Origin of the sequence: Bacillus siamensis KCTC 13613, assembly GCF_000262045.1 — a bacterium.
In the GTDB taxonomy this organism is placed as follows: Bacteria; Bacillota; Bacilli; order Bacillales; family Bacillaceae; genus Bacillus; species Bacillus siamensis.
Genome location: NZ_AJVF01000041.1, coordinates 171001 through 397936 on the forward strand (window position 1 = coordinate 171001; position 226936 = coordinate 397936).

General features: G+C 46.5%; 253 protein-coding genes, 2 tRNA genes, 1 other RNA gene, 2 pseudogenes, 1 riboswitch and 5 other annotated features (1 of these 264 cut by a window edge). Of the genes and pseudogenes, 224 read left to right on the plus strand and 34 right to left on the minus strand.

All coding sequences use genetic code 11. The features are described 5' to 3' along the window. From dnaB to thrS, 5 genes are all read left to right on the plus strand, one after another. Positions 1-319, plus strand: the 3' portion of a protein-coding gene (dnaB, locus tag Y79_RS0116180; RefSeq protein WP_016938618.1) for a replicative helicase loading/DNA remodeling protein DnaB. 1094 nt of this gene lie to the left of the window's left edge; only the last 319 of its 1413 coding nucleotides appear in the window; its start codon lies off the left edge, out of view; the stop codon is at positions 317-319. 24 nt (positions 320-343) lie between these two features. Then, positions 344-1279, plus strand: a complete 936-nt coding sequence (gene dnaI, locus Y79_RS0116185; protein WP_016938619.1) for a primosomal protein DnaI — start codon at positions 344-346, stop codon at positions 1277-1279. Between the two features lie 31 nt (positions 1280-1310). Continuing rightward, a complete protein-coding gene (locus tag Y79_RS0116190) occupies positions 1311-1952 on the plus strand; it encodes a TVP38/TMEM64 family protein (protein WP_029575352.1) in 642 nt (213 codons plus the stop codon). Positions 1953-2017: 65 nt separating this feature from the next. After that, positions 2018-2848: a putative sporulation protein YtxC gene (gene ytxC / locus Y79_RS0116195; RefSeq protein WP_016938621.1), complete on the plus strand. Its 831-nt coding sequence runs from the start codon at positions 2018-2020 to the stop codon at positions 2846-2848. A gap of 410 nt (positions 2849-3258) precedes the next feature. Next, the gene (gene thrS / locus Y79_RS0116200) at positions 3259-5190 is read left to right on the plus strand and encodes a threonine--tRNA ligase (RefSeq protein ID WP_029575353.1); all 1932 of its coding nucleotides are present in this window, start codon (positions 3259-3261) and stop codon (positions 5188-5190) included. 42 nt (positions 5191-5232) lie between these two features. Here the strand turns inward: thrS and Y79_RS0116205 are convergent, their stop codons facing one another. Then, positions 5233-6027 carry an HAD family hydrolase gene (locus Y79_RS0116205; protein WP_016938623.1) on the minus strand — a complete coding sequence of 265 codons (795 nt, stop codon included), beginning with the start codon at positions 6025-6027 and terminating at the stop codon, positions 5233-5235. Positions 6028-6214: 187 nt separating this feature from the next. Here Y79_RS0116205 and Y79_RS0116215 point away from each other — a divergent pair, with 187 nt between their 5' ends. The 8 genes from Y79_RS0116215 (at position 6215) to Y79_RS0116250 (ending at position 11792) form a co-directional block, all read left to right on the plus strand. Continuing rightward, positions 6215-7996 carry a sensor histidine kinase gene (locus Y79_RS0116215; RefSeq protein WP_016938625.1) on the plus strand — a complete coding sequence of 594 codons (1782 nt, stop codon included), beginning with the start codon at positions 6215-6217 and terminating at the stop codon, positions 7994-7996. Further along, on the plus strand, positions 7974-8708 hold the full coding sequence (locus Y79_RS0116220) for a LytR/AlgR family response regulator transcription factor (RefSeq protein WP_016938626.1): 735 nt from the start codon (positions 7974-7976) through the stop codon (positions 8706-8708). Before Y79_RS0116215 ends, Y79_RS0116220 begins: the two co-directional genes overlap by 23 nt. Before the next feature lie 130 nt (positions 8709-8838). Continuing rightward, complete coding sequence (lrgA, locus tag Y79_RS0116225; protein WP_016938627.1) at positions 8839-9279, plus strand: antiholin-like murein hydrolase modulator LrgA; 441 nt, start codon at positions 8839-8841, stop codon at positions 9277-9279. Between the two features lie 12 nt (positions 9280-9291). After that, complete coding sequence (gene lrgB / locus Y79_RS0116230; RefSeq protein WP_016938628.1) at positions 9292-9975, plus strand: antiholin-like protein LrgB; 684 nt, start codon at positions 9292-9294, stop codon at positions 9973-9975. Positions 9976-10156: 181 nt separating this feature from the next. Further along, positions 10157-10287: a sequence feature (ribosomal protein L20 leader region), on the plus strand. A gap of 58 nt (positions 10288-10345) precedes the next feature. Continuing rightward, positions 10346-10867 carry a translation initiation factor IF-3 gene (gene infC / locus Y79_RS0116235; protein ID WP_071543361.1) on the plus strand — a complete coding sequence of 174 codons (522 nt, stop codon included), beginning with the start codon at positions 10346-10348 and terminating at the stop codon, positions 10865-10867. Positions 10868-10879: 12 nt separating this feature from the next. Next, entirely contained in the window at positions 10880-11080 is a 201-nt protein-coding gene (gene rpmI, locus Y79_RS0116240) for a 50S ribosomal protein L35 (protein WP_003152493.1), read from the plus strand. Between the two features lie 31 nt (positions 11081-11111). Next, positions 11112-11471: a 50S ribosomal protein L20 gene (rplT, locus tag Y79_RS0116245; RefSeq protein ID WP_007613019.1), complete on the plus strand. Its 360-nt coding sequence runs from the start codon at positions 11112-11114 to the stop codon at positions 11469-11471. A 57-nt stretch (positions 11472-11528) separates the two neighbouring features. Then, entirely contained in the window at positions 11529-11792 is a 264-nt protein-coding gene (locus Y79_RS0116250; RefSeq protein ID WP_016938629.1) for a DUF1294 domain-containing protein, read from the plus strand. Between the two features lie 13 nt (positions 11793-11805). On the opposite strand, the gene Y79_RS0116255 is transcribed toward Y79_RS0116250, so the two are convergent. Further along, the gene (locus tag Y79_RS0116255) at positions 11806-12198 is read right to left on the minus strand and encodes a hypothetical protein (protein ID WP_016938630.1); all 393 of its coding nucleotides are present in this window, start codon (positions 12196-12198) and stop codon (positions 11806-11808) included. Between the two features lie 183 nt (positions 12199-12381). Here Y79_RS0116255 and Y79_RS0116260 point away from each other — a divergent pair, with 183 nt between their 5' ends. The 12 genes from Y79_RS0116260 (at position 12382) to cstA (ending at position 27147) form a co-directional block, all read left to right on the plus strand. Continuing rightward, positions 12382-13467 carry a M42 family metallopeptidase gene (locus tag Y79_RS0116260; RefSeq protein ID WP_016938631.1) on the plus strand — a complete coding sequence of 362 codons (1086 nt, stop codon included), beginning with the start codon at positions 12382-12384 and terminating at the stop codon, positions 13465-13467. Positions 13468-13610: 143 nt separating this feature from the next. Further along, positions 13611-14573, plus strand: a complete 963-nt coding sequence (locus Y79_RS0116265) for an arabinan endo-1,5-alpha-L-arabinosidase AbnA (RefSeq protein ID WP_029575354.1) — start codon at positions 13611-13613, stop codon at positions 14571-14573. A gap of 178 nt (positions 14574-14751) precedes the next feature. Further along, a complete protein-coding gene (araA, locus tag Y79_RS0116270) occupies positions 14752-16245 on the plus strand; it encodes an L-arabinose isomerase (RefSeq protein WP_029575355.1) in 1494 nt (497 codons plus the stop codon). A 1-nt stretch (position 16246) separates the two neighbouring features. Then, a complete protein-coding gene (gene araB, locus Y79_RS0116275; RefSeq protein WP_016938634.1) occupies positions 16247-17932 on the plus strand; it encodes a ribulokinase in 1686 nt (561 codons plus the stop codon). After that, positions 17925-18614, plus strand: coding sequence for an L-ribulose-5-phosphate 4-epimerase (gene araD, locus Y79_RS0116280; RefSeq protein ID WP_016938635.1), 690 nt, complete (start codon positions 17925-17927; stop codon positions 18612-18614). Before araB ends, araD begins: the two co-directional genes overlap by 8 nt. Beyond that, the gene (locus Y79_RS0116285; protein WP_415273223.1) at positions 18592-19398 is read left to right on the plus strand and encodes an HAD-IIA family hydrolase; all 807 of its coding nucleotides are present in this window, start codon (positions 18592-18594) and stop codon (positions 19396-19398) included. The genes araD and Y79_RS0116285 overlap by 23 nt, the downstream gene beginning before the upstream one ends. Beyond that, positions 19395-20600: a sn-glycerol-1-phosphate dehydrogenase gene (locus Y79_RS0116290; RefSeq protein WP_016938637.1), complete on the plus strand. Its 1206-nt coding sequence runs from the start codon at positions 19395-19397 to the stop codon at positions 20598-20600. The genes Y79_RS0116285 and Y79_RS0116290 overlap by 4 nt, the downstream gene beginning before the upstream one ends. Position 20601: 1 nt before the next feature. Beyond that, complete coding sequence (locus Y79_RS0116295; protein WP_016938638.1) at positions 20602-21897, plus strand: arabinooligosaccharides ABC transporter substrate-binding protein AraN; 1296 nt, start codon at positions 20602-20604, stop codon at positions 21895-21897. Between the two features lie 38 nt (positions 21898-21935). Continuing rightward, positions 21936-22877: an arabinooligosaccharides ABC transporter permease AraP gene (locus Y79_RS0116300; protein ID WP_016938639.1), complete on the plus strand. Its 942-nt coding sequence runs from the start codon at positions 21936-21938 to the stop codon at positions 22875-22877. Positions 22878-22895: 18 nt separating this feature from the next. Then, complete coding sequence (locus tag Y79_RS0116305; protein WP_032864872.1) at positions 22896-23723, plus strand: arabinooligosaccharides ABC transporter permease AraQ; 828 nt, start codon at positions 22896-22898, stop codon at positions 23721-23723. Between the two features lie 18 nt (positions 23724-23741). After that, the gene (gene arfA, locus Y79_RS0116310; protein ID WP_016938641.1) at positions 23742-25241 is read left to right on the plus strand and encodes an arabinosylfuranosidase ArfA; all 1500 of its coding nucleotides are present in this window, start codon (positions 23742-23744) and stop codon (positions 25239-25241) included. Positions 25242-25350: 109 nt separating this feature from the next. Further along, positions 25351-27147: a carbon starvation protein CstA gene (gene cstA / locus Y79_RS0116315; RefSeq protein WP_016938642.1), complete on the plus strand. Its 1797-nt coding sequence runs from the start codon at positions 25351-25353 to the stop codon at positions 27145-27147. A 71-nt stretch (positions 27148-27218) separates the two neighbouring features. On the opposite strand, the gene Y79_RS0116320 is transcribed toward cstA, so the two are convergent. The 4 genes from Y79_RS0116320 to sspI form a co-directional block, all read right to left on the minus strand. After that, the gene (locus Y79_RS0116320; protein WP_016938643.1) at positions 27219-28547 is read right to left on the minus strand and encodes a (Fe-S)-binding protein; all 1329 of its coding nucleotides are present in this window, start codon (positions 28545-28547) and stop codon (positions 27219-27221) included. Then, positions 28544-29956, minus strand: a complete 1413-nt coding sequence (glcD, locus tag Y79_RS0116325) for a glycolate oxidase subunit GlcD (RefSeq protein ID WP_016938644.1) — start codon at positions 29954-29956, stop codon at positions 28544-28546. The genes Y79_RS0116320 and glcD overlap by 4 nt, the downstream gene beginning before the upstream one ends. A 98-nt stretch (positions 29957-30054) precedes the next feature. Then, positions 30055-31140, minus strand: coding sequence for a CdaR family transcriptional regulator (locus tag Y79_RS0116330; RefSeq protein ID WP_016938645.1), 1086 nt, complete (start codon positions 31138-31140; stop codon positions 30055-30057). Positions 31141-31203: 63 nt separating this feature from the next. Beyond that, positions 31204-31419 carry a small acid-soluble spore protein SspI gene (gene sspI, locus Y79_RS0116335; RefSeq protein ID WP_003152527.1) on the minus strand — a complete coding sequence of 72 codons (216 nt, stop codon included), beginning with the start codon at positions 31417-31419 and terminating at the stop codon, positions 31204-31206. Between the two features lie 121 nt (positions 31420-31540). On the opposite strand from sspI, the gene Y79_RS0116340 reads away from it, so the two are divergent. The 3 genes from Y79_RS0116340 to pheT all read left to right on the plus strand — a co-directional run bounded on the left by Y79_RS0116340 (position 31541) and on the right by pheT (position 36111). Next, on the plus strand, positions 31541-32287 hold the full coding sequence (locus Y79_RS0116340; protein WP_016938646.1) for a TrmH family RNA methyltransferase: 747 nt from the start codon (positions 31541-31543) through the stop codon (positions 32285-32287). Between the two features lie 361 nt (positions 32288-32648). Beyond that, positions 32649-33683 (plus strand): phenylalanine--tRNA ligase subunit alpha, encoded by a 1035-nt coding sequence (pheS, locus tag Y79_RS0116345; RefSeq protein WP_016938647.1) that lies wholly within the window; start codon positions 32649-32651, stop codon positions 33681-33683. 13 nt (positions 33684-33696) lie between these two features. After that, entirely contained in the window at positions 33697-36111 is a 2415-nt protein-coding gene (gene pheT, locus Y79_RS0116350; RefSeq protein ID WP_016938648.1) for a phenylalanine--tRNA ligase subunit beta, read from the plus strand. Between the two features lie 37 nt (positions 36112-36148). On the opposite strand, the gene rnhC is transcribed toward pheT, so the two are convergent. Then, entirely contained in the window at positions 36149-37090 is a 942-nt protein-coding gene (gene rnhC / locus Y79_RS0116355) for a ribonuclease HIII (protein WP_016938649.1), read from the minus strand. Between the two features lie 133 nt (positions 37091-37223). Here rnhC and zapA point away from each other — a divergent pair, with 133 nt between their 5' ends. From zapA to Y79_RS0116380, 5 genes are all read left to right on the plus strand, one after another. Then, positions 37224-37481, plus strand: coding sequence for a cell division protein ZapA (gene zapA, locus Y79_RS0116360; RefSeq protein ID WP_016938650.1), 258 nt, complete (start codon positions 37224-37226; stop codon positions 37479-37481). A gap of 7 nt (positions 37482-37488) precedes the next feature. Continuing rightward, a complete protein-coding gene (locus tag Y79_RS0116365; protein ID WP_016938651.1) occupies positions 37489-38022 on the plus strand; it encodes a CvpA family protein in 534 nt (177 codons plus the stop codon). Positions 38023-38127: 105 nt separating this feature from the next. Further along, positions 38128-39840, plus strand: a complete 1713-nt coding sequence (gene polX, locus Y79_RS0116370; protein WP_016938652.1) for a DNA polymerase/3'-5' exonuclease PolX — start codon at positions 38128-38130, stop codon at positions 39838-39840. Positions 39841-39860: 20 nt separating this feature from the next. Beyond that, entirely contained in the window at positions 39861-42218 is a 2358-nt protein-coding gene (locus tag Y79_RS0116375) for an endonuclease MutS2 (protein ID WP_016938653.1), read from the plus strand. 16 nt (positions 42219-42234) lie between these two features. Further along, entirely contained in the window at positions 42235-42639 is a 405-nt protein-coding gene (locus tag Y79_RS0116380; RefSeq protein WP_003152541.1) for a DUF350 domain-containing protein, read from the plus strand. Between the two features lie 138 nt (positions 42640-42777). Here the strand turns inward: Y79_RS0116380 and Y79_RS1000000120415 are convergent. Together Y79_RS1000000120415 and Y79_RS1000000121770 are read right to left on the minus strand one after the other, a co-directional pair. Continuing rightward, positions 42778-43337, minus strand: a pseudogene (locus tag Y79_RS1000000120415) (DUF2711 family protein). Next, a complete protein-coding gene (locus Y79_RS1000000121770) occupies positions 43294-43437 on the minus strand; it encodes a DUF2711 domain-containing protein (protein WP_235714297.1) in 144 nt (47 codons plus the stop codon). The pseudogene Y79_RS1000000120415 and the gene Y79_RS1000000121770 overlap by 44 nt, the downstream one beginning before the upstream one ends. A gap of 104 nt (positions 43438-43541) precedes the next feature. Between Y79_RS1000000121770 and Y79_RS0116400 the strand changes: the two genes are divergently transcribed. The 9 genes from Y79_RS0116400 (at position 43542) to Y79_RS0116440 (ending at position 54177) form a co-directional block, all read left to right on the plus strand. Next, positions 43542-45230 carry an AMP-binding protein gene (locus Y79_RS0116400; RefSeq protein WP_016938654.1) on the plus strand — a complete coding sequence of 563 codons (1689 nt, stop codon included), beginning with the start codon at positions 43542-43544 and terminating at the stop codon, positions 45228-45230. An 88-nt stretch (positions 45231-45318) separates the two neighbouring features. Beyond that, on the plus strand, positions 45319-45903 hold the full coding sequence (locus Y79_RS0116405; protein ID WP_014470798.1) for a TetR/AcrR family transcriptional regulator: 585 nt from the start codon (positions 45319-45321) through the stop codon (positions 45901-45903). 13 nt (positions 45904-45916) lie between these two features. After that, positions 45917-46696 (plus strand): enoyl-CoA hydratase, encoded by a 780-nt coding sequence (locus Y79_RS0116410; RefSeq protein ID WP_016938656.1) that lies wholly within the window; start codon positions 45917-45919, stop codon positions 46694-46696. 13 nt (positions 46697-46709) lie between these two features. Beyond that, positions 46710-47483, plus strand: a complete 774-nt coding sequence (locus Y79_RS0116415; protein ID WP_016938657.1) for an electron transfer flavoprotein subunit beta/FixA family protein — start codon at positions 46710-46712, stop codon at positions 47481-47483. Positions 47484-47514: 31 nt separating this feature from the next. Next, positions 47515-48492 (plus strand): electron transfer flavoprotein subunit alpha/FixB family protein, encoded by a 978-nt coding sequence (locus Y79_RS0116420; protein WP_016938658.1) that lies wholly within the window; start codon positions 47515-47517, stop codon positions 48490-48492. A gap of 213 nt (positions 48493-48705) precedes the next feature. Beyond that, positions 48706-50196: an alpha-N-arabinofuranosidase gene (locus tag Y79_RS0116425; protein ID WP_016938659.1), complete on the plus strand. Its 1491-nt coding sequence runs from the start codon at positions 48706-48708 to the stop codon at positions 50194-50196. A gap of 151 nt (positions 50197-50347) precedes the next feature. Then, entirely contained in the window at positions 50348-50662 is a 315-nt protein-coding gene (gene trxA / locus Y79_RS0116430; protein ID WP_003152560.1) for a thioredoxin, read from the plus strand. 147 nt (positions 50663-50809) lie between these two features. Next, entirely contained in the window at positions 50810-52582 is a 1773-nt protein-coding gene (gene uvrC, locus Y79_RS0116435) for an excinuclease ABC subunit UvrC (protein WP_016938660.1), read from the plus strand. Between the two features lie 61 nt (positions 52583-52643). Further along, positions 52644-52822, plus strand: a riboswitch (Lysine riboswitch). 125 nt (positions 52823-52947) lie between these two features. Continuing rightward, positions 52948-54177 (plus strand): aspartate kinase, encoded by a 1230-nt coding sequence (locus tag Y79_RS0116440; protein WP_016938661.1) that lies wholly within the window; start codon positions 52948-52950, stop codon positions 54175-54177. 47 nt (positions 54178-54224) lie between these two features. Here Y79_RS0116440 and Y79_RS0116445 read toward each other — a convergent pair whose 3' ends face one another. Next, positions 54225-54671: a YslB family protein gene (locus Y79_RS0116445; protein ID WP_016938662.1), complete on the minus strand. Its 447-nt coding sequence runs from the start codon at positions 54669-54671 to the stop codon at positions 54225-54227. 296 nt (positions 54672-54967) lie between these two features. On the opposite strand from Y79_RS0116445, the gene sdhC reads away from it, so the two are divergent. From sdhC to Y79_RS0116470, 5 genes are all read left to right on the plus strand, one after another. Next, positions 54968-55576: a succinate dehydrogenase cytochrome B558 gene (gene sdhC, locus Y79_RS0116450; RefSeq protein ID WP_016938663.1), complete on the plus strand. Its 609-nt coding sequence runs from the start codon at positions 54968-54970 to the stop codon at positions 55574-55576. A gap of 33 nt (positions 55577-55609) precedes the next feature. Beyond that, a complete protein-coding gene (gene sdhA / locus Y79_RS0116455; protein WP_016938664.1) occupies positions 55610-57370 on the plus strand; it encodes a succinate dehydrogenase flavoprotein subunit in 1761 nt (586 codons plus the stop codon). A 2-nt stretch (positions 57371-57372) separates the two neighbouring features. Then, a complete protein-coding gene (gene sdhB / locus Y79_RS0116460; protein ID WP_013353099.1) occupies positions 57373-58131 on the plus strand; it encodes a succinate dehydrogenase iron-sulfur subunit in 759 nt (252 codons plus the stop codon). A gap of 59 nt (positions 58132-58190) precedes the next feature. Next, positions 58191-58628, plus strand: coding sequence for an acyl-CoA thioesterase (locus tag Y79_RS0116465; protein ID WP_016938665.1), 438 nt, complete (start codon positions 58191-58193; stop codon positions 58626-58628). Between the two features lie 120 nt (positions 58629-58748). After that, positions 58749-58928 carry a helix-turn-helix domain-containing protein gene (locus Y79_RS0116470; protein ID WP_016938666.1) on the plus strand — a complete coding sequence of 60 codons (180 nt, stop codon included), beginning with the start codon at positions 58749-58751 and terminating at the stop codon, positions 58926-58928. An 11-nt stretch (positions 58929-58939) separates the two neighbouring features. Here the strand turns inward: Y79_RS0116470 and Y79_RS0116475 are convergent, their stop codons facing one another. The 3 genes from Y79_RS0116475 to Y79_RS0116485 all read right to left on the minus strand — a co-directional run bounded on the left by Y79_RS0116475 (position 58940) and on the right by Y79_RS0116485 (position 61465). Beyond that, complete coding sequence (locus tag Y79_RS0116475) at positions 58940-59416, minus strand: ImmA/IrrE family metallo-endopeptidase (RefSeq protein ID WP_016938667.1); 477 nt, start codon at positions 59414-59416, stop codon at positions 58940-58942. A gap of 144 nt (positions 59417-59560) precedes the next feature. Then, entirely contained in the window at positions 59561-60598 is a 1038-nt protein-coding gene (locus Y79_RS1000000121775) for a hypothetical protein (protein ID WP_016938668.1), read from the minus strand. Between the two features lie 444 nt (positions 60599-61042). After that, entirely contained in the window at positions 61043-61465 is a 423-nt protein-coding gene (locus tag Y79_RS0116485; RefSeq protein WP_016938669.1) for a helix-turn-helix domain-containing protein, read from the minus strand. A gap of 144 nt (positions 61466-61609) precedes the next feature. On the opposite strand from Y79_RS0116485, the gene Y79_RS0116490 reads away from it, so the two are divergent. The 63 genes from Y79_RS0116490 to Y79_RS0116845 all read left to right on the plus strand — a co-directional run bounded on the left by Y79_RS0116490 (position 61610) and on the right by Y79_RS0116845 (position 100920). Further along, positions 61610-61852, plus strand: a complete 243-nt coding sequence (locus Y79_RS0116490) for a helix-turn-helix domain-containing protein (protein WP_016938670.1) — start codon at positions 61610-61612, stop codon at positions 61850-61852. Between the two features lie 54 nt (positions 61853-61906). Further along, a complete protein-coding gene (locus Y79_RS1000000121540) occupies positions 61907-62047 on the plus strand; it encodes a hypothetical protein (protein ID WP_016938671.1) in 141 nt (46 codons plus the stop codon). Between the two features lie 52 nt (positions 62048-62099). Continuing rightward, positions 62100-62798 (plus strand): BRO family protein, encoded by a 699-nt coding sequence (locus Y79_RS0116500; protein WP_016938672.1) that lies wholly within the window; start codon positions 62100-62102, stop codon positions 62796-62798. Positions 62799-62864: 66 nt separating this feature from the next. Continuing rightward, the gene (locus Y79_RS0116505; protein WP_016938673.1) at positions 62865-63437 is read left to right on the plus strand and encodes a helix-turn-helix domain-containing protein; all 573 of its coding nucleotides are present in this window, start codon (positions 62865-62867) and stop codon (positions 63435-63437) included. Continuing rightward, positions 63434-63712 carry a hypothetical protein gene (locus Y79_RS0116510; RefSeq protein WP_016938674.1) on the plus strand — a complete coding sequence of 93 codons (279 nt, stop codon included), beginning with the start codon at positions 63434-63436 and terminating at the stop codon, positions 63710-63712. The genes Y79_RS0116505 and Y79_RS0116510 overlap by 4 nt, the downstream gene beginning before the upstream one ends. Beyond that, complete coding sequence (locus Y79_RS0116515; RefSeq protein ID WP_016938675.1) at positions 63699-63899, plus strand: YqaI family protein; 201 nt, start codon at positions 63699-63701, stop codon at positions 63897-63899. Before Y79_RS0116510 ends, Y79_RS0116515 begins: the two co-directional genes overlap by 14 nt. A 110-nt stretch (positions 63900-64009) precedes the next feature. Then, on the plus strand, positions 64010-64627 hold the full coding sequence (locus Y79_RS0116520) for a hypothetical protein (protein ID WP_016938676.1): 618 nt from the start codon (positions 64010-64012) through the stop codon (positions 64625-64627). Continuing rightward, a complete protein-coding gene (locus Y79_RS0116525) occupies positions 64620-64805 on the plus strand; it encodes a hypothetical protein (protein ID WP_016938677.1) in 186 nt (61 codons plus the stop codon). The genes Y79_RS0116520 and Y79_RS0116525 overlap by 8 nt, the downstream gene beginning before the upstream one ends. Continuing rightward, positions 64805-65755, plus strand: coding sequence for a YqaJ viral recombinase family nuclease (locus Y79_RS0116530; protein WP_016938678.1), 951 nt, complete (start codon positions 64805-64807; stop codon positions 65753-65755). The genes Y79_RS0116525 and Y79_RS0116530 overlap by 1 nt, the downstream gene beginning before the upstream one ends. Positions 65756-65757: 2 nt before the next feature. Then, the gene (locus Y79_RS0116535) at positions 65758-66597 is read left to right on the plus strand and encodes a recombinase RecT (RefSeq protein ID WP_016938679.1); all 840 of its coding nucleotides are present in this window, start codon (positions 65758-65760) and stop codon (positions 66595-66597) included. A gap of 166 nt (positions 66598-66763) precedes the next feature. Further along, positions 66764-67738 (plus strand): helix-turn-helix domain-containing protein, encoded by a 975-nt coding sequence (locus Y79_RS1000000121780; protein WP_016938680.1) that lies wholly within the window; start codon positions 66764-66766, stop codon positions 67736-67738. A 265-nt stretch (positions 67739-68003) separates the two neighbouring features. Beyond that, positions 68004-68510: an ATP-binding protein gene (locus Y79_RS1000000121785; RefSeq protein WP_235714300.1), complete on the plus strand. Its 507-nt coding sequence runs from the start codon at positions 68004-68006 to the stop codon at positions 68508-68510. A 9-nt stretch (positions 68511-68519) separates the two neighbouring features. After that, on the plus strand, positions 68520-68663 hold the full coding sequence (locus tag Y79_RS1000000121545) for a hypothetical protein (protein WP_016938682.1): 144 nt from the start codon (positions 68520-68522) through the stop codon (positions 68661-68663). A 94-nt stretch (positions 68664-68757) separates the two neighbouring features. Then, positions 68758-69186, plus strand: coding sequence for a RusA family crossover junction endodeoxyribonuclease (locus tag Y79_RS0116565; protein ID WP_016938684.1), 429 nt, complete (start codon positions 68758-68760; stop codon positions 69184-69186). Positions 69187-69243: 57 nt separating this feature from the next. After that, positions 69244-69396, plus strand: a complete 153-nt coding sequence (locus Y79_RS1000000121550; RefSeq protein WP_016938685.1) for a hypothetical protein — start codon at positions 69244-69246, stop codon at positions 69394-69396. Positions 69397-69474: 78 nt separating this feature from the next. Beyond that, positions 69475-69678: an XtrA/YqaO family protein gene (locus Y79_RS0116575; RefSeq protein WP_003155894.1), complete on the plus strand. Its 204-nt coding sequence runs from the start codon at positions 69475-69477 to the stop codon at positions 69676-69678. A 31-nt stretch (positions 69679-69709) separates the two neighbouring features. After that, the gene (locus Y79_RS0116580) at positions 69710-70075 is read left to right on the plus strand and encodes a hypothetical protein (RefSeq protein ID WP_016938686.1); all 366 of its coding nucleotides are present in this window, start codon (positions 69710-69712) and stop codon (positions 70073-70075) included. Beyond that, positions 70072-70287 carry a hypothetical protein gene (locus tag Y79_RS01000000120215; RefSeq protein WP_016938687.1) on the plus strand — a complete coding sequence of 72 codons (216 nt, stop codon included), beginning with the start codon at positions 70072-70074 and terminating at the stop codon, positions 70285-70287. The genes Y79_RS0116580 and Y79_RS01000000120215 overlap by 4 nt, the downstream gene beginning before the upstream one ends. Then, a complete protein-coding gene (locus Y79_RS0116590) occupies positions 70284-70541 on the plus strand; it encodes a YrzE family protein (RefSeq protein WP_014470580.1) in 258 nt (85 codons plus the stop codon). The genes Y79_RS01000000120215 and Y79_RS0116590 overlap by 4 nt, the downstream gene beginning before the upstream one ends. A gap of 3 nt (positions 70542-70544) precedes the next feature. Beyond that, on the plus strand, positions 70545-71384 hold the full coding sequence (locus tag Y79_RS0116595) for a phosphoadenosine phosphosulfate reductase domain-containing protein (RefSeq protein ID WP_016938688.1): 840 nt from the start codon (positions 70545-70547) through the stop codon (positions 71382-71384). An 82-nt stretch (positions 71385-71466) separates the two neighbouring features. Next, positions 71467-72207, plus strand: a complete 741-nt coding sequence (locus Y79_RS0116600; RefSeq protein WP_016938689.1) for a hypothetical protein — start codon at positions 71467-71469, stop codon at positions 72205-72207. 128 nt (positions 72208-72335) lie between these two features. Beyond that, a complete protein-coding gene (locus Y79_RS1000000121555) occupies positions 72336-72473 on the plus strand; it encodes a hypothetical protein (protein WP_016938691.1) in 138 nt (45 codons plus the stop codon). 249 nt (positions 72474-72722) lie between these two features. Further along, a complete protein-coding gene (locus Y79_RS0116620; protein ID WP_016938693.1) occupies positions 72723-73379 on the plus strand; it encodes a dUTP diphosphatase in 657 nt (218 codons plus the stop codon). Then, the gene (locus tag Y79_RS0116625; protein WP_016938694.1) at positions 73379-73684 is read left to right on the plus strand and encodes a hypothetical protein; all 306 of its coding nucleotides are present in this window, start codon (positions 73379-73381) and stop codon (positions 73682-73684) included. The genes Y79_RS0116620 and Y79_RS0116625 overlap by 1 nt, the downstream gene beginning before the upstream one ends. A 33-nt stretch (positions 73685-73717) precedes the next feature. Continuing rightward, positions 73718-74251, plus strand: coding sequence for a hypothetical protein (locus tag Y79_RS1000000121790; RefSeq protein ID WP_016938695.1), 534 nt, complete (start codon positions 73718-73720; stop codon positions 74249-74251). Beyond that, positions 74248-74706, plus strand: a complete 459-nt coding sequence (locus Y79_RS0116640; RefSeq protein WP_016938696.1) for a YopX family protein — start codon at positions 74248-74250, stop codon at positions 74704-74706. The genes Y79_RS1000000121790 and Y79_RS0116640 overlap by 4 nt, the downstream gene beginning before the upstream one ends. Positions 74707-74890: 184 nt before the next feature. Beyond that, on the plus strand, positions 74891-75094 hold the full coding sequence (locus Y79_RS0116650) for a coiled-coil domain-containing protein (protein ID WP_016938698.1): 204 nt from the start codon (positions 74891-74893) through the stop codon (positions 75092-75094). A gap of 4 nt (positions 75095-75098) precedes the next feature. Further along, positions 75099-75377 (plus strand): hypothetical protein, encoded by a 279-nt coding sequence (locus Y79_RS0116655; RefSeq protein WP_016938699.1) that lies wholly within the window; start codon positions 75099-75101, stop codon positions 75375-75377. Next, positions 75358-75669 carry a hypothetical protein gene (locus Y79_RS0116660; protein ID WP_016938700.1) on the plus strand — a complete coding sequence of 104 codons (312 nt, stop codon included), beginning with the start codon at positions 75358-75360 and terminating at the stop codon, positions 75667-75669. Before Y79_RS0116655 ends, Y79_RS0116660 begins: the two co-directional genes overlap by 20 nt. Next, entirely contained in the window at positions 75669-76103 is a 435-nt protein-coding gene (locus Y79_RS0116665; protein WP_016938701.1) for a hypothetical protein, read from the plus strand. Before Y79_RS0116660 ends, Y79_RS0116665 begins: the two co-directional genes overlap by 1 nt. Before the next feature lie 33 nt (positions 76104-76136). Further along, complete coding sequence (locus Y79_RS0116670) at positions 76137-76427, plus strand: alpha/beta hydrolase family protein (protein ID WP_016938702.1); 291 nt, start codon at positions 76137-76139, stop codon at positions 76425-76427. A gap of 200 nt (positions 76428-76627) precedes the next feature. Further along, positions 76628-76756 carry a hypothetical protein gene (locus tag Y79_RS1000000121795; protein ID WP_014470571.1) on the plus strand — a complete coding sequence of 43 codons (129 nt, stop codon included), beginning with the start codon at positions 76628-76630 and terminating at the stop codon, positions 76754-76756. 14 nt (positions 76757-76770) lie between these two features. Next, positions 76771-76977 (plus strand): hypothetical protein, encoded by a 207-nt coding sequence (locus tag Y79_RS0116680; protein ID WP_016938703.1) that lies wholly within the window; start codon positions 76771-76773, stop codon positions 76975-76977. Continuing rightward, entirely contained in the window at positions 76977-77438 is a 462-nt protein-coding gene (locus Y79_RS0116685; RefSeq protein WP_016938704.1) for a sigma factor-like helix-turn-helix DNA-binding protein, read from the plus strand. Before Y79_RS0116680 ends, Y79_RS0116685 begins: the two co-directional genes overlap by 1 nt. 391 nt (positions 77439-77829) lie before the next feature. Continuing rightward, positions 77830-78027: a hypothetical protein gene (locus Y79_RS0116695; RefSeq protein WP_016938706.1), complete on the plus strand. Its 198-nt coding sequence runs from the start codon at positions 77830-77832 to the stop codon at positions 78025-78027. 168 nt (positions 78028-78195) lie between these two features. Then, entirely contained in the window at positions 78196-78951 is a 756-nt protein-coding gene (gene terS / locus Y79_RS0116700) for a phage terminase small subunit (RefSeq protein WP_016938707.1), read from the plus strand. Beyond that, positions 78938-80143, plus strand: coding sequence for a PBSX family phage terminase large subunit (locus Y79_RS0116705; RefSeq protein WP_014470565.1), 1206 nt, complete (start codon positions 78938-78940; stop codon positions 80141-80143). The genes terS and Y79_RS0116705 overlap by 14 nt, the downstream gene beginning before the upstream one ends. Before the next feature lie 3 nt (positions 80144-80146). Then, positions 80147-81580 carry a phage portal protein gene (locus Y79_RS0116710; protein ID WP_016938708.1) on the plus strand — a complete coding sequence of 478 codons (1434 nt, stop codon included), beginning with the start codon at positions 80147-80149 and terminating at the stop codon, positions 81578-81580. 267 nt (positions 81581-81847) lie between these two features. Next, on the plus strand, positions 81848-82564 hold the full coding sequence (locus tag Y79_RS0116720) for a DUF4355 domain-containing protein (protein ID WP_016938710.1): 717 nt from the start codon (positions 81848-81850) through the stop codon (positions 82562-82564). 17 nt (positions 82565-82581) lie between these two features. Then, positions 82582-83442 carry a phage capsid protein gene (locus Y79_RS0116725; RefSeq protein ID WP_016938711.1) on the plus strand — a complete coding sequence of 287 codons (861 nt, stop codon included), beginning with the start codon at positions 82582-82584 and terminating at the stop codon, positions 83440-83442. 13 nt (positions 83443-83455) lie between these two features. Continuing rightward, the gene (locus Y79_RS0116730) at positions 83456-83659 is read left to right on the plus strand and encodes a DUF7302 family protein (protein ID WP_016938712.1); all 204 of its coding nucleotides are present in this window, start codon (positions 83456-83458) and stop codon (positions 83657-83659) included. A gap of 11 nt (positions 83660-83670) precedes the next feature. After that, the gene (locus Y79_RS0116735; protein ID WP_016938713.1) at positions 83671-84540 is read left to right on the plus strand and encodes a phage minor head protein; all 870 of its coding nucleotides are present in this window, start codon (positions 83671-83673) and stop codon (positions 84538-84540) included. A 14-nt stretch (positions 84541-84554) separates the two neighbouring features. Then, the gene (locus Y79_RS0116740) at positions 84555-84890 is read left to right on the plus strand and encodes a phage head-tail connector protein (protein WP_029575357.1); all 336 of its coding nucleotides are present in this window, start codon (positions 84555-84557) and stop codon (positions 84888-84890) included. Positions 84891-84894: 4 nt separating this feature from the next. Then, on the plus strand, positions 84895-85398 hold the full coding sequence (locus tag Y79_RS0116745) for a hypothetical protein (protein ID WP_016938715.1): 504 nt from the start codon (positions 84895-84897) through the stop codon (positions 85396-85398). After that, positions 85398-85787, plus strand: coding sequence for a hypothetical protein (locus Y79_RS0116750; protein ID WP_014470556.1), 390 nt, complete (start codon positions 85398-85400; stop codon positions 85785-85787). Before Y79_RS0116745 ends, Y79_RS0116750 begins: the two co-directional genes overlap by 1 nt. Beyond that, complete coding sequence (locus Y79_RS0116755) at positions 85744-86214, plus strand: phage neck terminator protein (RefSeq protein WP_014470555.1); 471 nt, start codon at positions 85744-85746, stop codon at positions 86212-86214. The genes Y79_RS0116750 and Y79_RS0116755 overlap by 44 nt, the downstream gene beginning before the upstream one ends. Positions 86215-86218: 4 nt before the next feature. Beyond that, the gene (locus Y79_RS0116760; RefSeq protein WP_014470554.1) at positions 86219-87253 is read left to right on the plus strand and encodes a DUF3383 family protein; all 1035 of its coding nucleotides are present in this window, start codon (positions 86219-86221) and stop codon (positions 87251-87253) included. 16 nt (positions 87254-87269) lie between these two features. After that, the gene (locus tag Y79_RS0116765; RefSeq protein ID WP_014470553.1) at positions 87270-87665 is read left to right on the plus strand and encodes a phage structural protein; all 396 of its coding nucleotides are present in this window, start codon (positions 87270-87272) and stop codon (positions 87663-87665) included. 10 nt (positions 87666-87675) lie between these two features. Next, positions 87676-88065 carry a hypothetical protein gene (locus Y79_RS0116770; protein ID WP_016938716.1) on the plus strand — a complete coding sequence of 130 codons (390 nt, stop codon included), beginning with the start codon at positions 87676-87678 and terminating at the stop codon, positions 88063-88065. A gap of 158 nt (positions 88066-88223) precedes the next feature. Continuing rightward, a complete protein-coding gene (locus Y79_RS0116780) occupies positions 88224-92837 on the plus strand; it encodes a transglycosylase SLT domain-containing protein (protein WP_016938717.1) in 4614 nt (1537 codons plus the stop codon). Next, a complete protein-coding gene (locus Y79_RS0116785; RefSeq protein WP_014470550.1) occupies positions 92838-93395 on the plus strand; it encodes a LysM peptidoglycan-binding domain-containing protein in 558 nt (185 codons plus the stop codon). A gap of 14 nt (positions 93396-93409) precedes the next feature. Further along, entirely contained in the window at positions 93410-93769 is a 360-nt protein-coding gene (locus Y79_RS0116790) for a phage baseplate plug family protein (RefSeq protein ID WP_016938718.1), read from the plus strand. Then, the gene (locus tag Y79_RS0116795; RefSeq protein WP_230113502.1) at positions 93747-94721 is read left to right on the plus strand and encodes a phage protein; all 975 of its coding nucleotides are present in this window, start codon (positions 93747-93749) and stop codon (positions 94719-94721) included. The genes Y79_RS0116790 and Y79_RS0116795 overlap by 23 nt, the downstream gene beginning before the upstream one ends. Further along, positions 94721-95068, plus strand: coding sequence for a Gp138 family membrane-puncturing spike protein (locus Y79_RS0116800; protein ID WP_016938720.1), 348 nt, complete (start codon positions 94721-94723; stop codon positions 95066-95068). Before Y79_RS0116795 ends, Y79_RS0116800 begins: the two co-directional genes overlap by 1 nt. Then, a complete protein-coding gene (locus Y79_RS0116805) occupies positions 95065-95421 on the plus strand; it encodes a DUF2634 domain-containing protein (RefSeq protein WP_016938721.1) in 357 nt (118 codons plus the stop codon). The genes Y79_RS0116800 and Y79_RS0116805 overlap by 4 nt, the downstream gene beginning before the upstream one ends. Beyond that, the gene (locus Y79_RS0116810) at positions 95405-96589 is read left to right on the plus strand and encodes a baseplate J/gp47 family protein (protein WP_235714301.1); all 1185 of its coding nucleotides are present in this window, start codon (positions 95405-95407) and stop codon (positions 96587-96589) included. Before Y79_RS0116805 ends, Y79_RS0116810 begins: the two co-directional genes overlap by 17 nt. Then, positions 96586-97215, plus strand: coding sequence for a hypothetical protein (locus Y79_RS0116815; protein WP_016938723.1), 630 nt, complete (start codon positions 96586-96588; stop codon positions 97213-97215). The genes Y79_RS0116810 and Y79_RS0116815 overlap by 4 nt, the downstream gene beginning before the upstream one ends. A gap of 14 nt (positions 97216-97229) precedes the next feature. After that, positions 97230-98471, plus strand: a complete 1242-nt coding sequence (locus Y79_RS0116820; RefSeq protein WP_016938724.1) for a hypothetical protein — start codon at positions 97230-97232, stop codon at positions 98469-98471. Between the two features lie 12 nt (positions 98472-98483). Further along, complete coding sequence (locus tag Y79_RS0116825) at positions 98484-98906, plus strand: hypothetical protein (RefSeq protein WP_016938725.1); 423 nt, start codon at positions 98484-98486, stop codon at positions 98904-98906. Then, positions 98896-99087 carry an XkdX family protein gene (locus Y79_RS0116830; protein ID WP_016938726.1) on the plus strand — a complete coding sequence of 64 codons (192 nt, stop codon included), beginning with the start codon at positions 98896-98898 and terminating at the stop codon, positions 99085-99087. Before Y79_RS0116825 ends, Y79_RS0116830 begins: the two co-directional genes overlap by 11 nt. A 75-nt stretch (positions 99088-99162) precedes the next feature. Beyond that, positions 99163-99432 carry a hemolysin XhlA family protein gene (locus Y79_RS0116835; protein ID WP_032864879.1) on the plus strand — a complete coding sequence of 90 codons (270 nt, stop codon included), beginning with the start codon at positions 99163-99165 and terminating at the stop codon, positions 99430-99432. Positions 99433-99447: 15 nt separating this feature from the next. Then, complete coding sequence (locus Y79_RS0116840) at positions 99448-99711, plus strand: phage holin (RefSeq protein WP_014470539.1); 264 nt, start codon at positions 99448-99450, stop codon at positions 99709-99711. A gap of 54 nt (positions 99712-99765) precedes the next feature. Next, positions 99766-100920 (plus strand): N-acetylmuramoyl-L-alanine amidase, encoded by a 1155-nt coding sequence (locus Y79_RS0116845; protein ID WP_016938728.1) that lies wholly within the window; start codon positions 99766-99768, stop codon positions 100918-100920. A gap of 29 nt (positions 100921-100949) precedes the next feature. Here Y79_RS0116845 and Y79_RS0116850 read toward each other — a convergent pair whose 3' ends face one another. Both Y79_RS0116850 and Y79_RS0116855 read right to left on the minus strand, forming a co-directional pair. Further along, positions 100950-101144, minus strand: coding sequence for a hypothetical protein (locus Y79_RS0116850; protein WP_016938729.1), 195 nt, complete (start codon positions 101142-101144; stop codon positions 100950-100952). 18 nt (positions 101145-101162) lie between these two features. Next, positions 101163-101837 carry a hypothetical protein gene (locus Y79_RS0116855; RefSeq protein ID WP_016938730.1) on the minus strand — a complete coding sequence of 225 codons (675 nt, stop codon included), beginning with the start codon at positions 101835-101837 and terminating at the stop codon, positions 101163-101165. Between the two features lie 158 nt (positions 101838-101995). Between Y79_RS0116855 and Y79_RS1000000121565 the strand changes: the two genes are divergently transcribed. Next, positions 101996-102139, plus strand: a complete 144-nt coding sequence (locus Y79_RS1000000121565; protein WP_016938731.1) for a hypothetical protein — start codon at positions 101996-101998, stop codon at positions 102137-102139. A 250-nt stretch (positions 102140-102389) separates the two neighbouring features. Further along, entirely contained in the window at positions 102390-102620 is a 231-nt protein-coding gene (locus Y79_RS0116870) for a helix-turn-helix domain-containing protein (protein WP_016938733.1), read from the plus strand. A 274-nt stretch (positions 102621-102894) separates the two neighbouring features. Here Y79_RS0116870 and Y79_RS0116880 read toward each other — a convergent pair whose 3' ends face one another. Both Y79_RS0116880 and Y79_RS0116885 read right to left on the minus strand, forming a co-directional pair. Then, complete coding sequence (locus tag Y79_RS0116880) at positions 102895-103833, minus strand: hypothetical protein (RefSeq protein WP_016938735.1); 939 nt, start codon at positions 103831-103833, stop codon at positions 102895-102897. A 13-nt stretch (positions 103834-103846) separates the two neighbouring features. After that, entirely contained in the window at positions 103847-104371 is a 525-nt protein-coding gene (locus Y79_RS0116885) for a hypothetical protein (protein WP_016938736.1), read from the minus strand. Between the two features lie 287 nt (positions 104372-104658). On the opposite strand from Y79_RS0116885, the gene Y79_RS0116890 reads away from it, so the two are divergent. Both Y79_RS0116890 and Y79_RS1000000121570 read left to right on the plus strand, forming a co-directional pair. Further along, positions 104659-105771 (plus strand): response regulator aspartate phosphatase, encoded by a 1113-nt coding sequence (locus Y79_RS0116890; protein WP_016938737.1) that lies wholly within the window; start codon positions 104659-104661, stop codon positions 105769-105771. Beyond that, positions 105772-105921: a PhrK family phosphatase-inhibitory pheromone gene (locus Y79_RS1000000121570; protein WP_016938738.1), complete on the plus strand. Its 150-nt coding sequence runs from the start codon at positions 105772-105774 to the stop codon at positions 105919-105921. Between the two features lie 112 nt (positions 105922-106033). On the opposite strand, the gene Y79_RS0116900 is transcribed toward Y79_RS1000000121570, so the two are convergent. Further along, positions 106034-106222 carry a hypothetical protein gene (locus tag Y79_RS0116900; protein ID WP_016938739.1) on the minus strand — a complete coding sequence of 63 codons (189 nt, stop codon included), beginning with the start codon at positions 106220-106222 and terminating at the stop codon, positions 106034-106036. 107 nt (positions 106223-106329) lie between these two features. On the opposite strand from Y79_RS0116900, the gene Y79_RS0116905 reads away from it, so the two are divergent. The 13 genes and pseudogenes from Y79_RS0116905 (at position 106330) to Y79_RS0116960 (ending at position 114011) form a co-directional block, all read left to right on the plus strand. Then, a complete protein-coding gene (locus Y79_RS0116905) occupies positions 106330-106557 on the plus strand; it encodes a WYL domain-containing protein (protein ID WP_016938740.1) in 228 nt (75 codons plus the stop codon). After that, the gene (locus Y79_RS0116910) at positions 106550-106777 is read left to right on the plus strand and encodes a LexA family protein (RefSeq protein ID WP_016938741.1); all 228 of its coding nucleotides are present in this window, start codon (positions 106550-106552) and stop codon (positions 106775-106777) included. The genes Y79_RS0116905 and Y79_RS0116910 overlap by 8 nt, the downstream gene beginning before the upstream one ends. Before the next feature lie 139 nt (positions 106778-106916). Further along, positions 106917-108443, plus strand: a complete 1527-nt coding sequence (locus tag Y79_RS0116915; RefSeq protein WP_016938742.1) for a recombinase family protein — start codon at positions 106917-106919, stop codon at positions 108441-108443. Positions 108444-108474: 31 nt separating this feature from the next. Then, positions 108475-108561, plus strand: a pseudogene (gene gerE, locus Y79_RS1000000121800) (spore germination transcription factor GerE); the annotation flags it as partial. 188 nt (positions 108562-108749) lie between these two features. Beyond that, positions 108750-109190, plus strand: coding sequence for a MarR family winged helix-turn-helix transcriptional regulator (locus Y79_RS0116920; RefSeq protein WP_016938743.1), 441 nt, complete (start codon positions 108750-108752; stop codon positions 109188-109190). 7 nt (positions 109191-109197) lie between these two features. Next, the gene (gene racE / locus Y79_RS0116925; protein WP_095241530.1) at positions 109198-110016 is read left to right on the plus strand and encodes a glutamate racemase; all 819 of its coding nucleotides are present in this window, start codon (positions 109198-109200) and stop codon (positions 110014-110016) included. 105 nt (positions 110017-110121) lie between these two features. Then, a complete protein-coding gene (locus tag Y79_RS0116930; RefSeq protein ID WP_016938745.1) occupies positions 110122-111207 on the plus strand; it encodes a GerMN domain-containing protein in 1086 nt (361 codons plus the stop codon). A 110-nt stretch (positions 111208-111317) separates the two neighbouring features. After that, complete coding sequence (gene rph, locus Y79_RS0116935) at positions 111318-112055, plus strand: ribonuclease PH (protein ID WP_016938746.1); 738 nt, start codon at positions 111318-111320, stop codon at positions 112053-112055. Positions 112056-112067: 12 nt separating this feature from the next. Beyond that, entirely contained in the window at positions 112068-112664 is a 597-nt protein-coding gene (locus Y79_RS0116940; protein WP_095241532.1) for an XTP/dITP diphosphatase, read from the plus strand. A gap of 16 nt (positions 112665-112680) precedes the next feature. After that, complete coding sequence (locus tag Y79_RS0116945) at positions 112681-113190, plus strand: YfcE family phosphodiesterase (protein WP_016938748.1); 510 nt, start codon at positions 112681-112683, stop codon at positions 113188-113190. Between the two features lie 113 nt (positions 113191-113303). Continuing rightward, a tRNA-Arg gene (locus Y79_RS0116950) sits at positions 113304-113377 on the plus strand. Positions 113378-113500: 123 nt separating this feature from the next. Further along, positions 113501-113574 (plus strand) — tRNA-Arg (locus tag Y79_RS0116955). A 251-nt stretch (positions 113575-113825) separates the two neighbouring features. After that, positions 113826-114011 (plus strand): hypothetical protein, encoded by a 186-nt coding sequence (locus tag Y79_RS0116960; protein ID WP_016938749.1) that lies wholly within the window; start codon positions 113826-113828, stop codon positions 114009-114011. 37 nt (positions 114012-114048) lie between these two features. Here the strand turns inward: Y79_RS0116960 and Y79_RS0116965 are convergent, their stop codons facing one another. Further along, positions 114049-114399 (minus strand): hypothetical protein, encoded by a 351-nt coding sequence (locus Y79_RS0116965; RefSeq protein WP_016938750.1) that lies wholly within the window; start codon positions 114397-114399, stop codon positions 114049-114051. Between the two features lie 425 nt (positions 114400-114824). Then, positions 114825-115077, plus strand: a binding site (T-box leader). A 119-nt stretch (positions 115078-115196) separates the two neighbouring features. Between Y79_RS0116965 and ilvB the strand changes: the two genes are divergently transcribed. From ilvB to yihA, 13 genes are all read left to right on the plus strand, one after another. Continuing rightward, a complete protein-coding gene (gene ilvB, locus Y79_RS0116975; RefSeq protein ID WP_029575359.1) occupies positions 115197-116921 on the plus strand; it encodes an acetolactate synthase large subunit in 1725 nt (574 codons plus the stop codon). Further along, entirely contained in the window at positions 116918-117436 is a 519-nt protein-coding gene (gene ilvN, locus Y79_RS0116980) for an acetolactate synthase small subunit (RefSeq protein WP_016938753.1), read from the plus strand. Before ilvB ends, ilvN begins: the two co-directional genes overlap by 4 nt. 22 nt (positions 117437-117458) lie before the next feature. Beyond that, entirely contained in the window at positions 117459-118487 is a 1029-nt protein-coding gene (gene ilvC, locus Y79_RS0116985; RefSeq protein ID WP_007408142.1) for a ketol-acid reductoisomerase, read from the plus strand. Next, the gene (locus tag Y79_RS0116990; RefSeq protein WP_016938754.1) at positions 118474-120030 is read left to right on the plus strand and encodes a 2-isopropylmalate synthase; all 1557 of its coding nucleotides are present in this window, start codon (positions 118474-118476) and stop codon (positions 120028-120030) included. The genes ilvC and Y79_RS0116990 overlap by 14 nt, the downstream gene beginning before the upstream one ends. A gap of 20 nt (positions 120031-120050) precedes the next feature. Further along, on the plus strand, positions 120051-121148 hold the full coding sequence (gene leuB, locus Y79_RS0116995) for a 3-isopropylmalate dehydrogenase (RefSeq protein WP_016938755.1): 1098 nt from the start codon (positions 120051-120053) through the stop codon (positions 121146-121148). Between the two features lie 49 nt (positions 121149-121197). Next, complete coding sequence (gene leuC / locus Y79_RS0117000; RefSeq protein WP_016938756.1) at positions 121198-122616, plus strand: 3-isopropylmalate dehydratase large subunit; 1419 nt, start codon at positions 121198-121200, stop codon at positions 122614-122616. 15 nt (positions 122617-122631) lie between these two features. Then, positions 122632-123231 carry a 3-isopropylmalate dehydratase small subunit gene (leuD, locus tag Y79_RS0117005; protein ID WP_016938757.1) on the plus strand — a complete coding sequence of 200 codons (600 nt, stop codon included), beginning with the start codon at positions 122632-122634 and terminating at the stop codon, positions 123229-123231. A 118-nt stretch (positions 123232-123349) separates the two neighbouring features. Beyond that, positions 123350-124354: a DNA damage checkpoint antagonist DdcA gene (ddcA, locus tag Y79_RS0117015; protein WP_016938759.1), complete on the plus strand. Its 1005-nt coding sequence runs from the start codon at positions 123350-123352 to the stop codon at positions 124352-124354. A 216-nt stretch (positions 124355-124570) separates the two neighbouring features. Continuing rightward, the gene (gene tig, locus Y79_RS0117020) at positions 124571-125845 is read left to right on the plus strand and encodes a trigger factor (RefSeq protein ID WP_016938760.1); all 1275 of its coding nucleotides are present in this window, start codon (positions 124571-124573) and stop codon (positions 125843-125845) included. Between the two features lie 271 nt (positions 125846-126116). Continuing rightward, entirely contained in the window at positions 126117-127379 is a 1263-nt protein-coding gene (clpX, locus tag Y79_RS0117025; RefSeq protein WP_016938761.1) for an ATP-dependent protease ATP-binding subunit ClpX, read from the plus strand. Between the two features lie 148 nt (positions 127380-127527). Further along, positions 127528-129186: an ATP-dependent protease LonB gene (gene lonB, locus Y79_RS0117030; RefSeq protein WP_016938762.1), complete on the plus strand. Its 1659-nt coding sequence runs from the start codon at positions 127528-127530 to the stop codon at positions 129184-129186. Positions 129187-129384: 198 nt separating this feature from the next. Continuing rightward, positions 129385-131709, plus strand: a complete 2325-nt coding sequence (lon, locus tag Y79_RS0117035) for an endopeptidase La (protein ID WP_016938763.1) — start codon at positions 129385-129387, stop codon at positions 131707-131709. Continuing rightward, entirely contained in the window at positions 131706-132293 is a 588-nt protein-coding gene (gene yihA, locus Y79_RS0117040; protein WP_016938764.1) for a ribosome biogenesis GTP-binding protein YihA/YsxC, read from the plus strand. Before lon ends, yihA begins: the two co-directional genes overlap by 4 nt. Before the next feature lie 32 nt (positions 132294-132325). On the opposite strand, the gene Y79_RS0117045 is transcribed toward yihA, so the two are convergent. Continuing rightward, the gene (locus Y79_RS0117045; RefSeq protein WP_016938765.1) at positions 132326-132817 is read right to left on the minus strand and encodes a hypothetical protein; all 492 of its coding nucleotides are present in this window, start codon (positions 132815-132817) and stop codon (positions 132326-132328) included. 196 nt (positions 132818-133013) lie between these two features. Between Y79_RS0117045 and hemA the strand changes: the two genes are divergently transcribed. The 8 genes from hemA to ysxE all read left to right on the plus strand — a co-directional run bounded on the left by hemA (position 133014) and on the right by ysxE (position 142002). After that, positions 133014-134381 carry a glutamyl-tRNA reductase gene (gene hemA / locus Y79_RS0117050; protein ID WP_016938766.1) on the plus strand — a complete coding sequence of 456 codons (1368 nt, stop codon included), beginning with the start codon at positions 133014-133016 and terminating at the stop codon, positions 134379-134381. Between the two features lie 7 nt (positions 134382-134388). Next, positions 134389-135219 carry a cytochrome c biogenesis protein gene (locus tag Y79_RS0117055; RefSeq protein ID WP_016938767.1) on the plus strand — a complete coding sequence of 277 codons (831 nt, stop codon included), beginning with the start codon at positions 134389-134391 and terminating at the stop codon, positions 135217-135219. Positions 135220-135254: 35 nt separating this feature from the next. After that, a complete protein-coding gene (hemC, locus tag Y79_RS0117060; protein WP_016938768.1) occupies positions 135255-136196 on the plus strand; it encodes a hydroxymethylbilane synthase in 942 nt (313 codons plus the stop codon). Then, positions 136186-136968: a uroporphyrinogen-III synthase gene (locus Y79_RS0117065; protein ID WP_016938769.1), complete on the plus strand. Its 783-nt coding sequence runs from the start codon at positions 136186-136188 to the stop codon at positions 136966-136968. Before hemC ends, Y79_RS0117065 begins: the two co-directional genes overlap by 11 nt. 2 nt (positions 136969-136970) lie before the next feature. After that, a complete protein-coding gene (gene hemB / locus Y79_RS0117070) occupies positions 136971-137945 on the plus strand; it encodes a porphobilinogen synthase (RefSeq protein WP_029575360.1) in 975 nt (324 codons plus the stop codon). 28 nt (positions 137946-137973) lie between these two features. After that, positions 137974-139263, plus strand: coding sequence for a glutamate-1-semialdehyde 2,1-aminomutase (hemL, locus tag Y79_RS0117075; protein ID WP_016938771.1), 1290 nt, complete (start codon positions 137974-137976; stop codon positions 139261-139263). 132 nt (positions 139264-139395) lie between these two features. Further along, positions 139396-140946, plus strand: a complete 1551-nt coding sequence (locus tag Y79_RS0117085) for a LysM peptidoglycan-binding domain-containing protein (RefSeq protein ID WP_016938772.1) — start codon at positions 139396-139398, stop codon at positions 140944-140946. Between the two features lie 33 nt (positions 140947-140979). Continuing rightward, a complete protein-coding gene (ysxE, locus tag Y79_RS0117090) occupies positions 140980-142002 on the plus strand; it encodes a spore coat protein YsxE (RefSeq protein ID WP_029575361.1) in 1023 nt (340 codons plus the stop codon). 14 nt (positions 142003-142016) lie between these two features. Here ysxE and Y79_RS0117095 read toward each other — a convergent pair whose 3' ends face one another. Then, positions 142017-142208, minus strand: a complete 192-nt coding sequence (locus Y79_RS0117095; RefSeq protein ID WP_016938774.1) for a hypothetical protein — start codon at positions 142206-142208, stop codon at positions 142017-142019. Positions 142209-142379: 171 nt separating this feature from the next. Further along, positions 142380-142601 (plus strand) — a binding site (T-box leader). A gap of 58 nt (positions 142602-142659) precedes the next feature. Between Y79_RS0117095 and Y79_RS0117100 the strand changes: the two genes are divergently transcribed. From Y79_RS0117100 to pheA, 20 genes are all read left to right on the plus strand, one after another. After that, positions 142660-145302 carry a valine--tRNA ligase gene (locus Y79_RS0117100; RefSeq protein ID WP_016938775.1) on the plus strand — a complete coding sequence of 881 codons (2643 nt, stop codon included), beginning with the start codon at positions 142660-142662 and terminating at the stop codon, positions 145300-145302. Positions 145303-145361: 59 nt separating this feature from the next. Next, positions 145362-146654 carry a bifunctional folylpolyglutamate synthase/dihydrofolate synthase gene (locus Y79_RS0117105; protein WP_016938776.1) on the plus strand — a complete coding sequence of 431 codons (1293 nt, stop codon included), beginning with the start codon at positions 145362-145364 and terminating at the stop codon, positions 146652-146654. A 139-nt stretch (positions 146655-146793) separates the two neighbouring features. Beyond that, on the plus strand, positions 146794-147546 hold the full coding sequence (locus tag Y79_RS0117110; RefSeq protein WP_016938777.1) for a prepilin peptidase: 753 nt from the start codon (positions 146794-146796) through the stop codon (positions 147544-147546). Between the two features lie 126 nt (positions 147547-147672). Continuing rightward, complete coding sequence (locus Y79_RS0117115) at positions 147673-148686, plus strand: SPOR domain-containing protein (RefSeq protein ID WP_016938778.1); 1014 nt, start codon at positions 147673-147675, stop codon at positions 148684-148686. A gap of 143 nt (positions 148687-148829) precedes the next feature. Beyond that, a complete protein-coding gene (locus Y79_RS0117120) occupies positions 148830-149399 on the plus strand; it encodes a Maf family protein (RefSeq protein WP_016938779.1) in 570 nt (189 codons plus the stop codon). 31 nt (positions 149400-149430) lie between these two features. Continuing rightward, positions 149431-150126, plus strand: a complete 696-nt coding sequence (radC, locus tag Y79_RS0117125; protein ID WP_016938780.1) for a RadC family protein — start codon at positions 149431-149433, stop codon at positions 150124-150126. Between the two features lie 91 nt (positions 150127-150217). Next, positions 150218-151231 (plus strand): cell shape-determining protein MreB, encoded by a 1014-nt coding sequence (mreB, locus tag Y79_RS0117130; RefSeq protein WP_003152647.1) that lies wholly within the window; start codon positions 150218-150220, stop codon positions 151229-151231. 30 nt (positions 151232-151261) lie between these two features. After that, positions 151262-152125 (plus strand): rod shape-determining protein MreC, encoded by an 864-nt coding sequence (mreC, locus tag Y79_RS0117135; RefSeq protein ID WP_016938781.1) that lies wholly within the window; start codon positions 151262-151264, stop codon positions 152123-152125. Beyond that, the gene (gene mreD / locus Y79_RS0117140; RefSeq protein ID WP_016938782.1) at positions 152122-152640 is read left to right on the plus strand and encodes a rod shape-determining protein MreD; all 519 of its coding nucleotides are present in this window, start codon (positions 152122-152124) and stop codon (positions 152638-152640) included. Before mreC ends, mreD begins: the two co-directional genes overlap by 4 nt. A gap of 53 nt (positions 152641-152693) precedes the next feature. Continuing rightward, the gene (minC, locus tag Y79_RS0117145; RefSeq protein ID WP_016938783.1) at positions 152694-153374 is read left to right on the plus strand and encodes a septum site-determining protein MinC; all 681 of its coding nucleotides are present in this window, start codon (positions 152694-152696) and stop codon (positions 153372-153374) included. 2 nt (positions 153375-153376) lie between these two features. After that, entirely contained in the window at positions 153377-154180 is an 804-nt protein-coding gene (gene minD / locus Y79_RS0117150; protein WP_016938784.1) for a septum site-determining protein MinD, read from the plus strand. A gap of 126 nt (positions 154181-154306) precedes the next feature. Further along, positions 154307-155110, plus strand: coding sequence for a M23 family metallopeptidase (locus tag Y79_RS0117155; protein WP_016938785.1), 804 nt, complete (start codon positions 154307-154309; stop codon positions 155108-155110). Further along, complete coding sequence (locus Y79_RS0117160; protein ID WP_016938786.1) at positions 155103-155969, plus strand: M50 family metallopeptidase; 867 nt, start codon at positions 155103-155105, stop codon at positions 155967-155969. The genes Y79_RS0117155 and Y79_RS0117160 overlap by 8 nt, the downstream gene beginning before the upstream one ends. Positions 155970-156029: 60 nt before the next feature. Beyond that, positions 156030-156103: a sequence feature (ribosomal protein L21 leader region), on the plus strand. A 13-nt stretch (positions 156104-156116) separates the two neighbouring features. Continuing rightward, on the plus strand, positions 156117-156425 hold the full coding sequence (gene rplU / locus Y79_RS0117165; RefSeq protein WP_016938787.1) for a 50S ribosomal protein L21: 309 nt from the start codon (positions 156117-156119) through the stop codon (positions 156423-156425). A gap of 2 nt (positions 156426-156427) precedes the next feature. Then, positions 156428-156769 (plus strand): ribosomal-processing cysteine protease Prp, encoded by a 342-nt coding sequence (locus tag Y79_RS0117170; protein ID WP_032864865.1) that lies wholly within the window; start codon positions 156428-156430, stop codon positions 156767-156769. A 12-nt stretch (positions 156770-156781) separates the two neighbouring features. Beyond that, on the plus strand, positions 156782-157066 hold the full coding sequence (rpmA, locus tag Y79_RS0117175) for a 50S ribosomal protein L27 (RefSeq protein WP_003152662.1): 285 nt from the start codon (positions 156782-156784) through the stop codon (positions 157064-157066). 317 nt (positions 157067-157383) lie between these two features. Further along, positions 157384-157962 (plus strand): sporulation initiation phosphotransferase B, encoded by a 579-nt coding sequence (locus Y79_RS0117180; protein ID WP_003152664.1) that lies wholly within the window; start codon positions 157384-157386, stop codon positions 157960-157962. A gap of 31 nt (positions 157963-157993) precedes the next feature. Then, the gene (obgE, locus tag Y79_RS0117185; protein WP_016938789.1) at positions 157994-159280 is read left to right on the plus strand and encodes a GTPase ObgE; all 1287 of its coding nucleotides are present in this window, start codon (positions 157994-157996) and stop codon (positions 159278-159280) included. A gap of 53 nt (positions 159281-159333) precedes the next feature. Continuing rightward, a complete protein-coding gene (gene thrR, locus Y79_RS0117190; protein ID WP_016938790.1) occupies positions 159334-159777 on the plus strand; it encodes a transcriptional regulator ThrR in 444 nt (147 codons plus the stop codon). Positions 159778-159792: 15 nt separating this feature from the next. Beyond that, entirely contained in the window at positions 159793-160650 is an 858-nt protein-coding gene (gene pheA, locus Y79_RS0117195) for a prephenate dehydratase (protein ID WP_016938791.1), read from the plus strand. Positions 160651-160676: 26 nt separating this feature from the next. Here pheA and Y79_RS0117200 read toward each other — a convergent pair whose 3' ends face one another. Beyond that, the gene (locus Y79_RS0117200; protein ID WP_016938792.1) at positions 160677-161219 is read right to left on the minus strand and encodes a transcription repressor NadR; all 543 of its coding nucleotides are present in this window, start codon (positions 161217-161219) and stop codon (positions 160677-160679) included. Continuing rightward, complete coding sequence (locus Y79_RS0117205; RefSeq protein WP_016938793.1) at positions 161216-162367, minus strand: IscS subfamily cysteine desulfurase; 1152 nt, start codon at positions 162365-162367, stop codon at positions 161216-161218. The genes Y79_RS0117200 and Y79_RS0117205 overlap by 4 nt, the downstream gene beginning before the upstream one ends. A gap of 104 nt (positions 162368-162471) precedes the next feature. Here Y79_RS0117205 and nadB point away from each other — a divergent pair, with 104 nt between their 5' ends. The 13 genes from nadB (at position 162472) to yajC (ending at position 173409) form a co-directional block, all read left to right on the plus strand. Then, positions 162472-164037, plus strand: a complete 1566-nt coding sequence (gene nadB, locus Y79_RS0117210; protein ID WP_016938794.1) for an L-aspartate oxidase — start codon at positions 162472-162474, stop codon at positions 164035-164037. Next, positions 164019-164867 (plus strand): carboxylating nicotinate-nucleotide diphosphorylase, encoded by an 849-nt coding sequence (gene nadC, locus Y79_RS0117215; RefSeq protein WP_016938795.1) that lies wholly within the window; start codon positions 164019-164021, stop codon positions 164865-164867. The genes nadB and nadC overlap by 19 nt, the downstream gene beginning before the upstream one ends. Continuing rightward, entirely contained in the window at positions 164867-165970 is a 1104-nt protein-coding gene (gene nadA, locus Y79_RS0117220; protein ID WP_016938796.1) for a quinolinate synthase NadA, read from the plus strand. Before nadC ends, nadA begins: the two co-directional genes overlap by 1 nt. A gap of 126 nt (positions 165971-166096) precedes the next feature. Further along, a complete protein-coding gene (safA, locus tag Y79_RS0117225) occupies positions 166097-167317 on the plus strand; it encodes a SafA/ExsA family spore coat assembly protein (RefSeq protein WP_016938797.1) in 1221 nt (406 codons plus the stop codon). A 146-nt stretch (positions 167318-167463) separates the two neighbouring features. Next, on the plus strand, positions 167464-168057 hold the full coding sequence (locus Y79_RS0117235; protein ID WP_016938799.1) for a YhcN/YlaJ family sporulation lipoprotein: 594 nt from the start codon (positions 167464-167466) through the stop codon (positions 168055-168057). 124 nt (positions 168058-168181) lie between these two features. Continuing rightward, positions 168182-168301 carry a hypothetical protein gene (locus Y79_RS1000000121805; protein WP_016938800.1) on the plus strand — a complete coding sequence of 40 codons (120 nt, stop codon included), beginning with the start codon at positions 168182-168184 and terminating at the stop codon, positions 168299-168301. 165 nt (positions 168302-168466) lie between these two features. Next, on the plus strand, positions 168467-168943 hold the full coding sequence (locus tag Y79_RS0117245; RefSeq protein ID WP_032864880.1) for an intercompartmental signaling factor BofC: 477 nt from the start codon (positions 168467-168469) through the stop codon (positions 168941-168943). Between the two features lie 134 nt (positions 168944-169077). Beyond that, positions 169078-169683 (plus strand): Holliday junction branch migration protein RuvA, encoded by a 606-nt coding sequence (gene ruvA, locus Y79_RS0117250; protein ID WP_003152683.1) that lies wholly within the window; start codon positions 169078-169080, stop codon positions 169681-169683. 10 nt (positions 169684-169693) lie between these two features. Next, positions 169694-170698: a Holliday junction branch migration DNA helicase RuvB gene (gene ruvB / locus Y79_RS0117255; protein WP_016938802.1), complete on the plus strand. Its 1005-nt coding sequence runs from the start codon at positions 169694-169696 to the stop codon at positions 170696-170698. Beyond that, entirely contained in the window at positions 170691-170891 is a 201-nt protein-coding gene (locus Y79_RS0117260; RefSeq protein ID WP_003152687.1) for a DUF2905 domain-containing protein, read from the plus strand. The genes ruvB and Y79_RS0117260 overlap by 8 nt, the downstream gene beginning before the upstream one ends. A 25-nt stretch (positions 170892-170916) precedes the next feature. Then, a complete protein-coding gene (gene queA / locus Y79_RS0117265) occupies positions 170917-171945 on the plus strand; it encodes a tRNA preQ1(34) S-adenosylmethionine ribosyltransferase-isomerase QueA (protein ID WP_016938803.1) in 1029 nt (342 codons plus the stop codon). 27 nt (positions 171946-171972) lie between these two features. Continuing rightward, on the plus strand, positions 171973-173118 hold the full coding sequence (tgt, locus tag Y79_RS0117270; protein WP_016938804.1) for a tRNA guanosine(34) transglycosylase Tgt: 1146 nt from the start codon (positions 171973-171975) through the stop codon (positions 173116-173118). Positions 173119-173148: 30 nt separating this feature from the next. Beyond that, positions 173149-173409 (plus strand): preprotein translocase subunit YajC, encoded by a 261-nt coding sequence (gene yajC / locus Y79_RS0117275; protein ID WP_012118091.1) that lies wholly within the window; start codon positions 173149-173151, stop codon positions 173407-173409. 51 nt (positions 173410-173460) lie between these two features. Here yajC and Y79_RS0117280 read toward each other — a convergent pair whose 3' ends face one another. Then, the gene (locus tag Y79_RS0117280) at positions 173461-173847 is read right to left on the minus strand and encodes a TIGR04086 family membrane protein (RefSeq protein WP_016938805.1); all 387 of its coding nucleotides are present in this window, start codon (positions 173845-173847) and stop codon (positions 173461-173463) included. A gap of 166 nt (positions 173848-174013) precedes the next feature. On the opposite strand from Y79_RS0117280, the gene Y79_RS0117285 reads away from it, so the two are divergent. Next, positions 174014-174670, plus strand: a complete 657-nt coding sequence (locus Y79_RS0117285) for a DUF421 domain-containing protein (RefSeq protein WP_016938806.1) — start codon at positions 174014-174016, stop codon at positions 174668-174670. A 6-nt stretch (positions 174671-174676) separates the two neighbouring features. On the opposite strand, the gene spoVB is transcribed toward Y79_RS0117285, so the two are convergent. After that, positions 174677-176233 (minus strand): stage V sporulation protein B, encoded by a 1557-nt coding sequence (spoVB, locus tag Y79_RS0117290; protein ID WP_016938807.1) that lies wholly within the window; start codon positions 176231-176233, stop codon positions 174677-174679. Between the two features lie 113 nt (positions 176234-176346). On the opposite strand from spoVB, the gene Y79_RS0117295 reads away from it, so the two are divergent. The 8 genes from Y79_RS0117295 (at position 176347) to dtd (ending at position 185671) form a co-directional block, all read left to right on the plus strand. Then, on the plus strand, positions 176347-176643 hold the full coding sequence (locus tag Y79_RS0117295; protein WP_016938808.1) for a post-transcriptional regulator: 297 nt from the start codon (positions 176347-176349) through the stop codon (positions 176641-176643). Between the two features lie 36 nt (positions 176644-176679). Beyond that, positions 176680-178899, plus strand: a complete 2220-nt coding sequence (secDF, locus tag Y79_RS0117300; protein WP_016938809.1) for a protein translocase subunit SecDF — start codon at positions 176680-176682, stop codon at positions 178897-178899. Positions 178900-179031: 132 nt separating this feature from the next. Then, positions 179032-179529: a cation:proton antiporter regulatory subunit gene (locus tag Y79_RS0117305; RefSeq protein ID WP_016938810.1), complete on the plus strand. Its 498-nt coding sequence runs from the start codon at positions 179032-179034 to the stop codon at positions 179527-179529. A gap of 63 nt (positions 179530-179592) precedes the next feature. After that, positions 179593-179919 carry a LapA family protein gene (locus tag Y79_RS0117310; protein ID WP_016938811.1) on the plus strand — a complete coding sequence of 109 codons (327 nt, stop codon included), beginning with the start codon at positions 179593-179595 and terminating at the stop codon, positions 179917-179919. A gap of 55 nt (positions 179920-179974) precedes the next feature. After that, complete coding sequence (recJ, locus tag Y79_RS0117315; RefSeq protein ID WP_016938812.1) at positions 179975-182335, plus strand: single-stranded-DNA-specific exonuclease RecJ; 2361 nt, start codon at positions 179975-179977, stop codon at positions 182333-182335. A 5-nt stretch (positions 182336-182340) separates the two neighbouring features. Next, positions 182341-182853, plus strand: a complete 513-nt coding sequence (locus Y79_RS0117320; RefSeq protein WP_003152714.1) for an adenine phosphoribosyltransferase — start codon at positions 182341-182343, stop codon at positions 182851-182853. Positions 182854-183010: 157 nt separating this feature from the next. Continuing rightward, a complete protein-coding gene (gene relA, locus Y79_RS0117325; RefSeq protein ID WP_016938813.1) occupies positions 183011-185215 on the plus strand; it encodes a GTP diphosphokinase in 2205 nt (734 codons plus the stop codon). Positions 185216-185227: 12 nt separating this feature from the next. Beyond that, complete coding sequence (gene dtd, locus Y79_RS0117330) at positions 185228-185671, plus strand: D-aminoacyl-tRNA deacylase (RefSeq protein ID WP_016938814.1); 444 nt, start codon at positions 185228-185230, stop codon at positions 185669-185671. A 26-nt stretch (positions 185672-185697) separates the two neighbouring features. Here dtd and Y79_RS0117335 read toward each other — a convergent pair whose 3' ends face one another. Beyond that, entirely contained in the window at positions 185698-187260 is a 1563-nt protein-coding gene (locus Y79_RS0117335) for an N-acetylmuramoyl-L-alanine amidase family protein (protein WP_016938815.1), read from the minus strand. A gap of 130 nt (positions 187261-187390) precedes the next feature. Here Y79_RS0117335 and Y79_RS1000000121405 point away from each other — a divergent pair, with 130 nt between their 5' ends. The 5 genes from Y79_RS1000000121405 to Y79_RS0117360 all read left to right on the plus strand — a co-directional run bounded on the left by Y79_RS1000000121405 (position 187391) and on the right by Y79_RS0117360 (position 192076). Beyond that, positions 187391-187561: a YrzK family protein gene (locus tag Y79_RS1000000121405; RefSeq protein ID WP_016938816.1), complete on the plus strand. Its 171-nt coding sequence runs from the start codon at positions 187391-187393 to the stop codon at positions 187559-187561. A gap of 60 nt (positions 187562-187621) precedes the next feature. Next, positions 187622-187854 (plus strand) — a binding site (T-box leader). Positions 187855-187917: 63 nt separating this feature from the next. Beyond that, entirely contained in the window at positions 187918-189192 is a 1275-nt protein-coding gene (gene hisS / locus Y79_RS0117350; RefSeq protein WP_016938818.1) for a histidine--tRNA ligase, read from the plus strand. Between the two features lie 14 nt (positions 189193-189206). Next, the gene (gene aspS, locus Y79_RS0117355; protein WP_016938819.1) at positions 189207-190985 is read left to right on the plus strand and encodes an aspartate--tRNA ligase; all 1779 of its coding nucleotides are present in this window, start codon (positions 189207-189209) and stop codon (positions 190983-190985) included. 62 nt (positions 190986-191047) lie between these two features. Next, positions 191048-191240: non-coding RNA, 6S RNA (ssrS, locus tag Y79_RS1000000121025), on the plus strand. Positions 191241-191311: 71 nt separating this feature from the next. Beyond that, entirely contained in the window at positions 191312-192076 is a 765-nt protein-coding gene (locus Y79_RS0117360) for a tRNA threonylcarbamoyladenosine dehydratase (protein WP_016938820.1), read from the plus strand. A gap of 117 nt (positions 192077-192193) precedes the next feature. Here the strand turns inward: Y79_RS0117360 and Y79_RS0117365 are convergent, their stop codons facing one another. Next, positions 192194-193459 carry a replication-associated recombination protein A gene (locus tag Y79_RS0117365; protein WP_016938821.1) on the minus strand — a complete coding sequence of 422 codons (1266 nt, stop codon included), beginning with the start codon at positions 193457-193459 and terminating at the stop codon, positions 192194-192196. Positions 193460-193653: 194 nt separating this feature from the next. Between Y79_RS0117365 and cymR the strand changes: the two genes are divergently transcribed. The 8 genes from cymR to Y79_RS1000000121030 all read left to right on the plus strand — a co-directional run bounded on the left by cymR (position 193654) and on the right by Y79_RS1000000121030 (position 200419). Next, entirely contained in the window at positions 193654-194070 is a 417-nt protein-coding gene (cymR, locus tag Y79_RS0117370; protein WP_003152730.1) for a cysteine metabolism transcriptional regulator CymR, read from the plus strand. A 19-nt stretch (positions 194071-194089) separates the two neighbouring features. Continuing rightward, complete coding sequence (locus Y79_RS0117375; RefSeq protein WP_016938822.1) at positions 194090-195229, plus strand: cysteine desulfurase family protein; 1140 nt, start codon at positions 194090-194092, stop codon at positions 195227-195229. Positions 195230-195264: 35 nt separating this feature from the next. Beyond that, positions 195265-196380, plus strand: a complete 1116-nt coding sequence (gene mnmA / locus Y79_RS0117380; protein WP_016938823.1) for a tRNA 2-thiouridine(34) synthase MnmA — start codon at positions 195265-195267, stop codon at positions 196378-196380. An 87-nt stretch (positions 196381-196467) separates the two neighbouring features. After that, positions 196468-197088, plus strand: a complete 621-nt coding sequence (locus Y79_RS0117385; RefSeq protein ID WP_099744802.1) for a tetratricopeptide repeat protein — start codon at positions 196468-196470, stop codon at positions 197086-197088. A gap of 18 nt (positions 197089-197106) precedes the next feature. Continuing rightward, positions 197107-199485: an SF1B family DNA helicase RecD2 gene (gene recD2 / locus Y79_RS0117390; protein ID WP_016938825.1), complete on the plus strand. Its 2379-nt coding sequence runs from the start codon at positions 197107-197109 to the stop codon at positions 199483-199485. 118 nt (positions 199486-199603) lie between these two features. Further along, positions 199604-200062 carry a PRC-barrel domain-containing protein gene (locus tag Y79_RS0117395; RefSeq protein WP_016938826.1) on the plus strand — a complete coding sequence of 153 codons (459 nt, stop codon included), beginning with the start codon at positions 199604-199606 and terminating at the stop codon, positions 200060-200062. 12 nt (positions 200063-200074) lie between these two features. Beyond that, complete coding sequence (locus Y79_RS0117400) at positions 200075-200266, plus strand: hypothetical protein (protein ID WP_003152738.1); 192 nt, start codon at positions 200075-200077, stop codon at positions 200264-200266. A 21-nt stretch (positions 200267-200287) separates the two neighbouring features. Then, on the plus strand, positions 200288-200419 hold the full coding sequence (locus tag Y79_RS1000000121030) for a YrzQ family protein (RefSeq protein ID WP_003152741.1): 132 nt from the start codon (positions 200288-200290) through the stop codon (positions 200417-200419). 35 nt (positions 200420-200454) lie between these two features. On the opposite strand, the gene Y79_RS0117410 is transcribed toward Y79_RS1000000121030, so the two are convergent. From Y79_RS0117410 to Y79_RS0117425, 4 genes are read right to left on the minus strand one after another with little or no spacing between them, the layout of a single operon-like run. Beyond that, positions 200455-201111, minus strand: a complete 657-nt coding sequence (locus tag Y79_RS0117410) for an amino acid ABC transporter permease (protein ID WP_016938827.1) — start codon at positions 201109-201111, stop codon at positions 200455-200457. Positions 201112-201129: 18 nt separating this feature from the next. Then, positions 201130-201780, minus strand: coding sequence for an amino acid ABC transporter permease (locus Y79_RS0117415; RefSeq protein ID WP_016938828.1), 651 nt, complete (start codon positions 201778-201780; stop codon positions 201130-201132). A 58-nt stretch (positions 201781-201838) separates the two neighbouring features. Then, positions 201839-202666 (minus strand): transporter substrate-binding domain-containing protein, encoded by an 828-nt coding sequence (locus Y79_RS0117420; RefSeq protein WP_016938829.1) that lies wholly within the window; start codon positions 202664-202666, stop codon positions 201839-201841. 20 nt (positions 202667-202686) lie between these two features. Then, on the minus strand, positions 202687-203415 hold the full coding sequence (locus Y79_RS0117425; RefSeq protein ID WP_016938830.1) for an amino acid ABC transporter ATP-binding protein: 729 nt from the start codon (positions 203413-203415) through the stop codon (positions 202687-202689). A gap of 218 nt (positions 203416-203633) precedes the next feature. Here Y79_RS0117425 and Y79_RS0117430 point away from each other — a divergent pair, with 218 nt between their 5' ends. The 13 genes from Y79_RS0117430 (at position 203634) to Y79_RS0117490 (ending at position 216895) form a co-directional block, all read left to right on the plus strand. Next, positions 203634-204695 carry an AI-2E family transporter gene (locus Y79_RS0117430; RefSeq protein ID WP_016938831.1) on the plus strand — a complete coding sequence of 354 codons (1062 nt, stop codon included), beginning with the start codon at positions 203634-203636 and terminating at the stop codon, positions 204693-204695. Positions 204696-205026: 331 nt separating this feature from the next. Beyond that, a complete protein-coding gene (gene alaS, locus Y79_RS0117435) occupies positions 205027-207663 on the plus strand; it encodes an alanine--tRNA ligase (RefSeq protein WP_016938832.1) in 2637 nt (878 codons plus the stop codon). 84 nt (positions 207664-207747) lie between these two features. Further along, a complete protein-coding gene (locus tag Y79_RS0117440; RefSeq protein ID WP_003152749.1) occupies positions 207748-208014 on the plus strand; it encodes an IreB family regulatory phosphoprotein in 267 nt (88 codons plus the stop codon). A gap of 8 nt (positions 208015-208022) precedes the next feature. Then, positions 208023-208439, plus strand: a complete 417-nt coding sequence (ruvX, locus tag Y79_RS0117445) for a Holliday junction resolvase RuvX (RefSeq protein ID WP_016938833.1) — start codon at positions 208023-208025, stop codon at positions 208437-208439. 12 nt (positions 208440-208451) lie between these two features. Beyond that, positions 208452-208733: a DUF1292 domain-containing protein gene (locus Y79_RS0117450; protein ID WP_003152751.1), complete on the plus strand. Its 282-nt coding sequence runs from the start codon at positions 208452-208454 to the stop codon at positions 208731-208733. A gap of 110 nt (positions 208734-208843) precedes the next feature. Then, positions 208844-209935 carry an endolytic transglycosylase MltG gene (gene mltG / locus Y79_RS0117455; RefSeq protein ID WP_016938834.1) on the plus strand — a complete coding sequence of 364 codons (1092 nt, stop codon included), beginning with the start codon at positions 208844-208846 and terminating at the stop codon, positions 209933-209935. 150 nt (positions 209936-210085) lie between these two features. Then, on the plus strand, positions 210086-210739 hold the full coding sequence (locus Y79_RS0117460; RefSeq protein ID WP_016938835.1) for an O-methyltransferase: 654 nt from the start codon (positions 210086-210088) through the stop codon (positions 210737-210739). A 6-nt stretch (positions 210740-210745) separates the two neighbouring features. Next, positions 210746-211675, plus strand: a complete 930-nt coding sequence (locus tag Y79_RS0117465) for a peptidase U32 family protein (protein WP_029575362.1) — start codon at positions 210746-210748, stop codon at positions 211673-211675. Positions 211676-211692: 17 nt separating this feature from the next. Beyond that, positions 211693-212961 (plus strand): peptidase U32 family protein, encoded by a 1269-nt coding sequence (locus Y79_RS0117470; RefSeq protein ID WP_016938837.1) that lies wholly within the window; start codon positions 211693-211695, stop codon positions 212959-212961. 5 nt (positions 212962-212966) lie between these two features. Next, complete coding sequence (udk, locus tag Y79_RS0117475; RefSeq protein ID WP_016938838.1) at positions 212967-213602, plus strand: uridine kinase; 636 nt, start codon at positions 212967-212969, stop codon at positions 213600-213602. Positions 213603-213855: 253 nt separating this feature from the next. Then, complete coding sequence (gene greA, locus Y79_RS0117480) at positions 213856-214329, plus strand: transcription elongation factor GreA (protein ID WP_014470754.1); 474 nt, start codon at positions 213856-213858, stop codon at positions 214327-214329. A gap of 52 nt (positions 214330-214381) precedes the next feature. After that, on the plus strand, positions 214382-216136 hold the full coding sequence (locus Y79_RS0117485) for a peptidoglycan D,D-transpeptidase FtsI family protein (protein WP_016938839.1): 1755 nt from the start codon (positions 214382-214384) through the stop codon (positions 216134-216136). A gap of 63 nt (positions 216137-216199) precedes the next feature. Further along, positions 216200-216895 (plus strand): YrrS family protein, encoded by a 696-nt coding sequence (locus Y79_RS0117490; RefSeq protein ID WP_016938840.1) that lies wholly within the window; start codon positions 216200-216202, stop codon positions 216893-216895. Between the two features lie 39 nt (positions 216896-216934). On the opposite strand, the gene Y79_RS0117495 is transcribed toward Y79_RS0117490, so the two are convergent. Then, positions 216935-217138: a YrzA family protein gene (locus tag Y79_RS0117495; RefSeq protein ID WP_003152771.1), complete on the minus strand. Its 204-nt coding sequence runs from the start codon at positions 217136-217138 to the stop codon at positions 216935-216937. A 183-nt stretch (positions 217139-217321) separates the two neighbouring features. Here Y79_RS0117495 and Y79_RS0117500 point away from each other — a divergent pair, with 183 nt between their 5' ends. The 5 genes from Y79_RS0117500 to Y79_RS0117520 all read left to right on the plus strand — a co-directional run bounded on the left by Y79_RS0117500 (position 217322) and on the right by Y79_RS0117520 (position 221107). Continuing rightward, positions 217322-217963: a class I SAM-dependent methyltransferase gene (locus tag Y79_RS0117500; protein ID WP_016938841.1), complete on the plus strand. Its 642-nt coding sequence runs from the start codon at positions 217322-217324 to the stop codon at positions 217961-217963. Between the two features lie 20 nt (positions 217964-217983). Next, positions 217984-218679, plus strand: a complete 696-nt coding sequence (mtnN, locus tag Y79_RS0117505; protein WP_003152774.1) for a 5'-methylthioadenosine/S-adenosylhomocysteine nucleosidase — start codon at positions 217984-217986, stop codon at positions 218677-218679. Between the two features lie 46 nt (positions 218680-218725). Then, the gene (locus tag Y79_RS0117510) at positions 218726-219649 is read left to right on the plus strand and encodes an O-acetylserine dependent cystathionine beta-synthase (RefSeq protein ID WP_016938842.1); all 924 of its coding nucleotides are present in this window, start codon (positions 218726-218728) and stop codon (positions 219647-219649) included. A gap of 1 nt (position 219650) precedes the next feature. Continuing rightward, a complete protein-coding gene (locus Y79_RS0117515; protein ID WP_016938843.1) occupies positions 219651-220793 on the plus strand; it encodes a bifunctional cystathionine gamma-lyase/homocysteine desulfhydrase in 1143 nt (380 codons plus the stop codon). Positions 220794-220876: 83 nt separating this feature from the next. Then, on the plus strand, positions 220877-221107 hold the full coding sequence (locus tag Y79_RS0117520; RefSeq protein WP_016938844.1) for a YrhC family protein: 231 nt from the start codon (positions 220877-220879) through the stop codon (positions 221105-221107). Between the two features lie 39 nt (positions 221108-221146). Here Y79_RS0117520 and Y79_RS0117525 read toward each other — a convergent pair whose 3' ends face one another. Together Y79_RS0117525 and fdhF are read right to left on the minus strand one after the other, a co-directional pair. After that, positions 221147-221638 (minus strand): helical membrane plugin domain-containing protein, encoded by a 492-nt coding sequence (locus Y79_RS0117525; RefSeq protein WP_016938845.1) that lies wholly within the window; start codon positions 221636-221638, stop codon positions 221147-221149. Positions 221639-221655: 17 nt separating this feature from the next. After that, positions 221656-224598 (minus strand): formate dehydrogenase subunit alpha, encoded by a 2943-nt coding sequence (gene fdhF, locus Y79_RS0117530; RefSeq protein WP_155816758.1) that lies wholly within the window; start codon positions 224596-224598, stop codon positions 221656-221658. A 305-nt stretch (positions 224599-224903) separates the two neighbouring features. On the opposite strand from fdhF, the gene Y79_RS0117535 reads away from it, so the two are divergent. From Y79_RS0117535 to Y79_RS1000000121040, 3 genes are all read left to right on the plus strand, one after another. Continuing rightward, positions 224904-225272, plus strand: coding sequence for a Na-translocating system protein MpsC family protein (locus Y79_RS0117535; RefSeq protein ID WP_016938847.1), 369 nt, complete (start codon positions 224904-224906; stop codon positions 225270-225272). Between the two features lie 264 nt (positions 225273-225536). Further along, positions 225537-226337 (plus strand): formate/nitrite transporter family protein, encoded by an 801-nt coding sequence (locus Y79_RS0117540; RefSeq protein WP_029575364.1) that lies wholly within the window; start codon positions 225537-225539, stop codon positions 226335-226337. A 390-nt stretch (positions 226338-226727) separates the two neighbouring features. Beyond that, entirely contained in the window at positions 226728-226868 is a 141-nt protein-coding gene (locus Y79_RS1000000121040; protein ID WP_016938849.1) for a YrzI family small protein, read from the plus strand. Positions 226869-226936: the final 68 nt, after the last annotated feature.

Consider the following 226936-nt stretch of genomic DNA (forward strand, 5'->3'; position numbering starts at 1 on the left):
GGATATGAAGCTGTCCAAAAACTATATTCAAAAAATCGCCGCTCACTGGGCCAGAAAGAAAGTAAAAACGGTCCGGGAAGCAATGAAGCTCGCAATAGAAGAGCACAGGCAGTATCTTGATTGGGCGGACGGCAAAACAAACGGCGCTGCGCGCGGCAAAAAAACCGTCCGGGAAGAAAAGCGCCCTGATTGGATGAAAGAAGAAGAAACCGGGAAGAAGTCTGAACAGCAGCCGGCTCTTTCCGCGGAGGATCTCGAAGAACAGAAGAAAAAAATGATGGAAGAAATGAAAAAACTGAAAAAATACTCTGCCTACTGAGACAGAGAAGCGGGGTGATACTGAATGGAACCGATCAGCCGATCCTTAGAAGGCGTGACGAAGAGACCTGACTTTCAAAAACGCCTGGAACGAATGCAGCAGCAAGTCATGGCCGACAAAGACGTCCAGGCTTTTTTGAAGGAACAGAAAGATGCAATTAATCAAAGCATGATTGACAGAGGGTTAAATAAACTGTACGAATACGTTCAGCAAAGCAAGCAGTGCGCCTTCTGTTCAAAAGACAACGAGACGAACAGCCTGCTTGAAGGCTATCATCCGAAGCTTGTGATCAACGGACGTTCTATTGATATTGAATATTACGAATGTCCGGAAAAGAGAAAGCTCGACCGCCAGAAAAGACAAAAGTCCCTGATGAAGAGCATGTATATCCAGCGGGATCTTCTCGGCGCGACGTTTCAGCAGATCGACATTACAGATCCGAGCAGACTTGGCATCTTCCAGCATGTGACGGATTTTCTGAAGAGCTATAATGAAACGGGCAAAGGCAAAGGGCTGTATCTGTACGGAAAATTCGGAATCGGAAAGACATTTATTCTAGCCGCCATCGCCAATGAGCTGGCGGAAAAAGAATATTCATCAATGATCGTATATGTTCCCGAATTTGTCAGAGAGCTGAAAAACTCTCTCCAGGATCAGTCGCTGGAGGAGAAACTGAATATGGTCAAAACGACGCCCGTCCTGATGCTTGATGACATCGGAGCGGAGTCAATGACAAGCTGGGTCAGGGATGAGGTCATCGGCACCGTGCTTCAGCACAGAATGAGCCAGCAGCTTCCCACGTTTTTCTCGTCTAATTTTTCACCTGACGAGCTGAAGCATCATTTTACGTATTCACAGCGGGGAGAAAAGGAAGAGGTAAAAGCGGCAAGATTGATGGAGCGGATTTTATATTTGGCTTCGCCTGTCCGTCTTGACGGGGAAAACCGCCGCCGTCCATAATGCCGGCGTCCAAAGGGAAGGATTTGAGGGAATGAGGAATAAGAAGGCTGTCACATGGGCTGCGGCTGCGGCGGGAGCGGGCCTTTTGTTGTGGGCAAACCGCAAATATCTGAATCTGTCGCCTAAGGAGATCCGTCTTTGGGTGTTATCGTTCGGTGTCTTTGCGCCGCTTGTGTTTATCGGAATTTCCATCGTCAGGCCTTTTGTGCTGTTTCCCGTATCAATCGTTTCCGTCGCCGGAGGATTGGCGTTCGGACCGTTTTTCGGCACCGTGTATACGCTGGCGGGCTCAATGGGCGCTGCGGCCGCGTCTTTTTTTGCGGCCGGGCTGTTTGCCTTTAAAGAAAAAAGCCGTCACGGAAAAATGGAAGCCATTCAAAAGCAGATGAAAACCAATGGCTTCTTTTATATTTTTATCCTTCGCATTCTGCCTGTAAATTTTGATGTGATCAGCTATGCCGCGGGTCTTTCGAAAGTCAGGCCGATGACATATTTTTTGGCGACCGCAGCGGGCATCATTCCGGGGACGATCGTTCTGAATGTGCTTGGCGCGAGCTTTATGTCCGGAAATGTGCTGAACATGCTCGGAGTCATCTGTCTTTACATCGTGTTTTTATCGCTTCCCCTCATCTTTAAGAAGAAGGTCCGCCATTTGTTCGGCGGTGAAAGCTAACCTTTACGTCTATTTTAAAAACATCCCCCATATACTTGTAACAGATGCCGTAAGGGGGGACAAATATGCTTGAAGTGATCTTTGAAGATGACCACGATACCGCCGCTTTTTTACATCTCATTCAGCAATCGGACGACCGGAGACATTTTATTGTCCGTGAAGGCATAAAAAAAGTCGGAATCGCAAGGTCTGAATCGGCTTTTTGCGTTCAGCGCTTTATTGAGCCGATCCTGGTCAGATTTTTTTTAGAATGTAAAGAAGACGAGCATATGCTTTCGCTTATTGAAGACGAATACTGCTTCACCGATCAGGATGAACAGCAGCAAATCCTTCAGCTTGCACACAGCATTATGGAAGGGGAGCTTGATGATCATCCGTTTGAGCCGAAGAAAGAGCCGCGCACACAGTTTATTTCAGAAGCGCTCCGGACGATTTCACTTGATGCGGGTGTTTTTTCCGTGCGTTCGTTTCAGACGTTCCGGCTCGGCAGGTATTATGAGCGGCTCAGGGAATATACCGAGGCTGCGATAGATGAATACCGGATGGAACAGGAATATCAAAACTTTATCCAGTCTTTGAGAGATTACGTGACATCCAATCCGCCGCGGATGAAGAAAGTCCATATCGTACATGACCGGGCTTTTACACTGTGGGAGCTGCGCTACGTGTCAGAACGGGAACAGAAAAAATACATAGACAGACGGTTTGTGCGGGAGCACCCGATGTATATAGATTCCCACCTGCTTGCGCCGCTGATCTCCATCGCGCCTGAGACGGTAGAACTGTATACGGACAAACCGGAGCATATGATGTCCAGAACGATTCAAAACGTGTTTCAGGAGCGGGTGCGTCTTTTTCCGTTAGGCGCGTTTGCGGCGGAAAAGACGGAAGGATAGCTGCACAGACGGCCTTGCGGCAGCAGCGGGGCTGTCTGTGCGAAATCAGACGGAAAACCGAGTTGCATTTTTCTCACAGACATTTTATAATACATAACAGATTAATGATTGCTACACGTATTGATAAGGACATGAAGCATTGATACCGGCTTTATAAGAGAGGAGAGCCCAGGCTGAAAGCTTTCCAGCTATGGATCATTGTCTTTACCGCCTTTGAACTTCAGCTGTGAACGCCGGAATAAGCGCCAGTAATAGCTGACGGGAACTCCCGTTACAGAGTTTAGAGCCGCAGGTGCCGAAAAAAACAGGCCGCGCGGAAAAAAGGGTGGAACCACGATTCCGTTTATTTAACCTCGTCCCTTTCATAGGGGGCGGGGTTTTTGATTTGCATAAAAAAAGGAGTGACGAAGATGTCAGATATGATCAACATCACATTTCCGGACGGAGCGGTAAAGGAATTTCCGAAAGGAACAACAACAGAAGATATCGCGGCATCCATCAGTCCGGGATTAAAGAAAAAGTCTTTAGCCGGAAAACTGAACGGACAGGAAATTGATTTAAGAACGCCGATTCAAGAGGACGGTGCCGTAGAAATTATTACAGAAGGCACAGAAGAAGGCCTGAATATCATGCGTCACAGCACGGCGCATTTATTGGCTCAGGCGATTAAACGCATTTATAAAGATGTGAAATTCGGAGTCGGCCCCGTCATTGAAAACGGGTTCTATTATGACGTTGAAATGGAGCAGGCGCTGACGCCGGATGATCTTCCGAAGATTGAAAAAGAAATGAAACGCATCGTCGGTGAAAATCTGCCGATCATCCGAAAAGAAGTGAGCCGTGAGGAAGCAAAAGCCATGTTTGCGGAAATCGGCGATAATCTGAAGCTTGAACTGCTGGATGCCATCCCAGAAGGAGAAACGGTCTCCATTTATGAGCAGGGTGAATTTTTTGACCTCTGCCGCGGCGTGCACGTGCCGTCTACAGGAAAAATTAAAGAATTTAAGCTGCTCAGCCTTGCAGGCGCATACTGGCGCGGAGACAGCAAAAACCAAATGCTTCAGCGCATTTACGGCACGGCTTTCTTTAAAAAGGATGACCTGAAAGAGCATTTGCGCATGCTTGAAGAAGCGAAAGAACGCGACCACAGAAAACTGGGCAAAGAACTAAAATTGTTCGCCAACTCTCAAAAAGTCGGACAAGGCCTGCCGCTCTGGCTGCCGAAAGGCGCGACCATCCGCCGCGTGATTGAGCGCTACATTGTGGATAAAGAGCTGAGCCTCGGCTATGAACACGTGTATACGCCTGTTCTCGGAAGCAAAGACCTGTACGAAACATCAGGCCACTGGGAACATTATCAGGACGGCATGTTCCCGCCGATGGAAATGGACAATGAAACGCTTGTGCTCCGTCCGATGAACTGTCCTCACCATATGATGATTTACAAACAGGACATTCACAGCTACCGGGAGCTACCGATCCGCATCGCCGAGCTCGGAACGATGCACCGCTATGAAATGTCAGGAGCGCTTTCAGGTCTTCAGCGCGTACGCGGCATGACGTTAAATGACGCACACATTTTCGTCCGCCCGGATCAGATTAAAGAAGAATTCATCCGCACGGTCCGCTTGATTCAAGACGTATACGAAGACTTCGGCCTGAGTGATTACACATTCCGCCTGTCTTACCGCGATCCTGAAGATACGGAAAAATATTTTGATGATGATGAGATGTGGAATAAAGCGCAATCCATGCTGAAGGCGGCAATGGATGAAATCGGCCATGATTACTATGAAGCGGAAGGCGAAGCGGCGTTTTACGGCCCTAAGCTTGACGTGCAGGTGAAAACGGCGATCGGCAAAGAAGAGACATTGTCAACCGTGCAGCTTGACTTCCTTCTTCCGGAACGCTTTGATCTCACTTACGTCGGAGAAGACGGCAAACAGCACCGTCCAGTCGTTATTCACCGAGGCGTCGTGTCAACGATGGAACGCTTTGTTGCTTTCTTAATCGAAGAGCACAAAGGCGCCCTTCCGACATGGCTTGCGCCTGTGCAATTCCAAGTCATTCCTGTATCACCGTCTGTGCATCTTGACTACGCGAAAAAAGTGCAGGAGCGCCTGCAGCGCGAAGGCCTGCGTGTCGAGCTTGACAGCCGGGATGAGAAAATCGGCTATAAAATCCGTGAAGCGCAAATGCAAAAAATCCCGTACATGCTTGTGGTCGGTGACCAAGAAGCTGAAAACGGCGCGGTAAACGTCCGGAAATACGGCGAGCAGAAATCCGAAACCGTTTCATTGGACGATTTTGTGAAAAAGGCTGTAGCCGAAGCGAAAAAATAAACAGACACACAAAAACCCCATTCTAAATGAATGGGGTTTTTTTTATCTTTGTTTCTGCTTGTCTATAATCGCAAACAGTTCGTGAAGATTGCTGATCACATAATCAGGCGTAATGTCTGTTTCATTTTTCTTATTCGTCCGGTTTACCCACACCGTCGTGATGCCTGCCCGTTTCGCTCCCAAAATATCAGTGTTGAGATTATCTCCGACCATTATGGCATCTTCTTTTTTCAGCTTCAGGAGGCTGAGGCAATGTTCAAATATAGAGGCGTCGGGTTTCCCTTTTCCGAAAGCGCCTGAGATGACGATTTCATTAAAATAAGGCGCAAGCTCAGGAACGCCGGCAAGTTTTTCTTTTTGCAGGCTGGGATCGCCGTTTGTCAGCAGAAGCAGTTCATAAACACCTTTCAGCTTATCAAGCACCGCAAATGTTTCATCATACACATACGGGCGCTGTCTGCGTTCCGCCGCGAAAAACTCCGCCAAATATTCGCCGTAAGCCGCATCGTCTATGCCGACACTTTTTAAGCCGTTCGTCCAGGCGTTTCGTCTGTATTCCGGCGCAATCTGATTCAGCTGTTTAAATCCTTCGCTGACCGGCTCGGAGAAATTCGCCCACAACCCTTCAAACGGATTAATGCCGATCATGACCGTATAAGGATAGGTTTCGTATGACATATACAATTCCCGTGCCGCTTTCCGAACCGCTTCTTCAAAAGTGTGCGGGTCAAGGCCATATTTTTTTTCCGCTTGTAAACATGTTTCCCTGAATGTTGTTCTGACGCTTTTTTCATCCCATAACAGTGTATCGTCCAAATCAAAAAATACGGCTTTCATGATCTTCTCCTCTTTGTTATATTCTGAAACTCTCTGCCGCAAGGCTCCCGTTTATTCTACAATAGATACATAGACTGCGAAAGATTTGTTTTCAGATGATTTGAAAAAAACAGGCAGATTTGTGTCATATTCTGTCTCAAGCGTTAAAACGTGATAAAATAAAATTTGAAAGAACAGGTGAAAAAGCATGCTGCATTTGATCATTATGATGCTGGAAAGAGTCGGAATAATCGTCATATTGGGCTTTGTTCTGGCTCATACCAGATTGTTCAGACAGGCGCTCCAGCAGCCTGAGAGCTATAAAGGCAAAGCGGTGCTGATTTCAATTTTCTCGCTGTTCAGTATTATCAGCAACTATACGGGAATAGAAATTCAGCAGAATACAATTATGAATAATGACTGGGTGTTTCAAATTAATCCGTCCGGTTCAATTGCCAACACGCGGATTATGGGTGTTGAAATCGGCGGACTCTTGGGCGGCCCGTATGTAGGGATCGGTGTCGGCATACTGTCCGGCCTGCATCGTTTATCACTAGGCGGCGCGACCGCAGTCAGCTGTGCCGTCTCATCCGTTTTAGCGGGGATTTTATCCGGCTGGATCGGGCGGTATTTCAGAAAGCGCTATGCGATGCCGACACCGCGAGTGGCCGCGCTGGTCGGACTCGGGATGGAATCATTGCAAATGCTGCTCATTCTTTTAATGGCCAAGCCGTTTTCTGACGCTTGGACCCTAGTGAGCATCATCGGCATCCCGATGATATTGGTGAACGGGTCAGGGACTTTTATTTTTCTTTCGATCATTCAATCGATGATCCGGAAGGAAGAACGGGCAAGAGCTCTTGAAACCCACAGGGTGCTGATGATTGCCGACCAGACGCTTCCGTTTTTCCGTCAGGGGCTGAATGAAAGCTCATGCAAAAGCGTCGCTGCCATCATCCACAGGCAAACAGGAACGGACGCGGTATCGCTTACGGATAATGAAAAGATTTTAGCGCACGTCGGAGCGGGTGCCGACCATCATATTCCGTCTGAAAGCCTGATCACCGGATTGTCAAAACGCGTCATTAAAACGGGGCATATTATGAAAGCGACATCAAAGGAAGAAATTGAATGCACGCACGATCCCTGTCCGCTGCATGCGGCGATCGTATTGCCGCTGACGTCAAACGGCAAAACAATCGGGACGCTGAAAATGTACTTTAAAAGCCCGTCCGGTTTAAGCCGGGTTGAAGAAGAGCTCGCAGAGGGTCTCGCCATGCTGTTTTCCACCCAGCTTGAACTCGGCGAGGCGGAACTGCAGAGCAAATTGCTGAAAGATGCAGAAATAAAGGCGCTTCAGGCACAGGTCAATCCGCATTTTCTGTTTAATGCAATCAATACGATTTCTGCTCTTTGCCGTACGGATGTGGAAAAAACCCGAAAGCTTCTGCTGCAGCTCAGCGTCTATTTCCGTTCCAACCTGCAGGGGGCAAGGCAGCTGCTCATCCCGCTTTCTAAAGAACTGAACCATCTGCAGGCATATTTGTCATTGGAGCAGGCCCGTTTTCCCGGGAAATATAAAATCAGTCTTGAAATTGAAAACGGTTTGGAGGACATCGAAATTCCTCCTTTTGTGCTGCAGATCCTCGTCGAAAATGCGCTCCGCCATGCATTTTCAAGAAAGCAGGACAGCTGTGCCGTCAATGTCAGCGTGGTATCCGCCGGCCCGTCGGTTTTAATGCGGGTGAGGGACAATGGACGGGGAATTGATCCGGAATTGCTGTCCGTGCTCGGAAACCGTCCGCTGCCGTCTAAAGAAGGAACGGGAACCGCGCTTTACAATTTAAATCAGCGGCTGATCGGGCTGTTCGGCCCTGAAGCCGCTCTGCGATTGGAAAGTGAGCCCCAAAAAGGTACGGACGTATCATTTGAGCTGCCTTTGAAACTGATGACTAAAGGAGAAGAACATGCTGAAGGTGTTAATCGTTGATGATGAAATGCTGGCAAGGGATGAATTAGCTTATTTGCTGAAACGGACGAATGAAGTAGATGACATAAACGAGGCGGAAAATATTGAATCCGCTTTTGACAGCATGATGGATCAAAAACCGGATCTGCTGTTTTTGGATGTTGATTTGTCAGGAGAAAACGGATTTGACATTGCCAAGCGGCTGAAAAACATGAAAAATCCGCCGGCTGTCGTTTTTGCGACAGCGTATGACCAATTTGCTTTAAAGGCCTTTGAAGTCGATGCGCTCGATTATTTAACAAAGCCTTTTGATGAAGAAAGAGTCCGCCAGACAATCAGAAAGTTTAAAAGAGTGAAGCAGGACAGGGCAGAAGCCGTCTCAGAACAGCAAACCGCAGCCGGAGCGCATAAGCTTGCGGTATCAGCCGGCGAATCCATTGTCATTTTAGATACGAAAGATATTATTTTTGCGGGCATGGAGGACGGGCACGTTTCCGTCAAAACGTTTGCCGCGTCTTATTCCGTTCATGAAACCTTAGCTGTCATTGAGAAAAAGCTGCCTGAGACGGGTTTCTTGAGAGTGCACCGCGCGTTCATCGTGAATACGGAGCATATTACGGAAATTCATCCGTGGTTTAATTCGACCTACAATCTGATCTTAAAAGACGGCTCTAAAATTCCCGTCAGCCGTACATACGCAAAGGACTTAAAAAAGCTGCTTCATATTATATGAGGCGGCTTTCTGCATTTCAGCAGCCGTTTTTTGCATTTCAGATTGAATATTCTGCCGTTTGTGATGAAAGCGCTTAATAAGTCGGTTTCTCTTTTATAATGGACCTAACTTAGAGAAAGAGGTGAAGAAAATGAGTGCGAAGAAAGTGTACGGATTTCTGACACAAGCATTTATTTTTGCCGGCATTATGCTCATATCTAATGGGATTGCAGCGATTGTCCCCATTCCTATACCCGCTTCCGTAGTAGGTTTGGTGCTATTATTTGTCCTTTTATGCCTGAAAGTGATAAAACTTGAACAAGTAGAAACGCTGGGAACATCATTAACGTCACTGATCGGATTTTTATTTGTCCCGTCGGGCATCTCCGTGATGAATTCACTTGGCGTCATGCAGCAGTACGGCGTGCAGATCGCACTCGTCATCTTACTCGCCACCATCATTCTGTTAGGGGCGACGGGCCTTTTTTCTCAGCTGATTCTGTCAGTCAGCCAAAAACGTCAGAAGGCAGCTCCGGCTGATAAACAAACGGTGCGCCGTTCCAATCAAGAAAATGAACTTGTGCAGCATTAGGAGGGAAATCGGATGAGTCCATATTTCGGTATTGTCGTTTCGCTTGCGGCCTTTGGCATCGGCACGTATTTATTTAAAAAAACGAAAGGATTTTTCCTCTTCACCCCGCTGTTTGTCGCGATGGTGCTTGGCATCCTTTTTCTGAAGCTCGGCGGTTTTTCATATGAAGATTATAAAAGCGGCGGAGACATTATTAAGTTCTTCCTGGAGCCCGCGACGATTGCTTTTGCCATTCCTTTATACAAACAGCGTGACAAGCTGAAAAAATACTGGTGGCAGATCATGTCTTCTATCATTGCCGGCTCTATCTGCTCAGTCACGATTGTCTATCTGATCGCAAAAGGCATTCATCTTGACGCGGCCGTTATGAAAAGCATGCTTCCGCAGGCGGCGACAACGGCAATTGCCCTTCCGCTGTCAAAAGGGATCGGCGGCATCACCGACATCACTGCTTTCGCCGTCATTTTCAACGCCGTCATTGTCTATGCTCTCGGGGCTTTATTCTTAAAACTGTTTAAAGTGAAACATCCGATCTCTAAAGGACTGGCTCTCGGCACATCCGGACACGCACTCGGTGTTGCGGTCGGTATTGAGATGGGAGAAGTAGAAGCGGCAATGGCAAGTATCGCGGTTGTCGTCGTAGGAGTGGTGACGGTGCTGGTCATCCCGGTATTCGTTCAGCTCATTGGTGGATAAACCCGGATCATAAATCCGGGTTTTTTTATTGTCCGGCCCATCCGCGGGCGGCAAAGAACGAAATTTCACATTTTTCCTTGCGCTTCCTCTGGTGCCGTGTTAGAATGAAAAAGTTGATCCGGATAAGTCATTCTTGACTAACGTTCCGGTATTGTGTAGAATAGTTATTGAATTGAATATAAATCACAAGCAGAGGCACCCGCTTCTCACCTGATTGACACATTCATGTAGTTGGCAGGTTGACCGTACATTTTTATTTATGCAGATGTTCGTAGTGTGGGTGTGTTGTCATGCCCGCACTTTTTGTTTGCCTGCAGAATGCAGTCAAAACGCGTTGTGAATCAATTCGAAGAAACTATGGAGGTGGCTCATTATTAGCAAAGATCAATTGGTTAATGAGGGTATCCGTGCACGTGAAGTTCGTCTGATCGGACAAAATGGCGATCAGCTCGGCATCAAGTCCCGTCAGGAAGCACTTGAAATCGCCGGCCGCGCAAATCTTGACCTTGTGTTAGTTGCAGCAAATGCAAAACCGCCTGTATGCCGCATCATGGACTACGGTAAGTTCAGATTCGAGCAGCAGAAAAAGGACAAAGAAGCACGCAAAAATCAAAAAATCATTAACTTAAAAGAAGTTAGATTAAGTCCGACAATCGATGAGCATGACTTTAACACGAAATTGCGCAATGCGATTAAATTCCTTGAAAAAGGCGATAAAGTGAAAGCTTCTATCCGCTTTAAAGGGCGCGCAATCACTCATAAAGAAATCGGCCAGCGCGTATTGGACCGTTTCTCTGAAGCATGTGCGGAAGTTGCGACAGTCGAAACAAAACCAAAAATGGACGGCCGCAGCATGTTCTTAATGCTCGCGCCGAAAAACGAAAAGCAATAAGGAGGAAATCCCATGCCAAAAATGAAAACTCACCGCGGATCTGCTAAACGTTTTAAAAAGACAGGTTCTGGGAAGTTAAAACGTTCTCATGCATATACAAGTCACTTATTCGCCAACAAATCCCAAAAGCAAAAGCGTAAGCTTCGCAAGGGTGCTATTGTAAGCGCAGGAGACTTCAAACGTATCAAACAACAGCTTGCTAACATCAAGTAATCGGACAAGGAACAATTAGGAGGGAAATATAATGCCAAGAGTAAAAGGCGGAACTGTGTCGCGTCAGCGTCGTAAAAAGGTTCTTAAATTAGCAAAAGGTTATTTCGGTTCAAAACATAGATTATACAAAGTAGCAAACCAGCAGGTCATGAAATCTGGAAACTACGCTTTCCGTGACCGTCGTCAGAAAAAACGTGACTTCCGTAAGCTTTGGATCACTCGTATCAACGCAGCTGCTCGTATGAACGGTCTTTCTTACAGCCGTTTAATGCACGGTCTTAAGCTTTCAGGCATCGAAGTAAACCGCAAAATGCTTGCTGATCTTGCTGTAAACGATCTTACTGCTTTCAATCAGCTTGCTGATGCTGCTAAAGCTCAGTTAGACAAGTAAGTTGAAAAAAGCCGCTCTCTTTCCGGGAGCGGTTTTTTACGTAAAGGGTGACAATTAATGGCTCTCTTCATTTATGCCGTATTGATAAACGGATACGGCTTTTGGATCATGGGCGCTGATAAAAGAAGAGCGAAAGCGCACAGATGGAGAATATCAGAGAAACGGATATGGCTCACAGCCGCCATGTTCGGCTCACTCGGCGTATGGCTCGGCATGCGCACCTTCAGGCATAAGACAAAGCACAAAGCTTTTTTATACGGGGTGCCGCTGCTTTTTCTCGTTGAAGCCGCCCTTGTGGTGATCTATTTGAATGATAAATAAAAAGCAGGAGGGCTCAGCGCCCGCCTGCTTTTTTTGCTTTTTTAATGGGCTGGTCCCAATCAATCTTGCAATTCGGGTACCGCTCCAATACCTTTTTCTCAACTTCTTCGAAATCATCTGCAGAAAAGCTGCTCAGCTTTTCCGGAGTCTCAGTCCATACAAATATCGTATGAATAAACAGCGGATGGTCTTTGGAAGGGATATGCTTCTCTCCTTCAAAGAGCACTCCTTTATAAGTAAGCTGGAGATTTTTTCGCGTGTTTTTCTGTTCATCAATAAAATAAAAATTTTCTTTTGATTGTGCCAGTCTGAGCCTTCTCTTCGGGTTTGCGTAGAATTTGACCGCCATGTAAATAAAATAAATAAGAAGTGCAAGCAAGACAATCCTGAATACTGTAATGGCCATCTGTGTGAAGGCACCTCCTTACCTTTGTCATGATCTGATGTAATACGAAAAACAAAACAAAAGGTTTCATTTTTTTAAAAGAAATAGATAAAAACATTTACCCGTTTTTCAGGCGAATTAATCGTATGCTTCTGCATCGGTTCTGTATAATAAGAAGGGTAGTGAAAAAAAGGAGGTTTATTGATGACAAAATTAGATGAAACGCTCACCATGCTGAAAGCGTTAACGGACGCAAAAGGGATACCGGGAAATGAGAGAGAAGTAAGACAAGTGATGAAATCATACATAGAACCATTTGCCGATGAGGTCACAACCGACCGGCTGGGAAGCTTAATTGCCAAAAAAACCGGCGAAGAAAACGGCCCGAAAATCATGATCTCAGGGCATTTAGACGAAGTCGGTTTTATGGTGACGCAAATCACTGATAAAGGCTTTCTCCGCTTCCAAACCGTCGGCGGCTGGTGGTCTCAGGTGATGCTGGCCCAGCGCGTCACCGTCGTGACAAAAAAAGGAGACATCACGGGAATCATCGGTTCGAAGCCGCCGCATATTTTACCGCCTGACGCCAGAAAAAAAGCCGCCGATATCAAAGAGATGTTCATCGATATCGGGGCGTCCAGCCGTGAAGAAGCAATGGAATGGGGCGTTCTACCGGGTGACCAGGTTGTGCCGTATTTTGAATTTACAGTGATGAACAATGAAAAACATTTATTGGCGAAAGCATGGGACAACCGTATCGGCTGTGCGATTGCCATCGATGTATTAAAAAATCTGAAAAACAGCGATCATCCGAATGAAGTATACGGAGTGGGAACGGTTCAAGAAGAAGTCGGGCTGCGCGGGGCGAAAACAGCGGCGCATACCATCCAGCCTGACATCGCGTTCGGTGTGGATGTCGGAATTGCCGGAGATACACCGGGAATTTCTGAAAAAGAAGCGCAAAGTAAAATCGGCGAAGGGCCGCAAATTATTCTGTATGACGCATCTATGGTCTCTCACAAAGGGCTGCGCGACCTTGTCGTAAACACGGCGGAAGAAGCGGGAATTCCGTATCAATTCGATTCCATTGCCGGGGGCGGGACGGATTCAGGTTCCATTCATTTAACCGCAAACGGAGTGCCGGCGCTGTCTATTACGATCGCAACGCGCTACATTCACACTCATGCCGCTATTTTGCATCGGGATGATTATGAGAATACGGTAAAATTGATCACAGAAGTAATTAAAAAATTAGACCGGGAAACGGTTGACCGTATTACATATCAATAATGATACGGAAGAATCTGCTTTTTCAAGCAGATTCTTTTTTTTGTCTGTACAAATATGATCACGATGACTACAATAAGAAAAGACATAGAAAAATCTTACAGAATATTTTTGTAAGCGCTTCAAAAAAAGGGAGGGGTTATGAAATGAAAAACAGATTCAAACGCATGATCCGCTTTTCGTGCGCAGCCGTAACAGCCGGGCTGCTGCTGTCTTCATCTCCTGCATCTGCCGCGTTATGGGGTGCGTCGAATGAATTGCTGCACGATCCGACAATGGCGAAAGAAGGAAACACGTGGTACGCATTCGGAACCGGTTTGGAAGGTGAGAGGGGACTTCGTGTCTTAAAGGCGGGCAGCGGCGGCGTATGGACCGTTCAGAAATCAATTTTTACTTCCCCGCTGTCATGGTGGGGCAATTATGTGCCGAATTACGGGCTGAATCAATGGGCCCCCGATGTTCAATATTTTAACGGAAAGTATTGGCTGTATTATGCCGTTTCTTCATTCGGCAAAAATACCTCCGCGATCGGTCTTGCATCATCAGCAAACCTCAGTTCGGGAAACTGGAAGGACGAAGGGCTCGTCATCCGTTCAACAAGCGCCGATCATTACAATGCAATTGATCCGGAGCTGACAATTGATAAAGACGGAAACCCTTGGCTTGCCTTCGGTTCTTTTTGGAGCGGCATTAAGCTGACAAAGCTTGATAAAAACACAATGAAACCGACCGGCTCCCTTTATTCCATCGCCTCAAGACCGAATAACGGCGGAGCTTTGGAAGCGCCTTCCATCACCTATCAGAACGGCTACTATTACTTAATGGTGTCGTTTGATAAATGCTGTTCAGGCGTGAATAGTACGTACAAAATTGCTTATGGAAGATCCAAAAGCATCACCGGTCCATACCTTGATAAAAGCGGGAAAAGCATGTCAGAAGGCGGAGGGACGATTCTTGATTCCGGCAATGACCGCTGGAAAGGCCCGGGCGGCCAAGACATTGTGAACGGAAATATTTTAGTGCGTCATGCGTATGATGCCGAAAACAGCGGAATCCCGAAGATGCTCATCAATGATATCGATTGGAGTTCAGGGTGGCCATCCTATTAATTGAGCAGCCGGGCATGTGTGTCCGGCTTTTTACTTGCAATAAAAGATTGACAGTTTGATTCCTCCTTAACTATAATAAAATTGTTCGTACAAATAAAAAGTTAAAAGTCTAATATTTTAATTTATACGTATATTTTTAAATGCAAGCGCTTTATTTTGACAGGAAGGGGAAATGAATGTGCTTCAGAACAAAGATTATGAATTTTGGTTTGTGACGGGAAGCCAGCACTTATACGGAGAGGAAACGCTTCAGCTTGTCGATCAACACGCAAAAGGGATATGTGACGGTCTCAGCGGGGTGTCATCAAGATACAAGATCAGGCATAAAGCAGTTGTTACGTCATCTGAAACAATCAGAGAGGTTTTGCGGGAAGCGCAGTATCAAGAAAACTGCGCCGGGATCATCACGTGGATGCATACATTTTCTCCGGCGAAAATGTGGATTGAAGGTCTTTCCGCCTTTCAAAAGCCGATGCTTCATCTGCATACCCAATATCATCGCGACATTCCGTGGGAAACGATTGATATGGATTTTATGAACAGCAACCAATCCGCCCACGGAGACCGGGAATACGGATATATCCAGTCAAGAATGGGGCAGACGAGAAAAGTCATTGCAGGCTATTGGGATGATGAAGAAGTTAAACGTGACATTTCACAATGGATGAATACTGCTGCCGCTTGGAATGAAAGCAGGCATATTAAAGTAGCCCGGTTCGGCGACAACATGCGGAATGTAGCCGTGACTGACGGAGACAAAGTCGGCGCCCACATTCAATTCGGCTGGCAGGTTGACGGGTACGGAATCGGTGATCTTACCGAGGTGATGAACAATGTCACCGATGCAGAAATTGAGGCGCTTTATGAAGAATACGACAAATTGTATATCATCAGCGATGAAACGAAACGGGATGAAGCAAAAGTTGCTTCCATTAAAGAACAGGCGAAAATTGAACTCGGATTAACGGCCTTTCTCGAACGGGGCGGATATACAGCGTTTTCGACCTCCTTTGAAGTTTTGCACGGAATGAAGCAGCTTCCGGGTCTTGCCGTTCAGCGTCTCATGGAAAAAGGGTACGGATTTGCCGGCGAAGGCGATTGGAAAACGGCTGCCTTGGTACGAATGATGAAAATAATGGCGGACGGAAAACAAACCTCCTTCATGGAAGATTACACGTACCATTTTGAGCCGGGGCGTGCGATGATTCTCGGATCACATATGCTTGAAGTATGTCCGACAATTGCCCTTGATCGGCCGAAAATTGAAGTCCATCCTCTCTCAATCGGGGGAAAAGAAGATCCCGCCCGATTGGTCTTTAACGGAATCGGCGGTTCAGCCATCATCGCAAGTATCATTGACATCGGAGGGCGGTTCCGTCTCATTCTAAATGAAGCGGAAGGCATGGAAATTGAACATGACATGCCGAATCTGCCTGTGGCGCGGGTGCTGTGGAAGCCTGAGCCATCGCTGAAAACAGCTGCGGAAGCATGGATTTTGGCGGGAGGCGCTCATCATACCTGTATGTCCTTCCGGCTTACGGCTGAACAGATGCTTGACTGGGCTGAAATGGCAGGCATTGAAAGCATCTTTATTTCCCGCAATACCGAAATACGCGAGCTGAAAAAAGAGCTGAAGTGGAATGACGCATTATACCGGCTGGGAGGGAATTGATATGGCGTATACAATTGGTGTGGATTTCGGCACATTGTCCGGCAGGGCGGTGCTTGTCAATGTCCGGACAGGAGAAGAAATTGCATCCGCGGTCAAAGAATACACTCATGCCGTTATCGACCGTACGCTGCCGAAAACGGGGGAAAAGCTCCCTCGTGACTGGGCGCTTCAAGATCCCGCCGATTATATTGAAGTTTTGGAAACGGCGATTCCGAGCCTGCTTCAGCAGTCGGGCGCTGATCCAAAAGATGTGATCGGCATAGGAATTGATTTTACGGCCTGCACCATTTTGCCGGTAGACGGCGCGGGACAGCCGCTTTGTATGCTTCCGGAATTTGAACGGGAGCCTCACAGTTATGTGAAGCTGTGGAAGCATCATGCGGCTCAAAAGCATGCAGACTGTTTGAACGCGATTGCCGAAGACACAAAAGAAGAATTTCTCAAAAGATACGGCGGTAAAATTTCTTCCGAATGGATGATCCCGAAAATCATGCAAATTGCGGAAGAAGCGCCGCATATATACGAGGCGGCAGATCGGATTGTGGAAGCGGCAGACTGGATCGTCTATCAATTGTGCGGTTCATTGAAGCGGAGCAACTGCACGGCCGGCTACAAAGCAATTTGGAATGAGGAGACGGGATATCCGCCTAATCATTTTTTCGAAAGGCTCAACCCGTTAATGAAAACGATTACAAATGATAAATTAAGCGGAACCATTTATTCAGTCGGAGAAAAGGCAGGAGGACTGACCGAAAAAATGGCGGAGCTGACCGGGCTTTTGCCGGGGACGGCCGTTGCAGTCGCCAATGTTGACGCTCACGTGTCAGTGCCAGCGGTCGGCATTACAGAGCCGGGGAAAATGCTGATGATCATGGGAACGTCCACCTGTCATGTGCTGCTCGGCGAGGAAGAACATATCGTCCCCGGTATGTGCGGAGTTGTCAATAACGGCATCTTGCCTGGATATGCGGGATATGAAGCGGGGCAGTCCTGTGTCGGCGACCACTTTGAATGGTTTGTTAAAACGTGCGTTCCGAAAGACTATGAGAAGGAAGCCGAGGAAAAACAGATCGATATTCACGAGCTTTTAAGCGAAAAAGCAGCAGAGCTTGCTCCGGGGGAAAGCGGTCTTCTCGCGCTTGACTGGTGGAACGGAAACCGGTCAACCTTGGTGGACGCCGATTTGACGGGCATGATGCTCGGCATGACGCTGCACACGAAACCGGAAGAAATCTACAGGGCATTGATTGAAGCGACGGCGTTCGGAACGAGGATGATTATCGAAACATTCCGCGAAAACGGCGTTCCGGTCGAGGAGCTTTATGCAGCCGGAGGAATCGCTGAGAAAAATCCATTTATCATGCAAATTTATGCAGACGTCACAAATATGGACATTAAATTATCCGGGTCTCCGCAGGCGCCGGCACTGGGCTCCGCGATTTTCGGAGCGCTCGCTGCGGGACGGGAAAACGGGGGTTTCTCCAATATTGCTGAGGCTTGCGCACATATGGGGAAATTAAAAGACGGCTCTTATGTCCCGAATCGGGGAAGAGCTGAGATTTATGACAGCTTATATGCGGAATACAAAGAGCTCGTTCACTACTTCGGCAAAGAAAACAATGTCATGAAACGCCTGAAAGCCATTAAAAACCGTGAGTTCGCGAAAGGGGAGAGCCGCCATGCTTGAAGCGTTAAAAGAAGAAGTGCTCGCCGCCAACCTGAAGCTTGAGGAACATAATCTTGTCACGTTTACATGGGGAAATGTCAGCGGCATTGACAGAGAAAGCGGGAGAATCGTCATTAAACCGAGCGGTGTCGATTACAGTGAGCTGACCGCAGACAAACTGGTCGTCCTGAATGAGGACGGAGAGATTCTGGAAGGCTCGCTGAAGCCGTCCTCTGACACGCCGACCCATCTTTATCTGTATAAAGCCTTTCCCGCTATCGGCGGAATCGTTCATACGCATTCCCGCTGGGCGACGAGCTGGGCGCAGTCAGGCAGAGACATTCCCGCGCTCGGAACGACCCACGCGGATTATTTTGAAAGCGCTATACCCTGTACGAGGGAAATGTATGAAGAAGAAATTGTGAAAGATTACGAATATCATACAGGCAAAGTCATAGCGGAAACCTTTCAAAATGAATCGTATGAACAAAATCCGGGTGTCCTCGTCCACAGCCACGGTCCGTTCTGCTGGGGAACGGACGCGCTGAATGCCGTGCATAACGCTGTAGTGCTCGAAACCGTGGCGGAAATGGCCTACCATTCGCTTATGCTGAACAAACAGCTCAGCCCGATAGACAGAGTGCTGCATGATAAGCATTTTTACAGAAAACACGGGGCGAATGCTTATTATGGCCAAACTTGACGCATCCGGGTTTCTGATTGATTTAGACGGAACCGTATTCAGGGGGCAGGAGCTGATTGACGGCGCAACAGAAGCCATTCATACTCTTCAGTCCCTGGGCAAAGCCGTTGTCTTTTTAAGCAACCGCGGCAATCTATCAAGAGCCATGTGCCAAAAGAAACTGCTTGGTGCCGGTATCCGGACGGATGAACGGAGCATCGTGCTATCCTCCAGTGTGACGGCATCATTTTTAAAGAAGCATTATCCTTTGTCAAAGGTATGGGTGTTAGGAGAGAGAGGGCTGACGGATGAACTCGCTTTAGCGGGTGTCACCATGGCGCAAAAGCCGCAGGCGGCAGACTGGCTTGTTATCTCTTTGCATGAAACTGTCACCTATGAGGATCTGAATCTCGCTTTCCAGGCAGCTTCCTCCGGCGCGCGCATCATCGCCACGAACCGGGACCGCTCGTTTCCGAATGAAGGCGGCCATGCTATGGACGTCGCGGGAATGATCGGGGCCATTGAGGCATCTGCCGGAGTAAAAACGGAGCTTGTCGTCGGCAAACCGTCTTGGCTGATGGCTGAGGCAGCATGTGAAGCGCTCGGGCTTTCCCCGGGAGAATGCGCAATAATCGGAGACAGCCTCGAATCAGATATCGCAATGGGAAGGCTGTACGGGATGAAAAGCGTGTTGGTTCTGACGGGATCGGCAAAACTTGGGGAGACCCGTCTCTATGAGCCTGACATCGTGCTCGACTCTATTAAAGACCTGACAGAATTAGCGAAGGAGGGAATCCTTTTATGAAACTTTCTCCGGCGGACATTCAATCCGAGTTTAATAAGGAAGGAGGCAGCCGCTCTCCTATTCAAATAGAAGACATCATCATCGGAGCGGATGCAAAAGAAGAGCTTTTCAGATTTCTTCAAAAAAAATGCTGGAAACATCCGGCGATCGTCTGTGACCGGAACACTGACGAAGCGGCGGGAGGGATGCTTGCGGACGAATTGAAGGCCGGCGGGATCGAAGCGGCAAAGATCATCATTCCGGAGCATGAAACAGGAACCGCTGCGGCTGATGAAAGGACACTGATCTATACGCTGATCAATATCGCGGAAGAGACGGATGTCATCATTGCGGCCGGGTCAGGAACGATTCACGACATTACGCGGTTTGCCGCCTGCCAGCGCGGTTTGCCGTTTATCTCATTCCCCACCGCTCCTTCAGTCGACGGATTTACATCAGCGGGAGCGCCGCTCATATTAAACGGTATCAAAACGACGATTCAGACGAAAGCGCCGATCGCCTTATTTGCGGATACGAATCTATTAAAAGAAGCGCCGCGCGCAATGACAGCCGCGGGCTTCGGCGACATGCTCGGAAAAATAACTTCGCTGGCAGATTGGGAGATCTCCCATAGGCTTGCGGATGAGCCGTACTCAGAAGCCGGGGCGAAACTTGTGAAAGACGCGCTTTGGCAGTGCATTGATCACCGTGCTGACATTGCCATGGGAACAGAGGCCGGCATTCGCATCCTGATGGAAGCGCTGATCGTTTCGGGTCTTGTCATGCTTGCCCTTGATCACTCCCGTCCCGCCTCAGGAGGAGAGCATCACATCTCGCATTGGATTGAGATGGAACTGCTGAAGACGAAACAGCCTCCGATTCTCCACGGTGCGAAGGTGGGCTGCGCGTGCGCGGTGCTGAGTGATATTTACAAAGATCTGGCCTGCCACGAAAAGCTTGCAGAACTTCCGACGCACTTTCGCGAGGCGGTTCAATCAGCATATGAAGGGCTCCCTGACGGCAAAACAATTGCCGGGTGGCTCACATCTGCCGGAGGTCCCGCCAGTTTTGATGAAATCGGTGTAAAACAGGACCTTGTCAGCGACGCCCTTAAGCATGCACACACACTGCGAGACCGTTATACCGGCTTAACCATCATAAATGAAAATGCAGCGCTCTTTGCACATCATTCGCCGCACGGCCTGAAGCGGAAGGGGGAATGACATGAAAAAAACGGCTGCTGTATGTTTGGCGCTGATGATGTTCTTATTATTTACCGCCGGCTGTTCACAAGAACGGACTGCCGGCAGTGCGGGAGAAACGGAGCTGACATTCTGGACGTTTAACGGACTGCACGAACAGTTTTATCAGGAAATGGCCAAAGAATGGAATCAGAAATATCCGGAGCGCAAAATTAAGCTGAATACCGTTGTTTATCCTTATGGACAAATGCATGATAATCTATCCGTTTCCCTGATCGCGGGCGAAGGGCTTCCTGATATTGCCGACGTGGAATTAAGCCGGTTCTCGAACTTTCTGAAGGGGAAGGATATCCCGCTTGCCGATCTGACTCCGCTGATTGAAAAAGACCGCGATAAGTTTGTGGAAGCGCGCCTGGCCTTATACAGCAAAAACGGCAAACTGTACGGCCTTGACACACATGTAGGGACGACCGTGATGTTTTACAACATGGATATTATGAAAAAGGCGGGCGTTGATCCCGCATCGATTAAGACATGGGAGGACTACCGGCTGGCGGGGAAAAAAGTGCGCGAAATCGCGGGGAAACCGATGGGAACGGTTGAAACAAATGATTCCGCCACATTTCTTTCCATGATTTCACAGCAAGGATCAGGCTACTTCAGCAAAAACGGAAAGTTGATTCTGAACAATAAAACGAATATAGACACATTGAATGACTTAAAGGACATGGTAAATGATAAAACCCTTCTGCCGGCTCCCGGCGGCGGCCATCACAGTGAAGAATACTACGGTTTTATGAATCAGGGCGGGGCAGCGTCAGTACTGATGCCCATCTGGTACATGGGACGGTTTATCGATTATATGCCTGATTTAAAAGGAAAAATGGCGATTTACCCTATGCCGGCTTGGAAAAAAGGCCGCGACAGATCAGCGGGCTTGGGCGGAACAGCCACCGTCGTACCGAAACAGGCTGAACATCTGAAGCTCGCGAAAGAATTTCTCGGATTTGCGAAAGGTTCAAAGGAAGGAAATATTAAGCTGTGGACGGTGCTCGGCTTTGATCCGCTCCGCTGGGACGTGTGGGATTCAAAAGAATTGAAGGAGAAAAATAAGTACACGGATTTCTTCCGGAACGGTACATCCATTTTCTCCACGCTCCTTGAAGTAAAAGATGAGATCAATCCGATTTATTTGCATGAAGACTTCTCTAAAGCGGCTGATCTCGTCGTCAGACAGGTGCTGTTCGATGCGCTGAAGACGCAGGAAAAAACACCTAAGGAAGCCTTGGACGAGGCGGCGCAGCAATTGGAAAAATAAGAAGCCGCCCATTTTAACAGAGAAAGCGGGGGAGCTTTATGAGACCTGTAAAGACGGAGGCAGCGCAAACCGTTTCCGCAGCCCGGAAGAAGCCGCGCCGGCGCAATGTGCTGTATTCCAAAAAAGCAGCGCCTTATCTTTTTACGGCGCCTTTTATCATTTCGTTTCTCGTTTTCTTTTTGTATCCGATCATCAGCGTGTGTATCATGAGCTTTCAGCGGATACTGCCGGGAGAAGCTGCATTTGTCGGTTTTTCCAATTACTCCTCTCTTCTTAATCCAACCTTTTACACCGCACTGTTTAATACATTGGAATATACCTTCTGGACGCTGATCGTGCTGATTCCGGTGCCGCTTCTTTTGGCGGTGATTCTGAATTCGAAGCTCGTCAGATTCAGAAATGTGTTTAAATCGGCACTGTTCGTACCGGCTTTGACATCGACGATCGTCGCGGGGATTATATTCCGGCTGATGTTCGGAGAAATGAATACGTCGCTGGCAAACGAGCTGATGATGAAGCTTGGCGTATCGCCTCAAAACTGGCTCAATAACAAAGGAACCGGTATGTTTTTAATGGTGCTGCTTGCGTCATGGAGATGGATGGGCATTAACATTCTTTATTTTCTGGCCGGATTGCAAAACGTGCCGAAAGAATTATATGAGGCGGCTGAAATTGACGGGGCGAGTACGTGGAAAAAGTTCCGGCATATTACCCTCCCGTTTTTAAAGCCGGTATCCGTTTATGTGTTAACGATCAGTATGATCGGCGGTTTCAGAATGTTTGAGGAAAGCTATGTGCTGTGGCAGAATAATTCCCCGGGCAATATCGGCCTCACGCTTGTCGGTTATTTATATCAGCAGGGGCTTGCGTACAACGAAATGGGGTACGGGGCCGCCATCGGAATTGTCCTTTTGCTTGTCATCTTACTTGTCAGCCTTGTGTCGTTGAAACTGTCCGGTTCGTTTAAAGGGGAGGGATAGGTGGTGCGTAACAATCACATGTTTTCCGTGTACAGAGTCGCGTTTACCTTGTTTTTTATCATGCTGAGCCTGCTGTATATCTTTCCGATGATCTGCCTATTGCTCGGTTCATTAAAGCCGTCATCTGAGCTGATGCGCATCGGACTGAATCTGCGTCTTGATCCGGATGTGATGAGCTTTGATAACTACACGTATTTGTTCAACGGGGGAAGCATTTATTTTAAGTGGTTTTTTAACAGCCTGCTGCTCGGGGTTCTCACCACGGTGCTCACACTGTTTTTTTCCTCTATGATCGGCTACGGACTCGGTGTATACGAGTTTAAAGGCCGAAATGTTATTTTCGTTCTTGTGCTGATCATTATGATGGTTCCTCTGGAAGTGATGATGCTTCCGTTATTTAAACTGACGGTGGGGCTTCATTTGATTGATTCTTATACGGGGGTGATTCTGCCGTTTATTGTGTCGCCTGTCGCCGTGTTCTTTTTCAGGCAATACGCGCTCGGCCTCCCGAGGGATCTGCTCGATTCAGCGAGAATGGATGGCTGCACGGAATTCGGCATTTTCTTCAGAATTATGGCGCCCCTCATGAAACCGGCATTCGGAGCAATGATCATTCTCCAATCTTTAAACAGCTGGAATAACTTTTTATGGCCGCTGATCGTGCTTCGGTCGAAAGAAATGTTTACGCTTCCAATCGGACTGTCAGGGCTGCTGAGTCCGTACGGCAACAACTATGACATGCTGATCTCCGGTTCCGTTTTTGCGATACTGCCGGTGATTATCATATTCTTGTTTTTCCAAAAATACTTTATTTCCGGCCTGACAGTCGGCGGAGTGAAGGGATAGAGAGAGGGAGGAAACATAATGAAAAAAGCGGGAATTACAGCAGATAAAGAATATATCATCGGTGAAGTGGACAAACGGATGTACGGATCATTTATAGAACATATGGGCCGGGCGGTGTATGAAGGCATTTATGAGCCAGGACACCCGAAAGCCGACAAGGACGGGTTCAGAACAGACGTACAGGAGTTAATCAAGGAATTGCAAGTGCCGTTCATCCGCTATCCTGGAGGGAATTTTCTCTCGGGCTACAATTGGGAAGACGGCGTCGGACCGGTGAAGGACCGACCGCGGAGGCTTGATCTGGCATGGCAGACGACAGAAACGAACGAAGTCGGGACGAATGAATTTTTAACGTGGGCAAAAAAAGTGAACGCCGAAGTGAATATGGCGGTCAATCTCGGGACGAGAGGAATCGATGCCGCCCGGAACCTCGTCGAGTACTGCAACCATCCTGAAGGGTCATACTGGAGCGACTTGCGAAAATCGCACGGCTATGAAAAACCTTACGGCATAAAAACGTGGTGCTTAGGAAATGAGATGGACGGCCCTTGGCAGATCGGGCACAAAACGGCGCATGAATACGGACGGCTCGCCGCTGAAACGGCAAAAGTGATGAAATGGACGGACCCGACGATCGAATTGGTGGCCTGCGGAAGCTCAAACAGCGGCATGCCGACCTTCATCGAATGGGAGGCGGAGGTGCTTGAGCATACGTACGAGCATGTGGATTACATCTCACTGCATACGTATTACGGCAACCATGAAAATGATCTTGAAAACTATTTGGCGAAGTCGATGGATTTAGACCATTTTATCAAATCCGTCACAGCCGTATGTGATTATATGAAAGCGAAAAAACGGAGCAAAAAAACGATTCACCTTTCTTTAGATGAGTGGAATGTATGGTACCACTCAAATGAAGCGGATAAAAAAGTGGAGCCGTGGATTACGGCCCGGCCGATTCTGGAAGACATCTACAATTTTGAAGATGCGCTGTTGATCGGTTCATTGCTGATTACGATGCTGCAGCATGCGGACAGACTAAAGATCGCCTGTCTCGCCCAGCTTGTCAACGTGATTGCGCCTATCATGACTGAAAAGGGCGGAGAAGCATGGAGGCAGCCGATCTTTTATCCTTACATGCACGCCTCTGTCTACGGGAGAGGGACTTCGATGAAGCTGCTGATTACCTCCCCGAAATACGACTCAGCGGATTTTACGGATGTGCCGTATGTTGATGCCGCGGCCGTTTACCGTGAAGAGGATGAAGCCCTGACCATTTTTGCGGTCAACAAAAGCAAGGAACCGATAGAAACGGAGATCAAACTGAGAGGGTTTGAAGATTACCGCATCATTGAGCATATCGTGCTGGAGCATCAGGATATGAAAGCGACCAATCAAAAAAACAGAAAAGAAGTTATGCCTCACTCAAACGGAACGTCTTCCGCAAACGCTGAAGGGATAACGGCTCATTTTACGCCGCTGTCATGGAATGTCATCCGTTTATCAGGAAAATAATGTTCCGAAAAGCCGGGCTGCGCCGCCGGCTTTTTTTACGCAAAAATCATCTCTCGTTATCTGATAATTGTGATAATATTTAGAAAAAGAGAAAAGGGGCTGGGATTAAATGAATGCGATTACAATCGTCATAGCGTCTATATGCATTTTGGCGATCGCCTATCGGCTTTACGGTACCTTTATGATGGTCAAAGTATTAAAAATCAATGATCAGACACCGACTCCGGCCCATGTGCTTGAGGATGGGAAAGATTATGTGCCGACGAATAAATGGGTGTCATTCGGCCACCATTTCGCGGCAATCGCCGCTGCCGGCCCGCTTGTCGGACCGATTCTCGCAGCTCAGTTCGGCTATCTGCCCGGGCTGTTATGGCTGTTAATCGGGGCGGTGATCGGGGGAGCCGTGCACGATATTGTCGTATTGTTTGCATCTATGCGGAAAAACGGGAAAACGCTTTCTGAAGTCGCCAAAGAAGAGCTCGGCCCGGTGGCGGGCTTTTGCACGGGTCTTTCGATGCTGTTTATCATTACGATCACGATGGCGGGGCTGTCCATGGTTGTGCTGCACGCACTTGAGAAAAACCCGTGGGGAACGTTTGCGGTGGGGATTACGATTCCGATCGCGATGGGGGTCGGCGTCTACTATAAAAAAACGGGCAATCTCAAACTTGCATCAACTGTCGGTTTTCTTTTGTTAATGGCCGGCGTTGTGATCGGGCCGCGGCTGCAGACAACGGCTCTCGGCGACATGCTGACGTTGGATGCGAAAACACTCGCGGTGGCGCTTCCCGTCTATGCTTTTTTCGCCGCGGCGCTTCCGGTTTGGCTTTTGCTTGCCCCGCGTGACTATTTAAGCAGTTTTATGAAAATCGGGGTATTTGCCGCTTTGATCGCCGGAGTCTTTTTCGTTAATCCAGCCGTTAAATTCCCGGCCGTAACGGAGTTCATTCACGGCGGCGGACCGGTGATCGCGGGACCTGTCTGGCCGTTTATTTCAATAACGATTGCCTGCGGCGCCATTTCAGGCTTTCATGCGTTTGTCGGTTCCGGCACAACGCCGAAAATGCTGGATAAATGGAGTGATATAAAGCCGGTTGCTTTCGGAGCGATGCTTGTTGAATGTCTTGTCGGGATTATGGCGCTCATAGCTGCCGTCGCACTTGAGCCAGCCGATTATTTTGCCATTAACAGCACGCCGGAAATTTTCCGCGCCCTTGGGATGAATGTCGTCCATCTGCCTGAATTGAGCAAAGAAATCGGGCTCAGTCTGGAAGGAAGAACGGGCGGCGCTGTTACGCTTGCCGTCGGAATGACGTATATCTTTACGGAGATTCCGTTTTTCAGTCATTTGGCTTCATACTTTTTTCAATTTGTCATTATGTTTGAAGCGGTGTTTATTTTAACGGCGATTGATGCGGGAACCCGTGTCGCCCGCTACTTGATCCAGGAGTTTTTCGGAGAGGTGTATAAGCCGCTGAAAAAAACAGACTGGCTGCCGGGCTCGATTTTCTCAAGCGCGCTCGCCTGCCTGCTGTGGGGCTATCTTCTGTATTCGGGCGACATCAGCTCCATTTGGGCGCTGTTCGGCGTGTCCAATCAGCTTATGGCGTCCGTCGGATTAATCATCGGTGCGACTGTCGTATTGAAGATAGCCGATAAGCGGCGTTATATGCTGACATGCCTGATTCCTCTCGCTTATTTGTACGTGACCGTCAACTATGCGGGTTATTGGATGGTGCGGTATGTGTATTTGAATCCCGAAGCGGCGGGATACAATGTGCTGAATGGCGTTTTATCTATTATCATGCTCATTCTCGGGCTTGTGATTATCATGGCGGCTGTGAAAAAATGGGCAAACATTTGGCGTGATCCGAGTGCCAGATTGGAAGCTTCAATACCCGGATAAATCCGCCCCGAACTGTAAAACTTGCAGCATCATAAAAGCAGAGAGCCGTTCGGTCTCTCTGCTTTTTCCGTTTATGACAAATCCGCCGCTTCCAAAAGGTAATCCGCCAAATGTACCGCGCGGACACGGTCTGTTAATCCTTCGCGCAAAATGCCGAGCTGCATTTGCAAAAGGCATCCGGGATTGGCTGTCACGATGACGGTTGCTTCCGTTTTTCCGGCGGCTTTCATCTTGCTGTCTAATATTTTCATAGACATCTCTGACTCTGTTATATTATAAATTCCCGCCGACCCGCAGCAGCTGTCGGCCTTTTCCATTTCTCTGTACTCGGCCCCTTTAATGCTTTTCAAAAGCATGCGCGGTTCCTCTGACGTATGCATCACATTGCGGAGATGGCAGGAGTCCTGATATGTGACGATATGAGGGGATTGCGCCTGAAGGTTCCTTTGATGGAACTTCAGTTCAACCAGTACGGATGAAAAGTCTTTGAGCTTCCGGACGAATTGTTCGGCACGATCCGCCCATTCAGGTTCATCCTTCAGCAAATGCGGATATTCCTGAAGAAAGGCGCCGCATCCGCCGGCGTTTGTAATGATATAATCTGCGTCAAGCGCTTCAAAAGCCGCGATATTCCGCTTGGCCAGTTCTTTTCCCGTCTCTTTTTCTCCGCTGTGCCCGTGAAGCGCGCCGCAGCACGCCTGACCTTCCGGAACCGCGATTTCACATCCGGCCGCCTGTAAAAGCGCTGTTGTCGCATGATTTGTTGCTAAAAACATCGTATCCATTAAACAGCCCGAGAAAAAAGCAGCCCGTTTTTGAACGGGACCCGAGGCGGGAAGAAAACGGGGCCGTTCCTTCATGTCTTTCCGTTTCGGGACGGGCGGGAGCACTTGTTCCATTGTGCGCAGATGCTCAGGCAAAACGCGCAGCATACCGGTTTTTCTGACGGCGGTCTGCAGTCCTGATCTTTGGTATATCCCGAGAAGATTCGCCGCTGTCTGCATGCGGTTTTGATGGGGAAAAAGCCCGCTAAATGCCGCTTTCCGCAAGAGGCGCACGCCCGGCTTATGTTTTTTATTTTGTTGAATGATATCCCTTGCTTCTTCAAGCAGCTGTCCGTAATTGACTCCTGCCGGACAAACGGGCTCGCATGCCCGGCAGCCGAGACACAGCGAAAGTGAGCGCTCGACATCTTCATCCGGCTCGATCAGTCCGTCTGTGACGGCTTTCATCAGGGCGATCCGGCCGCGCGGCGAATGGGATTCTTGAAATCCTGATTCGATATAGGTCGGACAGGAAGGAAGGCAGAAGCCGCAGCGCATGCAGTTCAGCAATTCACCTTCATCCATGCGGTTTTTGAATTCTGTTTGTATTTGTTTCTGCTCTTTAGCCGTTGTCATTTCATCACCACCACGCGTTTCCTTGACGAATTGGCGAATATTTTTCCCGGATTCAGCAGGTTTTGGGGATCGAGCGCTTGTTTGATCGCTTTCATGGCGGTGATGCCTTCTGTTTTCAGCTTCATTTCTAAATACGGCGCTTTTACGATGCCGACCCCGTGTTCACCCGTTATCGTTCCTCCCAGCTCAATCGCTTTCTCAAAAATGGCGGCAAAGGCTTTTTCGACACGTTCCATCTCCTCTGTATTTCGGATATCGGTGGTGCACGTCGGATGGAGGTTGCCGTCGCCTGCATGGCCGAATGTGCAGATGGACAAGCCGTATGTTTCTGCAATCTCGTTAATGGCTCTGACCATATTGGCAATTTGTGATCTCGGCACGGTGGCATCTTCCAGAATCGTCGTCGGTTTCAGTCTGGCAAGGGCTGATAGTGCGGACCGTCTGGCCTCTGTAAGGGCGAATGCTTCCTCCTCGGTTTCAGCCGTTTGGACGGATACGGCGGCTCCGTTTCTACAGATGGCTTCGATTTTTTCCATATCGCGTCTGACCGTGTCGCTGTCACCGTCCTGTTCGATCAGCAGTACGGCTTTTGCGTCTGTCGGAAGCCCGATCTTGGCGTAATCTTCAATGACCTGCAGTGTCGGCTGATCCAGAAATTCGAGTGTCGCCGGAATGATTTTTTCAGCGATGATGGCAGAAACCGATTCTGCAGCCGCTTCAATATGTTCATAGAGTGCGAGCAGCGTTTTTTTCGTTTCCGGCTTCGGAACAAGCTTTAAAGTCGCTTCCGTCACAACACCGAGCGTCCCCTCTGATCCGACGAAAAGCCGGGTCAGATCATAACCGGCGACATCCTTTGTCAGCTTTCCTCCTGTGCGGATGATATCGCCTGAAGCCAAGACGGCTTCAAGGCCGAGGACATAATCCCGGGTGACACCGTACTTCAGGCCGCGCAGTCCGCCGGAATTTTCATTAATATTTCCGCCGATCGTCGATATTTTCATGCTGCTCGGATCAGGCGGATAAAATAACCCTTTCCGTTCAACCGCATGAATCATATCTTGCGTGATCACACCCGGCTGGACGGTTGCCGTCAAATTTTCCTCATCAATTTCAAGAATTCGGTTCATATGTTTGAATAAAAGAACAAGACCGCCCTCAGACGGACATGTGCCGCCGCATAAGTTTGTGCCTGAACCCCTCGGCACGATCGGAATGTCATGTCTGCTGCAAATCGTTAATATACGGGACACGTCATCCGTACAGCGGGGGGCGATTACCGCATCCGGCATGGCTTGCAGCTGAGGGGCCGCATCGTACGAATACACAAGACGGCCAGCCGCAGAATCATCATAATTCCCCTTCCCGACCGCCCGGATGAACTGTTCCTTTGCCTCTCGTGAAATCATATTCTCCCAACCTCCCGATTAGAAAAGCGTTTTCATTTAATTGTAAAGAAAAATGATTTCGTAAACTATGGAGAAATAGATGAAAAATGATGGTGATATCACGTGATTTTTGTATGTTGATCTAAAAAGCGAAGCGCCAAATAAAAAGCCGTTATGTCTTCAGGGCGGTCAAGCTTCATATTTGTCAGCGATTCCAGTTTGGAAAGACGGTAGCGCAGCGTATTAATATGAATATGCATGTCATCAGCGGTGCGCTTTAACGATAACTGCCGGTCGAAAAAGGCGCGCAGCGTATCCAGAAGTTCTTCACGGCCGAGCACATGCTCGAGAACCCGCCGTGAAAATTCAGACCGTGTGCCGGGCGCAATATCGGCAAGACACATATCCAGTTTTAAATCTTCTTCAAAGACGGCCTGCTTGTCAATAGCGCCCGCCGAAAGAGCTTTCTCCGCCTGTCCGTATGATTCCGTCAGGCGTTCTCCCGGAACGATCCGTCCAATGCCGGCCGTGACAGGCTGCCCAAAAACAGTGTTCATTCTTTTGACGAGCTTCTCCTTAGAATCCGAGTTTGTTTCATGATTAATGAGAATACGTTCATTTCCCCAGCGGACAAACAGGTCTTCAGGGTATTCACTTTGCCAGAGGCGCCCGAGCTCTTCTGCTTCATATTGCTCAAAACGGCCTTGAATGAGTATGATTCGGCGTTGCGAATGAAGGTCTGCTGCAAGGAGCTTTGCTTTTTCTAAAAAACCCGGCGACCATTCTTTTAACTGCAGCCAATCCACCATAAAGGATTCAAGCATTCTCTCACGCCATTGCACTTCTTCCAGGTGGCGCGTTTCTTTTATAAAAAGCTCCGTCATTTTTCTGAGCAATTCCCCGAAAGGCAGGATATCGTCAGGGTTTCCTGTCAGACCGAATACTCCGATCACCTCATGACCCGAAAAAACGGGGAGGTTTAATCCTGCTTTTACGCCCTCGAGCCGTTTTTCATCTTCTTTCGTAATGATGACATTCCGTTTTTCCCGCGCGCAGATCAGAGCTCCTTCATGAAAACATCCGGCGCGCGCAGCGTTGGTGCCCGCGATGATCATTCCTTTTGTATCGGCAATAATCACTTCGCGGCTGTACATATGTTTGACTTCGGCAATCAATTTTTTTGCCAGTTCCGGCTGTAACTGCATTGGCGATCCCCCTCGCCATTATTATACAAAAAAAACCGGGTGTGCCATCACCCGGTTTCATGCTTATTGCGCAGGTTTTAATCCGCCTTCAAGTGTTTTGAGCATTTCATTTTTTTCTGAGTCTGACGCATGCTGCCAAAGCACTTCGAATAAGACGCCGAGACCCGGAAGCATTTTTTCTTCACCGCTTTGGATGGCGTCAACGATAGTATGCTCCAGCTGATCCTGGTTATTGCCGGTCACATTGGCAATAACGGCGTTGCGTAAATTAAGATCCATTACAACCGCTCCTTTTTTCCTGAATGTGATACGCATATTCTTACCGCGCACGCGGTTTATTATGTGCTGTTCTTGAGATATAATAACAACATGCATGAAAAAAGGAGAGCGCAGAAATAAAGTGAAACGAATTGACTCGGCAAAAAACCAAAAAGTGAAGGACTGGAAAAAACTTCACACAAAAAAAGAGAGACATAAAACGAATACATTTCTGATAGAAGGAGAGCATCTGGCAGAAGAAGCGCTCAAGTCAAAGGGAACGGTAAAAGAAATTCTCGTAAAAGATGAGAGCGCCATTCCGGCCGATCTGGACATGAGCATTCCGTGCTATGTGCTGAGCGAAGATGCGTTTTCAGCCGTGACGGAAACGGAAACGCCGCAGCAGATTGCCGCAGTCTGCCATATGCCGGACGAGAAGCCTGACCGGCTGAAGCGGCTGCTTCTGCTTGATGCCGTGCAGGATCCGGGGAATTTAGGAACAATGATCAGAACGGCAGATGCGGCGGGGATCGACGCCGTTGTCCTTGGTGAGGGAACGGCAGATCCATACAACGGAAAAACGCTGCGTTCAGCCCAAGGATCTCACTTTCATATTCCCATTTTGAAACGTCCGCTCGACGAGTTTACCGATGAGCTGAAATCGCAAGGCGTCGCGATCTACGGCACGGCGCTTGAAAACGGTGCGGCTTATCAAAGCGTGAAGCCTGAAGAATCGTTCGCGTTAATCGTCGGGAACGAGGGAGCGGGAGTGGACGCCGGCCTTCTGCAAAAAACGGATCTCAACCTGTACGTTCCGCTGTACGGACAGGCGGAGTCGCTGAATGTGGCGGTGGCGGCCGCCATCCTCGTCTATCATCTCAGAGGATAGGTTGCGCAAAGCCGCGAATTTCACTATAATAGATAGCAATAATGTAAAAACCGTGACAGAGGACGTCAATTTTTTCACAAGCTGCCTTCCAGGGAGAAAATGCCGCCGACTGAAAGCATTTTTATCGCAGCACAGAAATTGATTTTCACCTCTCGAGTTGTCACCGGGACCGCGCCAAACGCGCGTAAAGGTGAACCGGAACGATCGTTTCCGTTATGTCAATGAAGCTGTCGGCAGATGAAGTCTGCCTTAAAAAGGGTGGTACCGCGGCCACAACTCGTCCCTTCTCTCAAGGGGCGGGTTTTTTTGTTTTCTGAAAAAGGCATAGAACGGTTTGGTTTACATAAAAGGAGGATGCATGATGGAAGAGAAGCTTAAACAGCTCGAACTGGAAGCTGCAGAAAAAGTAGAAGCGGCAGGTTCATTAAAAGAAGTTAACGACATTCGGGTGCAATATCTCGGAAAAAAAGGGCCGATTACAGAAGTTCTCCGCGGCATGGGCAAACTGTCCGCCGAAGAACGCCCGAAAATGGGAGCGCTCGCCAATGAAGTGAGAGAGCGCATTGCAGCAGCCATTACGGCGAAAAATGAACAGCTTGAACAAGAAGAGATGAATAAAAAACTCAGCAGCCAGACGATTGACGTCACATTGCCGGGCAGTCAGGTAAACATCGGCGGGCGCCATCCGCTGACGGTCGTTATTGAAGAAATTGAAGATTTATTTATCGGCATGGGGTATACCATCGAAGAAGGTCCTGAAGTGGAAACGGATTATTACAACTTTGAGGCGCTGAATCTGCCGAAGGAGCACCCGGCCCGTGACATGCAGGACAGCTTTTACATTACAGAAGAAATGCTGATGAGAACGCAGACGTCACCGGTGCAGACGCGCACGATGGAAAAGCATAAAGGCAAAGGCCCCGTCAAAATCATTTGTCCCGGAAAAGTGTATCGCCGCGACAACGATGACGCGACACATTCCCACCAGTTCATGCAGATTGAGGGTCTCGTCGTGGATCGCAAAATCAGCATGAGCGATCTGAAAGGCACGCTTGAATTGGTCGCCAAAAAAATGTTCGGCCAAGACCGTGAAATCAGGCTCCGTCCGAGCTTTTTCCCATTCACTGAACCTTCTGTCGAGGTGGATGTGACCTGCTTTAAATGCGGCGGACAAGGCTGTTCCGTCTGCAAAAAAACGGGCTGGATCGAAATTCTCGGCGCCGGCATGATTCACCCGAACGTGCTGAAAATGGCCGGATTCAATCCTGAGGAATACCAGGGCTTTGCTTTCGGAATGGGTGTGGAACGTATCGCAATGCTGAAATACGGCATTGAAGATATCCGCCATTTCTATACTAATGATGTCAGATTCATTTCGCAGTTTAAACAGGCGTAAGAGGAGGATACACATGTTTGTTTCATATAAATGGTTAGAAGATTACGTTGACTTGCAGGGAATCGACCCGGCCGTGCTTGCAGAAAAAATTACGAGAGCCGGTATTGAAGTTGAGGGTATCGAGTATAAAGGGGAAGGCGTAAAAGGCGTTGTCATCGGACACGTGCTTGAGCGTGAACAGCACCCGAATGCCGACAAACTCAACAAATGCCTTGTCGATATCGGTGCGGAGGAACCCGTTCAGATTATCTGCGGCGCCCCGAATGTTGATAAAGGACAGAAGGTTGCCGTTGCAACAGTCGGTGCCGTTCTTCCCGGCAATTTCAAAATTAAAAAAGCCAAGCTGCGCGGCGAAGCGTCTCACGGCATGATCTGTTCTCTCCAGGAGCTCGGCATTGAAAGCAAGCTCGTGGCGAAAGAATATGCGGAAGGCATTTTCGTGTTTCCGAATGATGCTGAAACGGGAGCTGACGCAATGGCAGCCCTTCAGCTTGATGATGCGATTTTAGAATTGGGCTTAACGCCGAACCGCGCCGACGCAATGAACATGCTTGGTGTGGCTTATGAAGTTGCGGCTATTCTCGGCACCGAGGTGAAGCTTCCGGAGACTTCATATGAAAAAGCGGCAGAAAAAGCAGCGGACGCTGTTTCCGTCAAGATTGAAGATACGCAGGCCAATCCGCATTATGCCGCAAAAATCATTAAAAACGTCAAAATCGGCCCGTCTCCACTGTGGATGCAGACGAAGCTGATGAATGCAGGCATCCGCCCGCACAATAACGTCGTGGACATCACAAACTTCGTCCTCCTTGAGTACGGCCAGCCGCTTCACGCTTTCGATTACGACCGGTTCGGTTCAAAAGAAGTCGTCGTCAGAAAAGCGGCGGAAAACGAAACCATCGTGACGCTGGATGAACAGGAGCGCAAGCTGTCAAGCAGCCATTTGGTCATCACGAACGGAGAAAAAGCGCAAGCCGTTGCGGGAGTCATGGGCGGAGCAGAATCTGAAGTCCGTGAAGACACCACCGCGATTTTACTGGAAGCCGCTTATTTCGACGGACAGACCGTCCGCAAAGCGTCGAGAGACCTCGGGCTGAGAAGCGAAGCGAGCGCCAGATATGAAAAAGGCATTGACCCGGCACGCGTTCTGCTGGCGGCTGAACGGGCCTGCAGCCTCATTCAGGCGTATGCCGGCGGAGAAGTGCTCTCAGGCACGGTCGAAGAAAACCATCTGGAAATCGAAGCGAACAACATTCATGTATCTGTTGACAAAGTGAACGCCGTGCTCGGCATGACAATCACTAAAGAAGAAATCATCAGCATTTACAAGCGCCTCGGTTTTGCAGTCGGTGAAGCAAAAGACGTTCTGGTCGTAACGGTGCCGTCACGCCGCGGAGATATTAAAATCGAAGAGGACCTGATTGAAGAAGCGGCAAGACTGTACGGGTATGACAATATTCCGTCCACGCTTCCGGAAACGGCCGGCACGACAGGCGGCTTGACACCGTATCAGGCAAAACGCCGGAAAGTGAGACGTTTCCTTGAAGGAGCGGGTCTTTCACAAGCGACCACATATTCATTGACGAATGATAAAAAAGCGGCTGCTTTTGCGATCGAAAAATCATTCAATACGATGCTTGCTCTGCCGATGAGCGAAGAAAGAAGCATTCTCAGACACAGCCTCGTGCCGAATCTGCTTGAAGCCGTTTCATACAATCTGGCCAGACAGACTGATTCCGTTGCTTTATACGAAACGGGTTCTGTATTTCTGACGAAGGAAGAAAACACAAAACCGGTTGAAAAAGAACGGGTTGCCGGAGCCGTAACCGGATTATGGCGCAAAAACCTATGGCAGGGTGAGAAAAAGCCGGTTGATTTCTTCGTCGTCAAAGGAATCGTTGAAGGCCTGCTGCATCAATTGAATGTGTCAGACCGGATTGAATTTGTCCAGTCAGAACGCAAAAACATGCATCCCGGCCGGACCGCAAACATTCTTTTGAACGGCTCACTTGCCGGATTTATCGGACAGGTGCACCCGGCAATGGAAAAAGAGCTGGATATCAAAGAAACGTATGTGTTCGAGCTTGATCTGCACGCGCTTCTGACCGAGGAAACAGAACCTGTCGTGTACACGGCGATTCCGAAGTACCCGTCCGTCACACGCGACATTGCGCTTGTTGCAGATAAAACCGTCACAAGCGGACAGCTCGAGGCCGTGATCAAAGAAGCCGGCGGCGCCCTATTGAAAGAAGTCACCGTATTTGATGTGTACGAAGGTGAGCATATGGAAGAGGGCAAAAAATCCGTCGCCTTCTCGCTTCAATATGTCAACCCTGAACAAACCTTGACAGAAGAAGAAGTGACAAAAGTCCACGAAAACGTGCTGAAAGCGCTGGAAGAAACGTATCAGGCCGTATTAAGAGGATAAAGAAAAAGCTTGCAGATCACTCTGCAAGCTTTTTTTGTTATGACCTTTTCCGTTCTGCAAGGCGTTTCGCTTTTTGCGTATTGGCAAAATGCAGTTTAGTGAACGTCCTGAGCACATCTTCTCCTTTATTGATGATCAGCTTGGCGGCAGCTTCATCGACGTGCGGCCCCGCGCCTTTCGGAATCGTCATCCCGGCTTCCCGGGAAAGCTTATCCATTTCAATTAAGAAAGAATACCGCGCGATGATAGAGGCTGCGGCGACGGAAAGATGTATGCCTTCCGCCTTCGTGCTGAAAAACGTTTTTTCTTTTACGATATCCCGCCCGGAAAGATGCTTAAAATAAATGCCGGGCTCTGCAAATTGGTCAATCAGAATCGCTTCCGGTTTGACGCCGTTCATTTTTCTCAGCAGATTGGAAATCGCCTGATTATGAAGGAGCGCCTTCATTTTCCCCTGGCTCATGCCTTTTTCCTGCATCTGATTGTATTTTTCATTTTTTAACACAAGCAGGCTGTAAGGAATGGTTTTAATTAACAGTTTGGCGATTTCAATAATCTGCGGATCTTTTAAATCTTTTGAATCCTTCACGCCCAGTTCTTTCATTAAAGAAAGCTTTGTTTTGTCGGCATAGGCGCAGGCAACCGTTATCGGTCCGAAGTAATCGCCTGTTCCGACCTCATCTGAGCCGATTACCGACATGGACGCAATGCCCGCCGGGGGAGCGTAGAGCGGGTCGGCCGCTTTTTTGACGGTTTTCTTTGCTTTCGGCGCCTCAGCCGTTCCCCAGCGGGCCGCTTCTGTGCCGGCGTTTTTTCCTTGAAAGAGAACCTTGCCCGAACGGTAGGCTGTAATGGTACAGCCCGGCGGCTTAGCCTGGAAGACGGCGCCCTGCGGAACGGCCGGAGTAAGGGAGCCGGCATAGGATTGTTTCATTTGTTCTATAGCGGAAGCGGATACTTTTATAACAGAATGGGACACGATATAATCTCCTTTTTTGGCACTTTTCACTGTATATACCAGTGTATCATAACAGCCTGAGGCTCGTCTTTCCATTCAATCGATAATCGTGGTATGATAGGAACTAGGATTCTCGCGGAATGGAGGAGAAACGTTGTCTGACGGCAAAAAAACCAAAACGACAGTAAACATTTACGGCCAGCACTTCACCATTATCGGGGAAGAAAGCAAAGCGCACATGCGTCATGTGGCCGGAATGGTTGATGATAAAATGAGAGAAATCAATGAGAAAAATCCATATCTTGATATAAATAAGCTCGCTGTTTTGACTGCGGTCAATGTCGTGCATGATTATATGAAACTGCAAGAAAAATATGAATTACTGGAGCGGCAGCTTAAAGAAAAGGAATGAACACCATATGATAGATATCATCATCTTAGTTTTGCTCTTGATGGGCACATTGCTTGGATTGAAAAGAGGATTTATCCTCCAATTTATATATTTAACGAGTTTCATCCTCTCGATTGCGTTTGCGGCGCTTTTTTACAAAAATCTGGCCCCGCATTTAAGTTTTATACCCGCGCCTGATTTTTCCGGCGGGCAGACGGCTCTTTCTTTTATTAAAGGAAACGTAGAGACGGCTTATTACAACGCGATCGCGTTTGTCATTTTGTTTATCATTGCAAAGATTCTGCTTCGGATTATCGGAGCGGCGCTTAATATCATCGCAAGCATTCCGGTCATTAAACAGATCAACAAACTGCTTGGCGGGGTGCTCGGATTTCTGGAAGTCTATTTATTTGCGTTTATCCTGTTATACGTCGCATCCGTACTGCCGGTAAGCGCGCTTCAGGATATGCTCGCACAATCGACGCTTGCAAATATCATCACGCATCATACGCCGTATCTGTCTGGGCTCCTGCAAGAACTGTGGGCCCAGTACGGGGCATAAAAAACTTCTCTTGACCGGAGAAGTTTTTTTCAAGCTCTGCGTCAGTTGTGCCGGAGAAGAAAAATTTGTATGATGAAAAGCAGGAAACGACTGGGGGTTAACAGTATGCATAAAAAAGATATCATCAGGCTGCTTGAAACGATTGCGGTCTATATGGAACTGAAAGGGGACAACCCGTTTAAAATATCAGCCTTCCGAAAAGCGGCAGCGGCGCTTGAGCAGGATGACCGCAGCCTGTCGGAAATCGACGACATGATGTCTTTATCCGGAATCGGAAAAGGCACCTACGGCGTCATTCGTGAATATATGCAGGAAGGTGTGTCCAGCACGCTTCTCCAATTGCAGAAAGAAGTCCCGGAAGGCTTGGTTCCTCTTTTGAAGCTTCCGGGCCTAGGCGGCAAAAAAATCGCCAAACTGTATCAGGAGCTTGGCGTTCATGACGCGGAATCGCTGAAAGAAGCATGCGAGCAGCAAAAGGTGCAAGGGCTCGCCGGTTTCGGAAAAAAAACGGAGGAGAAAATCCTTCAGGCTCTCGGAGAAGCTGGAAAACAGCCGGAACGTTTTCCGATCGGCTATGCGCTCGGCATTGCTTCAGTAATTGAAGAACATTTGGACCGGCTGACGGATATTCAGAAATATTCCCGGGCCGGCAGTCTCAGAAGAGCGCGGGAGACTGTTAAAGATCTCGATTACATTATCGCTACAGATCATCCGGAGGCTGTCAGAGATCAGCTTCTGTCCCTGCCGAACGTAAAAGACGTGATAGCGAGCGGGGATACAAAGGTATCAGTTATCCTGACCTTTGAATATGAGACGAGTGTGGATTTCCGGCTTGTGACAGAGGAGCAGTTTGCGACCACACTGCACCATTTTACCGGCTCGAAAGATCACAACATTAAGATGCGCCAGCTGGCGAAAGAGCGCGGCGAACGGATCAGCGAATACGGAGTAGAAACCATAGAAACGGGAGAAGTCAAAACGTTTCCGAGTGAAGAAGCCTTTTACGCCCACTTCGGTCTGCCGTTTATTCCTCCGGAGCTCAGAGAAAGCGGGCAGGAGGTCGACACGTACCGGGAAGAAACGGACCTTGTGGAGCAAAAAGCGATAAAAGGCGATCTCCACATGCACTCAGCCTGGAGTGACGGCGCTTTTTCCATCAGGGAAATGGCAGAAGCGTGTATGGCAAAAGGCTATCAGTACATGGCGATCACCGACCATTCCCAATATTTAAAGGTAGCCAACGGGTTAACGGCCGAACGGCTCAGAAAACAAGCGGAAGAAATTGACGCGTTAAACGCTGAGTTTGAAAACTTTCATATTTTTAAAGGCGTAGAAATGGACATTCTCCCCGACGGTTCGCTTGATTATGATGACAGTGTTCTGTCTGAAATGGATCTTGTCATCGCATCTATTCATTCAAGCTTCAGCCAGCCGGAGCATGTCATTATGAAACGGCTTGAACAGGCGCTGACGAATAAGCACGTGGACATTATCGCCCACCCGACGGGCCGCCTGATCGGCAGACGGGCCGGCTATGAAGTCGACATCGACATGCTGATTGAGCTCGCAGCCAAAACAAATACGGCGCTTGAGCTGAATGCAAACCCCGCGCGTCTCGATTTACGGACTGAGCATCTGATCAAAGCAAACGAAAAAGGCGTGACTTTGGTCATTAATACGGATGCCCATAATATAGAAATGCTCGATGACATGAAAACGGGCGTGACCGCTGCGCGCAAAGGCTGGACTGAAACAAAGCATGTGTTAAACGCCCGGCCGTTACATGAGGTCAAAGCATTTCTGACGCGCAATGATTAAGTAAGGAGGACCATAAAACCGTGCAGCAAAAAGTGTTATCATCACTTGAATTTCATAAAGTAAAAGAACAGATTACCGCACATGCCGCCTCATCGCTCGGCCGGGAAAAGCTTCTGCAGCTGAAGCCTTTGACGGACCTCGCCGACATCCAAAAACAGCTGGATGAAGTCGAAGAAGCATCCGCGGTCATGCGCTTAAGAGGCCATGCCCCGTTCGGCGGGCTGACCGATATAAGATCGGCTTTGCGGCGGGCGGAAATCGGCAGTGTGCTGACTCCGGCGGAATTTACCGAATTGTCCGGGCTGCTGTATGCCGTTAAACAAATGAAGCACTTTATCAGCCAAATGACAGATGACGGCGTCAGCATTCCGCTGATACAGGCCCATGCAGAAGAACTGATTACATTGGGCGATTTGGAAAGGGAGATTAACTCCTGCATTGATGATCACGGCGAAGTGCTTGATCATGCATCCCCCGCCCTAAGAGGAATCCGGACGCAGCTCAGGACGCTTGAATCAAGAGTGAGAGACCGTCTTGAATCGATGCTGCGTTCATCTTCCGCATCAAAAATGCTGTCTGACACCATCGTTACGATCCGGAATGACCGCTTTGTCATTCCGGTCAAACAGGAATACAGATCAAGCTACGGCGGAATTGTCCACGATACATCTTCATCCGGTGCGACACTTTTTATTGAACCGCAGGCGATCGTAGATATGAACAACTCGCTTCAGCAGGCGAAGGTAAAAGAAAAACAGGAAATCGAACGGATTCTCCGGATGCTGACGGAGCATACGGCTGAACACACACATGAAATCGCTAAAAATGTAGAAGTGCTGCAGACATTGGATTTCATTTTCGCCAAAGCGAGATACGCAAAAGCGATGAAGGCGACAAAACCATTCATGAACGGAGACGGCTTTATCCGTCTTAAAAAAGCGCGCCATCCGCTGCTGCCCCAAGATCAAGTCGTCGCCAACGATATTGAACTGGGCGGAGATTATTCAACGATCGTCATCACGGGCCCGAATACGGGCGGTAAAACCGTTACGTTAAAAACACTCGGGCTGCTGACGATAATGGCGCAGGCAGGATTGCACATACCGGCTGATGAGGGATCGGAAGCCGCCGTATTTGACAATGTGTTTGCCGATATCGGAGATGAACAGTCGATCGAACAAAGTCTGAGTACGTTCTCATCCCACATGGTCAATATCGTCAGTATTTTAAAAGAAGTGTCTGAAAACAGCCTTGTGCTGTTTGATGAACTCGGTGCCGGAACAGACCCGCAGGAGGGGGCGGCGCTTGCCATGAGCATTCTTGACGAAGTCCACCGGACAAACGCCAGAGTGCTTGCGACAACCCATTATCCGGAACTGAAAGCATACGGATATAACCGGCAAGGCGTCATGAACGCCAGCGTTGAATTTGACATTGAAACACTTTCGCCTACCTATAAGCTCCTGATCGGAGTCCCGGGCCGAAGCAACGCATTTGAAATTTCAAGACGCCTCGGCCTGCCGGAGCATATCATCGGCCAGGCGAAGTCAGAAATGACCGCCGAACACAACGAAGTCGATCTGATGATCGCATCGCTTGAAAAAAGCAAAAAAAGAGCGGATGAAGAGCTTTCTGAAACCGAATCAATCAGAAAAGAAGCAGAAAAACTGCATAAAGAGCTTCAGCAGCAAATCATTGAGCTGAACGCCCAAAAAGATAAAATGATGGAAGAAGCCGAACAAAAAGCGGCGGAAAAACTGGAAGCCGCCGCAAATGAAGCCGAACAGATCATCCGCGAGCTCCGGTCCATCAAGCAAGAACACAGATCCTTTAAGGAACACGAGCTGATTGATGCCAAAAAACGTCTCGGAGACGCGATGCCGGCTTTTGAAAAATCAAAGCAGCCGGAAAGAAAAACAGAGAAAAAACGCGAGCTGAAGCCGGGCGACGAAGTAAAGGTGCTCACATTCGGACAAAAAGGGGCGCTGCTTGAAAAAACCGGCGAGAAAGAATGGAACGTCCAAATCGGCATCCTCAAAATGAAGGTGAAGGAAAAAGATCTCGAGTTTCTCAAATCGGCTCCTGAACCGAAAAAAGAAAAAGCAATCACCGCCGTAAAAGGGAAGGATTATCACGTATCCCTTGAACTTGACCTCAGGGGAGAGCGTTACGAAAATGCCCTCAGCCGCGTCGAAAAATATTTAGATGACGCGGTGCTTGCCGGCTACCCGAGAGTGTCCATCATTCACGGAAAAGGCACGGGTGCCCTTCGCAAAGGGGTGCAGGATCTTCTGAAAAACCACCGCAGCGTGAAAAGCGCGCGGTTCGGGGAAGCGGGGGAAGGAGGATCAGGCGTAACGATTGTCGAACTAAAATAAAAAGGGAGAAAACGTCATGAATGCTTTTTGGGAAAATGAGCTTGTTGAAATCGCGGCTTATTACAGTGTGGCCGTCTTGTGTCTCGTCATTTTTCTGACCGTGTTTGAATTGGTGACATCCTATAAAAACTGGGTGGAAATCCAAAAAGGCAATCTTGCGGTGGCAATGGCGACCGGAGGGAAAATTCTCGGTATCGCGAATGTCTTTCAGCACAGCATCGCCCAGCATAATTCGCTTTTGCAAATGATCGGCTGGGGCGTATACGGATTTATTATGCTTTTAATCAGCTATTTTATCTTTGAATTTCTGACGCCCCGGTTTAAAATTGATAAAGAAATCGAAAAAGATAACAGAGCTGTCGGCTTTATTTCATTTGTCATCTCAGTCGGCCTGTCATTTGTGGTGGCCGCCGGGATTTAAGGGGACGGGGAAAAATGGAGAAGCTTGCGAAAGTGCTGCTGTCGGCAGCGGGAATTTTTCTGTTCATCGGACTTATTTATCTGGTCATGACATCTTAATACTGAAAAAGGGCTGCCGAATTGAAATCGGCAGTCTTTTTTATTGAGAATACCAGTTTATGCTCATCGTATCAGAGCAAATGACGGCTTCCCAATTCATGGCGCGGATAACAGACAGCATGTCTTGATCCTCCATGAGAAAGAGTGTTGTGAAAGAATCGTACACACTCATAAAAGCGGCAATCATCATGTCAGCCTGCAGCAGTCCGCATACATCCGAAGGCGACGTTTGCTTGAGCGAAAATAGGCCTTCCGCTTCGATCGGCTCATAAAAAGTGCAGCGCTCAATGCCTTTTGAACGAAACACGTCCAAGAGTCCCGGTATCAAAAATGGCGAAGTGACATCATCGCTCGGCAAGTACAGATCGGGATGATGAAGCCGATTTAACAGCTCGGCGGATTCAGGATGTGCATATTCATCCCGCAGTGCCATGACAGCGGTCATAAGGAGAAGCGCCATCTCTTTTTCAGAGCGCAGTCCGCAGACGGTCATGCGGTTTTCCAGGAAACGGGTCTGCCCGTTGTGATGATCTCCTCATCACTCGGATAGATATGCTCAAAAGGCCGCTTGCGCTTTTGCGCTTCCCACCCATCCGGCATTCGGATTAAAGGGATGAAGCAAAAAGGCGGTTGAAGTAAACGGCTTCGGCAGCTGGCGCAGGATAGGAACTCCCTCTTCAAAATGCAGCGTTTCCAGCAAACTCAACACCTCCTGAACTCGAAAAATCACATGAAACGCTTTCCAATTCCAATCAGCCTTCTGCTATAATAATAGCGTATAGGAAAACAGAAGGGAGAGGTTTTATGCAGTCTGAAAAGCCATGGCTTTCTCAATATCCCGAAGAGATTCCGCATGAGCTTGAATTTACCGGTCAAACCCTGCCATCCAATCTGACAAACTCCGCAGCTCAATTCCCGAACCATACCGCCATTTATTTTCTCGGAAAAAAACTCACATTCCAAGACGTTCTCACAGATTCATTAAAGCTAGCCGCTTTTTTACGCAAAACAGGCCTGAAAAAAGGCGACAGAGCCGCCATTATGCTGCCCAATTGTCCGCAGTCGGTCATCGCATTTTACGGCGTATTGTTCGCCGGGGGCATAGTCGTTCAGACCAATCCGCTCTACACGGAACACGAGCTTGAGTATCAGCTGCAAGACAGTTCGCCGCGCGTGATCATCACCCTCGATATGCTGTTTCCGAAGGTGATAAAAATGAAAACGTTGTCAATCATTGAACGCATTATTACAACCAGTATCAAAGACTTTTTGCCGTTTCCGAAAAATATGCTTTATACACTCACGCAAAAAAAACAAGTGCATATCGATTATGACGGACATGAACAGATTCACAGCTTAGCGGACATTTTAAAAAATGAAAAAGCGGAGAAGGCGGAGGAATTTGATATTGATCCTGAGCATGACATCGCCGTGCTTCAATACACGGGCGGAACAACCGGCTATCCGAAAGGCGTCATGCTCACGCACAAAAACATTCAGGCCAATACAGAAATGGGCGCCGCCTGGATGTACAAAATGAAAAAGGGAGCCGAAAAAGTGCTCGGCATCGTCCCTTTTTTTCATGTGTACGGATTAACCGCCGTGCTGAATTTTTCCATCATGCAGGGGTGTGAAATGATTCTGCTTCCTAAATTCAATCCTTTGGATACCCTGAAAACAATCGACAGGCAAAAGCCGACAGTTTTTCCGGGAGCTCCGACGATTTACATCGGGCTTTTGCATCATCCGGAACTGAATCAATATGATTTGTCCTCCATAAAAAGCTGTCCGAGCGGTTCAGCAGCGCTCCCGGTCGAAGTCAAACAGAAATTTGAAAAAGTGACCGGCGGAAAGCTTGTGGAAGGCTACGGATTATCCGAAGCATCACCGGTGACCCATTCAAATTTCATCTGGGGAAAAAATAAGCCCGGCAGCATCGGCTGTCCCTGGCCCAATACCGACGCCGGAATCTATTCAGAAGAAAAAGGCGGGCTTGCGGAGCCGTATGAACACGGCGAGCTGATCGTAAAAGGTCCGCAGGTTATGAAAGGCTATTGGAACAAGCAGGAGGAGACGGCCCGTGTCATCAGAGACGGCTGGCTGTTTACCGGAGACATGGGATATATGGATGAGGAAGGATTTTTCTACATCGCCGACAGGAAAAAAGACATCATCATTGCCGGGGGATACAACATTTACCCTCGTGAGGTGGAAGAGGCGCTGTATGAGCATGAAGCCGTTCAGGAAATCGTCGTAGCGGGCGTGCCTGATTCCTACAGAGGGGAGACGGTGAAAGCATTTGTCGTTTTGAAAAAAGGCGCCGAAGCGGATGCCGATGAGCTTGATGCGTTTGCAAGAGAGCGGCTTGCGCCCTACAAAGTCCCGAAGCTGTACGAATTCAGAAAAGAGCTTCCGAAAACGGCCGTCGGAAAGATATTAAGAAGGCGTCTCGTCGAAGAGGAGGATGCTTCCCATGAAAACAAGGTGCCTTAAAAGAAAAACTTGACAAAATCGGGAATCCTTTTTATCATGAAGTTATGAATGAATGGTCATTCATTTATTGAAGGAAGGAACGATGACATTGAACCAAAAACGGCCAAAGTATATGCAGATCATTGATGCAGCAGTAGAAGTCATAGCGGAAAACGGCTATCACCAATCACAGGTGTCCAAAATCGCCAAGCAGGCCGGCGTTGCGGACGGCACCATCTATTTATATTTCAAAAACAAAGAGGATATACTCATTTCTCTTTTTAAAGAAAAGATGGGCCAGTTCATTGAACGCATGGAAGAAGAAGTGAAAGAAAAAACGACGGCAAAAGAAAAACTCGCTCTCGTCATTAAGCAGCACTTCACACTGCTCGGCAATGACCGCCACCTCGCGATTGTGACCCAGCTTGAGCTCAGACAGTCGAATATCAAGCTGCGCCTGAAAATCAATGATATTTTAAAAGGTTATTTAAACATGCTGGACACCATTTTGACCGAAGGAATCGAGTCGGGCGAATGGAAAGACAATCTCGACGTCCGCCTCGCCCGGCAGATGATATTCGGGACGATAGATGAAACAGTGACAACATGGGTGATGAACGATCAGAAATATGATCTTCCGGATTTGTCAGACAAGGTATTGGAACTGTTGGTGTCAGGGATTCATCAAAACTAAAGGGGGTTGACGGATGAACAGCCTTTCAGTGGCGGTTGAACAATCTGTCGCGGTGATCACCATCAATCATCAGCCGGCCAACGCGCTGTCCGGTGCGGTTTTAGCTGAATTATCCGGTCTGTTCGACCGGTGTGAAACAGATGACAGCGTCAGAAGCATCATCATTCGCGGTGAGGGAAAATTTTTTTCGGCGGGCGCCGATATAAAGGAATTTACGTCGCTTGATGATCTTGAGCAATCCTCTGCCATGGCGGATAAAGGCCAGCAGCTGATGGAAAGAATTGAAGGGTTTCCGAAGCCCGTTATCGCGGCGATTCACGGCGCTGCGCTCGGCGGCGGTCTGGAGCTTGCCATGGCCTGCCATATCAGAATCGCCACATTGGATGCAAAGCTCGGCCTGCCCGAGCTGAATCTCGGCATTATTCCGGGCTTTGCCGGGACGCAGCGCCTGCCCCGGTACGTCGGCACGGCGAAAGCGCTTGAGATGATCGGCACTTCAGAACCTGTGACCGGAGAAGAAGCGCTCAGCCTCGGGCTTGTCACAATAGGCGCCGAAAATGAAGAGGAGCTGCTGGAAAAGGCGAAAACGCTAGCGGGCAAGTTTGCGGAAAAAAGCCCGCAGTCGATGGCTTCCCTGCTTGAGCTTCTTTATTCAAACAAAGTCTATTCTTATGACGGCGGCTTAAAGCTCGAAGCAAAGCGCTTTGGGGAAGCATTTGCATCAGAAGACGCAAAAGAAGGCATTCAGGCATTTCTCGAAAAAAGAAAGCCTCAATTCGGTGGGCGAAGATAAAGGGGATAAGAATATGAATCTATTTGTACTGATGAAACGGACGTTTGACACAGAAGAGAAAATCGTCATTGAAGCAGGAAAGATTCAGGAAGACGGAGCCGAGTTTATCATTAATCCGTATGATGAATACGCCATTGAAGAAGCGATTCAGCTGAAAGAAGAGCATGGCGGAACTGTTACCGCCGTAACCGTCGGCGGAGAAGATGCGGAGAAAGAACTCCGCACCGCTCTTGCGATGGGGTGCGACCAGGCGGTATTAATCAATATTGAGGATGACCTGAGCGATCCCGACCAATACTCCATTTCCACGATCTTATATCACTATTTCAAGGACCGGGAATATGATCTGATTCTCGGCGGAAATGTCGCGATTGACGGCGGTTCCGGCCAAGTGGCGCCAAGGCTTGCCGAACTGTTGAACATTCCTTGCGTCACAACGATTACAAAACTGACAATCAGCGGCGATGAAGCTGTGGCAGAGAAAGACAACGAAGGGGATACCGAAGTCATTAAAACCTCACTTCCTTTAGTCATCACGGCACAGCAAGGCTTAAACGAGCCGCGCTATCCGTCGCTTCCGGGCATTATGAAGGCGAAGAAAAAACCGCTGGAAGAGCTTGAGCTCGATGACCTCGACATTGATGAAGATGATGCTGCACCGAAACTCAAAACGATCGAACGTTTTCTCCCGCCGCAAAAAGAAGCGGGCAAACTGATCGAAGGAGAAGCCGCTCAGCAGGCGAAGGAGCTTGTCTCACTGCTGAGAAAAGAAGCCAAAGTCGTATAAACTGATATTAAAGAAACTGGGGGATGTCAGAATGGGAAAAAAAGTGATCGTACTCGGAGAAATTCGTGACGGCGCCTTACGGAACGTCACCTTTGAAGCCATAGCCGCAGGCAAAACCATTTCCGGCGGAGGAGATGTCATCGGGGTGCTGTTGGGAAAAGGCGCGGCTGATGCAGCATCAGAACTCATTCAGTACGGCGCCGATAAAGTATTTACGGCCGATGCAGCGGGACTTTCTCAGTATACGGCAGACGGATATGCCGCGGTCCTCGGAGATCTGATCGAAAATGAAAAGCCCGATACGGTTATTTTCGGCCATACTTCTATGGGAAAAGATTTGTCACCGAAGCTTGCGGCACGATTTGAAACGGGATTGATTTCAGACAGCACGGATGTAAGCGTTACCGGAGACAACATCGTATTTACAAGACCGATCTATTCCGGCAAAGCCTTTGAACAGGTGATTTCAACCGATCCTTTCATCTTGGCGACAATCCGTCCGAATAACATTCAGGCATTAGAAAGAGATGCAAGCCGCACGGGTGATATTGAAGAGCTTGCGGTCCCGCCGGCAGATTTGCGGACGGTCATTGAAGAAGTAGTTAAAAAAACAGCGGACGGCGTGGATTTATCAGAAGCGAAAATCATCGTTGCGGGCGGCCGCGGTGTGAAAAGCAAAGATGGGTTTGAACCGTTAAAAGAACTTGCCGAAGTGCTGGGAGCAGCGGTGGGCGCTTCGCGCGGCGCGTGTGACGCGGATTATTGCGACTATTCTCTTCAAATCGGCCAGACGGGGAAAGTCGTTACACCGGATTTGTATATTGCCTGCGGAATTTCCGGAGCGATTCAGCACTTGGCGGGGATGTCGAACAGTAAAGTGATCGTTGCCATCAACAAAGACCCGGAAGCGGAAATATTCAAAATAGCGGACTACGGAATTGTCGGCGATTTATTCGAAGTGGTTCCGCTCCTGACCCAGGAATTTAAAAAGGCCAATATTCATTCATAACCAAAACCCTCTGGCTTCATTTGTCAGAGGGTTTTGGTTTGTGATGATTAGTTCGCATAATTATGTATTGGCAAAATAACAGATTGACATGTACGAACCAATATAATAAGCTTTCTGTAAAGCGCTTACAAAATTATCCTTTCAGCATATATCCCAGATACACAGATTGGCTGTAGTGCTTTCATTCTTATTAGTGGAAAGGAATGATCAAGTATGTCTCACAATACGGCAGTCATTCAAACGGATATCACGCGGGGAACCATTAACAAAAACATATACGGACATTTCGCGGAACACTTAGGAAGAGGCATATATGAGGGCATCTGGGTCGGAAAAGATTCCGATATTCCGAATACCGGCGGAATCAGGACGGATGTCGCCTCCGCCCTCAAACAGCTCCAGATTCCCGTTCTCAGATGGCCCGGCGGCTGTTTTGCTGATGAATATCATTGGGCAAACGGCGTAGGGGAACGAAAAACCATGCTGAATACCCATTGGGGCGGAACGATTGATTCAAACGAATTCGGCACGCATGAATTTATGATGCTTTGTGAACTGCTCGGCTGCGAACCGTACATCGCCGGAAACGTCGGCAGCGGAACGGTTAAGGAAATGGCTGATTGGATTGAATACATGACGTTTGAAGCGGGCACGCCGATGTCCGACTGGAGAAAGGAAAACGGGCGGGAAAAACCGTGGAAGCTCAAATATTTCGGTATAGGAAATGAGAACTGGGGCTGCGGCGGAAACATGCATCCTGAGTATTATGCCGACCTTTACCGGAACTTTCAAACCTATGTCCGCAATTACAGCGGGAATGAAATCTATAAAATTGCCGGCGGTGCGAATGTCGATGATTACCGCTGGACAGAAACATTAATGAAAAAAGCCGCTGATCTCATGGACGGGCTGAGCCTGCATTATTACACAATACCGGGCGACTTCTGGAAGGGAAAAGGGTCAGCGACCGAATTTACGGAAGATGAATGGTTCATCACGATGAAAAAAGCGGCTCATATGGATGAATTGATTACAAGGCACAGCGCCATTATGGATCAGTACGATCCGGAAAAAAGAGTCGGTCTGATCATTGATGAATGGGGCACATGGCTTGATCCTGAGCCTGGCACGAATCCGGGCTTTTTGTATCAGCAAAATACGATCCGCGACGCGCTTGTCGCCGCCGCACATTTTCACATTTTTCATCAGCACGCAGACCGTGTGCAGATGGCCAATATCGCGCAAACCGTCAACGTCCTTCAAGCAATGATCCTGACAGAAGGGAAAAATATGCTGCTGACGCCGACATATCATGTGTTTGATATGTTTAAGGTTCATCAGGACGCTTCTCTTTTGGCCGCAGAAACAAAAGCGGCCGAATACGAATGGAAAGACGGCCGGCTCCCGCAAGTCAGCATTTCGGCGTCCAAACAGAAAAACGGCGGCATACATATCAGCATTTGCAATATCGATCACTTGCACAAAGCTGACGTGAAGATTGAACTGCGGGGCATGAAAAAGATTGGGAAGCCTTCGGGGACGATTCTGCATGCTGAAAAAATGAATGCCCGCAATACATTCAGCAGCCCGGAAAACGTCAAACCGAAGCCGTTTTCCGGGTTTACGCAGAAGGGCGGAAATCTGGAGGCGGAGCTTCCTCCGATGGCGGTTGTATTAATCACGCTGCCGGCGGGTCCATCTTAAGTTTTGAACGCCTGCTGATCGGTTATCATACATTCTATAAATAAGATTATTTTCGGCGGGTTCGGGAGAAAATAATATAAGCATTAAATTAGCATGAACGAATGGGAGATGCTATACTAAAAATCATCATTTGACATTGGAGGAATAACAAATGGCTATCGTAAAAGCAACTGATCAATCGTTCTCAGCTGAAACAAGTGAAGGTGTCGTATTAGCTGATTTCTGGGCTCCTTGGTGCGGACCTTGTAAAATGATCGCGCCCGTTCTTGAAGAGCTTGATCAAGAAATGGGAGACAAACTGAAAATCGTCAAAATCGACGTGGATGAAAACCAAGAAACTGCCGGTAAATACGGCGTCATGAGCATCCCGACACTTCTTGTGTTAAAAGACGGAGAAGTGGTTGAAACATCTGTCGGCTTCAAACCGAAAGAAGCCCTTGAAGAGCTTGTAAACAAACATCTGTAAGCCGAAAGTTTCCGTTACGGCTGCGGCAGGGCGATTCCTTTAAAAGGGATCGCCTTTTTTGATCTTCCAAAAGCTGAGAATGGAGAAAAACAAATGTTCGTGATACACTGAATGGACACAAGAAATGAATGTAAGGAAGGGTAACGTATGAATAAACAACTGAAAGAAAAGCTGGCCCTCCTTCCCGATCAGCCGGGCTGTTATTTAATGAAAGACCGTCAGAAAACAGTCATCTACGTGGGGAAAGCGAAAGTGCTGAAAAACAGGGTGAGATCCTATTTCACCGGTTCTCACGATGCAAAAACCCAAAGGCTTGTGACGGAGATTGAGGACTTTGAATATATCGTGACTTCCTCCAATCTTGAAGCGCTTATTTTGGAAATGAATCTGATTAAAAAATACGATCCGAAATACAATGTCATGCTGAAAGATGATAAAACCTATCCCTTTATTAAAATCACCCATGAACGCCATCCGCGGCTTATTGTCACCCGCAATGTCAAAAAAGACAAAGGGCGCTATTTCGGCCCGTACCCGAATGTACAGGCGGCGCGGGAAACGAAAAAACTGCTGGACCGCCTTTATCCGCTCAGGAAGTGCTCGAATCTTCCGGACCGTGTCTGTCTCTATTACCATCTCGGACAATGCCTCGCTCCATGTGTAAAGGATATTTCCGAGGAGACAAACCGCGAGCTTGTGGAAGACATCACCCGCTTTTTAAAGGGAGGGCATAACGAGGTCAAAAAAGAGCTTGAAGAGAAAATGGCAGAGGCGGCGGAAAAGCTTGAATTTGAACGGGCTAAAGAATTCCGCGATCAGCTTGCTTACATCGAATCGACGATGGAAAAGCAGAAAATGACCATGAATGACCTTCTGGACCGCGATGTGTTCGCTTATGCGTACGATAAAGGCTGGATGTGCGTCCAAGTCTTTTTCATACGCCAAGGAAAGCTGATCGAACGCGATGTCAGCATGTTTCCGATGTACCAGGAAGCGGATGAAGAATTTCTGACCTTCATCGGCCAGTTCTATTCGAAAAACAATCACTTTCTGCCTAAGGAAATTCTGGTGCCTGACAGCGTTGACAGAGACATGATCAGCGAGCTTTTGGAAACCGCCGTGCATCAGCCGAAAAAAGGCCCGAAAAAAGAACTGCTTCTGCTTGCTCACAAAAACGCGAAAATCGCCCTGCGGGAAAAGTTCTCATTAATCGAGCGGGATGAGGAACGGTCAATCGGAGCAGCCGAACGGCTCGGCGAAGCATTGAACATTTACACGCCGCACCGGATTGAAGCGTTTGACAACTCCAATATTCAAGGCACAAACCCTGTATCGGCCATGATTGTCTTTATTGACGGAAAACCGAATAAAAAGGAATACCGCAAATATAAAATCAAAACCGTAACAGGGCCTGACGATTACGGATCAATGAGAGAAGTCGTCAGAAGAAGATATTCGAGGGTGCTCCGCGAAAATCTCCCGCTGCCGGATTTAATCATCATTGACGGCGGAAAAGGGCAGATTAACGCGGCGCGCGACGTGCTTGAGAATGAGCTCGGCCTTGATGTCCCGGTAGCGGGATTGGCGAAAGATGACAAACACCGAACATCCAACCTTCTGATCGGCGACCCGCTTGAACCGGTATTTCTGGAGCGGAACAGCCAGGAATTTTACCTGCTTCAGCGCATTCAGGATGAAGTTCACCGTTTTGCGATCAGCTTTCACAGACAGATCCGGGGAAAAAGCGCCTTTCAATCCGTATTGGATGATATCCCGGGGATCGGCGAAAAACGCAAAAAAATGCTCTTAAAGCATTTCGGTTCTGTCAAAAAGATGAAGGAAGCAAGTCTTGACGATATCAAAAAAGCCGGTGTGCCGGCTGCGGCCGCTCAGCTGCTGTTTGAAAAATTGAAAAAATAGTATTGTGCTTTTCTGAAAAGTCTGCTAGAATGTGAACTAATTTCATAAGATCGTGTTATATGGTGAAGATAGAGGTGCGAACTTCAATAGTATGCCTTTGGAGAATGATGGATTCTGCGAAAAAGGCTGAAAGGGGAGTTCGCCGAAGTGAAACACATCCCATCGGTGTGCTTTGCTGGCTTTGCATTAAATAAATGTAAAGCTGTCAAGAATTCATTTTCTTGGAGGGCTATCTCGTTGTTCATAATCAATCGTAATGATATGAAAAAGCAATGAGAGCTATTCCTCTCATTGCTTTTTTTATTGTGGACACAACGCTCTTTTCTCCTCACCCGCACGAACCAAAATGTAAAGGGTGGTCTAGTATGGGTCTTATCGTACAAAAATTCGGAGGCACTTCCGTCGGCTCTGCCGAAAAAATTCAAAATGCCGCAAATCGCGCCATTGCTGAAAAGAAAAAAGGCCATGACGTCGTAGTCGTCGTTTCAGCAATGGGAAAATCAACCGACGCGCTCGTCAATCTGGCGGCGGAAATTACATCTGAGCCAAGCAGACGCGAGATGGATATGCTTCTGTCTACGGGAGAGCAGGTCACGATTTCGCTTTTGGCCATGGCGCTTCAGGAAAAAGGATATGACGCCGTCTCTTATACGGGCTGGCAGGCGGGTGTCCGCACGGAGGCCGTCCACGGCAATGCGAGAATTACGGATATTGATATCACAGCAATTCAGGCGCAGCTTGCAGAAGGCAGGATTACAGTTGTCGCCGGTTTTCAGGGAGTAACCGAAGACGGCGGCATCACGACGCTCGGACGGGGCGGTTCCGATACGACGGCGGTCGCTCTTGCCGCAGCTTTAAAAGCGGATAAATGCGACATTTACACGGACGTTCCGGGCGTGTTTACGACAGATCCGCGGTACGTCCGGTCAGCGAGAAAACTGGCGGGAATTTCTTATGATGAAATGCTGGAACTTGCAAATCTCGGAGCGGGTGTTCTTCATCCGCGGGCGGTTGAGTTCGCGAAAAACTATCAAGTGCCTTTGGAAGTGCGGTCAAGCACGGAACATGAAGCTGGAACATTAATTGAGGAGGAATCATCAATGGAGCAGAATTTAATCGTCAGAGGAATTGCATTTGAAGACCAGATTACAAGGGTGTCCGTCACGGGCCTTGCAAGCGGGCTGACAACACTTTCAACGATCTTCACCGCGCTGGCGAAACGAAACATCAACGTTGACATCATTATTCAGACACAAGCGGATAATGGGGAAGCAGACATTTCTTTCTCAGTGAAAACGGAAGATTCCGCGCAAACGGTCGCTGTGCTTGAAGAATATAAAAACGCGCTTGACTATGAAAAAATCGAAACTGAAAGAAAGCTGGCGAAAGTATCCATTGTCGGATCAGGCATGGTCTCTAATCCCGGCGTCGCCGCGGACATGTTTGCCGTACTGGCGGAAAAAAATGTACAAGTCAAAATGGTCAGCACATCTGAAATAAAAGTATCAGCGGTGGTCAGTGACAATGATATGGTGAAAGCCGTCGAAGCGCTTCATGATGCGTTTGAGCTTTCTAAACAGCCGTCTGCCGTATAAACGGGCAGGCAAAAAGGCGGGACTTTTGAGTCACCGCCTTTTTTCAATTATACAGGGTCCTTCATATCCCATTTCACGGTCAGGACGACTTTATCCGCTCTCTTTTTGACCTGTTCATAAGATTCTGCAATCTGATCGTTCATCAATTGAATCTGTTCGGCTATAAAACCGGCTTCAAGCTGAAAACACGGCTCTTTCTGGTGTTTGAGCCTGCTGGATACGAGCGGTCCTTCCAGCTCAAATTCCAGCTCTTGCTTTTTTGATCCTGTGTTTGTCAAAGTTCCCCAGCCGGCTTTTTCAAAAAAGGCGGGGATTTCTTCCCATGATTGAAGAGGAAATTTGCGGGCGAGGCGTTTCCCCGCCCAATACATCATGGATGAATGCTCCGGGCCGAGGATATCCGGAAGCACAATTTCCCGGATTAATTCGTAGCCGTATGCGCTGACGCCGAGTTCAGTTAAAGGTTCTAAAGCTGCTTCATAATTATTCTTCATATTATGTATTCCCCTCTCTCCTTCGTTTATTATAGCTTAAACAGGGGGGAGGATTACAGGATGATCCTATAAAACACGTGAAAAAAAGTGAGAAAGGTATTGCAGGAAAATAAAATTTTCACGTCAAATAATCAATTCCGAAAATTATAATTTATGTACACGTTTTCTTGACGCCCTTTTGAGGGAGGAGTAAAATGAAATTGTCAATAAATTTTAATAAAGTGCTTACAATTGAAACGAAGTGGGGGCAGAGATTTTAGCACATTTCGCACTTAAATCAAACAGGGGGTAAAGTAATGTCTGGGAACAGAGAGTTTTATTTTCGAAGATTGCATTCCTTGCTCGGTGTGATTCCGGTCGGCATCTTTTTGATCCAGCATTTAGTCGTCAACCAATTTGCCGCAAGGGGAGCGGATGCGTTTAACAAGGCGGCCGGCTTTATGGACAGTCTGCCGTTCAGGTATGCATTAGAAATTTTTATTATTTTCTTACCTTTAATTTATCATGCGGTTTACGGTGTGTACATAGCATTTACTGCGAAAAACAACGCTGGCCGCTACAGCTATTTCAGAAACTGGATGTTTGTGCTTCAGCGTGTCACCGGTATTCTCACCCTTATTTTCGTCAGCTGGCATGTGTGGCAGACGCGGATTGCCGCACAGATGGGCGCTGAAGTCAACTTCGATATGATGGCGAATATTCTGAGCTCGCCGTTTATGCTCGGATTTTACATTGTAGGCGTTTTATCAGTCATTTTTCACTTTTCAAACGGCTTATGGTCTTTTGCGGTCACATGGGGGATCACGGTCACGCCGCGTTCTCAAAGAATTTCGACTTACGTGACGCTGATAATATTTTTAGCGCTTTCATACGTGGGTCTAAAAGCGATTTTTGCGTTTGTGTAAGAGAACTAGATTACTAGAGGGAGAGGGGCTATCATGAGTCAATCAAGCATTATCGTAGTCGGCGGGGGTCTTGCCGGCCTCATGGCGACAATTAAAGCAGCGGAATCAGGCACGGCCGTTAAATTGTTTTCCATCGTTCCGGTCAAACGCTCTCACTCGGTCTGCGCGCAGGGCGGGATAAACGGAGCTGTCAACACAAAAGGGGAAGGAGACTCTCCGTTTGAGCATTTTGATGACACGGTTTACGGAGGCGACTTTTTAGCAAACCAGCCGCCTGTAAAAGCGATGTGTGAAGCGGCGCCGTCCATTATCCACTTATTGGACCGCATGGGGGTTATGTTTAACAGAACGCCGGAAGGGCTCTTGGACTTCCGCCGTTTCGGGGGTACACAGCATCACAGAACCGCATACGCGGGAGCGACGACGGGTCAGCAGCTTCTTTACGCACTGGACGAGCAGGTGCGCAGATATGAAGTGGCGGGTCTCGTCACAAAATACGAAGGCTGGGAATTCCTCGGCGCCGTTCTTGACGATGAGCGCACGTGCCGCGGTATCGTAGCCCAAAATCTGACCAATATGCAAATCGAGTCATTCCGTTCTGACGCCGTTATTATGGCGACAGGAGGACCCGGAATCGTATTCGGCAAATCAACAAACAGCATGATCAACACGGGATCTGCCGCATCAATCGTTTATCAGCAGGGCGCTTACTACGCTAACGGCGAATTTATTCAAATTCACCCGACAGCCATTCCCGGAGACGATAAACTGCGTCTGATGAGTGAATCGGCGCGCGGCGAGGGCGGAAGAGTCTGGACGTACAAAGACGGAAAACCTTGGTACTTCCTCGAGGAAAAATATCCGGCTTACGGAAACCTCGTGCCGCGGGATATTGCGACACGCGAAATCTTTGACGTGTGCGTGAACCAGAAGCTCGGCATCAATGGAGAAAACATGGTGTATCTCGATCTTTCGCACAAAGATCCGAAAGAGCTTGACGTTAAGCTCGGCGGCATTATCGAAATCTATGAAAAATTCATGGGTGATGACCCGCGCAAGCTTCCGATGAAAATTTTCCCTGCCGTTCACTATTCAATGGGCGGCCTGTGGGTTGATTATGATCAGATGACAAGCATCCGCGGACTGTTCGCGGCGGGTGAATGTGATTATTCAATGCACGGAGGAAACCGTTTAGGGGCAAACTCTCTGCTTTCCGCCATTTACGGAGGAATGGTTGCCGGTCCGAATGCAGTGAAATATGTTGCCGGACTTGAAACATCGGCTGAAGATCTGTCTTCTTCATTATTTGATTCCTACGTGAAAAAAGAAGAAGAAAAATGGGCAGACATCATGAAGATGGACGGCGATGAAAATGCCTACGTGCTTCACCGTGAACTCGGAGAATGGATGACGGCCAACGTAACGGTGGTCCGCCACAATGACAAGCTTTTGAAAACGGATGATAAAATCCAAGAGCTGATGGAACGCTTTAAGAAAATCAATATTAATGATACGACAAAATGGAGCAACCAAGGGGCGATGTTCACCCGCCAGTTCTCCAATATGCTTCAGCTTGCCAGAGTCATCACGCTCGGCGCATACAACCGAAATGAAAGCCGGGGAGCGCACTATAAACCGGATTTCCCTGAAAGAAATGACGATGAGTGGCTCAAAACGACAATGGCTAAACATGCCGGTCCGTTTGAAGCTCCGGAATTTGAATATCAGGATGTCGATGTATCACTGATTGCGCCCCGTAAACGCGACTACTCGAAGAAGAAGGTGGCGAAATAATCATGAGTGAGAAAAAGATACGGTTTATCATTACACGCCAGGATACGCCTGAAAGCGCGCCATACGATGAAGAATTTGAAATCAATTACCGCCCGAATCTGAATGTGATTTCCGCCCTGATGGAAATCCGCAGAAATCCCGTGAATGCAAAAGGTGAGAAAACAACTCCTGTCGCATGGGACATGAACTGTCTTGAGGAAGTATGCGGCGCCTGCTCCATGGTCATCAACGGCAGACCGCGCCAGTCATGTACGGCGCTGGTTGATAAGCTGGAACAGCCGATCCGTCTGAAGCCGATGAAAACATTCCCGGTTGTCCGTGACCTTCAGGTTGACCGCAGCAGAATGTTTGATTCACTGAAAAAAGTGAAAGCATGGGTGCCGATTGACGGGACTTACGATTTGGGACCGGGACCGAGAATGCCGGAAAAACGCCGCCAGTGGGCATATGAGTTGTCTAAATGCATGACCTGCGGCGTCTGCCTCGAAGCCTGCCCGAATGTCAACAGCAAATCGAAATTCATGGGGCCTGCCCCGATGTCGCAAGTTCGTCTGTTTAACGCCCACCCGACGGGCGCGATGAACAAGTCAGAACGTTTAGAAGCTTTAATGACAGACGGCGGTCTCGGAGATTGCGGGAATTCACAAAACTGTGTTCAATCCTGCCCGAAAGGCATTCCGCTCACGACTTCAATCGCTGCTTTGAACAGAGATACCAACTTACAAGCATTCCGCAATTTCTTCGGAAGCGACAGAGTATAAGATAAAGAAAAAGAGCCTCTTCCGCACGGGAGAGGTTTTTTTATAAGGAGCTGAAGGTGATGAAACAACCGCAATACATTGACATCCCGTTTGAAGAATGGAGACAGTCGTTTTCTTTCTTTACTGAAGTGTCGGTTCGCTTTTCAGAAACGGATATGTTCGGCCATATGAATAATGTAACCCCTTTCATCTATTTTGAAGAAGCCCGGATCGCCTACTTTAAGCAGCGCGGCATGGAAGCGCAAAATGCGGAAACGATGACAGTCGTCGCAAGCCAGCAGTGTGACTATATGCGTCAGGTGATGCCGTATGAAAATCTGCGGATTTATGTCAAAGCAAGCTCTGTCGGAAATGCGTCCGTCACCCTTCATTACCTTGGAGAAAACGAGTCAGGCCTGCCGTGCTTTACCGGTTCCGTCGTTATGGTACAAGTATCAAAGACAAGCGGCAAAGCGGTCAGCTGGACGGAGCGGGAGAAAGGCATTCTGCTCGCCTGAACGGATAACTATTTCTTTAAGTGACGTCACCTCCGAAGCGGCTTTTACATATGATATCTTGACTATATAAACCCATTCGTTTCAGATTCGCTCTCACCTTAGCAAGGAGGGTTACAATACTTGAAGGAGAAAGATTTTCAATCAAAGCCGCTGCTGACCAAAAGAGAAAGAGAAGTATTCGAATTGCTCGTTCAAGACAAGACAACAAAAGAAATTGCAAGCGAGCTATTTATCAGTGAAAAAACTGTACGGAATCACATTTCAAATGAGATGCATACCTGTTGCAAACAAAGAGCCTGAAAAGGCTCTTTTTATATGATCAGCCTGGCTTTGTTTAAGTACATATTTAAGCGGAGATACGCAAATGATTCAGGCACTTTGAATATGTCGGCAATGACTTGCGCCGCGAAGTATTGATTATGAGGGATTTCAATTTGCCGGAGCATAAATGTAGGAATGCAGAAATGATATGCAAAATAATTCGCCTGACACTCTAAGTATTCTTTCCAATAAATCGGCATGATCTTATCATTATTTTCATGTCTGAACTCGTGGCAGACCTCATGAGAAAAATCAAGCCATTGTTCTTTTCTGGACTTTCGGGAATCTAAAGAAATGGTGAACATTCCCTTGAAGCGCAGCGCAAAACTGGTTACCGGATTGTATACGATTAAAATATCCAGCGCATGAGCGATATGATCAAAATTAATGTCAGATGGATGGAGAATGTTTATTTCCCTATACAGCCTTTCAATCCAATCTTCCAGATGACTTTTTGTGTATACCAAGATGAACGCCCCCTTAAATGTGTGGAAATTAAAATGTGTACAATCTTCCTATGGTAAATGTGTCCAATAGCCTATTGAAAATTATGGATCAAACATATGTTCTATTTTAAGCGAAAAAGAAATGCCCCCGCAAGAGGGCAATTTTTATTTTTCGTCCTTTTTCTTCGCATCCTCAAAACTAAGAATATTGAAATCGATCCTTTTTTCTGTTCCGAGCTCATCAAATGTTTTGGAATCAGTCGGAGCTGGAATTATCATTTTTATATTTTTAATATCCTTTGAATTATCCTTTAAAACCCACCATGTCTGATCTTCTTTCTTTACCTTTCCTAAAAAGTCTCCGCCTACTTCGCCCATTAAGCCCATATCAGTTTCGACTTGTTCACCTGTATTTGTTACAATGACAGATTGATTCGGATGGAACGTAATATCCTTTGAAGAAGTGTTTTCGGCCTTCAGTTCCATTACAACTGATCGTACCTTGTCTTGATCATTAAAATAAAGGGACTTGGCGTCTTCCGTTGGCGTAATCTCCAAGACTCTGACGCTTTCGATATACAGTTTCATATCACCCATTTTAACAGGCTTCAGTGGTGTGTCTTTTCCGTCAATACCTACTTCATCACTATACCCGATGCCAATAGTCTTTACATGCCCTAATCCTTCAATATCGCCTTCGCCTGTTTTTTGGAATTTGTCTTTAATTGCAGCATCTTTTTTTGCTTGCTCTTTTTTCTTATCGACTTTTTCCACTACAACGGCTTTGACTTTAGGCATGGAGGTGCCTGATTCACGCCCCTCGTATGTACCATAGATTTTAACAGTATCTTGCAGTTTGAATTTGTCAGAGCTTTTATTGCTGACAGTGTAAGCCTCTGAACCATCACTGTTTTTGCTCACAGTGAACGCTACATTCTTCGAAACTGTCTTCCCGTCATCATCCACGTTATCTGCATATGTTACGTCACCTTCAATAACAATTTTGGTGCCCTTTTTTATTCCAGCGCTATTAACTTGAGCATAATCATATGGCTTTGCATCTTTTTTTAACTGGTCTTCTAAAGAAAGTGACTTTGTTTTGTTCGAAGAGTCATCCCCTTTAGAAGATGTTGAGTCAGAATTGCATGCAGCTAAAGAAAAACTTAATGTTAAAGCCCCAATACCTAACAACCATTTTTTCAAAGCAATTTTCCCCTTTTTTTGTAGAAATGAATACACTTTATTTATATCGGCAGAAGCCGGAATTTTTTATTGTCTTCTCTGTATAAAAGCGGCAATTCTCTCTCTATATAAGCGCTTTTTAATGCGATTTAACACCGTGTTTTCCTCTGATTTTTTTGGTACTACTCTGGTATACCATTGGGACACGGGAGGAACACGATTGGGATACGGGGTATTTCGCGAACCCTTGATAAACGTAGGTTTGTACGCTTGTAATATTTAACATTGGGACACGGATTGTATTACATTAGTTTCCATTCGTTTTTGTTGGGTTTCTTCTATTAGATAACTAAATAACTAAAGATAACTAAAATAACAAAGACGTCGTTTTTTGATAAACAAAAGATCGGTTTATCAAGGTGATGAAATTATGTAATTATTTGTGTCACTACAGACTAAAAAAAATCAACTTTCATCAGTTGGCTTGTCCGGCTTATATTTGTTGTTGCGAATATCCCCCGGTTTGCGACCTGTCTCTAATTGCTGCGCAATTATCTTCTGTGCTGCCTTTAGGATAGAATCAGTGATCTTACCATCAGCAGCGGCAATTAATGTGTCAGGGTCCTCTAAAATCTTCCGAGCCTCATCTTCAAAGACTTTCTTTTTCATTTCTGGGGGCTCGTCTCTGAGAAGGTAATCTGTTGTAACCTCATAATAATCAGCGAGCTTAATCAAGGTTTCATAATCAGGCTGGCGCTTATCCTGCTCATACATAGCATAAGTTGTCCTGCCCACTCCTATATTTTTAGCCACTTCTTCTTGCTTAATTTCCCTATTAAGTTTTGAGCTCTTTGACTTGCGGAGTTCTTTTAATCGCACACCAAGCATAATAAACGCTCCTTTCCTGATTATTATAACGTCACAGATTGTGACAAATAAACTTTATTTCACAAAATGTGTATTAAGTACTTTACAAGTCACGGAATGTGTATTATTATATGAATACACGATATGTGACACGGAGGTGATAACATGAGAAATAAAAATAAACGTCAATGGTTACAAAAGTTTAGACAAGAAGCCAATTTGACACAAAAAGAAGTTGCGGAAAAAGCAAATATTGCACGGACAACCTATGCAATGATTGAATCAGGAGCACGCAACCCAACACCGCAAGTTGCTAAAGGTATTGCAGGCGTGCTTGATTTTAGCTGGACATATTTTTTTGAGGATTCATGTCACGAATTGTGTATTTCGAAGACGCATTCTGCTTAATTCCTTGGGTAGTCCATCTGTCCAACATGAATACACTGTCGTGAGGTGAGCGCAATGGCTAAACAAACAAAGACTAAAACAACGAACATCAAAATCGGCAAAGAGTATTACGGAACAATGGACAGAGAAGAATGCTTCCGTAAAGCTCTGGAACCGTATTTCACTTCAAAAAAAGACCTGAAGTTAAACGCTTAAAATTTTCTGCTTCACCTTTTTTTGGTGGACAAGCAAAGGAGGCCACAACAACATGAATCAACTGCAAAACTTCTCCCATCAACAGTTTGGAGAACTGCCAATCATTCAAATTAACAACAAGGATTATTTCGGCGCAACTGAAGTGGCTGAGGCACTTGGCTACGCAAATCCACATGATGCAATATCAAAACATTGCTTGGAAAGTGGGGTCGCGTTTCACGAGGTCACCGATTCAATGGATCGGACACAACAGAAAAAATTTATCAACGAAGGAAATTTGTATCGGCTGATCGTGAAATCAAGGCTTCCCGCCGCAACTCAGTTCGAATCATGGGTGTTTGATGACGTGTTACCAACATTACGCCAAACAGGCCAGTACGGCGGCCCAAGAGTTTTATCTGATGAAGAACAGCGAATCGAATCGCTGAAACTCACTTTACAAACAGCAGAACAACAACGAAAAATGCAGAATGTGTTGTTCGATCATGAAAAACAGATTGATGAGCTCAGTCAAAAAGTGGACGAGCAAATCACCTTGGATTCCGGAGAACAGCGCCGGTTTCAAAAAGTAGTCGCGCGCCGGGTTTATAGCATCACGGAAGGTAAGGAAGAAGCGGCCAGGCTTTTCAGAGAAATACACCGTGAGATAAAAGACCGGTTCGGCGTTGCAAGCTACAAAGACATAAAGCGCCGGGAGCTGTTATCCGCAATCAAATATATAGAAAATTGGATTCCTCGAAAGGTTTCCTAAATCCTTCGAGTTCCTTCATTAATTAAATTTTAACAGCGAAAACTAAATATATCAGGGGGCGAACATATGTCGAACAATCCATACAATATGGACAATTTATCCACCCTTCTTAGAATCGAGCGGCAAAGGGCCAAACTATCACAGTACCAGATGGGGAAGATCATCGGAAAAAAAAATCAATCGTTTATCTCCAACGTTGAGAACGGTGTTTTTCCCTTAACACCTGAATTGTGTATCAAGTGGTTTGAAGCGTGCGGCTCATACGAACATATTGATCTCGTGCATTACCTGTTCCGGCTGCATCCGACAGCGGCGGCGCCAATTGACCCGGCTCTTAACGAGAGCGCAAGCGCGGCGGTAATTAACATGATCCATCAGCTTGAAGAAGCATTGCAAGCAACCCGGCAGTTATCGCGCTGGCTGGCGAACGATAGGCCGGGCCGACAGTCGGAAGAACTGCCAATGGCTGATATTAAGCAGATTTTCGATCTGATCCCGGCGAACAAAACGTTGATATATTCACTGGTCCGCAGTCATGGTTTGAACATGAAGGACCTGGCCGACAGGTGGACGCGTAAGGCGCTCATGAGTCAGGTTGCAATGGCAAAACAAGAGGGAAGGCAGGCGGTGCTGGTGTGATTGATGACAAAGTGCTGGTGAAGAGGCGTAACGCGGCCAAATTAGAAATGATAGTGATTGAAGAATATTCGAAAATTCTCAGCAAATCTTTAATAAGCGGTGACTTTAAACAAGCAGATGCAGCATATACAAGGATGCAGCAAGCAAGCGCGAGACTGGAAGATTATAAGGCCGAAAAAAGAGAGTTTCTTCGGATGGTACAACCAGTTAAGTATATGAGTCCTGCAACTGCTCAGGAATTTCAAAGGAGGTTTTTGGTTGATGCAGCATATTGAAAATCCGATGGTTCTGAACAACTGGCATGACAAGGCGACTGAACCAGAAACAAAAAAGGACTTTTTCGGGGACGAAGTAACGTCAGCAGATAATTATGTAATCGACTGCGGCGAGATAATTCTACAAGGCAATCTCAAACGCTACTTGAAGGAGCAACTTGGATTTAAATTTCATTCAGCACAATAAAAAAGCCCACTCGGCAAAGTGGACTTCAAAAGGTCTTTTGGTAAAGAAATGTTCCTTTAATTATACCAAATTACCTGTCTAAAAACAAATAGAAATCGGGGGAAATAACAATGATCAAATTAAACCTTGAAAACAATATCGGTAAAAAAGCGAATTTTGAAGCTGACAGTTTAACAGCTCGGGAAGCAGGCTCGATTATCCATCAAATTATTACTTACATGAATGCCGATGAAATGCCTGGCCGCATCCGTCCCGAACAAATATCTACGCCAGCCCGTCAAACAGCAGAGCCTATTACTGCTCACCCTCAAAAGGATGTCATAGAAAAGAACACCGATCAGGCAGGCGCCGCAGATGCGACAGAGGCAACAAAAACAGTGACAAATCGGCTTGCTGAAAAAGCTGAGCCTGCCGAAAAAATCAATTCAAGACCAAGACAGGTCCAGTTACTGAACAGTGAACGTCGTTTGGCAACGCCAATCGTTTTCCCAACAAACGAAAAGGGGGAGCGTGAAAAGTGGAAAACGAGATTTTCATGTCCTTCATGTGGATTAAGTGAAACAAAACACGTCCCCCAAGGATTCCGTTTTACACCATGTGATAACTGCGGAACTCGTGTTCAAATCAAGCCTGCAAACGATGCGTGGGGACAGGAAGATTCAGAGGGATTCGTGTACAGAGCCAATAACTTCTACGAGGAAAAAAAGGAGGGAAGATACGATGCCTAAACCAGTAACAGCATCTTTCAGTGACCGGGTGGACGATCAGAAGCGCCTGAGAGAAGTCGGCGGCTCAATCATGTTCAGTAAGGGAAAACCGGTATTTTCCTTCCCGTCAATGGACGCATACCGAGAATGGCAGCGGCTTGGTGCGGAAGCATACAAAAGAAAGGTGGGGCTGATCTGATGCAAGCAGAGGTTTTCGCTTCGACAGCGGACATGAGTCGGGACGAATGGCTTCTTGAGCGACGGAAGGGCATCGGCGGTTCAGATGCCTCCGTAATCTTGGGGTTAAACAAATGGAGAACCGCATTTGAATTATGGCTGGACAAAACGGGACAAGTCCCGGTCAGTGAGTCAGCCAGTGAGGCGGCTTACTTCGGCTCAATCCTTGAGGACATTGTCGCAAAAGAATTTGAAGTACGGAGCGGGAAAAAAGTTAGGCGTAAAAAGTCCATGCTGAAGCATCCTGAACATGATTTCATTTTGGCGAATGTTGACCGAATGATCGTTGGCGAAAAAGCCATATTGGAGTGCAAAACCACGTCAGCTTACAACTTGAAAGAATGGGAGAATGACGAGATCCCTGCTGACTATATTGTTCAGGTCCAGCACTATCTTGGCGTGCTTGGTCCCCAGTATAAAAAAGCGTACTTTGCTGTTCTGATCGGCGGCAATAAATTCGTCTGGAAAGAAATTGAGCGGGATGATGAATTAATCGAAATGATATTCACTGCCGAAGTCGAGTTTTGGAATACTGCGGTGTTGGGTGGGGTTGCTCCCGCATTGGACGGATCAAGCGCAGCAGAAGAATATCTGAAAAAACGGTATGCGGAAACGGAAAGCAACAAGGTTATTGATCTTACCGCGGTAAACCGTGAACGGATAAAACAGTATTTGCAATTAAAGGAAAGTATCGCTGAATTGCAATTGCAGGCAAAGGAATTAGAAAACCAGATCAAACATGAAATGAAGGAAGCAGAATATGGATTCATCGGAACCTACCAAACTAGCTGGAAGTCAGTTACAACGAACCGGATCGACAGCAAGATACTAAAAGAGCAGTTTCCAGATGTATATGAGAAAGTCACAAAAGAAGTGCAATACAGACGCTTTGGAATTAAGGAGGTTAGCTAAATATGGCTACAAATGAATCACTTAAAAATAACATTCAAAAACAAAATAACGTGCCAGGGCAGCCGCAGGGAACAACGATGAAGGGCCTGCTTTCTTCACCTGCTGTAATCAATCGGTTTGAAACGGTCTTAGGGAAAAGGGCGCCCCAGTTCACTGCATCCATTCTGAGTCTGTACACAAGCGAGAAGATGCTTCAGAAGGCAGAGCCAATGTCTGTTATCTCTGCGGCTATGGTGGCGGCTACGCTTGATCTACCGGTTGATAAAAATTTAGGCTATGCCTGGATAGTTCCGTATAGCGGCAAAGCGCAATTCCAGCTTGGATACAAAGGATATATCCAGCTTGCGTTGCGGACAGGTCAATACAAATCTATTAACTGCATAGCAATTCACGAGGGTGAGCTTCAGAAGTGGAATCCGTTAACAGAAGAAATCGAAATTGATTTTGAAAAGCGAGCATCAGAGAAAGTGGAGGGCTACGCTGCCTACTTCGAATTACTGAACGGTTTCAGCAAAACAGTCTACTGGACAAAAGCGCAAGTAGAGAAACACAAAAAGAAATTCAGTAAATCAGATTTTGGATGGGGTAAGGATTGGGATGCAATGGCGCTTAAAACTGTTCTGAAATCTATGCTTAGTAAGTGGGGGATTCTCTCAGTTGAAATGCAGAAGGCAGTTATCGAGGATGACGAGGAACGTGAGCGGGTTGATATTACTGACGAAATGGCAGAGCCGGAAATCATTGATGCCGAAGTGTCAGAAGAAAAGCCAAGCGCGCAGGATGTCGATCCCTTTGACGGTAAGCCTGTAGACATTAGCGAAAATGACCTGCCATTTGATTGAGGTTAGCATACCCTTCTGTTACAAGTGGATGACAGAAGGGGCGCCTAACCGGGCGCAACTGTTCCGTGATTATGTTCAGGGTTATATCCGAACAAATGAACCGGGCTTGCGTTTAGTCCGCATCAGCGGCATGACAGCACTGTGTGAAAGGAAGTAGGTGAGCGGCTTGGAAATGCAAGGCATGGGGTATGTTATTCAGCCCCGCCAGCAGTTTGCAAATAGGCGCGAAAAGATTCTTTATATGTGTTTGCTCGAAGAGGCCGTTTTCGCTCCCGTTGGATCATTAAAAACAGGTGAAGCAATGATTAATGTGGCGGAGCTTGCGAGGGACCTATCTATTGATCTTAAAAAAATGCGGTACTCTCTCGGCAAACTTGAGACAGCAGGATTAATCAAAACAAGACGAATGAAGCAGAACAAAGCAACTATTATCACGATTGTTGATTATGAGAAGCTTCAAAACATAAAGAATTACGGGAAGAAAGCAGATTCATTTCCGCCAGTGGAAACCGGGGATTCGGAACAAGAACAAAAAAAGGGTGAGGACATGCAAGACCAAGGTAAATTCAAAAACATTCCTGATTACGCTGATCACTTAATGCCGCAACAGATCAGCAACGAAGACACACTGAAGGACGCATTAAGTGCAGCAGAATTAAAAAATATGAATCTGGCGAGTGAAAAAGAAATTGAAAAATTCGCTGACATGGTTATTAAAATGGGCGCGCTCCCGGAAGGCATCAAAAAAGGCATACTTGTTCAATACCTTGACTGCATCCGGCTTACACGTTCACATTGCAAAATTTCTGCGAAGTTGCTTGCGAACCATATAGAAAAAATGAGTAAGTACAGCGTCGATCAGCTTCATTACGCTATGTGGGAGCATGCCGAGAAATACGACGACCGCAAAGAAGCGTACACACTCGGTATTCTGCGGGGAACGAGTGACCATAAAGCGCGGCAGGGACTTATGAAATTAATGAACCGGGGAGGACGAGGAAATCATGAACAGTTTAGCAACCGCCCTAAAGCAGTTGGAGAAAGCCAATCCACATCTAGCGCAGAAGTTGAAAGACTCGAAGCGCTTGCCCGTGAAAAGGGCCTCTCAGGAAAGATACGAGACACTCACTGTGATTTCTGAGGAAAACTGCATTTATAAACAATGCGACGGCTCAGGGCTCATATGGGTGAAGGATCACAAAGAAAACACGGAGTTTATGAAAGAGTGCCCTTGTAAAGCCATTAAGGCGCTAGAAAATAAACTGCTCAGCGCCCGGCTACCGGAAGAATTTAAGGATGTCACTTTAAACTCTTTTGAAATTGATGTTTACGATCAGGATATTTCTAAAGAGCGGGCAGCCAATGCCAAAAGGGCCTCAAAAAACTATGTACTTAAATTCGATATGATGCGCGAGCAAGGAAAAGGACTTTATTTCCACAGTCATGAGAAGGGCAGCGGGAAAACGCGGCTTGCTGCAAGTATCCTAAAGGCCATCATAAAAATGCATGATAAGCCGGAAAGCCCTATGAAGATTCTTTATTCATCAACTGCTGATCTAATCGGTGAAATCAAAAAAACCTTTGATGGAGAATCAAAGGTGAAAAGCTCGGACATTATCGAGGCTGTTAAAACGGCTGATCTTGCCATTCTGGACGATATAGGCGTTGAGAAAGTCAGCGATTGGGTTGAGGAAACGTTCACACGCATCCTTGATTACAGACTGCAGAATAAGAAACCGACCATCTTCACAAGTAATCTGAGCATTGATGAATTAGACCTTAAATATCCTGAAGGGCGTATCAGCAGCCGGATTGAGAAAATGACATTTCCAATTCGTATGCCAGATGAAAAAATCAGGAGCAAAAAAGCCAAGCAGGAAAATGATCTACTGCTCCAATCACTATACGAATAGGAGATTGCTATGAAAGAGAAAACAAACGTTACAATATCCGGCGGCATGTATCTGTTCGGGCCCGCCGAGCAAACGGCCGGCCAGGACCTTACCTCGGCGATCCGGGTGCTTGAGGAAAAAATCAAACAAATGGAGCTGATGCACAGTGCTTAAAGCGGTTATCCTGCTGCCGGCCATCATCTTCACAGCGCCGTACAAGGAAAAGCAGATTCAGCACTGGGAACAAATTGACGGGAGGTAATGACGGTTGGATTCCATTCAGTTTATAGTTTACGGCGAGCCTGTTGCACAGGGGAGGCCGAGGGGATCTGTTATAAATGGCAAGGTTAAAATGCGTGATCCTTTGAAATCAAAGAATTTTAAACAATATGTTGCGCTGGTGGCGTCACAGTATCGGCCAAAACAAGTTATTACGGGACCTGTGGCAATGGATGTCAGAGTATTCAGACCAATGACAAAAGAAATTTCCAAATCCAAGACAAAAAGAGAGAACGCGGAAAAGGGTCTCCTGCGTCCCGTAACAAAGCCGGACGTTGACAACTATGTAAAGGGAGTTAAAGATGCCCTGAATCATCTGATTTACCGTGATGATAGCCAGGTAGTCGATCTGAAAGTTAGCAAGTTTTACAGTGAAGAGCCCCGGGTGGAAGTCATTATAACGGAAATCCTGCCATAACGCTTTGTGGCGAAAGTTTGATGCTTGAGAACTAAATCAATTCAGGAGGTTATCGCTATGCAAGAAGAAATCAACCCATACAAGCCTGGTCCAGTTAAGGAGTGGAAAATGACGCCGGAGCAGTTGGCGGCTTATGTTGAAAAGCACCCGATCATCTACCGCGAGGAATTAAAGCCATCTGCCGGAGTAACGATGCGGCTGCCGTCGTAAAACGAAAAAAGCACCGAAGCCGTGGCCCCGATGCTGATATGAACTGGTACTTCTATCATAGCACAGGGGGCGGCCAGAGTGAACAAGCCAACAGAAATAAAAAATCATGAAACAACTATTCAGCAAAGCATCGAGCCGGGGAAAGTCCGCATCATCGTTTTAGATGGCACTGAAGGGACTGCTCATCTAATGGACGCCCCGGAACACGGTAAAACAATCATTCAAACAATAAAAGGCGGCCTGGCTCGTTGTGATTACGAGATCGGCCATAAATTCAAATAGCAGGGGTTTCCCCTGCGGGGGAGGAACGGGCATGGATAAATTACAGGAAATTATAAACGACTTGTCATTGTGGCACTTAGCTTCAAAAGAGGAATTGAAGCCACTCGATATAAATGCAGGATCTTGCTATATCATCGAGCAGAGTTATGTCAAAGACATAATGATCGGCTACATGAGAAAACAGCAGGCAATCATTGAGGAACACCAACGCCAGCAGGAAGTAACGGTTCATCAGTTCCAGCAGGCTCAGGAAGAGATTCGGCGGCTTACAAAAGAGAACGGCAATTTCAGAAGGTTGCTTGCTACATTCACCGATGAAGAGGACGACCCTTTCGGAGTGGTAGAGAAGGCCTTAAACGGTCAGTTTCCTGCTGCATGGGAGGGTGATGCGGAATGAGAAAACCACTTCAAAAAGGTGAATTAGTTGTCATGCACACATGCTATGAAGCGAGCAAATACGACGGAAGAATTTGGTCCTGTACTAGTGATGAATTTACTTCTCACAGCGGCGCAAAGGTTGTTTTCTTAGATGGTTTTTCGGGATTCTTTGCGGCTGAATTTCTGCAAAGAGTGAACTTACCACAAGCGCGGGAGGTGGGGGCAGAATGATGCCACTACAAGTAGAACTGCAACGGAACGTGAAGGCCACGAAGGACGAAGCAATGACCGTCGAGCAGGCGGCCGAGCTTTTAAAGGTTCACCCGGACTACATCCCGACGCTGGTCGCGCGGTCTGACGATCTGAAAATGATCGGCGATACCATTATCGCTAAACGGGATAAAACAAATATCTGGCTGGTCGGGGCATGCGTGGGGCTCATCTTCTTCGCTATCTCCGTGCTGCCGAATTTGATCGGGGGTTAAGGGATGATTAAACAGCAGTACGACGATGGCAAAAAACATATTCACGTCCTCTCCTACGGGGGAGGCACACAATCAACGGCCCTTCTTCTCATGGCGTTGAAAGGTGAGATAAACGGCGTTATACCCGATTACATTATTTTCTCGGATACCGGATGGGAGCCGCAACACGTTTACAACTGGATCGAGAAAATAAACGAGCATATCAAGGCAACTTACGGGCGGGAGATCATCTTCACTGATAATGGGAACATTCGTGATGACATTGTGCAAGGCGCTGAGACAGGTGACCGTTTCGCCAGTATCCCATTCTTCACGCGGGATTCAAAAGGTGAAATAGGCATCGCCCGTCGGCAATGTACAAACGAATACAAAATATTACCGGTTAACCGGAAAATCCGTTCATTGCTCGGGTACAAGCCGAGGCAGCGCATCAAAGAAGTTGTTCACCTCTGGAAAGGGATCAGCACTGATGAAATCCAGCGAGTTAAACCAAGCCGGGAAAGCTGGCAAGTTGCCGAGCATCCTTTGGTTGATGTGGCCTTCATAGATCGGTCGCGCTGCATTACATACGTTGAGCGCGAGGGACTCGGAACGCCGGAAAAGTCCAGCTGTATCGGCTGCCCTTTCCACGACTTCAACGCCTGGCGTGATATGAAGATGAAAGACCCGGCCTCTTGGCAAGACGCGGTGGAAATTGACCGGCTTATCCGGAAGCTGCCGCGATTTAAAAATAACGCTTTTCTCCATAAGTCAGGCCGGCCATTGGAGGAAGTAAATTTCAATGAGGATCAGCTTGATATAGATCACTTTTTGAATGAATGTGAGGGCATGTGTGGCGTTTAAGGGAAATTCATATACAAAATCATGAATAAGTGAACATATGACCAAATTTACAAGTATAAACACAAAATAGGAGGAAATCAAAATGAATCTTGAACAAAATATCAAAGATGTAATCGCAAAACAAATGGAAGAAGGATTGGTTGAAAAACTGGTCGCAGAACAACTGGAAAAAGGAATTTCAAAAGCGCTTGAAAATTTATTCTCAAGCTATGGCGATGTGACCGAGATTATCAAAAGCAAACTAAAAAGCGTCATCGTCCCATACTTAGAAAACTATGATTACTCGGATTACATCACAAAGCTTGATCATGTGCTGGTCGGAGTATTACAAAATACAACCATAGAAAACCGTAACCTGCTAAACAATTTCAAGGGATTGATGTCAGGAGAGACAGAAAACACAATCAAACTGTCTGACCTCTTCGCAAAGTGGATGAACTATGTTGCAAAAAACGTTGAGACTGACGATCTGGAAGTAGAATTTGACGATGGACCTGAATATGAAGCGGTTGAGGTATCTGTAAATGTTGAACGTAACGAGGATAGAAGTTGGAGTTCGTTTGAGCATGCAACGATTTTATTTGAGTGTGATCATGACGAAGAAATGAACTTTGAAATACCGATTTCCTTTTATAAGAATGGAACAGATAAGGAATGGGATTTGAGATACAACTCAGTTCATGACTTGAAATCTCTCAGACATCTGAACGAATTTGAAATTCTTCTCATGAGATTATCACAAAACGGCGTGGGGATAATCCTTGATATTGAATGGGAAAATGATGCAGTTACGCCAGAAAAAGAACCGGAACCAAGTTTCTAAAAGGATGGGAATATCATGATCGAATACCATTGCCCGGACTGCGATTATAAAAAACTTGATTTAGAAATCCGCGCTGATGCACGCTGCCCGCATTGTGGCCGCACCATGGGCGCTGAGGAGGAAATAGCGTGAAACAGGATTACAGGCAGGCTTTCGAACAAGCATTGGCTGTCTTCCGTGAAAAGCACGGACCGGAAACAGGCGGCATGCTGCTGATGTGTCATGTGCATGAATTTCTACAAAATACCGTCGGTGGGCGGAAATAAGGGAGCGGAAATCATTATGGAAAGCTTATGTTGTGAAACGTGCGGATTAGATACCCATGAAAATACTGCACCTATCTTTGAAAAGCCTTTAAGGTTTGCTCTGCGATCAGACATTAAAAAGCTAAAACAAAACACTGGCGATCATCGAAAACAAGAAAATATTTGTCTAGACTGTTTCACTGCTGAATTGCAACAGGTCAGCAAGGATTGTAAAACACGGCTCACAATTAAATCAAAGGAGAGCGGACAATGAATCTACAAAAAATGTTTGAAATGCAAAAGGTGCTTGATGATCGGATCATCAAAGAAAAGGGGCTTGAGGGGCAGGACTTGCTGCCGAACCTCATTCTTGCTCTACAGGTGGAGCTTGCCGAGTGTGCGAATGAATGGCGCGGCTTTAAGCATTGGAGCAATGACCGGGAGCCGCGGACGAAAATAGAGCGTTTATGTCCGACGTGTGATGGCACTGGCGATGAAAACCACGATATTAATTTGCAATACCTCGAGGAAGGACATGCAACTGAACCATATTCCGAATGCCGAGACTGCAACGGCTCAGGAAAGATAGGTGAATCGAATCCATTACTTGAGGAATACGTGGACTGCCTGCATTTTATCTTGAGCATTGGGAACAAGTTGGGCTTAAATAGCAAAAAGATAATATCCTCCATCCATTTAAGTTACTTGAGTTCTACCATTGGTTTTAACACTGAGCGGCTTTTTTCTTCTTTGATGTCTACTGCTTACCGTTTACAGGTGATGAATGGAAAAGAAGTGCAGTTTCTCGACCTTTGTGTAAGCTTCTTCATTCTCGGTGAGCGGCTCGGATTTAAATGGGAGCAAATCGAAGCGGCTTACATGGAGAAAAACGCCGTCAATCACCAGCGGCAGCAGGAGGGGTATTGATGGATATTCAAAAAATCCAATCGGCGGCAATCAAAGTAATCAATAGCATTCGTAATCGAGGTTTCGAGGTGGATGTCATTCAGTTTAGGGGTGATGTCTGGGATGCGATTGTTGAGGATAACAAGCGTATCGGTTTCCGGAACGAGTCTAACCCGAAATTCGCAGGGTGTAAAGCTGAAAGCCAGGAGTTATTAACGCTGTTTGCATTCCGAATCATAGCAGCAGGGGCATATAAAGGCGGAATTCATGAAATTGACATCATTGATGGAACAAATGATATTTATTCACTCGTCACACCAAAATGAGCGACTATCCAAACAATTGAAGGAGGAAGAACAATGAAATTAGAACAAAAACACATTGATTTAATGAAATCATGTGAGAGCGGCGCGACGATTTGGGGATATGGTGATGCTTTGTTGGCAAGGGAAATACAAAAATTCGATCCGTCCTTTTTGAAATTTATTGGTAATGATGAATTAGGGAAATACGATCCGGAAGTTGAGAAGCTGACAGGGGCGGAGAGGATGCCGTATTTCGGATTAATTTTGCAGCCTGATGGAATGGCTTATGTCGAGAGATGGGAGGGGGAAAGAACAATGAAATTCTACGAAATCCATGATCCATATTACGCGCTTATTAAAGCAACAGACAAGGCAGATGCCGAAAAAGTTTACATCGAGAGCGTCGCCGACACGGACGATTACGAAAATTTTCAAGAGGATGAAATCCGAGAAGTAGAACGAGATTATGCGCTTGTTATGTTTTCTCAGATACAAGATCATGACGGCACTTGCGCGGGCTATGACTTTATTTCGAAAGCGTTCCATGACCCTGATTTCAAACTTCTTAAGATGGACGGTTCACTATGAACACAGCATACAGAGTTTGGGACGGCGAGCAGATGTTTTATTCGATGGATGGGGAGTTATCTCTTTCCATTGGGTTAATAAAGCCGGATAACGAATACGGATGGTGCTTATGGTTGGATGGCTTCGGGATTATCGCGGATAGCGCTGATGGCCAGTCAGTTCTCATGAATGGTTCGGATCAGTTTGAAATTGGACAGTTTGATAGTGATCGAAAAGGGGCTTACAGACCAGGAACACGTATTTATGCGGGCGACATCGTGCAGCAGGAGGAAACAGCGCCCGGCGGTTTGTTTGGGCCGGAACCGTTCATAGGAGAAGTGAAAATGATTGACGGCTCCTGGTGCATCGTCAATGAGAAAAAAGAAGAGTGCAGACCGTTGTTTTCTGAGACGGCGACAAATAAAGTCATCGGCGACGTTTACCAAAATCCTGAGTTGTTGGAGGGCGCGGAGTGAAATTTGCATTTAGAGTGTTGATGATTCTCATAATGTCGGCCGTTGCCGATTCCATAGGAATAATTCTGGCGTTTTATTTCGACAATCCGAGTTTGAGATTAAATTGTGTGTCGGTTACCGCGGCGATCAGTGGGTACTTGGTTCGTGGGTGGTGGCCGCCGGAAAAGAAGGAGGGCACGGAACAATGACAGAAAACGAAGAACTGCAAGCGGAAAACGAAGAACTACAAGAAAGATGCATCGAACTGGAAACGCGTAATGAGGATTTAGCGCGGACGATTAGGGAGCAAAACAAAATGATCCGGGGGCAGAACTGGCGAATCTTGTTTTTCGCCCTCTCATGGGTCGTATATGGCATCGTGAGTGCCGTAAATCATTTTTGGGGGTAACAGAATGGGACACTATTATATTTCAACATGCCACGATTGCAAAGAAACAGTGATGTGGAGCAAATGTCCGAAGGGATGGGCTAAAATCAACCATATTGCCGCGTTTTGCCATTTTCATGAAGGCCATGACACACAATTGTTTGGAGACTACGACGATGAATCGTATAGCCGAGCATATTCTGAGGAATACCATGATTTCGGCATTCTTGGTCCTGATGAGTATATACCATTGCAAATCGAAAAACAGTTTGAGGGGGAGCGGAATGACAGGAGCCGAAAATGACTTAATGCATTGTGAATGTGGAAAGCGGCTTGAACAGTTTGGTGGAGGCACTTGCTCTGACTGCTTTATGAAATCCGTTCATGAATCTATCGCAAACAGGAATAAGAACAAAGAAATAAAAATCTGGCGCGGGGATAAAATTCTATATGCATTTGATAAAAAAGACGTTGTGGACATCGTGAAATCATCGTCCGGCGTCTCCCGGATCGAAGTCGCAGACGGCAGTTGGTTTGAGGTTGACAAGACAGTCGAATACATGAAAGAGATTCTCGGAGTGGAGGAAATGAAATAATGAAAAAACTATTCAAATCAATCATTCTATCAGCAGCATTACTTATGGGAGCGGCGGCCGTTGCGCCGTCTGCTTCCGCCGCATGGTCCGGCTGGCAAAACGAATCCGGGTACAGTGCCCGGGTATTTACGGATGCGGCGACTTACACGGCCGGCGCCTCAACGGTGGACTGGAAAGCCGAGAAAAAAGGCTCAAGAACACTTTATTACACGGCTGGCGTATACAAGAAGCGTAGCGGCGGCGGACTGACTGATACGAATCTGGTACAGCGTGGCAGCTTCAAAACGGCAACGCCTCTGAAATCATTCAACGTGAAAACGATCCGGAATAAGACTGGGAAAGGAACCTATGTCATCCAGCTTGACTGCTACTCTGATTCCGGCAAGCGGAACTATATCGGGACATTTGAATCAGCAAAATTCAGTGTGAAGTAAGATAAATTCAAAGAAGAATCGGAGGAAAATACAATGCTACAATTAACAAAAGAACAGGCTGCGGCTTTTGAGAGCCTACGGAAAAGTGTTAGCTTAGGGAATTGGCAGGGAGAATGGGCCCCGTTAAACAGTCTTGATCCTGTCGCTCTTGCAACTGCCCTCGCTACCAACGAATATCAGATATTAAAGACGCCTGCCGATGAATTCGAAGAGGCTTTTGACGCAATTCGAGAAGAGGCTGAAACCAAAAGCCCCGAGGCCACAAGATACTTGGATGAAGTGAACGGCTTTTGGGAGCAATATAAAGAGAAAGCCGGCCTTTAATGGTTTGGTAACCCTATTGCACCCGGATTATGGTAAAATATAAGCATATGAAGACTTAAAAATGAGCCTGCTGACATTACGCAGCCAAGGAGCTTAAAAATAAATACGTCCAAGACGGAAAGCCTGCGGACACTGATCATTGCACAGAATTTTTTCTGCGCTCTGGTTGGTGTCCGTTTTTTGTTATCAGGAGGGATGGCATGAAGCGGAAGAAAAAGGAGCCAGATAAAAACGTTTCTGAGCGATCAGATCGCTTTTGGCAGCGGATGATGGGACAAAATATGCAAACTCTGAAAAGAGGCAAGGGCGGCGCTTTGAGACGCAAATAAGGGGAGTGTTTGGTGTGAAGTATGGATTCGCCTATCAAAATGGAAAAATCGTGAATCTTTTGTGCGGAAAAGAAGATTTATTTGAGAATATGAAAAGTTTCTTGATGGAAAAGTGCAGCCTAACAATTCAGGAGGTATCTAAAACCGAATATTTGGCAGAACAAAAAAAGAACGGTTGGAATGAGAAATATTCTATTTACGGACAGAAGGAGAGTTTATAATGTCTGATCAAATGATGGCTTTGGAAATCGAAGAATGGATTCGTGATTATAATTTTATGTTGCGGGAGATCAGTCGATTGAGCCGTATTCTCAACAAAGTGGAGTTTGCCGGGCAGAAGCTTGTGGCTACTTACGGTGACGAAGCAGGAATGCCGAGAGGATCAGCCGGAATAAGCCAGGCGGAATTACGTCAGATGGATCGTCGGGAAAAGCGGCTCCGTAAATACGAAACTATTGTTGATTTTCTTGAGCGCTCTACTGAAGAAATAGAGGACGAAAAAAACCGGATTGTCTTTGATTGCATGTTAGAAGGGATGAAGTTTCGTGAAATCGCGCTGCATCTTGGCGTTTCCCGCGAAACAGTCAGACGCATTAAAAATGATATTGTGTGCCATTTGTGCCAAATGTGCGAAACGTGTCAGCTTTTGCAATTGTTGAATCAGATTAAATCCGCAGTGTAAACTGGAAGGCAGGACGGGGAGGCGAAATATTCCTGCGTCCCCACCAATTTCATATAGTGATCATTAAGCTCTATGCCCTTATTGGTGTGGGGCTTTTTAGTAGCAGCAAAAGCCTCCTCCTATTGGAGAAAGGCCAATGCGACAGAGATCATCATATGAAAGAAGCACTCTCTGTTAAAGCTTATGTTGGCATTCACGCTTACACTTACTTTAAACTTGAACATTTAATCACCCACCTTTCAACGACGATATGCAGATAGTAAGGGAACCACGCCCTCATATATAACTGCGTACTAAAGGTGAAAAATGGACATGTAAATAATTCGACAAATTCTGCAAATAGTTCCTTTCTCCTGATCCTTAACCGATAATAAGGAGGGAGGTGAAATTCATGAAAGTGCTTATATCAATGAGTAATCAAAAATCTTTTGAAGTTTCCTACGAAGATATGAAAAGCGTGGAAAATCTTATAGAAAATTTCCATGATAAATTGGATGGCAAACGAGTTTTGAAAAATCGTTTGATTGATCTTGGTGAAGCTGTTCTTATTAACCCAACGCAAATTACAGATATTGAAATTAAAGAATAGACGAAAGAGCCATTGAGTTATATGGCTCTTTTTTATGTTCTCTGTAAACTGCTTCCGGTAAGTCTCAGGATAGACAATCGGCGGTTAACGGCTTGAGCACGGTGGCGGTTTAGAGGGAATATCTTTTCCAAAACAACTCAATTCAAAAGGAGGCGGCGGTGGATGTAGATGGCTGAAAAGCACATTCAGGCGTATAAGGATTACGCCAAAGGCATGAAATACAAGGACCTTGCCGAAAAATACGGGGTGTCAATGAACACCATTAAATCGTGGAAGCAGCGGCATGGTTGGGAACGAAAAAAGGGTGCACCCTCTGAAAAAAGTGTGCACACAAAAAAGGCAGGCGCCCCACCCGGTAATAAAAATGCATTGGGAAACAACGGCGGCGCCCCGGAGAGAAATCGAAACGCGGTTTCGCATGGGTTCTTCTCAAAGTATCTGCCCGAGGAAACGCTTGAAATTTTGGAAGAGATTCAGGAGCGTTCGCCCGCTGATATGATATGGGATCAAATTCAAATCCAATACGCGGCCATTCTGCGGGCACAACGTATTATGTTTGTGCAGGATAAAAACGACATTACCAAAATTGTCTCTAAAATAAAAGGTGACCTCAGCATAAATGAGGACGGCAGTCTTTCAAAAGCTCACTTTGTGGAAGAGCTGCAGCACGATATACAATTCGCATGGGATAAGCAGGCGGCATTCCTGAACGCTCAATCTCGGGCAATGGGGGAGCTCCGGAGCTTGATCAAGCAATTTGACCAGTTGGCGCATGAGCAAGATGAGCGGCGCCTTAAATTGGAACAAATGCGTTTGAATATCGAGAAGACCAAGAAGGCTATTAACGGCGGCGACGAAAACACCAAAGAAAATGAGATTGCTACAATGTTGAGAAAAATGGTGGATGCCGATGGAACTGAATAAAAAGCAAAAGGAAGTTTGGGACAGCTTCATAAAAGAGCAGCCCAAAATTTTAATTTGTAGCGGCGCAAAGAGGGCAGGAAAAACATTCGTGCTCCTTTTGGCGTTTCTTGCTCACGTCAGCAAGTATCAAAACATGGGGCTGAATTTTGTTATCGGCGGGGCGAACCTGGGAACTATCAGGCGGAACGTTCTGAATGATTTAGAACAGATTCTCGGCAAGGAATTGAAACTCAATAAGTCGAGTGCCGTTGAGATATTCGGAAATCAGGTATATTGCTTTGATGGAGCAAACGCAAATTCATGGAAAAAGGCGCGGGGGTTCACGTCAGCCGGCGCGTTTCTGAATGAGGCGACCGCCCTGCATGATTCATTTGTAAAAGAAGTCATTTCCCGGTGCTCTTATAAAGGCGCTGTGGTCATGATGGATACAAACCCCGAAAACCCGATGCACACCGTCAAAACCGATTATATCGACAAAGACGGGCAAAAGTTGAAGAGCGGCCGGCTGAACATCCGATCATTTCATTTCTCGCTGTTCGATAACAATTTTCTTGATCCGGAGTATGTGGAGAGTATCGTGGCATCGACGCCCAGCGGCATGTTTACCGATCGAGATATAAACGGATATTGGGTGGCGTCCGAAGGAGTCATTTACCGGGACTTCAATAAGGACATTCACTATATCAGTTCTGAGGAATTGGAGAACAGGCGCGTCAACTTCAAGAAGTATTTCGCCGGTGTTGACTGGGGATATGAGCACCCGGGTTCTATTGTCGTAATCGGGCAAGATGACCAAGGGTGTTTTTATTTGCTCGAAGAACATGCCAAGCAGCATGAGGAAATTGACTACTGGGTGAAAGTAGCGAAAGGCGTAAAGGAGCGGTACGGCAATATTAATTTCTACTGCGATTCTGCGCGGCCAGAGCATGTGCAGCGCTTCAGGCGGGAGAAGTTGCGAGCCCTGAACGCCGATAAGGCGATCATATCCGGTATTGAAGAAGTGGCCCGGCTGTTTAAACGAAATGAGTTATTCGTCGTGAAAGACAAGGTTGAGCGCTTCAAAAAAGAAATTTTCATGTATGTATGGAATCCCAAGACCGGCGACCCTGTGAAGGAATGGGACGACGTGCTGGATGCTCTCCGGTACGCTCTGTATACTCACAACAAGCCGAAACACAGAAAGGGGGAGTGACCAATGAAGGAATATATAAATCTAATTCGCCAGAGTGGAATTAACGGTGACATTATCAAGATGATGATTAATGAGCACGTCCCTGTTCGTGAAAAATTGATGAAGCTATATGCAAGATATAAGGCTGATCCGGCAGGCGTTCCCATATTAACACGGTCCATCATTGATTATGGCAGCGCGGGAACTGATAAGGTGCAGCGTATTGATGACAAGGTAAACAATAAGCTGAACAACTCATTTGACTCTGAAATCATTGATACTAAGACAGGCTATATGTTTGGACATCCCATTTCTTATGAAACTGAAGATAAGCAATTGAAAGACCAAGTGAGTATTTTCAATACGAGAAATAACATTGAGGATGCCGATTCCGAACTCGGGAAAATGGCTTCCATCTGCGGTTACGGCGCCCGCCTGCTGTTTGTTAATGAAGACGGAAACGAATGCCTGCGAAACGTTGATCCGTGGGAATGCATTGTTCTCGCTTTAGACGATATAACAGAGCCCACATATGCTTTGCGCTATTATTCAGTGTTTGAGTGGGTGAGCGGCAAAAAAGTTGAGTCATATCGGGCTGATTTCTACGATGAAACGTTCATTTATTCGTTTAAGTCGTCTGATAAAGCGAAGTACGATCTTATTGAGACGAAACCCCATCTTTTCAATGGATGCCCGTTGTTTGGTGTTCCGAACAATAAAGAAATGAAAGGCGACACTGAAAAAGTCATTTCTTTAATTGATGCATACGACAGAACTTTGTCAGACGCATCGAACGAAATCGAACAGTTCCGGCTTGCATACTTGATTGTAAAAGGGGCTTCACTCGATGATGAGGATATGGAAAAGTTGAAAAAGAATGGCGTGTTTGAAGTCTTCGACGATAACGGCGACGTGAAGTTTTTAACCAAGGAAATAAACGACGCCATGATCGAAAATCATTTGAACCGGCTGGAAGAAAATATTTTGCGTTTTGCGAAGACAGTCAATTTTTCTGACGGCTCTTTCGGGGGCACTATTACAGGCGTTGCCATGCGGTATAAGCTTATGGCGCTGGAACACAAGGCAATTACTATGGAACGCAAAATGACCGCGGCATTCCGGTATCAGTATAAAATACTCTGCTCGGCATGGTCCAAAAGGATACTGGCCGGCAAAGACGCGTATCTGAAACTATGGTTTCAATTCAAGCGGAATCTTCCTGCGAACATTCTCGAAGAGGCTCAAGCATCTGCGGAACTCAAAGGACTGGTAAGCGAAGAAACGCGGCTTGCTCTACTATCGTTCATTGATGATGTGCGTTTTGAGATTGAAAGAATGAGAGCGGAAGCAGATGCTTACACCATTGATGATAATCAGGATGAAGACGAGGAACAGGAGGCGAATGAGGATGATGAAGCTTTTCAAAAGGACGAAAGAAAAAAACAGCCATCTGAATGAAGAGTTTAGGATTAATTCTTTGTTGAGGATGCTGGAAAACGAAAACCTGCTGCATGAATCTGAAGAAATATATGCTGAAGTGAAAAAGTCTCTGTTTCTAAACAGGAAGAAGGATAACGTTTCTGACTAATTGAGCAGAAAGCTACTCTTTTGAGTGGCTTTTTTTTATGCCTTTTTTTCGCGTTGTAGGCGTTAAAGAGCAACCGAAATACTTTTGAACTTGTTAGGGGCTTCGGCAACTGATAAGGGCAAGGAGGACACACAGAAATGAAACGATTAAACACGGATAAGTCAGTCAGTCCGTCAATGAATTTCATGAAAAAAGAAAGGCTGCCACTGCGCATTAACCTTCAGCATTTTTCCGAACCTGGGGGAGCGGCTGATCCAACACCGGGAGCCCATCCAGCAGATGGAACCAGTAACGATCCAGCACCACAGCCGAGCGGCGGAGAACTCACGCTGGATGCAGTACGGGCTTTCCTAGAAACAAATGACGAGGGGAAGAAGCTGCTTCAATCAACATCTGATGCAAGGGTGACAGAGGCGATCAAGACGTATGAGAAAAATACGTTGCCGAAGAAACTTGAGGAAGAGATTTCAAAGCGGTTTCCTCCTGAAACAGAGGAACAAAAGCAATTACGTGAGTTGCAGGAAAAATTCCAGAACCTTGAGCAAGAGAAAACGCGAGAGTCGTTGAGAAATACGGCCCTTTCAATTGCAACGGAAAAGGGCTTGCCTACTAATCTTGTTGACTTTTTTATCGGTCAGGACGATGCGACCACAGAACAAAATTTGAATACCTTGGCCGAAGCCTTCAAGACTTTTGAACAAAGCATCGTAAACGATCATTTCAAAAAGAACGGTAGCACGCCGACACCATCAGGCGGAGCATCAGCCCCGTTAACAGAAGAAGACATTAAAAAGATGAGTACCGAGGAAGTCAATCAAAACTGGGATCGCATCCAAGCTCTTTATAAGAATTAATAGGAGGATAAAAACACATGGCATTAGATAATTTTATTCCGGTATTATGGAGTGCAAGACTGCTGAGCAATTTACAAAGAACTTTGGTTTATGGTCAAACGGGAGTCATTAACAGAGATTACGAGGGAGAAATCACTGCTGCCGGCGACTCTGTGAAAATCAACAATATGGGACGCGTTAGTGTGGGGGACTACACTAAAAATCAAGACATGGATAGCGCGGAAACACTTGATTCTTCAAGCCGCACGCTTCTCATTGACCAGTCAAAATATTTCAACTTTCAGATTGATGACATTGATAAAATTCAACAAAATCCGAAGTTGATGGATGCGGCTATGCAAGAGGCAGCATACGCTCTGAAAAATACTGCTGATTCATATATTGCTTCTCATTATGTGGATGCAGCTCATACGATCGGCAGCGATACAAAAGTTGTTTCACCAACAAAAAACGACGCGTACGAATATCTGGTTGATCTTTCAGTGAAATTGGATGAAGCAGACGTGCCGGAACAGGGGCGCTGGGTAGTTGTAACGCCTTGGTATGAAGGATTAATGCTAAAAGATGACCGTTTTGTAAAGGCTGGGAACATGTCTTCAGAACAACGCCTTTTAAATGGTGTTATCGGACAAGCGGCCGGATTCACGGTATTAAAATCAAATAATGCTCCACTTTCTAAACCAGAGGGCGGCACAGAAAATCATAAGATTATCGCCGGTCACGGCATGGCGTGGTCTTATGCAGACCAAGCAACCCAAGTCGAGGCGTATCGCCCTGAGAAACGTTTTGCTGATGCAGTAAAAGGGCTTCACTTGTACGGCGCGAAAGTAACAAGACCGGAAGCGCTCGCGGTATTAAGCGCAGCCCGTCCACAATAGGAGGGGCTTTTTTATGTGGATTCAAAATACTGATACCGGTTCAACTTGGTTTGTTGAGGATGAACACGGTAATAAGCTTTTGAAAGAGGACAGATACAAAAAAGTACAGTCGCCCATTAAAAAAGCTGAAAAAAACAGCAAAAAGACAGCGGACAAAACAACAGATGAAGAGAATCAAGAATCTGCTGACGCTGGTGAAAAAGCATCTGACGAATAGGAGGGATAGCGGTGGATAAAGAACAAACTGAAAAAGAGCTTTTGAAGCCGTTAACCCGTAAGATGCAGGAGTTTTTACGGAAGCTGAAGCGGCTTTTTCGTGGTACTTCCGAAAAAATACTTTCCAAGTTGACTGCCCTGTTTGTCAAGCTTGATAAAGGGCGCGAAATCAGCCTTGCTGACGCGAATCGGAGTAATGATCTTTCTCAGATTAAGAAGGATATAGCGTCATTGATTACTGCCCTTTCTGCAAAGGTTAAAACGGCTGTTCTTGATTTTCTGAATGAAACCTACGAGTCATCGTATAACTGGCTCATGCTTGGTATCCTATCGGCCGTCGGCTTTAAATTGTCCCGTTCATCGAAAGGAAAATTGCCTGTCACATGGGCGGCGCCCGCGTCAATCTCGCAGACTATCACAAGCAAAAATATGCTCAAAGCAATCGAAACGGACCGTAAAAAGACAGTTCAGAAGATCAATCATACAATTGAACGCGGCTTTATTGAGCGGAAACGCTTTGTTCAGGTAGCGAAGGAGCTGGAAGCTGATGTGGGCGTCAGTTATAACCGTGCGCAGCGCATTGCCAGAACAGAAATGCATCGAGTGCGGGAGAAAGCGACACTGGACGCAGCTACGAAAGCTGATTCCAATGGTATTGCCATGAAAAAGATATGGCACAACATGGGTGACGAGCGGGTTCGTGAGGGAAGAAACGCGGATCATGTTCATTTAGAAGGCCAGGCTAGGTTTGTAAATGAGCTGTTTGATCTCGGTCAAGATAAAAACGGCAAATCTGTGAAGGCGCCGGCACCGGGACAAAGCGGAGATCCCTCAAATGATATAAATTGCAGGTGCTTCGCGACATATGAACCCGTGCTTTGAAAGGACTGAGAGAAATGGACCTGTCAGAATTAAAAATACGATTGGGAATCCCCGAGGATGACACCTCGCAGGATGCAAAGCTACAAATTGACCTTGAAGACGCAATTTCTTTCGTTAAGGAAGAGTGTAATAACTCTTTTGTTGGACCAGACGGGGTTGAATCATTACCAGGTCCTGTGAAGAAAGGAATTGCTCTCATGATTGAAATAGACCGGGATAGCCCGAAAGGCGTCCAGGCTGAATCAATTGGCGGAATGAGCAAGACATACACGGCGGATGACGTAAGGTATAAACCCGCGTTTGATCTTTTCCGGCCATACAAAAAAATTCGTTTTAAACCATTGAGGTGATCAGATGGGGCGCCGAAATATCCGGGTGCGGGATACAAACCGTATACCGGAATTACTGAGGAACCTTGAGCCAAAAGGGAAAATGAAAGTCGGTGTTCTGGACGGCGACCGCCAAATGATCGCGGCTGTTCATGAATTCGGCTGCCGTATTGCTGTAACTGATCGCATGCGGAATTATCTTGCTGCCAAAGGTCTTTATCTCAAGAAGGATACACAGTTTATTAATATCCCTGAACGGTCATTCTTACGGGCTGGTTGGGATGAAAATGAAGCCGAGATTGTACAAAAGGTAGAGGAACTGGTCAACAGAGCCATAGAGAACGGCGATTCTATTAATGACATCATGAATGCGGTCGGATTGCTGGCAAAGGGCCGGCTGCAGACGTACGCAAGAGACTTACGGAGCCCTGCCAATCATCCTTTTACAACGGAGGAAAAAGGCTCTTCAAATCCGTTAGTAGATACCGGGGAAATGATCGGTTCTATGGATTACGAGGTTGAAAGCTAATGAAAAATCACTTTCAGTTCGGTGATCTGATTGAGAAATACAGCGTTGATTTTACATTGTTGCTCCCGGCGTCTGAGGGGTTTTATGACGATCTCGGAAAATGGGTAGAGGGCAAGCCGGTGGAATCGGAAGAAAAAGGCGCTATTGTCCCATTACAGGCGCAATTAATTTATCAATCTGGCGGACGGCTTACGCAGATGGACAGGCAACTGTACTTCCAGAAGAAAATCCCTTTCAAGGCTCAAGTGGTTTTTGATGGAGTAACCTTTTTGGTGGAAGCAATGACGCCATACGGGACATACGCCGATTTCAATTCCTATATCTTAAAGGCGGTGAGCAATTCAGATGGATTACAACAGCATAATCAGAACGGTTCTCAGAATGATTAAAGAGAAAACCGGCCATGTCGTTATCGAAGCAAACGGGACAGGTAAACAGCCTGAATACCCTTTTTGCACGTATACCGTTACTTCTCCGTATCTGCCGCAACACAGGGGTGTTGAGGAACAAGGAGTGTTAACGGAAGACATTGAGCTGGTTTTTTCTTTTACATGGATTTCAAATAGTCACATTGAAGTCATTTCTCTTGCTCAAGAAACAGCTTCTTACTTCAAAACTGCTGACGCGCGCCAGACGCTTCATGACAACGGCTTGGCGTGGGTGAGAAACGACGGTTTCGGTAATCGGGATACATTTATCACGATAGACACAGAACGCCGTCACGGCTTTGATATGCGTCTTAGAACGCGAGCGGCTTATGGCGAGACACAAGCGGAGTTTTTTGATTCCGCGCAAATAGAAACCATAGGAGGTTAAACACATGCCACTTAGTGATGTAACGGTCAAAATTGACCTGGTGAAACCGTCGAATCTTAAAGGGTTAGGAACACCCCTAATTCTTGCGAAGGTTGCCGGACACAACACTTATAAAGAATATGGCTCAATAGAAGCTGTTAAAGCGGATTACCCAGAAGGAACACCCGCATATAAAAAGGCTGCTGCTATTTATGCACAGGGCGACAATGCTCCATCAAAAGTAGCCATCGGTACTTACGGAGGTAACCCGGAGAACGGGGAGAGCGACGGAGCGGGAGCGGCTGCCACATTTACGATTCGGAATGCTTTTGACGAGTATTTTGATAATGATTGGCACTTCCTCATTCTTGCTGATGCGACGGCAGACGAGAAGCTGGAAGCAGCAAAGGCGATGGAAGAAAAATCATACAAATTCCTCGTTCTGCAAGTAACAGATCGGGAAGAAGTCACTTCCTATACCGGGAAGGATCGGACAATCGTTTTTTATCATCCGATAACAAGCGAGCATCCAGACGCCGGACTGGTTGGTGCCGTCGGCTCCCTGACAGTGGGTTCAGTTACTTGGAAGTTCAAAAACATTGTGGGAGTCACCCCGCAAGACCTGAAGGCGGACGAGCTGCAAAAGCTCCACAAAGAGGGAGCTATCGCTTACGTGACCAAAGCAGGCCACAGCGAGACGTCAGAGGGAATTACTGCTTCAGGTGAGTACATTGACGTCCTGCACGGCAAGGACTGGGTGAAATTAAATATTGAAACATCCATTCAATCGGCATTCTCAAATAACGGTAAAATCCCGTTCTCGAATGCCGGTTTTTCATTGTTGAGTGTTCAGGTTACGAATGTACTTCAAAAAGCCTTTTCAAATGGGATTGTCGCTTCTGATGAAGATGGTTTGCCCGTTTACACCATCAGCACAAAAAAACGCTCTGAAGTATCAGACGAGAACAGAAAAAATCGCGTGTATGACGGCCTTTCTTTCACGTTCGAATTAGCCGGCGCGGTTCATTCCGCCTCAATTACAGGCGAAATTTCAATCTAAAGGGGGAGAATAGTCAATGGCTGCTTATGTTTACGATGCGAACGAGGTCAACACGAATATCGACGGGAAAATCGTTACTGGTTATTCAGAGGGTACCATGGTTTCGTGTGCTAAAGACGAAGAAAAGTTTTCAACAAAAGTCAGCGCTAAAGGTGATGTGAGCGTTGCAACAAAAAACAATCCGTTAGGCACAATTACGCTTACTCTTTCCATGGGTTCGCCGTTTGTGCCTTATTTAAATGGATTGGCAAACACGGCCAAAACCTTTCCGATCTGGGTTACTGGCGGACAAGAGAAAATCGGCGGCACTGAAGCCATGGTGAAAAAGCCTGCTGATGCAGAATTCAGTGACGAAATCGGGGATCGTGAATTTGAAATTCAAGTTTTCGATTATACAGTTTTAGAGCAGTAAGGGATTAATCATGTCGAAAAGAAAAAAATCAAATGCAAAAAAGCAGTCCACTCGGGCTGCTTTTCAATATATGCAAACCAAACAATCGGAGGGAAAACCTATGTCAAAATTCGGTAAACAAAAAACAGTTAAAATCCAAGGAATCGAGTACACTCTTCAGCATCCAGGAACAAGACGGATGGTAGAAATTCAAGATGAAGCAATTAACATTAACACAGGCCGCCCAACTTCTTCACAATTGTATGAGCTGTACATGAAAGAAGTTGTGGTAAATCCAAAAGTAAACTTCGAATACTTCGATGAACATGCTGGATTCAATGAATTAATGTATGAGGTTTCTACCTTTCTTAGCGATGAAACCGTCGAAACCAAAGCAGTTTTACAAAAAGAGGGCGAGTGACAACTGGCCTATGTATCGGCTTGTGATGTCTGAAAAGTTTTCTTTCACGGAGGTTGCAGCTATGGACCTTGATACGTTACTCGAAGCCAATGCGGCTTTGGACATTCACCTGGCCGAAGAAAACAAACGAAACAAAAAGAAATAAGGGGGGTTAAACGTTGACAGATGCTTTGCGGAGCACGCATATTGATGTGGAATTAAACGTTGACACCTCCCCTCTTGAACGAGCAAATCGTCAGATTGATAGACTTGTTGATCATACAGATAATGCGGCCGGCCATTTTTCTCAAATGCGAACGCAAATGTCCAATATGCACAGGGAGCAGCGAAGATTCAGGAACATGAGTATGATTCTGGACAGTTCTTCTTTACAAACTGCTGCGCGGACAATTGAGAATCTCGGCCCCGCATTTGACCTTATGACGTCTCATGTGGAAAGCCTAAACCGGACCATTCAACAAACGAACAGATTAGTGCAAAATATACCGTCACGCGTGAGCATCGACGTTGACCAATCATCATTGAACAATGCAAATGATCAAGTTGATAGGCTGCGAAACAATTTGCATAATGTGGACATGCGCCGGGTTAACGGAGGATCACCACAAAGCACGGCGGCCATGCCCGCACCTGATTACAGGGGTATGCGTTATTATGGGCGGGAAATGGACTTTTTGCGCGGCTCAACACGCGGACTTGAAGCGGATACAATTCAAATGGTCAATGAAATGCGCCGGGCTTGGAATGAGGAAAGATACGGAATGAACGGTTTCCGTAATGAGCTGATACGGGCAAGATATGGCTTCTTTCAGTTAGGCCAAGAAATGGACAACTGGACCGGGACAAATGAACAGTTCATGGATGAAGTGTACAGGCTAGGCCGGGAGCATAAAGCGGTTACTGACAACATGATCAAGAATAATAAAATGATGCGCATGAGCATGTTGCAGTCCATCGGAACGATTATGGCAATGTCAACCCAATCGGAAAAGATCGCTGCCAATTATGACAGGATGGCGAACCCGTTATACCAAGTCAACAAAGCGGGGCTTGCCGTCTCAAATACCCTTGAAAACATGGCGAAGCAAGGAACTGCGGCACATTTGGCCTTGAAGATGCTCGGGCCTACCGCAAATATGAAACAGCTTCAAGATATGACAGCCATGATAACACAGGGGTATATGCGTTTTCAGATGGTAGCGCTTGGCGCGGCCTTCACAAACTTTTTCCTATTCCAAGGGTTGCATAAGGCAGCCACACAGACCGTTCCCGGTTATTCAAAGGCTTGGGAACAGATGTGCAGCACTCTTTTAAAAGCCATTCAGCCAGCCCTTGAAGTATTCGGAACCGTTGCGATGTCAATTTATAAAGGCGTTACCGCGATCGGGAAAATGATTATTCAGTTCAACAAAGCTCATCCGGTGCTGGCGAAAATGATCCAAGGGTTTTTATTGCTCATCCCTGTTTTAACCCTGCTTTTATCGCCTTTGGCAATAGGAGTGGGGTTATTTAATGGGTTTCTCGGGGCTCTGAGCAGTCTTTGGATGTTCATTGGCCCGGTAGTAACGGGGCTTGCTGCCATGTCCGGAACAGTCTATGTAGTCGCCGGCTCAATTGTCTTGCTTGTAACAGGCATTTATATGCTTTACAAGAATTTTGACAAGCTTCAAGAGCGATTCAAACCGGCTACGGATGCAATGAAGCGCTTTGCGGATACCGGAAAAACTGCGGTAGTCAGTGCCTTCTACACCATGATTAAAGAGGTACAGGGGCTTAAACCTGCATTTATGAAAGGCTTTGAGGATTCGCAAAAGGTAGCTGTATCCGCGATTCATAAGATGCAAGCCGAATCCTTAAAGTTATGGGATCGGTTGGGCGAGTCACACCCTCATTTAGTCGCCGGGATTGAGGCTGCTTACAAAACGGCAGTTGATACTGTTTCCTCATTTGTTCAGAATGCAGGAAAACGAGTAACCGACTTTTTCGGAAAGGGATTAACCGAAGGGCTGAACAGCTTTATTAAAGGCTTTATGAATCAACTCAAGATTGGTTTATCAAGCTTTCAAGGGATTGTGTCAATAATTGCTCCTATTATTGCGTCGATTGGCCTTTCTTTCTTGGGAGTATCCGGACCGATAGGAATAGCAATTGGGGCGATCCTCAGTTTTGTAGGGTATTTGTATCGTTTGAAAGATACAAACCAAGCGGTCAGCAGTGCAATTCATTCGGCGTGGGCGACTGTTCAATCTGTGCTGACAACGGTATTCACGGCCATTCAGCCGATTATCACGACAGTACAGCAAGTTTTCAGTCAACTGGTAGCACAACTGACACCGCAATTTCAGCAATTAGCTGGTCAAATGCAACAGACGTTCATTCAGCTTGCAGGAAATCTTGTTCTTTTAGCCGCAGCCGTTTCACAAACACTTTCAACGATCGGCCCACAATTGATTCCATTGATCCAGCAGCTATTAACTGCATGGATGCAGGTATCAGGGCAATTAATGACGAGTGTATTGCAAATTGTCAGTTCGATTTTGCCGTTACTTGTTCAAGGATTTCAGACTGTTTTTCCGGTCATTCTAAGCGTGATAAATGCGGTCTTACCTATCATCATTCAATTAGTCAGCAGTTTTTCAGGGGTTATCGTTACAATAATCCAGACTGTTCTGCCTATCCTGGTTCAGACAATTCAGATGGTCTTTCCTTTGATTATGAATATCATCCAGCAGGCTCTGCCGATTGTGGTTCAACTGATTCAATTACTCGGATCAACGATCGGACAAATTGCCATGCAAATTCTGCCGTTGATTTTAACGGCGGTGCAACAGGTATTTCCGATCATAGGGCAGGTCATTTTGGCGGTCCTCCCGGTTGTCGCGCAGCTTCTTACTTTAGCAGCAAATATTATTTTGCAGCTTGCGCAGGCGGCTTTACCAATTTTAATTCAGGTGGTCCAGCAGGTCTTTCCGCAAATTGTGCAGATCATTCAGATGGTGCTGCCTATTGTTGTTTCTCTACTGCAAGCCTTGGCAAACATCATTACTACGGTTGTAATTCCGGCGATCCGTTTCATCCTAAATATCGTGACTGCTGTTTTTCCGGTTGTGCTCTCGATAATTCAAGTTGCACTAAAAAATATCATTGCGATCATACAGGGTGCAATCGGCATTATTATGGGAATAGTGAAGGTTTTCAAAGGCTTATTCACTGGGAATTTCCGCATGATGTGGGACGGAGTGAAGCAAATCTTCTCTAGTGCAGTCGGAATGGTGAAAAAGCTTGTAAGCAATATGGGTGCAGCAATCACTGACAGATGGCTTTATATAAAAAATAAAGTCGCGTTATTGGCATATGATCTGCGTAAGAAAGTCATGGATCGTTTCAACGATTTAGTTGACGGGGCCAAGAAATTACCGGGCAGAATCGGTGATGGAATTAAGAACATGGCTCACAAGGCTGTATCTGGTGTGACTAGCTTAGCGAACAAACTTTCCGGCGCACTCGGAAAAGGCGTAAATGGTGTAATCGGCGGAGTAAACTGGGTACTCGATAAGATCGGTTTGAAAGATAAGCATATCCCAAAATGGGAAGTACCTAAATATGCACACGGAACCGGAGGACACCCAGGAGGACCGGCGATACTGGGAGACGGCAAAGGGGCAAACGCTGGCCCTGAAATGTATCGGACACCTTCAGGACAAGTAGGGCTCAGCCCTGCAACAGATACACTGATGAACCTTCCGAAAGGCACTGCGGTCTTATCTGCAAAACAGACAAGGGCTGCTTTAGCGGGAGTTCCAGCATACGCAAAAGGCACAGAAGGAAATATATTCACAAATGCATGGAATGGTGTAAAATCCGTTGCCGGCAAAGTGAAAGATGTTGCTCTTGATGTTTTTGATTACATCGGGCACCCATCTAAGCTTTTAACAAAAGTGTTAGAAAAAATGGGTGTCTCTGCACCTTCTATGGCTGGCTCGTTCGGTGATCTCGCAAAAGGGGCTTTTAACTTTGTCAAAGATAAGGCTGTAGGTTTTGTCAAAGGCAAAATGTCCAGTTACTCTGCCGGCTTTTCAGGCGGCGGCTCGAAAGCCGTTAAAAAGTGGGTAGCTCAGGCGCTGTCAATTAAGCGTTTAGGCCCTGAGTATGCAGGAGCACTCGAAACAATCGCAATGAAAGAATCCGGCGGAAATCCTAATGTTGTTAACAATTGGGATTCCAATGCAAAAGCCGGTCACCCGTCACAGGGGTTAATGCAGTTCATCCCAAGCACCTTTAACGCCCATAAAGAACCAGGGCACGGAAATATTAAAAATCCGGTTGATCAAATTCTAGCGGCTATTAACTATCTGAACAGCAGATACGGCGGCATCATGAAACATCCCGGCTTGGTATCAATGGCGCATGGCGGGCCGTACAGAGGGTATGCGACAGGCGGCGTAATCAATAGCCCGCAGGTTGCGGCACTCGGGGAAAACGGCTGGCGGGAATATGTCATCACGACTGAACCGCGTTACCGGAATCAATCACTGGGAATGTATGCTGCGCTCGGCAAAGAGCTTGGGGCTGAAACTGGATATACACCAGAAAAAGCAGCAAGCAGCAGCGGTGGAACGTCTGTGAATATTACATTCAGCCCGTCTATCAATGTAAAAGTTGAGGGCGGAAGTGCAAAAGTTGAAACTGATATTTCAAAGGCTATCACCCAATCACTGGAAGACTCTTACGACAGCCTGGCGGCTCTTTTTCAAGCGGAGGGGGTTTATTAATTGGCGAAGCTTGGGAAGGTCAATCTTGTTAACGAAAAAGAATCAGACGGGGCTGATGTGGAAGTCACATCTTATCCCGTTGAAAAAGGCGTGCCGATTACCGACCATGTGCAGAGAAAACCGGAAACCACAAGTGTTTCCGGTTATTTGCTTGGGAAGACGGCAAACAGCGACTATGAATATTTAAAAAAGCAAGCATATGCCGGCAATCTCCTAACCTATACCGGGCGAAAGGTCGCAAAAGACGTGATCATTACGAAAATCGACCGCGATACAGGGGAATTTTCAAACGGGTTTGCGATAACAATCTCTTTACAAGAAATCCGTATTGCAAAAAGCCCGTGGGTTAAGAAGAAAGTGAAAACAGCCGGGAAAAAGAAAAAGGCCAACAAGAAAAAAACCACAAAAAAATCCAATAAGGTTTATCACAAGGTGAAAAAGGGTGATACGTATTGGGGCTGCGCCCGCAAATACGGAACTACTGTCAGCGCATTGAGGCGGCTCAATCCATGGCCTGACAGAAGAATACCTATCGGGGTAAAGATGCGGATTAAATAGGGAGGGTACGGGAAATGGCAACGAGGGACTATATTCCTTTTGATAAAGAAGATATTCCGCAGCAGTTCGAATTTGATTTAGCGGATGACACGTTTATTCTGCGTATAAATTACAATCAATCCGATGATAGTTTTTCACTGGATTTATATGAGCAGGATATGACGCCTATCGTTCTGGGCGAGAAGCTTATACTCAATGTTCCTTTGTGGAATGACATTGTAAATGAAAACCTGCCGGCCCCCGCCCTTATCCCTTTAGATGAATCAAATTCAGAAACACGGGTTACATATAAAAATTTCATGGAAACCGTGTTTCTTTATATTGATGATGTAGCTGACGGGTCGGAGGGGGATGACATTGGCGACGACGAATAAAAAGTTGTTTGGCCGGGTTGTCAAAATAACTATTGATAACGGCAGTTCGCAGACCACATTTGATTACAAGGATTTAGAAATTCATTTTGAAGTGCCCTTCGACGATGATTTCAAACCTAATGAAACAAAAGTTGAGATTTACAATCTCAGCAAGGATTCGATCAACAAGATAAAAAAAGGCAGCACGATAACGGTTCAGGCGGGTTATCGAGACGACTACGGCGTCTTGACGATTGGCAAAGTGACAAAGGTTCTGAATAACTGGAGCGGCTTGGATAAGGTGACGTCGATCTATTCAAAAGACGGTGACGATTATACCCATATGAAAGTGACAACTGCCAATGCTGATCCTGCTGAGAAATATTATGTCAAAAAAAGATATAAGCTTGCAAAACCGGTTGTTACTGTCAGGAAAGACAAAAACGGCCGAACGTACAAGACTGTCAGGAATTACGGGACGCGGGAAGAGGTTAGGTATCGCAAACGATACATGAAGATTACTTTTAAAGCAGGAACCACATCGAGGCAAATTGTAGATAAACTGCTACGCGTTCTCGGAATTAAAGTGAAAAATATTATCCTGCCGAAAAATAAGGTGTACAAAAAGGGTTACCGGGTGACTGGCTTAATAGAAAATAATTTAGAAGAAGTCATACATGATGCCGGAGCCGTTATGTACTATCGACGAGGGAAACCGGTTATTCGCCCACTTAATCAGGGCGATGATGAGCGTTTCAAATTAGAAGAGGCCACCGGACTAATTGAGACACCTGAGCAGGTTGAGGAAGATAATTTCAAAGGTTATAAGGCGAAGTGTCTTCTTCAGCACCGTATCGCTGTTGCTTCAATTATTGAAATCAACAGCAAAACAGCAAAAGGAAAATATCGAGTGAAAGAGGGTACACATTCGTTTGATGGAAGAGACTTTTTCACAGAATGCAAGGTGATGTAATGAGTAAAGCGACGAGGTTTTTCGATGCTTTTGAGAAAAGAATCAAACTATCCATCCATACACTGGCTCCGGCTCGCGTTGTGAAATACAATGCAGAAAAGCATACTGCTGATCTGCAATTGTTGTTTCTTATGAATGATGGTGAATACCTTCATGAATACCCGTTGATCGAACATGCACCAGTTTTAAAGCATGTTGAGCCTGATATAAAGGTTGGTTCCTCGGTTTTTGTTTCATTCGCTGAAAGATCTCTTGATAACTTGGATGGGAACAAAACGTTTGATCCTGATTCTCGACGAACGCACAGTATCAATGATCCGGTGGTCATAGGAGTGTGGGAAGGATGAAAACGCTCAAGTTTGTAGACGGTGATCTATGTTTTGAAAACGGTACTCTTCAGATGGTTGAGGGGAACGAGGAAATTGCTCAATCAGTCGAATTAACCTTAAAAACACGGTTAGGGGAATTTACTCTGGATGAACATTTCGGCTTGGATCGGAGTAACATTCTCGGGAAAGGCTTTGATCAAGAAGAGGCGCAATACGACATTATTAATGCTGTAACACAAGACGAGCGAATTGCTAGCGTTGAATCAGTTGAGTTTTCTCATGATAAAGAGACACGAAATCTATCTGTCCACTTGAAAATGAAGAAAGAGGATGATCAAACAATCGAGCTTGGGGGTGTTGATCTTGCTTAATGAAACAGGATTCCAACGTCAAACCTATTCGGAGCTTCTTGACGGCATGGAGGACAAAGCGAAGGAGCTGTTTGGCGAAGATATAAACACGTCAAGCAAAACACCATTAGGCATTATCCTACGTATTTTTGCTTGGTTTTTGGCGGGAATTTGGGACATTGCAGAGCGGGTTTATAATAGCGGTTTTGTCAGTAAGTCGGAAGGTGTTCAGTTGGACAGGTTGGGAAGTAATTTCGGTATAAGCCGGGAGCCGGCGGCCGAGGCGGTCACTACTCTGTTTTTTACCGGGGAACCCGGATTCGTAATAGAAGAACAAACCCAATATACAACGGAATCCGGTATTTATTTTGAACTAATCGAAGATGTTGTAATCGGGGATGATGGAACGGGCACAGGGGCGGCTGTATCGCTGTCTAAAGGGATTATTAACAATGTCGCGGCCAATACCATTACTGAACAGGCTGAGACGTTAGAGGGAGTTTATTCAGTGAATAATCCGGAAGCTGCTTCCGGCGGCACTGACGAGGAATCTGATCCGGAATTTCGGGCGCGAATTAAAAAATCAGTTGAAGGCAGCTCTGCTTCTACGAATAGCGGCATCATTTCGGCATTGCTTGCCGTTTCGGGCGTTCGTTCAGCGAATATAGTCGCGAATAATACCATGCAAACAGATGCAGACGGCAATCCACCGAAAAGCATTCATGCTTATGTTCTCGGGGGAACAAAAGTAGACGTGGCCCAAGCTCTATTTGACAGCGTAGCAGCCGGTATTGAAACTGTTGGAGAACAATCAGTCGTCATTACGGATGCAAGCGGTTTGGATCATGATGTGAAATTTGATTTTGCAAAAGAAGTAAAAATTTATGTGCAGCTTGATTTAAAAACAAACGCTTCATTCCCTGCCGACGGTGTGAGTCAAATCAAAAACAATCTCGTATATAAAATTGGCGGGATTGATGAAAATGGTTCATCTTTTACCGGCTCGCAGATGGGTGACGACGTTATTCTGTCGCAACTTTTTAACGCTGTATATCAGGTGAATGGGGTTTCAGATGTGACTATACAAATCGGGAAGGATGCGGCGGCTCTCGGTCAGTCAAATATTACAATTGAACCGAGAGAAGTTGCGCAAGTTCACTTCTCTGAAATAGTGGTGAATCTGATATGATCAAGGATTTAATAGGAAAGCTTACTGATGCGTTCTTGAAAGACGAAAAGAGCAATATCGGGAAGCTTTTTTTAATTGTTGATGAACAATTGACAGCATTAAAAATTTCACTGACAACGGCGGAAAAATGGCGGGACATTGACGCGGCGCGCGGGAAATCGCTGGACCTACTCGGGGATAACGTTGCCCAGGATCGGGGCCGGGCTACTGATGAAATATACCGCGTGCTCATTCGCGGAAAGGTCGCACGGAATGCGTCAGACGGGACAACAAACCGGATTATTCAAGCGCTGGCGAAAACATTGAACTGCAAGCCGAGTGAAATAAACATTGTGAGCAGCAAAGAAAACAACCAGGATGAACCAGCTGCAATCATTGTGAAAAAGGCACCGATCGAGGCATTAAGTAAGGTAGGAATGAGCGAAACGCAATTTTCGAACATCGTTCAAAAAACGGTGGCTGCGGGGGTTCGAGTTGCTTATGTGGATTTAAACGGCACTTTCTGTTTTTCATCATCAGCCAGCACCATAGAAACAAGCGAATATGGGTTTTCTTCTGATGGAAAAGACGGCGGGACCCTGGGGGGCATCTTCCGGCCAGAAGATGATTACCCGTTACCAATTTAAGGAGTGTGAAGCATATGCCTTTTACAAAAGAATTACCAGAATGGGGGAACCCCGGTCAGCGGCCGCCGCAAACGTCCATTGATCAAGGGTATAAGCCGATGGATCACCCGCCGGCCGATTGGTTTAACTGGTATCAATATACGGCCTATCAGGCTTTGAAAGAGTTGCAAACGGTCGGAGCAACGAAGGAAGATGTTTTTTCTGCTGTATCTGATGCCGAAGCTTATACTGACAAGCACGAAAGACGGACTGACAACCCGCACAAGACAACAAAAGCACAAGTGGGGCTAGGTAACGTTGACAATGTGCAGCAGGCTTCCAAAGTCGATTTTGATACACATACCAATGACAATGACCGCCATATTACAGCTACAGAGCGCGTAAACTGGGATGCCAAGGAGACAACAACAGGTGCATCAAATAAAGCTGCTACGGCCGAAAGGAATGCCAAGGAATACGCCGATAAACATATCAACGATAAAAACAACCCTCATGAGGTTACAAAGGACCAGATCGGGCTTAGTAACGTTGAAAATGTTAGACAGGCCGACTATTATGCGTTTCGCCAACACGACAACAACGGAGAACGCCACACATCAAAGGCAGAACGGGAGAAATGGAACAATGGGCAATTATCGAAAATAACTGATGACGCGGGAGGCGCTCTTGTATCTATTAGTGATACAGATGACTTTTACAGCAAAATCGTTCAAAGTGGGAAGCGATTCGGTACTTTTTATTCAACGGGAAAAGCGGTAAATGCCCCCAGCACAAGCTCTACAAGGGGGGTTTTTCATTTAACCTCATTAGACAGCAACGGAATGGGGACATACGGTTATGTAATCGCGGTAGACTTCAAAAATAATGTTTTTTCCAATTATGTAGACGGCAGCCTGACTTGGAGCGGGTGGAAACGTCTTTTGTCAGATGGTGATTTATCACCATCTTGGAATACTGTATCACTTATTAACGGCGCGAAGCAGGATTTAAGTTTCCCGTTTATGTTTTCGGTAGTAAATAATACCTTGTGGCTGGCTGGATCATTCGGTTCCCTGCCATCTATAGGAACAGTTGTGGCGAAATTCGCATATAAACCGACCCGCCTACTTGATTTTGTGGTTCCGACAATTGGATCATACGGGACTGCCCGGTTTGCTTTCACAACAAATGGCGAGTTGAGGTATGACGGTATGATGGCAAATGATAACTCAGCGGTAACCCGGGTATCATTCGATAAACCAATCCCATTATGGTGAGGAGGGGAGAATATGCATGTTCTATTTTACGACGAGAATAAAAAGTATATAGGTGAAGCTGATATTGAGGGGAAAGAGCTGCCGCCGAATAGTACAAAAGCGCAAATAAAACCTGGCATGTACGACCCGGAATTTGACGAGATTAAAGGTGAATGGGTTGAAGCTGCGACTCGGGAGTACATTGATCAAACAAAAGGTATTCCTGAACCCAATCCCTTAATGGAGCAGATTTCTGCAATCGGTAAACAACTATCAGCAGAAGAGCTTGCAAGAAAGCAAGCTGAAGAAGGCCAGCAGGCTCTTGGGATGCAGCTTACAAATGAAATCATAGCACGAAAGCAGGCTGAAGCAGTAAATATTTCAATGGGCAAACAGCTTGCCGACTTAAAGCTTAAATTGTTGGAAATGGAAGGAGGGGTGACCAGTGAATCTTAATTTCTGGGTATATGCCTTGTTCTACAAGTGGGCGACAATCGCAATGGTAAAGCAGGCAATGGGTTTTAACGATTGTACCATCGACGATATGAAAGAGGGTGTGGCTGCTGCGTATGTTACACCGGATCAGTTTCAAGAAGTAACAGGGCAGCCATACGAGGATCAAACAGAAGCCAATTAATAAGGCTTTTTTATTTTGCCTCGAAGGAGGTGAAGCGTATGAGATAGATAAAAGGGGGGCGTACTAATGTCACAAATGACGGAGGTACCGGAAGTGAATGCTTTACAAAAAGAAATTACAGAGGTTAAAGCCGGTCAAAAGACTCTTGAACAGCGGGTAAGTGTCCTTGAGCGTTCTTCAGACAGGCATGATCAGCAAATCATTTCATTAAACGAAAAGCTGAACAAAATTGATGAGAATACGACTTGGATCAAACGGACCATCACAGGAGCCATAATAACGGCCATCAGCACCGGATTTATCGGCGGGGCTATCGCGATCATGTATAACCTGCTGCAAAAATAAGGAGGAAAATAACATATGAAAAAATTCGACAAAGGTACAGTCGTCCGGACTGTGCTTCTTTTTATTGCTCTGGTAAACCAAGTTTTAGTGATGTTTGGTAAAGATGTGCTACCGATTGCAGATGATCAAGTGAATGACCTTGCGGACGCGGTTTATTTAGGCGGCTCCATCGGGTTTACGATCATCATGTCACTGGTAGCATGGTTCAAAAACAACTATGTGACTGAAAAAGGCCATAAGCAAAAAGCCGTTTTAAAACAGCACGATTTAACCAAGTAAGAGCTGCCGTTCGGCGGCCTTTTTATATTTCAAAACAGAATAGGAGAGATTTTTATGTCAGCATTTAAAAACCAATATATTGATATTAATAAATGGACGCGGCCGGGAATTAAAAACAACGGCGTGAAGAAACTGGCCGTACATTACACGGCAAACCCCGGCGCGCCTGCTGCCAATCATTATAGATATTTTGGTCAAACGCTCCCTGCACAGAACAGGAATCTATCTGAGAAAAAACAGACCTTTGCATCTGCACATATCTTTGTCGATCGTACAGAGGCTATTTGCATCATTCCGTTGAATGAGGTGGCCTATCATGCGAATGACGTTCAGCAATTCGTTAACGGGCAGCCTTACCGGGGTGTCGCGGCGCTGAAGCCGAATGCAAATTTCTTATCTATCGGCGTGGAGCTTTGCATTGAAAAGGACGGTACTTTCCATCCGGATACCATTGCCCGTGCAGAACAAGTTTGTGCCGAGCTGTGCAAAATGTATAAACTTGACCCATCCAATGATATTGTTCGCCATTACGACATTACACATAAAATCTGCCCGGCGCCGTGGGTAAGCAATTCTAAAGGTTTTGCCGATTTTAAGACCCGTGTTGAAAAGCGAATGGATGGTGTGGTTGTAACGGCGCCTGTATCAAATCCGGATGTTACCCATACAGATACAGGAAGATTCATCAAAAACACGGTGGTTTCAAGCGATGGCCTTGTTTTACGTACACAACGGAGCGCCTCTTCTTCCATGGTGCTTAACCTGCCGAATGGCACCGTTGTAAAATATCAGCTTGGATCAACTGTCAACGGATGGGGATATGTTGAATACACCAATTCAAAAGGCCAGACATTCCACGGATATGTGAATGTCTCCTATATTAAGAGTGATAATGAGCTGAAAAGCGGCGGCAAGAAGAAAGTAACAGCCTCAAAGCCAAAAAAACAAAAATCAAAATTCAGCCTACCTGCGGGTATTTTTAAAGTCACAAGTCCGTTAACCCGAGGGGGGGCCGTAAAACAGATTCAGACGGCGCTGGCGGCGCTCCACTATTACCCGGATAAGAATGCAAAGAATTTCGGAATCGACGGCGCATATGGCCCGAAAACAGCAAATGCAGTCAAACGGTTCCAGTCCATGTATGGCCTGGCTGCTGACGGTATTTATGGATCAAAAACTAAAGTGAAGCTTGAGGCGCTATTGAAATAAAAAAAGCCCCCTTTCGTATAGAGAGGGGGTTATTTATTGTTTCTTTTATTCGGTGGGGATGGTGGTGTCTTACTGAATAAAATTTGTCTGGAGTCGAGTTTTATACCGTTGGCTTTGACACTGCTTTGTACCTTTCTAGGATCAAAACCTATAGGTTTTGGTCCTGTATTAACGTTGTGTTGATTAACCGTTGTATTTCTATTCCAACTATTTTTATCTCCCATTAAAACCTTCCTCTCTTCTTATATAATTAAAAGAATGATTTGTTTAATCATATACACTAACACAATTCCGATTATTGAAATAAATATCTTCTCGATTCCTTTTTTGTAGAGGTTCGCCTTCGTGTCATTGGCCTTACTGTTCAGTTTTACAATATTATAATATGAATCGACAAAAGCATACTCAAGCTTATCTTTGGGAAACTTCGCATTGACTTGTAGACTTCCATTCTCATTGCTAAATCCATTTAATCCAATGGTTTCATACTCGAAAGTTTTTAACACATTAATTAAGTGTTTAAATGCAATCAACTGCATAATAGCTGGGAAAATATATAACAGCGCAATTATTGAAAAACAAAGCATTTCAATTGGACTATGAGCTTTTTTAAAGAATGAAAAATCTAGCGCTGTTGCATAAAAACCTATTAATGCTCCTAATAAAGCAATAAGGACGCCAGCCCTAGTTTCAATGTCTCGTTTTCTATTAGCCTCAGCATCATATTCCCTAGTTATTGTATTGAGTAAAACCTCAGAACCAGGATATTCAATGTCATTTTTCTGTGAGTTTTGTTGTTTTCTTTTTGAATTTTGTTGAGATTCCCTTGAGTTTCGTTGCTTTTTCTTTGATTTTCGTGGTGGTTGCTCCGGATTTCCTTGTCCCTCGTTCGTATTCTGAATTTGTTCTGTAGACATCGTATAGCCCCTCAGTTTTTAGTAGGTTCTTCTTATTGTATATAAAAGGATTATTACATTACAAGAAAAAATTTACACCACAAGAAATTTTTTTGATCAACCTATTTACAATGGTAAATAGATATTGTATAATTGAAGTATAGAAAGGAGGTGCTGAGGTGGACGAGATCAGAAACATCGTTCTTATCATCGCTGGTATCGTGACCATTATCAAAAACATCTATGATATATGGCAGAAAGAAAGCGAAAAGCGAGAAAAGAACACGAAAAAGCGCTCCCGCCGGGTAAGCAAGAAGCGCTAAAAACATAGTGAGACAAGGGGAGAAAATCCCCTTGCTCCATTATTATATCACGTCCACGACGATATGAAAAAATATTTTAAGCAGTACAGCTCGTTTGATATGACCACTCTTATTATCATCATTGCTGGTATTGTGGCTATTGATTACGAAAAAGTCGGTACCCTTGGGAAAATCACAACGTTTGTTTTATACTTGGCTATAATGGTTATTTTGTTAAAAGGATTTTTTATGATGTGGAGAGAAAGCCGACATGAAAGAAAGTGAAAAAATTAGGTTTATCCAGGAAGAAGTTTTGACGGCTGCTGAAGTTGCCGAGCTGCTTTCTGTTAGCCGGCAGCGCGTAAGCCAGCTTGTCAGCGGCGGCCGGATCAAGGCGGTAAAGAAAGTGGGAACGGTGGCTTTATTCTTGCTGGAACATGTACATGCTTTAAAAAAAGAATTAGAGGCAGAGCGGAAAAAGTATCGGCCGTATGACCAATGAAACCCTTCTTATGACGAGAAGGGTTTTTTGTTTTTTAAGTCAATGTATGGTTTGCCTGCTGACAGCGCTTAGAGGCCAGAAACGAAAGTGAATTTGAAAACATTATTAAATGAAATAACCCCCCGTTTAGGGGGATTATTTGTTTTTCTCTTCTAAGAGTTGAATAATTCTTTGATTAGCCTGTTTTTGCGCTCTCAACAACGAGACAATATTCCCGGTGAAACCAATCAAAATAATAAGCAGAAAAATTATAATCCACACAAGGCCATACCTCCTAAGGTGTTATTACCGTCCTGAAAGTCGAATCACTTGTATTGTTTAGACCTTCATACATTGTACTTGTCTTGTATGGAGTTGGAAATAGGACAATTTGATAGTTTTCTTTATCCTCAACTTTCGGCATGTCAATTTCATATATATTTGTGGCATTCTCTTTAACACTGGTAAATGAAACAGGTTTCCCATTAACTGAGCTTTGTTCTGTCCCTGATAAGGCAACTAAGGCATAATCAAGATTCGTATCATGTGAATTAAAAATTTGCAAGTATGTTTTTTGGTTGCTTTTTGATTTGAATAGGATTTTATTTCCGGTTTGTTTTGACGTTAAAAATACTTGTTCGCCCGTTAATTCATCAGTTGTTTTTTGAGGTTTTAGGTCTTCTTTTTCATCCCGGCTTTTCCTGATGTAACGGAGAGTAAAGTTTTCCTGTAAACCAGATGCTATATCAAGGTTATTGCTCTCTTGTTTGTAATCAGGCTCAGGAATAACAATGAAACTTAACTCGCTGAAATTAGAAGGCGGCTCAAATTCCAGCTTGATTTTTTTTACCGAATCTTTATCCATTTTGAATGTATAAGATTTTTTGTACCCTCCGTTATCTGCTTTGAAAGGAATTGTCTTGAAGTCTGAGAGGATAACCAATCCATATTTTCTTTTGTCATTAAAATAATGACTAAACGATAATACTTTTTTGTATCCCTTCCCGTTTTTCTTTCCAATATCCAAAGAGTCTAAAATTTGCCCGTCCTCTTCATATAAACCGTATGAAACGGTGTCAGTGCCGGGGCCGGTCACATCTTCTTGTTCATCATTGTACTTTTCATCATCTGTAACTGCAGAAGTCTGTTTGTTTTGATCTTTGTTAAAGAAGTAAAGGGATGCGGCAACTGCCAAAATTACGAAGGGAACACAAATTAAAAGAATCTTTTTCATTCTCATTTATATTTTAAAGAACGTCTTTTATGTTCCATTTTTTCTGATGCGTTACAGTTTTATATTTTTTTCTTACGTATTTGGAGTTGCCATATGCTTTCCCTTTACATCCATATCCCCCGGTTACTGTTCCCACAGCTTCCGCCCCGGCATAGTTTGAATTACTATTTGTGTCAGTTTTGCTTTTTGAAAGCGCGCCGTTATTATAGTACAATCGTGATTTTGCCTCGATTGTATTTATTCTCATTTTGGCGCTGGCCTTTGTCAACATGGCGTAATTGCATGCGAAAAAGTCCAGTCCCTGTCTGCGCTTTTTTAAATTCCAATTGGTCTTATAATCAGGTTTTGACGCCATTACAGTATACGGGCTTTCGGTTGCTGTCTGAAGAATAGAGCCAGAGCTTTCCGTACTGTCTTCAATTGTAATCCATTCTTCATCGGTCTTAATAGATGCAGCAGAGGCGGTGTCTTGATAAGAAAGCAATGATCCGGAAGCTAAAGTAAAGGTAGCCAGGAAAGGTAAAACAAATTTTTTCATCTCAACATCTCCTTTTTTGTTATTTTGTTACAGCGCCAATTATACAGGTCTACATTTTTTTATGAATGGGGAAAAACATCTGTAGATTCGACAATAGAGAGAAATAGTCCGCTATAATACCATTCTGAAAAAGTGGGTAAATAGCCTTTTTTTAAAATTGCGTGATATCGAAACGGGAAATTGCGTGATGTCGAAAAAAAATCCTATTAATTACATTTTATGTTAAAGGTATGCTAGAATATTGTTTGAGAAAATTTAGAATATTTGTAGAAAGAGGGGTTTATCTTATGAGTAAACTGGCTTCTGAATGTGTTGCAAATATATTAAATGATTGGTATATCGCGATAAAACAACAAGACGCTGAGTCTGCTGAGAGATATTTTGAAGAGGTCAAACCATTGTTTGATGAAATGGAAGAGGATCAGGAAGTTTTGATGTATTATTCTTTGTTGGAGGAAAGACATAAAATGCTTTTGTATCAGGTGAAAGGGGAGGAGCTTCCGCCCCATTCATATTTTAATGAAAACCACGCTGAGGAAATAAAAAAAACAGATCATATGATTGAATATTATTTCTTTCTATTTGAAGCGTTATATGAGTCGCACAAAAGGAATTTTGAAAAAGCAATTACTTTGTTCAAAATAGCAGAGAAAAAATTGAAGGATATACCCGATTGTATAGAGCGGGCAGAATTTTATTCGAAAGTGGCGTCTATGTATATGATGTTGCGGCAGAGTCTAATTTCTTTGAATTATATTAATGACTCTGTACAAATTTATAGAGAGAACGAAGGCTATAAACGAAAGCTTGCCACGTCTCTTATGATTGTCGGGCAAAACTACACTGATTTAGGGCTTTACGAAAAAGCGGAGGAAAGTTTTTTAGAAGCAATCAGAATTTCGAGAGTTCTACACGATTCACTATTTACCGCATTAATACATCATAATTTAAGTATTACATATTCTGCAGCAAATCGTTCCCAAGACTGTATAAATGCCTTGAAAAAAGCCATCAGAAATAAAGATTGGAGGGACTCGGTTTATTATATAAATTCCCTGTATATGTTTCTGAAAGAGCTTTATAAAATAGGGGATGTAAATAAAATGCCATATTATTATAAAAAGACAAAGGAATATTTTAAACGAAAAGAGAATAAGGTGTATGAGGCTAAAATAAATATTATTTACGGACTTCTGCAGCAGGATCAGAGGAAAAGCATTGAAACTTGTCGAGGTGGTATATCTTACTTATATGAAGTAAATGACCTTGATAGCGTCTTTGATCTTTCTTTGGTTATTTCAGAACACTGTGAGAAGCATGGACTCTATAAAGAGGCGCTTGAATTTTCTAAGCATGCTATTTTAGCCGAGGAGAAAATGAGGCACCTGGAGGGATTATAATTGAAAAAAATTATTCTTTGTGCAGCCCTAACCTTCGTTACGTTAAGTGGTTTAGCTGTAGTCAAGATTAATCAAGAATCATCAGATGTTAAAATAACAGAGCGCCCGGTGGGTACTCTAAAATTAGCAGAGCGGCCAGTAGGCACATAAAAAACAATAGCCCCAGCCAGGGCTTTTTTTTATGCTTTTAGCGGCAGCTATTAGATCGCGTGAATAAGCGGGGAGAGGGGGAAAGCTATTTTAGTTTCTTCATTATATTGTCTCAAAACATCCACTTGTTTTTATGCTTATCCCACTTCAGCATACGCTGCCTCATGAGGTTCTTCACTGCTTCCCGGATCGCGCGTTCATCCTTACCGGTTTTTCTCTTCAATTCATCCAAGGAGGGGTTTTTCCCGAAGCGGGTCATATTAAAGATGATCCTATATACTTTCCTCTCAAAGTCATTCATTCGAATTACCTCCTGAAGAGAATAATACCAGAACAAATATTCTCTTTTCAACTTGAAATAGAACAAAAGTTCGTATAATATGATAGTAAATAAGGAGGGGCAGCAGCATGAAAGCATTGTTAAATCGTTCGTTAAATGAAAAATCAGCACTAGACATGATTTATATAAAAGCTGATGGAACAGTCTCGAAAAGAACCATCATAGTGCACCAGGTAAAACAGAATTTTATCCGGGCATTTTGTTTTAAAAGTAGGCAGACAAAAACATTTAGGATAGACAATATTCTTGCCGTTGCCCTGGCCAATTATAAAAAAGGGGTAAGGAATCATGCGTGATATGACGAAAAGGCAATCCGAAACACTGCAAGCGATTATTCATTTCATTGATGAACACGGTGTGGCTCCGACTTATAGGGAGTTAATGAAACACCTCGGTTTAAGCTCTACAAGCACAGTGAAGGGGCATCTCGACAAATTAAAGGAGAAGAATTACATCACGTGGCAGAATGGTTGCCCGCGCACGCTGAAATTAGAAAAAAGAGCTCAGCAATTCTGAAGCTCTTTTTCTATTGACTGCACTTTTTCCGCGCCAGCCTACAATTGGACAAGAACTGACGTTCGTTAAAGTTGTAGGCTGCCCGCAACCATTATGATATAATTTTGAAAAATGTACCTTTTGCAAACGGGGTGATATTTTGTTTTTTGAGGAAAAAAACACAGAGGAATTGATCAGATATGAAGATTATCCCTACGCAGTTTATGCCAGGGTTTCCTCTGAAAAAGATAGTCAAACAACATCCATACAAAACCAGATTGACATATGCCATCATTGGATTGAAAAAAACAACTATGAATGGAAAGACGAGGCTATCCAACTGGACGATGGTATAAGCGGGACAATTCTTCTCGACCGCAAAGCCATGCAGTTAATTTTAAACAAGGCCAAGAATCACAAATTGAAAATGGTTGTATTTAAATCCATCAGCCGGCTTGCAAGGGATCTGAAGGATGCGCTGGATATAAAAGAGGTTTTGCTGGCGCACGGCGTTCGTGTAGTTACGCTGGAAGAGGGATATGACAGTTTATATGAAGGAAAAAACTCAATGAAGTTCGAAATGTTTTCCATGTTTGCTGCTCAATACCCACAGACAATATCGGTTTCAGCAAGTAGCGCGCTCGCAGCGAAAGCAAGGCGCGGGGAACATTCAGGGCGGGTTCCGTATGGGTATAAGAAAAACGGCAAGTTTCTTGAAATTTACGAAGAGCAAGCAAAAGTGATTCGCATGATTTTTGATTTATACAATAATCACGGTTATGGTCAGAAGAGAGTTGTACACAAATTAAATGAAGAATTGCTGCTTGGCAATATTCCCAAGCCTCAGCAGAATGAGCGATGGCAACTATCAACTGTTCAGAGGATTTTACAAAATCCGATCTATTGCGGTGTGTTTATTGCAAACCGATATACTCAAGTGAAAATCGGGGGCAGAAAAAAGTTCATTCGTAACCCGGAGGAAAAATGGACGATTTATAAAGATTGGGCGCCTAAGATCATTACACTGGAAGATTACGAAAAGGCGAATAATAAAAAGCATGTGCTGAAAAAACGACGTTTCAATCCGAAGAACGAACTTCGCGGCTTAATGAAGTGCGGCGTTTGCGGCGCGAACATGGTCATCCTGTTCAGTTATAGACGCAGGAAAAAAGACGGCGTAAAAGTGGAGCATAATTATGTGAAGTGCAGCGCCTACCGACGCGGAGGGAAAAACATGTGTATTTCTCACCCGCCCATCCAGTATAAAGATTTACGCGAAATAGTTATTGAAAAGCTCAAGGAGAAGGGCCGTAAATTAAAACTGAATGTGAAATCAGATTATGAAGAGAAAAAGAAACGGCGGATCAGAGAAACAAAAGTTCAAATTGAAGCTGCTGAGAAAAAACATAAACGGCTGCTGGAATTGTTCCTCGAAGATCAAATGATTTCAAAAGCCGAATTCCAGGCAAAACGGAAAGAGATCGAGGATCAATTGGAACAATTAAACGATAAGCTGTTTCTGCTTGAGCGTGAAGAAGAAGAATCAATTGACATTACCAACATTAAAATTGCCTTTAGTCTTCTAAAGAAAAAGGACCAGGATTTGTATGAGGCGTTTCATGCGCTTATCGAAAAATTGGTCATTCATGAAGATGGAACCGTTGATTTTCATTATAAATTCCAGTGATCATTCTCATTTATGTTTGCAAAAGATATGCATAACAAATGCCATGCAGAAGTTAGGTGTGAAAGGGCGTTCGCAAGCTGTTGTCGAGCTTCTTAGAATGGGTGAGCTAGAGCTCTGATTCTTGCCGGTTTTCCTTCTTTATGAGAAGGAGCCGGTTATTTGTGTTGGCGCCCGGGGTGATAGGCATGCGATGAAAATCCCGGCTTTTCCTTTTTCTCCGTCAGTCTTGCATTTTCTTAAAAAAAGAAGGAAAATAGACACGGAGCGTGAATAGCCCAGAAAGATCCTTGAGTGAGGGATGGACAAATGACATCAAAATCTGTAGAGCATGTTGCGGATATCGAAAAATCACTCCGCCATATCGCTGCGATCATTAAACAAAAAGGACGAGAAATCCTTAACCAATATGCAATTACACCGCCGCAATTCGTAGGCCTTCAATGGCTTTATGAATTGGGGGATATGACAATAGGCGAATTATCAGGCAAAATGTATTTGGCTTGCAGCACGACGACGGATCTGATAGACCGCATGGAAAAAAATAAGCTTGTCGAACGGGTGAAAGACCCTGCTGACAGACGGGTCGTCAGAATTCATCTTCTCGCTGAAGGAGAGCGGATTATTCAGGAAGTGATTTTAAAAAGGCAGGCATATTTGCGGGATATGTTTGAGACATTTTCCGAAGAAGAAACAGCCGTCTTCGAAAAATCATTATTGAAACTGCAGCATGAAATGAAAAGAAAATGAGGCGATTTTGTTGGAACAGCCGATAGGAGTCATTGATTCCGGGGTTGGCGGGTTAACCGTTGCTAAGGAAATCATGAGACAGCTACCGAAGGAAAATATCATCTATGTGGGAGATACAAAACGCTGCCCGTACGGCCCGCGTCCTGAAGAAGAAGTTCTTCAATACACGTGGGAAATGACCGATTACCTGCTGGAAAACCACCATATCAAAATGCTCGTGATCGCTTGTAATACGGCCACGGCCATTGCCTTGGAGGATATTCAGCGCAAAACGGATATTCCGGTTGTCGGCGTCATTCAGCCGGGTGCGAGAACGGCGATAAAGGTGACGAAAAACCAGCATATCGGCGTCATCGGCACGATAAATACCATTAAAAGCAGAGCGTATGAGCAGGCGCTGCTCGGATTAAATGCAGACCTTCAAGTCGAGAACACGGCTTGTCCGCTGCTGGTGCCGTTTGTGGAAAGCGGGCGTTTTCTGCAGGAATCGGCGGAGGAAGCGGTCGAAGCATCGCTTGAGCCTTTAAAAGGTACAGCAATTGATACCTTGATTCTGGGATGCACGCATTATCCGATTTTGAAAGAACCGATTCAGGACTATATGGGAGATCATGTGAAAATCATTTCCTCCGGTGACGAGACAGCGAGAGAAGTGAGCACCATCTTGTCTTATAAAGGTTTGTTAAACCAATCGAATCGTGCACCGGAGTATCAGTTTCTTACAACGGGAGAGCGGAACGGCTTCGCAAAAATTGCCGAAGACTGGTTCGGCCATGAAATCGGCCATGTCGAGAGCATCTCCCTTCAAGAGCCGATCAGAAAATAAATCAAAAAACCCGCTGTTTACGGCGGGTTTTTTTGCGCATCCCGGTCTATTTCCCGGACAGGGCTCGTATACATCATAGTACAAACAGCCTTAGGAGGGAAAAGTATGCTGAAAAAAGGACCTGCAGTCATTGCTGCAACATGTCTTACTTCGGCTTTTGTATTATCAGGATGCGGTTTGTTTCAATCCGATAAAACAGCCGGGGAAATTGACCCGCCTCAAGACATTTCATATGTAAAGGGTGAAGCGGGGATACAGGCAAAATCAAAGCAATCAGAAAAAAACGGCACGTCAAAAGCCGACCAGCCGGCCAATACAGTCATGAGAGAGCTGTATCTGATTGATAAAAACGGCTATGTCGCAGCACAGACACTGCCTCTTCCGAACAGTGAGGGAACCGCAAAGCAGGCCCTTGAGTATTTGGTTCAGGGGGGGCCTGTCTCAGAAATCCTGCCGAACGGATTCAGAGCGGTGCTTCCTGCGGATACGACGGTAAATGTTGACATTAAAAAAGACGGTACCGCCGTCGCTGATTTTTCGAAGGAATTTAAAAACTATAAAAAAGAAGACGAACAAAAAATCCTGCAATCGATTACATGGACGCTTACCCAATTCAGCTCCATAGATAAAGTCAAAATCAGAATGAACGGGCATGAACTGAAAGAAATGCCTGTAGGCGGCACGCCGATTACGGGCGACTTAAGCAGAAAAGACGGAATTAATATTGAAACCGCCGGAGTGAATGATCTGACAGACACCCATCCGCTGACTGTATACTATCTGGCGGAAACAGAGACGAGCGAATATTACGTGCCTGTCACCAAGCGGATTGACAATTCGGAAACAAATGACATCACTGCTGCCGTTGAACAGCTCGCCGACGGGCCGGGCAAAGCAAGCGGGCTTTTGACGGACTTTAATAACGATGTTAAGCTGCTCGGCAAGCCGGAAGTAAAAGATGGCCGGGTTACACTTGACTTTAACAGCTCTATTTACGGAAGCGCCGATGAAAAAACAAAAATGGTATCATCGGGCGTGCTGGACAGCATCGTTCTCACATTAACCGAACAGCCGTCGATAAAAAGTGTTTCTATAAAAGTAAACGGAAAATCAGAACTGGTGAATGAAAAGGGTGAATCCCTTTCAAAACCTGTTTCAAGACCGTCACAAGTGAATACGGGTAGTTTTTAATTTGTGATTTTTGATATACTAGTAAAAAAGAGGTTAGCGTTCCGGGCTGCCTCTTTCTTTATTCACAATCCGGAACAAAAGGTTTATGTACATATAATCGGAGGTAAAATATGAGACACGACGGAAGACAGCACGATGAGCTGCGCCCTATCACATTTGATTTGGATTTTATCACTCACCCGGAGGGCTCTGTTTTAATTACAGCGGGAAATACAAAGGTTATCTGTAATGCATCTGTGGAAGACCGGGTGCCGCCATTTTTGCGCGGCGGAGGAAAAGGCTGGATCACAGCGGAATACAGCATGCTTCCCCGCGCCACGAATCAAAGAACGATAAGAGAATCTTCAAAAGGAAAGGTCTCCGGCAGAACGATGGAAATCCAGCGTCTGATCGGGCGTGCGCTTCGGGCCGTCGTTGATTTGGAAAAGCTCGGCGAACGGACGATCTGGATCGACTGTGACGTCATTCAGGCGGACGGCGGAACAAGAACGGCTTCCATTACCGGCGCCTTCTTGGCAATGGCCATTGCGGCCGGAAAACTCGTGAAAAGCGGCGTTATCAAAACTTCTCCCGTGACAGATTATCTTGCGGCCATTTCTGTCGGGATGGATAAAGAAGAAGGTCTGCTTTTGGATCTGAATTATGAAGAGGATTCAACGGCTGAAGTCGACATGAATATCATCATGACGGGAAGCGGACGTTTTGTAGAGCTTCAAGGGACGGGCGAAGAAGCCACATTCTCACGTGAAGATTTAAACGGACTGTTAAGCCTTGCCGAAAAAGGAATCCAGACGCTTATTCAAAAGCAAAAAGAAGTGCTGGGAGAAACATTGCCTGAACTGAAATAAAGAAAGAGAGGCCTGATCAGCGTGAAAGAAGCTATTATTGCGACACACAATCCGGGAAAAGTAAAAGAATTTAAGGAAATACTCGAACCGAAAGGCTACAGCGTCTCTTCTTTGGCGGAAATCGGATTTACGGAAGAAATTGAGGAAACCGGACACACCTTTGAAGAAAACGCCATCTTAAAAGCGGAAGCCGTGGCAAAAGCCGTCAACAAAATGGTCATTGCAGACGACTCCGGTTTATCAGTGGACAACCTTGGAGGCAGACCGGGCGTTTATTCAGCCCGTTATGCCGGCGAAGCAAAAGATGATAAGGCGAATATGGACAAGGTGCTGTCAGAATTAAAAGGCATCGAAAAAGAGCAGCGTACGGCCCGTTTTCGCTGCGCCCTTGCCGTCAGCATGCCGGGGCAGGAAACAAGAACGGTCGAAGGTCATGTTGAAGGGTATATTGCGGAAGAACCCGAAGGAGATAACGGGTTTGGCTATGATCCCATTTTTATTGTAAAGGATAAAGATAAAACAATGGCTCAGCTGACAAGCGCTGAGAAAAACAAAATCAGCCACAGGGCGGAGGCGCTCAAGAAACTGTCAAAGCTGCTTGACGCGTAAGGGGGAGCGTAATGCAATGAAAGTGCTGATAATAAGTGACAGTCACGGCCTCGAAGGCGAATTGGAGACGATCTCGAAGCGGCACGAAGCCGAAGCGGATCTGATGATTCATTGCGGTGATTCAGAGCTTGATGCCGCACATCCCGCGCTTGTGCCGTATCACACGGTGAAAGGCAATTGCGACTTTGGCGTCGGGTTTCAGGAGGAGCTCCTGCTGGACGCCGGTTCAAAGAAAATTCTGGCCGTACACGGACATCTTCACGGCATTAAACAGTCACTTTTAACTGTTTTTTACCGGGCGGAAGAGCTTGGAGCGGATATCGTCTGCTTCGGCCACTCGCATATTGCCGGGAGTGAAGTGCTTCGGGGCAAGCTTTTGATTAACCCTGGCAGCATTCGCCTTCCGAGAGTCCGCAATGTGAAAAGCTATGCCATTCTTACTCTTACAGAAAGTGAAGGCACTGTGACGTTTTACGACGAAACGGGTCAGGAATTGAAGGACTTGGGGAATACAATCAGCTTTTAACTTTTGATGGGGAAGATTTCTTTCTCCCCCATCAAAAGTTTCTAAAAAAATATTGACTTATGATATGAACCTGTATATAATAAATCTTGTCGCTGATACATAAAGCAAAACCTGTCCCAGTAGCTCAGCTGGATAGAGCAACGGCCTTCTAAGCCGTCGGTCGGGAGTTCGAATCTCTCCTGGGACGTACAAAAAAGAGCTGGTGACATCAGAGTGAAAACTGATGACGCTGGCCTTTTTTATCGGATGACCATATTGTCAATTCGCTGACATCATGGTAAAATGATCAGCAGTACGATTTGATTTTCATGTCCCAGTAGCTCAGCCGGATAGAGCAACGGCCTTCTAAGCCGTCGGTCGGGAGTTCGAATCTCTCCTGGGACGTATAATAAAAAACCTCAAGCCCTGACAATGGGTTTGAGGTTTTTTTGTATTTGTTTTTTTGTTTTATGAAATAAAAGTCCTGTATTTAATGAAAATTGTAAAGATTTTAATATAAATGAAACTTAATGAAATATTTACCGTAAGAAATATATGTATAAAGATACTTAAGGCGCCCTTGAGTGATAAAATATCTGATTTCTATTATTTATTTTGTTAATATTTGATAGAAAGACAGCGGGAGGAATTAGCTTTTGAAGTACGCATTTGCATATAAAAATGACAAGATAGAAACGATCTTTTGCGGAAAAGACGAGCTGTTTGAGGAACTGAAACAATTTTTAATGACTCAATGCGGTTTAATCATTGTTGAGGTTTCAAAGGCTGATTACGATACGGAGCAGGAAATGAATCAATGGAATGACCGTTATACATTGTAAGTAAGAAAAAACCGGCCGTGGGAGACCGGTTTTTATATCATCTGAATCCGCTCGGAGCGCTGAAGCCCCCAGCATGGCCGCTGAAACCGCCCCCGAGCGCGCCGAGATGGGACCCTGCGCCGAGGCTTCCGCCGACATCACTGAAGGTTTGACCGTAGTACCCGCTTGTATAAGGGTATGGGACGAATTGCTGCCCGGCGAATGACAGCGAGCTCTGCGGGGTCTGCTGTCCGTATCCGTATGATGGAAATCCCTGCTGAAAAGAAGGGCCGCCCTGAAACGGAGCTGTATGCATTGGTGCCGGAGGATAATAAGACTGCGGCGGCAGAACCGGTAAAGGCGGAAATCCGGGAGGCAGGCCTTGCATGCCTGATAACATCTTATTCATGACATCACTCATTTCTTCACGAGATAAGAACAGTGTATGCGTATGTCTGTATAAAGAGCCTGTTCAATCTGAACGGAATATCTGACAAACAGACCGAAAAGAACATGAAAAATTGTGTAATAAAATGTGACATAATCGTATAAGAACGGAAAAATTTCATGTAATCTTGAGAGATTAACAAAAAAATGATAAAAACTTTTAACATTTACAGATCCCTTTGTACCAGTAATGAAAGCGTATACAAAGTAGATTGATTAATCTAAATTGTCTAATAATTATAAAAATGCTGTTGACACTGTCTGCAAACGGGCGTAATATGAGTTCAAACAAAAATAAATAAATGATTCACACTAAAAAGAAAAATCATAAAACACTGAAAAACAAACAAATGAGGGTTCTTTTTTTAAATAAAAGAGCCGCCATAATAAAAAGCGCAGAAGAGGATAAGTAGCTTTGCAGAAGTTTTTTACAGAGAGCCGGTAACGCTGAGAGCCGGCAAAAACAAAGCAAAGTGAACTCACCTCAGAGTGCCGGTCTGAAATGTGAAGAGTAGGACTCGGCCGAGTGAACGCAACGTTTACTCGTTATCAAAACGGATAGTAATTATCCATGAGACGGTCTTCATATGACCGTAAACAAGGGTGGTACCGCGGAAAGCAAAGCCTTTTCGCCCCTTTTGGCTATCGCATGAAATGCTTGGCTGAATGTGGGTGGGAAGGCTTTTTTATTTGCGTCAGCCGGCGCTGCGTTTTATGAATTTGATTTTAGAAGGGAACATTGAAAAGGAGGAACTGAAAATGGGCACAAATGTACAGGCGGATACTGCGTCTGCCGATTGTACAAAGACAATGAACGGGGCTCTGATGCTGATTGAATCATTAAAGAAAGAAAAAGTCGAAATGATCTTCGGATATCCGGGGGGAGCCGTTCTTCCGATTTACGATAAGCTTTATCAATCAGGATTGGTTCACATCCTGCCCCGGCACGAGCAAGGCGCGATTCATGCGGCCGAAGGGTATGCGAGAGTCTCGGGGAAGCCGGGGGTTGTCATCGCTACTTCAGGACCCGGAGCGACAAATTTAGTGACCGGTCTTGCGGACGCGATGATTGATTCACTGCCGCTCGTAGTGTTTACCGGCCAGGTGGCCACTTCAGTCATCGGCAGCGACGCTTTCCAGGAAGCCGACATTTTAGGAATTACGATGCCGATTACGAAACACAGCTATCAGGTCCGCCGTCCGGAAGATCTTCCCGGTGTGATCAAAGAGGCTTTCCATATCGCCACGACGGGAAGACCGGGTCCGGTATTAATTGATATTCCGAAGGATGTCGCAGCATTTGAAGGGGAATTCAGATATGATCATGAGATCAATCTTCCGGGTTATCAGCCGGTAAAAGAGCCTAACTATCTGCAGATCCGAAAGCTCGTAGAAGCTGTCAGCAGTGCGAAAAAGCCGGTTATTTTAGCCGGAGCGGGTGTTTTGCACGGTAAAGCTTCAGAAGATTTAAAAAATTATGCCGAACAGCAGCAAATACCGGTAGCCCACACGCTTCTCGGTCTGGGCGGTTTCCCGGCAGATCATCCTCTCTTTCTGGGAATGGCGGGAATGCACGGCACATACACAGCGAATATGGCGCTTTACCACTGTGACTTGCTGATCAGCATCGGAGCTCGGTTCGATGATCGTGTGACCGGAAATCTGAAGCATTTTGCAAAATCGGCCAAAGTGGCGCACATCGATATTGATCCGGCTGAAATCGGAAAAATTATCGAAACGCAGATCCCGGTGGTCGGCGACAGTAAAATCGTCCTTCAGGAACTATTGAAGCAAAACGGAAAACAGGGACAGTCAGCTGAATGGAAACAGCAGCTTTCTGAATGGAAAGAAGAATATCCGCTCTGGTATACAGACGACAGTGAAGAGGGCTTAAAACCCCAAAAGCTGATTGAGTATATTCACCAATTCACAAACGGAGAGGCGATTGTGGCGACGGATGTCGGTCAGCACCAGATGTGGGCGGCTCAGTTTTATCCTTTCCGAAAGGCTGATAAGTGGGTGACCTCGGGAGGGCTCGGCACAATGGGCTTCGGCCTTCCGGCGGCTATCGGAGCGCAGCTGGCTGATCGTAACGCCACGGTCGTTGCCATCCTCGGAGACGGCGGTTTTCAGATGACCCTGCAGGAGTTAGATGTCATCCGGCAGCTGAATCTTCCGGTCAAAGTGATTATTTTGAACAATGAATGTCTGGGCATGGTCAGACAGTGGCAGGAAATCTTCTATGAAGAACGCTACTCTGAATCCAAATTCTCGGCGCAGCCTGACTTTGTCAAATTGTCAGAAGCCTACGGCATTAAAGGCATCCGGATTACATCAGAAGAAGAGGCGGAAGAAGAGCTGAAAAAGGCGCTTTCATCAAAAGAGCCGGCCGTTATTGACGTCCGGGTCGCCAAAAGCGAAAAAGTATTCCCGATGATTGCGCCGGGTAAAGGACTTCATGAAATGGTGGGGGTGAAACCTTGAAACGCATTATCACATTAACGGTGGTCAACCGCTCGGGGGTATTAAACCGGATCACCGGCCTGTTTACAAAAAGACACTATAATATCGAAAGCATCACTGTAGGCCACACGGAAACAAGCGGTGTTTCAAGGATTACATTTGTCGTCCATGTGGAAGGCGAAAACGACGTTGAGCAGCTGACAAAGCAGCTTAACAAACAAATTGACGTCCTGAAAGTGACGGATATTACAAACCAATCAATTGTACAGCGTGAGCTTGCACTGATTAAAGTTGTTTCTGCACCGCCGACCAGAACGGAAATCAATGGAATCATTGAGCCGTTCAGAGCTTCCGTCGTTGATGTCTCAAAGGACAGCATCGTCGTTCAGGTCACTGGCGAGTCTGATAAAATCGAAGCCCTTATAGAGCTTCTCAAACCTTACGGCATTAAAGAAATCGCGAGAACAGGCACAACGGCTTTTGCGAGGGGAACCCAGCAAAAGGCGTCATCCAATAAAACAATTTCTATTGTATAACACAAAAAAGGGAGAGATTAAAATGGTAAAAGTATATTATAACGGTGATATCAAAGAGAACGTATTGGCAGGTAAAAAAGTAGCGATTATCGGTTACGGTTCACAGGGTCACGCACATGCGCTGAACTTAAAAGAAAGCGGAATTGATGTCATTGTCGGCGTCAGACAAGGCAAATCATTTACACAGGCCCAAGAAGACGGCCATCAAGTATTTTCTGTAAGAGAAGCGGCTGCCCAGGCTGACATCATTATGGTTCTTCTTCCGGATGAACAGCAGCAAAAAGTATATGAAGCTGAAATCAAAGATGAATTGACGGCGGGCAAATCATTGGTATTCGCACACGGATTTAACGTCCATTTCCATCAGATCGTGCCTCCTGCTGATGTAGATGTCTTCCTTGTCGCCCCTAAAGGACCGGGACACCTTGTCAGAAGAACATATGAACAAGGCGCAGGCGTACCGGCATTGTTTGCCATCTATCAGGATGTATCAGGCGAAGCGAAAGACACGGCTCTTGCTTACGCAAAAGGAATTGGCGGGGCGCGTGCCGGAGTTCTTGAAACAACATTTAAGGAAGAAACGGAAACGGATCTGTTCGGTGAGCAGGCTGTTCTCTGCGGAGGTTTAACAGCGCTTGTCAAAGCAGGTTTTGAAACGCTGACAGAAGCCGGATACCAGCCTGAACTCGCATACTTTGAGTGTCTGCACGAACTGAAATTGATCGTAGACTTAATGTATGAAGAAGGCTTGGCGGGCATGAGATACTCTATCTCCGATACGGCTCAATGGGGAGATTTTGTATCAGGACCGCGCGTAGTCGATGCGAAAGTAAAAGAATCGATGAAACAAGTATTAACGGATATTCAAAACGGTACATTCGCAAAAGAATGGATCGTGGAAAACCAAGTGAACCGTCCTCGCTTCAATGCGATCAATGCAAGTGAAAACGAGCATCAGATTGAAAAGGTCGGCAGACAGCTTCGTGAAATGATGCCGTTTGTCAAACAAGGCAAAAAGAAGGAAGCGGTGGTCTCCGTTGCGCAAAATTAACGTTTTCGACACGACCCTTCGTGACGGTGAACAATCTCCCGGGGTCAACCTTAATGCGCGGGAGAAACTGGCGATAGCCAAGCAGCTTGAAAGACTCGGGGTGGACATTATTGAAGCGGGATTTCCCGCTTCATCCCGAGGTGATTTTTTAGCCGTGCAGGAAATCGCAAGAACGATTAAAAATTGTTCGGTAACAGGGCTTGCCCGTTCTGTCAAAGGTGACATCGACGCAGCCTGGGAAGCGCTGAAAGACGGGGCCAGCCCGCGGATTCACATCTTTATCGCCACCTCAGACATTCATCTGAAGCATAAGCTGAAAATGACGCGGGAAGAGGTTAAGGAAAAAGCGGTTGAAATGGTGAAGTATGCAAAAGAACGCTTCCCGGTCGTTCAATGGTCAGCAGAAGACGCATGCCGCACCGAACTTCCGTTTTTGGCTGAAATCGTAGAAGAAGTGATTGATGCCGGCGCGAGCGTCATCAACCTGCCGGACACTGTAGGCTACCTGACGCCGGCGGAATACGGAAACATCTTTAAATATATGAAGGAACACGTTCCGAATATCAGCCGGGTAAAGCTCTCAGCTCATTGCCACGATGATCTCGGAATGGCGGTTGCCAACTCACTTTCGGCAATTGAGAACGGCGCTGATCAAATTGAATGCGCCATTAACGGCATAGGAGAAAGAGCCGGGAACGCCGCGCTTGAAGAAATCGCCGTTGCGCTTCATGTCAGAAATGACGCGTATCAAGCTGATTCATCTCTCACTCTTCATGAATTGAAGCGGACGAGTGATCTTGTCAGCAAACTGACGGGCATGGCCGTTCCCCGCAATAAAGCGATCGTCGGAGATAACGCTTTCGCCCATGAGTCGGGTATTCACCAAGACGGTTTCCTGAAAGAAAAATCAACATATGAAATTATTTCACCGGAACTTGTCGGTGTGACAGCGGATGCGCTCGTGCTCGGAAAGCATTCCGGACGCCATGCGTTCAAAGACCGCCTGAATACGCTTGGATTCCAGTTTGATAGCGATGAGATCAATAAATATTTTACGATGTTTAAAGAACTGACCGAAAAGAAAAAAGAAATCACCGATGATGACTTGATTTCTCTTATTTTAGAAGAAAAAGTGACGGACAAAAAAATCGGCTATGAATTTTTGTCTCTGCAAGTGCATTACGGGACGTCTCAGGTGCCCACTGCAACAGTCTCTTTGAAAAATCAGGAAAACGAACAGCTGATGCAAGAGGCGGCAACAGGGGCAGGCAGCGTAGAAGCCGTTTATAACACGCTCGGGCGCTGTATTGATAAAGATATTGAACTGATAGATTACCGCATTCAATCCAACCGAAAAGGCGAAGACGCGCTGGCTCAGGTTTACGTCAGAGTGACCGTGAACGGAAAAGAATCATCAGGACGGGGAATTGCGCAGGATGTTCTGGAAGCTTCTGCAAAAGCATATTTGAATGCTGTGAACCGGCAATTGGTGCTGGATTGCAATATAGACGGATTAAAGAGACAGACTGCGGTCGGCTCGTAATAGAAAGGAGAACGTTTGATTTGAAAAAACGCATTGCTTTGCTTCCCGGTGACGGGATCGGACCGGAAGTGGCGGAATCAGCGGCAGATGTATTGAAAAGCGTTGCCGAACAATTCGGACATGAATTTGAATTTGAAAACGGGCTGATCGGGGGCGCGGCTATTGACGCCCATCAAAATCCCCTTCCTGAGGAGACGGTGGCTCTTTGCGAGAGGTCTGACGCCATCCTGCTCGGTGCAGTCGGCGGACCGAAATGGGACCAAAATCCTCCGGAGCTCAGACCGGAAAAAGGCCTGCTCGGCATCAGAAAAAAACTCGGCCTGTTTGCCAATCTGCGTCCGGTGACCGTATTTGAAAGCCTGTCTGAGGCATCTCCGCTGAAAAAAGAATATATCAGCGGCGTTGACTTTGTAATCGTCAGGGAACTGACGGGCGGCCTCTACTTCGGAGAGCCGAGCAGACAGTATGTCAATGAAGCGGGAGAAAAAGAAGCGGTCGATACCCTCTTTTATAAGAAAGAAGAAATCGAACGCGTTGTCAGAGAAGCCTTTAAAATGGCAGCCGGCAGAAAAGGAAAAGTGACGTCAGTTGATAAGGCGAATGTGCTTTCCTCAAGCAGGCTGTGGCGTGAAACGGCAGATGAAATCGCAAAAGAATTTTCTGATGTGACGCTTGAACATATGCTTGTCGATAATGCTGCGATGCAGCTCATCTATGCTCCGAACCAGTTTGACGTCATCGTAACTGAAAACATGTTCGGCGATATATTAAGTGATGAAGCCTCCATGCTGACAGGTTCGCTCGGCATGCTGCCGTCAGCCAGTCTATCAAGTTCAGGTCTTCACTTGTTTGAACCGGTGCATGGATCTGCGCCTGACATCGCCGGTAAAGGGATGGCCAATCCGTTTGCGGCGATTTTATCAGCGGCGATGCTTTTGAGAACATCTTTCGGGCTTGAAAACGAAGCGCAGGCGGTAGAAAAGGCGGTTGCAAAGGTGCTTGCAGACGGCAGCCGTACACGTGATATCGCCCGGGACGGCCAATATGCCGGAACGCATGACATTACTGAAAAAGTAAAAGCCGCAATAGCCGGCGCAAATACAAAATCTATAGTGTGACGCTTTAAAGAAAGCGGTCTTAGTTCATAGGTAGAGGGAGGAAACAAAGATGATGCCTCGAACAATCATCGAAAAGATTTGGGATCGGCATGTTGTAAAAAGCGGTGAAGGAAAACCCGACCTTCTCTATATTGATCTGCACTTAATTCATGAGGTGACGTCTCCTCAGGCGTTTGAAGGATTAAGGCAGAAGGGAAGAAAAGTCAGACGGCCGCAGAATACATTCGCGACGATGGATCACAATATTCCGACCGTCAACCGTTTTGACATTAAAGATGAAGTCGCAAAGCGCCAAGTAACCGCGCTTGAAAGAAATTGCGAGGAGTTCGGCGTCCGTCTTGCGGATCTTCACAGCGCAGATCAGGGGATCGTTCACGTAGTCGGACCTGAGCTTGGTCTGACACTTCCGGGGAAAACGATCGTTTGCGGAGACAGTCATACATCGACTCACGGTGCATTCGGGGCGCTTGCTTTCGGTATCGGCACAAGTGAGGTGGAGCATGTTCTCTCCACACAGACACTCTGGCAGCAACGGCCGAAAACGCTAGAAATCCGCGTTGACGGAACGCTCCAAAAAGGAGTGACCGCGAAGGATGTCATCTTGTCGGTCATCGGAAAATACGGGGTGAAATTCGGTACCGGATATGTCATTGAATACACCGGGGATGTATTCAGAAACATGTCCATGGACGAACGCATGACGGTCTGCAATATGTCAATAGAAGCGGGAGCCCGTGCGGGACTGATCGCTCCTGATGAAACGACGATTGAATACTGTAAAAACCGTAAATACGCGCCAAAAGGCGAGGAATTTGAAAAAGCCGCCGCAGAATGGAAAGCATTAAAAACCGATCCGGGCGCCGTATACGATCATTCCATCGTGTTAGACGGCAGCGAGATTTCTCCAATGGTAACTTGGGGCATCAACCCAGGCATGGTTCTTCCGGTCGATGCCCAAATACCTGCGCCGGAAACCATTGATTCTGAAGACGATAAAAAAGAGGCCATCCGTGCCTACGAATACATGGGGATTGAACCGAATCAAAAAATTGAAGAGATTAAAGTCGACCATGTGTTTATCGGCTCATGTACAAATTCGCGGATGACCGACCTTCGCCAGGCTGCTGATATGATCAAAGGCCGAAAAGTCGCCGACAGCGTCAGAGCCATTGTGGTGCCGGGCTCTCAAAGCGTGAAACAGCAGGCGGAGGAAGAAGGGCTGCACCGTGTGTTTCTTGAAGCGGGCTTTGAATGGAGAGAATCAGGCTGCAGCATGTGCCTCAGTATGAACAATGATGTCGTGCCTGAAGGGGAACGATGCGCTTCCACATCCAACCGCAACTTCGAAGGCAGACAGGGAAAAGGCGCGAGAACACACCTTGTCAGTCCTGCTATGGCCGCAATGGCAGCCATTCACGGGCATTTCGTCGATGTAAGAAAGTTTTATCAAGAAAAAACAGTTGTGTAAGGAGTGTGCGAAAAGATGGAACCTTTAAAAACGCATACCGGAAAAGCGGCCGTCTTAAACCGGATCAACGTTGACACTGACCAGATTATTCCGAAACAGTTTCTGAAAAGAATTGAAAGAACCGGATACGGCAGATTCGCGTTTTTTGATTGGAGATACCTTGAGAACGGTGAGCCTGATCCTGAATTTGAATTAAACCGCAAAGTCTATGAGGGCGCGTCCATATTAATTGCCGGAGAGAATTTCGGCTGCGGATCATCCCGTGAGCATGCTCCTTGGGCGCTGGATGATTACGGATTCAAAATCATCATTGCTCCGTCATTTGCCGATATTTTTCATCAAAACTGTTTTAAAAACGGAATGCTTCCTATCCGTATGCCGTATGATCAATGGAAAAAACTCGCCGGTCAATATGAAAATCAGTCTCTTAATATGACGGTTGATTTGGAAAACCAGCTCATCCATGACAGTGAAGGAAGAGAAATTTCATTTGAAGTCGATCCGCACTGGAAGGAAATGCTGATTAACGGCTATGATGAAATTTCATTAACACTCCTGCTGGAGGACGACATTCAGCAGTTTGAATCGAAAAGAAGTTCTTGGCTTCAAGCCTGAAAAAAGCCGCCCGGGATTTATCCGGCGGCTTTTTTTGCCATGTGTGTCATCCTTTCTTGTGTTTCATGACGCGTGTTGATACACTTGAACAAAATAAGCGCCTGAAAGGAAATAGAGTATGACGCATGACAAGAAAAAAGCTGATATCATTCCTTTCCCCCGTCTGAAAGAACGCTTGGTTGATAAAGGGATGGCCGCCATGAAGGATAAACAGTATCAGGAGGCCCTCGAACTGTTTTCAGAGGCGGTAAGCCACGGTGATACCGAGTCCGACGTACATTTAGGCATGGCGATTTGTTTTCTGGAGCTCGGGGAATTGGAAGAAGCAAAACAAGTTTGCGAGAAAATGCTGAACGAAGGGTACGGCCATTATTTTACCGTGCTGCAGGTGTACATGACCATTTTGATTCAGCTGAAACAATATGAAGAAGTCAAAAGCACAATTGAAGCTGTGCTGGAAGAAAACCAGCTCCCCGCAGAAAGTGCGGAGCAATTCTACCGGCTGCTCGAATTCAGCCGCAAAATGACCGATCCCGATCAGCAGGACGAGGTGTGGGAGGAGGAATATGAAGACGTTCTTGATGCGGAAAAAGTGCTGAACAGCCCCGCTGAACAAATGAACCTGATCCATTCTCTCAAAGACCGCAATATTGCGAAACACACGGGTCTTTTAAAAACGATTCTGCAAGATCCGGGCGCACATCCGCTGATCAAGACGATGATTTTGACACTGATGGCGGAGCACGATTACAGCAAGCCGGTCCATATTACAAAATTCGGCGATTCAATGACCGCGATACCGAGTGAAACAATTCAGCCTGATGCGGCGCCGATTTTGCACCGCGTTCTCCGGGTGCTTGATGAAACGCTGGGCAATGAAAACCCTACATTATACGCCGCCGTTGAGGAACTGTGGAGAAGGCATCTGTACGTCCTGCACCCTTTTATGCCGAAGCTTTTGAACGCTGATTTATGGGCTGCAGCGCTTCATAAGGTCGGTTACGAGATGCACGGCATTGACATTGAGCCGGAGGAACTTCATATGATGTACGAGTTTGACAGCCGCGAACTCGAAGAAGCCTGCACGATGATTAAGGATATTGAAGAAATTTCTTATTTGTAAATCACGCCATATAGTTGAAAGCGATAGGCGTTATGTTATAATATAGTGGTTGTATTTATGTATAGCGGTTTAACTGAAATGAGAATTACGGTTGGACAGGCTGCCAGTTCATTACATAATGATTCTGATTCAAAGCGGTTTTTTCTTTGACAAAGCCGCGGATTGCTTTAGAATGGAAGACCGACACAACCTGAATAGATTTTTGGAGGGAAATACATGTCTGTAAAATGGGAAAAACAAGAAGGCAACGAAGGCGTATTAACGGTTGAAGTTGATGCGGAAACGTTCAAAACAGCTCTTGATGATGCATTTAAAAAAGTAGTAAAACAGGTTTCTATTCCTGGATTCCGCAAAGGGAAAGTTCCGCGCGGTTTATTCGAACAGCGTTTCGGCGTTGAAGCTCTTTACCAGGATGCTTTAGATATTTTACTTCCTGTAGAATACCCTAAAGCGGTTGAAGAAGCCGGCATTGAGCCTGTAGACCGTCCTGAAATCGATGTTGAAAAAATCGAAAAAGGCGAAAGCTTAATTTTCACTGCAAAAGTGACTGTAAAACCGGAAGTGAAACTTGGCGACTACAAAGGCTTAGGAATCGAAAAAGATGACACTGCCGTTACTGATGAAGACGTACAAAACGAACTTAAAGCGCTTCAGGAGCGTCAGGCTGAGCTTGTCGTAAAAGAAGAAGGCGCTGTTGAAAACGGCGATACAGTCGTTCTTGACTTCGAAGGTTTCGTTGACGGAGAAGCATTTGAAGGCGGAAAAGCTGAGAACTACTCACTTGAAGTAGGATCAGGTTCATTCATCCCGGGCTTCGAAGAGCAGCTGACTGGTCTTGAAGCAGGAGCTGAAAAGGATGTTGAAGTAACATTCCCTGAAGAGTACCACGCTGAAGATCTTGCAGGCAAACCAGCTGTCTTCAAAGTGAAAATTCATGAAATCAAAGCGAAAGAGCTTCCTGAGCTTAACGACGAATTCGCAAAAGACATTGACGAAGAAGTTGAAACGCTTGCTGAATTAACTGAGAAAACAAAAAAACGCCTTGAAGAAGCGAAAGAAAATGAAGCTGACGCTAAATTGCGTGAAGAGCTTGTGCTGAAAGCATCTGAAAACGCTGAAGCTGATGTTCCTCAAGCGATGATCGACACTGAGCTTGACCGCATGCTGAAAGAATTCGAACAGCGTCTGCAAATGCAAGGCATGAACCTTGAGCTTTACACTCAATTCTCAGGTCAAGATGAAAACGCGTTAAAAGAGCAAATGAAAGAAGATGCCGCAAAACGCGTAAAATCAAACCTGACTCTTGAAGCGATCGCTCAAGCTGAAAACCTTGAAGTGACTGACGAAGAAGTTGAAGCTGAGCTGACTAAAATGGCTGAAGCTTACAACATGCCGGTTGAAAACATCAAGCAGGCAATCGGTTCAACTGACGCGATGAAAGAAGATTTAAAAGTTCGAAAAGCAATTGATTTTCTTGTAGAAAACCGTTAATATGGTTCATAATAATAGACATAATGAAACAGGGCGCGATTATTTCGTGCCTTGTTTTGTACAATTATGATATAACTCTTTTTCTTGGGGCAAGATAGTCATTGCCGGGCTGTTTTTTGTCATACATATAGAATGTGCAAGCGCGAAACACATTGTTACCGTCTTACTGGAAAGTATGGTAAAATGCAATACATACTCGATCGTAGCAAGAACCGTTTTCTTTTGCCCTTCAGGTAAAAGAAAAAGTGAGACAAGATTAAGGGGTGAAAGAATGTTTAAATTCAACGAGGAAAAAGGACAATTAAAATGCTCGTTCTGCGGAAAAACGCAAGATCAGGTTCGTAAGCTGGTTGCAGGACCGGGTGTATATATATGCGACGAATGCATCGAGCTCTGTACAGAAATCGTAGAGGAAGAGCTTGGTACAGAAGAAGAAGTCGAATTTAAAGACGTTCCGAAGCCGCAGGAAATCCGTGAGATTCTGAATGAATATGTCATCGGACAGGATCAGGCGAAGAAATCACTTGCGGTTGCGGTATACAACCATTACAAACGCATCAACTCCAACAGTAAAGTGGATGATGTCGAGCTTTCTAAAAGTAATATTTCATTAATCGGGCCGACTGGAAGCGGGAAAACACTTCTCGCCCAGACGCTTGCGCGTATTCTGAACGTTCCGTTTGCGATCGCGGACGCTACATCTCTGACTGAAGCCGGATATGTCGGTGAGGACGTAGAAAACATCCTCCTCAAGCTGATTCAGGCTGCAGACTATGATGTGGAAAAAGCAGAAAAAGGCATTATTTACATCGATGAAATCGATAAAGTAGCGCGAAAATCTGAAAACCCGTCCATTACACGCGACGTATCAGGCGAAGGCGTTCAGCAGGCGCTGCTGAAAATTCTTGAAGGAACGGTTGCAAGCGTGCCGCCTCAAGGAGGACGCAAACATCCTCATCAGGAATTCATTCAGATCGATACGACGAACATTCTGTTCATTTGCGGCGGTGCATTTGACGGCATTGAACAAATCATCAAACGCCGTCTCGGGCAAAAAGTCATCGGTTTCGGCTCAGATAATAAAGCGGCAGACCTGGAAAAAGAAGAACTGCTTTCTAAAGTTCTTCCGGAAGACTTGCTTCGTTTCGGTCTGATTCCTGAATTCATCGGCCGTCTTCCTGTCATTGCAAGCCTTGAGCAGCTTGACGAAACGGCACTGGTTGAAATTCTGACTAAACCTAAAAACGCACTAGTCAAACAATACAAGAAAATGTTAGAACTTGATGATGTCGAGCTTGAATTTGAAGGCGAGGCATTATCTGAAATTGCGAAAAAAGCGATCGAGCGTAAAACAGGCGCACGCGGCCTGCGTTCTATCATTGAAGGCATCATGCTTGACGTTATGTTTGATCTGCCGTCCCGTGATGATATTGAAAAATGTGTCATTACCGGATCGACAGTCGCAGACGGTGAAGCGCCTCGTCTTGTATTAAAAGACGGCACAGTTGTCGGCCAAGATAAAACATCAGCATAACATGACAAAACCTCCTGACTCGAATTGATCAGGAGGTTTTTTTTCTTGTCCTGACCCTTCTGAAAATGTTTATTCCGGGCTTCGCTGGGAGATACTAGCGGACAGAGGAATGAATTGGATACATAAATCGTTTTCAGGAGGGACCAGCATGAGTTGGACAGGGATCGCATTATTTGTACAGCTGTTTTTCGGGATAGTCATCGGATTATATTTTTGGAATCTGCTCAAAAACCAGCGTACACAAAAAGTGACGATAGATAAAGAATCAAAAAAAGAAATGGAACAGCTTCGCAAAATGCGCGCCATCAGTTTATCAGAACCTTTATCAGAAAAGGTGCGGCCGAAAAGCTTTCAGGATATTGTCGGCCAGGAGGATGGGATTAAAGCGTTAAAAGCTGCGCTTTGCGGTCCGAATCCGCAGCACGTGATTATTTACGGGCCTCCCGGAGTCGGCAAAACGGCTGCGGCGCGTCTGGTATTGGAAGAAGCGAAAAAGCATAAACAGTCACCATTTCAAAATCAGGCCGTTTTTGTTGAGCTTGATGCGACGACCGCGCGATTTGATGAACGGGGGATTGCCGATCCGCTTATCGGTTCGGTGCACGATCCGATTTATCAGGGAGCGGGAGCGATGGGTCAGGCGGGCATTCCGCAGCCGAAGCAGGGGGCTGTGACTCATGCGCACGGCGGCGTCCTATTTATTGATGAAATCGGTGAGCTTCACCCGATTCAGATGAATAAAATGCTGAAGGTGCTTGAAGATCGGAAAGTCTTTTTAGACAGTGCGTATTACAGTGAGGAAAATACGCAAATCCCGAATCATATTCATGATATTTTTCAAAATGGGCTTCCCGCGGATTTCCGCTTGATCGGAGCGACGACGAGAATGCCGACTGAAATTCCCCCCGCCATCCGTTCGCGCTGCCTTGAAGTGTTTTTCCGTGAGCTGGAAAAGGATGAGCTTAAAACCGTAGCGAAAAAAGCGGCCGACAAAATTCAGAAAGAGATTTCTGATGAGGCTCTCGATGTACTGACCGCATATACGAGAAACGGCCGTGAAGCCGTCAATATGATCCAGATTGCTGCCGGCATGGCGGTAACCGAAGACAGAAAAGAAATTACGACAGAAGATATAGAATGGGTTGTTCATTCCAGTCAGCTCACACCTAAAAATGAGCAGAAAATCGCCGATGAACCGCAAGTCGGCATCGTGAACGGACTTGCCGTATACGGGCCGAACAGCGGCGCATTGCTGGAAATCGAAGTGAATGTCACGCCTGCACAGGACAAAGGAAGCCTGAATATTACGGGGATTGCAGAGGAAGAGAGCATCGGCAGCCAATCGAAGTCGATCCGCCGCAAAAGCATGGCGAAGGGATCGGTGGAAAACGTTCTGACGGTTCTTCGCACAATGGGCATCAAACCTTCGGACTATGACATTCATGTCAATTTTCCGGGCGGAGGTCCGATTGACGGACCGTCAGCTGGTATCGCGATGGCCGCGGGGATTTTTTCCGCGATTCACCGCATCCCTATCGACCATACGGTGGCGATGACGGGAGAGATCAGCCTGACGGGCCTTGTCAAACCGATCGGCGGCGTCATTCCGAAAATTAAAGCCGCGAAACAGGCCGGAGCTAAAACCGTTATTATTCCTTACGAAAATCAGCAGTCCATTCTGAAACGAATAGACGGAATCACCATTAAAGCGGTAAAAACGTTCCAGGAAGTACTTGACGTCATATTGGTTGATCCGCCTTCAGAACAAAAACCGTTTGATATCCAAATGAATAAAGAATCCGTATAAACCCCATTTTTATAATGGGGTTTTTTTATGGAGGACATCTTTTCCTTTTTCAGAACAGAAAGAAAGGGTATACTACGAAGAGACTGTTTTATATACTGGGCAGGCGGTAAGCCGGTTAAAGCCCGATCCCGGAATTGTACAACGATGAAAAAGTTGTATTATAATGGTTCATACTAAAGTCACGGAGGTGTCAGTCATATGGCAGAAGATACAAAACGCAGCATCCCGCTCCTCCCTTTAAGAGGTTTATTGGTATACCCGACGATGGTTTTACATTTAGATGTAGGCCGGGACAAGTCGGTTCAGGCTCTTGAACAGGCAATGATGCATGATCATATGATTTTTTTAGCCACTCAGCAGGATATTTCGATAGACGAACCGGGTGAAGACGACATTTTCACCGTCGGCACTTATACAAAAATCAAACAGATGCTGAAGCTGCCCAACGGTACGATCAGAGTGCTTGTAGAAGGTATTCAGCGGGCGCAGATCCTTGAATACACCGAACTAGAAGATTATACTTCGGTCGATATACAGCTGATGCATGAGGACGATTCGAAAGACGTCGAAGATGAGGCGCTTATGCGGACGCTGCTGGACCATTTTGACCAGTACATAAAAATTTCTAAAAAAATCTCCGCAGAAACGTATGCGGCTGTAACTGATATTGAAGAGCCCGGCAGAATGGCGGACATCGTCGCTTCTCATCTCCCGCTGAAATTAAAGGACAAGCAGGACATTTTAGAAACGGCGGATATTAAAGAACGTCTGAATAAGGTCATCCGTTCGATTAATAATGAAAAAGAAGTGCTGGAGATTGAGAAAAAAATCGGTCAGCGCGTCAAACGTTCGATGGAGCGCACCCAAAAAGAATACTACTTGCGTGAACAGATGAAAGCCATTCAAAAGGAACTTGGCGACAAAGAAGGTAAAACCGGTGAAGTTCAGTCGCTCACGGAAAAGATAGAAGAAGCGGGCATGCCTGAGCGTGTCAAAGAAACGGCGCTTAAGGAATTGAGCCGTTACGAAAAAGTGCCGTCAAGCTCAGCGGAAAGCTCTGTTATCCGCAACTATATTGACTGGCTCATCGCTCTGCCGTGGTCGGACGAAACAGAAGATAAACTGGATATTAAAAAAGCCGGGGAAATCTTAGACAAAGAGCATCACGGTTTAGAGAAAGTGAAAGAACGGATTCTGGAGTACCTGGCCGTGAAACAGCTGACGAAAACGCTGAAAGGGCCGATTCTTTGTCTGGCCGGACCGCCGGGAGTCGGAAAAACATCTCTTGCAAAATCAATCAGTACGAGCATGGGACGCCGGTTTGTGAGAATTTCACTGGGCGGAGTGCGCGATGAATCTGAAATCCGCGGCCATCGGCGTACATACGTCGGAGCGATGCCGGGCCGGATTATCCAGGGAATGAAAAAAGCCGGCAAACAAAATCCGGTCTTTCTCCTCGATGAGATTGATAAAATGTCATCTGATTTCAGAGGCGATCCGTCTTCGGCGATGCTTGAGGTGCTGGATCCGGAACAAAACAGCACATTCAGCGACCACTATATTGAAGAAACGTTCGATTTATCGAAAGTGCTTTTTATCGCGACTGCGAATAACCTTGGTTCCATACCGGGCCCTCTCAGAGACAGAATGGAGATTATCAGCCTGTCGGGTTATACTGAGAACGAAAAGCTGGAGATCGTAAAGGACCACCTGCTTCCGAAACAGATTAAAGAGCACGGGCTCACAAAGAGCAGCCTGCAGATTCGGGATCAGGCCATTACTGACATCATCCGCTACTATACGAGGGAAGCCGGCGTGAGAACGCTTGAACGCCAGATTGCGGCCATTTGCCGAAAGGCTGCAAAGGCCATTGTTTCTGAAGAGAGAAAACGCATTACCGTTACAGAGAAAAATCTGGCCGACTATCTCGGAAAACGGATATTCAGATACGGACAGGCGGAAACCGAGGATCAAGTCGGAGTTGTCACGGGTCTGGCGTACACGACGGTCGGCGGAGATACGCTTTCAATCGAAGTGTCACTGTCACCGGGAAAAGGAAAGCTGATTCTGACCGGGAAGCTCGGAGATGTCATGAGGGAATCCGCGCAGGCCGCTTTCAGTTATGTCCGCTCGAAAACGGAGCAGCTCGGAATCGACCCGAAATTCCATGAGAAGTATGACATTCATATCCATGTCCCTGAAGGAGCGGTGCCGAAAGACGGCCCTTCTGCGGGAATTACGATGGCTACTGCGCTCGTATCGGCATTAACGGACCGTGCGGTAAAACGCGAAGTCGGTATGACCGGGGAAATCACGCTGCGGGGCCGCGTGCTTCCGATCGGCGGACTGAAAGAAAAGGCGCTCGGCGCGCACAGAGCGGGCCTGACCACGATTATTGCGCCTAAAGATAACGAAAAAGATATAGAGGATATTCCTGAAAGCGTCAGAGAAGGGCTGAAATTTATATTTGTGTCTCATCTCGATGACGTTTTGGAACATGCCTTAGTAGGAGAGAAGAAATGAAAGTCACAAAGTCAGAAATCGTGATCAGCGCGGTCAAACCTGAGCAGTACCCTGTTGGGGGGCTTCCGGAAATCGCGCTGGCGGGAAGATCAAATGTAGGAAAGTCATCTTTTATCAATTCATTAATCAATCGGAAAAACCTGGCCAGAACGTCATCAAAACCGGGGAAAACACAGACCTTAAACTTTTACATCATCAATGATGAATTGCATTTTGTCGACGTTCCCGGGTACGGGTTTGCGAAAGTTTCCAAAAGCGAGCGGGAAGCATGGGGGAGAATGATTGAAACTTATATGACGACCCGTGAAGAGCTGAAAGCCTGCGTGCAGATTGTCGACCTCAGACACGCGCCGTCTGCTGAAGACGTGAACATGTATGAATTCCTGAAGTATTACGGCATTCCCGTCATCGTCATTGCGACAAAAGCGGATAAAATTCCAAAAGGAAAATGGGACAAGCACTTAAAGGTTGTCAAGCAGACGCTTGATATGGACCCTGAAGATGAGCTGATTTTATTTTCCTCTGAAACAAAAAAAGGCAAAGATGAGGCGTGGGGAGCCATTAAAAAAATGATCAGCCGGTAATGAAAAACCCAAAACGCAGTGCGTTTTGGGTTTTATCGTATAGTTTTGTTCCGCTTGATAAACAATAATAAAAGGCTGATTCCGATGAAAACATACGGCCAGTATGTTTTGAAATATTCGGTCGGAATGTGGACGGATTCCAGCCACGCCGTAATTTGTTTAAAGAAGTATAAAAAGAGGGAAAAACCAATCATGGCAGCCGCTTCGTATACATATTCTTTTCTGGCAGCCGCAAATAAGGAGAACCCGAATACAAAGAGCAGCATTTCAAAATCTCCCGGCCACCATGAGAGCTCAGGTTTGGCGAAAAAATGCAAACCTATACCGAACAAAAGCATGCCGATTAGGACGTGAGATCCCGCAGTTTCCTTTTTGCCCTGATACAAGAGTACGGCGCCCAAAAGCATAAGGAGCACTGGCCATTCTCCCTGATTTGCAAACAGGTGAACCTGTCCGCTCTGAAGCCAAGCGAATAATGAAGCGGCAAGCAGAAGTCCCGGTAATAAAATTGATGTTTTTTTCATCCTGTCACCTACCCGCAGTAAAGGATTTTTAGTATGATGATTACAGAGGAAACGAAGCTTTTTATACTATAGCATAACATGTTTGAAATCTGTTCACATTTTCACGAAGAAACTATGTTATAATCATTATAAATAATAAATTCTATGTTAGAATGATTATAAATAAAATGCGATGTACGGGGGTGCATGAAAGGCTATGCATATTCTTGTTGTGGGAGTAGATTATAAATCCGCCCCTATTGAAATACGCGAAAAAATAAGTTTTCAGCCGGATGAGCTTGCAGAAGCGATGCTCCGTTTAAAAGAAGAAAAAAGCGTTCTTGAAAACATTATCGTGTCAACCTGCAACCGCACTGAAATTTATGCGGTGGTCGACCAGCTTCATACCGGCCGTTATTATATAAAGACATTTTTATCCGAATGGTTTTCTCTGCCGAAAGAAGAGCTGTCTCCGTTTCTGAAATTTTATGAGAGCGACGCGGCGATTGAGCATTTATTCCGAGTGGCGTGCGGTTTGGATTCCATGGTCATCGGAGAAACGCAAATCCTCGGCCAGGTCCGTTCGAGCTTTAAAACAGCGCAGACAGAAAAGACAATCGGCACCATTTTCAATGAGCTGTTTAAACAGGCGGTGACCGTCGGTAAACGCACGCATGCTGAAACCGATATCGGCGCCAATGCCGTATCCGTCAGTTACGCAGCCGTTGAACTCGCGAAAAAAATCTTCGGCTCTCTGTCAAATAAGCACATTTTGATTATCGGTGCGGGAAAAATGGGCGAGCTTGCCGCAGAAAACCTGCACGGCCAGGGCATAGGGAAAGTAACGGTCATCAACAGAACGTTTTTAAAGGCAAAAGAACTTGCTGACCGTTTTTCCGGAGAAGCGCGCAGCTTAAACCAGCTTGAACATGCACTTGCTGAAGCTGATATTTTAATCAGCTCGACAGGCGCAAGTGATTTTGTCGTGTCTAAAGATATGATGGAGAGAGCGGGCAGACAGCGGAAGGGCCGCCCGTTATTTATGGTGGATATCGCTGTTCCGAGAGACCTTGACCCTGCGCTGAACGATCTTGAAGGTGTTTTTCTGTACGATATTGACGACCTTGAAGGAATCGTTGAAGCCAACTTACAAGAACGCCGTGAAACTGCTGAAAAAGTCGAGCTGTTCATTGAAGCGGCAATTGTTGAGTTTAAGCAGTGGCTTAATACGCTCGGCGTTGTGCCGGTCATTTCGGCGCTTCGTGAAAAGGCGCTGTCTATCCAGTCCGATACGATGCAGAGCATTGAGCGCAAGCTGCCTCATCTGACGGTAAGAGAGAAAAAGCTTCTCAGCAAACATACGAAGAGCATCATTAACCAAATGCTGCGCGATCCGATTCTGAAAGCGAAAGAGCTTGCGGCTGAAGCGGATTCTGAGGAAAAGCTGAAGCTGTTTATGCAGATTTTCGATATTGAGGATGAAGCCGGCCGTCAGCTGGACAAAAGCCTGGATAACCGCCAGACGGTTCATTCGCTTCAAAAGGCAGAAACAAAAACGGGCTTGCGTCCGCTTGTAAGTGAGTGAGCGCTGTATGATTGATACAGCAATGGCAAGGCTTAATGAAGCGACAATTGTGATTTACGCAATAAGCGTCCTTTTTTACTTTATAGATTTTCTTCAACACAACCGGAAGGCTGGGAAAATGGCCTTCTGGTTGCTTTCTATTGTCTGGACTCTGCAAACCGTCTATCTTTCTTACTTTATGTGGAAGACGGGCAGATTTCCGGTCTTAAATATTACAGAGGCCCTTTACTTTTATGCGTGGGTGCTTGTCACGCTCTCACTTGTTGTCACGCAGATCCTGCGGGTTGATTTTATCGTGTTTTTCACGAATGTCATCGGTTTCTCGATGATTGCGATCCATACATTTTCACCGACGGATCAGCATTCGGCCGCCTTTTCCGGCCAGCTGGTCTCAGAGCTTTTGGTCATTCATATTACAATGGCGATTCTCTCATACGGCGCGTTTTCCCTTTCTTTTGTCTTTTCGCTTCTTTATCAGTTTCAATATTCTTTATTAAAGAAGAAAAAATGGGGAAAATGGCTGTTGAGAATTGAAGATTTGTCAAAACTTGATTATATGGCTTACGTTTTAAATGTCATCGGGGTTCCGATGCTGCTGTTAAGCCTGATATTAGGCGTGATCTGGGCGTATGTGTCTCTGGAAACGCTGTACTGGTTTGATTCAAAAGTGCTCGGCTCGTTTATTGTGCTGCTTTTATACAGCTACTATTTATATATCAGAATGATTAAGGAACTGCAGGGAAAAGTGGCGGCGTTATGGAATTCAGCATGTTTTCTCGTGCTGATGATTAATTACTTCCTGCTCGGAAGCCTGTCGCAATTCCATTGGTTCAGTTAACGTCACGCGCCCAAACAGATTCGGGAGGAAAGAAAATGAGAACGATTAAGGTAGGTTCCAGACGGAGCAAGCTGGCTATGACCCAGACAAAATGGGTGATTAACAAACTGAAGGAATTGAATCCTTCCTATAACTTTGAAATCCGGGAGATTGTCACAAAAGGCGACCGCATCCTCGATGTCACACTGTCAAAAGTGGGCGGCAAAGGTTTGTTTGTCAAAGAGATTGAACAGGCGCTGCTGCATCTGGAGATTGATATGGCGGTCCACAGCATGAAAGACATGCCCGCTGTTTTGCCTGATGGTCTTGTCATCGGCTGCATACCAAAACGTGAGGATCCGCGTGATGCGCTGATTTCGAAGGGGCATCAAAAGCTGGAGGACATAAAAGAAGGCGGCATTATCGGCACCAGCAGTTTAAGAAGAAGCGCCCAGATTCTTGCTGAGCGTCCTGATCTTACTATTAAGTGGATCAGAGGAAACATAGATACGAGACTTCAAAAGCTTGAGACGGAGGATTACGATGCGATTATTTTAGCTGCTGCGGGTCTTTCAAGAATGGGCTGGAAAGATGATGTCGTATCTGAATTCCTCGAACCGGACCGCTGTCTGCCTGCGGTCGGCCAAGGCGCTCTTGCCATTGAATGCAGAGAGTCGGATGAGGAGCTTTTGAAGCTGTTTGCGCAATTCACCGATGAGTATACGCAGCGCACGGTGGCAGCCGAACGGGCTTTCTTACACGCGATGGAAGGCGGCTGCCAGGTGCCGATTGCCGGGTATGCGTCCGTCAATGACAGGGATGAAGTTGAGCTGGTCGGTCTGGTTGCATCTCCGGACGGAAAGACGATTTATAAAGAAACAGCGGCGGGACATGATCCGGAAGAAATCGGGAAACGCTGTGCGGCGCAGATGTCTGAAAAAGGAGCGAAAGACTTAATCGACAGCGTGAAACAGGAGCTCGATCAGGATGGCAAATGACCTTCCTTTACAAGGAAAGACCGTGCTTGTCACCCGGAACAAAAGACAGGCCGCTCCGTTTCGAAAAAAAGTGGAGGCGCTCGGCGGAACGGCTGTTTCCGCTTCGCTGATCGCTTTTCAGGAAGCGCTCCCGGATGAATGCGCGGACAGTCTCCGGGAAGACCTTTCTGAGCCGGGATGGCTTGTGTTTACAAGCGTAAACGGCGTCCGGTTCTTTTTTTCCTACCTTGATCGGCACGGTCTTGCGCTTTCCGGACGGAAAAAAATCGCAGCCGTCGGTGAAAAGACTGCGCGAGCCTTGAAAGAGCGGGGAGCCGGGACGGATGCGATGCCTGACGAGTATGTGGCCGAATGTCTGGCTGATACATTAAAACGGCACGCATCAGCTGCCGAACCCATTTCAGTGATAAAGGGCAATTTATCACGTGATGTCATAAAAGCGGGGCTTGAGCCGCTTGGCTATCAAATAAGGGAATGGGTATTGTACAATACCATTCAGGATGAACAAGGCATGGACGAGCTGAGACAGGCTGCATCCCGCTCTCATTTTGATTTTATTACATTTACCAGTTCATCGGCGGTGCATACGTTTATGCATGCGGTCGGAAACGGAGAAAAAGCGTGGAAAAACAGCGGCGCGAGCTATATCAGCATCGGCCCTTTGACAGAGAAAGCGCTATTGGAATACGGGATCTCATCCCATGTGCCTGACACTTATACGATTGAAGGCATGCTGGACGTCATGTGCAGCATGTCGGGAAAGGATAGATAATGATGAATCAAACATTTAACAGACACCGCCGTTTGCGCGCGAACGCTGCGATGAGAGATTTAGTAAGAGAAACACGTCTTCACCCTTCAGATTTTATTTACCCTCTATTTGTCGTTGAAGGGCTTGAAGGAAAAAAAGAAGTTTCTTCCATGCCGGGGGTTTACCATGTATCCCTTGATTTATTGAAGGATGAGATGGCTGAGCTGATATCACTCGGCATTAAATCGGTCATCGTTTTCGGCGTGCCTGAAGAAAAAGATGCCTGCGGAACACAGGCTTTTCACGATCACGGCATTGTGCAAAAAGGGATTGCTGAAATTAAAAAGCATTATCCTGAAATGATCGTCATCGCTGATACATGCCTCTGCGAATACACGGACCACGGCCATTGCGGTGTCGTCAAAGACGGAGAAATCCTCAATGACGAGTCGCTTGAACTGCTGGCTCAGACAGCCGTCAGCCAAGCCAAAGCAGGCGCTGACATCATCGCTCCTTCAAATATGATGGACGGTTTCGTCACAGTGATCAGAGAAGCGCTTGACAAAGAAGGGTTCACAAATATTCCGATCATGTCTTATGCAGTGAAATATTCAAGTGAATTTTACGGCCCGTTCCGCGATGCGGCTGACAGCACGCCGCAGTTCGGCGACCGAAAAACTTATCAGATGGATCCGGCCAACCGCCTGGAAGCGCTTCGTGAGGCAGAATCAGACGCCGCAGAAGGCGCTGACTTTTTAATCGTCAAACCGTCTATGTCATACTTAGATATTATGCGTGATGTGAAAAACCGCCATCACCTGCCGCTGGTCGCTTATAATGTGAGCGGGGAGTATTCCATGGTGAAAGCTGCAGCCCAGAACGGCTGGATTAAAGAAAAAGAAATGGTGCTTGAAATTTTAACGAGCATGAAACGTGCAGGCGCTGATCTGATTATGACGTATCATGCAAAAGACGCAGCAAAATGGCTTGCTGAGTAACGATTTCATTTGACGGGAGCTGAGGCAGATGAGAAGCTATGAAAAATCAAAAGCCGCTTTTAAAGAAGCGCAGAAACTGATGCCGGGCGGAGTGAACAGTCCGGTGCGCGCGTTTAAATCAGTTGATATGGATCCGATTTTTATGCAGCGCGGCAAAGGATCGAAAATTTTTGATATTGACGGCAATGAATATATTGACTATGTGCTGAGCTGGGGACCGCTCATTTTGGGCCACACCAATGACCGCGTCGTTGAAAGCCTGAAAAAAGTAGCAGAAAACGGGACAAGTTTCGGGGCATCCACTGAAGTGGAAAACGAACTGGCCAAATTGGTCATTGACCGTGTGCCGTCTGTTGAAATCGTGCGGATGGTCAGCTCCGGCACAGAGGCGACAATGAGCGCCCTTCGTCTGGCAAGAGGATATACCGGCCGCAACAAAATTTTAAAATTCGAAGGCTGTTACCACGGCCACGGTGATTCACTGCTGATCAAAGCGGGATCGGGAGTGGCGACACTCGGTCTTCCGGACAGCCCGGGTGTACCTGAAGGGATTGCGATGAATACGATTACCGTTCCGTACAACGACTTGGAAAGCGTTGCACTCGCATTCCGGGAGTACGGTGAAGATATCGCCGGAGTCATTGTTGAGCCGGTAGCCGGCAATATGGGCGTTGTTCCGCCGCAGGAAGGGTTTTTACAAGGGCTTCGTGACATTACGGAACAATATGGCGCGCTGCTCATTTTTGATGAGGTTATGACCGGTTTTCGCGTGGACTATAACTGTGCGCAAGGATATTTCGGCGTGACGCCTGATTTAACTTGTCTCGGCAAAGTCATCGGCGGCGGTCTTCCTGTCGGTGCGTATGGCGGCAAAGCCGAAATCATGGAAAGAATCGCTCCGAGCGGTCCGATCTACCAGGCGGGAACCTTGTCAGGGAATCCGCTTGCCATGACAGCGGGACTTGAGACGTTACAGCAGCTCACACCTGAATCTTATCAAGAATTTGTGAAAAAAGGCGATATGCTTGAAGAAGGCATTTCAAAAGCCGCTGAAGCACATGGGATTCCGCACACGTTTAACCGTGCGGGTTCAATGATCGGATTCTTTTTCACAAACGAGCCTGTCATTAACTATGAAACAGCCAAATCATCTGATTTAAAGCTGTTCGCCAAATATTATAAAGGGATGGCTGACGCAGGCGTATTTCTGCCGCCGTCTCAATTTGAAGGATTGTTTCTCTCCACTGCGCATACAATGGAGGATATCGAAAAAACCATTCAAGCTGCTGAGAAAGTGTTCCAGGCGATCAGCCGCTGATACCGAAAAGCCGATGCAAGAAAGTCTTGTATCGGCTTTTTTCAATGCCTCCTTTATCATATTTATCCATATTGCGGCATACACCTTTAGTGACATCTAATTGTAAGGATTAGATGAAAGGAGGATATGAACTTGCCGCATAATCACCGGTTGCAATTTTCTGTTGAAGAATCAATCTGTTTCCAAAAAGGACAGGAAGTTTCTGAATTACTTTCGATTTCATTAGACCCTGATATCAGGGTGCAGGAAGTAAATGATTATGTCTCAATTAAAGGATCATTAGAACTTACTGGCGAGTACAACATAGATCACAGCAGTCAATTCGAAGAGCTTGGAAGAGAGCTGAGACATGTAGAGGAAGTGAGGGCGAGGGAGGATGGCACAGCTGAGCTCCTTCATTGCTTCCCGGTGGATATCACGATTCCGAAAAATAAAGTGAGCCACCTCAATGACGTCTTCGTTTTTATTGATGCCTTTGATTATCAGTTAACGGATTCAAGGATTTTAACCATTCAGGCTGATTTGGCAATTGAAGGGCTGCTTGAGGAATCCGAGCCAAAAGAGCCGGAGATCCCTCTGTATGTGGCGCCTGAATTTGCCAGAGAAGAAATGATCAATCTGGCTGACCATCGCTCTGAGGAAGAAAACGAACCTGAATTAGTGATACGCCATAGGCATGAAGAACCTCTGCCTGAAGCTGAAGAACCCCTGGCTCTATCAGAAGAAGCGGCACAAGAAGTCGGGGAGAATGAGGAAGAGACTCCGCCTATACTCAGGCAGGAGGAAGAAGAGGAGGCTGAGGAAACTGAAGAACCTGCCCCTGGTCTGAGGCTGGAAGAGGCGCCGGAACCTGTCTCATATACTGAGCCTCCCCCTCCCGCTGCCATCCTGGAGGAAGAAGAGCCGGAAGAGGCTGAGGAGCTTGAGGAGCCTGCAATCATGGCGGCTGAGAGGAATGAACCTGTATCTGAGGATGATTCAGCGGAAATGCTTGAAGAAACAGCAGATGATGTTGAACCGTTTTCCCCTGCTTTTACTCTGACCCCGCATGCCGATAAAGCAGAGATTGAGGAACTGCCCGTCCTTCAAAAAGAAGAGCAGCCTGAGGCTGAACCGCTTCTCCGTCAGAGTGATCAAGAGGAGGCGGAAGAAGCCGAAGATGAGACTGCGGTTTTTGAAGAAGAGCAGGCGCCTGCTTATCGCGAGTTCGTTCCGGAACCGCGGGAAGAGGAATTTTACAGCGCACCTAAGTTTCTTGAGGAAGAAGCTCAGGCTGATGAAGGATTTGAAGTTGAGGTGAGGAAGATGGCGCAGCCGGAGGAGGAAACCGGGGAGCCTCTTGATTTGTCCTTTCAGTTTTCCAAACTGCCTCCTGAGGAACCGGCGGCATCTGAGCCGTCTGAGCCGCTTAAAGCAAGAGAGAATCAAGAAGCGGCATCGAAAACGGAGCAGAGGGAAAATGACAACTCTCATTATTTGACGAAATTATTTACCAGAGAAGAAGAAAAGTTTTCAAGAATGAAAATCTGCATCGTACAGCAGCAAGATACAATCGACCGGGTGTGTGAACGATATGACATCACATCCCAGCAGCTCATCAGAACGAATGCTTTATCGTTTGATGACGAACTGGAAGAAGGTCAGCTTCTGTATATACCTGAATATAATAACAGCCATGCGTAAGCACAAAGAGGCCGTAAAAATGTGGTGAATGGAATGGAAGCAGTCCAATCAGTGCTTCAGGAATACGGGCTGGCGGCCGAATATATTGAGCCTGTCAGCCCGCATGTATGGAAAGTCTACTCAAACCACGGCATTTTTGCTTTGAAACAGCTCAAGCCGGCCCGCAGCAGTGAATTTACGGACTATATGATTGAGATTGAGGAGAAAGGCTACCGTTCATTTGTTCCGATCTACCGCACGCATGCAGGCGATTTTTTTGCGGGAAGCCGGACGGAGGCGTCTTATTATTTAATGCCCTGGCTTCAGTACGATCAGGAAGAAGAACGGGATCAAAAACATGTTTACCTTTTTAAAGAGGTGGCGAAGCTCCATTCCGCGACCGTGCGGGACATCCAAATCCGGACTGAAGATATCAGCGGCTTTTATGAACTGACGAAAAGAGATTGGGAAAATGATAAGCTCGTCTATGAACAATTTGCCGACCGGGCGGAAAAAGAGTGGTACCTTTCTCCTTTTGAATTGCAGGCTGTTACGTATCTTACAGAAACGGTTTCAGCCGTTAATTTTGCTCTTGAACGTCTGGAAGAATGGTTTGACGCGGCAAAGGATCATGACAAAACGAGAGCGGTGATCAATCACGGCAGCTTATCGAGCCGCCATTTTCTATATAATGATGTGGGAACGGGCTTTTTTACAAATTTCGAGAAAGCCGGGCTCGGACCTCCGCAAAATGATCTGCTCGGCTTTTACTCCAGAATGTTCAGAAGCTATCCGAAAGCGTGTCCGGAGTGCCTTGAATGGTTTTATACGTATCACAAATCATTCCCCCTCCGTGAAGCGGAAATCAGCCTGTTTCTCAGCTATATGGCTTATCCGAGCGGCATGTACAAAGTGCTGAAACGGTATCAAACCGCCCAAAGGGGTTCTGAGAAAGAAGAGTGCACGCAGTTATTAAGAGCGTTTTGGCAGATGAAAAATGTTGAACCTTTTCTCATGAAGGTGTATCAGATTGAGCAGGAGAAAAAAAGAAAGGCGGAAAACGAGTCCTCTTCATAGCGGGACTCGTTTTTCTATATCCATTCCAAATGCAGGGCGCATGCTAAAAACAGCAGGATGGCAAGCAGCAGGACGTCAAAAGTCGTCGGAAAGAAAATCGTCCTGATCCCCTGAAAGATCGTAATCGGTACAATGACTTGCGCTGATACAAGGCGGACCTGTCTGGCCCACGGGGGGAGCGAATAAGAATTGAATTTTTTTCTCACGGCAATTCCTCCTTACATTCGCCTTTCTTTGTATCGTATGTGAGGGAAAGGGCGGGGTGCATGCCCATTTATGTATGACGGCAGCGGTTTTTGGAAAAGATGATTGACGAAACAAAAACACTTTTACTATAATAAAGAACATAATAAATAAGATCATGAGCTGATATAAATACACCTGCTTTGAACGGGAAGAGTACAAGAAAGACGCATGAAGAGAGAGAAGCTACTGTGCTGAAAGGCTTCTTATGCCGTCTCATTGGAAGGTCGCCCGGGAGCATAATTTCTTGAACATACAGTAGAGAAATTCGGGCCGCACCCGTTATCCGTTTAAGTGCATGAACAAATCTGTTCATGAAAAAAGGTGGTACCGCGAAAGAGCTTTTCGTCCTTTATCAGGATGAAGGCTCTTTTTTAGTTGCTCAGCCATTTCTAAACATGCTGGAGGGTTATCATGGATACAAACGAACAAACAATGCCGACAAAATATGATCCGTCTGCGATTGAAAAAGGCCGCTATGATTTTTGGCTGAAAGGAAAATATTTTGAAGCGGGCGGCGATCAAACGAAACAGCCGTATTCTGTCGTCATTCCGCCGCCGAACGTGACGGGCAGGCTGCACCTCGGTCATGCGTGGGATACGACGCTGCAAGATATCGTTACGCGTATGAAACGCATGCAGGGCTATGACGTGCTCTGGCTTCCGGGGATGGATCACGCCGGGATTGCCACTCAGGCAAAAGTCGAAGCGAAACTCCGCGAACAGGGTACAAGCCGCTATGACCTTGGCCGCGAAAAGTTTCTTGAAGAAACGTGGAAGTGGAAGGAAGAGTACGCTGATTTCATCCGCAGCCAATGGGCCAAAATGGGGCTCGGGCTCGATTATTCGCGCGAACGTTTTACTCTTGATGAAGGGCTGAACAAAGCCGTGCGTGAAGTATTCGTCAAATTGTACGAAAAAGGTTTGATTTACAGAGGCGAATATATCATCAACTGGGACCCTGCCACAAAAACGGCTTTGTCCGATATTGAAGTGATTTACAAAGACGTACAGGGCGCGTTTTATCATTTGCGCTATCCGTTAGCAGACGGTTCAGGCTCAATTGAAATCGCGACCACCCGTCCGGAAACGATGCTTGGCGACACGGCTGTCGCGGTTCATCCTGAAGATGAGCGCTACAAGCACTTAATCGGCAAAACGGTGATTCTGCCGATTACAAACCGCGAAATTCCGATCGTCGGCGATGATTACGTTGACATGGAATTCGGATCAGGAGCCGTTAAAATCACGCCTGCCCATGACCCGAATGACTTTGAACTCGGAAACCGCCACAATTTAGAACGGATTCTCGTCATGAATGAAGACGGAACAATGAATGAAAAAGCGCTGCAGTATAACGGAATGGACCGGTTTGAATGCCGCAAAAAACTCGTCAAAGACCTTCAGGAGACAGGCGTTCTCTTTAAAATCGAAGACCATATGCATTCAGTCGGACACAGTGAGAGAAGCGGCGCCGTTGTTGAGCCGTATCTGTCCACACAATGGTTTGTCAAAATGCAGCCGCTGGCCGATGCGGCGGTTGACCTTCAGTCGAAAGAAGAGAAAGTTCACTTCGTTCCTGACCGTTTCGAGAAAACGTACCTGCACTGGATGGAAAACATCCGTGATTGGTGTATTTCCCGTCAGCTTTGGTGGGGCCACCGCATCCCGGCTTGGTATCATAAAGAAACAAAAGAAGTGTATGTCGGCCTTGAAGCGCCTGAGGACAGCGAAAATTGGGAACAGGATTCAGACGTGCTTGATACATGGTTCAGCTCCGCGCTGTGGCCGTTTTCTACAATGGGCTGGCCTGATGGAAATGCTGAAGACTTTAAGCGTTATTACTCAACCGATGTGCTTGTGACAGGGTATGACATCATCTTCTTCTGGGTATCCCGGATGATTTTCCAAGGTCTTGAGTTTACAGGTGAGCGCCCGTTCAAAGACGTGCTGATCCACGGCTTAATCCGTGACGAGCAGGGCAGAAAAATGAGTAAATCCCTTGGGAACGGCGTTGATCCGATGGATGTCATCGACAAGTACGGAGCGGATTCACTGCGCTACTTCCTGGCAACCGGAAGCTCACCTGGGCAGGATCTCCGTTTCAGCTATGAAAAAGTGGAATCCACATGGAATTTCGCAAATAAAATTTGGAACGCTTCCCGTTTTGCTTTAATGAACATGGACGGCATGACGTATGACGAACTTGATCTGTCCGGTGAAAAATCAGTTGCTGATAAGTGGATTCTTACAAGACTGAATGAAACGATTGAAGACGTAACCCAGCTTGCGGATCGTTATGAATTCGGTGAAGTCGGACGCCATCTGTACAACTTTATCTGGGACGATGTGTGCGACTGGTATATTGAAATGGCGAAGCTTCCGCTGTACGGGGAAGATGAAGCGGCGAAGAAAACAACCCGCTCTGTTCTTGCGTACGTGCTTGACCAGACGATGCGTCTTCTGCACCCGTTTATGCCGTTCTTAACAGAGGAAATCTGGCAGCACCTTCCTCATGAAGGCGAGTCAATCACGATCAGCTCTTGGCCTGTTCCGGTTCCGGAACATACGGACAAAGAGGCAGCGGCGGATATGAAACTGCTTGTTGAATTAATCCGTTCTGTCCGCAATATCCGAAGCGAAGTTAACACGCCGATGAGTAAGCAGGTTGAACTTTACATTAAAACATCTACGGAAGATATTGCCGGACGCCTTGAGAAGAACCGTTCTTACGTTGAGCGTTTCACGAATCCGAGCACGCTGAAAATCGGGACGGATATCACCGCGGCAGACAAAGCGATGACAGCGGTCGTCACCGGAGCGGAAGTGATTCTGCCGCTTGAAGGGCTGATTAACATCGATGAGGAAATCGCCCGTCTGCAAAAAGAATTCGACAAGCTGACAAAAGAAGTCGAACGCGTTCAGAAAAAACTCGGCAACGAAGGATTCATCAAAAAAGCTCCTGAGCAAGTCATTGAAGAAGAACGCGCAAAAGAGAAAGACTACACGGCAAAACGCGAAGCTGTCCGGCAGCGGATCGCAGAGCTGAAAGGCTGATAAAACAGCGGGGGCGGTTTCCTAAGAAACCGCCTTGTTGTATAAAAGAGGGGATTTCATTGTTTAATACGTACAAAGAAGCGATCAGCTGGATTCACGGCAGACTTAAGTTCGGCGTTAAGCCGGGCCTTCTCCGTATGGAAAGGCTGATGGAAAAATTGGAACATCCGGAAAAGAACATCCGCGCCATTCATGTCGCGGGCACAAACGGCAAAGGCTCCACCGTCTCTTTTATCCGTTCCGTGCTTCAAGAAGCCGGTTATACGGTCGGCACATTCACATCTCCCTACATCATTACGTTCAATGAGCGTATCAGCGTAAACGGCACGCCGATTTCTGATGAGGAATGGAGAGCGCTCGTTAATGAAATTAAACCGATAGTCGATGAGATTGATAAAACCGATGCCGGAACGGTGACAGAATTTGAAATCATTACAGCGTGTGCATTTTTATATTTTGCGAAGCGGGATGATATCGATTTTGTCATTTTTGAAGCGGGGCTCGGCGGCACATTTGATTCAACCAATATTGTGAAACCGCTTTTGTCGGTCATTACAAGCATCGGACATGACCATATGGCGATTTTAGGAAATACCATCGAGGATATCGCCGGGCAGAAAGCCGGTATTATTAAAAATGCCACTCCGGTCATTACAGGTGTCAATCAGCCGGAAGCACTCGGCGTTATTGAAGCGGAGGCCGAAGAAAAGCAGGCTCCGTGCCAGTCGCTATATAAAACATGCAGACTGTTTAATGGTGCGGCGCTTCCGTCCGGCGAAAGCTTTTCGCTGGAAACGGAAACGAAATGTTATGAGGACGTTCAAACGTCGCTGATCGGCATTCATCAAAGGCAGAATGCGGCCTTGGCGATATTGGCCGCTGAATGGCTGAATCGCCTGAAAATCACTGCCATTTCTGAAGAAGCATTGCGAAACGGTCTGAAAAAAGCTTCATGGCCGGGCCGGTTTGAACAGCTTCAAAGCCGCCCTTTAGTGTTTGCGGACGGCGCCCATAATGAAGAAGGCGTTGATACGCTGACAGAAACGATCAGGCAGCGATTTGCCGATAAAAGCGTCCATGTCGTATTCAGCGCATTAAAAGACAAACCGTATCAGGAAATGATTAAAAAGCTTGAAACCGAAGCAGATTCCATTCATTTTGCGTCATTTGACTTTCCGCGTGCCGCAAGCGCCGAAGACCTTTACAATGCAAGCGGTCTTGCGGATAAGAGCTTTGATGAGAACCCGGACAGTGTGAAAGAGTGGATAGAACAAAAAGACGGAGCGGATGATGTCATCATCATTACCGGTTCTCTATACTTTATTTCAGAAATGAGAAAGCGGCTGATCTGACAGCCCCTGGAACACCCGGCAAGCCATTTTACGGTTTTGCCGGGTGTTTTTATGAGGAAAACACATTTTCAGCCATTTCAGGCATGATATTTTTCTATGCTACAATCTGAGCCAGATTGATAGAAAAGGTGTGATCTGAGTGCTTTTCATTCTGTTTGTTCTCGGTCTGATTTTCGGTTCTTTTTTTTATACAGTCGCATGCCGTATTCCGCTTCGAATCTCGGTTATTTCGCCGCGTTCATCCTGTTCGTTCTGCGGCTTGCCGCTCTCCTGGGGGGAGCTTGTGCCCGTTGTTTCCTATATCCTGCAAAGAGGAAGGTGCAGAAACTGCCGTGCGAAGCTGTCAGTGATGTATCCGGCAGCGGAATGCTGGACGGCATGTTTATTCACGGCTGCCGGTATCCATTTCGGTTTCTCAAAAGAGCTGCTAATCGCGCTGTTATTTTTGTCTCTGCTGATGATTGTTACTGTGACGGATCTGCAATATATGCTGATTCCTGACAAGGTTCTGCTGTTTTTTCTTCCGCTTTTTATCGCCGGCCGTATTTTTTCTCCGCTGGATTCATGGTATGCGGGGTTTGCCGGAGCTGTTTGCGGATTTGCTCTGCTTGTTTTTATCATGTTTGTCAGTAAAGGAGGCATCGGCGCAGGTGATGTGAAGCTGTTTGGAGTGATCGGGCTTGCGCTCGGTGTGAAGCTCGTCCTTATTGCATTCTTTCTTTCCGTTATAATCGGAGCCGTATACGGTATGTGCGCCGCAGCGGGAGGCAGGATTGGTAAAAAGCAGCCTTACCCGTTTGCGCCGGCCATCGCAGCCGGGAGCGCTGTGAGTTACTTATACGGTGAAGAGCTGTTCGCGTTTTACATCACACTCGCTTCAGGCGGTGCTTGAAAAATTTGGCGAACGTTTTTTGGACAAGACGACAAAAGTCTTGTTCTTTTTTTTTACGCCTATGCTAAAGTGTGAACCATGATCAGTTCAAGGTACGGCCAAGACGAATGCAAGGGGGAAGAGACGTTGAAAAAAAGGAAAAGCAAAAAGAACAGCAAAGCCAAAAACAATGCCCTTAAAGTAACAATTAACGGAAAAGAAGAAACGATGTATGGACAAGAAGGTGTGAATGCAGGCGGGGAGAAAACCGTCACTTTTTCAAATTGGGAAGAAACAAAGAAGGCGGAGCAGGAGATTGCAGCATCTCACGAAGATCCGAAAGAAGAAGACTTCAATTGGGATGATGAGAAGAATCATGAGGTATTTGAAGACGATCCGAAAGTCGTCCCGCCATACCAGAAGAAAAACACGGGTCCTCATTTTCCGAAAAAGAAGCAGCCGTCATCTCCAGTAAAAAAAGCGGTCACGACAATTGCCGTTGCGGCTGTTTTAGGCACCGGCCTCGGCCTTGTCGCCTTAAATATGTCGGGAAGTAAAGAAGCCTCCGCTCCCGCCCCCGCTCCCGCCTCCGCTGACAAAGGTTCACAAGGACAGACGGTGAAAGCGGGAGACGTTTCAAAAGACAAATCAGAAACAAGCGGCACAGGAAACGCGGAACAGTCAGACGGAAACTATAAAACATTTGCGGTGCAGGCCGGAAAATTTTCATCAGAAAAAGGAGCGCAAACGCTTGTTGACCAGCTGACTGAAAAAGGATACTCGGCTGTCTCTCTGGCAAAAGAAGACGGGTACACATACGTGATCGCGGGTCTTGCAGCGGAAAAAAGCTTATCACAGCAATTGGGCCAGACACTGATAGACCATGATTTTGAGGCTTGGGGCGGAAAAGAGCTCAGCTTTGCGGTCGATTCAGGATTGGAAGGCTCTTTTAAACAAGCATCTGAGCTCTCGGCCAAAGCGATTACCGGCAAAGACATTTCAAAAACGGATGTGGCTGAAGCAGCCAAAGCTGCAGACGGCGCAGACGCAGCTGACAAAAAGCAGAAAGAGGCCGTGCTTCAAGCGCTGAAAGAATTGGAAACGTCCGGTTCAGAATCCGGCTGGAAAGCCCAAAAACAGCTTTTAAGCGTTGTGAAATAATAATCTCTCAATTCCCGTCATCCGGCGGGATTTTTTATTTTGTCATCAAAAAGTTATTTTTCTGAAATTGTGGTTGCCCGTTTGATTTGGTAGGATAGACAAGTATCTTTTTTTCTTAAGCAAACCCTGAAAGGATGACAATCATGACGAAACGCTTAATACTCGCATCACAATCTCCGCGAAGAAAAGAACTCCTTAATCTTCTTCAGATTCCTTACAGCATTATTGCGAGCCGCACAGATGAAAAATTAAATCGAAACCTTTCGCCGGAAGAAAACGTCCAATGTTTGGCCGAGCAAAAAGCCGGTGCTGTATTGGCCGAAAACCCCGATGCAGCCGTTATCGGCGCTGACACGATGGTGTGCATAGACGGCGAGTGCCTCGGCAAACCGCGTGACAGAGAAGAAGCGGCACACATGCTGCGGAGGCTTTCCGGCCGAAGCCATCAAGTCATTACGGCGGTCAGCATTCAGACGCATGACCGGAAAGAAACGTTCTGTGACACGACGGAAGTGACGTTTTGGCCGCTCAGTGAAGACGAAATACAGCTCTACATTGAAACTAAAGAACCGATGGATAAAGCAGGTGCATACGGCATCCAAGGAAAAGGCGCGCTTTTAGTGAAAAAAATAGACGGTGATTTCTATTCTGTCGTCGGGCTTCCTGTCGCTAAAACAATGAGAGCCCTGAAAGAATTTAATATAAAAGCTTGATGTTCAAACCGGGAAGGGGAACAAGGAGGGGTTGATCATCCGTGATCTGCCGTTAAAATTAAGAGATTTCCCCGAAAATGAAAAACCGAGAGAGCGGCTTCTGCACTTCGGAGCCGAACATCTGTCTAACAATGAACTGCTTGCCATCCTGCTGCGGACGGGAACGAAACACGAGTCCGTCATGAACCTCTCTCACCGGCTGCTGCGGACGTTTGACGGGCTGCGCCTGTTAAAAGGCGCTTCTGCTCAGGAGCTTTCCAGCATTCCCGGAATCGGGACAGTGAAGGCTGTTCAGATTCTTGCCGCAATTGAGCTGGGCAGCCGTATTCATAAGACTGCCGCCGGGGAGCACCGGGTCATCCGTTCTCCCGAAGACGGGGCGAAGTATGTGATGGAGGATATGCGCTTTTTATCCCAGGAGCATTTTGTCTGTTTATATTTAAATACTAAAAATCAAGTCATTCATAAACGCACCGTTTTTATCGGAAGTCTGAATTCATCTATTGTCCACCCGCGGGAGGTGTTTAAAGAAGCTTTCAAACGATCCGCCGCATCCTTCATTTGCGTTCACAATCATCCTTCAGGAGATCCTACACCGAGCAGGGAAGATATAGAGGTAACCAGGCGGCTTTTTGAGTGCGGAAATTTAATCGGCATCGAGCTGCTCGATCATTTGGTCATTGGTGACAAAAAATTTGTGAGTTTAAAGGAAAAAGGATATTTGTAACACTTTTTTTTTCGTTGATTTAAGATATAATAGATTTTATGAGTTTTTCCCTTTAGGGTATTTTTGCTTTAAGAAAGGAAGATACATACATATGTTCGGAATTGGTACAAGAGACCTTGGTATAGATTTGGGAACTGCGAATACGCTTGTGTTTGTTAAAGGTAAAGGAATTGTAGTGAGAGAGCCGTCAGTCGTTGCTCTGCAAACGGATACGAAATCGATCGTTGCGGTCGGTAACGATGCGAAAAACATGATCGGAAGAACTCCGGGCAACGTGGTTGCGCTCCGTCCGATGAAAGACGGCGTTATCGCTGATTATGAAACAACTGCGACAATGATGAAATATTACATTAATCAGGCTGTGAAAAATAAAGGATTATTTGCGAGAAAGCCGTACGTTATGGTGTGTGTGCCGTCAGGTATTACTGCCGTTGAAGAACGGGCGGTCATTGACGCGACAAGACAAGCGGGCGCACGCGACGCTTATCCGATTGAAGAACCGTTTGCGGCAGCAATCGGCGCGAATCTTCCTGTATGGGAGCCTACGGGCAGCATGGTCGTTGATATCGGCGGCGGAACAACTGAAGTGGCGATCATTTCATTAGGAGGCATTGTCACGTCTCAGTCAATCCGCGTAGCCGGTGACGAAATGGACGACTCAATCATCAGCTATATCAGAAAAACATATAATCTGATGATCGGTGACCGTACGGCGGAAGCCATTAAAATGGAAATCGGTTCAGCAGAAACCGGTGAAGAAAACGCGTCAATGGAAATCCGCGGCCGCGACCTTCTGACAGGTCTGCCGAAAACGATCGAAATCACGGGAACGGAAATTGCAAATGCCCTGCGTGATACAGTTCTTTCAATCGTTGACGCGGTGAAGAGCACGCTTGAAAAAACACCGCCTGAGCTGGCCGCAGACATTATGGACAGAGGTATTGTGTTAACCGGGGGAGGCGCCCTGCTCCGCAATCTCGATAAAGTCATCAGCGACGAAACGAAAATGCCTGTACTTATCGCTGAAGATCCGCTGGATTGTGTTGCGATCGGCACTGGAAAAGCACTGGAGCACATCCATCTTTTCAAAGGAAAAACAAGATAATCAGGAGTTAAATAGAAGAGGTGTATCACGATGCCGAACAAACGGTTAATGCTATTACTTCTGTGTATTATCATATTGGTGGCTATGATTGGATTCTCGCTGAAGAACGGCCGTAATACCACCTGGCCTGAAAAGCTGATCGGTGATACGACGGGAGTATTTCAAAATATTTTTCACACGCCTGCCGAATATTTTGCAGGGTTCTTCGGGGACATAAAAGACCTGAAAAACACGTACAAAGAAAACGAACGCTTAAGACAAAAGCTGGACGGACAGACACAATATGAAGCGAAGCTCCAAGAACTCAAAGATGAAAACAAGAAGCTGCGTGATGAACTCGGACATGTCAAATCGATTTCCGACTATGATCCGATTTTAGCGACCGTTATCGCCAGAAATCCTGATCAATGGTACAAGCAGATCATGATCAATAAGGGAACGAAGCAGAAAGTGGCCAAGGACATGGCGGTCACAAACGAAAAGGGTGCGCTTGTCGGGAAGATCAAAAGCAGCGGACTCAACAGTTTCACATCAGCCGTTCAGCTGCTGAGCGATGTTGACCGCAATAACAGAGTGGCCACCAAAATCTCCGGCAAAAAGGGAAGCAAAGGCTACGGTTTAATTGAGGGGTATGATAAAAAGAAACAGACCCTGAAAATGACCATCCTTGAACCGGATGAAAAACGCGAAGTGAAAAAAGGCGACCTTGTGGAGACCTCCGGAACGGGCGGCGTATTTCCTCAAGGGCTGACGGTCGGCGAAGTAACCGATGTCGAATCAGATGCTTACGGCCTGACGAAAATCGCTTACGTTAAACCGGCTGCCAACCTGTATGATCTTGACCATGTCATCGTTGTCAATCGAAGCGTAGCAACAGGGGAGGAAGGATCGTGAAACGTTTCCTTCTCCCTTTGATTATGATTTTAGTCTTTTGTGCGGAAAGCATCTATACAGATCTGGTGCATTTTCCTTTCGTTTCCGACGAGCAGCAGGTCGTTCCGCATTTTCTTTTGCTTGCGCTGATTTTTATGTCCGCTTATATCAACCAAAAGCATGCGGTGATCTACGGTCTCATTTTCGGGCTTCTTTATGACATCAATTATACGGGTGTTTTAGGCGTTTATATGTTTGGTTTTGCCGGTTTATGCTACCTGGCGGCCAAAGCGTTTAAAGTGCTGCAGACAAATGCCCTGATGGTCATTCTGGTCGCTGTGCTGAGCGTATGTGTGCTTGAATTTTACGTTTACGGCATTCAGACGTTAATCCGCAGCGGCACAATGACGTTTAACGACTTTGTCATTCAGCGGTTTTTGCCGACCGCTGTGCTGAATATTGCGGGAGCCATTATATTAGTCCTGCCCTTTAGGCTGTTTTATATAAGTCTGAAGAAAGAATTAAGAGATGAGTAAAAAGGATTTTATCTTTTTTTGACGAAAAGAGTATGTTGTTGAGGTGAACATTGATGAAGACCAAAAAGCAGCAATATGTAACAATAAAAGGAACAAAAAACGGCTTAACATTGCATCTGGATGATGCGTGTTCTTTTGATGAGCTTCTCGATGGTCTTCAAAATATGCTGTCGATTGAACAATATACTGATGGCAAAGGCCAAAAAATCAGTGTTCATATCAAACTCGGGCATCGGTATCTGTATCAGGAACAGGCAGAGCAGCTGACTGATCTGATCGCGTCAAAGAAAGATTTAGTCGTGCATTCAATTGACAGTGAAGTCATCGCCAAAGAAGAAGCGCAGCGGATGAAAGAGGAGCAGGAAATTGTTTCTGTTTCTAAAATCATCCGTTCAGGTCAGGTGCTTCACGTAACGGGAGATTTGCTTTTAATCGGAGATGTGAATCCCGGCGGTACGATCAGAGCCGGAGGAAATATATTTGTTCTCGGTTCATTAAAAGGGATTGCCCATGCGGGTTATAACGGAAATAACCGGGCTGTGATCGCCGCATCCGAAATGATGCCGACACAATTGAGGATCAATCATGTGTTAAATCGCTCCCCAGACCACATTCAAAAAGGGAACGACATGGAATGTGCTTATTTAGATACTGACGGAAATATGGTCATTGAACGCCTTCAACAATTGGCTCATTTAAGACCTGATCTAACAAGGCTTGAGGGAGGAATGTGAAATTGGGTGAGGCTATCGTAATAACTTCGGGAAAAGGCGGAGTAGGTAAAACAACAACATCTGCAAACCTCGGTACCGCCTTAGCCATTTTAGGGAAGCGCGTCTGTCTGGTAGACACAGATATCGGACTGCGCAACCTTGATGTCGTAATGGGTCTTGAAAACAGAATTATTTACGACTTAGTAGATGTAATTGAAGGCAGATGCAAGACGCATCAGGCGCTTGTCAAGGACAAACGTTTTGATGATCTGCTTCATTTAATGCCGGCTGCCCAGACAAGCGACAAAACGGCTGTTGTCCCTGAGCAGATCAAATCGCTTGTGCAGGAGCTCAAGCAGGAATTTGATTATGTCATTATCGATTGTCCGGCCGGAATTGAACAAGGCTATAAAAATGCCGTTTCCGGAGCTGATAAGGCGATTGTGGTAACGACGCCGGAAATATCAGCGGTTCGGGACGCTGACCGCATTATCGGACTTTTGGAGCAGGAAGATATTGAACCGCCGCGCCTCATCGTCAACCGCATCAGAAATCACCTCATGAAAAACGGTGACACGATGGATGTGGATGAGGTTGTTCATCATCTGTCTATTGATCTCCTCGGAATCGTTGCCGACGATGATGAAGTGATCAGAGCTTCAAATATCGGCGAACCGATTGCCATGAATTCTAAAAACCGCGCCAGCATTGCTTACCGCAATATCGCCCGGCGTATTTTAGGAGAATCCGTTCCTTTGCAGGTGCTTGAAGAGCAGCAAAAAGGGATGATGGCGAAAATCAAGTCGTTTTTCGGCGTGCGTTCATAAATATACTGGAATACAAAGATCTGATAAAGCCCAGCTTATCAGGTCTTTTTTGTTTTTTAAGAGCGCATATTTGCAATGGACAAGACATAGGATGTACAAACCCAACGATTGCAAAGGATGATGGCGATGAGTCACAGAGCTGATGAAATTAGAAAAAGACTGGCCAAAAGGAGAAAACCGCGCCCTGAACCAAAACGGACTTTCGTTCAAAATGCCCGACCGCAGAAGCCTCCCGCATGGCAGACGGTCAAGGAGCAGGAAAAGCACAGGCTCCTTCCGGACTATGAATATCAAACGGAACATCCGCCCGAATTTAACGGACGGCATCCATTGATCAACGCTCATTCTATTATTTTGAAATGCCTGCTGGCCGCCTGTCTCGTACTGATTTCCGCTATCGCCTATAAAACTGACAAACTGCCGCTGAGTCAGATTAAACCGGCGATTGCACAAACCTTTCAAAAAGAATTTCAGTTTGCTGCCGTGAATCATTGGTTTGTATCCTCATTCGGAAACCCGCTCGCTTTTCTCACCCCGGGAACGAAAAAGAAGGACGGTCAGGTAGCGGTCAGCCAGGATATGGCAGTTCCTGCCGCGGGGAAAATCCAGCAGAACTTTCAGAATAACGGAGAAGGCGTCGTTGTTGAAACGGCCAGTGAAGCCATTGACAGCGTAAAAGAAGGCTACATTACGGAAGTGAGCAAAGATGAAAAAACAGGGCTGACTGTGAAGGTGCAGCATGCCGACAATACAAGCAGCATTTACGGTCGGCTCAAAGATGTTGACGTATCATTGTATGACTTTGTCGATAAAGGAAAAAAGATCGGTTCGATCAAGCTTAACGATAAAAGTAAAGGACAGTATTATTTCGCGATTCAGGATGGCGATAAATTCATAGATCCGATTCAGGTGATCACATTTGATGAATAAATGGCTCAGCCTTCTCTTCAAAATTCATGTCCATCCTTTTCTTTGGATTATCATGGGGCTTGGTCTTCTGACGGGGCACATTAAAGCGCTGCTGTGTCTTTTGCTGGTCGTATCCGTTCATGAGCTGGGGCATGCTGCTCTGGCTGTGTTTTTTTCGTGGCGCATTAAACGCGTCTTTCTGCTCCCTTTCGGCGGGACGGTTGAGGTGGAGGAGCACGGAAACCGGCCGCTTAAAGAGGAATTCGCGGTCATTCTGGCGGGCCCGCTCCAGCATGTGTGGCTTCAGGCGGCAGCCTGGCTCCTTTTTATGTCCGGCTTTACAAGTCAGCAGACATTTGAGATGTTTACCTTTTATAATCTCTCCATTCTTTTCATCAACCTTTTGCCGATCTGGCCGCTTGACGGCGGAAAGTTTGTGTTTTTATACTTCTCTAAACAAATGGCTTTTCAAAAAGCGCATCTCCTCAGCCTGCAGACATCAGCCGTTTTTGCGCTTTTGCTCTGCTGCTGGATTGTTCTGGCCGTCCCCCTCCAGGTCAGCGCATGGGTGCTGTTCGTCTTTCTCGCCGCTTCTTTATGGGATGAATACCGCAAGCGGCATTATATTCAGCTGAGGTTTCTTTTAGAGAGATATTACGGTAAAAACCGCGATGTCGCCATGCTGCATCCTTTGACTGTCGCAGCCGATGCCAAAGTAAAGCATGTCATGGCCGAATTTAAACGGGGCTGCAAGCATCCCATTATCATTGAAAAAGCCGGCGAGAAGCTCAGCCAGCTTGATGAAAATGAAGTGCTTCATGCATATTTTGCCGATAAACGGACAGATTCCTCCATGGAAGACCTGCTGCTGCCTTACTAGAAATAGATTGACATATCTCTTTAGGTCTGATATATTTTTTAATGTTATGGATATGTAGCACCAATGCTACAACCGCTCGGGACAGGTGATAAGAGCTTTAAAGCCCCCTGTTGCTGGCGAGTCTTAGTCTAATAGGAGGTGCAGAGAATGTACGCAATCATTAAAACAGGCGGAAAACAAATCAAAGTTGAAGAAGGTCAAACTGTTTACATCGAAAAACTTGCTGCTGAAGCAGGTGAAACAGTGACGTTTGAAGACGTATTGTTTGTTGGCGGAGACAGCGTGAAAGTCGGCAACCCAACAGTTGCAGGCGCGACAGTTACAGCTAAAGTTGAAAAACAAGGCCGTGCGAAAAAAATCACTGTTTTCCGTTACAAGGCAAAGAAAAATGTTCATAAAAAACAAGGTCATCGTCAGCCTTATACTAAATTGACAATCGAAAAAATCAACGCGTAAGCATGATTGAGGCAACAATTCGAAGATCCCGAAATGACGGGGGCATTTTGTCCTTTGAAATGACGGGACATGCCGATTTTGCTGAACATGGACGAGATCTCGTTTGCGCCGGGGTTACGGCTGTCGTTTTCGGGGCGGTCAATGCGGTTATCGCGCTGGCTCCTCTCGAACCGATTCTTGATATAGGCGAGGACGGGGGTTATTTCTACTTTGAATTCCCTGAAGCCGCTGATCAGGAAGCTTTGCAAAAAGCGCAGCTGCTGATTGAAGGCATGATTGTTTCTCTTGAAACGATCGAGCGGGATTACAGTGAACACTTACTGTTGACTGCAAACCAAATATAGGAGGTGAGTTACATGCTTAGATTAGATCTTCAGTTTTTCGCTTCTAAAAAAGGTGTAGGTTCTACAAAGAACGGACGTGACTCTGAATCTAAACGTTTAGGCGCTAAACGTGCAGACGGTCAATTCGTAACAGGCGGATCTATCCTTTACCGTCAACGCGGAACGAAAATCTACCCAGGTGAAAACGTGGGCCGCGGAGGAGATGACACTCTTTTTGCTAAAATCGACGGAACTGTTAAATTCGAACGTTTCGGCCGTGACCGCAAAAAAGTGAGCGTATATCCTGTAGCTCAATAATGACACAAAAAACTCCGGTCGTTGACTGGAGTTTTTTTTGCAGTAAGCGGAGTAACATCAAGAATGAAAAGCAGAGGATGCGTGAGTGAACCCCGCCTTGAATGAGGACATCAGCTTCTCATACCCACTGGATATGTTCCCCAAGCAGTGATACCAAAAATGTTTCTGCCTGGCATCCGCAGTGCATGCGATCCGAAAAAGGAACATGATGAACCAGGAAAAACAAGTGTTTTTCTAACAAAGCCTTCTCTGTTATAATTCATAGTACACACTTATCAAGACTCCTAAAAAGAAATTAAACGATTGGGAGTGCGAAAATGAAGGATGTATCGAAGAAACAAGAAGAACCTGTAAGCGATGCGGCTCTGATTAATGAGCTGATCCAATTAATGGGCCATTTCCGTCATGATTGGATGAATAAGCTGCAGCTGATAAAAGGAAACTTAAGTTTGCAGAAGTATGACAGGGTCGTTGAAATAATCGACGAAATGGTCATAGATGCAAAGCACGAGTCAAAGCTCTCAAACCTGAAAACCCCGCACTTGGCGTTTGACTTTCTTACATTTAATTGGAAGTCCCGTTATATGAGGCTCGAATACGAAGTGCTCGGAGAAATTAAAGATTTATCGGCATATGATCAAAAGCTGTCGAACCTGATGAGAAAACTGTTTCATCTGTTCGGTCTGGCGGTAAGCAATGAAAGTGAAAATCATCTGACCGTATCGCTGCAGACGGATCACCCTGACAGACAGCTTATTGTATATCTCGATTTTCATGGAACGATTGCGAATGCAGATGTGTTTGATGAATTTCGCAAATCGCGGTATGAGGACTTTGATGTCATGCAATTTGAGCTGACCGGCCATGAATGTGTGGCCGAAATTGGAATGAACTAGCGGTTTTTTACGGTTTAGAACGGAGGATATTATGTTTGTAGATCAGGTGAAAGTATATGTAAAAGGCGGCGACGGCGGTAACGGAATGGTTGCGTTCCGTCGTGAAAAATATGTGCCGAAAGGCGGTCCTGCCGGCGGTGACGGAGGGAATGGAGGCGACGTCGTCTTTGAGGTTGATGAAGGATTGCGCACGCTTATGGACTTCCGGTACCAGCGCCATTTCAAAGCGATACGCGGCGAGCACGGCATGTCTAAAAACCAGCACGGCAGAAACGCGGACGATATGGTTGTTAAAGTTCCGCCCGGCACAGTCGTTACGGATGACGATACAAAACAGGTCATTGCTGATTTGACTGAACACGGACAGCGCGCCGTCATCGCAAAAGGCGGACGCGGCGGACGCGGGAATACCCGTTTTGCGACACCGGCTAACCCGGCACCGCAGCTGTCAGAGCACGGAGAGCCCGGAAAAGAGCGCTATATCGTACTTGAACTGAAGGTGCTTGCAGATGTAGGTCTCGTCGGCTTCCCGAGCGTCGGAAAATCTACGCTTCTGTCTGTCGTTTCATCGGCAAAGCCGAAAATCGCCGATTATCATTTTACAACGCTTGTTCCGAATCTGGGCATGGTGGAAACGGATGACGGAAGAAGCTTCGTCATGGCGGATCTGCCCGGCCTGATTGAAGGAGCGCACGAAGGAGTCGGCTTAGGCCACCAATTTCTCCGCCATATCGAACGGACGCGCGTCATCGTTCATGTCATTGACATGTCAGCGATGGAAGGCCGTGATCCGTATGAGGATTATGTGACCATTAATCAGGAGCTCAGTGAATACAATCTGCGGCTGACGGAGCGTCCGCAAATTATCGTTGCGAATAAAATGGACATGCCAGAAGCGGCTGAAAATCTTAAAGCGTTTAAAGAAAAGCTTAAGGATGACCATCCTGTCTTCCCGATCAGCGCGGTGACGAGAGAAGGGCTCCGCGATCTTCTGTTTGAAGTCGCCAACCAGCTGGAAACAACGCCTGAATTCCCGCTGTATGATGAAGAAGAATTGGCGGAAAACCGCGTGATGTACACGATGGAAGATGAAGAAATTCCATTTAACATTACCCGTGATCCGGACGGTGCGTTTGTGCTTTCAGGTGACAGTCTGGAACGCCTCTTTAAAATGACTGACTTCTCCCGTGACGAATCCGTCAAGCGTTTTGCAAGACAGATGCGCGGAATGGGCGTTGATGAAGCGCTCAGAGAACGCGGGGCTAAAGATGGCGATATCATCCGGCTTCTGGAATTTGAATTTGAATTTATTGATTAAAAAGACGGAGAGCTTGCGATGCAGGCTCTCTGATGTAAGAGGGAGGGGTGCAGGTGAAAGAAGAGACATTTTATTTAGTGCGTGAAGACGTTCTGCCTGATGCGATGCGGAAAACCCTTGAAGTCAAAAAACTGCTGGACAGAAAAAAGGCTGAATCGGTTGCAGATGCCGTGCAGAAAGTTGATTTAAGCAGAAGCGCTTTTTACAAATACCGAGATGCGGTTTTCCCTTTTTACACGATGGTTAAAGAACAAATAATCACACTTTTCTTTCATTTGGAGGATCGGTCAGGCGCGTTGTCCCAGCTTTTGCAGGCGGTGGCTGACTCAGGAAGCAACGTGCTTTCCATTCACCAGTCGATTCCGCTTCAGGGCAGGGCGAATGTCACGCTCTCAATCAGCACATCCGCAATGGAAGAAAACATTCATACGTTAATGAATAAACTGAGAAAATTTGATTTTATAGAAAAAGTTGAGATCTTAGGGTCAGGCGCGTAAGGAGAGAAGAGAAACATGAGAGTCGGTTATTTAGGGCCAGAAGCCACATTTACACATCTAGCAGTCAGTTCCTGCTTTCAAAACAGCGTGACACAAGCACCTTATCATACAATACCGGCGTGCATGGATGCGGCGGTTGCGGGAGAAGTGGATCTTGCATTTGTTCCTTTGGAAAACGCGCTGGAGGGATCGGTTAACTTAACGATTGACTATTTGATTCATGAGCAGCCTCTTGCGATTGTGGGGGAAATGACGCTGCCGATTTACCAGCATCTGCTCGTTCACCCTTCGAGAGAAAATGAGTGGAAAAAGCTTGAGAAAATTTTTTCTCATTCACATGCGATTGCGCAATGCCACAAATTTCTTCATCGGCATTTTTCGTCTGTTCCTTATGAGTATGCGAAGTCAACAGGTGCGGCTGCTAAGTATGTGAGTGAGCATCCGGAACTTCCGATCGGCGTGATTGCGAATGAAATGGCGGCTGCTACATACGGATTGAGCATCGTGAAACGGGATATTCAGGATTATCAGGATAACCACACGAGATTCGTCATTCTTTCGCCTGAAAAAGACGTCTCATTTGAAGTGAATGCAAAACTGTCATCAAGATCGAAAACGACGATGATGGTGACGCTTCCCCAAGATGACCAATCAGGCGCACTGCACAGGGTGCTGTCCGCTTTTTCATGGAGAAACCTGAATTTATCAAAGATCGAATCGCGCCCGACAAAAACGGGTCTCGGCAACTATTTCTTTATCATTGATATTGAACAGGCGATGGATCAGGTGCTCATTCCCGGAGCCGTTCAAGAGATGGAAGCCCTCGGCTGCCGGGTCAAGCTTCTGGGAACATATCAATCCTATTCGATATAAAAAAAAGCCCTTCTGGGGGCTTTTTTTTAATCTTTTATTAATATACCCGCGGCGTCTAAGGCTTGGCAGGCTTGATCAATCCGTTCTTTCGTCGGTGCGCTTAACGTATGGAGATGCACGCCTCCTGTCAGTTGTGAAAGGTAAGCGGCATTTGTCGAGTTAATGTGATCCATGAATTGTTTAACTTCTTTCCGTGTGCTGACTCTTATGGCAGCGGTTAAATCGCCGTATACGGGGTGTTCAATGATGACGTCCTTTATGGTGACCCCTTCATCGACGATGAGTTCAAGCTCTTCTTCCGTCCGCTCCGGGCCGTGCAGGCAGGCGACAATCCGTTCGGCGTTTTTTTCGCCGCCGGCATTCATGCTGATGTATAAATAGCCTTGGCTCGTTGCGATAATCGGTTCGCTTTTTGCTTTCAAGAGTGATATATCCTGCACGATCACCTGTCTTGAGACATTTGCTTTTTTGGCCAATTCGCCCCCTGTTAATGGTGAGCCGGCTTCTTTCAGCCATTGAAGCAGCATGTCGCGTCTTTTCGCCCCCGTAAGCTTCGTTCCTTCTGTCAAATTGCTGATTCTCCTTTCTTTTGCTCCCATAGCGCCGTAAATGTATGTATCAGCATATCGAGCTGTTCACATGTTGTTTCATTTCCGAATGAGATCCGGAAAAACTGCCGCGCTTCCCGTTCGGTTTTTCTCAGCGCCTTCATAGCTGAAGAAGGGCCGTGACTGCCGGCGGAACATGCGCTCCCGGTTGAGATGCAAATATCATTACGATTACATTCTAACATAACATATTGTCCTTCAAAGGAGTGAAAAAAACACCCGACAATGTGGGGCAGGCATTCACCGCCGGTTTCTTCCTCCGAAAATGTAATAGGGAGGCCCTGAAGCCGAATTTGTTCATGAAAATATTTCTTCAGCTTCTCTGCATGCTCATGGTGTTCCGCCATGTGTTTCACTGCATACTCCGCAGCAGCGGTAAAAGCGCCGATGGCCGGTACATTCACGGTACCGGGCCTGAACCCGTTTTCATGCACGGTATGCGGATAAACCGGCTTCCAGCTGACGCCGGGCCGAATGTAAACAGCCCCAGTGCCTTTCGGGCCGTATACTTTATGACCGGAGACGGAAAGGGCATCGATACCCGTCTGATCTGCATTAATCGGCAGTTTGCCGAAACTTTGAACACAATCGCAATGAAGCAAAATGTTTCGATGGTGAAGAAAAGCGGCCAGGCGATCCACTGGCTGGATGAGACCGATTTCTGAATTGGCGTGCTGTATAGAAACAAGCCCCGTGTCAGGACGGATATGCGCCTCCAATATGTCCTCGGTTATAAGGCCGTTTCTGTCGGGGGAAATGACAGTGACTTCAATTCCCTGATCAGCTAAAAACGCTGCGGCATTATGGATCGAATGGTGTTCCATTGCGGTCGTAATAAAATGTTTTTTGTGAGGGGGAAGACCATGCAGCAATGATTGGACGGCCAGAATGTTCGCTTCCGTGCCGCCGCTTGTAAAATAAATGCCGTCTGCCGCTCCGCCGATCAATTTTCCTGCAGAATGTCTGCAATATTCCAGCACATCCGCCGCTCTCCCTCCGGCATCATGAAGGCTGCTTGCATTTCCGAATACCTCTGTACTGAGATGCTGAAAGACTTCCGCGGCTTTTGGACTTAAAGGCGCTCCCGCCGCATAATCAAGATAAATCATACAGGCCGTCTCCTATCCGTTTATGTTAAAAAAAGCTTGAGTTTATTTTATCCTTGTGTAAATATAGGTGTCAAGACAGGTGTAAATATAACAGGAGGGTGATTATGTCTGGAAAAACAATTATCATCATTGGTTCGGGGACGGCGGCCCTCGCCTGTGCTTCTGCATTTCCTCCGTCATACCAAGTGACCGTCATAACGAAAAGAAACGTAACAAACAGCAATTCGCATTATGCTCAAGGCGGGATTGCTGTTTCATATGCAGAAGATGACTCCATTGACTCCCATGTGAACGATACACTGTATGCGGGCTGCGGCCATAATGACGTGACAGCCGTGCGGGATTTGCTGCAAAGCGGACAAAGCATGATAAACAGGCTGATAGAAAGTCAATTTCCATTTGATACGAAATCAGACGGAACATTTTGTCTCGGCAGGGAAGGCGCTCATTCTAAAAGACGAATTCTGCATGCCGGGGGAGATGCGACCGGGCGGATTTTGGTCGAGTATCTGCTTCGGCAGCTGAGGGACGGCATACGGATCATTGAACACGAAACGGCTGTTGAGCTGCTGATTGAAGATGGACGGTGCGCGGGCGTTGCCGTAAAGGATGCTTCAGGCTCCGTTTCTTACAGAAGAGCGGATTGCGTAGTGCTTGCATCAGGCGGCTGCGGCAGTCTGTATCAGTATCATACAAATGATTCCGCCATAACGGGAGACGGCATCGCTCTTGCCTTACGTGCGGGAGCAGAGATCACGGATATGGAGTTCACCCAGTTTCACCCGACCCTCCTTGTGAAAAACGGGACTGTGTACGGGCTGATTTCTGAAGCTGTGAGAGGGGAAGGCGGATATTTAACGGATCGTTCAGGGCGCAGAATCATGACGGGCAGACACGCGCTTGAAGATTTGGCGCCGAGGGATGTCGTTTCACGGGCGATTTTCGAAGAAATAATGAAAGAAAATCCAGTTTATATGAATTGCAGCCGAATCGCCGATTTTAACAAACGTTTTCCGACCATAACAGAAATTTGTCAAACAGCCGGCGTTGATATTGAAAGCGGGATTCCCGTAGCCCCGGGGATGCATTTTTTAATGGGCGGAGTAAAAACCGATACATGGGGGAAAACGTCTGTGCCTGATCTCTACGCCATAGGCGAGACCGCCTGCACAGGCCTGCACGGGGCAAACCGGCTTGCGAGCAACTCGCTGCTGGAAGCCTTGGCAAGCGGACAAAGGTGTGCGGAACATATCATTCAAACACCGTTAAACGGAAGATATAAAAAAGCTTCGAAAAAATCTGACGTCATCTTACAAGTGCCGGATACAACGCTTCACATGCTCCAAGCCAAAATGACAGCCGGAGCGGGCATCGTCAGAGATAAAGAAAACATGCAGGCGCTGGCATTCTGGCTTAACAAAGTACCTGTTCATCATATGAATGTGAAGGATATCACAACGGAACAAGCCGAGCTGTCCTGCTTATGGCAGACCGCACAACTCGCCGTATCTTCTGCTCTTATCCGGGAGGAAAGCAGAGGCGCCCATTTTCGCGCTGATTTTCCCGGGACAGAGAAAGAGTGGCATGGAAAACAAATCATTCATTCAACATCAGGAACAGTTATCAGAAAAAACGAAGGGATTGGAGAAATATGGACATTCTGCAGCTGAAGCAAATGCTGACACATTTTTTTCAGGAAGATATCGGAACGGGTGACGTAACGTCACAAGCAATTTTTTCGGATCAGCAATGTAAGGCGGAGATTATCGCAAAAACAGACGGTGTGTTTGCCGGAGAAGCCGTTATCCGTGAAGGGTGGAAGCTTTTAAACAACGATATCCGCGTCCGCTCTCTGAAAAAAGACGGAGAACGGATGAAAAAAGGGGACGTGCTTGCTGAAATGGAAGGCCCGGCGGCGGCTCTTCTAACGGGGGAGCGTGTGATCCTGAATCTTATCCAAAGAATGTCAGGCATTGCGACAATGACGGATGAGGCCAAAAGGCGTCTTGATGATTCGTCCATTAAGCTTTGTGATACGAGAAAAACGACACCGGGGCTCAGAATGCTGGAAAAATACGCCGTCCGGATCGGCGGCGGCTGTAATCACCGCTTCGGCCTATATGACGGCATCATGATTAAAGATAATCATATTGCCGCCTGCGGATCGATAAAGGCGGCCATGGAGCGGGCGAGAAAAGCTGCGGGGCAGATGCTTGCGGCAGAAGTCGAAATCGAATCCGAACAGCAGTTGCTCGAGGCAATAGAAGCGGGTGCAGACGTTATTATGTTTGACAACTGTCCGCCCGAGTCCGTCCGGCGTTTTGCTGCCATGACACCGGCCCATATCAAAACGGAAGCATCCGGAGGCATAACGCTCGACACATTGCCTGCTTATAGAGGAACAGGCGTACAATATATTTCACTCGGATTTCTGACTCATTCAGTAAAAAGCGCCGATATCAGCATGGATGTTGCGGCGGAACAGGGGGATTTTTCATAATGTCTATCTTTGACGTGTTAACTGCATCAGCTGACATGATGCCGAGCCATTATAAAAACTTGAGTACCGAAGAAATGGAGGAGCGGGTCGCCGCGATTAAACGGTCCTTCGGGAAACGTCTGTTCATCCCGGGACATCACTATCAAAAAGATGAAGTGATACAATTTGCCGATACTGCCGGTGACTCCCTGCAGCTTGCCCAAGCAGCCGAAAAAAATAAAGATGCGGAATATATTGTGTTTTGCGGCGTGCATTTTATGGCGGAAACGGCTGATATGCTGACTGATGATAACCAAACCGTCATTTTGCCCGACATGCGCGCCGGCTGTTCGATGGCTGATATGGCTGATATACAGCAGACGGATAAAGCATGGCAAGAGCTTCAAGAGCTGTACGGTAACACCATCATTCCGTTAACATATGTTAACTCGACGGCGGAAATTAAAGCATTCGTCGGGCGGCACGGCGGAGCAACCGTCACTTCTTCGAATGCCCGGAGCGTGCTGGAATGGGCCTTTAAACAAAAGGAAAGAATTTTATTTTTGCCGGATCAGCATTTAGGCAGAAATACAGCATATGACCTCGGCATTCCGCTGACAGAAATGGCTGTATGGGATCCGGCTCAGAACCGATTGCTTACAGACCACCCGGAAAACATTAAGATCATTCTTTGGAAAGGACATTGCTCCGTACACGAAAAATTCACAGCGGAAAATATTTCTCAGCTGCGGCAGCGGGATTCTGACATCCGTATTATCGTTCACCCGGAATGTTCGCGGGAAGTGGTCTCACTAAGTGATGACAGCGGATCTACCAAATACATTATTGATACGATTGAACAGGCTGAGCCGGGAAGCAAGTGGGCTGTCGGCACGGAAATGAATCTTGTGCAGCGCCTCATTCAATCGCACCCGGATAAACAGATTGAATCACTGAATCCGGATATGTGTCCGTGTCTGACAATGAACAGAATCGACCTTCCGCATTTATTGTGGTCGCTTGAGCAGCTTGAAAAAGGTGAGCCGAAGGGTGTCATTAAGGTTCCGGAAGCGGTTCGGACAGAAGCGCTTCGTGCGTTGAACAGAATGCTGAGCCATACGTAAAAATAAAAAACTCCCCTCCTTTCCAAATTTTTTATCATCATGCCCAGCTCGCCTGCATATAGTGTGAAGAAACGTATTGTAATGACAAATGTACCGTTCACGTTTTGTGCATAGGAGGGGAAAACGTTGAAAATTCATATCGTTCAAAAAGGCGATTCGCTCTGGAAAATAGCTGAAAAATACGGAGTTGATTTTGAAGAATTAAAGAAATTGAATAATCAGCTGAGCAATCCAGACTTAATTATGCCTGGAATGAAGATAAAGGTGCCTTCAGAAGCCGTTCCGGTCAGAAAAGAACCAAAGGCAAACTTCGGAACGTCTGCGCATAAGCATGAGCATCCATATGCCAAAGAAAAACCGAAATCAGTTGTGGATATCGAAGACACCATACCGGAAGAACCAAAGCCGTCAATTCCGTATGTGCCGCCGATCTCTGAAAAGCATGAAAATGTGCTGCCGGAAGCTGATATGAATCAGTATTATCCGACCAATCAGCTGTTTCAGCCGTGGTCGCCTCCTAAGCCGGAGGAACCGGTGACACATTTTGTCGAGCCGAAAGAAAAAGAGCATGACAATAACATTCCACAACAGGAGGAAATGATCAACATGGAAAACGCGAATTACCCGAATATGCCAAAGGCGCCTGAAGCCGGAAAGATGGAAGAAGAAAACGCAGCTTATCATCTGCCGAACATGCCAAACATCCCGAATGTCCCATTTCCGAATATGCCGGCCGTTGAACCGCCTTTTATGCATTATCCGATTCCGTGCATGCCTTGTCCTTGTCCGGTTCCGGTGACACCGATGCTGCCGGGTTCGGGATTATGCCATCCGTGCTTCCCGGTAGGCGGAGGTTTCGGCGGTTTTGGAGGAGGTTATGGAGGCTTTCCGGTAATGCCGATGCCGTTACCGTACGGATTCCATCATCACGGATTCCATCATCCGGGATTTGGGCCGCAAGCGGGTTACGGTGAATATGAAAACGAGGCCCATGAAAATGCAGAGCATTTTGATGGTTTTACATCTGGTTTCGGCGGTGCTCCATACGGACATATGCCGTATTACGGCGGCTATTCATCACATTACGCAAACGAGCCGCATCACGATGGAAAATTTAAGGACGATGATTGCGGCTGCAATGATTCGCATCATCACCATCATCACCACCACGGTTCACATCATCATGGTTCACATCACCATCACGCCAATATGCCTGTGCAGCCATATCCGAATATGGGCGCAAATGCCGGATATTTTATGCCTTACGGCGGAGCAAATCCCAATGCCGCGCCGAATCAGCCGAGTCCAAATCAAGTATTCGGACGGCCGGAGGAAGATGAAGACTAATGTATCGGGACGATGTATGTCGTTCCTTTTTTTATGTCCGAAGAAGAATGGACATAACTGACAAGCTTAAACCCGCCGCCGGCCGCACATCCTAAACATGAGCGGAAAACGCTCACACAGCGATGAATCCACGGGGGGTTTTTCCATTGGGCAAAAAACTGATGACAATCGCAGGCGTTTTAGCCGTGACTGCAAGTTTAACGGCATGCGGAGCAAATAATGCCATGAATGACGGACGCTACAATCAGACAACACGTCCGGTCGGGTATTATTCAAATGACAATGATAACGGCAGACGCCAGTACGGAATGGACCATCAAGGACCTGTTTCCGAAATGATGGAAAACCGAAACGGCCGCCGGGATACGACAAACGTGTCTTACCGAAATGCGCCGAATAACGGGGTTCCGTTAACAACTGACGGCACATATAACGGCCGCAACGCCAATACGCCGCCGGCCGCTATGTCTTATAATGGGTATGACAATGCCGAAAACATCAGAATGGCGGCAAAAATTGCAAACCGTGTGAAAAAAGTAAAAGGCGTACAGGATAGTCAGGTCGTCGTGACTGACACGAGAGTCGTCATTGCCGTCAGAACAAATCATCCTTTTACGAAAAATGATGATAAACATGTCAAACATGCAGCCAAAAAGTTCGCGGACGGCCGCGCAATTCAAGTATTTACTGATAACGCCACTTTTACAAAGCTTCAAGACATGAACAAAAACAGCCGTTAGACGGGACTGCCGGATGATTTCATCCGGCAGTATTTTTTTCATCATTTCTTTACATATTCTTAAAACGCTCTTTATATTGCGCTGTTAACATAAAAGCAAAATAAAATGTAACGGAGGAGCCGGGATGAAAAAAACGGAGCGCGACAAAAGCTGCGGGACAAAAACTGTGTATTTGACTGTAAGAGGATACCGACTCAAACTGACGCCCGGACAGATGAAACTGATATCAGCCTGCCGGGCATAATAAAGCGGGGCAGCCTTCATAAGAGGGCTGCTTTTTTTTCGGCGAAACCGTCAAAAGAAAGAAAACGGTTAAGCACCGGCATCTTTGGTCAAACTAGCATCAAGAGTTTGATTGAATAAAGAGGTGTTATTGGTGAAACGAATTTGCGGTGGGCGTCTTTTATTTATGCTTATCTTATCAGCTGCAGTCCTGATTTGCGGAGGAAACAGTGCATACGGGGCAGAGGTCGAGCATTACGGGCCGCTTCGGGTGCACGTCCAGCTGGAAAAGGTTTATCTTGACGGTGATGTCGGCATCGAACATACGGATGAAACCGTTTTGGCGATGGAAGACTTTTGGGCCGCATACGCCGGCTGGACGCTCGTTGAGCAGAAAAAAGGTTTCGTCCTTTTCCGTAAGCATGTTGATGATATTTCTCCGCTCAGTAAGGTAAACGGTTATATCGGTGTCACGGACGGAGGGGTGATTTCCACTTTTCACGGCCGTCCCGGATCGCTGTCGGAGCCGATCCAGTCTTTCTTTCAAATTGATTTAGAGCGGTTGGAAAGCCGATTGCAAAAGCATTTGGAGCATGGTATACCGTACAGGACAAAAGCGGAGTTTGAGAGCGTGATCGATCATATTAAGACTTACAGCGGCTGACTTTGACGCAAGACATGTGACACATGTCTTTTTTTTCTGAACGGAAGGTGGCAAAGCGAACATACGTTAACTTTTCTATAAGACTTTGGCTGTTTTTGTGTTACAATGATAAGCAGTCAAAGAGGTGAATAGGTGTGATTGAATTCGTGAAGGGGACGATTGATTACGTATCTCCCCAATACATCGTGATTGAAAACGGCGGAATCGGCTATCAGGTCTTCACTCCGAATCCGTTTATTTATAAGGTAAGCAATCAAGAGACCATTTTTACGTATCATCATATAAAAGAAGACGCCTTTTCTCTGTACGGCTTTTCAACCAGGGAAGAAAAAGCGCTTTTCACAAAGCTGCTGAACGTCACCGGCATCGGGCCGAAAGGGGCGCTCGCCATTCTCGGTTCCGGTGATCCGGGAGCCGTCATCGAAGCGATTGAACAGGAAGATGAAGCCTTTTTGGTGAAATTTCCGGGTGTGGGCAAAAAGACGGCGCGGCAGATTATTCTTGATTTAAAAGGCAAACTGGCCGATGTCGTGCCTGAAATGATTGACAACCTGTTCAATCATGAAGCGCGCATTGAAAAACAAGAGGCTGAAACGGCGCTTGACGAGGCCCTTGAAGCGCTCAGGGTTCTCGGCTACGCCGAAAAAGAAATTAAAAAAGTGCTTCCTCACTTAAAAGAGGAAACGGCGCTTTCAACAGATCAATATGTGAAAAAAGCATTGCAAAAATTATTAAAGTAAGGTGATGTTCATGGATGAACGGCTCGTTTCAAGTGAAGCAGACAGCCATGAATCAATAATCGAGCAAAGCCTCAGGCCGCAGAATCTCGCCCAGTACATCGGCCAAAAGAAGGTGAAAGAAAATCTGCGCGTCTTTATCGATGCGGCGAAAATGAGGCAGGAAACGCTTGACCACGTTCTTTTATACGGGCCTCCGGGTCTCGGAAAAACAACGCTTGCGTCGATCGTGGCCAATGAGATGGGTGTGGAGATGCGGACAACGTCAGGGCCGGCCATTGAAAGGCCGGGAGACTTGGCAGCCATTCTGACGGCGCTCGAACCCGGTGATGTGCTGTTTATAGACGAAATTCACAGGCTGAACCGTTCAATTGAAGAAGTGCTGTACCCGGCGATGGAGGATTTCTGCCTTGATATCGTCATTGGTAAAGGCCCGTCCGCCCGCTCCGTCCGTCTTGACCTTCCGCCTTTTACGCTGGTAGGAGCGACGACCAGGGTGGGATTATTGACCGCACCGCTCAGAGACCGGTTCGGGGTGCTGTCGCGCCTTGAATACTATACGCAGGAAGAGCTGACAGATATCGTGTCACGAACGGCTGAAGTATTTGAAGTGGATATCGAAGAAGCGCCGGCTCTGGAAATCGCCAGACGGTCAAGGGGAACGCCGCGGGTTGCAAACCGGCTTCTCAGAAGAGTGAGAGATTTTGCCCAGGTGCTCGGCGACAGCCGCATCACTGAAGAAATCGCTCACGACGCGCTCGAACGTCTTCAAGTCGATGCGCTCGGCCTTGATCATATTGACCATAAGCTGCTGATAGGCATGATTGAAAAATTCAGCGGCGGTCCGGTCGGCCTTGATACGATTTCCGCGACAATCGGCGAAGAACCGCATACAATAGAGGATGTGTACGAACCGTATCTGCTGCAGATCGGATTTCTTCAGAGAACGCCGAGGGGACGGGTCGTGACCCCGGCTGTATATGAGCATTTTCGATTGGAGGCGCCTGCCTGTGACTGATTTTCCGAAGGTTCTCATGGTTCTCGGTGCTGTTTTGCTTATTGCCGGCGCAGTCTGGCACTTTGTCGGACGGCTGCCCGGAGATATTTTCGTTAAAAAGGGAAATGTCACATTTTTCTTTCCCGTTGTTACTTGTATTGTAATCAGTGTGATACTATCCATCCTGCTCAATTTTTTCGGCAGAATGAAATAACAATAGACAGAATAAAGGTGAAATGATGAAAGTCGATTTATTTGATTTTGAACTGCCTGAACGCCTCATTGCCCAAGTGCCGCTGAAAGAGCGTGACGCATCGCGGCTGATGGTGCTTGACAAACAGACGGGCGGGCTGACAGACAGTTCATTTAAAGAAATTGTCAGCTTTTTTAAAGAAGGGGATTGTCTCGTCTTGAACAATACCCGTGTGCTCCCTGCCAGATTATTCGGCACAAAAGAAGATACGGGAGCGAAAGTGGAGCTCCTGTTGTTAAAACAGGAAGAGAATGACACATGGGAAACGCTTGTAAAGCCGGCGAAACGCGTAAAAAAAGGAACGGTCCTGACATTTGGGGACGGCCGGCTGACAGCGGTCTGCACGGAGGAACTTGATCACGGCGGCCGGAAAATAGAATTCCGGTATGACGGGATTTTTTACGAAGTGCTTGAATCGCTCGGTGAAATGCCGCTTCCTCCTTACATTAAAGAGCAGCTTGATGATAAAGAACGGTATCAGACCGTCTTTTCAAAAGAAATCGGGTCCGCCGCAGCCCCGACTGCCGGACTTCATTTTACGGAAGAGATTCTGGACGAGCTGAAGCAAAAGGGTGTGCGGATTGAATTTATCACCCTGCACGTGGGACTCGGCACATTCCGCCCAGTCAGTGCGGATGATGTGGAAGAGCATAACATGCACGCGGAATTTTATGAAATGACGGAAGAAACCGCCGCCTCTTTAAACGAGGTCAGAAAGTCGGGAGGGCGCATCGTGTCGGTCGGGACGACATCAACGCGCACCCTTGAAACCATTGCCGGCGAGCATGACGGCGTATTTACCGCTTCAAGCGGCTGGACGTCGATCTTCATTTATCCGGGATATGAATTTAAAGCGATTGACGGCATGATCACCAATTTTCACCTGCCGAAATCTTCGCTTATCATGCTTGTTTCTGCGCTTGCCGGCAGAGAGCATGTTCTTTCCGCCTACCGTCATGCGGTAGAAGAGGAATATCGTTTCTTCAGCTTTGGCGACGCCATGCTGATTATCTAATTTGAATGACAGGAGGCCTCATACAAAGTGGCTGAACAACCGATACGTTATGAATTTATAAAGGAATGCAAACAAACGGGAGCGCGCCTGGGCAGAGTTCATACGCCCCACGGCTCCTTTGAGACGCCTGTATTTATGCCGGTCGGCACGCTTGCTACCGTAAAGACGATGTCTCCGGACGAGCTGAAATCTATGGATGCGGGTATTATTTTAAGCAATACGTACCATTTATGGCTCCGCCCCGGACATGACATTGTAAAAGAAGCTGGCGGGCTTCATCAGTTTATGAACTGGGACCGCGCGATTTTAACGGATTCCGGCGGTTTTCAGGTCTTTTCATTGAGCAAGTTTCGTAATATAGAAGAAGAAGGCGTACATTTCCGCAATCACTTAAACGGAGACAAGCTGTTTTTATCTCCGGAAAAAGCGATGGAAATTCAAAACGCCCTCGGTTCTGATATCATGATGGCGTTTGATGAATGTCCTCCGTATCCGGCAGAGTATGATTACATGAAACGCTCTGTGGAACGGACCAGCCGCTGGGCGGAACGCTGCCTGGAGGCGCACGGGCGCTCTGATGAGCAGGGGCTGTTCGGAATCGTACAGGGCGGAGAGTATGAAGACTTGCGGACACAAAGTGCCAAAGACCTGGTTTCACTTGATTTTCCGGGTTATGCCATAGGCGGATTATCTGTCGGCGAGCCGAAGCACGTCATGAACAGAGTGCTTGAGTTTACAACTCCGCTTTTACCGAAGGACAAGCCGAGATATTTAATGGGTGTGGGTTCACCGGATGCCTTAATTGACGGCGCCATCCGCGGCGTGGATATGTTTGACTGCGTGCTGCCGACCCGGATCGCCCGAAACGGTACGGTGTTTACGAATGAAGGACGTCTGAACATGAAAAACGCCAAATATGAGCGCGATTTCCGACCGATTGACGAAGAGTGCAGCTGTCATACATGCAAAAATTACTCCCGCGCTTACATCAGACATTTGATCCGCTGCAATGAAACGTTTGGAATTCGATTAACAACTTACCATAACCTTCATTTTCTGTTACACTTAATGGAGCAGGTCAGACAAGCTATCCGGGAGGATCGTCTTGGTGATTTCCGAGAAGAGTTCTTTGAGCGTTACGGCTATAATAAGCCAAATGCGAAAAGCTTCTAAATAAAACCATTTTTGAAAGGAGGGAAACAGATGGGTACTTTAGGCACAATCGTTCCTATTATTTTGATGTTTGCAGTGCTTTATTTCCTGCTCATCCGTCCGCAGCAAAAGCAGCAGAAGGCCGTACGCCAGATGCAGGAAGAGCTGAAAAAAGGAGATTCAGTGGTGACAATCGGAGGATTGCACGGCACTGTTGAATCAATTGATGAAAGCAAGGTCGTCATTAAAACAGGTGATAACACCCGTTTAACATTTGACCGCCGCGCAATCAGAGAAGCTTCTGCTGAATAACAGCGAAGCTCATACATACTAAAAAAGAGCGGATTCTCCGCTCTTTTTTTATTACGCTGATCTGCTTCCCTTCAAATTCACTCCGAAAATCCCGCCCAGCATACTGACTCCCAAAAAGCCGAGATGAAACAAAAGCTGACCGGATGTAAATGATTTTCCGAACCCTAAATATTGAAAAAGCAAGATGATTAATGAGAAACAAACGGCGGTTAACGCTCCGATCATCCAGCCTTTTTCTTTTGCTTTGCCGCCGGAAATAAAACCGCCGGCAAATAAAGAAAGAAAAGAAAGCGCGGTGACCAGCCAGCTGAAAGATGACTCTTCCATTGACGTAACCGTCAGCAGCAGTGAAATCGCCAGACTCGTAAGAAGCATCACTGCAAAGATAGCCACTAAGCCGTACAAGACGCCTTTACCCACTTGTTTCGTTTCTTCCATTTTGATCTCCTCTCCGCCCTGCGGCCTGACATATGACAAGCCGGAGCCCGTCTTTTTCTAAATGTATTCTCTGAATGTTCGGATTAGACGTAAAAGCATCATGTTCAGTTCATTTCTTACATAAAACAGAGCGGATCGCAAATGCTATGACCGTTGGAGGTGCGATATGGGAGATATTTTCATTATTACGTTTCGTACGATAGTGCTTTATTTTATCATTCTTGTGATTTTCAGACTGATGGGAAAACGGGAAATCGGAGAACTGAGCATTTTAGACCTTGTCGTTTCCATTATGATTGCCGAGATTGCCGTATTGGCAATTGAAAATGTAGAAGATAAGCTTTTGCATACCATTGTGCCGATTGTCATTTTAATGATTATTCAAGTAAGCCTTGCTTTTGTCTCGCTCAAAAGCCAAAAAATACGGCAGCTGCTTGACGGAAAACCCACCATTATTATAAAACAGGGGAAAATTGACGAACGGGCGATGAGATCGCAACGCTACAATTTTGACGATCTTCTTATGCAGCTGAGGGAAAATAACGTCGAAAGGATTTCTGACGTATCATATGCCATTCTGGAGTCTTCGGGCAAACTGTCAATCGTCAAAAAGAAAAACAATAAGGAGAAGCAGATGGAAACATCGCTTATCGTTGACGGGGTCATTCAGAACGAGCATCTGGACAGAATCGGGAAAGATAAACACTGGCTGGAAAAAAACTTAGCGAAAAGAGGATATCAGGATCTTTCGGAAATATCATTCTGCACGTTTACGGACGGCGCTTTTTTTATTGATCTTAAAGATGAAAAAGGAGAGCCTTAACCGGTTTCACCGCGTCACAAACCGTCCGATGACCGGAATCCGGATCAGCTCCTCCCTTTTAATCAGCCTGAATAACAGCAGAAGCACAATATATAGTATGACGGTCATGGCAATCCAGCCTGTAAGATTAACGGCCTCTGACCCTGAAAAATGAACGGCGCGCTTTATGAATCGGCTCACATAACCGCAGATGAATATGACTGCAAAACAGAGCGCGTATTCTTTTATTTTAATGCTGATCGGAAGCACTTTGCTTACAGTGGCCGCATGGAGAAGGGTGACGAGCACCATTCCTGTCACAATCGCCAATGCGGCGCCCATAATGCCCAGAGAAGGCCTGGTCGCCAGCACAAAAATAAGGCCTGTTTTAACAGCGGCGCCGATAAAACTGTTCATCATGGCGGCTCCGGCTAAATTGAGCGCCTGCAGCACCGCTTGAAGGGGCCCCTGAAAATAATAGAGCAGAAAAAACGGCGCCATGACTTTAATAAAAACGGCCGCATTAGTCGATCCGTACATGACGGACATCAGCTCATCAGCGAAAGAGAATAAAATAACCACCGAAATACCCCCGCTTAAAAGACAGAGCCTCATCGCCTGTTCCAGACGGTATTCGACAACCTGCAGCTTTTTTTGCTCCATTCCTTCACTGATCGCAGGAACAAGGGCCGTTGACAGAGAATAGGTTATAAAGCTGGGCAGCGTCAAAACCGTCATGGCAAATCCGGTCAGCTCCCCGTACTGGCTGGTGGCAGCAGCGGTGGCGACTCCTGCAATTGCAAGGCTCTGCGCGACGACAATAGGCTCAAAAAACCAAGACAAGTTTCCGATGAATCGGCTTCCGGTTGTCGGGAGCGATACGCTCATCAGCTGACGGAAGGTCTCTTTTCCATTTGCAATCGATTTGAAAAATTGTTTTCTGATTCTGATTGTTTTTTTAGCTTTGAAACAAATGAATAAATAAATAAGAGAGGCGAGCTCTCCGATGACAGACGAAATCATGGCTCCGGCTGCGGCATATTCAATCCCGTACGGCAGAAACACTGTCGTGCAGACCGCTACAAGTGAAATCCGCACAATCTGCTCAAGCACTTGGGAAAATGCCAGCGGGTTCATATTCTGCCTGCCCTGAAAATAACCGCGCAGCACGCTGGAGATTGCGATAATAGGCACGACGGGCGTAATCGCCAGAAGCGGGTAAACCGTGCGTTGATCAGTCAGCATCGTTTCCGCCATAATCGGCGCAAAGCATAAAAACAGCGGCGTGAAGATGAGACTTAATATCCCGGTGATGGTAAGCGACATCACTAAAATGTGTTTCATTTTCTGCCGGTCCCCCCGGGCGCTTGCTTCAGCGACAAGCTTGCTGATGGCAACAGGGAGGCCGAATTGGGTCAAAGTGGTGGCCAAGAAAAATGTCGGGGCAGCCATCATGTACAATCCGACCCCTTCTTCACCGATAAACCGGGCGATGACCACCCGATTGACAAAGCCGAGCATTCTTGTAATCATCCCGGCTGCGATGAGAATAAGAGTGCCCCTTAAAAAAGTCTGTTTTGCCATTTTATAACCCCTGCCTTCTCAAACTACCTGGAATCATATACAATAAAGATATGCGCCGATGTCGTCCGAGCATGACAAGTCTTCGAGAAAAAGGGAAAAAGGAGCGAGCGCCTATGGAGAAGCATCCCGCCGAAATGTATAAGGATCATTTGCGGCCTTTTTTGTACAGTAAACTTGAAGAGTTCAAAATTCTTGGATACGATGATGTTGAACACGAGAGTTTATGGTCATACCTAATACATAAAAAGTGGAAACAGAAAAAGGAAATGCCGCTGTATGAATTGGCCGGCGATATTTTATCAGTTAAAATTGGCGATTTTATGAACTATGCAACCGTTGAAGCTTTTAAGTCGTCTAATTGGCTGGAAAGCGATGAAGGTCAGGAAGCTTTGGATGAACTGCTGAGATAATGATTTGACGGCATAGGTTTAAGGAGGAAATACATAATGAAAAAAGGACGCTTGATTGCGTTTTTCCTGATCGTATTATTAATCGGCACAGGGCTGGGGTATTTTACAAAACCGGCTGCCAATAATATTACGTTAGGATTGGATTTACGCGGCGGGTTTGAAGTACTGTACGACGTGCAGCCCGTCAAAAAAGGCGATAAAATCACAAAAGACGTGCTCGTCAGCACGGTGCAGGCGCTGAACCGCCGGGCTAACGTTCTCGGCGTAAGCGAACCGAACATTCAGATTGAAGGGAACAACCGCATCCGCGTACAGCTGGCGGGCGTCACGAATCAGAACAGGGCGCGCGAAATTCTCTCAACGGAAGCGCAGCTCTCATTCAGGGACACGAATGATAAAGAGCTTTTAAACGGCTCTGACCTCGTGGAAAACGGCGCGAAGCAAACTTTTGATCCGACAACGAACGAACCGATTGTCAGCGTGAAACTGAAGGATGCGGACAAGTTCGGAGAAGTGACGAAAAGGGTCAAGAAAATGGCGCCTAATAATCAGCTCGTCATCTGGCTCGATTATCAAAAAGGCGATTCATTTAAAAAAGAAGTCGGCAAAAAACATCCGAAATATGTATCCGCTCCGAATGTGAGTCAGGAATTAAATACAAAGGATGTCACGATTGAAGGCCAGTTCACCGTTCAAAAAGCAAAGGACTTGGCCAATATTTTAAACGCGGGCGCACTGCCTGTGAAACTGACCGAAAAATACTCTACTTCAGTAGGGGCGCAATTCGGACAGCAGGCTTTACATGATACGGTCGAGGCCGGCATCATCGGGATTGCAATTGTTTTCTTATTTATGCTGCTTTATTACAGACTGCCGGGACTAATAGCGGTCATTACGCTTTCTGTATACGTGTATATTACGCTGCAAGTGTTTGACTGGATGCAGGCTGTGCTGACTTTGCCGGGTATCGCGGCGCTCATTTTGGGTGTCGGGATGGCGGTTGACGCCAACATTATCACCTATGAACGGATAAAAGAAGAGCTGAAACTCGGCAAATCCGTCCGCTCGGCTTTCCGTTCAGGGAACAGACGGTCATTTGCGACGATTTTCGATGCGAATATCACAACGATCATCGCAGCGGTCGTGCTCTTTATTTTCGGGACAAGCTCTGTAAAAGGGTTTGCGACGATGCTGATCTTGTCAATACTGACAAGCTTTATTACAGCTGTCTTCCTTTCAAGATTCCTGCTCGCCCTTCTTGTGGAAAGCAGATGGCTTGACCGGAAAAAAGGCTGGTTCGGCGTCAAGAAAAAACACATTATGGATATTCAGAAGACCGACGAAAATACTGAACCGCATACGGCATTCCAGAAATGGGATTTCACGAGCAAACGAAAATACTTCTTTATTTTCTCAAGCGTTGTAACCGTTGCGGGAATTATCATCTTGCTGATCTTTAAGCTCAACCTGGGAATCGATTTTGCAAGCGGCGCGCGGATTGACGTGCAGAGCAATCATGCCTTGACGGCACAGCAGGTTGAAAAAGACTTTGACTCTCTCGGCATGGATCCGGAAAACATCGTGCTCTCGGGTAAAGAGAACCATGTTGCCGCAGCCCGGTTTGTCGGAGAGCCATCTAAAGAAAAGATCGCTGAAATCAAAACGTACTTTAAGGATAAATACGGAGCTGAACCGAATGTCAGCACGGTATCGCCGACAGTCGGAAAAGAGCTGGCCCGTAATGCCTTATATGCCGTGGCAATTGCATCAATCGGCATCATTATTTACGTATCAATACGTTTTGAGTATAGAATGGCTGTCGCCGCAATTGTATCCCTGCTGTATGACGCTTTCTTTATCATCGCGTTTTTCAGCATTACAAGGCTGGAGGTCGACGTCACCTTTATCGCCGCTATTCTCACCATAATCGGTTACTCGATAAATGATACGATCGTTACATTTGACCGGATACGCGAGCAGATGAAAAAACGCAAGCCGAAGTCATTTGCCGATCTGGAACACATCGTGAATCTGAGTTTGCAGCAAACCTTTACACGCTCGATTAATACGGTCTTGACCGTTGTGATTGTAGTCGTCGTGCTGCTTATTTTAGGCTCATCGTCAATTACGAACTTCTCAGTCGCCTTATTGGTCGGTTTATTGACGGGTGTTTATTCTTCTCTTTACATCGCTTCACAGCTGTGGCTTGTATGGAAAGGAAAAGAATTTAAAGGGAAAAAATCAATCGAAGAGTAAAATGGGGAACAGGCTGTCTTGCAGAAGGCAGCCTGTTTTTTTAGGCTGCGTTGAACTTAAAACCTGCATTTGCTATAATGACATACGCTTACATAATCAATCATCATTGTAAAAACATGTAGGAGGGTTCTTATGAATGTTCGTGAGTCGGAACTTCCGGGCATCGGCCAGAAAGTCGAAATCATTACGAAAAATCATGATAAAATCAGTATTATTCTCCATGATGACGGCAGAAGAGAGCTCTATTACTTCGATGAGAAAGACCATGACGAATGCTTGGCATCCGTTGAATTTAACGATGAAGAGGCGAGGCAGATTTCCGCTATTTTAGGCGGGATGACGTATAAGCCGAAAGCGCTGGAATCTGTGGAAGTTGCACTTGATGATCTCGTTATTGAGTGGTTTAAAGCCGAATCCCGCGCACCGGCTGTCAGCCGCACAATCGGAGATTTGGATATCAAGAAGCATTACAACGTCCAGATTATTGCGATCGTTAAGAAAAACCGGCAAAAACAGCTGAGTCCCGGCATTGATACTGTAATTGAAGAAGGGGACACCCTCGTCTTATCCGGGGAAAGAAGCGGATTGAAAAGGCTGGTCCGTGAGCAGTTAACGGCCCGGATTTCCTGAGACCGGGGTTTAATCCCTGGAAAATGAGGGAAAAGATAAGAATTAATAATTGGGGGCTGACGTATGAATAAACAATGGACTATTATATTCGCTTTACTATTTACTCTGATTGTCGCCATTTTTGCTGTCATTAACGTGCGGGCGGTTGAGGTTGATTATCTGTTCGGCACCGCTGAATGGCCGCTGATTTTAGTCATTTTAGGCTCTGTGTTAATGGGAGCGCTGATCGTATTTTCAGCCGGTATATTTCAAGTGATGAAGCTGAAGCGGGAAATTAAAATGCTGCGGAAAGAAAACAGATCCGCTGCTGAATTGCCGGCTGATCCGGACGGCAGAAAACCGGCCGCACCGCCGGAAGAAATACTGGAAGAGAAAAAAGGATCAGAATAACATTTGAAACCCCTCAGTCCGCTCTAGTATAATAGGGTGGTTGAGGGGTGAATTTATGTTAGCGTCAAAAATGCGCTGGGAAATCCAGCAGCCGGATCAGGAAAAGGTCAAATCACTCACAGAACAATTGGACATAACACCTCTTGTGGCATCGCTGCTTGTAAAAAGAGGTTTTGATACTGCCGAAAGCGCAAGGCATTTTTTACATACAAAGGATGCAGACTTTTATGACCCGTATGAATTAAAAGGAATGCGGGAAGCAGTTGATCGGATAAAGCTGGCGGTTTCTCAAGGGGAACCGATTATGATTTACGGAGATTACGATGCAGACGGCGTTACAAGCACATCAGTGATGCTGACGGCACTCAGACAGCTGTCAGCAAACGTTGACTTTTATATTCCCGACCGTTTCACAGAAGGCTACGGCCCGAATGAACAAGCTTTCCGCTCCATAAAAGAGCGGGGTTTTTCGCTTATCATTACAGTGGATACGGGCATCGCCGCCGTTCATGAAGCTGAAGTCGCAAAAGAGCTGGGCCTAGACGTCATTATTACCGACCACCATGAGCCGGGACCCGAGCTTCCTGACGTATTTGCGATCATCCACCCGAAGCAGCCGGGCTGCAGCTATCCGTTTAAAGAATTGGCCGGCGTCGGTGTGGCGTTTAAGCTTGCCCACGCGCTTACGGGTTCTTTGCCGAAAGCTATGCTGGACTTAGCGGCAATCGGTACGGTTGCGGATCTGGTGCCGCTGCACGATGAAAACAGATTAATTGCGTCACTTGGGATCGAAAAGCTTCGGACGACAAATCGGCCGGGTCTCAAAGCTCTGATTAAGCTTTCCGGCGGGGATATCGGACAAGCTGATGAGGAAACGATCGGGTTTCAGGTTGCACCGAGGCTGAATGCCGTCGGAAGAATAGAACAAGCTGATCCCGCCGTGCACCTGCTGATGACCGAAGACCAGTTTGAAGCGGAGGAATTGGCTTCGGATATTGACCGGCTGAATAAGGAACGCCAGAAAATGGTGAAAACCATGACCGAAGAGGCTGTTGAAATGGTTCAGCAGCAAGACGGAAACCCGTCTGCCATTGTAGTGGCAAAAGCCGGCTGGAACCCGGGGGTTGTCGGGATTGTCGCATCGAAGCTCGCTGAACGTTTTTATCGCCCCGCTGTCGTGCTGGGGATAGATGAGGAGCAGGGAATCGCCAAAGGATCGGCGCGAAGCATCAGGGGTTTCAACCTTTTTACGAGCCTTTCACAGTGCAGAGACATTCTTCCTCATTTCGGCGGGCATCCGATGGCCGCAGGAATGACTTTAAAGGCTGAAGATGTGCCGGATTTAAGAGACAGGCTGAATCAATTGGCTGAAGAAACCCTTACGGAAGAGGATTTTATCCCGATTCAGGAGGTTGATCTTGTCTGCGGCGTCGAAGACATAACCGTTGAAAGCATTACAGAATTGAATATGCTCTCGCCGTTCGGCATGCTTAACCCTAAACCGCATGTCATGGTGGAAAACGCCGTGCTTGATGAAGTGCGCCTGATCGGAGCGAATAAAAATCACGTGAAAATGACGGTGAAAAATGATGCCGCCGTTCTCGACTGCGTCGGCTTTAACAAAGGAGAGCTGGAAGCCGGAATTGTCCCCGGATCAGCGATTTCCATTGTCGGCGAAATGTCCATTAATGAATGGAACAACAGAAAGAAACCCCAGCTGATGATTAAAGACGCTGCGGTGCTGGAATGGCAGCTTTTTGATATCAGAGGCAAGCGGACGTGGGAAGATACGGTTGCTGCGCTGCCGAAGGAAAAACGGGTGCTCATCAGTTTTAACGAAAAAACTGCCCGAAAACTTCGTGGCGAAGAGCTGCCGGACGAGCTGGTTCAGATCACGTCGGAATCCGAGGCGGAGGATCTTCCGCTTGACGGAAAGTATGCCGTCTTTCTGGATGTGCCGCCGTCAGAGGAGCGGCTCAAGCGTTTGCTTGACGGGAAGAAGCCGGAACGGATTTATTTTGTTTTTATCAATCATGAAGAACATTTTCTGTCCTCATTTCCATCGCGGAGTGATTTCAAGTGGTTTTACGCATTTCTCTTGAAAAGGGGCAATTTTGACTTAAGTAAGCATGGTTCGGAGCTTGCGAGACACAAAGGATGGTCAATTGACACAATCAATTTCATGACAAAGGTGTTTTTTGATCTCGGTTTTGTTAAAATAGAAGATGGTGTGCTGTCTGTCGTGAGCGGCGCGAAAAAACGCGACCTTGCAGATTCGCAAACCTACCAGGTAAAACAGCAGCTGATGGAATTAGACCAGAAGCTCAATTATTCCGCGGCTCATGAGCTGAAGGAATGGCTGAATAAGCTGATGAACCAAGGTTCAGAGGCTTATGAAAGTACGAGGAGGACATAGAACAGATGGATCTTAAAAAATATGTAACAATTGTGCCCGATTACCCGAAAGAAGGGGTACAATTTAAAGATATTACGACATTGATGGACAAAGGCGACGTATACCGTTACGCCACTGACCAAATTGTTGAATATGCAAAAGAAAAAGAAATTGACTTAGTTGTCGGGCCTGAAGCGCGCGGCTTTATTATCGGCTGTCCGGTTGCATACGCTCTCGGAGTCGGTTTTGCGCCGGTTCGGAAAGAAGGAAAACTTCCGCGTGAAGTCATTAAAGTCGATTACGGTTTGGAGTACGGAAAAGACGTACTGACGATTCATAAAGATGCGATCCTGCCGGGACAGCGCGTGCTGATTACTGATGACTTGCTTGCAACAGGCGGCACGATCGAAGCAACGATTAAGCTTGTCGAAGAACTGGGCGGCGTCGTAGCCGGTATTGCGTTTTTAATCGAGCTTTCTTACCTTGACGGCAGAGACAAGCTTGACGATTACGATATTTTAACATTAATGAAATATTAACCGCATATGGAAAAAAGCACTCGAGTCAGGGTGCTTTTTTCCTATTATTTCATCATCCTGACAGATTCTTTAGGTGTTTTGAACTTCTGCCCTTTACATCTCTCGTTTTTTTCTTGATAATAAACTAATACAGTTTACATTTAAAAAAGGTGATTCCATGGCGAACGAACAAGTATTGACTGCCGAGCAAGTAATAGATAAAGCGCGCACGTATCTGCCGGAGGAGCAGATTGCGTTTGTTGAGAAAGCTTACCTGTATGCGCAAGACGCGCATCGCGAACAGTACCGCAAATCAGGTGAGCCGTACATCATTCATCCGATTCAGGTGGCGGGAATCCTCGTCGATCTGGAAATGGACCCTTCCACGATTGCGGGCGGTTTTCTGCATGATGTGGTGGAAGACACGGATGTCACCCTCGATGACCTGAAGGAAGCATTCTCTGAAGAAGTGGCGATGCTTGTCGACGGTGTAACGAAGCTCGGTAAAATTAAGTATAAATCTCAAGAAGAGCAGCAGGCGGAAAACCACCGAAAAATGTTTGTCGCTATGGCTCAGGATATCAGAGTCATATTGATCAAGCTGGCGGATCGCCTTCATAATATGCGGACGTTAAAGCATCTTCCGCAGGAAAAGCAGCGGAGAATTTCAAATGAGACGCTGGAAATTTTCGCTCCGCTGGCACATCGGCTCGGGATTTCGAAAATTAAATGGGAGCTTGAAGATACCGCTCTCCGTTATTTGAATCCTCAGCAATACTACAGAATCGTCAACCTCATGAAGAAAAAGCGCGCGGAACGCGAACTTTATGTCGAAGAGGTTGTCAATGAAGTCAAAAAACGCGTCGAAGAAGTGAATATCAAAGCGGACTTTTCAGGCCGTCCGAAGCATATCTACAGTATTTACCGCAAGATGGCGCTGCAAAATAAACAGTTCAATGAAATATATGATCTGCTCGCCGTCCGTATTCTTGTCGGAAGCATTAAAGACTGCTACGCCGTACTCGGCATTATTCATACGTGCTGGAAGCCGATGCCGGGCAGATTCAAGGATTATATTGCGATGCCTAAGCCGAATATGTATCAGTCCCTGCATACGACCGTAATCGGGCCTAAGGGTGATCCGCTGGAAGTGCAGATCAGAACATTTGAGATGCATGAGATCGCTGAATACGGGGTAGCCGCGCACTGGGCATATAAAGAAGGCAAGGCTGCAAACGAAGAAGCGACATTTGAGAAAAAACTGTCCTGGTTCCGCGAAATTCTGGAATTCCAAAACGAGTCTACCGACGCGGAAGAATTTATGGAATCGCTGAAAATCGATCTGTTTTCTGACATGGTATACGTATTTACGCCAAAAGGCGATGTCATTGAACTGCCGTCAGGCTCTGTGCCGATTGATTTTTCCTACAGGATTCACTCGGAAATCGGCAATAAAACAATCGGAGCGAAAGTGAACGGGAAAATGGTGACGCTTGACCATAAGCTCCGGACGGGCGACATCGTTGAAATCCTGACGTCCAAGCATTCGTACGGACCGAGCCAAGACTGGGTCAAACTCGCTCAGACGTCGCAGGCCAAACACAAAATCCGCCAGTTCTTTAAGAAACAGCGCCGTGAAGAAAACGTCGAAAAAGGCCGTGAACTTGTCGAGAAAGAAATTAAAAATCTTGATTTTGAAGTGAAGGATGTTTTAACGCTCGAAAACCTTCAAAAGGTTGCCGACAAGTTTAATTTCTCAAATGAAGAGGATATGTACGCGGCTGTCGGGTATAACGGCATTACCGCTTTGCAGGTGGCCAACAGGCTCACTGAAAAAGAACGGAAGCAGCGTGATCAGGAAGAGCAGGAAAAAATCGTTCAGGAAGTCGCTTCCGAGCCGAAACAGTATCCGCAAGGAAGAAAACGGGAAGCGGGTGTGCGCGTGAAAGGCATCGACAACCTTCTCGTCCGTTTGTCGAAATGCTGCAATCCCGTGCCCGGAGACCATATTGTCGGTTTTATTACAAAAGGCCGCGGTGTATCCGTTCACCGTGATGACTGTCCGAATGTAAAAACGAATGAAGCGCAGGAACGTCTGATCCCTGTTGAATGGGAACATGAATCACAGGTTCAAAGACGCAAAGAATATAACGTTGAGATTGAGATTTTGGGGTATGACCGTCTCGGGCTGTTAAATGAAGTACTCCAGGCCGTAAATGAAACGAAAACCAACATTTCGTCTGTATCCGGCAAATCCGACCGCAATAAAGTCGCTACGATTCATATGGCGATTTTTATTCAAAACATCAATCATCTGCATAAAGTGGTCGAGCGGATTAAGCAGATCAGAGACATCTATTCAGTCCGACGGGTTATGAACTAAAAGGAGCTTGCTATGAAATTAGTTGTTCAGCGTGTAACAGAAGCGAGTGTGACGGTTGACGGCGCTGTCGCCGGCCGGATCGGACCCGGTATTATGGCGCTTGTCGGCGTCACTCATGAAGATACAGAGGAAGATGCCGCTTACTTGGCGGATAAAATCGTGAATCTCCGGATTTTTGAGGACGAAAGCGGCAAGATGAATTTATCGCTTTTAGATACGGGCGGAGAGATTTTATCAGTTTCCCAGTTTACGCTTTACGGCGAAACAAAGAAAGGGAGACGCCCGAATTTTATGAATGCGGCCAAACCGGATCAGGCTCTGCTCCTTTATGAAAAGTGGAACGAACTTCTTCGGGAAAAAGGAGTCAAAGTTGAAACGGGAATATTCGGGGCCATGATGGATGTTCAGCTGACGAATTCCGGGCCCGTTACATTGATTATGGATTCTAAACAATAAAAAAAGCTGCCGTTCGGCAGCTTTTTTTATGATTGAAAATAATGTTCCAATCCGCTTTCAATTCCGTCTGTCACTTTTTCCTGGTAAGAGCCGCTATGTATGATTGTTTCTTCTTGCGGTTGACTGAGATAGCCGAGCTCATACAGCAGGGCAGGCCGTTTATTTTCCCTCAGGACGTAATAATCTCCAAACAGAACGCCGCGATCAGGAATAGGTGAACGCTTCGCTACTTCAGAATGGACGTCTGAGGCAAGCTGACGGTCCTTAGACGGACTGTAATAATAAGCCGTGCTTCCTCTTGTTGACGTATCGGCATAGCTGTCATAGTGGATGCTGATAAAGGCATCCGCATTCCGGTAATGGGACGTTGAAACCCTGGCCTGCAGGCTGATAAATGTATCATCCTGCCTTGTGATATACACGTTTGCCCCGGCGGCTCTCAATTTTCCGGCTAACAGCTTAGCTGTTTTAATCGTTACGTTTTTTTCAAACTTTCCGGAGTAGCCGATCGTTCCGCTGTCTTTTCCTCCGTGTCCGGGATCAACGACGATCGTTTTGTTTTTGAGCGATCCGCTGCCGCCTGACGTGTTGGGAGAAGGTGCTTCTCCTGTTTCTTCACCGCTTTTTGACGTTTGCACGACCCAGTTTGCCACATATGCCGTTTGTCCGTTTTCCAGCCGGACTTCATACCACTTGCCGCTTGAACCGACAATCGGATAGGCTGCGCCTTTATCCGCTCTTTTTACGATAGAAGCGGAAGTCGAGGCTGAGCTCCTTAGGTTGGTGCCGCCGTAAACGATATACGCTTTTTTCGAGGAGCCTGAGCCCTCAGAGCCGTCTCCCGATTCGGACGGGGTGTCCGATGAGTCGGAATCCTTTATGATGTAGTGGCTTGCTGCCCAGCCTTTTTGCCCGTTTGCTTCAATTTTCAGCCAGCCGTGGTCTTCGCTTAAGATGGAAACCTTTGCTCCGCGTGATAATTTAGTGATAATCGCTGAATCATGTGACGCTGCACTTCTGACATTCAATGAAGAAACGCCTACCGTCCCGTTCTTTGAACCGTTTTGGGATGAAGTTGCTTTCGTATCCGATCCGCCGCTGTCTGCGGTGACGTATTCGGAAGAAACCCACCCGCTTGTGCCTTGATAAGAAATATTCACCCAGCCGCTGTTCTTGTCCAGCACAGAAGCATGTGCGCCTTGCGGAAGTTTGCCGATGACTTCATATGATGTCCCCGGGCCTTTTCTGATGCGGAGATCAGGGTCGTTGGAAGTGACCGTTCCGCTTGTGGCGGATGAATGGTCTGCTCCTCCGGCTGTTTTTGATATCAGCCAGGAAACGACCCATCCGGTCTTACCGGGACTCAGCTGGAGCTGTACCCAGTCTCCCTCTTCTTTTGTGATCGGGTATCTTTCCCCTTTTTTCACTTCAGCCTTTATTCCATAGCTCAGGCCGGGACCGCCTCTGACATTGATCTTGTCTGTCGCGATAACCGCTTCTCCCTCAGCGGCGATTGCGGTATGAAATGACGGAAGAAGTGCCGTGATGATGACGCCGCATAAAATAAGAGCAAGAGTTTTCTTATTCATGGCTGTCCTCCTTTCTGAACTAACTAAAATACATTCTTGTATAATATCGTATTTTCCTTGTTGAATGTTAAATAAAAATAAAATGGTTTGTTTATACTAGTTGTAAATACAGCGAAAAGGTGTGCAAATCATGAAATATCAACCAAAAATGGGACGCGCGCTGCACGATGCGGAAGGAAATCTGCACTTCAGTGATCAGAGCGATAAAGAGAAGGCGGGTTTTCTTGAAGAGACGGCGACGGAGTTCGGTCTTTTATCGAAAGATGCAGTCGCAAGGAAAAACAGACGGAATAAAACTTGACAGGGGAGTGCAATCCCATTATTATAATAGAAATTGATGTACATAAGTCAAAATAACGATTTTGAACCGATAATGGAGAAGAGTAGGTCAGAATGCATGGAGAAGAGAGGAACCGTCCCGGGCTGAAAGCGGATCCGCACTGCATCTTTCTCGAAACAACACTCCGGAGGTTCCCTGCTGAACGCTTTTGCGAGTCATTAGGCAGCGGACGTGAACCTGCGTTAACGGTCAGAGCGGGGATGCTTCAGCATTCCAACTAGGGTGGCACCACGGGTATAACTCTCGTCCCTACTATACATGTATAGTAGGAGCGGGAGTTTTTTTATTTGAAGAAAGACATTAAGGAGGCCTGTTACATGGCATATCACATTCCAAGAGGCACACAGGATATACTGCCGGGTGAATCAGACAGATGGCAGTTCGTCGAACAAATTATGAGAGAGACGTGCCGCACTTATCAATATAAAGAAATCCGCACGCCGATTTTCGAGCATACGGAATTGTTCGCAAGAGGCGTCGGTGAGTCTACAGATATCGTGCAGAAAGAAATGTACACGTTCGAAGACCGTAAAGGGAGAAGCCTGACGCTTCGGCCGGAAGGAACAGCCGCTGCAGTCCGCGCGTTCAATGAAAATAAATTATTTGCGAACCCGGTGCAGCCGACGAAGCTGTATTATGTCGGACCGATGTTCCGTTATGAACGTCCGCAGACGGGACGCTTCCGCCAATTCTATCAATTCGGAATTGAAGCGATCGGCTCCAAAGATCCGGCTGTGGATGCAGAAGTCATTGCGCTTGCGATGAGCATTTACCGTAAAGCCGGTTTGAAAAATGTCAAGCTTGTGCTGAACAGCCTCGGTGACCAGGAGAGCCGCAAAGCCTACCGTGAAGCACTCGTCAAACATTTTGAACCGCGCATCGGAGAATTTTGCTCAGACTGCCAGTCGCGCCTGCACACAAACCCGCTCAGAATTCTTGATTGCAAGAAAGACAGAGAACATGAACTGATGAAATCGGCACCGTCCATTCTTGATTACTTAAATGAAGAATCAGCCGCTTATTTTGAGAAAGTCAAACAATACTTAAACGATCTCGGCATCCCGTTTGAAATTGATCCGAACCTTGTCAGAGGGCTTGATTACTACAATCATACCGCTTTTGAAATCATGAGCAACGCGGAAGGTTTCGGAGCGATTACAACACTTGCCGGAGGGGGCCGCTATGACGGGCTTGTTGAACAGATCGGCGGACCTGAAGCGCCGGGTATCGGATTTGCGATGAGCATCGAACGTCTGCTGGCAGCCATTGACGCTGAGAAAGCAGAGCTTCCCGTCAACCAGGGGATTGACTGCTATATCGTGACGCTAGGAGAAAAAGCGAAGGATTATTCCGTATCCCTCGTGTACAAACTGAGAGAAGCGGGCATCTCAAGTGAAATTGATTATGAAAACAAAAAAATGAAGGGCCAATTCAAAACGGCTGACCGTCTCGGCGCACGCTTTATTGCGATTTTAGGGGAAGATGAACTTGCCCAAAATAAAATCAATGTAAAAGATGCGGAAACAGGCGAGCAGCGTGAAGTGGTGTTAGACGAGCTGATACAAGTGTTAAAGGCAGATCAAAAGCAGTGAAGGAGAGGAACGCTATGTTTGGAAGAACATATTATTGTGGCGAGATAACTGAAAAAGCGATTGGCGAAACCGTCAAACTGAAAGGATGGGTGCAGAAACGGCGCGATCTCGGCGGCTTGATTTTCATTGATTTGCGCGACCGTTCGGGTATTGTGCAAGTTGTGTTCAATCCTGACGTCTCGAAAGAAGCCCTTGCCGCGGCAGAAGCAATCAGAAACGAATATGTGCTTGATATCGAAGGCACGGTTTCTGCCCGTGAAGAAGGCACGGTGAACCCTAACCTGAAAACCGGTAAAATTGAAATTAAAGCCGAAGCAGTGACGGTACTCAGCACGGCGAAAACGCCGCCGTTTCCGATCAGTGACCAGGCGGCTGACGTTTCTGAAGACGTCCGGTTAAAACACCGCTATTTGGATTTGCGCCGCCCGGCGATGTTTCAAACATTGCAAATGCGCCATCAAGTCACAAAATCCATCCGCCATTTCTTGGATGAAAACGGATTTCTTGATATTGAAACCCCGATTTTAACGAAAAGCTCTCCGGAAGGCGCCCGTGACTACTTGGTGCCGAGCCGGGTGCATGAAGGGGAATTTTACGCTCTTCCGCAATCGCCGCAGATTTTTAAACAGCTTCTGATGGTATCTGGCTTTGAGCGGTATTATCAAGTGGCCCGCTGTTTCCGCGATGAAGACCTGCGTGCCGACCGCCAGCCGGAATTTACGCAGATTGATATCGAAATGTCCTTTATGAGTCAAGAAGACATCATGGCTCTGGCGGAAAAGATGATGGCGAAAGTCGTGCTCGAAACAAAAGGCGTCGAAGTATCGCTGCCGCTTCCGCGAATGACATATGAAGAAGCGATGAACAGCTACGGTTCCGACAAGCCTGACACCCGCTTCGGCATGCTGCTGACGGACGTATCAGACATTGTGAAAGATACTGAATTTAAGGTGTTCTCATCAGCTGTAGCCAACGGCGGTGTTGTAAAAGCGATCAATGTTAAAGGAGCTGCCGGCGACTACTCCAGAAAAGATATTGATGCGCTCGGCGTTTTTGCCGGAAATTACGGCGCGAAAGGTCTCGCTTGGGTCAAAGTTGAAGCTGACGGCGTAAAAGGCCCGATTGCGAAATTCTTTAATGATGAGAAGCAGGCAAAACTGGCTGAAGCGCTGGATGCTTCTGAAGGCGATCTGCTCCTGTTCGGCGCTGATAAGTTTGAGGTTGTGGCTCAATCCCTCGGTGCGCTGCGCTTAAAGCTCGGTAAAGAACGCGGCCTGATTGACGAAAGCCTCTTCAACTTCCTGTGGGTTGTGGACTGGCCGTTACTGGAGCATGACGAGGAAGAAGGCCGTTTCTATGCGGCTCACCATCCGTTTACTATGCCTGTCCGTGAAGACCTTGATCTGATTGAAACAGCGCCTGAAGATATGAAAGCGCAGGCTTACGACCTCGTCTTAAACGGTTATGAACTCGGCGGAGGCTCCATCCGGATTTTTGAAAAAGACGTTCAGGAAAAAATGTTCGGGCTTCTCGGCTTTACACAAGAAGAAGCGGAGGCGGAGTTCGGATACCTTCTTGAAGCCTTTGAATACGGCGCTCCTCCGCACGGCGGAATCGCGCTCGGTCTGGACCGTATCGTTATGCTTCTTGCAGGCCGTACAAACTTAAGAGATACGATCGCTTTCCCGAAAACGGCAAGCGCAAGCTGCCTTCTTACGGAAGCGCCCGGCGAAGTAAGCGACGCCCAGCTTGAAGAACTTCACCTTTCTGTCAAAAGAAAAGTGAAACAGTAAAGATCAGCAGTTTGTTTCTTGAAAATCAAAATCTGCTGTGATATGATTTTGACAAGTTAAATAAAGTCCTGATGTGTTAGTTGTACACCTAGTTTTGACCGAACATTTTTTTGCTTTGGGAGCCCGTATTTTTAAATGGCGTACATGCCTCTTTTCATTCGGTAAAGAGGACTTACAAGATTTGAAAAAGGGCACCCACCTGCTGAGAGCGGGTTCAAAACGAAGGAAAGCTGCAACGGCACAATTGGGACTTTATTTTTTGTGCGCTGAAACCAGCGGCTTTTTGACAAGCCGAGTTTATAAAACCAGAATGTGGAGTGAGGTTCTTGTTACATCAGTTTTCCAGAAATGAGCTAGCGATTGGAAAAGAAGGGCTGGACACGTTAAAAAACAGCACGGTGGCCGTTCTCGGCGTCGGCGGAGTCGGTTCATTCGCAGCCGAAGCACTGGCGAGGTCCGGAGTGGGACGGATCGTCCTTGTCGATAAAGATGATGTTGACATTACAAACGTAAACCGCCAGTTGCATGCGCTCTTGTCGACGGTGGGACAGCCGAAAACGGACTTGATGAAAGCGCGGATCGCGGATATTAATCCGGATTGCGATGTCGTCGCCTTAAAAATGTTTTATACAGAAGAGACATATGAGCAGTTCTTTGAGTATCCGCTCGATTACGTCATTGACGCGTCGGATACGATTCATTATAAAATTCATCTGATGAAAGAATGTCTGAAACGGGATGTTCCGCTGATTTCGAGCATGGGAGCGGCGAATAAAACAGACCCGACACGCTTTCAGATTGCTGATATTTCAAAAACCCATACTGATCCGATTGCCAAAGTCGTCCGCACAAGGCTTCGTAAAGAGGGCATTAAAAAAGGCGTACAGGTCATTTTTTCTGATGAAAGCCCGATCGTCATCCGTGAAGACGTCAGAAAAGAAGTCGGGAATGATGAAGCGAAAATCCGCAAAGCGCAAATGCCGCCGTCTTCCAACGCCTGGGTTCCGTCAGTGGCCGGTCTGATTATGGGCGGACATGTCGTGATGGAGCTCTTAAAGGACATCAAGATTAAACGGGTTAAAGATAAATAAAAAGAAAAACAGCCTTCTTTAAGAAAGGCTGTTTTTTATTTGAATCCGCCGCTTGTACGGACGGTTTGGCATGTATCAAACAAAAAAGACAAGAACACATGGGGTGTCCTTGCCCGGTTATTTTTTCTTCATCAGTTTTTCATATACTTGCTTTATGGCGGCTTCAAATTTCCCCGTTTGTTTCGGTTTATAGTATTGTTTGTTTTTTAACGGATCGGGCAAGTATTGCTGTTCGACCCATCCGTTCTCGAAATCATGAGGATATTGATAGCCGATCCCGCGTCCGAGTTCTTGGGCCCCTTTATAGTGGGCGTCTTTTAAATGTTTCGGCACATCACCGATTTTACCCGCTCTGATATCATTAAGCGCCTCATCAACGGCTGAGATGGCGGAGTTTGATTTTGGCGAGAGGCATAATTCGATGACCGCATTGGCCAGCGGAATTCTCGCTTCCGGAAAGCCGATCCGTTCTGCGGTCTGAATCGCGCTCAGCACCCGGGGGCCTGCCTGCGGGCTTGCGAGGCCGATATCCTCATAGGCGATCACGAGAAGTCTTCTTGATATGCTTTCAAGGTCGCCGGCTTCGATCAGACGGGCCAAATAATGAAGGGCGGCGTTTGCGTCAGAGCCCCGGATTGATTTTTGGAACGCGGATAACACGTCATAATGCGCATCTCCGTCTTTATCATGGGTATAGCTTTTTTTCTGCAGACATTCCTCCGCTGTTTCCCGTGTAATCCGGATCGTGCCGTCGCTTGCTTCCTTTGTGGAAAGCACGGCAAGCTCCAGCGCGTTCAAAGCGGAGCGGACGTCTCCTCCGCACCCTTGCGCGAAATGATCCATCGCGTCGTCGTCCACCGAAACGCTGTAAGAACCGAGTCCGCGGTGTTCATCTGTAAGCGCTCTTTTCAATGCCTGCTTGATCAGATCGGGTGTTAACGGTTCGAGCTCGAATATCTGGGTTCGGCTTCTGATGGCCGGGTTAATGGCATGATAAGGATTGGCAGTCGTCGCGCCGATTAAAATAATCATGCCGTTTTCTAAATAGGGCAGCAGAAAATCCTGTTTCCCCTTATCAAGCCTGTGCACTTCATCAAGGATTAAAATGACCTGGCCTGACATTTTCGCTTCCTGTACGACAATCTCCATGTCTTTTTTATTATGAATGACGGCATTCAATTTCCTGAATGCGATGCTTGTCGATCCTGCGATCGCCGTGGCGATGGACGTTTTTCCGATGCCCGGCGGACCGTACAGGATCATGGAGGATAAGTGCTTTGCACGCACCATTCTGCCGATGATTTTATCTTCTTTGACCAGGTGTTCCTGGCCGATAATGTCTTCGATATTGGCAGGCCGCATCCGATACGCCAGTGGTTTCATGAACATCTCTCCTTACATATACAGGGTAACGGAAAACGGACGATTAGAAAAGCGAATTGCGGCAGGCCCCGTGTTTCAATGAAAATTAGGATAAGTTATGTTATAATAACAGTTGGTCTATAAGATACTAAACAGATTATTCATATCCATTTACTTGTATAAATTAACAATTAGAATTGACTGGGGTGTTCATATTGAAAATATCGACAAAGGGAAGATACGGGCTCACCATTATGATCGAATTGGCGAAAAAGCACGGAGACGGTCCGACGTCGCTCAAAAGCATCGCCCAAACAAACAGCCTTTCTGAGCATTACTTGGAACAGCTTGTATCACCGCTCAGAAACGCCGGACTCGTAAAAAGCATCAGAGGCGCTTACGGGGGTTATGTGCTCGGCGGGCAGCCTGAAGAGATCACGGCCGGAGATATTATCAGAGTGCTGGAAGGACCGATCAGCCCGGTGGAAGTTCTTGAGGATGAAGAGCCTGCCAAGCGGGAGCTATGGATCCGCATCCGCGACGCCGTAAAAGACGTGCTGGACAGCACGACGTTAGAAGACCTTGCGAGCTACACGGACGGCGAGCAGGAAGCTTATATGTTCTATATTTAAACCAGAGGTGTAAAAAACAATGGAACGGATTTATTTAGATCACGCCGCGACTTCCCCGATGGATGAGCGTGTGCTTGAAAAAATGAAGCCGCATTTCTTCGGCAGCTTCGGCAACCCGTCAAGCATCCATTCATTCGGAAGAGAGTCCCGGAAATGGGTCGACGAAGCGAGAGCGGACATCGCCCGTGAAATCAGTGCGAAAGAACAGGAAATCATTTTCACAAGCGGCGGCACGGAGGCTGATAATTTAGCGATTTTCGGAACGGCTGCTGCGCGGAAGAATGAAGGGAAGCATATCATTACGACCGCTGTTGAGCATCATGCCGTACTGCACGCTTGCGAAAAGCTGGAAGAAGACGGTTTTGAGGTGACATACCTCAACCCCGGCCCATCAGGACGGATCAGTGCAAATCAGGTGAAAGAAGCGCTCCGTGATGATACAATCCTTGTTACCGTCATGTATGGCAATAACGAAGTCGGAACCATTCAGCCGATTGACGAAATCGGAGAGCTGTTAAGCGGGCATCAGGCCTATTTTCACACAGATGCCGTCCAGGCATTCGGTTATATGCCGATTGACGTGAAAAAAAGCAGAATTGACATGCTGTCTGTTTCCGGTCACAAGCTTAACGGGCCAAAAGGGACAGGCTTTTTATATGTAAATCAAGAGGTGAAGCTGTCACCGATTCTTTTCGGGGGAGAGCAGGAACGAAAGCGCCGCGCGGGGACGGAAAATGTACCGGGCATCGCCGGCTTAAAAGAAGCGGTCGTTCTTTCAAACCGTGAGCGGGAAGAGAAAACAGCGAAGTTTAAGGAGTTTAAAAACATCATCATGAGCACGCTGGAAAAAGCCGGCGTGACAGCGGAGGTGAACGGAGATGCCGAGAACTGCCTGCCTCATATTTTAAATCTTTACTTTCCCGGTGTGCCGGTGGAAGCGCTGCTGGTCAATCTTGACATGGAGGGCGTTGCTGTCTCCAGCGGATCCGCGTGTACGGCGGGATCCGTTCTTCCGTCCCATGTGCTTACGGCCATGTTCGGAAGTGAAAGCGGCAGACTGACCTCGTCAATCCGTCTCAGCTTCGGCCTCGGCAATACGGCGGAACAAATCGAAACAGCTGCCGAAAAGCTTGCCGACGTCGTTAAACGGCTTGCTTAAAACGGCGGACTTACGTTTTAATGGAGTGAATGCAAATGGAAAAACGGCCGGAGAATACAAGAGTCGTAGTCGGCATGTCCGGCGGAGTGGACTCTTCTGTGGCGGCCCTTCTGCTGAAGGAGCAGGGCTACGATGTAATCGGAATTTTTATGAAAAACTGGGATGATACGGACGAAAACGGTTTTTGCACGGCGACTGAAGATTATGAAGACGTCATCCGGGTCTGCAACCAAATCGGAATTCCGTATTATGCCGTCAATTTTGAAAAGCAATATTGGGAAAAGGTATTTCAGTATTTCCTTGATGAATATAAAGCCGGAAGAACCCCTAATCCGGATGTCATGTGCAATAAAGAAATTAAGTTTAAGGCTTTCTTGGATCATGCTTTATCACTCGGCGCGGATTACCTTGCGACGGGCCATTACGCCCGCGTGGACAGAAGCGCAGGTACAGTGCGCATGCTTCGCGGTCTGGATGAAAACAAGGACCAGACTTATTTTCTGAATCAGCTCAATCAGGAACAGCTCAGCAAAGTCATGTTCCCGATCGGTGATCTGCAGAAAAGCCGCGTGCGGGAAATCGCCAAAGAAGCGGAACTTGCGACAGCTGCGAAAAAAGACAGCACGGGAATCTGCTTTATCGGCGAACGCAACTTCAAAACGTTTCTCAGCCAATATCTCCCTGCTCAGCCGGGCGATATGATGACAATGGACGGAGAAGTAAAAGGGCGTCATGACGGACTGATGTATTATACGATCGGACAGCGCCACGGTCTTGGAATCGGCGGAAGCGGCGAGCCGTGGTTCGCAGTCGGTAAAGATCTCGAGAAAAACATTCTGTATGTCGATCAGGGATTCCACAATCCGCTTCTGTATTCCGATAAAATCACGGCGACAAATATCAGCTGGACGCGTCCCGGTCTGATGGACGGCGGCGAAATGACATGCACGGCGAAATTCCGCTATCGTCAGGAAGATCACAAAGTAACGGTGAAAATGACGGGTGCCGATGAAGCGGAAATCATTTTCGACGGGCAGGTCCGCGCCGTAACGCCGGGACAAGCCGTTGTTTTTTATGACGGAGAAGAGTGCCTCGGCGGCGGAACGATAGATGACGTTTATAAAGACGGAACAAAATTGTGGTACGTATAACACATGTAAAAAACCTCAACTCGCATGTTGGGGTTTTTTAGCGAAAGGAAGTTAAAAATGGATTATAATAAAATCGGAATTGATGCCATGCAGGAGGGCGATTTTGAAAAAGCGGCAGAGGCTTTCACGAAAGCGATTGAGGAAAACGGCCAAGATCCGGTGCCGTACATCAACTTCGCAAATCTGCTTTCTTCAGTGAACGAACTTGAACGCGCGCTTGCATTTTACAACAGAGCGCTTGAATTGGACAATTCAGCGGCAGCCGCATATTACGGAGCGGGAAATGTATACGTGATGAAGGAATCGTTTTCCGAGGCGAAGGATATGTTTGAAAAAGCGCTTCGCTCCGGAATGGAAAACGGAGACTTGTTTTATATGCTCGGCACCGTTCTCGTCAAATTAGAGCAGCCGAAGCTTGCGCTGCCGTATTTGCAGCGGGCCGTTGAATTAAACGAAAATGACACGGAAGCGCGCTTCCAGTTCGGAATGTGTCTCGCAAACGAAGAAATGCTGGATCAAGCATTGGCGCAGTTTGAGACGGTGATTGAACAGGACCCAAGCCATGCGGACGCATTTTATAATGCCGGAGTCGCTTACGCTTACAAAGAAAATCGTGAAAAGGCGCTTGAGATGCTAGAAGGCGCAATCGGCATACAGCCTGATCATATGCTCGCGCTTCATGCGAAACAGCTTATCACTCAGTCATAACAAAAGGAGGGAAGGCTCGTGGATCAGCTGAACATCGAGGAACAGCCGTATGTAAAAGGCGTCATTCATACGGTCATTTACCACAATGACACCAACCTGTATACAGTGCTGAAAGTCAAGGTTGCAGAAACGTCTGAGGCGATCGAAGACAAGGTCGTATCCGTAACGGGCTACTTCCCTCTGCTGCAAGAAGATGAGACTTACACATTTTACGGAAAAACCGCCACACACCCCAAGTTCGGCCTGCAATTTCAGGCTGAACACTTTAAAAAAGAAATTCCGACCACAAAAGAAGGGATCATTCATTATTTATCAAGTGATCTGTTTGAAGGAATCGGGAAAAAAACGGCGGAAGAAATCGTCAAAAAGCTTGGAGACGGCGCGCTCAATAAAATTCTGGCTGATGCATCGGTGCTTTATGATGTGCCGAAAATGTCGAAAAAGAAAGCGGACAAACTGGCGGGAGAGCTGCAGCGGCATCAGGGGCTTGAACAGATTATGATTTCTCTGAACCAATACGGTTTCGGGCCCCAGCTATCCATGAAAATTTATCAGGCTTACGAAACGGAAACCTTGGAGAAAATTCAGGAAAATCCTTATCAGCTTGTAAAGGACGTGGAAGGCATCGGTTTTGTGAAAGCCGACGAGCTGGGCGGGAAAATGGGGCTGTCAGGAAACCACCCGGAGCGGGTCAAAGCGGCTATCTTATATACGATCGAATCAACCTGTCTTTCAGAAGGTCATACGTACATAGAGACAAAGCAGCTGATTATCAATACGCAAACGCTTCTGAATCAGTCAGCTGAAGGCGGCCGCGTCACGGAAATGGATGCGGCCGACGGCATCATCGCCCTCGGGGAGAGTAAGGACATCGTCATAGAAGGAGAACGCTGCTATTTTCCGTCCTTGTTTTACGCGGAACAAAACGTCGCAAAACGCGTCCTCGACATTGCGGCCCAGACGGAGTATGCCGATCAGTTTCCTGAATCGGAATTTCTTCTTGCGCTCGGTGAACTGGAAGAACGGATGAACGTACAATACGCTCCGAGTCAAAAGGATGCGATTCAAAAAGCACTGTCCTCGCCAATGCTTTTACTGACCGGGGGACCGGGCACGGGAAAAACGACCGTTATCAAAGGCATCGTGGAATTGTACAGTGAACTGCACGGAGTATCGCTTGACCCTGGTGAATATAAAAAAGATGAAGCATTTCCGGTGCTGCTTGCCGCACCGACCGGAAGAGCCGCAAAACGGATGAGCGAATCTACGGGTCTGCCGGCTGTTACAATTCACAGGCTGCTCGGCTGGAATGGCGCTGAAGGCTTTACCTACAATGAAGATCAGCCGATTGAAGGGAAACTGATTATTATAGACGAAGCGAGTATGCTCGATATTTGGCTCGCCAGCCATTTGTTTAAGGCGCTCCCTAAGCACATTCAGCTTATCGTCGTCGGTGATGAAGACCAGCTTCCTTCCGTAGGGCCTGGGCAGGTGCTGAGAGACCTTTTGGCTTCTGAGGTGCTGCCGACCGTGCGTCTGACAGATATTTACCGTCAGGCGGAAGGGTCATCCATCGTTGAACTTGCCCATGATATGAAAAAGGGACTGCTTCCCAAGGGGCTGACCGCGCCGACAAAGGACCGCTCGTTTATCCGCTGTAATTCTTCACAAATTAAAGAAGTCGTGGATCAAGTCGTCTCGAATGCGCTAAAAAAGGGGTATACGTCCAAAGACATTCAAGTGCTCGCGCCGATGTACAGGGGAAAAGCGGGAATTAACGAACTGAACGTGCTTCTTCAAGACATTATGAATCCGCCGAAAGAAAAAAGGCGGGAGCTGAAATTCGGAGATGTCGTCTACAGGACGGGCGATAAAATATTACAGCTTGTCAACCAGCCGGAAAACAATGTGTTTAACGGAGATATCGGCGAAATCGTGTCTATCTTTTATGCCAAAGAAAATACGGAAAAAGAAGACATGGTCGTCGTCTCGTTTGACGGGAACGAAATCACCTTTACGAAAAAGGATTTCAGCCAGTTTACCCACGCTTACTGCTGTTCCATTCATAAGTCGCAGGGCAGCGAATTTCCGATTGTCGTCCTGCCTGTCGTTAAAGGCTATTATCGAATGCTCAGGAGAAATCTCCTTTATACCGCCATTACAAGAGCCAAAAAATTTCTGATTCTTTGCGGAGAAGAAGAAGCGCTTGAATGGGGCGTCAAAAACAATGATGCCACCGTCAGACAGACGTCACTTAAAAACAGGCTCACAGAGCAGACTGAAGAGATGGATGCAGAACTGGCCGCCCTGCAAAAAGAGCTGCCGTTCAGTGTATACGATGCGAATATCGGAATGGAAGGCATCACGCCTTTTGACTTTATGGAAGAAAAAGCGTAAATAAAACCCGGCGTATGTTCATGCGCCGGGTTTTCGCCTGTGGAAGTCATTTCAAAGTATGGCGCCCGGCTTCTTGGCAAAACCTATACGTGTTCAACAAAAGGTGGTTGATCACACTTTGAGAACATGCCATGCAGCTGAAGGACGAACCGTATATGACGAACACACCCGGCGCAGCCTGGGGATGATATCGGATGTGTGTTTCTCTCTTGACGGCCGGTTTCTCGGTTTCGTGCTTGAGCAGAAACGCCTGTTTCACAACCGCCATCTTTTTTTAGCAGCCAGTGATATAAAAGAGATGGAACAAGAAGCCGTAGCTGCCGCCGGAGCTCACTTGCAGCCTTTGCCTAAGAGCTGTTTCACCTTTGAACAGATTAAGATGCAGCCGGTGAAATCGCCTGATGGTGAAATGTTCGGTTTGCTGGAAGATGTATACTTTTGTTTGGACAAGGGCATAATCGTAGCATATGAACTCTCGGACGGCTTCTTTTCAGATCTGGCAGGCAGACGCCAAGTGCGGCGCGCTGCCGATACGCTTATTGAAGCGGGGAAAGACGGCATCGTCCTGAACGGATAAGAGGTGTAGTCTGTGCTTGTATGTCCGAACTGCAAAAGTAAAGATATCGGCAAAATCGGCGTAAACCAATACTATTGCTGGGGCTGCTTCATAGAGCTGACGGTGGCCAAAGGCAAAATTGCGACACATCAAGTAGAGGAAGACGGCACGTTAAGCAGTCTTGATGATTTGTTTTCTGAAGACGAACGCAGTATCAATTTTTAATGTTGAAAGGAGATACGCGCGATGGGCAGAACAATGACCTCTCTATTGGCTTTAGGAGCTGGAGCCGTTATGTATCGTATGGCTTCTCAGTCCGATATGCTTAATAAAAAAGGTATGAAACGGATGAGAAGACGAGTTATGAAAATGTTCTAAGCAGAAAAAAGGATACTTCTTCGGAAGTATCCTTTTTACGTTTGTCTCGCTTCCAGCCGCCTGGCTAGAAGAGATAAGCTGTAATTGACCGCAAAATACATCAGGGCCGCCAGCAGAAAAACCGGAAAAAAATAACCCCCGTCAGCGCTTTGTCCGTTTAAAATCTGAGCATTATGAATCAGCTCGGGCAGAGCGATGACCACCGCAAGTGACGTATCCTTTAATAAAGAAATAAATTGGCTCACAATCGGAGGAACCATACGCCTGAGCGCCTGCGGCATGACGACGAGAAAAAGAGTCTGCGTGTAGGTCAGTCCTGAAGAACGCGCCGCTTCAATCTGGCCTTTCTCAACGGATTGCAAACCGCTTCTGATGATTTCTGACAGCATGGCTGATTCAAAAATCGTCAGCGCTGTGATGGCGGCTGCGGTAATTTCCAGTTTGATGCCGATTTCCGGAAGGGCAAAAAACGTAAAGAAAATGATTAATAACAGCGGCAGGTTGCGGATGGTTTCGACAATGGCCGCTATTATGCCAGAGACGGCAGGGATTTTCGCATAGCGCAAAGTGCCGGCGGCAAGCCCGAAAATAAAACTCAGGACAATGGAAATAAGCGCAACATAAAGCGTGATCAAAAAGCCGTTCCATAAAAACAGCAGATGGTCAGGTGTATAGGCGCCGCTAAAATCCATGTTGTTCACTCTCCTTCTTTAATAACTTTTTCCGAAGCGTCTTTCCAAATAGTGAACCCCGATGCTGAGCGGTATCGTTAAAATCAAATAAAAAAGCGCCACAAAGATATAAACATCAAACACGACGAGAGTGCTTGAAGAAACGAGATCGGCCTGATACATCAAATCCAGTCCCGCCACCACTCCGAGAATTGATGAGTTTTTGACAAGGTTGAGAAATTGGTTTCCCAGCGGGGGAATCACGATTTTAACAGCCTGAGGGAGAATCACGTATCTCATTGCCTGACTGTAGGTGAAGCCTGACGATCTGGCCGCTTCCATCTGTCCCTTGGAGACAGTCTGAATTCCGGCTCTGATGGCTTCTGCGATAAAGGCGGACGTGTAAATCGTAAGCGCGATCGTTCCCGCCTGAAAGCCGTCCAGTCTCAATCCGGCGTTCGGAAGTCCGAAATAAAAAACGAATGTGATGAGGAGAAGCGGGATGTTCCGGATAAATTCCACATACGCAGTGCCGATCCATTGGAGGGGTTTGAACGTCGTGATTCTCATGACAGCGATCAGAACGCCAAGAGCGAAGCTGCCGGCCAGCGCGATGAAGCTCGCAAGCAGTGTGTGCAGGAAACCATCCAGATACATATCGAAGTTTTCCGTTAAGATTGTAAAGTTCATGTTTTTGTCACTCCTTATAAAACGGGGATGAGCATGTCTGCTCATCCCGCGGTCGATTCTATTTTGCCGGTTCTTCTTTAATCCATTTTTTATAGATTTTTCCGTACCTGCCGTCGGCTTTCATTTTTTTCAAAGAGGCGTTGATTTCTTTGACGAGCCCGGATTGGCCTTTTTTAACGGCGATTCCGTAAGGTTCATCGGTGAATGTGCCGCCTGTCAGCTGATATTGTTTATTTTCATCCGCCATGCCGTATAAAATCGCATTATCCGTTGTGAGCGCATCTCCCTGTCCCGCTTTAAGCGCAGTGAACGCTTCGGCGTAATTTTCAAATTCCAGCACTGAGGCGTCAGGCGCTTTTTCCCTGATGTTCTGTGAGGAAGTGGAGCCTTTTACCGCCAATACTTTTGAGCCTTTTCCAAGGTCTTCGGTGCTTTTGATGCGGCTTCCTTTTTTGACGAGCAGGGACTGCCCGGCTTCAAAATAAACGTCTGAGAAATCAACTTCTTTTTTCCGCTCATCCGTGATCGTCATTGTGGCCGTGATGGCGTCGATATCGCCGTTTTGCAGCATCGGAATTCTCGTTTTTGACGTCACTTCTTTAAACTCCGCTTTTTTCTCATCTCCCAGAATATCTTTTGCAATCTGTTTGGCGATATCAATATCAAACCCTTCGATATCCCCGGAGCTTGGGTTTTTCAGTCCGAATAATCTCGTATCGGTTTTAACGCCGAAGATGATTTTGTCTCTGTCTTTAATAGAAGCTAACGTGTCTTTTCCCGTGCCCTTTGAACCCCCGGACGTTTCTTTCCCTCCGCAGGCGGCCAGCATCAAGACGGCCAGCAGTGAGATCAATCCGAAAGATAACCATTTTGTTACGCGTGACATAAGCGTTCCCCCGTTTCTTTTCAGTGATTTAAAATACGGCTTAAGAATAAACGCGCCCTCTCTTCACGCGGGCTTTCGTAAAACTTAGCCGGTGCAGCTTCCTCTAAGATGGAACCGCCGTCGATAAACACGATGCGGTCAGCCACTTCTTTGGCGAATCCCATTTCATGTGTGACGACTACCATGGTCATTCCTTCCTTTGCGAGTGTTTTCATGACATCCAGCACTTCTCCGATCATTTCCGGATCAAGCGCGGATGTCGGTTCATCAAACAGCATCACTTCGGGCTTCATCGCAAGCCCTCTGGCGATGGCGACGCGCTGCTGCTGGCCGCCTGAAAGCTGTGAAGGGTAAGCGTCCGCTTTGTCGGGTATGCCGACTTTTTTCAAGTAATATAAAGCCGTTTCTTTTGCTTCTTCTCTTGATTGCTTGAGCACTTTGATCGGCGCGAGCATAATGTTTTGCAGAACGGTTTTATGCGGATACAGATGAAAATGCTGAAACACCATGCCGATATTGCGGCGGACTTTATTCATATCCGTTTTTTTGTCATGGATGGAGGCGCCGTTTACCGTTAAAACGCCTCCATCAACTGTTTCCAGCTGATTAATGCAGCGGAGAAGCGTGCTTTTTCCCGATCCTGATGGTCCGATGACAACGAGAACTTCCCCTTTTTTAATGTGCAGATTAATGTTCTTCAGCACGTGGAACTGTCCGTAGTGCTTATTTACATCCTGAAATGAGATCATGGTCATCCTCCTTAGAAAAACATGCGTCATATTGACTAACAGTTATGGAAATTTCTTTAACGTTACGATGATTATACAAATTTCCGGAAAATATATTCAAACTTTTTTGTAATTTCAGATAATTAATTCCGCCATGAGGTCTGCGACATAAGGCTGACTTTAGGAAACGGGAATAATTCCGGCTTTCTGTCAAAAGATAAAGCAAGAGGTGAAACATCATGCTTCAAAAACCGCTGCAGCTCTTAATGTGGACGGCTGTATGTCTGCTCGTTTTGTTAACAGTGTATGTCTTTTGTATGCTCGATATGTTATGGTCACCCATATGGCTTGTTATAAAATCTCTCTTTATTCCTATATTCATTGCAGTATTTATTGCTTATCTTTTGCTTCCGATTACTGAATGGCTTCATAAGAAAGGAATGCCTAGAACTTTAAGCCTGCTTCTGATTTATTGCCTGTTTTTCGGCGGAATCGGCTGGGGGGCTTATAAAGGGGTTCCTGTTTTAATTGAACAGCTGCAGGATCTGTCTGAGAGCGTTCCCGGTCTTGCCGAAAACTACAACAGCATGCTGAGACATCTGCATAATCATACAGATCATTGGCCTGACGGCATGCACCATCGGATGGATAAAATGATTCAGCAGACAGAAACGTTTCTTGCCGGCACGATTGAGAGCACGATCAGAAGCATCCGTTTCGTGCTTGATTATATCCTGATTGCGGCGACGATTCCTTTTCTCGTTTTCTATATGGTGAAGGATATAGACGTCATGAAAAAGACGGTCTGGTATTTGACACCGAAGTCTTGGAGGAAAAGGGGGAGTGAATTTCTGCGGGATGTGGACGACTCTCTCGGTGATTATATCCGCGGGCAGCTTCTCGTTTGTTTTTTGCTCGGGTTAATAGCCGGCGTTTCATTTTGGCTGTTCGGGATTCCTTACCCGCTGATTTTGGGCCTTGCCATCGGGATTACGAATGTCATCCCGTATTTCGGTCCGTTTATCGGCGCTGTGCCGGCGCTGCTCCTTTCGCTGGCGATTTCTTCCAAGGTTGTGATCATCGTAATCGTCACGATTTTTATTCTTCAATTTATAGAAGGAAACATTTTGAGCCCGCTTATTGTCGGGCGCAGTCTCAGAATGCATCCCGTCGTGATTATGCTTGCACTTCTTGCCGGAGGAGAGCTTGCGGGCATTCCCGGCATGATTCTCGCTGTTCCTGCAGCAGCCGTTTTAAAAGTGACGGCCATTCACTTTTTGCGGATCAGGACGGAACATTGACATTCGGGTTCTGCTTGTCTATAATTTCGAGTAGAATACATACGAATCTCGAGTGACGGATATGAGTACGCCGAAGCCCTGTTTAAGAGAGAAGCTCCGATACGCTGAAAGGAGCTTCAGCAGAAGATCGGCCGAAGCTAATCCTGAGTGCAGTTAAAGGCTGCCGCAGTCCTGCGTTACGGGATGAAAGGTGACGGGCCTTTTTCGGCCTGTAATCAGGGTGGTACCGCGAGACAGCTCTCGTCCCTGTGTGAACGCATGGTTTGCATAGGGAGAGGGCTTTTTTGCTGTCGCGAAAGAGAATTTCGGGTAGTGATAAGGAGGAATATAGATGAAACACTTAACTTCTGCTGAAGTGCGTCAAATGTTTTTAGATTTTTTTAAAGAAAAAGGCCATGCCGTTGAACCGAGCGCCTCATTGGTTCCGCATGAAGATCCGTCTTTATTGTGGATCAACAGCGGCGTTGCGACGCTGAAAAAATACTTTGACGGCCGCGTTGTGCCGGAGAATCCGAGAATTGTGAACGCGCAAAAATCAATCCGTACAAATGATATTGAAAATGTGGGAAAAACGGCGCGCCACCATACGTTCTTTGAGATGCTCGGAAACTTTTCCATCGGCGATTATTTTAAAGAAGAAGCCATCACGTGGGCATGGGAGTTTTTAACGAGCGAAAAGTGGATCGGCTTTGATCCGGAGCTGCTGTCTGTAACGGTTCATCCTGAGGATGAAGAAGCTTATACGCTATGGGCGGAAAAAATCGGCGTTCCGGAAGAAAGAATCATCCGTCTGGAAGGGAACTTCTGGGATATCGGCGAAGGCCCGAGCGGACCGAATACGGAAATTTTCTATGACCGCGGCGAGAAATACGGCAATGACCCGTCAGATTCTGAATTGTATCCGGGCGGCGAAAATGATCGTTATCTTGAAGTGTGGAACCTGGTATTTTCAGAGTTCAACCACAATCCGGACGGCACGTACACACCGCTTCCGAAGAAAAACATTGATACGGGCATGGGGCTTGAACGGATGGTCTCCGTTATTCAAGACGTTCCGACAAACTTTGACACTGATTTGTTTATGCCGATTATTGAAGCGGCAGAGCGTATTTCCGGAGATGCTTACGGAAAGGATGCAGTGAAGGACACAGCCTTTAAAGTAATTGCCGATCATATCAGAACGGTCGCATTTGCGGTAAGCGACGGAGCTCTGCCGTCAAACGAAGGGCGCGGGTATGTTCTGAGACGCCTCCTTCGCCGGGCTGTGCGATACGCGAAAACAATCGGTATCAGCCGTCCGTTTATGTACGAGCTGGTACCGACTGTTGCAGGAATTATGGACGCTTTCTATCCGGAGGTGAAAGAAAAGCAAGAGTTTATCGCCAAAGTCATCAAAACGGAGGAAGAGCGCTTCCATGAAACATTGAACGAAGGTCTTGCCATTTTATCTGACGTGATAAAGAAAGAAAAGGAAAAAGGCAGCGGCATCATCTCCGGAAAAGACGTATTCAAACTGTACGATACGTACGGATTCCCGGTTGAATTGACAGAGGAATACGCGGAAGATGAGCAAATGAAGGTTGATCATAAAGGCTTTGAAGCCGAAATGGAAAAACAGCGTGAACGGGCGAGAAATGCGCGTCAAGATGTAGGAAGCATGCAGGTGCAGGGCGGCGCATTGCGCGACATTACTGCAGAAAGCACGTTTGTCGGCTACAGTTCCGTAAAAACTGAAGCGAAGGTGATCGAGCTTCTTCATGACGGGCAATTAATCAGCGAGGCGCATGAAGGGGATACCGTTCAGGTTCTTCTTGATGAAACGCCTTTCTATGCTGAAAGCGGCGGACAGATCGGTGACAGAGGAGTGCTGAGAAGCGCACAGGCTGTCGTAACCATTAAAGACGTGAAAAAAGCTCCGAACGGCCAGCATGTACACGAAGGCACAGTGGATAGCGGCACGCTTCAAAAAGGCGCAAGCGTCACGGCTGAAGTGGAGGACCAAATGAGAAGCGGCGTGGTGAAAAACCATACGGCAACCCACCTTCTGCATCAGGCGCTGAAAGACGTACTCGGCACACATGTCAACCAAGCCGGCTCACTCGTTACCGAAAACCGTCTGCGTTTTGACTTCTCTCACTTCGGTCAAGTAACGAAAGAAGAACTTGAACGCATTGAAGGAATCGTCAACGAAAAAATCTGGGAGAGCATTCCGGTAGCGATTGATCTGAAACCGATCAATGAAGCAAAAGAAATGGGCGCAATGGCCCTGTTCGGCGAGAAATACGGCGATATTGTACGCGTCGTACAAGTCGGCGATTACAGCCTGGAGCTTTGCGGCGGATGCCATGTCACGAATACGGCTGAAATCGGCCTGTTTAAAATCGTATCCGAATCAGGGATCGGCGCAGGTACGCGAAGAATTGAAGCCGTGACAGGAAAAGGCGCTTATCAGGAAATGAACAGCCAGCTCAGCCTCCTGCAGCACGCTGCGGACGAGCTGAAATCAAACGTAAAAGACGTGCCGAAGCGAATCCAGTCTCTTCAAGCGGAACTGAAAGAAGCGCAAAGAGAAAATGAATCATTGCTCAGCAAACTCGGCAATGTGGAAGCCGGAGCCATTCTGTCTAAAGTAAAAGACATCGGCGGCGTAAAAGTGCTGGCTGAAAAAGTAAACGCGAAAGACATGAACCACCTTCGCACAATGGTGGATGACCTGAAGGCGAAGCTCGGTTCTGCGGTCATCATTCTCGGCGCTGTGCAAAATGACAAAGTCAACCTGTCAGCGGGCGTAACAAAAGATCTGATCGAAAAAGGCCTTCACGCCGGAAAAATGGTCAAACAAGCGGCAGAAGTCTGCGGAGGCGGAGGCGGAGGCCGTCCGGACATGGCGCAGGCCGGCGGAAAGCAGCCTGGGAAATTGGAAGAGGCGCTCGCATCTGCGGAAGATTGGATAAAATCCGTTTTATAATCCTTTCAACTAGTGTAGAATGATGATAAGATGAGGACCTCAGGCTGAACTTTGCCTGCGAATTTGGGAAAGAGGTGCAAAACGGTGAGCTCGTTTGATAAAACGATGAAATTTAATTTCTCCGATGATTCTGCTGAAACAAACGTCGAAGAAGTGCTGATTACAGTATATGATGCGCTTCAGGAAAAGGGGTACAATCCTATCAACCAGATTGTCGGATACTTGCTGTCTGGAGACCCTGCATACATTCCTAGGCATCGCGACGCCCGGAACTTAATTCGCAAACTGGAACGTGACGAATTAATTGAGGAATTGGTAAAATCCTATCTAGAACAGCATAAAGAGGCGTAAATACACTCATGAGAATATTGGGACTTGATCTGGGAACGAAAACACTCGGCGTCGCTTTAAGCGATGAGATGGGCTGGACCGCTCAGGGCATTGAGACGATAAAAATAAACGAAGCTGAAGGAGATTACGGTCTGGACCGTTTATCCGAGCTGATGAAAGACTATAATGTAGAGAAGGTCGTACTCGGTTTTCCGAAAAACATGAACGGGACGATCGGTCCGAGAGGCGAAGCCAGCCAAACATTTGCGAAACTGCTTGAAACAGCGTACAATGTCCCTGTTGTGCTGTGGGACGAGCGTCTGACGACGATGGCGGCTGAAAAGATGCTGATCGCGGCTGACGTCAGCAGGCAAAAACGAAAAAAAGTCATTGATAAAATGGCGGCTGTCATGATCCTTCAAGGATATCTGGACAGTTTAAACTAAGAGGTGAAAGAAATGGAACACGGCGAAAAACACATTACAATTGTCGATGATCAAGGCAACGAACAGCTTTGCGAAGTGCTGTTTACATTTGAAAACGACACATTCAACAAATCTTACGTTCTTTATTATCCGATTGATGCTCAAGACGATGATGAAATCGAAATTCACGCTTCAAGCTTCGAGCCGAACGAAAACGGCGAAGACGGCGAACTGATGCCGATTGAAACGGATGAAGAGTGGGAAATGATCGAAGAAACGCTGAATACGTTTTTAGCGGAAGAAGACGAAGAATAAAATGAACAGAAAAAGCCGGAGCGCATATGCCGCTTCGGCTTTTTTTGTAATAAATTGCCGAATGCCCGCGAATCATGTAGTATAAGAGCTGTTGGGAGGAAAATACTTGTATGAACATCAATCAGACTAAAAATTCATTTCTGCGCAAAAACAAAAAAACGACGATAATACTGTCCTCCGTGATCGCTCTGATCATCATCATTTGCGGTGCTTTTTTCTATGGAAAATCTCTGCTGTCCCCGGTTGACAAAGGCAGCAAAACGACAGTCAATATTAATATTCCGAGCGGTTCTTCGGTTTCGGCAATCGCCGGAATTCTTGAGGATCAGCATGTCATTAAAAGCAAAAAAGCATTCCAGCTGTATGTGAAGTATAAAGGCGCTTCCGGATTTCAGGCGGGATTTTACCATCTGAATAAAGGAATGGACGCGGATGCGATTATCAAAAAACTGACCGCGGGATCTGCGGGGTATGCCTTTCAGATCACCGTTCCCGAAGGAAAACAGCTGACACAGATTGCCGACGCGATCGCAAAAGAAACATCATATTCTAAAGAAGAGATCATGGCAAAACTGGACGACAAAACATTTATCGACAAACTGAAAAAACAGTTTCCTGATACAATAACAGACGCTCTTTCAAACAAGAAGCTTAAGCATCCGCTCGAAGGCTATTTATACCCGGCCACATATCCATTTAATGATCCGAATGCATCGCTTGATAAGATTTTGACGGCAATGATTCAGGAAACAAACACCCGTATCGAAACATATAAATCTGAACTGGAAAAAAAGAAACTTTCGGTCCATAACGCGCTGACGATGGCATCGCTTATCGAAGAGGAAGCCACAGCCAAAGCCGACCGTCACAAAATCGCAAGCGTCTTTTACAACAGACTTGCAGAAAAAATGCCGCTGCAGACTGACCCGACGGTATTATATGCGGCCGGAAGGCATAAGAGCCGGGTCTTCTACAAAGACCTGAAAATTGATTCTCCGTTTAACACGTATAAACATAAGGGGCTGCCGCCGGGACCGATTGCAAACGCCGGAGATTCATCGTGGGAAGCGGCACTTAACCCTGACAAAACGGATTATCTCTATTTCCTGGCAAAATCTAACGGTGAGGTCGTATTCACGAAAACATTAAAAGATCATAATAAAGCGAAGGAAAAGTATATTTCCAAAAAAGACAGTGAATAAAGGAGGGCAAAAGCTCTCCTTTTATTCCATTCTGAAAGGTTTTATGATAAAATATATCGGGTTGTTTACTTATGGATAAAGAAGTGTCTTAAGAGAGTGTCCCCGCGGATTCGTCAGGGGCACTCCTTTTTAGAACGGAGGCTGTTTGCCGTGAATGATCGGTATGAACAAATAAACGAGTATATAAACGCGATGCTGAAGCCTCGGCCTGATAAAGTGAAAAAGCTTGAAGCCTATGCAAAAGAGCACCATGTTCCGATTATGGAAGAAGCGGGCATTGAAGTGCTGCTTCAAATGCTGTCGATTCAACAGGCGAAAAACATCTTGGAAATCGGCACGGCAATCGGATATTCGGCTATACGGATGGCGCTTGAACTTCCGGATGCGAATATTTACACGATTGAACGGGACGACAAACGCTATGAAGAAGCTGTGAACAATATAAAAGACTTTGAAATGGAAAATCGGATTCACGTACTGTACGGGGATGCGCTTGAACTTTCTGAGTCTGTCCGTGTCACGGCTCCTTATGATGCCATTTTTATCGACGCGGCAAAAGGCCAGTACACGAACTTTTTTGAGCTCTATGAACCGATGCTTGCGCCGGATGGGGTCATTTTCACAGACAATGTTCTGTTTAAAGGGCTGGTGGCACAAGATCACTCGGAAATTGAGCCGAAAAGAAGACGGAAGCTTGTTGAAAAAATTGATCAATATAACCAATGGCTGATGAACCGGCCTGACTATCAAACGGTCATACTGCCGGTCGGAGACGGCATCGCCATCAGTAAAAAGAAGAGGTGAATGATCATGAAAAAACCTGAACTTTTGGTGACTCCGACTTCCGTACAGGATATTCTTCCGCTCATTCAAGCGGGGGCAACGGCGCTGTTAGTCGGAGAACAAAGATACGGCCTGAGACTGGCCGGGGAATTTTCAAGAGAAGATATTAAAGAAGCCGTAAAAACAGCTCATCAAAAAGGCGCGAAAGTGTACGCTGCCGTCAATGCTATTTTTCACAATGAAAAAGTGGACGAGCTGAACGGCTATCTTGCTTTTTTGCAGGAAGCCGGCGTGGATGCGGCTGTTTTCGGTGATCCGGCCGTTTTAATGGCGGCGCGTGAAGCGGCTCCCGGGCTCAAACTGCACTGGAGCACGGAAACAACGGGAACCAACTACTATTCCTGCAATTACTGGGGACGCAAAGGCGCACAGCGGGCAGTGCTGGCTAAGGAATTAAATATGGACAGCGTCATTGACATAAAAGAAAACGCCGAAGTGGAAATTGAAATTCAAATCCACGGCATGACGTGCATGTTCCAATCTAAGCGTTCATTAGTGGGCCATTACTTCGAATATCAGGGAAAAGTCATGGACATCGAACAGAAGAAAAAAGAAGCGGGCATGTTTCTGCATGACAAAGAACGGGGCAATAAATACCCGATTTTTGAAGACGAAAACGGCACGCACATCATGAGTCCGAACGATGTGTGCATGATTGATGAATTAGAGGATCTGATAGACGCCGGCATTGATTCTTTCAAAATCGACGGAGTGTTGAAGTCTCCTGAATACTTAACCGAAGTGACCCGCATGTACAGAGAGGCAATCGATTTGTGCATCGAAAGCCGCGAGACATACGAAGAGAAAAAAGAGAGCTGGATAGAGCGGATTGAAAGCATTCAGCCTGTGAACAGAAGCATCGACACAGGATTCTTCTTTAAAGAAACGGTCTATTAAAAAGGAGGGTGCAACGGATGACAGCCGTAAATCAAACCATTTCCAAAGTCGTAAACGGAAAACGCGTCATTACGAAAAAACCTGAACTTCTTGCTCCGGCAGGAAACCTTGAAAAATTAAAAATTGCCGTTCATTACGGAGCGGACGCGGTTTTTATCGGAGGGCAGGAATACGGGCTCCGCTCTAATGCGGATAACTTTTCTATAGAAGAAATTGCAGAGGGCGTAGAATTTGCCAAAAAATACGGGGCGAAAATATATGTGACAACAAACATTTTCGCTCATAATGAAAATATGGACGGTCTGGAAGAATACTTAAAAGCGTTGGGAGACGCAAAAGTTGCCGGAATTATCGTCGCTGATCCGCTGATTATTGAAACATGCCGGAGAGTCGCCCCGGACGTAGAGATTCATCTCAGCACACAGCAGTCCCTTTCCAACTGGAAAGCGGTGCAGTTCTGGAAAGAAGAAGGTCTTGACCGTGTGGTGCTTGCCCGTGAAACGAGCGGACTGGAAATTAAAGAAATGAAGGAAAAGGTGGATATTGAAATCGAAACCTTTATCCATGGCGCCATGTGTATCGCTTATTCAGGCCGCTGCGTGCTGAGCAATCACATGACGGCCCGTGATTCCAACCGCGGCGGCTGCTGTCAGTCGTGCCGCTGGGATTATGATCTGTATCAGACAGACGGTGCAAACGCGGTCGCGCTTTATGACGAAGAAGACGCTCCGTTTGCGATGAGCCCGAAAGATTTAAAATTGATTGAATCCATTCCGCAAATGATCGAGATGGGTATCGACAGTCTGAAAATTGAAGGCCGGATGAAATCGATTCATTACGTTGCGACGGTTGTCAGCGTGTATCGCAAAGTCATCGACGCATACTGCGCTGATCCTGAAAACTTTGTCATTCAAAAAGAATGGCTTGATGAGCTGGACAAATGTGCAAACCGGGATACTGCGCCTGCTTTCTTTGAAGGCACGCCCGGTTTTGAGGAGCAGATGTTCGGCGAACACGGAAAGAAAACAACATTTGATTTTGCCGGTCTCGTGCTCGCATATAACGAGGAAACTCAAATGGTGACGCTCCAGCAGCGCAATTTCTTTAAACAAGGTGACGAAGTGGAATTTTTCGGTCCTGAAATTGACAATTTCACATTCACCATCGGCACTATTTGGGACGAAGACGGAAACGAGCTTGATGCTGCCCGCCATCCCCTGCAAATCGTTACATTTAAAGTAGACAAAAAGATTTATCCGAGCAACATGATGAGAAAGGGGAAGTAATCCCAATGGGTAAGAGTCCTGTAGTTATAGGCATCGCCGGAGGTTCCGGATCAGGAAAAACAAGCGTCACCCGTTCCATTTACGAACAGTTTAAAGGACACTCGATTTTAATGATCCAGCAAGACCTTTATTATAAAGACCAAAGCCATCTTCCGTTTGAAGAAAGGCTCAACACAAACTATGATCACCCGCTTGCATTTGATAATGACTATTTAATCGAGCATATTCAAGAGCTTTTGAATTACCGGCCGATAGAAAAGCCGATTTATGATTATAAACTCCATACGCGTTCTGAGGAAACCATTCCGGTTGAGCCGAAGGATGTCATTATTTTGGAAGGCATTCTCGTTCTTGAAGATAAAAGGCTTCGCGACCTCATGGACATAAAACTTTATGTCGACACGGACGCGGATCTCCGTATCATCAGACGGATTATGAGAGATATTAACGAAAGAGGCCGTTCTATTGATTCTGTCATTGAGCAGTATGTATCCGTCGTCAGACCGATGCACAATCAGTTTGTTGAACCGACGAAACGCTACGCGGACATCATTATTCCGGAAGGCGGCCAAAACCACGTCGCGATTGATCTGATGGTCACGAAGATTCAAACGATCCTTGAACAAAATGCAATTTTGTAATACCATAGCATAGACATAAATAACTCAGACCATATTATGTATAGGCTGGAAGGGAATGAGACAGTTCCCTTCTTTCCCTGTTTATAAACCGAAACATTTGCAGAAAACACACATTCAGTTTAAGATAAACAGTACCTATATGGGAGAGAAGAACGAGGACTGCCCTGTGTTCTCATTCTTGATTTTTTCGTTTATGCTCTCATACATAATCACACGTTATTGTTGAGGGACAACCACCAAGGAGTGAAGGAACATGGCACAAGAAAAAGTTTTTCCGATGACTCAAGAAGGAAAACAAAAACTTGAACAAGAATTAGAGCAATTGAAAACGGTTAAACGTAAAGAAGTAGTAGAACGCATCAAAATCGCAAGAAGCTTCGGAGATCTGTCAGAGAACTCTGAGTATGATTCTGCAAAAGAAGAACAGGCATTTGTGGAAGGGCGCATCACGACGCTTGAAAATATGATCCGCAATGCGAAAATCATCGAGGATGACGGCGGTTCAAATGTTGTCGGTTTGGGAAAAACCGTATCATTCATCGAATTGCCTGACGGTGAAGAAGAATCTTACACGATCGTCGGAAGCGCTGAAGCTGATCCGTTTGAAGGAAAAATCTCAAACGACTCGCCGATCGCAAAAAGCCTGCTCGGCAGAAAAGTGGACGAAGAAGTTACTGTTCAGACGCCGGGCGGAGAAATGCTCGTGAAAATTGTGAAAATTTCATAAGATCCGTTTAACAATGAAACACCTCGTCCAAAATGTGGATGAGGTGTTTTTTATGATCGTATCAAAAAGGCTGAAAACAGCCGTGATTTGTTTTCTGCTCGTGTTTTTCTGTTTGCTTGCCAGGCTGGCTGAAATTCAGCTGTTTTTTACAGAATCTTTTTCAAAATCTAATATTAATTTGATTCAGGAAAGCGTCAAGCAGCGGACGGAAGAAGTCCTTATTTCAGACGGACGCGGCTCTTTTCTTGATCGGAACGGCAAAGAGCTGACCGGAAAAAAGCAGCCTGCCGTCGTTCTGTTTCCCTTTCTCGTGACGCAGGATTGGCCGATTGACCGGGTATCCGCCATTCTCGGGATGAAACAGGATGAGCTCAGGCAGCTTCTCACGGAAGCGAAAAAACCGGTGATCCTAAACAGCAGAAAAATAAAACATCTGACGAAACAATCCGTGTCAAATATCAATTCTTTGAAATATCCCGGCATTTACGGCGTATATATGAAAGACAGCAAAGAAACAAACATAGCCGCTCATCTGTTGGGCGCGACAAATCAGGACCCGGAGCTTTTGAAAAAGAAATATCCCGGACGTAAGGAACTGCCGATCACGGCAAAAATCGGGACAAGCGGGATGGAACGGACGTTTGATGAGTTTTTGCTGGCGGATCATGACACAAAACTTTTGTATCATGTCGACGGAAGGGGAAACCCTTTATTCGGAATGGACGTCAAATATACGGCAGAAGCAAACGCGTTTTATCCGCTGCAAGTCAAAACCTCCATCGACCGCAATATTCAAAAAGCAATGGAAGATGTATTGAAAGACCGCGGGTTAAAAAAGGGGGGAGCCGTCCTTTTAGACATTGAAAAAAGCAGTGTGCTCGGAATGGTTTCAAAGCCTGACGCCGACATGTCAAAGCAGCAGACACTGCAAAATTACATGCTGACGCCGATTTATCCGGGATCCGTGTTTAAAACGGTGGTCGCCGCAGCTGCAATTGAACAAAATGAAGTGAAGCCGGGCACATCCTTTAACTGCAGTCTCAACCTGTACGGAGAGCCGGGTGACGACAAAGGCACGCTCAGTTTTGGAGAAAGCTTTGCCCAAAGCTGCAATTATACGTTTACAAGTCTTGCGGAAAAATTGGTCAAAAAAGATGACTCCGCTATTGAAAACATGGCGGAAAAACTCGGTCTCACACAGCGGGCGGGCTGGGAAGGCAAGCTGTACCGGGAAGACGGATTCAGGCAGCTGTATAATGAAAAAAGCGGCGTCATTTGGGGAGATGCCAAAGACAAAACCGTCAAAAGAGCAGTAGCCCAGACGGCGATCGGACAGAAAAACGTGAAAGTCACCCCGCTTGAAGTCGCCAATATGATGGCGACGATCGCGCGCGGCGGCGAAAAAAAACAAGTCAAAATCGCGGACAAAATCGAATACAAAAACGGAACGACGATGGCGTCATTCAAAGATCAGCCGTTAAAGGGGAAAACGATCGATAAATATACGGCCCAGCAGCTTCAAAAAATTCTCAGAGAAGTCGTTACTTCACCGAAAGGAACCGGCAGGAGATTTCAGGATCTGCCGTATGCGGTGGCGGGAAAATCCGGAACGGCCCAGACGGGAATGTTTACAAAAGATAAACAGACGCTTTACAACAAATGGTTTGCGGGATACTTTCCCGCGGACAAGCCGAAATATGCTCTCGTTGTGCTGCACATGGACACGCCGGGAGATAAGGCTCTGACAAATACAGTGTTTTATGATATTGTTAAAAAGGTACATGAAAATGAAACAAATCAGACATAGAACAACCGCTCAGCCCATGTTAAAATATATGCTGAGCAAGAGGGATAAAGGAGTGCAGAATGATTGAGCAATAAACAATCTCGTTTTGAAAACCGTGATAAGCGCAGAAAAGCAAATTTGGTGCTTAACATTTTAATTGCTATCGTATCTATTCTTATTGTCGTCGTTGCAGTCAGCCTCTTCATCAACAGTCCGTCCAGCGACGTGAGCCAGAAACAGGAAACCCCTGCATCAGGCAAGACGAAGCAGACCTCAGATGAGGACATAAAAGACAGCAAAAAAGATACGGCCTCAGACGATGACAAAAAAGATAAACAGGATAAGGACAAATCCGATTCATCTTCAGACTCTGACAGCAAAAAAGACGATGATTCATCAAAAAGTGATGACAGCAAAAAAGCCTCTGATTCAAGCGACCCTTTTAAAGGAGCAAAAATAACAGAGGGCGGCTCATCCAGCGATGTCGATAAAACAATTGTTAACTCAAAATGGAAACCAGTCGGCACAAAGCAGACGGGAGAACATGCGGCGACGTATGACTCGAGCTCTGAAGACTGGTCCGAAATGCTTGACGCCATCTCTTACGCAACCGGCGTGTCAAAAGATCACATGACAGTGCTGTGGCTCGGAAACAATGGAAGCCCGCAAGATGCGAAGGGTAAAGTTTTAGACAAAACGAACGGCAAAAAGTATCAGGTCACCATCACTTGGGAAGACAAAAAAGGCTGGAAGCCGACAAAAGTAGAAACCTTAAAATAACCGCAAAAAAGCAGCTGATTCTTCAGCTGCTTTTTTCTGTCATACGTCAGCTGAAAAATGCACCGACGCGCTGTAAAGGATTCTGCCGTCAACGGCCGTCACCTGATGGGATACAGAACGGACGCGAAGCATAATCGCCTGGTTGTTTTCAATCTGTACGTTTATTTTCTTTTCCAGCTCCTGCAAAGATGCCGCTTCAAAAAATTCTACTTTATCTTTTATTAAATCCAATTGAAAATTCATCAGTATAGATCCTCCTGATTTTTCTTCTGAGTCAATGAAAGTATAAGCCTTTCTGCTGTAATTGCGCAATAATCCCAAAGTATTTTAGTACCCTTTCGCTCTTTTTTGTGATAGGATAGGAACTGTTCCATGATTAATCCATACTATACTCATAGGAATTATAAATTATGGAGAGTGAAAAATATGGGCCGTGAATTTATTCCTTTATTTGAAGATTGGGCAGCGACTTATGACGCCACGGTGCACGGAGCTGACGAACAATATGCTGATGTTTTTAAAGGGTATGACAATATTCTTGACAGCATCGTCGCACTTTCGGGTTCTAACGTTTTAGAGTTCGGACCGGGCACAGGGAATTTAACGGCGAAATTAGCCGCCGCGAACAAAAAAGTGTTTGGTGTAGAACCGTCTCCGTCAATGAGAAAATTGGCAGCTGACAAGCTTTCTGACAGAGCTGTGTTCAGTGACGGGGATTTTCTGGAGTTTCCCGCTCCGCCTTTCCAAATAGATACCATCGTCAGCTCGTACGCATTTCATCATTTAACCGATGAAGAAAAGCAAGCGGCTGTAAAGCAATATGGCACAATCCTTCAGAAGCATGATAAAATAGTGTTTGCCGATACCGTCTTTAAAGATCATGAAGCATACGGGGAAGCCGTCAGAAAAGCAAACCGAAACGGCTATCACCAATTAGCGGACGATTTAAAGACGGAACATTATCCGACACTCGGGACAATGAAAAACATCTTTTCAGCTGAGGGATTTGCCGCAAGATTTACGCAGCAAAACGACTTTGTCTGGATAATGGAGGCGATTAAACGGTAAATCGAAGGGATTGTGTATAAATGAAACTGGCAGTCATCGGAGCAATGGAAGAAGAAGTTACGATTTTAAGAAGCAAACTGAAAGACGCAAAACAAGAAATGATCGCTCACTGTGAGTTTACGACGGGAAGCTATGAAGGCGTCGAAGTTATCTTGCTGAAATCAGGCATCGGAAAAGTCAACGCGGCGATCAGCACGACGCTTCTGCTTGACCGTTTCAAACCTGATTATGTGATTAACACAGGCTCAGCGGGCGGATTTCATCATACATTGAATGTAGGAGACGTCGTCATCTCAACAGATGTCCGCCATCATGACGTGGACGTGACGGCGTTTGACTATGAATACGGACAGGTGCCGGGTCTTCCGGCAGCATACAAGGCTGATGAAAAGCTGATCAGCATTACCGAGGAAGCGGTTTCTGAACTGAACGGCATTCAAGTCGCAAAAGGCACAATCGCTACTGGAGATTCTTTTATGAATGATCCGAAGCGGGTTGAAGACGTACGCGCCAAGTTTGCGGATTTGTACGCGGTTGAGATGGAAGCTGCAGCTGTCGCACAGGTGTGCCACCAGTTCAAAACGCCTTTTGTTGTCATCAGAGCTCTATCTGATATTGCCGGAAAAGAATCTGACGTTTCATTTGATAAATTTTTAGAACAGGCAGCCGTTCATTCAACTGAGCTTGTCCTGAATGTCATCAAACGAATTCACTAAGCGGGGGATTCTCGTTCTCCTCCGCTTTCAGGGGGAGGACACCATATTGAACGTGATAACAGATATTACAGAACTGATCGGACATACACCGCTGCTCCGTCTCAAGCATTTTGATATACCGGAGGGAACAGCGGTTTATGCTAAGCTTGAGATGATGAATCCGGGCGGCAGCATTAAAGACAGGCTGGGCGAGATGCTCATTGAAGATGCGCTTCACACGGGCAAGGTGAAACCGGGCGGCGTTATCATTGAAGCGACAGCCGGGAACACCGGAATCGGACTCGCTCTGTGCGCCAGAAAGCACCGGCTTCGCGCCGTTTTTTGCGTCCCGGAGCATTTCAGCAGAGAAAAGCAGCAGATTATGAAAGCGCTCGGAGCGGAGATTGTGCATACGCCGAGAGAAGAAGGCATGCAGGGAGCCATCCGAAAAGCGCTTGAGCTGGAGAGAGAGATTAATAATTCTTATGCCGTTCTGCAATTTAAAAACCGAGTAAATCCATTGACTTACTATAAAACACTCGGTCCCGAAATTTGGAAAGCGCTCGGCGGCAATATCCACACCTTTGTCGCCGGAGCGGGTTCCGGCGGGACTTTTGCCGGCACGGCAGCTTATCTAAAAGAAAAAAATCCTGCCGTCAAAACGGTGATCGTTGAACCGGAAGGCTCCATCCTGAACGGCGGAGAACCGCATGCCCATAAAACGGAAGGCATCGGTATGGAGTTTATCCCGGATTATATGGACGAGAGCCATTTTGACGCCATTTACACGGTGGAAGACGATAAGGCGTTTTCGTTTGTCAGAGAAGCGGCCGAGAAAGAAGGCCTTTTAATCGGAAGCTCATCAGGGGCGGCTCTATATGCGGCGCTGGAAGAAGCGAAAAAAGCGCCCGCCGGCTCAAATATCGTCACCATTTTCCCAGATGGCAGCGATCGTTATATAAGCAAAAACATTTTCCAAGGAGGTCAGTAAGATGAAGAAAAAAACGCTGATGGTGCACGGAGGAATTACGGGAGATGAAAAGACCGGAGCGGTTTCCGTACCGATTTATCAAGTAAGCACGTACCAGCAGCCGAAAGCGGGCGAGCACACGGGCTATGAATATTCAAGAACGGCCAATCCGACGCGGACGGCTCTTGAAAGTTTAATTACGGAGCTTGAAGGCGGCGCGGCGGGATATGCATTCGGTTCTGGTATGGCTGCGATTACAGCCGTCATGATGCTGTTTGACAGCGGCGATCATGTTATTTTGACGGATGATGTATACGGCGGCACTTACCGGGTGATGACAGGTGTGCTGAACCGCTTCGGCATTGAAGCGGACTTTGTCGATACGAGCAGCAAAGAAAAAGTCCAAAAAGCCATCCGTCCGAATACGAAAGCGATTTATATCGAAACGCCGACAAACCCGCTTTTGAAAGTGACTGACCTCAAACTGATGTCTGACATCGCAAAAGAAGCGGGCGTATTGCTTATCGTCGATAATACGTTTTACACGCCGTATTTCCAGCAGCCGCTCAGCTTCGGCGCTGACATCGTGCTGCACAGCGCGACAAAATATCTCGGCGGCCACAGCGATGTCGTCGGCGGCTTAGTCGTGACGGCTGATAAAGAGCTCGGTGAAAAGCTTCATTACGTGCAAAACTCAACAGGCGGCGTTTTAGGACCGCAGGATTCATGGCTTTTAATGAGAGGCATTAAAACACTGGGACTCAGAATGGATGCCATCAATCACAGCGCCGGAAAAATCGCCGAGCTGCTTGAATCGCATGATGCCGTTCAGACGCTCTACTATCCGGGATCAGCGAAACACCCGGGCCATGAGCTGACAAAAGCGCAAAGCTCCGGTTTCGGCGGAATGATTTCCTTTGATATCGGCAGCAGCGAACGCGTCGACGCATTTTTAGAAAAATTGAACCTGTTTACGATCGCGGAAAGCTTAGGAGCGGTTGAAAGCTTAATCTCCGTGCCGTCCAGAATGACGCATGCTTCAATCCCGCGCGACCGCCGGCTTGCACTTGGCATAACAGACGGGCTCGTCCGGATCTCAGTCGGTATTGAGGATACTGAGGATTTAACGGCGGATGTGAAACAGGCGCTTGATTCACTTTTATAAAGATTGGATAGATTTACATTCTCTGTCGGCTGCCAGCTTATATTATAATGTTGTTAGACTATAAAACTGGCAGGTGACCTTATATGGAGAACAAAAGACTGAAATCATTAATAGAAGATTTTAAGCATTACGCATTTATTCTGCTTGCAGTCAGCACCTTCATTTATATCGGCGCGGTTCTTCCCGGACAAGGGCTGACGGCGGGCCAGAAAATGCTGATGTTTGTAACGGATTGTGTATTTTTAGCGGGCGCTTATTTCTGCGTTGACCGTTCACTTATTTATAAAAAGAGGCTGGAAGAAGCCGAGGAATAAAAAAAAGCCATTGTCAAAAGACAATGGCTTTTTCGTTGCTTACTCAGACGGCGTTTCTCGTAATTCTTTTCCCATTCCTTTTAAAAACTGCAGGCCGAAGCCGAGCGCGCGGTTAATATCGGGATCACCGGCGGCTTTCATCAGTTCAAACATACTGACTTTCCGGTCTTCTTTTAAAAAGCTTTGCGCCTGATCCGTTCCGGCCATGACGCTCTCTAAAAGTCTGCCCATAAATTCAGGATCAGCTTTTGACAGCGCGCCTCCCGCTGCCATCATCGTATTCAGGAGATTTGTGACAGGTTCCCGGGAAATCTGTCCGAGCGCGATTTTGGCAATTTCCTCTTTCGCCTGGAGCATATAGCCGGCGGCATCAAAAATGCCCAAGCCATTCAGCTCCGCCATAATAGACATCGTTTTCGCGACGGCTTCTTCATTTTCTGCGAGAAGTGTTTTCAGTTCTTCCAGCTTTTCTGCTTTCAGCTGTTCCTCCGTTTTTGTTTCTTTTTGAATTTCAGTAATTGGGCTTGCCATAATGCTTCCTCCTTTCCTTAATCCGTTAAGTGCACATAGCCCGGACGGTTCCATTTTCGCTGAGCTTCCACACCATTTTGCGGATGACGTTTTTTGTTCCGCGGATTCGTTTTCGGAAGCGGCGGAGTATCACAGGAACCGAGCACTTCCATGCGGACTTTTGTCTGCTTATAGGCAGGCGTATGTGTCCGTGAATCATACGCTGGCCCGGTCAGGAAATTAATCGCCGAATCTTTATCTGTAGAGTTCATCGGCAGATAAAGCTCATTTGCGCGGACGCGGTCTGTTACAAGCGCGTTCAATTTAACTGCTCCAAAAGGAGAGACGAGGCGGATCATTGTTCCGTCGCAAATTCCGCGTTCAGCCGCGAGCTCCGGCGATACTTCAACAAATACTCCCGGCACTTTAGACTGAATGCCTTTCGATTTGTTAGTCATATTTCCTTCGTGGAAATGTTCAAGCATCCGCCCGTTATTAATGTGCAAGTCATATTCTTCAGGGAATACGGCAGGCTCCACCCAATCGCTAAGGGCAAAACGGGCTTTTTTGTCAGGGAAGTTAAAGCCGTCTTCATAAAGAAGCGGAGTGCTTTCTCCCGTAAAGCTTCCCCACAGGAAGCTGTTCCAGCCGGTAAGTACGTCATAGCTGGCTTTTCCGAACAGCGGAGAAAGGCTCGCCATTTCTGAGAAAATATCGCTTGGATGCGTGTAATTCCAATCAGCGCCTAAACGGTTGGCGACTTCCTGAATAATCCACCAGTCCGGTTTTGCATCACCAAGCGTCGGAAGCGCCTGATACAATCTTTGCACACGCCGCTCTGTATTTGTAAATGTTCCGTCTTTTTCAAGAGAAGGAACCGCAGGCAGGATGACATCCGCGTATTGCGCCGTTCTTGAAAGGAAAATATCCTGCACAACAAAGAAATCAAGGCTGGATAAAATGTCATGAACATGGTTGGCGTTTGAATCGACGAGCGCCATGTCTTCACCGACAAGATACATCGCCTTCATCTTTCCTTCTTCAATCGCATGGAGCATTTCAATATTATCAAGACCCGGCTTGCCGTCAATCTCGACACCGTAAGCTTTTTCGAATTTAGCACGGGCCGCATCATCGGTAATATGCTGATATCCCGGAAGCCAGCCCGGGAGAGTTCCCATATCGCAAGCGCCTTGAACGTTGTTATGTCCCCGCAGCGGATAAGCTCCGGCACCCGGGCGGCGGTAGTTCCCTGTGGCAAGCAGCAGATTGGAAATCGCCGCTGATGTATCAGAGCCGCCTGTATTTTGAGTAACGCCCATGCCCCAAAGAACACAAGTGCCGTCTGCATCACGAATCATTTCGGCAATGCGGATGATCGTATCCTGAGAAAGTCCGGTGATGCGCTCCGCATATTCTAATGTATACTTTTTCAGCGTTTCTTTATAATCTTCAAAGTAGTTGACATTCTCATCAATAAACGCTTGATCGTGCCAGCCCTGGTCAATCATATATTTCGTCACTGCCATGAGCCATACTTGGTCAGTCCCTTGTTTCGGGCTGATAAAGAGGTCGGACCGTTCAGCCATTTCATTTCTGCGCAGATCGGCAACAATTAATTTTTGTCCGTGCAGTTTATGCGCGCGTTTCACGCGTGTGGCCAGAACGGGATGTCCTTCCGCCGGATTGGCGCCGACGATGAGCACGAGGCCCGCTTTTGCAATATCTTTAATTGTGCCGGCGTCTCCGCCCATACCGACGGTGCGGAATAAGCCGTCCGTTGCCGGTGACTGGCAGTAGCGTGAGCAGTTATCCACGTTGTTGGTTTCAAATACTTGGCGCGCTAATTTTTGGATGACGTAGTTGTCTTCATTCGTAATTTTAGAAGAAGAAATAAAACCGACAGAACCGCTGCCGTGCTCCGCCTTGATCGAACCGAGTCTTGAAGCGACAAGATCAAGGGCTTCTTCCCATGACGATTCAACAAATGCGCCGTTTTTCCGGATGAGCGGTTTTGTAATCCGTTCTTCCGAATTCACGAAGTCCCAGCCGAATTTCCCTTTGACACAAGTGGAAATCGCATTAACCGGAGCATCGGAAACAGGCTGAATTTTCAGGATGTCACGTCCTTTTGTCCATACTTCAAAAGAGCAGCCGACACCGCAGAACGTGCAGACTGTTTTTGTTTTTTTCGTCCGTTTATCGCGCATAGCCGCTTCCACTTCTGACACGGCGAAGATGCTTGTATAGTCGGGTTCCACATTTTTGACTAAATCAATCATCGGCTCCATGACATCTTCTTTGATGCCGGTCATAAATCCGGCCTGGCCAAGCATTGATTTTTCCATCAGTGCGTTACAAGGGCAGACAGTGACACACTGGCCGCAGCTGACACAGGAAGATTCATTAATGGCGACGCCTTCGTCCCAAATGACCCGCGGGCGGTCGCGCTCCCAATCAATGGAAAGGGTCTCATTCACCTGAAGGTTTTGGCACACTTCCACACATTGGCCGCAGGCGATACATTGATTCGGATCATAGCGGTAAAACGGGTGAGACATATCCACCGCGCACTTTGAATCGTCTTTCGGCGTATACGGATATTTCTGGTGCTCAATTCCCATCATTTCCGCTGTATTATGCAGCGTGCAGTTTCCGTTGTTGTTATCGCATACTGTGCAGTAAAGCAGATGATTCTCGAGCAGGCGGTCCATGGCCTCTGTCTGAGCCTCTTTTACCCTTCCCGACGTAAGCGAGATTGACATTCCATTTTCTGCTGCAGTGGAACAAGAGCGCTGCAATTTTCCGTTTACTTCAACAATACAGGTGTCGCATGTTTGAATCGGATCCACTTCCGGTACATGGCATATTTGCGGAATCTCAATTCCGTTTTGATTTAAAATATCTAAAATTTTAGTCCCCTCTGGTGCTTCATACTCCGTGCCGTCGATTGTGACACGGATAGACTGAACGTCTGTCACTTCCAATTCCCCTCCATCTTTTAAAATCGAAAAAAGCCATGCACATAGATACCGGCCTCCTGTCCGGAGATCGATATAAATACGCATGGCGGAATAGTTCACTAGCAAGTCTTACTAACAGACCAATCCTATCTGTATAAAACGATAGACTCATAACACGTTTCCTATTACGAATCCATCTTCACTGCTTTTATTATAAGGTGATATTTATTATAATACAATACGAAAGGAAAACTTTAACCAGGTGAAATGCTGCAAAGGGGAACCGGGAATGTCTTTCATCGGCTGAAATCGGAGGGGACAATATGTCTAAAAAAATTCATGAATTTAACGATATTATCCGGAAATTGCGCAAAGAATTATTTGGAAAAGGGCCGGAACGAATTCACACCGTTTTTGTGGATAACATGGCGGTATCTACGCTTTACGGCAATTTAAGCGCAAGTGAGCAGTTTATCGCACGCACCCCTGAAGGAAGGGAAATGGTTCACGCGGCGCGGACCAGCTTAATTCAGGAGCTGTATTCCAAACAAACGCCTGAAGGAATGGAAGAGCTCATCGGGGCAAAACTCGTGCATCTGTTTTCAGACATCAAGATCGAAGAGAATATTGCGGTGTCTGTATTTGTATTTGACCGAACAATTGAAGAGCGCCGTGAAGAAATCAAAAGCTGAAAAAATTCAATTGACACGAAATTGTCACATTTGATATGATATGAACTGCCAGCAGTGGCTTAAGGACGATTTTTTATGGAATGTGTGCATGAGCTGTACATGTTCTATAGCTAACATTTTCATTCTGCTTGATATTGTTGTATGGGTATGCATACAAGTTAGGCAGCATTCACACCCGTTTCAGACGGGCTGTTTGAATGCTGCCTTTTTTATTAAGTTCCTTTTGAAAACTGCCGGATGAATTGATAATGGAGGGGTTTAATGATGGCTTTTCGTAAACCGGACGAAATAGCGGAGCTTGCGGTCGAATCAGGGGTAAAAAAGGTGCAATCACCGCTTTCAGCACTGATCGTATTAGGATTTTTAGGAGGAGCGTTTATCGCACTCGGTTATTTGCTTGATATCCGTGTTATCGGAGATCTTCCGAAAGAATGGGGCAGCCTGTCAAGTTTGATCGGCGCGGCTGTGTTTCCCGTCGGACTGGTGCTTGTCGTTCTTGCCGGCGCGGAGCTGATTACGGGAAATATGATGTCAGTATCCATGGCGCTGTTTTCCAGAAGAATATCCGCCGGTTCTTTAGTGAAAAATTGGATGATCGTGACGTTAATGAATCTTGTCGGCGCGCTGTTTGTCGCTTACTTTTTCGGACATGTTGTCGGATTAACTGAAACGGGGCCGTATTTGGAAAAAACGATTGCGGTCGCACAAGGCAAATTGGATATGCCGTTTGGAAAAGTCATTGTGTCGGCGATCGGCTGCAACTGGCTTGTCTGTTTAGCCGTCTGGCTTTCTTTCGGGGCAGAAGACGGAGCCGGTAAAATCGCGGGTATATGGTTTCCGATTATGGCGTTTGTCGCAATCGGTTTTCAGCACGTTGTCGCCAATATGTTTATCATCCCGGCTGCGATTTTTGCAGGCTCTTTTTCATGGGGGGATCTGATTCTTAATCTCATTCCGGCTTTTATCGGGAATGTGATCGGCGGCGCAGTGTTTGTCGGCCTTATTTATTTTATTGCATATTCAAAAAAGGAACAGAATAAACAAGGGATGAAAAGAGTTTCCTGAGGTAAGAAAGATGCCGGAAAACATGGACAATTGAAGCGGAATTCCAGCACATTTTCCGTCCAAATCTTGAAAATAATGTTTACAAATTGGAAGACGGTGGATATACTTACAAAGTAAGAAAAAAAGCAAAGGGAGGTTGAGTCACATGACAACGTTAAACGGCAAGCAAAACCGAAAATTGAACCGATTCAGCCTGTGGAAGAGTTCGTGTCCTTCCTTAACCTCTGCCTGTCAAGCACGTTAATTTCGGAGTATCAGGACATTCGCAGCTCCCCGCAGGGAAAGAAGCACCTGCTTCTTTTGTCTGCGGATTTTGTCTGCCCGCAGCGCATATGAAGTTTGCTGCGGGTTATTTTCGCCTGTGCGGATATTGAAAGGGGGTGAGCGATAATGACCATTAATCTCTTCTTTTTGACACTGACCATTTCAAAGCGTTTTAAAAGTGCTGAAGAATATGAACGAGAACAGCAGGTCGAAGAGTTTTACAATGAAGCGAAAGAACGCCAGATGAAACATTTTTATATGAACTGAGTGAACAAAAAGAGCCAAAATGGGGAAGAAGGAGGAGATCATCATGTTCAGAATTGAACTGCTGAATC

Bases quoted from the DNA above. Each gene is read 5' to 3' on its own strand.
- sspI (WP_003152527.1), bottom strand. From the start codon at position 31,419: ATGGATCTTAATTTACGCAACGCCGTTATTGCCAATGTGACCGGCAAT.
- Y79_RS0116320 (WP_016938643.1), bottom strand. From the start codon at position 28,547: ATGACAACGGCTAAAGAGCAGAAACAAATACAAACAGAATTCAAAAAC.
- Y79_RS1000000121545 (WP_016938682.1), top strand. From the start codon at position 68,520: ATGAAAGAGAAAACAAACGTTACAATATCCGGCGGCATGTATCTGTTC.
- ilvC (WP_007408142.1), top strand. From the start codon at position 117,459: ATGGTAAAAGTATATTATAACGGTGATATCAAAGAGAACGTATTGGCA.
- Y79_RS0116695 (WP_016938706.1), top strand. From the start codon at position 77,830: ATGAAAGTGCTTATATCAATGAGTAATCAAAAATCTTTTGAAGTTTCC.
- Y79_RS0116905 (WP_016938740.1), top strand. From the start codon at position 106,330: ATGAAAGCATTGTTAAATCGTTCGTTAAATGAAAAATCAGCACTAGAC.
- rph (WP_016938746.1), top strand. From the start codon at position 111,318: ATGAGACACGACGGAAGACAGCACGATGAGCTGCGCCCTATCACATTT.
- Y79_RS0116685 (WP_016938704.1), top strand. From the start codon at position 76,977: ATGTCTGATCAAATGATGGCTTTGGAAATCGAAGAATGGATTCGTGAT.
- Y79_RS0116640 (WP_016938696.1), top strand. From the start codon at position 74,248: ATGAACACAGCATACAGAGTTTGGGACGGCGAGCAGATGTTTTATTCG.
- Y79_RS0116945 (WP_016938748.1), top strand. From the start codon at position 112,681: ATGAAAGTGCTGATAATAAGTGACAGTCACGGCCTCGAAGGCGAATTG.
- Y79_RS0116300 (WP_016938639.1), top strand. From the start codon at position 21,936: ATGAGACCTGTAAAGACGGAGGCAGCGCAAACCGTTTCCGCAGCCCGG.
- Y79_RS0117045 (WP_016938765.1), bottom strand. From the start codon at position 132,817: ATGAAAAAAACATCAATTTTATTACCGGGACTTCTGCTTGCCGCTTCA.
- Y79_RS0116795 (WP_230113502.1), top strand. From the start codon at position 93,747: ATGACATTGGCGACGACGAATAAAAAGTTGTTTGGCCGGGTTGTCAAA.
- Y79_RS0116445 (WP_016938662.1), bottom strand. From the start codon at position 54,671: ATGAAGAATAATTATGAAGCAGCTTTAGAACCTTTAACTGAACTCGGC.
- Y79_RS0117365 (WP_016938821.1), bottom strand. From the start codon at position 193,459: ATGAAACCACTGGCGTATCGGATGCGGCCTGCCAATATCGAAGACATT.
- Y79_RS0116720 (WP_016938710.1), top strand. From the start codon at position 81,848: ATGAAACGATTAAACACGGATAAGTCAGTCAGTCCGTCAATGAATTTC.
- Y79_RS0117055 (WP_016938767.1), top strand. From the start codon at position 134,389: ATGATTGATACAGCAATGGCAAGGCTTAATGAAGCGACAATTGTGATT.
- Y79_RS0116650 (WP_016938698.1), top strand. From the start codon at position 74,891: ATGACAGAAAACGAAGAACTGCAAGCGGAAAACGAAGAACTACAAGAA.
- tig (WP_016938760.1), top strand. From the start codon at position 124,571: ATGTCTGTAAAATGGGAAAAACAAGAAGGCAACGAAGGCGTATTAACG.
- Y79_RS0117285 (WP_016938806.1), top strand. From the start codon at position 174,014: ATGGGAGATATTTTCATTATTACGTTTCGTACGATAGTGCTTTATTTT.
- Y79_RS0116305 (WP_032864872.1), top strand. From the start codon at position 22,896: ATGTTTTCCGTGTACAGAGTCGCGTTTACCTTGTTTTTTATCATGCTG.
- Y79_RS0117495 (WP_003152771.1), bottom strand. From the start codon at position 217,138: ATGAATTTTCAATTGGATTTAATAAAAGATAAAGTAGAATTTTTTGAA.
- Y79_RS0117485 (WP_016938839.1), top strand. From the start codon at position 214,382: ATGATCGTATCAAAAAGGCTGAAAACAGCCGTGATTTGTTTTCTGCTC.
- Y79_RS0117430 (WP_016938831.1), top strand. From the start codon at position 203,634: ATGCTTCAAAAACCGCTGCAGCTCTTAATGTGGACGGCTGTATGTCTG.
- Y79_RS0116500 (WP_016938672.1), top strand. From the start codon at position 62,100: ATGAATCAACTGCAAAACTTCTCCCATCAACAGTTTGGAGAACTGCCA.
- cstA (WP_016938642.1), top strand. From the start codon at position 25,351: ATGAATGCGATTACAATCGTCATAGCGTCTATATGCATTTTGGCGATC.
- Y79_RS0117470 (WP_016938837.1), top strand. From the start codon at position 211,693: ATGACAGCCGTAAATCAAACCATTTCCAAAGTCGTAAACGGAAAACGC.
- Y79_RS0116855 (WP_016938730.1), bottom strand. From the start codon at position 101,837: ATGTCTACAGAACAAATTCAGAATACGAACGAGGGACAAGGAAATCCG.
- Y79_RS1000000121405 (WP_016938816.1), top strand. From the start codon at position 187,391: ATGAAATATCAACCAAAAATGGGACGCGCGCTGCACGATGCGGAAGGA.
- obgE (WP_016938789.1), top strand. From the start codon at position 157,994: ATGTTTGTAGATCAGGTGAAAGTATATGTAAAAGGCGGCGACGGCGGT.
- Y79_RS0116600 (WP_016938689.1), top strand. From the start codon at position 71,467: ATGAATCTTGAACAAAATATCAAAGATGTAATCGCAAAACAAATGGAA.
- Y79_RS0116580 (WP_016938686.1), top strand. From the start codon at position 69,710: ATGGATAAATTACAGGAAATTATAAACGACTTGTCATTGTGGCACTTA.
- Y79_RS0117245 (WP_032864880.1), top strand. From the start codon at position 168,467: ATGCTTATCTTATCAGCTGCAGTCCTGATTTGCGGAGGAAACAGTGCA.
- araB (WP_016938634.1), top strand. From the start codon at position 16,247: ATGGCGTATACAATTGGTGTGGATTTCGGCACATTGTCCGGCAGGGCG.
- greA (WP_014470754.1), top strand. From the start codon at position 213,856: ATGGCACAAGAAAAAGTTTTTCCGATGACTCAAGAAGGAAAACAAAAA.
- Y79_RS0116525 (WP_016938677.1), top strand. From the start codon at position 64,620: ATGCCTAAACCAGTAACAGCATCTTTCAGTGACCGGGTGGACGATCAG.
- Y79_RS0116790 (WP_016938718.1), top strand. From the start codon at position 93,410: ATGGCAACGAGGGACTATATTCCTTTTGATAAAGAAGATATTCCGCAG.
- Y79_RS0117335 (WP_016938815.1), bottom strand. From the start codon at position 187,260: ATGAATAAGAAAACTCTTGCTCTTATTTTATGCGGCGTCATCATCACG.
- Y79_RS0117120 (WP_016938779.1), top strand. From the start codon at position 148,830: ATGACGAAACGCTTAATACTCGCATCACAATCTCCGCGAAGAAAAGAA.
- Y79_RS0117520 (WP_016938844.1), top strand. From the start codon at position 220,877: ATGGAGAACAAAAGACTGAAATCATTAATAGAAGATTTTAAGCATTAC.
- Y79_RS0116890 (WP_016938737.1), top strand. From the start codon at position 104,659: ATGAGTAAACTGGCTTCTGAATGTGTTGCAAATATATTAAATGATTGG.
- rplT (WP_007613019.1), top strand. From the start codon at position 11,112: ATGCCAAGAGTAAAAGGCGGAACTGTGTCGCGTCAGCGTCGTAAAAAG.
- alaS (WP_016938832.1), top strand. From the start codon at position 205,027: ATGAAACACTTAACTTCTGCTGAAGTGCGTCAAATGTTTTTAGATTTT.
- Y79_RS0117535 (WP_016938847.1), top strand. From the start codon at position 224,904: ATGTCTAAAAAAATTCATGAATTTAACGATATTATCCGGAAATTGCGC.
- Y79_RS0116800 (WP_016938720.1), top strand. From the start codon at position 94,721: ATGAGTAAAGCGACGAGGTTTTTCGATGCTTTTGAGAAAAGAATCAAA.
- dtd (WP_016938814.1), top strand. From the start codon at position 185,228: ATGAAATTAGTTGTTCAGCGTGTAACAGAAGCGAGTGTGACGGTTGAC.
- ddcA (WP_016938759.1), top strand. From the start codon at position 123,350: ATGACGCATGACAAGAAAAAAGCTGATATCATTCCTTTCCCCCGTCTG.
- ruvB (WP_016938802.1), top strand. From the start codon at position 169,694: ATGGATGAACGGCTCGTTTCAAGTGAAGCAGACAGCCATGAATCAATA.
- Y79_RS0116190 (WP_029575352.1), top strand. From the start codon at position 1,311: ATGAGGAATAAGAAGGCTGTCACATGGGCTGCGGCTGCGGCGGGAGCG.
- Y79_RS0116365 (WP_016938651.1), top strand. From the start codon at position 37,489: ATGATAGATATCATCATCTTAGTTTTGCTCTTGATGGGCACATTGCTT.
- Y79_RS1000000121550 (WP_016938685.1), top strand. From the start codon at position 69,244: ATGCAAGAAGAAATCAACCCATACAAGCCTGGTCCAGTTAAGGAGTGG.
- pheA (WP_016938791.1), top strand. From the start codon at position 159,793: ATGAGAGTCGGTTATTTAGGGCCAGAAGCCACATTTACACATCTAGCA.
- nadC (WP_016938795.1), top strand. From the start codon at position 164,019: ATGGACATTCTGCAGCTGAAGCAAATGCTGACACATTTTTTTCAGGAA.
- Y79_RS0116885 (WP_016938736.1), bottom strand. From the start codon at position 104,371: ATGAAAAAATTTGTTTTACCTTTCCTGGCTACCTTTACTTTAGCTTCC.
- Y79_RS0117280 (WP_016938805.1), bottom strand. From the start codon at position 173,847: ATGGAAGAAACGAAACAAGTGGGTAAAGGCGTCTTGTACGGCTTAGTG.
- Y79_RS0116710 (WP_016938708.1), top strand. From the start codon at position 80,147: ATGAAGGAATATATAAATCTAATTCGCCAGAGTGGAATTAACGGTGAC.
- Y79_RS0116665 (WP_016938701.1), top strand. From the start codon at position 75,669: ATGAAAAAACTATTCAAATCAATCATTCTATCAGCAGCATTACTTATG.
- Y79_RS0117450 (WP_003152751.1), top strand. From the start codon at position 208,452: ATGGAACACGGCGAAAAACACATTACAATTGTCGATGATCAAGGCAAC.
- Y79_RS1000000121540 (WP_016938671.1), top strand. From the start codon at position 61,907: ATGGCTAAACAAACAAAGACTAAAACAACGAACATCAAAATCGGCAAA.
- rpmI (WP_003152493.1), top strand. From the start codon at position 10,880: ATGCCAAAAATGAAAACTCACCGCGGATCTGCTAAACGTTTTAAAAAG.
- Y79_RS0117540 (WP_029575364.1), top strand. From the start codon at position 225,537: ATGGCTTTTCGTAAACCGGACGAAATAGCGGAGCTTGCGGTCGAATCA.
- Y79_RS0117155 (WP_016938785.1), top strand. From the start codon at position 154,307: ATGAGTCACAGAGCTGATGAAATTAGAAAAAGACTGGCCAAAAGGAGA.
- Y79_RS0117465 (WP_029575362.1), top strand. From the start codon at position 210,746: ATGAAAAAACCTGAACTTTTGGTGACTCCGACTTCCGTACAGGATATT.
- Y79_RS0116820 (WP_016938724.1), top strand. From the start codon at position 97,230: ATGCCTTTTACAAAAGAATTACCAGAATGGGGGAACCCCGGTCAGCGG.
- Y79_RS0116415 (WP_016938657.1), top strand. From the start codon at position 46,710: ATGAATCTATTTGTACTGATGAAACGGACGTTTGACACAGAAGAGAAA.
- Y79_RS0117180 (WP_003152664.1), top strand. From the start codon at position 157,384: ATGAAGGATGTATCGAAGAAACAAGAAGAACCTGTAAGCGATGCGGCT.
- mtnN (WP_003152774.1), top strand. From the start codon at position 217,984: ATGAAACTGGCAGTCATCGGAGCAATGGAAGAAGAAGTTACGATTTTA.
- dnaI (WP_016938619.1), top strand. From the start codon at position 344: ATGGAACCGATCAGCCGATCCTTAGAAGGCGTGACGAAGAGACCTGAC.
- Y79_RS1000000121040 (WP_016938849.1), top strand. From the start codon at position 226,728: ATGACCATTAATCTCTTCTTTTTGACACTGACCATTTCAAAGCGTTTT.
- Y79_RS0117425 (WP_016938830.1), bottom strand. From the start codon at position 203,415: ATGATCTCATTTCAGGATGTAAATAAGCACTACGGACAGTTCCACGTG.
- Y79_RS0116205 (WP_016938623.1), bottom strand. From the start codon at position 6,027: ATGAAAGCCGTATTTTTTGATTTGGACGATACACTGTTATGGGATGAA.
- Y79_RS0116670 (WP_016938702.1), top strand. From the start codon at position 76,137: ATGCTACAATTAACAAAAGAACAGGCTGCGGCTTTTGAGAGCCTACGG.
- recJ (WP_016938812.1), top strand. From the start codon at position 179,975: ATGTTAGCGTCAAAAATGCGCTGGGAAATCCAGCAGCCGGATCAGGAA.
- Y79_RS0117385 (WP_099744802.1), top strand. From the start codon at position 196,468: ATGCAGGAGGGCGATTTTGAAAAAGCGGCAGAGGCTTTCACGAAAGCG.
- hemB (WP_029575360.1), top strand. From the start codon at position 136,971: ATGAATCAAACATTTAACAGACACCGCCGTTTGCGCGCGAACGCTGCG.
- sdhB (WP_013353099.1), top strand. From the start codon at position 57,373: ATGAGTGAGAAAAAGATACGGTTTATCATTACACGCCAGGATACGCCT.
- yihA (WP_016938764.1), top strand. From the start codon at position 131,706: ATGAAAGTCACAAAGTCAGAAATCGTGATCAGCGCGGTCAAACCTGAG.
- aspS (WP_016938819.1), top strand. From the start codon at position 189,207: ATGTTTGGAAGAACATATTATTGTGGCGAGATAACTGAAAAAGCGATT.
- Y79_RS0116725 (WP_016938711.1), top strand. From the start codon at position 82,582: ATGGCATTAGATAATTTTATTCCGGTATTATGGAGTGCAAGACTGCTG.
- Y79_RS0117420 (WP_016938829.1), bottom strand. From the start codon at position 202,666: ATGTCACGCGTAACAAAATGGTTATCTTTCGGATTGATCTCACTGCTG.
- Y79_RS0116440 (WP_016938661.1), top strand. From the start codon at position 52,948: ATGGGTCTTATCGTACAAAAATTCGGAGGCACTTCCGTCGGCTCTGCC.
- nadB (WP_016938794.1), top strand. From the start codon at position 162,472: ATGTCTGGAAAAACAATTATCATCATTGGTTCGGGGACGGCGGCCCTC.
- Y79_RS0116250 (WP_016938629.1), top strand. From the start codon at position 11,529: ATGGCTCTCTTCATTTATGCCGTATTGATAAACGGATACGGCTTTTGG.
- Y79_RS0116620 (WP_016938693.1), top strand. From the start codon at position 72,723: ATGAATCTACAAAAAATGTTTGAAATGCAAAAGGTGCTTGATGATCGG.
- Y79_RS0116520 (WP_016938676.1), top strand. From the start codon at position 64,010: ATGATCAAATTAAACCTTGAAAACAATATCGGTAAAAAAGCGAATTTT.
- glcD (WP_016938644.1), bottom strand. From the start codon at position 29,956: ATGATTTCACGAGAGGCAAAGGAACAGTTCATCCGGGCGGTCGGGAAG.
- Y79_RS0117415 (WP_016938828.1), bottom strand. From the start codon at position 201,780: ATGAACTTTACAATCTTAACGGAAAACTTCGATATGTATCTGGATGGT.
- Y79_RS0117515 (WP_016938843.1), top strand. From the start codon at position 219,651: ATGAAGAAAAAAACGCTGATGGTGCACGGAGGAATTACGGGAGATGAA.
- leuC (WP_016938756.1), top strand. From the start codon at position 121,198: ATGATGCCTCGAACAATCATCGAAAAGATTTGGGATCGGCATGTTGTA.
- sdhA (WP_016938664.1), top strand. From the start codon at position 55,610: ATGAGTCAATCAAGCATTATCGTAGTCGGCGGGGGTCTTGCCGGCCTC.
- mltG (WP_016938834.1), top strand. From the start codon at position 208,844: ATGAACATCAATCAGACTAAAAATTCATTTCTGCGCAAAAACAAAAAA.
- terS (WP_016938707.1), top strand. From the start codon at position 78,196: ATGGCTGAAAAGCACATTCAGGCGTATAAGGATTACGCCAAAGGCATG.
- hemL (WP_016938771.1), top strand. From the start codon at position 137,974: ATGAGAAGCTATGAAAAATCAAAAGCCGCTTTTAAAGAAGCGCAGAAA.
- trxA (WP_003152560.1), top strand. From the start codon at position 50,348: ATGGCTATCGTAAAAGCAACTGATCAATCGTTCTCAGCTGAAACAAGT.
- Y79_RS0117065 (WP_016938769.1), top strand. From the start codon at position 136,186: ATGGCAAATGACCTTCCTTTACAAGGAAAGACCGTGCTTGTCACCCGG.
- Y79_RS0116265 (WP_029575354.1), top strand. From the start codon at position 13,611: ATGAAAAACAGATTCAAACGCATGATCCGCTTTTCGTGCGCAGCCGTA.
- Y79_RS0116845 (WP_016938728.1), top strand. From the start codon at position 99,766: ATGTCAGCATTTAAAAACCAATATATTGATATTAATAAATGGACGCGG.
- Y79_RS0116930 (WP_016938745.1), top strand. From the start codon at position 110,122: ATGCTGAAAAAAGGACCTGCAGTCATTGCTGCAACATGTCTTACTTCG.
- ytxC (WP_016938621.1), top strand. From the start codon at position 2,018: ATGCTTGAAGTGATCTTTGAAGATGACCACGATACCGCCGCTTTTTTA.
- Y79_RS0116485 (WP_016938669.1), bottom strand. From the start codon at position 61,465: ATGCTTGGTGTGCGATTAAAAGAACTCCGCAAGTCAAAGAGCTCAAAA.
- Y79_RS0116295 (WP_016938638.1), top strand. From the start codon at position 20,602: ATGAAAAAAACGGCTGCTGTATGTTTGGCGCTGATGATGTTCTTATTA.
- Y79_RS0116530 (WP_016938678.1), top strand. From the start codon at position 64,805: ATGCAAGCAGAGGTTTTCGCTTCGACAGCGGACATGAGTCGGGACGAA.
- hemA (WP_016938766.1), top strand. From the start codon at position 133,014: ATGCATATTCTTGTTGTGGGAGTAGATTATAAATCCGCCCCTATTGAA.
- lonB (WP_016938762.1), top strand. From the start codon at position 127,528: ATGAGTTGGACAGGGATCGCATTATTTGTACAGCTGTTTTTCGGGATA.
- rplU (WP_016938787.1), top strand. From the start codon at position 156,117: ATGTACGCAATCATTAAAACAGGCGGAAAACAAATCAAAGTTGAAGAA.
- lon (WP_016938763.1), top strand. From the start codon at position 129,385: ATGGCAGAAGATACAAAACGCAGCATCCCGCTCCTCCCTTTAAGAGGT.
- Y79_RS0116215 (WP_016938625.1), top strand. From the start codon at position 6,215: ATGCTGCATTTGATCATTATGATGCTGGAAAGAGTCGGAATAATCGTC.
- rpmA (WP_003152662.1), top strand. From the start codon at position 156,782: ATGCTTAGATTAGATCTTCAGTTTTTCGCTTCTAAAAAAGGTGTAGGT.
- Y79_RS0116535 (WP_016938679.1), top strand. From the start codon at position 65,758: ATGGCTACAAATGAATCACTTAAAAATAACATTCAAAAACAAAATAAC.
- Y79_RS0116705 (WP_014470565.1), top strand. From the start codon at position 78,938: ATGGAACTGAATAAAAAGCAAAAGGAAGTTTGGGACAGCTTCATAAAA.
- Y79_RS1000000121790 (WP_016938695.1), top strand. From the start codon at position 73,718: ATGAAATTAGAACAAAAACACATTGATTTAATGAAATCATGTGAGAGC.
- Y79_RS0116660 (WP_016938700.1), top strand. From the start codon at position 75,358: ATGACAGGAGCCGAAAATGACTTAATGCATTGTGAATGTGGAAAGCGG.
- Y79_RS0117310 (WP_016938811.1), top strand. From the start codon at position 179,593: ATGAATAAACAATGGACTATTATATTCGCTTTACTATTTACTCTGATT.
- Y79_RS0116595 (WP_016938688.1), top strand. From the start codon at position 70,545: ATGATTAAACAGCAGTACGACGATGGCAAAAAACATATTCACGTCCTC.
- Y79_RS0116730 (WP_016938712.1), top strand. From the start codon at position 83,456: ATGTGGATTCAAAATACTGATACCGGTTCAACTTGGTTTGTTGAGGAT.
- hisS (WP_016938818.1), top strand. From the start codon at position 187,918: ATGGCATATCACATTCCAAGAGGCACACAGGATATACTGCCGGGTGAA.
- Y79_RS0116505 (WP_016938673.1), top strand. From the start codon at position 62,865: ATGTCGAACAATCCATACAATATGGACAATTTATCCACCCTTCTTAGA.
- Y79_RS0117205 (WP_016938793.1), bottom strand. From the start codon at position 162,367: ATGATTTATCTTGATTATGCGGCGGGAGCGCCTTTAAGTCCAAAAGCC.
- Y79_RS0116425 (WP_016938659.1), top strand. From the start codon at position 48,706: ATGTCTCACAATACGGCAGTCATTCAAACGGATATCACGCGGGGAACC.
- spoVB (WP_016938807.1), bottom strand. From the start codon at position 176,233: ATGGCAAAACAGACTTTTTTAAGGGGCACTCTTATTCTCATCGCAGCC.
- Y79_RS0117305 (WP_016938810.1), top strand. From the start codon at position 179,032: ATGAATGTTCGTGAGTCGGAACTTCCGGGCATCGGCCAGAAAGTCGAA.
- Y79_RS0117170 (WP_032864865.1), top strand. From the start codon at position 156,428: ATGATTGAGGCAACAATTCGAAGATCCCGAAATGACGGGGGCATTTTG.
- lrgA (WP_016938627.1), top strand. From the start codon at position 8,839: ATGAGTGCGAAGAAAGTGTACGGATTTCTGACACAAGCATTTATTTTT.
- Y79_RS0116840 (WP_014470539.1), top strand. From the start codon at position 99,448: ATGAAAAAATTCGACAAAGGTACAGTCGTCCGGACTGTGCTTCTTTTT.
- Y79_RS0117525 (WP_016938845.1), bottom strand. From the start codon at position 221,638: ATGGCAAGCCCAATTACTGAAATTCAAAAAGAAACAAAAACGGAGGAA.
- leuD (WP_016938757.1), top strand. From the start codon at position 122,632: ATGGAACCTTTAAAAACGCATACCGGAAAAGCGGCCGTCTTAAACCGG.
- Y79_RS0117320 (WP_003152714.1), top strand. From the start codon at position 182,341: ATGGATCTTAAAAAATATGTAACAATTGTGCCCGATTACCCGAAAGAA.
- Y79_RS0116825 (WP_016938725.1), top strand. From the start codon at position 98,484: ATGCATGTTCTATTTTACGACGAGAATAAAAAGTATATAGGTGAAGCT.
- mreB (WP_003152647.1), top strand. From the start codon at position 150,218: ATGTTCGGAATTGGTACAAGAGACCTTGGTATAGATTTGGGAACTGCG.
- Y79_RS0116765 (WP_014470553.1), top strand. From the start codon at position 87,270: ATGGCTGCTTATGTTTACGATGCGAACGAGGTCAACACGAATATCGAC.
- Y79_RS0116285 (WP_415273223.1), top strand. From the start codon at position 18,592: ATGCTTATTATGGCCAAACTTGACGCATCCGGGTTTCTGATTGATTTA.
- Y79_RS0116965 (WP_016938750.1), bottom strand. From the start codon at position 114,399: ATGAATAAGATGTTATCAGGCATGCAAGGCCTGCCTCCCGGATTTCCG.
- Y79_RS1000000121030 (WP_003152741.1), top strand. From the start codon at position 200,288: ATGGGCAGAACAATGACCTCTCTATTGGCTTTAGGAGCTGGAGCCGTT.
- Y79_RS1000000121795 (WP_014470571.1), top strand. From the start codon at position 76,628: ATGAAGCGGAAGAAAAAGGAGCCAGATAAAAACGTTTCTGAGCGATCA.
- Y79_RS0116920 (WP_016938743.1), top strand. From the start codon at position 108,750: ATGACATCAAAATCTGTAGAGCATGTTGCGGATATCGAAAAATCACTC.
- Y79_RS0116745 (WP_016938715.1), top strand. From the start codon at position 84,895: ATGGGGCGCCGAAATATCCGGGTGCGGGATACAAACCGTATACCGGAA.
- Y79_RS0116655 (WP_016938699.1), top strand. From the start codon at position 75,099: ATGGGACACTATTATATTTCAACATGCCACGATTGCAAAGAAACAGTG.
- arfA (WP_016938641.1), top strand. From the start codon at position 23,742: ATGAAAAAAGCGGGAATTACAGCAGATAAAGAATATATCATCGGTGAA.
- Y79_RS0117410 (WP_016938827.1), bottom strand. From the start codon at position 201,111: ATGGATTTTAGCGGCGCCTATACACCTGACCATCTGCTGTTTTTATGG.
- ruvX (WP_016938833.1), top strand. From the start codon at position 208,023: ATGAGAATATTGGGACTTGATCTGGGAACGAAAACACTCGGCGTCGCT.
- Y79_RS0116880 (WP_016938735.1), bottom strand. From the start codon at position 103,833: ATGAAAAAGATTCTTTTAATTTGTGTTCCCTTCGTAATTTTGGCAGTT.
- Y79_RS0116850 (WP_016938729.1), bottom strand. From the start codon at position 101,144: ATGGGAGATAAAAATAGTTGGAATAGAAATACAACGGTTAATCAACAC.
- Y79_RS1000000121805 (WP_016938800.1), top strand. From the start codon at position 168,182: ATGAAAAAAACGGAGCGCGACAAAAGCTGCGGGACAAAAACTGTGTAT.
- Y79_RS0116515 (WP_016938675.1), top strand. From the start codon at position 63,699: ATGCAGCATATTGAAAATCCGATGGTTCTGAACAACTGGCATGACAAG.
- ilvB (WP_029575359.1), top strand. From the start codon at position 115,197: ATGGGCACAAATGTACAGGCGGATACTGCGTCTGCCGATTGTACAAAG.
- Y79_RS0116835 (WP_032864879.1), top strand. From the start codon at position 99,163: ATGACGGAGGTACCGGAAGTGAATGCTTTACAAAAAGAAATTACAGAG.
- clpX (WP_016938761.1), top strand. From the start codon at position 126,117: ATGTTTAAATTCAACGAGGAAAAAGGACAATTAAAATGCTCGTTCTGC.
- relA (WP_016938813.1), top strand. From the start codon at position 183,011: ATGGCGAACGAACAAGTATTGACTGCCGAGCAAGTAATAGATAAAGCG.
- Y79_RS01000000120215 (WP_016938687.1), top strand. From the start codon at position 70,072: ATGAGAAAACCACTTCAAAAAGGTGAATTAGTTGTCATGCACACATGC.
- Y79_RS0117500 (WP_016938841.1), top strand. From the start codon at position 217,322: ATGGGCCGTGAATTTATTCCTTTATTTGAAGATTGGGCAGCGACTTAT.
- polX (WP_016938652.1), top strand. From the start codon at position 38,128: ATGCATAAAAAAGATATCATCAGGCTGCTTGAAACGATTGCGGTCTAT.
- nadA (WP_016938796.1), top strand. From the start codon at position 164,867: ATGTCTATCTTTGACGTGTTAACTGCATCAGCTGACATGATGCCGAGC.
- Y79_RS0116770 (WP_016938716.1), top strand. From the start codon at position 87,676: ATGTCGAAAAGAAAAAAATCAAATGCAAAAAAGCAGTCCACTCGGGCT.
- Y79_RS0117375 (WP_016938822.1), top strand. From the start codon at position 194,090: ATGGAACGGATTTATTTAGATCACGCCGCGACTTCCCCGATGGATGAG.
- Y79_RS0116420 (WP_016938658.1), top strand. From the start codon at position 47,515: ATGGGAAAAAAAGTGATCGTACTCGGAGAAATTCGTGACGGCGCCTTA.
- Y79_RS0116910 (WP_016938741.1), top strand. From the start codon at position 106,550: ATGCGTGATATGACGAAAAGGCAATCCGAAACACTGCAAGCGATTATT.
- Y79_RS0116900 (WP_016938739.1), bottom strand. From the start codon at position 106,222: ATGAATGACTTTGAGAGGAAAGTATATAGGATCATCTTTAATATGACC.
- uvrC (WP_016938660.1), top strand. From the start codon at position 50,810: ATGAATAAACAACTGAAAGAAAAGCTGGCCCTCCTTCCCGATCAGCCG.
- Y79_RS0116490 (WP_016938670.1), top strand. From the start codon at position 61,610: ATGAGAAATAAAAATAAACGTCAATGGTTACAAAAGTTTAGACAAGAA.
- Y79_RS0116330 (WP_016938645.1), bottom strand. From the start codon at position 31,140: ATGCAGTTACAGCCGGAACTGGCAAAAAAATTGATTGCCGAAGTCAAA.
- sdhC (WP_016938663.1), top strand. From the start codon at position 54,968: ATGTCTGGGAACAGAGAGTTTTATTTTCGAAGATTGCATTCCTTGCTC.
- Y79_RS0116465 (WP_016938665.1), top strand. From the start codon at position 58,191: ATGAAACAACCGCAATACATTGACATCCCGTTTGAAGAATGGAGACAG.
- Y79_RS0116290 (WP_016938637.1), top strand. From the start codon at position 19,395: ATGAAACTTTCTCCGGCGGACATTCAATCCGAGTTTAATAAGGAAGGA.
- Y79_RS0117100 (WP_016938775.1), top strand. From the start codon at position 142,660: ATGGATACAAACGAACAAACAATGCCGACAAAATATGATCCGTCTGCG.
- ysxE (WP_029575361.1), top strand. From the start codon at position 140,980: ATGGAAGCAGTCCAATCAGTGCTTCAGGAATACGGGCTGGCGGCCGAA.
- pheT (WP_016938648.1), top strand. From the start codon at position 33,697: ATGTTTGTTTCATATAAATGGTTAGAAGATTACGTTGACTTGCAGGGA.
- thrS (WP_029575353.1), top strand. From the start codon at position 3,259: ATGTCAGATATGATCAACATCACATTTCCGGACGGAGCGGTAAAGGAA.
- Y79_RS0116220 (WP_016938626.1), top strand. From the start codon at position 7,974: ATGCTGAAGGTGTTAATCGTTGATGATGAAATGCTGGCAAGGGATGAA.
- Y79_RS0116870 (WP_016938733.1), top strand. From the start codon at position 102,390: ATGAAAGAAAGTGAAAAAATTAGGTTTATCCAGGAAGAAGTTTTGACG.
- Y79_RS1000000121785 (WP_235714300.1), top strand. From the start codon at position 68,004: ATGCGCGAGCAAGGAAAAGGACTTTATTTCCACAGTCATGAGAAGGGC.
- araD (WP_016938635.1), top strand. From the start codon at position 17,925: ATGCTTGAAGCGTTAAAAGAAGAAGTGCTCGCCGCCAACCTGAAGCTT.
- hemC (WP_016938768.1), top strand. From the start codon at position 135,255: ATGAGAACGATTAAGGTAGGTTCCAGACGGAGCAAGCTGGCTATGACC.
- pheS (WP_016938647.1), top strand. From the start codon at position 32,649: ATGGAAGAGAAGCTTAAACAGCTCGAACTGGAAGCTGCAGAAAAAGTA.
- Y79_RS0116805 (WP_016938721.1), top strand. From the start codon at position 95,065: ATGAAAACGCTCAAGTTTGTAGACGGTGATCTATGTTTTGAAAACGGT.
- Y79_RS0116740 (WP_029575357.1), top strand. From the start codon at position 84,555: ATGGACCTGTCAGAATTAAAAATACGATTGGGAATCCCCGAGGATGAC.
- Y79_RS0116625 (WP_016938694.1), top strand. From the start codon at position 73,379: ATGGATATTCAAAAAATCCAATCGGCGGCAATCAAAGTAATCAATAGC.
- queA (WP_016938803.1), top strand. From the start codon at position 170,917: ATGAAAGTCGATTTATTTGATTTTGAACTGCCTGAACGCCTCATTGCC.
- lrgB (WP_016938628.1), top strand. From the start codon at position 9,292: ATGAGTCCATATTTCGGTATTGTCGTTTCGCTTGCGGCCTTTGGCATC.
- Y79_RS0116410 (WP_016938656.1), top strand. From the start codon at position 45,917: ATGAACAGCCTTTCAGTGGCGGTTGAACAATCTGTCGCGGTGATCACC.
- udk (WP_016938838.1), top strand. From the start codon at position 212,967: ATGGGTAAGAGTCCTGTAGTTATAGGCATCGCCGGAGGTTCCGGATCA.
- Y79_RS0117160 (WP_016938786.1), top strand. From the start codon at position 155,103: ATGAATAAATGGCTCAGCCTTCTCTTCAAAATTCATGTCCATCCTTTT.
- minC (WP_016938783.1), top strand. From the start codon at position 152,694: ATGAAGACCAAAAAGCAGCAATATGTAACAATAAAAGGAACAAAAAAC.
- Y79_RS0116750 (WP_014470556.1), top strand. From the start codon at position 85,398: ATGAAAAATCACTTTCAGTTCGGTGATCTGATTGAGAAATACAGCGTT.
- Y79_RS0116255 (WP_016938630.1), bottom strand. From the start codon at position 12,198: ATGGCCATTACAGTATTCAGGATTGTCTTGCTTGCACTTCTTATTTAT.
- Y79_RS0116755 (WP_014470555.1), top strand. From the start codon at position 85,744: ATGGATTACAACAGCATAATCAGAACGGTTCTCAGAATGATTAAAGAG.
- yajC (WP_012118091.1), top strand. From the start codon at position 173,149: ATGGGTACTTTAGGCACAATCGTTCCTATTATTTTGATGTTTGCAGTG.
- Y79_RS0116380 (WP_003152541.1), top strand. From the start codon at position 42,235: ATGAATGCTTTTTGGGAAAATGAGCTTGTTGAAATCGCGGCTTATTAC.
- mreC (WP_016938781.1), top strand. From the start codon at position 151,262: ATGCCGAACAAACGGTTAATGCTATTACTTCTGTGTATTATCATATTG.
- Y79_RS0116590 (WP_014470580.1), top strand. From the start codon at position 70,284: ATGATGCCACTACAAGTAGAACTGCAACGGAACGTGAAGGCCACGAAG.
- Y79_RS0116260 (WP_016938631.1), top strand. From the start codon at position 12,382: ATGACAAAATTAGATGAAACGCTCACCATGCTGAAAGCGTTAACGGAC.
- secDF (WP_016938809.1), top strand. From the start codon at position 176,680: ATGAAAAAAGGACGCTTGATTGCGTTTTTCCTGATCGTATTATTAATC.
- Y79_RS0116760 (WP_014470554.1), top strand. From the start codon at position 86,219: ATGCCACTTAGTGATGTAACGGTCAAAATTGACCTGGTGAAACCGTCG.
- Y79_RS0117295 (WP_016938808.1), top strand. From the start codon at position 176,347: ATGGAGAAGCATCCCGCCGAAATGTATAAGGATCATTTGCGGCCTTTT.
- Y79_RS0116400 (WP_016938654.1), top strand. From the start codon at position 43,542: ATGCAGTCTGAAAAGCCATGGCTTTCTCAATATCCCGAAGAGATTCCG.
- mnmA (WP_016938823.1), top strand. From the start codon at position 195,265: ATGGAAAAACGGCCGGAGAATACAAGAGTCGTAGTCGGCATGTCCGGC.
- Y79_RS0116815 (WP_016938723.1), top strand. From the start codon at position 96,586: ATGATCAAGGATTTAATAGGAAAGCTTACTGATGCGTTCTTGAAAGAC.